Annotated in this window: 217 protein-coding genes, 1 tRNA gene and 5 pseudogenes (1 of these 223 running past the window's edge); 127 read left to right on the top strand and 96 right to left on the bottom strand. The window is 59.3% G+C overall.

Annotation, left to right across the window (positions count from 1 at the left end):
• Positions 1–7: 7 nt before the first annotated feature.
• The 4 genes and pseudogenes from ACOYXJ_RS28520 to ACOYXJ_RS28505 form a co-directional block, all read right to left on the bottom strand.
• Positions 8–184: a DUF4406 domain-containing protein gene (locus ACOYXJ_RS28520; protein WP_460372912.1), complete on the bottom strand. Its 177-nt coding sequence runs from the start codon at positions 182–184 to the stop codon at positions 8–10.
• Positions 181–444, bottom strand: coding sequence for a hypothetical protein (locus tag ACOYXJ_RS28515; RefSeq protein WP_460372910.1), 264 nt, complete (start codon positions 442–444; stop codon positions 181–183). The genes ACOYXJ_RS28520 and ACOYXJ_RS28515 overlap by 4 nt, the downstream gene beginning before the upstream one ends.
• Positions 441–776, bottom strand: a complete 336-nt coding sequence (locus ACOYXJ_RS28510; protein ID WP_460372908.1) for a hypothetical protein — start codon at positions 774–776, stop codon at positions 441–443. The genes ACOYXJ_RS28515 and ACOYXJ_RS28510 overlap by 4 nt, the downstream gene beginning before the upstream one ends.
• A 201-nt stretch (positions 777–977) precedes the next feature.
• A pseudogene (locus ACOYXJ_RS28505) lies at positions 978–1271 on the bottom strand (DNA cytosine methyltransferase); the annotation flags it as partial.
• 461 nt (positions 1272–1732) lie between these two features.
• Between ACOYXJ_RS28505 and ACOYXJ_RS28500 the strand changes: the two are divergent.
• Positions 1733–2536 (top strand): hypothetical protein, encoded by an 804-nt coding sequence (locus ACOYXJ_RS28500; RefSeq protein ID WP_460372906.1) that lies wholly within the window; start codon positions 1733–1735, stop codon positions 2534–2536.
• Between the two features lie 15 nt (positions 2537–2551).
• Here the strand turns inward: ACOYXJ_RS28500 and ACOYXJ_RS28495 are convergent, their stop codons facing one another.
• On the bottom strand, positions 2552–2869 hold the full coding sequence (locus ACOYXJ_RS28495) for a hypothetical protein (RefSeq protein ID WP_460372905.1): 318 nt from the start codon (positions 2867–2869) through the stop codon (positions 2552–2554).
• A 489-nt stretch (positions 2870–3358) separates the two neighbouring features.
• On the opposite strand from ACOYXJ_RS28495, the pseudogene ACOYXJ_RS28490 reads away from it, so the two are divergent.
• A pseudogene (locus ACOYXJ_RS28490) lies at positions 3359–3693 on the top strand (hypothetical protein); the annotation flags it as partial.
• 54 nt (positions 3694–3747) lie between these two features.
• Entirely contained in the window at positions 3748–3993 is a 246-nt protein-coding gene (locus tag ACOYXJ_RS28485; protein WP_460373059.1) for a hypothetical protein, read from the top strand.
• Here ACOYXJ_RS28485 and ACOYXJ_RS28480 read toward each other — a convergent pair.
• Entirely contained in the window at positions 3990–4193 is a 204-nt protein-coding gene (locus tag ACOYXJ_RS28480) for a hypothetical protein (protein WP_150794282.1), read from the bottom strand. The genes ACOYXJ_RS28485 and ACOYXJ_RS28480 overlap by 4 nt on opposite strands.
• Before the next feature lie 252 nt (positions 4194–4445).
• On the opposite strand from ACOYXJ_RS28480, the gene ACOYXJ_RS28475 reads away from it, so the two are divergent.
• The 7 genes and pseudogenes from ACOYXJ_RS28475 to ACOYXJ_RS28445 all read left to right on the top strand — a co-directional run bounded on the left by ACOYXJ_RS28475 (position 4446) and on the right by ACOYXJ_RS28445 (position 8416).
• Entirely contained in the window at positions 4446–5090 is a 645-nt protein-coding gene (locus tag ACOYXJ_RS28475; RefSeq protein WP_460372903.1) for a hypothetical protein, read from the top strand.
• A gap of 90 nt (positions 5091–5180) precedes the next feature.
• Positions 5181–5531, top strand: a complete 351-nt coding sequence (locus tag ACOYXJ_RS28470; protein WP_150794280.1) for a hypothetical protein — start codon at positions 5181–5183, stop codon at positions 5529–5531.
• Between the two features lie 32 nt (positions 5532–5563).
• Positions 5564–5696: pseudogene (locus tag ACOYXJ_RS28465) on the top strand (phage tail protein); the annotation flags it as partial.
• Between the two features lie 33 nt (positions 5697–5729).
• Entirely contained in the window at positions 5730–6152 is a 423-nt protein-coding gene (locus ACOYXJ_RS28460; RefSeq protein WP_460372901.1) for a hypothetical protein, read from the top strand.
• A 42-nt stretch (positions 6153–6194) separates the two neighbouring features.
• Positions 6195–6796: pseudogene (locus tag ACOYXJ_RS28455) on the top strand (tail assembly protein).
• A gap of 203 nt (positions 6797–6999) precedes the next feature.
• Positions 7000–7989 (top strand): annotated as a pseudogene (gene gpJ, locus ACOYXJ_RS28450) (TipJ family phage tail tip protein); the annotation flags it as partial.
• 70 nt (positions 7990–8059) lie between these two features.
• On the top strand, positions 8060–8416 hold the full coding sequence (locus ACOYXJ_RS28445) for a hypothetical protein (RefSeq protein WP_150794278.1): 357 nt from the start codon (positions 8060–8062) through the stop codon (positions 8414–8416).
• Positions 8417–8704: 288 nt separating this feature from the next.
• Here the strand turns inward: ACOYXJ_RS28445 and ACOYXJ_RS28440 are convergent, their stop codons facing one another.
• The 3 genes from ACOYXJ_RS28440 to ACOYXJ_RS28430 are packed head-to-tail and all read right to left on the bottom strand — an operon-like array spanning position 8705 to position 10018.
• The gene (locus ACOYXJ_RS28440) at positions 8705–9043 is read right to left on the bottom strand and encodes a hypothetical protein (RefSeq protein ID WP_460372899.1); all 339 of its coding nucleotides are present in this window, start codon (positions 9041–9043) and stop codon (positions 8705–8707) included.
• A gap of 53 nt (positions 9044–9096) precedes the next feature.
• Positions 9097–9474: a hypothetical protein gene (locus tag ACOYXJ_RS28435; protein WP_224793273.1), complete on the bottom strand. Its 378-nt coding sequence runs from the start codon at positions 9472–9474 to the stop codon at positions 9097–9099.
• A 46-nt stretch (positions 9475–9520) separates the two neighbouring features.
• Positions 9521–10018 (bottom strand): PAAR domain-containing protein, encoded by a 498-nt coding sequence (locus ACOYXJ_RS28430; protein ID WP_460372897.1) that lies wholly within the window; start codon positions 10016–10018, stop codon positions 9521–9523.
• Positions 10019–10720: 702 nt separating this feature from the next.
• Here ACOYXJ_RS28430 and ACOYXJ_RS28425 point away from each other — a divergent pair.
• On the top strand, positions 10721–11176 hold the full coding sequence (locus tag ACOYXJ_RS28425) for a DUF2214 family protein (RefSeq protein ID WP_460372895.1): 456 nt from the start codon (positions 10721–10723) through the stop codon (positions 11174–11176).
• 213 nt (positions 11177–11389) lie between these two features.
• Here ACOYXJ_RS28425 and csrA read toward each other — a convergent pair whose 3' ends face one another.
• Positions 11390–11584: a carbon storage regulator CsrA gene (gene csrA, locus ACOYXJ_RS28420; RefSeq protein ID WP_003179932.1), complete on the bottom strand. Its 195-nt coding sequence runs from the start codon at positions 11582–11584 to the stop codon at positions 11390–11392.
• A gap of 250 nt (positions 11585–11834) precedes the next feature.
• Here csrA and ACOYXJ_RS28415 point away from each other — a divergent pair, with 250 nt between their 5' ends.
• Together ACOYXJ_RS28415 and ACOYXJ_RS28410 are read left to right on the top strand one after the other, a co-directional pair.
• Positions 11835–12203, top strand: coding sequence for an SPOR domain-containing protein (locus ACOYXJ_RS28415; protein WP_460372893.1), 369 nt, complete (start codon positions 11835–11837; stop codon positions 12201–12203).
• A gap of 87 nt (positions 12204–12290) precedes the next feature.
• A complete protein-coding gene (locus ACOYXJ_RS28410; RefSeq protein WP_460372891.1) occupies positions 12291–13193 on the top strand; it encodes a siderophore-interacting protein in 903 nt (300 codons plus the stop codon).
• 52 nt (positions 13194–13245) lie between these two features.
• On the opposite strand, the gene ACOYXJ_RS28405 is transcribed toward ACOYXJ_RS28410, so the two are convergent.
• The 3 genes from ACOYXJ_RS28405 to ACOYXJ_RS28395 all read right to left on the bottom strand — a co-directional run bounded on the left by ACOYXJ_RS28405 (position 13246) and on the right by ACOYXJ_RS28395 (position 15494).
• Positions 13246–13935 carry an endonuclease gene (locus ACOYXJ_RS28405; protein ID WP_150794274.1) on the bottom strand — a complete coding sequence of 230 codons (690 nt, stop codon included), beginning with the start codon at positions 13933–13935 and terminating at the stop codon, positions 13246–13248.
• A gap of 4 nt (positions 13936–13939) precedes the next feature.
• Complete coding sequence (locus tag ACOYXJ_RS28400; RefSeq protein WP_166219800.1) at positions 13940–14209, bottom strand: DUF1654 domain-containing protein; 270 nt, start codon at positions 14207–14209, stop codon at positions 13940–13942.
• Between the two features lie 196 nt (positions 14210–14405).
• A complete protein-coding gene (locus ACOYXJ_RS28395; protein WP_034152752.1) occupies positions 14406–15494 on the bottom strand; it encodes an asparaginase in 1089 nt (362 codons plus the stop codon).
• Between ACOYXJ_RS28395 and ACOYXJ_RS28390 the strand changes: the two genes are divergently transcribed.
• The 9 genes from ACOYXJ_RS28390 to ACOYXJ_RS28350 all read left to right on the top strand — a co-directional run bounded on the left by ACOYXJ_RS28390 (position 15478) and on the right by ACOYXJ_RS28350 (position 23461).
• Positions 15478–15657, top strand: coding sequence for a hypothetical protein (locus ACOYXJ_RS28390; protein WP_460372889.1), 180 nt, complete (start codon positions 15478–15480; stop codon positions 15655–15657). The genes ACOYXJ_RS28395 and ACOYXJ_RS28390 overlap by 17 nt on opposite strands.
• A gap of 186 nt (positions 15658–15843) precedes the next feature.
• Positions 15844–16293, top strand: a complete 450-nt coding sequence (locus ACOYXJ_RS28385) for a hypothetical protein (RefSeq protein ID WP_460372887.1) — start codon at positions 15844–15846, stop codon at positions 16291–16293.
• A 201-nt stretch (positions 16294–16494) separates the two neighbouring features.
• On the top strand, positions 16495–17451 hold the full coding sequence (locus ACOYXJ_RS28380) for a sugar ABC transporter substrate-binding protein (RefSeq protein ID WP_016984936.1): 957 nt from the start codon (positions 16495–16497) through the stop codon (positions 17449–17451).
• Between the two features lie 56 nt (positions 17452–17507).
• Positions 17508–19061, top strand: a complete 1554-nt coding sequence (locus ACOYXJ_RS28375) for a sugar ABC transporter ATP-binding protein (RefSeq protein WP_460372885.1) — start codon at positions 17508–17510, stop codon at positions 19059–19061.
• Complete coding sequence (locus tag ACOYXJ_RS28370; protein WP_007913478.1) at positions 19058–20035, top strand: ABC transporter permease; 978 nt, start codon at positions 19058–19060, stop codon at positions 20033–20035. Before ACOYXJ_RS28375 ends, ACOYXJ_RS28370 begins: the two co-directional genes overlap by 4 nt.
• A gap of 3 nt (positions 20036–20038) precedes the next feature.
• Positions 20039–21058 (top strand): LacI family DNA-binding transcriptional regulator, encoded by a 1020-nt coding sequence (locus ACOYXJ_RS28365; protein ID WP_460372883.1) that lies wholly within the window; start codon positions 20039–20041, stop codon positions 21056–21058.
• A 24-nt stretch (positions 21059–21082) separates the two neighbouring features.
• A complete protein-coding gene (rbsK, locus tag ACOYXJ_RS28360) occupies positions 21083–22000 on the top strand; it encodes a ribokinase (protein WP_460372881.1) in 918 nt (305 codons plus the stop codon).
• On the top strand, positions 21997–22401 hold the full coding sequence (rbsD, locus tag ACOYXJ_RS28355; protein WP_460372879.1) for a D-ribose pyranase: 405 nt from the start codon (positions 21997–21999) through the stop codon (positions 22399–22401). The genes rbsK and rbsD overlap by 4 nt, the downstream gene beginning before the upstream one ends.
• Positions 22402–22432: 31 nt before the next feature.
• Positions 22433–23461, top strand: coding sequence for a nucleoside hydrolase (locus ACOYXJ_RS28350; protein ID WP_038364641.1), 1029 nt, complete (start codon positions 22433–22435; stop codon positions 23459–23461).
• Between the two features lie 31 nt (positions 23462–23492).
• On the opposite strand, the gene ACOYXJ_RS28345 is transcribed toward ACOYXJ_RS28350, so the two are convergent.
• On the bottom strand, positions 23493–23705 hold the full coding sequence (locus tag ACOYXJ_RS28345; RefSeq protein WP_460372877.1) for a hypothetical protein: 213 nt from the start codon (positions 23703–23705) through the stop codon (positions 23493–23495).
• 131 nt (positions 23706–23836) lie between these two features.
• Between ACOYXJ_RS28345 and ACOYXJ_RS28340 the strand changes: the two genes are divergently transcribed.
• Entirely contained in the window at positions 23837–24142 is a 306-nt protein-coding gene (locus ACOYXJ_RS28340; RefSeq protein WP_007913485.1) for a hypothetical protein, read from the top strand.
• Between the two features lie 169 nt (positions 24143–24311).
• Complete coding sequence (locus ACOYXJ_RS28335) at positions 24312–24626, top strand: I78 family peptidase inhibitor (RefSeq protein WP_016984945.1); 315 nt, start codon at positions 24312–24314, stop codon at positions 24624–24626.
• Positions 24627–24698: 72 nt separating this feature from the next.
• Here ACOYXJ_RS28335 and ACOYXJ_RS28330 read toward each other — a convergent pair whose 3' ends face one another.
• Both ACOYXJ_RS28330 and ACOYXJ_RS28325 read right to left on the bottom strand, forming a co-directional pair.
• Positions 24699–24911, bottom strand: coding sequence for a cold-shock protein (locus ACOYXJ_RS28330; RefSeq protein WP_003179963.1), 213 nt, complete (start codon positions 24909–24911; stop codon positions 24699–24701).
• Between the two features lie 288 nt (positions 24912–25199).
• The gene (locus ACOYXJ_RS28325) at positions 25200–25502 is read right to left on the bottom strand and encodes a hypothetical protein (protein ID WP_095123155.1); all 303 of its coding nucleotides are present in this window, start codon (positions 25500–25502) and stop codon (positions 25200–25202) included.
• Between the two features lie 371 nt (positions 25503–25873).
• Between ACOYXJ_RS28325 and thrS the strand changes: the two genes are divergently transcribed.
• The 10 genes from thrS to ACOYXJ_RS28275 all read left to right on the top strand — a co-directional run bounded on the left by thrS (position 25874) and on the right by ACOYXJ_RS28275 (position 34067).
• Positions 25874–27796, top strand: a complete 1923-nt coding sequence (thrS, locus tag ACOYXJ_RS28320; RefSeq protein ID WP_007913488.1) for a threonine--tRNA ligase — start codon at positions 25874–25876, stop codon at positions 27794–27796.
• Positions 27796–28347, top strand: coding sequence for a translation initiation factor IF-3 (gene infC / locus ACOYXJ_RS28315; protein ID WP_171057393.1), 552 nt, complete (start codon positions 27796–27798; stop codon positions 28345–28347). Before thrS ends, infC begins: the two co-directional genes overlap by 1 nt.
• A 60-nt stretch (positions 28348–28407) precedes the next feature.
• On the top strand, positions 28408–28602 hold the full coding sequence (gene rpmI, locus ACOYXJ_RS28310) for a 50S ribosomal protein L35 (protein ID WP_002553160.1): 195 nt from the start codon (positions 28408–28410) through the stop codon (positions 28600–28602).
• Between the two features lie 28 nt (positions 28603–28630).
• Complete coding sequence (rplT, locus tag ACOYXJ_RS28305) at positions 28631–28987, top strand: 50S ribosomal protein L20 (RefSeq protein WP_007913489.1); 357 nt, start codon at positions 28631–28633, stop codon at positions 28985–28987.
• Between the two features lie 109 nt (positions 28988–29096).
• A complete protein-coding gene (gene pheS / locus ACOYXJ_RS28300) occupies positions 29097–30113 on the top strand; it encodes a phenylalanine--tRNA ligase subunit alpha (RefSeq protein WP_003226365.1) in 1017 nt (338 codons plus the stop codon).
• Positions 30114–30139: 26 nt separating this feature from the next.
• Positions 30140–32518, top strand: a complete 2379-nt coding sequence (gene pheT, locus ACOYXJ_RS28295) for a phenylalanine--tRNA ligase subunit beta (protein WP_460372874.1) — start codon at positions 30140–30142, stop codon at positions 32516–32518.
• Positions 32519–32521: 3 nt separating this feature from the next.
• Positions 32522–32824, top strand: a complete 303-nt coding sequence (gene ihfA, locus ACOYXJ_RS28290) for an integration host factor subunit alpha (RefSeq protein WP_002553164.1) — start codon at positions 32522–32524, stop codon at positions 32822–32824.
• Positions 32805–33161, top strand: coding sequence for a MerR family transcriptional regulator (locus ACOYXJ_RS28285; protein ID WP_003179985.1), 357 nt, complete (start codon positions 32805–32807; stop codon positions 33159–33161). The genes ihfA and ACOYXJ_RS28285 overlap by 20 nt, the downstream gene beginning before the upstream one ends.
• Before the next feature lie 89 nt (positions 33162–33250).
• Positions 33251–33327 (top strand) — tRNA-Pro (locus tag ACOYXJ_RS28280).
• A 500-nt stretch (positions 33328–33827) separates the two neighbouring features.
• A complete protein-coding gene (locus ACOYXJ_RS28275; RefSeq protein WP_150794264.1) occupies positions 33828–34067 on the top strand; it encodes a YceK/YidQ family lipoprotein in 240 nt (79 codons plus the stop codon).
• Positions 34068–34166: 99 nt separating this feature from the next.
• Here ACOYXJ_RS28275 and ACOYXJ_RS28270 read toward each other — a convergent pair whose 3' ends face one another.
• From ACOYXJ_RS28270 to ACOYXJ_RS28260, 3 genes are all read right to left on the bottom strand, one after another.
• Complete coding sequence (locus ACOYXJ_RS28270; RefSeq protein WP_460372872.1) at positions 34167–34724, bottom strand: NADAR family protein; 558 nt, start codon at positions 34722–34724, stop codon at positions 34167–34169.
• A 77-nt stretch (positions 34725–34801) separates the two neighbouring features.
• Positions 34802–35413: a PulJ/GspJ family protein gene (locus ACOYXJ_RS28265; RefSeq protein WP_460372870.1), complete on the bottom strand. Its 612-nt coding sequence runs from the start codon at positions 35411–35413 to the stop codon at positions 34802–34804.
• Positions 35410–35871, bottom strand: coding sequence for a GspH/FimT family pseudopilin (locus ACOYXJ_RS28260; RefSeq protein ID WP_460372868.1), 462 nt, complete (start codon positions 35869–35871; stop codon positions 35410–35412). Before ACOYXJ_RS28260 ends, ACOYXJ_RS28265 begins: the two co-directional genes overlap by 4 nt.
• A gap of 114 nt (positions 35872–35985) precedes the next feature.
• On the opposite strand from ACOYXJ_RS28260, the gene ACOYXJ_RS28255 reads away from it, so the two are divergent.
• Positions 35986–36417: a type II secretion system protein N gene (locus tag ACOYXJ_RS28255; protein ID WP_191622661.1), complete on the top strand. Its 432-nt coding sequence runs from the start codon at positions 35986–35988 to the stop codon at positions 36415–36417.
• Between the two features lie 6 nt (positions 36418–36423).
• Here ACOYXJ_RS28255 and gspI read toward each other — a convergent pair whose 3' ends face one another.
• Complete coding sequence (gspI, locus tag ACOYXJ_RS28250; protein ID WP_460372866.1) at positions 36424–36810, bottom strand: type II secretion system minor pseudopilin GspI; 387 nt, start codon at positions 36808–36810, stop codon at positions 36424–36426.
• A gap of 146 nt (positions 36811–36956) precedes the next feature.
• Here gspI and gspG (ACOYXJ_RS28245) point away from each other — a divergent pair, with 146 nt between their 5' ends.
• Genes gspG (ACOYXJ_RS28245) through gspF form a run of 7 tightly spaced genes read left to right on the top strand, consistent with a single transcriptional unit; the run spans position 36957 to position 45091 of the window.
• Positions 36957–37406, top strand: coding sequence for a type II secretion system major pseudopilin GspG (gene gspG, locus ACOYXJ_RS28245; RefSeq protein ID WP_016984958.1), 450 nt, complete (start codon positions 36957–36959; stop codon positions 37404–37406).
• Between the two features lie 8 nt (positions 37407–37414).
• Complete coding sequence (gspK, locus tag ACOYXJ_RS28240) at positions 37415–38401, top strand: type II secretion system minor pseudopilin GspK (protein WP_460372864.1); 987 nt, start codon at positions 37415–37417, stop codon at positions 38399–38401.
• Positions 38398–39576 (top strand): type II secretion system protein GspL, encoded by a 1179-nt coding sequence (gene gspL / locus ACOYXJ_RS28235; protein ID WP_460372862.1) that lies wholly within the window; start codon positions 38398–38400, stop codon positions 39574–39576. The genes gspK and gspL overlap by 4 nt, the downstream gene beginning before the upstream one ends.
• Positions 39569–40111, top strand: a complete 543-nt coding sequence (gene gspM / locus ACOYXJ_RS28230; protein WP_460372860.1) for a type II secretion system protein GspM — start codon at positions 39569–39571, stop codon at positions 40109–40111. The genes gspL and gspM overlap by 8 nt, the downstream gene beginning before the upstream one ends.
• Complete coding sequence (gene gspD, locus ACOYXJ_RS28225) at positions 40108–42477, top strand: type II secretion system secretin GspD (RefSeq protein WP_460372858.1); 2370 nt, start codon at positions 40108–40110, stop codon at positions 42475–42477. The genes gspM and gspD overlap by 4 nt, the downstream gene beginning before the upstream one ends.
• Positions 42474–43880, top strand: a complete 1407-nt coding sequence (gene gspE, locus ACOYXJ_RS28220; RefSeq protein ID WP_460372856.1) for a type II secretion system ATPase GspE — start codon at positions 42474–42476, stop codon at positions 43878–43880. Before gspD ends, gspE begins: the two co-directional genes overlap by 4 nt.
• Positions 43880–45091: a type II secretion system inner membrane protein GspF gene (gspF, locus tag ACOYXJ_RS28215; RefSeq protein ID WP_440095190.1), complete on the top strand. Its 1212-nt coding sequence runs from the start codon at positions 43880–43882 to the stop codon at positions 45089–45091. Before gspE ends, gspF begins: the two co-directional genes overlap by 1 nt.
• Before the next feature lie 251 nt (positions 45092–45342).
• On the opposite strand, the gene ACOYXJ_RS28210 is transcribed toward gspF, so the two are convergent.
• Positions 45343–46485 carry a pectate lyase family protein gene (locus ACOYXJ_RS28210; protein ID WP_102902876.1) on the bottom strand — a complete coding sequence of 381 codons (1143 nt, stop codon included), beginning with the start codon at positions 46483–46485 and terminating at the stop codon, positions 45343–45345.
• A 198-nt stretch (positions 46486–46683) separates the two neighbouring features.
• Here ACOYXJ_RS28210 and ACOYXJ_RS28205 point away from each other — a divergent pair, with 198 nt between their 5' ends.
• Positions 46684–47439 (top strand): FadR/GntR family transcriptional regulator, encoded by a 756-nt coding sequence (locus ACOYXJ_RS28205; protein ID WP_460372854.1) that lies wholly within the window; start codon positions 46684–46686, stop codon positions 47437–47439.
• Between the two features lie 4 nt (positions 47440–47443).
• Here ACOYXJ_RS28205 and ACOYXJ_RS28200 read toward each other — a convergent pair whose 3' ends face one another.
• The 3 genes from ACOYXJ_RS28200 to ACOYXJ_RS28190 all read right to left on the bottom strand — a co-directional run bounded on the left by ACOYXJ_RS28200 (position 47444) and on the right by ACOYXJ_RS28190 (position 49998).
• On the bottom strand, positions 47444–48337 hold the full coding sequence (locus tag ACOYXJ_RS28200; protein ID WP_460372852.1) for an SMP-30/gluconolactonase/LRE family protein: 894 nt from the start codon (positions 48335–48337) through the stop codon (positions 47444–47446).
• Positions 48334–49176 carry an NAD-dependent epimerase/dehydratase family protein gene (locus ACOYXJ_RS28195; RefSeq protein ID WP_460372850.1) on the bottom strand — a complete coding sequence of 281 codons (843 nt, stop codon included), beginning with the start codon at positions 49174–49176 and terminating at the stop codon, positions 48334–48336. Before ACOYXJ_RS28195 ends, ACOYXJ_RS28200 begins: the two co-directional genes overlap by 4 nt.
• A 96-nt stretch (positions 49177–49272) precedes the next feature.
• Positions 49273–49998: an oligogalacturonate-specific porin KdgM family protein gene (locus ACOYXJ_RS28190; protein ID WP_122597771.1), complete on the bottom strand. Its 726-nt coding sequence runs from the start codon at positions 49996–49998 to the stop codon at positions 49273–49275.
• Positions 49999–50358: 360 nt separating this feature from the next.
• Between ACOYXJ_RS28190 and ACOYXJ_RS28185 the strand changes: the two genes are divergently transcribed.
• From ACOYXJ_RS28185 to ACOYXJ_RS28145, 9 genes are all read left to right on the top strand, one after another.
• Positions 50359–51513, top strand: coding sequence for a mandelate racemase family protein (locus ACOYXJ_RS28185; protein WP_008079679.1), 1155 nt, complete (start codon positions 50359–50361; stop codon positions 51511–51513).
• A gap of 72 nt (positions 51514–51585) precedes the next feature.
• Entirely contained in the window at positions 51586–53196 is a 1611-nt protein-coding gene (locus tag ACOYXJ_RS28180; protein WP_460372848.1) for an ABC transporter substrate-binding protein, read from the top strand.
• Positions 53197–53280: 84 nt separating this feature from the next.
• Positions 53281–54294 carry an ABC transporter permease gene (locus tag ACOYXJ_RS28175; protein WP_016987798.1) on the top strand — a complete coding sequence of 338 codons (1014 nt, stop codon included), beginning with the start codon at positions 53281–53283 and terminating at the stop codon, positions 54292–54294.
• A gap of 46 nt (positions 54295–54340) precedes the next feature.
• The gene (locus ACOYXJ_RS28170) at positions 54341–55951 is read left to right on the top strand and encodes an ABC transporter substrate-binding protein (RefSeq protein WP_460372846.1); all 1611 of its coding nucleotides are present in this window, start codon (positions 54341–54343) and stop codon (positions 55949–55951) included.
• A 62-nt stretch (positions 55952–56013) separates the two neighbouring features.
• On the top strand, positions 56014–56931 hold the full coding sequence (locus ACOYXJ_RS28165) for an ABC transporter permease (protein ID WP_034152645.1): 918 nt from the start codon (positions 56014–56016) through the stop codon (positions 56929–56931).
• An 11-nt stretch (positions 56932–56942) separates the two neighbouring features.
• On the top strand, positions 56943–57782 hold the full coding sequence (locus ACOYXJ_RS28160) for an ABC transporter ATP-binding protein (RefSeq protein WP_026000816.1): 840 nt from the start codon (positions 56943–56945) through the stop codon (positions 57780–57782).
• A 10-nt stretch (positions 57783–57792) separates the two neighbouring features.
• Positions 57793–58569, top strand: a complete 777-nt coding sequence (locus ACOYXJ_RS28155) for an ABC transporter ATP-binding protein (RefSeq protein WP_026000817.1) — start codon at positions 57793–57795, stop codon at positions 58567–58569.
• A 23-nt stretch (positions 58570–58592) separates the two neighbouring features.
• Positions 58593–58961, top strand: coding sequence for a 5-carboxymethyl-2-hydroxymuconate Delta-isomerase (locus ACOYXJ_RS28150; RefSeq protein ID WP_460372843.1), 369 nt, complete (start codon positions 58593–58595; stop codon positions 58959–58961).
• 13 nt (positions 58962–58974) lie between these two features.
• The gene (locus ACOYXJ_RS28145) at positions 58975–60792 is read left to right on the top strand and encodes a glycosyl hydrolase family 28 protein (RefSeq protein WP_460372841.1); all 1818 of its coding nucleotides are present in this window, start codon (positions 58975–58977) and stop codon (positions 60790–60792) included.
• A gap of 8 nt (positions 60793–60800) precedes the next feature.
• Here ACOYXJ_RS28145 and ACOYXJ_RS28140 read toward each other — a convergent pair whose 3' ends face one another.
• The gene (locus ACOYXJ_RS28140; protein ID WP_008079695.1) at positions 60801–61079 is read right to left on the bottom strand and encodes a hypothetical protein; all 279 of its coding nucleotides are present in this window, start codon (positions 61077–61079) and stop codon (positions 60801–60803) included.
• 100 nt (positions 61080–61179) lie between these two features.
• A complete protein-coding gene (gene rtcR / locus ACOYXJ_RS28135) occupies positions 61180–62781 on the bottom strand; it encodes an RNA repair transcriptional activator RtcR (protein WP_460372839.1) in 1602 nt (533 codons plus the stop codon).
• Positions 62782–62985: 204 nt separating this feature from the next.
• Here rtcR and ACOYXJ_RS28130 point away from each other — a divergent pair, with 204 nt between their 5' ends.
• The 5 genes from ACOYXJ_RS28130 (at position 62986) to ACOYXJ_RS28110 (ending at position 68417) form a co-directional block, all read left to right on the top strand.
• The gene (locus ACOYXJ_RS28130) at positions 62986–64533 is read left to right on the top strand and encodes an RNA-binding protein (RefSeq protein WP_460372837.1); all 1548 of its coding nucleotides are present in this window, start codon (positions 62986–62988) and stop codon (positions 64531–64533) included.
• Positions 64534–64870: 337 nt separating this feature from the next.
• Positions 64871–66097, top strand: a complete 1227-nt coding sequence (locus tag ACOYXJ_RS28125; protein ID WP_064120146.1) for an RtcB family protein — start codon at positions 64871–64873, stop codon at positions 66095–66097.
• 15 nt (positions 66098–66112) lie between these two features.
• Positions 66113–66901, top strand: a complete 789-nt coding sequence (locus ACOYXJ_RS28120) for a nucleotidyltransferase domain-containing protein (protein ID WP_460372835.1) — start codon at positions 66113–66115, stop codon at positions 66899–66901.
• 8 nt (positions 66902–66909) lie between these two features.
• A complete protein-coding gene (gene rtcA / locus ACOYXJ_RS28115) occupies positions 66910–67935 on the top strand; it encodes an RNA 3'-terminal phosphate cyclase (protein ID WP_460372833.1) in 1026 nt (341 codons plus the stop codon).
• 152 nt (positions 67936–68087) lie between these two features.
• Positions 68088–68417 (top strand): hypothetical protein, encoded by a 330-nt coding sequence (locus tag ACOYXJ_RS28110; RefSeq protein ID WP_016987808.1) that lies wholly within the window; start codon positions 68088–68090, stop codon positions 68415–68417.
• Between the two features lie 51 nt (positions 68418–68468).
• On the opposite strand, the gene ACOYXJ_RS28105 is transcribed toward ACOYXJ_RS28110, so the two are convergent.
• Positions 68469–68888: a VOC family protein gene (locus ACOYXJ_RS28105; protein ID WP_460372831.1), complete on the bottom strand. Its 420-nt coding sequence runs from the start codon at positions 68886–68888 to the stop codon at positions 68469–68471.
• Positions 68889–69111: 223 nt separating this feature from the next.
• On the opposite strand from ACOYXJ_RS28105, the gene ACOYXJ_RS28100 reads away from it, so the two are divergent.
• Entirely contained in the window at positions 69112–70923 is a 1812-nt protein-coding gene (locus ACOYXJ_RS28100; protein ID WP_460372829.1) for an ABC transporter ATP-binding protein, read from the top strand.
• Here the strand turns inward: ACOYXJ_RS28100 and ACOYXJ_RS28095 are convergent.
• From ACOYXJ_RS28095 to ACOYXJ_RS28085, 3 genes are all read right to left on the bottom strand, one after another.
• Positions 70920–71864, bottom strand: coding sequence for an alpha/beta hydrolase (locus ACOYXJ_RS28095; RefSeq protein WP_038364802.1), 945 nt, complete (start codon positions 71862–71864; stop codon positions 70920–70922). The genes ACOYXJ_RS28100 and ACOYXJ_RS28095 overlap by 4 nt on opposite strands.
• Positions 71865–71976: 112 nt before the next feature.
• Positions 71977–72975: an NAD(P)H-quinone oxidoreductase gene (locus ACOYXJ_RS28090; RefSeq protein WP_460372827.1), complete on the bottom strand. Its 999-nt coding sequence runs from the start codon at positions 72973–72975 to the stop codon at positions 71977–71979.
• 60 nt (positions 72976–73035) lie between these two features.
• Positions 73036–74235 carry a YbfB/YjiJ family MFS transporter gene (locus ACOYXJ_RS28085; RefSeq protein WP_460372825.1) on the bottom strand — a complete coding sequence of 400 codons (1200 nt, stop codon included), beginning with the start codon at positions 74233–74235 and terminating at the stop codon, positions 73036–73038.
• Positions 74236–74346: 111 nt separating this feature from the next.
• Between ACOYXJ_RS28085 and ACOYXJ_RS28080 the strand changes: the two genes are divergently transcribed.
• Together ACOYXJ_RS28080 and ACOYXJ_RS28075 are read left to right on the top strand one after the other, a co-directional pair.
• Entirely contained in the window at positions 74347–75222 is an 876-nt protein-coding gene (locus ACOYXJ_RS28080; protein ID WP_150707353.1) for a LysR family transcriptional regulator, read from the top strand.
• 176 nt (positions 75223–75398) lie between these two features.
• Positions 75399–75884, top strand: coding sequence for a hypothetical protein (locus ACOYXJ_RS28075; RefSeq protein WP_460372823.1), 486 nt, complete (start codon positions 75399–75401; stop codon positions 75882–75884).
• A 48-nt stretch (positions 75885–75932) separates the two neighbouring features.
• Here ACOYXJ_RS28075 and ACOYXJ_RS28070 read toward each other — a convergent pair whose 3' ends face one another.
• Complete coding sequence (locus ACOYXJ_RS28070) at positions 75933–76655, bottom strand: pirin family protein (RefSeq protein WP_460372821.1); 723 nt, start codon at positions 76653–76655, stop codon at positions 75933–75935.
• Positions 76656–76869: 214 nt separating this feature from the next.
• Between ACOYXJ_RS28070 and ACOYXJ_RS28065 the strand changes: the two genes are divergently transcribed.
• Positions 76870–77823 (top strand): GlxA family transcriptional regulator, encoded by a 954-nt coding sequence (locus ACOYXJ_RS28065; RefSeq protein WP_150794234.1) that lies wholly within the window; start codon positions 76870–76872, stop codon positions 77821–77823.
• An 89-nt stretch (positions 77824–77912) separates the two neighbouring features.
• Positions 77913–79370 (top strand): ATP-binding protein, encoded by a 1458-nt coding sequence (locus tag ACOYXJ_RS28060; RefSeq protein WP_150794233.1) that lies wholly within the window; start codon positions 77913–77915, stop codon positions 79368–79370.
• On the opposite strand, the gene ACOYXJ_RS28055 is transcribed toward ACOYXJ_RS28060, so the two are convergent.
• Positions 79347–82235 carry an ATP-binding protein gene (locus tag ACOYXJ_RS28055; RefSeq protein ID WP_460372819.1) on the bottom strand — a complete coding sequence of 963 codons (2889 nt, stop codon included), beginning with the start codon at positions 82233–82235 and terminating at the stop codon, positions 79347–79349. The two genes, ACOYXJ_RS28060 and ACOYXJ_RS28055, sit on opposite strands and share 24 nt — an antisense overlap.
• A gap of 125 nt (positions 82236–82360) precedes the next feature.
• Entirely contained in the window at positions 82361–82792 is a 432-nt protein-coding gene (locus ACOYXJ_RS28050) for a helix-turn-helix domain-containing protein (protein WP_150794231.1), read from the bottom strand.
• 249 nt (positions 82793–83041) lie between these two features.
• Between ACOYXJ_RS28050 and ACOYXJ_RS28045 the strand changes: the two genes are divergently transcribed.
• The 12 genes from ACOYXJ_RS28045 (at position 83042) to ycaC (ending at position 99257) form a co-directional block, all read left to right on the top strand.
• Positions 83042–84025 (top strand): MBL fold metallo-hydrolase, encoded by a 984-nt coding sequence (locus tag ACOYXJ_RS28045; protein ID WP_460372817.1) that lies wholly within the window; start codon positions 83042–83044, stop codon positions 84023–84025.
• A gap of 54 nt (positions 84026–84079) precedes the next feature.
• Entirely contained in the window at positions 84080–85003 is a 924-nt protein-coding gene (locus ACOYXJ_RS28040; RefSeq protein ID WP_460372815.1) for a LysR family transcriptional regulator, read from the top strand.
• A gap of 113 nt (positions 85004–85116) precedes the next feature.
• Positions 85117–89163 (top strand): hypothetical protein, encoded by a 4047-nt coding sequence (locus tag ACOYXJ_RS28035; RefSeq protein ID WP_460372813.1) that lies wholly within the window; start codon positions 85117–85119, stop codon positions 89161–89163.
• Between the two features lie 70 nt (positions 89164–89233).
• The gene (locus ACOYXJ_RS28030) at positions 89234–90169 is read left to right on the top strand and encodes an Ig-like domain-containing protein (RefSeq protein ID WP_460372811.1); all 936 of its coding nucleotides are present in this window, start codon (positions 89234–89236) and stop codon (positions 90167–90169) included.
• A 5-nt stretch (positions 90170–90174) separates the two neighbouring features.
• Positions 90175–91812 (top strand): hypothetical protein, encoded by a 1638-nt coding sequence (locus ACOYXJ_RS28025; RefSeq protein ID WP_460372809.1) that lies wholly within the window; start codon positions 90175–90177, stop codon positions 91810–91812.
• Positions 91802–93421, top strand: coding sequence for a hypothetical protein (locus ACOYXJ_RS28020; protein ID WP_460372807.1), 1620 nt, complete (start codon positions 91802–91804; stop codon positions 93419–93421). Before ACOYXJ_RS28025 ends, ACOYXJ_RS28020 begins: the two co-directional genes overlap by 11 nt.
• Before the next feature lie 801 nt (positions 93422–94222).
• Positions 94223–94582, top strand: coding sequence for a DUF6124 family protein (locus ACOYXJ_RS28015; protein ID WP_095120147.1), 360 nt, complete (start codon positions 94223–94225; stop codon positions 94580–94582).
• Between the two features lie 497 nt (positions 94583–95079).
• Positions 95080–95439: a DUF6124 family protein gene (locus tag ACOYXJ_RS28010; RefSeq protein ID WP_460372805.1), complete on the top strand. Its 360-nt coding sequence runs from the start codon at positions 95080–95082 to the stop codon at positions 95437–95439.
• A gap of 209 nt (positions 95440–95648) precedes the next feature.
• Positions 95649–96062 (top strand): DoxX family protein, encoded by a 414-nt coding sequence (locus ACOYXJ_RS28005; RefSeq protein ID WP_460372803.1) that lies wholly within the window; start codon positions 95649–95651, stop codon positions 96060–96062.
• Positions 96055–96681 carry an antibiotic biosynthesis monooxygenase gene (locus ACOYXJ_RS28000; protein ID WP_460372801.1) on the top strand — a complete coding sequence of 209 codons (627 nt, stop codon included), beginning with the start codon at positions 96055–96057 and terminating at the stop codon, positions 96679–96681. Before ACOYXJ_RS28005 ends, ACOYXJ_RS28000 begins: the two co-directional genes overlap by 8 nt.
• A gap of 43 nt (positions 96682–96724) precedes the next feature.
• Positions 96725–98563, top strand: coding sequence for an amidohydrolase (locus ACOYXJ_RS27995; RefSeq protein ID WP_095047589.1), 1839 nt, complete (start codon positions 96725–96727; stop codon positions 98561–98563).
• 70 nt (positions 98564–98633) lie between these two features.
• Complete coding sequence (gene ycaC, locus ACOYXJ_RS27990) at positions 98634–99257, top strand: isochorismate family cysteine hydrolase YcaC (protein ID WP_007913541.1); 624 nt, start codon at positions 98634–98636, stop codon at positions 99255–99257.
• 427 nt (positions 99258–99684) lie between these two features.
• Here ycaC and ACOYXJ_RS27985 read toward each other — a convergent pair whose 3' ends face one another.
• Entirely contained in the window at positions 99685–101112 is a 1428-nt protein-coding gene (locus ACOYXJ_RS27985) for a mechanosensitive ion channel domain-containing protein (protein WP_460372799.1), read from the bottom strand.
• 108 nt (positions 101113–101220) lie between these two features.
• On the bottom strand, positions 101221–102243 hold the full coding sequence (locus ACOYXJ_RS27980) for an alpha/beta hydrolase (RefSeq protein WP_460372797.1): 1023 nt from the start codon (positions 102241–102243) through the stop codon (positions 101221–101223).
• Positions 102244–102403: 160 nt separating this feature from the next.
• Here ACOYXJ_RS27980 and ACOYXJ_RS27975 point away from each other — a divergent pair, with 160 nt between their 5' ends.
• Complete coding sequence (locus ACOYXJ_RS27975; RefSeq protein ID WP_460372795.1) at positions 102404–103303, top strand: LysR family transcriptional regulator; 900 nt, start codon at positions 102404–102406, stop codon at positions 103301–103303.
• A 179-nt stretch (positions 103304–103482) separates the two neighbouring features.
• Here the strand turns inward: ACOYXJ_RS27975 and ACOYXJ_RS27970 are convergent, their stop codons facing one another.
• From ACOYXJ_RS27970 to gspG (ACOYXJ_RS27960), 3 genes are all read right to left on the bottom strand, one after another.
• Positions 103483–104034: a hypothetical protein gene (locus ACOYXJ_RS27970; protein WP_460372793.1), complete on the bottom strand. Its 552-nt coding sequence runs from the start codon at positions 104032–104034 to the stop codon at positions 103483–103485.
• 75 nt (positions 104035–104109) lie between these two features.
• On the bottom strand, positions 104110–105297 hold the full coding sequence (locus tag ACOYXJ_RS27965; RefSeq protein WP_460372791.1) for a type II secretion system F family protein: 1188 nt from the start codon (positions 105295–105297) through the stop codon (positions 104110–104112).
• A gap of 14 nt (positions 105298–105311) precedes the next feature.
• Positions 105312–105740 (bottom strand): type II secretion system major pseudopilin GspG, encoded by a 429-nt coding sequence (gene gspG / locus ACOYXJ_RS27960; protein ID WP_095120156.1) that lies wholly within the window; start codon positions 105738–105740, stop codon positions 105312–105314.
• Between the two features lie 205 nt (positions 105741–105945).
• Here gspG (ACOYXJ_RS27960) and ACOYXJ_RS27955 point away from each other — a divergent pair, with 205 nt between their 5' ends.
• The 23 genes from ACOYXJ_RS27955 (at position 105946) to ACOYXJ_RS27845 (ending at position 130827) form a co-directional block, all read left to right on the top strand.
• Complete coding sequence (locus ACOYXJ_RS27955; protein ID WP_095047584.1) at positions 105946–106554, top strand: lytic transglycosylase domain-containing protein; 609 nt, start codon at positions 105946–105948, stop codon at positions 106552–106554.
• A 201-nt stretch (positions 106555–106755) separates the two neighbouring features.
• Positions 106756–112590, top strand: coding sequence for a manganese-oxidizing multicopper oxidase MnxG (gene mnxG / locus ACOYXJ_RS27950; protein WP_460372789.1), 5835 nt, complete (start codon positions 106756–106758; stop codon positions 112588–112590).
• 293 nt (positions 112591–112883) lie between these two features.
• A complete protein-coding gene (locus tag ACOYXJ_RS27945) occupies positions 112884–114806 on the top strand; it encodes a YncE family protein (RefSeq protein ID WP_460372787.1) in 1923 nt (640 codons plus the stop codon).
• Positions 114807–114820: 14 nt separating this feature from the next.
• Positions 114821–115471 carry an SCO family protein gene (locus tag ACOYXJ_RS27940; protein WP_460372785.1) on the top strand — a complete coding sequence of 217 codons (651 nt, stop codon included), beginning with the start codon at positions 114821–114823 and terminating at the stop codon, positions 115469–115471.
• Complete coding sequence (locus ACOYXJ_RS27935) at positions 115468–116088, top strand: SCO family protein (protein WP_460372783.1); 621 nt, start codon at positions 115468–115470, stop codon at positions 116086–116088. The genes ACOYXJ_RS27940 and ACOYXJ_RS27935 overlap by 4 nt, the downstream gene beginning before the upstream one ends.
• A 9-nt stretch (positions 116089–116097) precedes the next feature.
• Positions 116098–117648, top strand: a complete 1551-nt coding sequence (locus tag ACOYXJ_RS27930) for a cytochrome c/ABC transporter substrate-binding protein (protein WP_460372781.1) — start codon at positions 116098–116100, stop codon at positions 117646–117648.
• Positions 117649–117663: 15 nt separating this feature from the next.
• The gene (locus ACOYXJ_RS27925) at positions 117664–118425 is read left to right on the top strand and encodes a peptidylprolyl isomerase (protein WP_460372779.1); all 762 of its coding nucleotides are present in this window, start codon (positions 117664–117666) and stop codon (positions 118423–118425) included.
• 219 nt (positions 118426–118644) lie between these two features.
• On the top strand, positions 118645–119175 hold the full coding sequence (locus ACOYXJ_RS27920; protein WP_007919379.1) for a response regulator: 531 nt from the start codon (positions 118645–118647) through the stop codon (positions 119173–119175).
• 81 nt (positions 119176–119256) lie between these two features.
• Positions 119257–120963 (top strand): GspE/PulE family protein, encoded by a 1707-nt coding sequence (locus tag ACOYXJ_RS27915; RefSeq protein WP_460372777.1) that lies wholly within the window; start codon positions 119257–119259, stop codon positions 120961–120963.
• Positions 120944–121747 (top strand): hypothetical protein, encoded by an 804-nt coding sequence (locus ACOYXJ_RS27910; RefSeq protein ID WP_460372775.1) that lies wholly within the window; start codon positions 120944–120946, stop codon positions 121745–121747. Before ACOYXJ_RS27915 ends, ACOYXJ_RS27910 begins: the two co-directional genes overlap by 20 nt.
• A gap of 1 nt (position 121748) precedes the next feature.
• Complete coding sequence (locus tag ACOYXJ_RS27905) at positions 121749–122294, top strand: PilN domain-containing protein (RefSeq protein ID WP_038364874.1); 546 nt, start codon at positions 121749–121751, stop codon at positions 122292–122294.
• A complete protein-coding gene (locus ACOYXJ_RS27900; RefSeq protein ID WP_128616014.1) occupies positions 122281–122829 on the top strand; it encodes a GspMb/PilO family protein in 549 nt (182 codons plus the stop codon). Before ACOYXJ_RS27905 ends, ACOYXJ_RS27900 begins: the two co-directional genes overlap by 14 nt.
• Positions 122829–123341: a hypothetical protein gene (locus tag ACOYXJ_RS27895; RefSeq protein ID WP_460372773.1), complete on the top strand. Its 513-nt coding sequence runs from the start codon at positions 122829–122831 to the stop codon at positions 123339–123341. The genes ACOYXJ_RS27900 and ACOYXJ_RS27895 overlap by 1 nt, the downstream gene beginning before the upstream one ends.
• Positions 123338–125185 (top strand): secretin N-terminal domain-containing protein, encoded by a 1848-nt coding sequence (locus ACOYXJ_RS27890; RefSeq protein ID WP_460372771.1) that lies wholly within the window; start codon positions 123338–123340, stop codon positions 125183–125185. The genes ACOYXJ_RS27895 and ACOYXJ_RS27890 overlap by 4 nt, the downstream gene beginning before the upstream one ends.
• Before the next feature lie 2 nt (positions 125186–125187).
• Complete coding sequence (locus ACOYXJ_RS27885; protein WP_102902833.1) at positions 125188–125661, top strand: type II secretion system protein; 474 nt, start codon at positions 125188–125190, stop codon at positions 125659–125661.
• Positions 125662–125666: 5 nt separating this feature from the next.
• Complete coding sequence (locus ACOYXJ_RS27880; protein WP_095047570.1) at positions 125667–126041, top strand: type II secretion system protein; 375 nt, start codon at positions 125667–125669, stop codon at positions 126039–126041.
• The gene (locus ACOYXJ_RS27875; protein WP_150794782.1) at positions 126016–126555 is read left to right on the top strand and encodes a type II secretion system protein; all 540 of its coding nucleotides are present in this window, start codon (positions 126016–126018) and stop codon (positions 126553–126555) included. Before ACOYXJ_RS27880 ends, ACOYXJ_RS27875 begins: the two co-directional genes overlap by 26 nt.
• On the top strand, positions 126552–126944 hold the full coding sequence (csgE, locus tag ACOYXJ_RS27870; RefSeq protein ID WP_102902831.1) for a curli production assembly/transport protein CsgE: 393 nt from the start codon (positions 126552–126554) through the stop codon (positions 126942–126944). Before ACOYXJ_RS27875 ends, csgE begins: the two co-directional genes overlap by 4 nt.
• Complete coding sequence (locus ACOYXJ_RS27865) at positions 126941–127372, top strand: curli assembly protein CsgF (protein WP_460372768.1); 432 nt, start codon at positions 126941–126943, stop codon at positions 127370–127372. Before csgE ends, ACOYXJ_RS27865 begins: the two co-directional genes overlap by 4 nt.
• Positions 127373–127400: 28 nt before the next feature.
• On the top strand, positions 127401–128261 hold the full coding sequence (locus ACOYXJ_RS27860; RefSeq protein ID WP_038364894.1) for a CsgG/HfaB family protein: 861 nt from the start codon (positions 127401–127403) through the stop codon (positions 128259–128261).
• A gap of 522 nt (positions 128262–128783) precedes the next feature.
• Complete coding sequence (locus ACOYXJ_RS27855; protein ID WP_460372766.1) at positions 128784–129470, top strand: hypothetical protein; 687 nt, start codon at positions 128784–128786, stop codon at positions 129468–129470.
• 328 nt (positions 129471–129798) lie between these two features.
• On the top strand, positions 129799–130170 hold the full coding sequence (locus tag ACOYXJ_RS27850) for a DUF6124 family protein (RefSeq protein ID WP_095120173.1): 372 nt from the start codon (positions 129799–129801) through the stop codon (positions 130168–130170).
• Positions 130171–130365: 195 nt separating this feature from the next.
• Entirely contained in the window at positions 130366–130827 is a 462-nt protein-coding gene (locus ACOYXJ_RS27845) for a magnesium and cobalt transport protein CorA (RefSeq protein ID WP_460372764.1), read from the top strand.
• Between the two features lie 151 nt (positions 130828–130978).
• On the opposite strand, the gene ACOYXJ_RS27840 is transcribed toward ACOYXJ_RS27845, so the two are convergent.
• The 4 genes from ACOYXJ_RS27840 to ACOYXJ_RS27825 all read right to left on the bottom strand — a co-directional run bounded on the left by ACOYXJ_RS27840 (position 130979) and on the right by ACOYXJ_RS27825 (position 136606).
• Positions 130979–132430 carry a curlin gene (locus ACOYXJ_RS27840; RefSeq protein WP_460372762.1) on the bottom strand — a complete coding sequence of 484 codons (1452 nt, stop codon included), beginning with the start codon at positions 132428–132430 and terminating at the stop codon, positions 130979–130981.
• Positions 132431–132457: 27 nt separating this feature from the next.
• Positions 132458–132922 carry a curlin gene (locus tag ACOYXJ_RS27835; RefSeq protein WP_110721043.1) on the bottom strand — a complete coding sequence of 155 codons (465 nt, stop codon included), beginning with the start codon at positions 132920–132922 and terminating at the stop codon, positions 132458–132460.
• 73 nt (positions 132923–132995) lie between these two features.
• On the bottom strand, positions 132996–135224 hold the full coding sequence (locus ACOYXJ_RS27830; protein WP_460372760.1) for an Ig-like domain-containing protein: 2229 nt from the start codon (positions 135222–135224) through the stop codon (positions 132996–132998).
• A gap of 35 nt (positions 135225–135259) precedes the next feature.
• On the bottom strand, positions 135260–136606 hold the full coding sequence (locus ACOYXJ_RS27825; RefSeq protein WP_150794777.1) for a hypothetical protein: 1347 nt from the start codon (positions 136604–136606) through the stop codon (positions 135260–135262).
• 422 nt (positions 136607–137028) lie between these two features.
• On the opposite strand from ACOYXJ_RS27825, the gene ACOYXJ_RS27820 reads away from it, so the two are divergent.
• The 5 genes from ACOYXJ_RS27820 (at position 137029) to ACOYXJ_RS27800 (ending at position 145660) form a co-directional block, all read left to right on the top strand.
• A complete protein-coding gene (locus ACOYXJ_RS27820; RefSeq protein WP_150794776.1) occupies positions 137029–138477 on the top strand; it encodes an ATP-binding protein in 1449 nt (482 codons plus the stop codon).
• 270 nt (positions 138478–138747) lie between these two features.
• Entirely contained in the window at positions 138748–141555 is a 2808-nt protein-coding gene (locus tag ACOYXJ_RS27815) for a multicopper oxidase domain-containing protein (RefSeq protein WP_150794775.1), read from the top strand.
• Positions 141552–142655 (top strand): SCO family protein, encoded by a 1104-nt coding sequence (locus ACOYXJ_RS27810; protein ID WP_460372758.1) that lies wholly within the window; start codon positions 141552–141554, stop codon positions 142653–142655. The genes ACOYXJ_RS27815 and ACOYXJ_RS27810 overlap by 4 nt, the downstream gene beginning before the upstream one ends.
• Before the next feature lie 94 nt (positions 142656–142749).
• Positions 142750–144243: a sensor histidine kinase gene (locus tag ACOYXJ_RS27805; RefSeq protein ID WP_460372756.1), complete on the top strand. Its 1494-nt coding sequence runs from the start codon at positions 142750–142752 to the stop codon at positions 144241–144243.
• Positions 144212–145660 (top strand): sigma-54-dependent transcriptional regulator, encoded by a 1449-nt coding sequence (locus ACOYXJ_RS27800; RefSeq protein ID WP_460372754.1) that lies wholly within the window; start codon positions 144212–144214, stop codon positions 145658–145660. Before ACOYXJ_RS27805 ends, ACOYXJ_RS27800 begins: the two co-directional genes overlap by 32 nt.
• Positions 145661–145803: 143 nt before the next feature.
• Here the strand turns inward: ACOYXJ_RS27800 and ACOYXJ_RS27795 are convergent, their stop codons facing one another.
• Genes ACOYXJ_RS27795 through ACOYXJ_RS27785 form a run of 3 tightly spaced genes read right to left on the bottom strand, consistent with a single transcriptional unit; the run spans position 145804 to position 146812 of the window.
• Positions 145804–146151, bottom strand: a complete 348-nt coding sequence (locus tag ACOYXJ_RS27795) for a hypothetical protein (protein WP_150794771.1) — start codon at positions 146149–146151, stop codon at positions 145804–145806.
• A 56-nt stretch (positions 146152–146207) separates the two neighbouring features.
• Positions 146208–146516 carry an addiction module antidote protein gene (locus tag ACOYXJ_RS27790; protein ID WP_134174129.1) on the bottom strand — a complete coding sequence of 103 codons (309 nt, stop codon included), beginning with the start codon at positions 146514–146516 and terminating at the stop codon, positions 146208–146210.
• Positions 146517–146518: 2 nt separating this feature from the next.
• Positions 146519–146812: a type II toxin-antitoxin system RelE/ParE family toxin gene (locus ACOYXJ_RS27785; protein WP_460372752.1), complete on the bottom strand. Its 294-nt coding sequence runs from the start codon at positions 146810–146812 to the stop codon at positions 146519–146521.
• A gap of 205 nt (positions 146813–147017) precedes the next feature.
• Between ACOYXJ_RS27785 and ACOYXJ_RS27780 the strand changes: the two genes are divergently transcribed.
• Positions 147018–147815: a class I SAM-dependent methyltransferase gene (locus tag ACOYXJ_RS27780; RefSeq protein ID WP_460372750.1), complete on the top strand. Its 798-nt coding sequence runs from the start codon at positions 147018–147020 to the stop codon at positions 147813–147815.
• Positions 147816–147941: 126 nt separating this feature from the next.
• On the opposite strand, the gene ACOYXJ_RS27775 is transcribed toward ACOYXJ_RS27780, so the two are convergent.
• The 16 genes from ACOYXJ_RS27775 to ACOYXJ_RS27700 form a co-directional block, all read right to left on the bottom strand.
• Positions 147942–148634 (bottom strand): GNAT family N-acetyltransferase, encoded by a 693-nt coding sequence (locus ACOYXJ_RS27775; protein WP_460372748.1) that lies wholly within the window; start codon positions 148632–148634, stop codon positions 147942–147944.
• On the bottom strand, positions 148631–149821 hold the full coding sequence (locus tag ACOYXJ_RS27770; RefSeq protein WP_460372746.1) for a GNAT family N-acetyltransferase: 1191 nt from the start codon (positions 149819–149821) through the stop codon (positions 148631–148633). The genes ACOYXJ_RS27775 and ACOYXJ_RS27770 overlap by 4 nt, the downstream gene beginning before the upstream one ends.
• A 4-nt stretch (positions 149822–149825) precedes the next feature.
• Positions 149826–150515 (bottom strand): GNAT family N-acetyltransferase, encoded by a 690-nt coding sequence (locus ACOYXJ_RS27765; protein WP_460372744.1) that lies wholly within the window; start codon positions 150513–150515, stop codon positions 149826–149828.
• A 68-nt stretch (positions 150516–150583) separates the two neighbouring features.
• Entirely contained in the window at positions 150584–152503 is a 1920-nt protein-coding gene (locus ACOYXJ_RS27760) for a hypothetical protein (RefSeq protein ID WP_460372742.1), read from the bottom strand.
• A complete protein-coding gene (locus ACOYXJ_RS27755) occupies positions 152500–153807 on the bottom strand; it encodes an oligosaccharide flippase family protein (RefSeq protein ID WP_150707400.1) in 1308 nt (435 codons plus the stop codon). The genes ACOYXJ_RS27760 and ACOYXJ_RS27755 overlap by 4 nt, the downstream gene beginning before the upstream one ends.
• A complete protein-coding gene (locus tag ACOYXJ_RS27750) occupies positions 153804–154805 on the bottom strand; it encodes a polysaccharide deacetylase family protein (protein WP_038369605.1) in 1002 nt (333 codons plus the stop codon). Before ACOYXJ_RS27750 ends, ACOYXJ_RS27755 begins: the two co-directional genes overlap by 4 nt.
• A 13-nt stretch (positions 154806–154818) precedes the next feature.
• The gene (locus tag ACOYXJ_RS27745) at positions 154819–155955 is read right to left on the bottom strand and encodes a glycosyltransferase (RefSeq protein ID WP_102902811.1); all 1137 of its coding nucleotides are present in this window, start codon (positions 155953–155955) and stop codon (positions 154819–154821) included.
• The gene (locus tag ACOYXJ_RS27740; protein WP_460372740.1) at positions 155948–156916 is read right to left on the bottom strand and encodes a glycosyltransferase; all 969 of its coding nucleotides are present in this window, start codon (positions 156914–156916) and stop codon (positions 155948–155950) included. Before ACOYXJ_RS27740 ends, ACOYXJ_RS27745 begins: the two co-directional genes overlap by 8 nt.
• Positions 156913–158280, bottom strand: a complete 1368-nt coding sequence (locus ACOYXJ_RS27735; protein WP_460372738.1) for an O-antigen ligase family protein — start codon at positions 158278–158280, stop codon at positions 156913–156915. Before ACOYXJ_RS27735 ends, ACOYXJ_RS27740 begins: the two co-directional genes overlap by 4 nt.
• Complete coding sequence (locus tag ACOYXJ_RS27730) at positions 158277–159368, bottom strand: glycosyltransferase family 4 protein (protein WP_460372736.1); 1092 nt, start codon at positions 159366–159368, stop codon at positions 158277–158279. Before ACOYXJ_RS27730 ends, ACOYXJ_RS27735 begins: the two co-directional genes overlap by 4 nt.
• Positions 159365–160954 carry a GumC family protein gene (locus ACOYXJ_RS27725; protein ID WP_150774472.1) on the bottom strand — a complete coding sequence of 530 codons (1590 nt, stop codon included), beginning with the start codon at positions 160952–160954 and terminating at the stop codon, positions 159365–159367. Before ACOYXJ_RS27725 ends, ACOYXJ_RS27730 begins: the two co-directional genes overlap by 4 nt.
• 16 nt (positions 160955–160970) lie before the next feature.
• On the bottom strand, positions 160971–161993 hold the full coding sequence (locus ACOYXJ_RS27720; protein WP_038369600.1) for a polysaccharide biosynthesis/export family protein: 1023 nt from the start codon (positions 161991–161993) through the stop codon (positions 160971–160973).
• Positions 161994–162014: 21 nt separating this feature from the next.
• On the bottom strand, positions 162015–162662 hold the full coding sequence (locus ACOYXJ_RS27715; RefSeq protein WP_038369597.1) for a CpsD/CapB family tyrosine-protein kinase: 648 nt from the start codon (positions 162660–162662) through the stop codon (positions 162015–162017).
• Positions 162662–163408: a sugar transferase gene (locus tag ACOYXJ_RS27710; protein WP_038369594.1), complete on the bottom strand. Its 747-nt coding sequence runs from the start codon at positions 163406–163408 to the stop codon at positions 162662–162664. Before ACOYXJ_RS27710 ends, ACOYXJ_RS27715 begins: the two co-directional genes overlap by 1 nt.
• A gap of 18 nt (positions 163409–163426) precedes the next feature.
• Positions 163427–164464 (bottom strand): NAD-dependent epimerase, encoded by a 1038-nt coding sequence (locus tag ACOYXJ_RS27705; protein WP_460372733.1) that lies wholly within the window; start codon positions 164462–164464, stop codon positions 163427–163429.
• Positions 164461–165813 carry a UDP-glucose dehydrogenase family protein gene (locus ACOYXJ_RS27700; RefSeq protein ID WP_460372731.1) on the bottom strand — a complete coding sequence of 451 codons (1353 nt, stop codon included), beginning with the start codon at positions 165811–165813 and terminating at the stop codon, positions 164461–164463. The genes ACOYXJ_RS27705 and ACOYXJ_RS27700 overlap by 4 nt, the downstream gene beginning before the upstream one ends.
• A 387-nt stretch (positions 165814–166200) precedes the next feature.
• Here ACOYXJ_RS27700 and ACOYXJ_RS27695 point away from each other — a divergent pair, with 387 nt between their 5' ends.
• The 7 genes from ACOYXJ_RS27695 to ACOYXJ_RS27665 all read left to right on the top strand — a co-directional run bounded on the left by ACOYXJ_RS27695 (position 166201) and on the right by ACOYXJ_RS27665 (position 173551).
• On the top strand, positions 166201–167898 hold the full coding sequence (locus tag ACOYXJ_RS27695; RefSeq protein ID WP_460372729.1) for a sulfatase-like hydrolase/transferase: 1698 nt from the start codon (positions 166201–166203) through the stop codon (positions 167896–167898).
• Positions 167899–168072: 174 nt separating this feature from the next.
• Positions 168073–168726, top strand: a complete 654-nt coding sequence (locus tag ACOYXJ_RS27690; RefSeq protein WP_460372727.1) for an ABC transporter ATP-binding protein — start codon at positions 168073–168075, stop codon at positions 168724–168726.
• The gene (locus tag ACOYXJ_RS27685; protein WP_460372725.1) at positions 168723–171194 is read left to right on the top strand and encodes an ABC transporter permease; all 2472 of its coding nucleotides are present in this window, start codon (positions 168723–168725) and stop codon (positions 171192–171194) included. The genes ACOYXJ_RS27690 and ACOYXJ_RS27685 overlap by 4 nt, the downstream gene beginning before the upstream one ends.
• Entirely contained in the window at positions 171184–172251 is a 1068-nt protein-coding gene (locus ACOYXJ_RS27680) for a lipocalin-like domain-containing protein (protein WP_460372723.1), read from the top strand. The genes ACOYXJ_RS27685 and ACOYXJ_RS27680 overlap by 11 nt, the downstream gene beginning before the upstream one ends.
• Before the next feature lie 194 nt (positions 172252–172445).
• Positions 172446–172688 carry a hypothetical protein gene (locus ACOYXJ_RS27675; protein WP_150794753.1) on the top strand — a complete coding sequence of 81 codons (243 nt, stop codon included), beginning with the start codon at positions 172446–172448 and terminating at the stop codon, positions 172686–172688.
• 10 nt (positions 172689–172698) lie between these two features.
• Complete coding sequence (locus ACOYXJ_RS27670; RefSeq protein ID WP_034152556.1) at positions 172699–172881, top strand: hypothetical protein; 183 nt, start codon at positions 172699–172701, stop codon at positions 172879–172881.
• An 85-nt stretch (positions 172882–172966) separates the two neighbouring features.
• Positions 172967–173551, top strand: coding sequence for a hypothetical protein (locus ACOYXJ_RS27665; protein WP_016983329.1), 585 nt, complete (start codon positions 172967–172969; stop codon positions 173549–173551).
• 341 nt (positions 173552–173892) lie between these two features.
• On the opposite strand, the gene ACOYXJ_RS27660 is transcribed toward ACOYXJ_RS27665, so the two are convergent.
• Positions 173893–174696, bottom strand: a complete 804-nt coding sequence (locus tag ACOYXJ_RS27660) for a glycosyltransferase family 2 protein (RefSeq protein WP_110721072.1) — start codon at positions 174694–174696, stop codon at positions 173893–173895.
• A gap of 222 nt (positions 174697–174918) precedes the next feature.
• Here ACOYXJ_RS27660 and ACOYXJ_RS27655 point away from each other — a divergent pair, with 222 nt between their 5' ends.
• Together ACOYXJ_RS27655 and ACOYXJ_RS27650 are read left to right on the top strand one after the other, a co-directional pair.
• On the top strand, positions 174919–175737 hold the full coding sequence (locus tag ACOYXJ_RS27655; protein ID WP_460372720.1) for a VanW family protein: 819 nt from the start codon (positions 174919–174921) through the stop codon (positions 175735–175737).
• A 51-nt stretch (positions 175738–175788) separates the two neighbouring features.
• Positions 175789–176763: a tetratricopeptide repeat protein gene (locus ACOYXJ_RS27650; RefSeq protein ID WP_150794750.1), complete on the top strand. Its 975-nt coding sequence runs from the start codon at positions 175789–175791 to the stop codon at positions 176761–176763.
• Between the two features lie 70 nt (positions 176764–176833).
• Here the strand turns inward: ACOYXJ_RS27650 and ACOYXJ_RS27645 are convergent, their stop codons facing one another.
• The 17 genes from ACOYXJ_RS27645 to ACOYXJ_RS27565 form a co-directional block, all read right to left on the bottom strand.
• On the bottom strand, positions 176834–177859 hold the full coding sequence (locus ACOYXJ_RS27645) for a hypothetical protein (RefSeq protein ID WP_150794749.1): 1026 nt from the start codon (positions 177857–177859) through the stop codon (positions 176834–176836).
• A gap of 124 nt (positions 177860–177983) precedes the next feature.
• Positions 177984–178358 (bottom strand): SMI1/KNR4 family protein, encoded by a 375-nt coding sequence (locus tag ACOYXJ_RS27640; protein WP_460372718.1) that lies wholly within the window; start codon positions 178356–178358, stop codon positions 177984–177986.
• A gap of 119 nt (positions 178359–178477) precedes the next feature.
• Positions 178478–178948, bottom strand: a complete 471-nt coding sequence (locus ACOYXJ_RS27635) for a hypothetical protein (RefSeq protein WP_460372716.1) — start codon at positions 178946–178948, stop codon at positions 178478–178480.
• Positions 178949–179273: 325 nt separating this feature from the next.
• A complete protein-coding gene (locus tag ACOYXJ_RS27630) occupies positions 179274–179702 on the bottom strand; it encodes an SMI1/KNR4 family protein (protein ID WP_455804990.1) in 429 nt (142 codons plus the stop codon).
• A gap of 172 nt (positions 179703–179874) precedes the next feature.
• Positions 179875–180162 (bottom strand): barstar family protein, encoded by a 288-nt coding sequence (locus tag ACOYXJ_RS27625; RefSeq protein WP_455804989.1) that lies wholly within the window; start codon positions 180160–180162, stop codon positions 179875–179877.
• A 184-nt stretch (positions 180163–180346) separates the two neighbouring features.
• Positions 180347–180520 carry a hypothetical protein gene (locus ACOYXJ_RS27620; RefSeq protein WP_460372713.1) on the bottom strand — a complete coding sequence of 58 codons (174 nt, stop codon included), beginning with the start codon at positions 180518–180520 and terminating at the stop codon, positions 180347–180349.
• Positions 180521–180790: 270 nt separating this feature from the next.
• Positions 180791–181192 (bottom strand): hypothetical protein, encoded by a 402-nt coding sequence (locus ACOYXJ_RS27615; protein ID WP_150774485.1) that lies wholly within the window; start codon positions 181190–181192, stop codon positions 180791–180793.
• Complete coding sequence (locus ACOYXJ_RS27610) at positions 181189–185844, bottom strand: polymorphic toxin type 47 domain-containing protein (protein ID WP_460372711.1); 4656 nt, start codon at positions 185842–185844, stop codon at positions 181189–181191. Before ACOYXJ_RS27610 ends, ACOYXJ_RS27615 begins: the two co-directional genes overlap by 4 nt.
• Positions 185844–186581, bottom strand: coding sequence for a DUF4123 domain-containing protein (locus ACOYXJ_RS27605; RefSeq protein ID WP_460372709.1), 738 nt, complete (start codon positions 186579–186581; stop codon positions 185844–185846). The genes ACOYXJ_RS27610 and ACOYXJ_RS27605 overlap by 1 nt, the downstream gene beginning before the upstream one ends.
• Positions 186571–188613 carry a type VI secretion system Vgr family protein gene (locus tag ACOYXJ_RS27600; protein WP_460372707.1) on the bottom strand — a complete coding sequence of 681 codons (2043 nt, stop codon included), beginning with the start codon at positions 188611–188613 and terminating at the stop codon, positions 186571–186573. The genes ACOYXJ_RS27605 and ACOYXJ_RS27600 overlap by 11 nt, the downstream gene beginning before the upstream one ends.
• A 130-nt stretch (positions 188614–188743) precedes the next feature.
• Positions 188744–189259 carry an Hcp family type VI secretion system effector gene (locus tag ACOYXJ_RS27595; RefSeq protein ID WP_007919523.1) on the bottom strand — a complete coding sequence of 172 codons (516 nt, stop codon included), beginning with the start codon at positions 189257–189259 and terminating at the stop codon, positions 188744–188746.
• Positions 189260–189690: 431 nt separating this feature from the next.
• Positions 189691–191070 carry a 2-oxoadipate dioxygenase/decarboxylase HglS gene (gene hglS / locus ACOYXJ_RS27590; protein WP_460372705.1) on the bottom strand — a complete coding sequence of 460 codons (1380 nt, stop codon included), beginning with the start codon at positions 191068–191070 and terminating at the stop codon, positions 189691–189693.
• Positions 191071–191158: 88 nt separating this feature from the next.
• Positions 191159–192379: a glycolate oxidase subunit GlcF gene (gene glcF / locus ACOYXJ_RS27585; RefSeq protein WP_460372704.1), complete on the bottom strand. Its 1221-nt coding sequence runs from the start codon at positions 192377–192379 to the stop codon at positions 191159–191161.
• 2 nt (positions 192380–192381) lie between these two features.
• A complete protein-coding gene (gene glcE / locus ACOYXJ_RS27580; RefSeq protein ID WP_460372702.1) occupies positions 192382–193431 on the bottom strand; it encodes a glycolate oxidase subunit GlcE in 1050 nt (349 codons plus the stop codon).
• Positions 193431–194930: a glycolate oxidase subunit GlcD gene (gene glcD, locus ACOYXJ_RS27575; RefSeq protein ID WP_460372700.1), complete on the bottom strand. Its 1500-nt coding sequence runs from the start codon at positions 194928–194930 to the stop codon at positions 193431–193433. Before glcD ends, glcE begins: the two co-directional genes overlap by 1 nt.
• Positions 194931–195068: 138 nt before the next feature.
• A complete protein-coding gene (locus ACOYXJ_RS27570) occupies positions 195069–195995 on the bottom strand; it encodes an alpha/beta fold hydrolase (protein WP_460372698.1) in 927 nt (308 codons plus the stop codon).
• A gap of 21 nt (positions 195996–196016) precedes the next feature.
• On the bottom strand, positions 196017–197468 hold the full coding sequence (locus ACOYXJ_RS27565; RefSeq protein WP_460372696.1) for a flavin-containing monooxygenase: 1452 nt from the start codon (positions 197466–197468) through the stop codon (positions 196017–196019).
• Positions 197469–197645: 177 nt separating this feature from the next.
• Here ACOYXJ_RS27565 and ACOYXJ_RS27560 point away from each other — a divergent pair, with 177 nt between their 5' ends.
• From ACOYXJ_RS27560 to ACOYXJ_RS27550, 3 genes are all read left to right on the top strand, one after another.
• Positions 197646–198719 (top strand): diguanylate cyclase, encoded by a 1074-nt coding sequence (locus ACOYXJ_RS27560; RefSeq protein ID WP_460372694.1) that lies wholly within the window; start codon positions 197646–197648, stop codon positions 198717–198719.
• 214 nt (positions 198720–198933) lie between these two features.
• Positions 198934–200172, top strand: a complete 1239-nt coding sequence (locus ACOYXJ_RS27555; protein ID WP_460372692.1) for a M20/M25/M40 family metallo-hydrolase — start codon at positions 198934–198936, stop codon at positions 200170–200172.
• Positions 200173–200975: 803 nt separating this feature from the next.
• Positions 200976–201278, top strand: coding sequence for a hypothetical protein (locus ACOYXJ_RS27550; protein ID WP_460372690.1), 303 nt, complete (start codon positions 200976–200978; stop codon positions 201276–201278).
• A gap of 133 nt (positions 201279–201411) precedes the next feature.
• Here the strand turns inward: ACOYXJ_RS27550 and ACOYXJ_RS27545 are convergent, their stop codons facing one another.
• The 8 genes from ACOYXJ_RS27545 to ACOYXJ_RS27510 all read right to left on the bottom strand — a co-directional run bounded on the left by ACOYXJ_RS27545 (position 201412) and on the right by ACOYXJ_RS27510 (position 209669).
• Complete coding sequence (locus ACOYXJ_RS27545; RefSeq protein ID WP_007919546.1) at positions 201412–202281, bottom strand: isocitrate lyase/PEP mutase family protein; 870 nt, start codon at positions 202279–202281, stop codon at positions 201412–201414.
• Positions 202282–202448: 167 nt separating this feature from the next.
• Positions 202449–203483: an arginine N-succinyltransferase gene (gene astA, locus ACOYXJ_RS27540; protein WP_150707428.1), complete on the bottom strand. Its 1035-nt coding sequence runs from the start codon at positions 203481–203483 to the stop codon at positions 202449–202451.
• 58 nt (positions 203484–203541) lie between these two features.
• Complete coding sequence (locus ACOYXJ_RS27535; RefSeq protein WP_460372688.1) at positions 203542–204558, bottom strand: arginine N-succinyltransferase; 1017 nt, start codon at positions 204556–204558, stop codon at positions 203542–203544.
• Between the two features lie 118 nt (positions 204559–204676).
• The gene (locus ACOYXJ_RS27530; protein WP_460372686.1) at positions 204677–206026 is read right to left on the bottom strand and encodes an APC family permease; all 1350 of its coding nucleotides are present in this window, start codon (positions 206024–206026) and stop codon (positions 204677–204679) included.
• Between the two features lie 77 nt (positions 206027–206103).
• Positions 206104–206856: an N-formylglutamate amidohydrolase gene (locus ACOYXJ_RS27525; protein WP_150794732.1), complete on the bottom strand. Its 753-nt coding sequence runs from the start codon at positions 206854–206856 to the stop codon at positions 206104–206106.
• Positions 206840–208171: a type I glutamate--ammonia ligase gene (locus tag ACOYXJ_RS27520; protein ID WP_150794731.1), complete on the bottom strand. Its 1332-nt coding sequence runs from the start codon at positions 208169–208171 to the stop codon at positions 206840–206842. The genes ACOYXJ_RS27525 and ACOYXJ_RS27520 overlap by 17 nt, the downstream gene beginning before the upstream one ends.
• Positions 208168–208812, bottom strand: coding sequence for a cysteine hydrolase family protein (locus ACOYXJ_RS27515; protein WP_102902766.1), 645 nt, complete (start codon positions 208810–208812; stop codon positions 208168–208170). Before ACOYXJ_RS27515 ends, ACOYXJ_RS27520 begins: the two co-directional genes overlap by 4 nt.
• Before the next feature lie 2 nt (positions 208813–208814).
• Positions 208815–209669 carry a MurR/RpiR family transcriptional regulator gene (locus ACOYXJ_RS27510; protein WP_016983252.1) on the bottom strand — a complete coding sequence of 285 codons (855 nt, stop codon included), beginning with the start codon at positions 209667–209669 and terminating at the stop codon, positions 208815–208817.
• A 331-nt stretch (positions 209670–210000) separates the two neighbouring features.
• Here ACOYXJ_RS27510 and ACOYXJ_RS27505 point away from each other — a divergent pair, with 331 nt between their 5' ends.
• Positions 210001–210555 (top strand): histidine phosphatase family protein, encoded by a 555-nt coding sequence (locus ACOYXJ_RS27505; protein ID WP_150794730.1) that lies wholly within the window; start codon positions 210001–210003, stop codon positions 210553–210555.
• Positions 210555–211310 carry a precorrin-6A synthase (deacetylating) gene (gene cobF, locus ACOYXJ_RS27500; protein WP_460372683.1) on the top strand — a complete coding sequence of 252 codons (756 nt, stop codon included), beginning with the start codon at positions 210555–210557 and terminating at the stop codon, positions 211308–211310. The genes ACOYXJ_RS27505 and cobF overlap by 1 nt, the downstream gene beginning before the upstream one ends.
• A 217-nt stretch (positions 211311–211527) precedes the next feature.
• Here the strand turns inward: cobF and ACOYXJ_RS27495 are convergent, their stop codons facing one another.
• From ACOYXJ_RS27495 to ACOYXJ_RS27485, 3 genes are read right to left on the bottom strand one after another with little or no spacing between them, the layout of a single operon-like run.
• Entirely contained in the window at positions 211528–212709 is a 1182-nt protein-coding gene (locus tag ACOYXJ_RS27495; RefSeq protein WP_460372681.1) for an acetyl-CoA C-acetyltransferase, read from the bottom strand.
• 11 nt (positions 212710–212720) lie between these two features.
• Positions 212721–213386 (bottom strand): CoA transferase subunit B, encoded by a 666-nt coding sequence (locus ACOYXJ_RS27490; RefSeq protein WP_122599988.1) that lies wholly within the window; start codon positions 213384–213386, stop codon positions 212721–212723.
• Positions 213387–213410: 24 nt separating this feature from the next.
• Positions 213411–214109 (bottom strand): CoA transferase subunit A, encoded by a 699-nt coding sequence (locus ACOYXJ_RS27485; protein WP_007919568.1) that lies wholly within the window; start codon positions 214107–214109, stop codon positions 213411–213413.
• A 221-nt stretch (positions 214110–214330) separates the two neighbouring features.
• Between ACOYXJ_RS27485 and ACOYXJ_RS27480 the strand changes: the two genes are divergently transcribed.
• Entirely contained in the window at positions 214331–215218 is an 888-nt protein-coding gene (locus ACOYXJ_RS27480; protein ID WP_102902761.1) for a LysR family transcriptional regulator, read from the top strand.
• A 325-nt stretch (positions 215219–215543) separates the two neighbouring features.
• Here the strand turns inward: ACOYXJ_RS27480 and ACOYXJ_RS27475 are convergent, their stop codons facing one another.
• Together ACOYXJ_RS27475 and ACOYXJ_RS27470 are read right to left on the bottom strand one after the other, a co-directional pair.
• Positions 215544–216386 (bottom strand): NAD-dependent protein deacetylase, encoded by an 843-nt coding sequence (locus tag ACOYXJ_RS27475; protein ID WP_460372678.1) that lies wholly within the window; start codon positions 216384–216386, stop codon positions 215544–215546.
• A gap of 55 nt (positions 216387–216441) precedes the next feature.
• Positions 216442–217488, bottom strand: a complete 1047-nt coding sequence (locus ACOYXJ_RS27470) for a class I SAM-dependent methyltransferase (RefSeq protein ID WP_150794799.1) — start codon at positions 217486–217488, stop codon at positions 216442–216444.
• Between the two features lie 412 nt (positions 217489–217900).
• On the opposite strand from ACOYXJ_RS27470, the gene ACOYXJ_RS27465 reads away from it, so the two are divergent.
• Both ACOYXJ_RS27465 and ACOYXJ_RS27460 read left to right on the top strand, forming a co-directional pair.
• The gene (locus ACOYXJ_RS27465; RefSeq protein ID WP_460372677.1) at positions 217901–218740 is read left to right on the top strand and encodes an HvfB family MNIO-type RiPP peptide maturase; all 840 of its coding nucleotides are present in this window, start codon (positions 217901–217903) and stop codon (positions 218738–218740) included.
• The gene (locus ACOYXJ_RS27460; protein ID WP_460372675.1) at positions 218733–219482 is read left to right on the top strand and encodes an HvfC family RiPP maturation protein; all 750 of its coding nucleotides are present in this window, start codon (positions 218733–218735) and stop codon (positions 219480–219482) included. Before ACOYXJ_RS27465 ends, ACOYXJ_RS27460 begins: the two co-directional genes overlap by 8 nt.
• Before the next feature lie 119 nt (positions 219483–219601).
• Here the strand turns inward: ACOYXJ_RS27460 and ACOYXJ_RS27455 are convergent, their stop codons facing one another.
• Both ACOYXJ_RS27455 and ACOYXJ_RS27450 read right to left on the bottom strand, forming a co-directional pair.
• Complete coding sequence (locus ACOYXJ_RS27455; RefSeq protein ID WP_460372673.1) at positions 219602–220909, bottom strand: sensor histidine kinase; 1308 nt, start codon at positions 220907–220909, stop codon at positions 219602–219604.
• On the bottom strand, positions 220906–221646 hold the full coding sequence (locus ACOYXJ_RS27450; protein ID WP_007919579.1) for a response regulator: 741 nt from the start codon (positions 221644–221646) through the stop codon (positions 220906–220908). Before ACOYXJ_RS27450 ends, ACOYXJ_RS27455 begins: the two co-directional genes overlap by 4 nt.
• Before the next feature lie 296 nt (positions 221647–221942).
• On the opposite strand from ACOYXJ_RS27450, the gene ACOYXJ_RS27445 reads away from it, so the two are divergent.
• From ACOYXJ_RS27445 to ACOYXJ_RS27435, 3 genes are read left to right on the top strand one after another with little or no spacing between them, the layout of a single operon-like run.
• A complete protein-coding gene (locus ACOYXJ_RS27445) occupies positions 221943–222206 on the top strand; it encodes a DUF2790 domain-containing protein (protein WP_150794722.1) in 264 nt (87 codons plus the stop codon).
• A 29-nt stretch (positions 222207–222235) separates the two neighbouring features.
• Positions 222236–222532: a hypothetical protein gene (locus ACOYXJ_RS27440; RefSeq protein ID WP_460372671.1), complete on the top strand. Its 297-nt coding sequence runs from the start codon at positions 222236–222238 to the stop codon at positions 222530–222532.
• A 36-nt stretch (positions 222533–222568) separates the two neighbouring features.
• Entirely contained in the window at positions 222569–223780 is a 1212-nt protein-coding gene (locus ACOYXJ_RS27435) for a cytochrome c biogenesis protein DipZ (protein WP_460372669.1), read from the top strand.
• Between the two features lie 17 nt (positions 223781–223797).
• On the opposite strand, the gene ACOYXJ_RS27430 is transcribed toward ACOYXJ_RS27435, so the two are convergent.
• Positions 223798–224259, bottom strand: coding sequence for a GNAT family N-acetyltransferase (locus ACOYXJ_RS27430; RefSeq protein ID WP_460372667.1), 462 nt, complete (start codon positions 224257–224259; stop codon positions 223798–223800).
• A 225-nt stretch (positions 224260–224484) separates the two neighbouring features.
• On the opposite strand from ACOYXJ_RS27430, the gene ACOYXJ_RS27425 reads away from it, so the two are divergent.
• Both ACOYXJ_RS27425 and ACOYXJ_RS27420 read left to right on the top strand, forming a co-directional pair.
• A complete protein-coding gene (locus tag ACOYXJ_RS27425; protein WP_095120244.1) occupies positions 224485–224757 on the top strand; it encodes a DUF4242 domain-containing protein in 273 nt (90 codons plus the stop codon).
• A 33-nt stretch (positions 224758–224790) separates the two neighbouring features.
• Positions 224791–225603, top strand: coding sequence for a class I SAM-dependent methyltransferase (locus ACOYXJ_RS27420; RefSeq protein WP_150729972.1), 813 nt, complete (start codon positions 224791–224793; stop codon positions 225601–225603).
• 125 nt (positions 225604–225728) lie between these two features.
• Here the strand turns inward: ACOYXJ_RS27420 and pcsA are convergent, their stop codons facing one another.
• Entirely contained in the window at positions 225729–226451 is a 723-nt protein-coding gene (pcsA, locus tag ACOYXJ_RS27415) for a phosphatidylcholine synthase (RefSeq protein ID WP_007919592.1), read from the bottom strand.
• A gap of 259 nt (positions 226452–226710) precedes the next feature.
• Between pcsA and ACOYXJ_RS27410 the strand changes: the two genes are divergently transcribed.
• On the top strand, positions 226711–226917 hold the 5' end (the start) of the coding sequence (locus tag ACOYXJ_RS27410) for a tellurite resistance TerB family protein (protein ID WP_460373056.1). The gene runs 570 nt beyond the window's last position; 207 of the gene's 777 nt are visible here — the first part of the coding sequence; its start codon is at positions 226711–226713; its stop codon lies off the right edge, out of view.

The raw sequence follows: 226917 nt of genomic DNA, 5'->3' as shown, positions 1-226917 counted from the left end.
CATTCCATCAGGGCCGCGATGTCGCGGCGCATGCATTCGTCCAGGTGCCTGGGTCTGGGTTGAGCTCGGCGGGGCTGATGACGCTGTGTCCGGCGGCGCGCAGGGTGGCTGCCGTGGAATGGAACAGCGGGAAGTTCAGGTCCAGCATGTTGGTCATGGGGCCTCTGAGGTAGATGCGCTTCATGCTTCCTCCTTCGGCGTGTAAGTCAGCGTGCCGTCGAGGATCGCTTTCTTGACTGCTTCGAATTCCCAGGCGTAGTACTGCGATTCGACGTAGACGCGCATCCCGTCGCGGTAGTCGTGCTTCTTGCGCTTGATGAAGGCTTCGGCGGCAGCTTGGGTGAAGTGGGCGCTGATGTATTCCCATCGCTCGTCCCAGCCTGTGACGGTGTGTTCTGGAAGCTCGCCCAGCACGTGCCACTGATCGGGCTCGTCGGCCTTCATGAACTGACATTCAGACCAATCCTGCGTTTTTTATTGAGCTCGCGCTTCTGGTAGATGGACAGGCCGTCCCAGTACTCCTTGGCCGAATACGCCACCGACTCGCCGCCGACCCAATACACCAGGCGCCGTTCGGTGTAATCCATGTCCAATCCACAAACGATCTGTCGGGCTTCAACAATGAAGATCGCTGCGCAGGTGCAGTGGTCGTTGACCCGCTCACCTTTGCAGTCATAACGCAGGCGCTGGACGAAGTCGGTCCAGGTTGAAGTATCAAGCGCGGCGCCTGTCGCCAATGTTGGTAGCGGCTCGGCCTTTTTGTTTTCTGTGGGCATGGGGCGTCCTATGCCGGGGGATGCCCGGGCGGTGGAAGGGGGGGATAAATCAATTGGGCACCTATAGATACAAAACCATTTATAGGAGCCCGTAACATGAAAAAAATGATCACCGAAGTGATGTACCAAGTACTTGTCGAACTGCTCAGCCAGGTACTGATGCGTCTGGCCGATTGGCTGTCGGCTTTGCCGTGGCTGTGACTACGCCGCGGCTGCCTGCTGCTCGACTACGCGCCAAGGGTCGTTCGCTCGTGCCAGTGCTGCCATCGGCGGCGGGCTGACGCTATTGCCGCACATGTGAACCTGCTGGGTCTTGGTGAATGGCTTGCCGTCGGCGCCGTGACTGATGATGTAGTCGGCCGGGAAGCCCTGAGCCTTGTACGGCTCGGCCGGTTGCAGCATCTGCAGGCAGATGTCGACGATTACGTACGGCGTGTCCTTGATGGTCACGGTGACCAGGCCCAGCCGATCTTTGGTGGTGATGGTTGGCGCTGGCGCGTCTACGGCGCCGGGCGACATGTGGAACCAGCCAACTGCCTTGCCGCCGCATTCGGTGTCGGGGTCACCGTCGAACACGTCGGTGGTGTAGTGCACGGCGCCCGGGTGATTCATGGTGTGCATGCTGATCGCTTGCGGGCTGTGGTTCTTGGCTACGTTCACAGCACGGCCCAGCCCCATCTCCAGCCCGGTACCGGCACCGCCGCCACCGCCACCGCCACCACCGCCACCACCGCCACCGCCACCGCAGAAGAAGTCGACAACGATCTCATCGTCCTGAGTGCTGAAGCCGAGTCCGTATTGAGTTTTGAAATCGAAGGGGTGTTTCTTCTATTGTGCGGACATAGGGGATCCTCGCCGGCTGGTGTGATTAGTAGAAGTGGGCTCTAGTGGTCAAGCACCAGACAGCCGCGTAATAATGGTTTCTGTTTCCGTTTTTCTCTAATAGAGGCGTGGACATGGCAACTGGTCTTTTTCATTACACCGATGCGCACGCATTGAAGTCTATTTTAATCGGCGAGAAACTTTGGTTGACCGATATGCGTTTCTTAAATGATGCAGCCGAGTATGCTGATGGGCTTGAATATTTAAAGTTTGCATGGGGGGTAATGCAGGCATATAGAGGTCACCCCAAACACGAGGATCTTTTCCATAAAATGGAAACCGCGATGACTTATGCTATAGGTAAGCAATCTGATGGCTTCCCTAAGTTTGTTTGCTCTTTTAGTCGGGCTGGAGATTTATTAAGTCAATGGCGTTCATATGGGCTGTATGCGATAGAATTCGATGAACAAAAGCTTAGTGAGCATCTCGAGCTGACAGATTGTGTTTACGATATCGGTCAAAAACATGGAAAAGCAATGACCGCGGTCCGGAGGTGGTTTTCTGAAATGTTGGAGATTTATGAGAGGATGGATGAAAATTATGGCATTGATTTTATAAGCTCTCAGAAGAATGTGGATATAAGCTGTGCATTTTTCAAGCATCAAAGCTTTTTTGAGGAGCGTGAGGTGAGGTGCATGGTCGCTCACCCGTCTAACTCTGAAAATATAGAATATCGAGTAAGGGCCGGAATCTTGGTTCCGTATTGTGAGCGGTATGTACCTTTAGAATGTATTGCTGCGATTCATATAGGGCCAATGCAGCATCAGGAGTCATCGTTAATTTCAGTAGAAATGATGCTTCAAGCAATATCAAAAAAGCATAAGAAAGCTTTCGATATTAAGGTGGTAAAATCTGCGATTCCCTATCGAAATTATTAGTTTTATAGTCTGCTTCTACTTGATAAAAATATTGTGTTCTTGTTTAGTGGCTTTTTCAATTTGTCGCAACCACTTAGCCTTTAAGACTATTTCAGGTCGCGACATGTTGGCGAAACGTGCGGATTCCTCAGCCGGCGCTGCAGCCAGATTCAGGATGAGCGTCGACACCGTCTCCTGCCATTCCTCAAAGCCGTAGCGCTCGCCGAGAACCTGAAGCGCATCATCGAGCGCTTTCGAAACAATCAACGATCGCTTCTCGGCGCCGATCCGTTCGAGCAGTGCCTTCTCCTTGGCTCGCTTGTCCTTCTGCAATTCTGCATTGCTCTTGGCCATGGCCTACCTCTTCAATTCCGCTGGCCGGCAAGTCCAGGCAGGTCTGTCGTTTGCGTTTTTGGGGTCTGGAGCGTCTCACGCAGCTACCTTCACCTGATGCCAGGCGCCGGCGGCGTAGAACAACTTCGCGGCTTGGGCTTCTTCCATCGAGATCTCGTCTGGAATGGCGATCCAGCCTGACGCCACCATATGGGTCGGGTTCGCGCTGTCACGACCCACTGCACAAGGTCGTCGAAGCCGACGGCAATCGCCTTGGCCGCGTTGAAAGCCGATTGAAGTGAGGCCATGTCCTTGGCTGAAGCGATATCGGCCAGCGCGTCCACCAGTAGCTCCTTGGCGCGCTCCTCAGGACTTACGCCCGAGTTGAGCCAAGCCAGTAGCCGTCGGCCAGTCTCTTCAGAGATCAACCCGGGAAACGGTCCTCAAGCGGCGCCCGAAGCCGATATCGGCAGCAGACCGCAGGGCTCTGCGCAAAATGGCGGACTCGCTATGAAGTTGAAGCGCAAACCCAACAACGGCTTCGCCCGGGCTGAACGCAGTTGCCGGGCGCTGCTGCGCACCAACCACGTTGCGGTCGTGAACATCGACCCCAGCGGCAGCCAGATCATGGCGAACTGGAAGAGCTGTAAGCAGATCCGCAGTCTGGCGATCGTCAACGCGATCTTCGATTTCTCCTACCGCTGGACGATCTACATCGGTGCCAGTGTCGAGACGAGCGCGGCGCCGAGTACATCAAGTCGGTCGAGATATCGCCCGAGGGCATCTACAAGGTCGATCACCTGACCGATGCCATCGAGCATCCCTACCTGGAGCTGCGCAACTCCGGCATAAAGATGCACAACCAACCACCTGATGCGGCACGTCCGCGGGAGCAGGAAATGGAAGTCACTCAGAACTACGTATTGAATATTCGAGATTTATTTACTGCGTCCTGCGGGGCGCTGCGGGGTGCAGAAGTTGTGATCTCTGTCCTCGATGACAATATTGAAATCGACCGTTTGAACTTCAAGGGCACAGTCGGCCCCGGCGGTGATGGCCATAGTCGCGGCTACATTGGAAAGCCTGGGCTAAGAGCCGAAATCACCTCCGGCCCCGGGACCGTTACGCTCACGAATCTGGCTTAGGAAGTCCAGACGAAATCATCTGTTCCTGGCTTGTGCGATCCGTGATGTACCAAGTAGCCCTCTCCAGCATTATTCGCTGCGGATTTTGCCTCGTCTTCGCTTTGATAAATGCCAATGAAGCTCCAAGGCGCATTGCGGACAACACCCCAGCCGAGTACCCAGCCTTCATTTTCCGGATCTTTTGGCAGCTCTTTGCTCATTTCACTTTCCTTGCGTTATCCGCGCCGAGATTGGCGCAATCCCAGTCCTTGGGCTTGCAGGCAAAGGACTGGGGAATCCGTTGCACGTGGGCAGGAGGCTACTATCGGAGGTCGGTGGGGCGTTACTGGCTTTCCATCCATGCTGGATGCCTTAGCAGGAAAACGCCCTGGGTTAGCGTCTAAAAAATGCTCTGCTAGTCTTTGTCTGCTGCTAACCACAAGGCAGTTGCCCACTAAGGAAGGGGAAGTGTTATGTCTAGTTCAGATGATGAGTTGCGTTATGCTCGTGCAATGGTATGGATCAACAATGTTTTTGGCGGTGGAACAATTCCTCGTAGAGAGTTTGCGCCTGAAGAATTGATATCTGAGGAGTTGACTTCGTCAGCGCTGGAGTCATTTAACTCGATTAGTAACAGTGTCGATTCAGGAAACGTTGGTTTTGATGATAAATCCGCGAGCATCGTCGATTTCAAATCTAGCGCTTTTAGGGCCGTAAAAATAACGCTAGTTAATAACAGTCCATTCAGTTTGGTAAGATTCAAATACAGCAAGGAACATAGTAATTGGATGGGTGATGTGCAGCCGCCAGAGTCTATTGCTCCAGGCCACGTCGTTGTCTGGGGGGTAGAGTCAAACGGCGTAGCGGCTGGCACTGAAGGGTGGGTTGAGTATCTAGTATGTGGTGATTATAAGGATGCGGGACCCCAGAACCTGAAAATGTCGTTCAAGGTCTATTGGGATAACCCAGCAATTGGTTCCAACTCTCGCCATCATTCATGGCCGTTAGGAGATGAAAGTAACCCTATCTGGAATAAAGTCACATTGAAGGACCCGGATGAAGAAAGCATTGGCGGGGATCATTGCAGAATGAAATGGGTATTTCAGTACCTAGGCTAAGCGTGCAGCACGAAGCCCGGCCCAGCGCCGGGCTTTTCATTTCCGCCTGCGCCAGTGATATCGTGCACCTTTCCCACAGGAGTGACCTGCATGAAACTGATCGTAGGAGCGTTGGCGGTAGCGCTGTTGGCTGGTTGTGCCTCAATGAGCGAGCGTCGTGCTGACGGGCCATGGAAAACATTTAATAGTAAAAAAGATGCTACTACTGTGGCCGAATGTGTTCTCTATGGCTGGCAGAATCAGTCCATAGCTGGGGCGCATTACGACGTTTTTGTGCAACCGCTTCCTGATAGTGGTAAGACAGTCGTAAGCGCAGGCCAGATTGAGTTTGCGGATTTTAAGAACTCTCCAAATGGAAGCCGCGTTGAATTGTATTTCACGTCTGGCCTGATGGATTGGCGTAAAAACCGACGAGCCGAAGTTGTGAATAAATGTCTTTGACAAAGCCGACTTCGGGCGGTTTTTTGTGTTTGGAGCATGCCGCAGCGTTCGGTTTTTGCCCGTTCCTTACACCATATGTACGGACTAGCACCTGATGTCATTGTTTTCGGCGGGCCGTGGCTCAACCGCACACGGTTGGTGCTGCGCCACAAGGACGCGCAGTGATATCGTGGGCCATTTTCCACAGGCGTGACCTGCATGAAATTGATCGCAGGAGCGCTGGCGGTAACGCTGTTGGCGGGATGTGCGACTTCGCCAACGCCTTCCAATGAAGCCAAGCAGCCGCCGGCCAGTCAGCTGTCGGCCTACCAGGCCAAGCCCTCAGGGGCATACGGGACACTGCAAGTGATCCGCGACTCTGGGCAGACTGGAAGCCTTTGTTCAATGGCGGTTTTTATCGATGGCAAACAAGCCGCCAAGCTCGACCCAGGCCAAAAGGCGTCGTTCCATCTGCCGCCTGATTCGGTCTCAGTCGGGGCGGCGTACACCGGCTCTGGCATCTGCTCCATGGGCGCGGCCCGAGTGGAGCGGGAAGCGATCGTGAAAGACGGCGCGGTCAAGAAATACCGAGTTTTCACCGGGGGCGATGGGCGGATTGACATACTGCCCACGACTCTCTGAACAGACCGCCTCCGGGCGGTTTTTTATTGCCCGGAGAATGGCATGTGCTCAGCAATTACCTACACGCCGATGACCAAAGTGATGTTGTCCGGTTCGCTCGCTAAGAAGTTCTTTCGAGGCAAGCAATTCCTTCTCGACGGCGGGATCGGCCGTGGAGGTGTTCCGTGCACTCAATGCGACCATTGATGGTTTCGCGGAAGAAATTAAACGACTGGAGCGCCTCGGGCTCAAGTTTGCGATCTTCCGGAATCGCGCAAACGTTGGGATGGACGGATTCGATCTCGGCGGTACGCGTGAAATTCGCATTGTTCCGGTGATTTCTGGGAGCAAGCGCGCCGGCGGGCTGCAGACCATCATCGGCACAGTGATGATCGCCGCAGGCTACGTACTGTCATTCACTCCGTTTGCAGCCGCATCGCCGTTTTTGTATGCGGCCGGCGCGTCGATGGCGATGGCGGCGTCATTCAAATGCTCAGCCCTCAAGCCTCAGGCCTGAAGCAAAGCGCATCCCCCGAGAACTCCCCGTCCTACGCCTTCGGCAGCGCCAAAAACACCACCGCCAACCCGGTACCGATCTGCATCGGCGAGCGCCGTGGGGTGGCATGATCATCTCGGCCTCGATCCTGGCTGAAGATAAGACCTGACAGCAAAACCCCTCACCTAAACATGGAGGGATTGGCCCTCCAAGTTGGAGGAGGGCTTTTGATGGGAAAATGGTTTCCACTGATTCGCGCAATTACTTGGAATTTAATCCGCGTTGCTATCTGTGCGATGAAACTTTACCTGAGCCTTCATGGCTTGTGACCAAACCGCCCTCGAGGCGGTTTTTTTATGCCTGGAGGGAAGCATGGGCGCAATAGCACAGATCGATATCCGCGGCGAGAAGGGCGGCAGCAGCAAGCCGAAGTCGCCGACCGAAGCCAGCGACAGCCTGCGCTCGACCAACCTGGCAAAGCTGCTCATTGCTGTGGGCGAGGGTGAGTTCGACAGCGTCCCGACCGATTACGACATCTACCTGGACAACACACCGATCCGCGATGCCAGCGGCAACTACAACTTCCCGAACGTGAAGTGGGACTGACGCCCAGGTTCGGTGGATCAGACCTACATCCCGGGCATTCCGTCCGTGGAGAATGATACCTCGCTGAACATCGAGCTGCGCAGTGATGCGCCGTGGGTGCGCTAGATCAGCAATACCCAGTTGTCGGCGGTGCGCATGCGCCTGGCTTGGCCGGCTCTGCAACGGTCGGACGATGAAGGCAATGTCGGCGGCTACCGCATCGAGTATGCGATCGACGTGGTCACTGACGGCGGCGCCTACGAGCAGGTGCTGGTGGACGCCGTCGACGGCAAGACGACGACCCGCTACGAGCGCTCGCGCCGCATCGATTTGCCGGATGCAACCACTGGCTGGCAGATCCGCGTTCGTCGTCTGACGCCGAACCAGAGCATCAACAAGATCGCCGACACCATGCTGGTGGCCGGCTACACCGAAGTAATCGACGCCAAGCTGCGCTATCCGAACACTGCGCTGCTTTACATCGAATTTGACGCCGAGCAGTTCACCAACATCCCGGCCGCCACAGTGAAGTGCAAGGCTCGGCGCTGGATGGTGCCGAGCAACTACGACCCGATCCTGCGCACCTATACCGGGACTTGGGACGGCTCGATGAAATCGGCATGGACGAACAACGCTGCGTGGATCACCTACGGGGTGTGCACCGAAGACCGTTTCGGGCTGGGTAAGCGAATCAAGCCTTTCATGGTGGACAAGTGGGAGCTGTACCGAATCGCGCAATACTGCGATCAGATGGTGCCGAACGGGCTGGGCGGCCAATTCACTGAACGTCTCGGTCTACGACGCTAACAACGTGCTGCGTGTTCGTCTCTGCTACCTGGGGTAATCAATGGCGCTATTTGGACTGCGTGTCTTTAACGAGAGCGGCCAGCTCGCTATGGACACCAACAGCTTCACGTATCAGGTGATCTGGCAGGGCGTGATTGATTTTAGCGGTACCGTGCCAAGCTACACGCTGAATATTCCAGGGTTCAATCCAGCGAACTGCGTCTTCATGATCATCCCGACGAGGGCACAGGACGTGCAGTCGTCAGAGGCTGATGGCAATGGAAATCAAAAGTCTTACCCCTTTGTTACAACCTCGTCGGGTCAAGTGGTAGTGCTGAAGAAAAATCCTTCCGCGAGTGCTACGACCATAGGCTCCACTGGTGTAGCAAAGGGATACGCAATCAGGTACTCGACATGACCTACGGATTTCAAAGCATCAATGACAGTTCGTTTGTTCAGATCGACGCGGAAGCTCCACGGTTATGCGTTTTGACCAGAGGATCCTATTCCGGGGTTAGCAATGCGTCAGGCGTTTTCGCTAGAGCGGTCACTAGTCAGGACCCACCGATTGTATTCATAAGGCCCGATCAAGGCGGGCCTGTACAGGTGCCGATTTCGGTATGCGCCTTTGGGATGGAAGCGCCGCACTTATTTACGACAGCGGGGCGCCCGCGGTGGTGGTTACTTTCGCTGCCGGTAACTGGACCTACCTCGGCAGCGAGGTATTCCAAGCGTCGACTCTCATGTCTTTTACCTTCCCACCTATCGTGCTGACGACCAGGCATGCATCGTTTTTCTTATGGTTGAACTCGCAGTATTGAACGCCTTCCGTGCATCGCTCTACTTCAAGAAGGCCTATGTTTCTAAGCGTTTTCATGGCGCCGTCGGGGGCTGTTTCATCCGTTGGGTCCGGAATCCAGCCCTGCTTGATCAACGCCTTTCGCGCGCCCAGAAATGGCATCCCCTTCGTTATGGGGAGCTCAGTGGCACTGGCAAAGAAGCTGATGCAGGCGAGAAGAACGCAGGTGATCGAATAAGGTTGCATTTTTCGGAGTCCGTTAAGGTTCGCCTTATGCGCGCATCAAAAATCTGAAAGGGTCATTGGCACTTAAAATCCCAGGCATCAATAACAAGTTCCTCAACCTCTTCGCCAGTTGTGGTGACGCCCAGACATTGCTTGTTTTTCTTGTAGTGGAACACGCAATACTGCACGCCTTGAGTGCATCGTTCGATTTCGATGATTCCCCTGTTTTTAAGTTCTACAGCCGTTCCAACAGGCTGCATCTCTTTAGAGATACTTGGTTTCCAGCCTTTTTTAAGGAGTTCTTTCCTCGCTGACAAAAAAGGCATGCCTTCTTTTATCGGGATTTCTGTTGCGCTGGCAAAGGTGCAGCTGAAGCAAAGCAATAAAGATACGAACAGATGTGTGAGTCTGGGCGACATTTTTTTGCCATTGGGACTGATCACGTCTGTCACGTTGATGCTCGCTCAAAAATAGTTGATTCGCGGGTTCGGCGATGACTCAGTCTTCTAAAAAGAGAGTGATGGTTTCCGCCAGGTGCGAGCTGACAACGTGTGTGTAGCCATTTTTGTCGCTGACGCCATGTTCGATACTGCCATCGGCGCGCTGGAAGGCGTAAACATGATCAGGCAGGGGGGCGCCAGAGTCCTCATCGATCAGTTGAAACTTGTCGCTGAACTGCACGGGCATTGGCATCAAGCCACTAAACGGTGCTTTGACCACGGTGTCGCCAATAATCACTGTGCCGGATCCGCCAATCACCACATTGCCGTGGGCACCAGTGCTGTCTTTAGTTGCCGCATTCAGTCCGTTGATGAACACCGTCGCGCTTACACCGCCGGTAATGGGGCTGCCGCACGCTGATTTGTCGGTCATTCGAGCAGCAGCCAAGCCATCGAAGTTTACATTGGGTGAACCACTGGCAATCGGATTCGTGCCATGTCCCGGCATAGGGCAGTTGTTGGGATCTGTTACGCGAGCTGCGGGTTTGCCACTCATGGGAAATTCCTTTTCAACGTTTCAGGCGGCTGCTGGCAGGCTGTCGCTGAATCGACGATGCGAGCTATCCATGGAGTCTTTATGAAATGTTTGGGCGGTGCAGGAAGCGGCGGGGAGTGGGGCGGCGCCGGCAGAGGAACCTGTCCATAGGATTAAAGTGCATCAAATTGAACCGTCCATGTAAGTTCGTACGCAGATGACCTACTATTACGAATCATGGTTAACAAATGTTACATCTTTTTTGTTGACTGAATCTGGATGGTGTTTTCGAGGCGCTCTGATTGATTTGCGATAGTTGCTGATTTGCGCACGAATCTTCAGGCCGGGCGGAAGCGGTTGTTGCCAATTCTGATGCTTTGTGGCGGCCGATGAGTAACCGTTTGTCGCCATCGTCCTTTGAAATAGTGTGGATATTTAATGACTTACGACGATTTTTAACCGACCGGTTATCAAAAATAAGTTGTTACGTGCAGGATGATTCAGTAAGATCCGCCCCGCGTTCACCACCACGGTTTATGCATTTTTAAATCCCAAGCTTCCATCAGCTGCTTGGGATTTTTTTTGCCTGCGATTTGCCTCAACTGGCTGAAATCTCTCCTTTCGCTCTCTCCTGAAAGCCTGGCGACACCCCGCAGGCAAATCCTTGTTTTTTCAACTACTACTGACTGGCCGATTTTCAACTCTTTCTGATGGGGTGTATCGATGCTGGTTCACTGGTTTCTAGCAGCTATTCATCTACTGGCTTTTGCCTTGGGCATTTGGGCGGTTCTGACGCGAGGAACGGCATTCAGTCGTCTCGCTGTCGGCGCAGGTGAGGTCAAGCGCGTTTTGCTGGCCGATAACCTATGGGGCATTTCTGCGCTGATTCTGCTGGTGACAGGCGGGATGCGGGCTTTTGGCGGCTTTGAAAAAGGCACTGACTATTATCTTCATCAGCCGCTGTTTCATCTGAAGATGACGCTGTTTGTGCTGATCCTGATTGTAGAGCTCGCCCCGATGATCACGTTGATCAAGTGGCGGATCGCGTCCGCACGCGGCGCAGCAATCGATACCGGACGCGCAAAGCTGTACGCGCGAATCAGTCATGTCGAGGCGTTGTTGCTGGTACTGATGATGGTGGCGGCCACGGGCATGGCGCGTGGCGTGACATTCAGTTAGAGGGCGAATTCTCTGCGCTCTATCGGAAACGTCCGACAGCCAGTCTGGGGGATGGCAGGTAGTATCCGGCAGCAAGAGGGGATGCGTGAAAGGGGGGGGGAGTGTGTCAGGCGCCGTGCCCAGCGGAGTGGGGAGCGGATAGCAAAACGGCGCGTAAATCTCTAGCCAGTCATTCCACAAGGTAAACGGACTGGCTACTGACTGCGATTTGGCTCAGGGAGTTTGTGGCTTGTCCGGGGCGGTCAGGCCAGCCTGAATGCGCTGGTAAATCTCTTCACGGTGCACTGCAACGTTTTTCGGAGCGTTGATGCCAATGCGGACCTGTTGGCCGCTTACGCCCAGAATGGTGATAGTGATGTCATCACCGATGTTTATGCTTTCACCGACTTTGCGGGTGAGTATCAGCATGGTCTTCTCCTTGATTGCTTTGTAGGGCACCTGATTCAGACAGTGCAGAGGTCGGTGGTACGTATAGATTAGTGCGAAGTCTCACGGTTTGGGTGCCTCTTTCTGACGCGCAGAAGCGGCATTAATTCCCAGGGCGTAACTATACAGAGGCTGCAACCATCAATCTCGTTGTTTTGTGCCCATTTTGCGGGCCTCGCGAAGTATTTATGAATGATAAGATCGCGGCTTTGAGAATTTCGAGGAAAGCGTTGTGCGCAAATTGGTTTGGTTGGTCGCGGCACTGGTATTGACTGGGTGTGGTGAAGGCAAGAATGCAGACCCAGCAAAACCACAATCGGCTGTAGTGACGGCGCCGGCTGCGGCCGCTGCACCACAATGGGATCTCGAAGTGCGCGGCGAAACCCCGCAGGCTGTCAGCGACCTTAGCGGCTGGTTGATCGAGCACGCTTTCGTACCTACGGTGATCAAGGACAGCAGTGGCAAAGCACGAATTCTGATTGGTCCTTTCAACTCGCAAGCCGAAGCTGTAGCCCGAAAAGTACAAGTGGATGCTGCTCTGGTGAAAGCCAAGAAGCAGAATATTGAATCGGTGGTGATCGAGCACCCGCTCACGCCGTAAGCGCTGCGTTTCAGCGGAGCAACCTAAAGGACCTCGGATGTGGCTCGTCTTATACGAGTCAGTCACGATTTTCCGAAGGAGCTCCGCATGGCCTCCGCCAATCCTTACAAGCTGTTCGACGTCATCCTGCATCGCAAAACCTTACTCAGCCCGCACATGATGCGGATCACGCTGGCCAGTCCTGCTGTTAAAGAAATGGCCACCTGGGCGCCGGATCAAAGGGTGAAACTGTTTTTTCCTGCGGCTGATGGTTCGCCTGCCAGGCTTGCTCAGGGCGAGGGTTGGTACGCCCGCTTCAAGGCAATGATTGCCGACCGGCGTCCGGCGATGCGCACTTACACCATTCGCCATTTGCGGGCCGAACAAGGCGAAGTGGATATCGATTTCGTCCTGCACGGTGAAACCGGACCGGCTTCGCGTTGGGCGCTTCGGGCGCAGCCCGGTGATTCGATGCAGATTCTCGCTCCGGATTGCCGCTTCTCAGCACAGGACGCCGGAGGATTCGAATGGAAGCCGCCGCAGTCCCTCAAACAGCTTCTGCTGGTCGCCGACGGCACGGCGTTACCTGCGGCCATGGGCATTCTCGATGAGTTGGCCGCTATGGCCGAGCCACCCCTGACGCAGGCGTTTTTCGAAGTCGACAGTGTTGAGGATATGCTGGCAGTTCCCGATTGGGCCGGGCTGACGGTGCAGTGGCTGATCCGGGACCAGGCCAGCGCCGGTACGTTGATGGTGGCGGCGGTACAGAAAGCCGTTCCACCCCTTCATGTCTCATCCATCGGCCAGGCTGTCGAGTTGGCCGAGGTCGATATAGATAAAGAGATTCTTTGGGAAATAGCCGAGACAGCCAGTGAAGGTTTCTATGGCTGGATCGCTGGAGAAAGCGCCGCAGTGATGAGCTTGCGCAGGTACCTGATCAAAGAATGCGGAATCGCACGGGAGTCGCTCAACCTGATGGGCTATTGGCGTTACAACAAGGCGGGCAGCTAGCCACAAAAAAGGCCTCGGACATGACGTTCGAGGCCTTTTTTCCAATGGTTGATCAGCCGCAGGCTTTCATGTTCACCGGGCCGACAAATTCATTGCCGCGCCCCATCACGCACGCCACGCTCTGATTGCGCTGGCGCTCCCAGTCCTGCACCGGGTAAGTCTTGTCCCAGGCCTCGTACAATTGTCGATCCTGCTTCGACAGGCGCAAGCCGTATTGCTTGCTCATGTAGAAGTAAGTCCGGGCGATCATGCCGCGAATCGACGGGCGAGGCATGACCTTCTTCGCCTTGAAGTCAACCTGGGTCAGGCACGAACCGTACTGCCCGGATTGCACCGGCAGCCAACCGTAGCTGAAGTTGCTGCGGTCTCCGTTGACCTCGCCAATACTTGGCACCAGGTTATGCAGATCGGCTTCAGCTTTCTGATAGCTTGGGTCGTAACGCGTGCAGTTCTTGCGTCCACCGTCCTGCCAGCACTGACGCTGATGGCCGAACTGCCAGGCCGGCACGATGTGTTCCCATTCAATGCGTGATGCACGCTTGGCATTCTTGCGCGGTACGTAACCGCACGCCTTCAGATCTACTTTGTTGCCGGTGTATTTGCACCCGCAATAAAACTCTGTGGACTGCGGCGCATAAAGCTTCCAGGCGACCTTCTTGGCTTCGGTAAAGGTGCGGGGGGCGCCAGCCTGGGCACCTATGGCGATGAACAAAAGCAGCAAAGCAAAACAGCGGACACTCATTGAATCAATCTTCCTTCGGTACAACCCAAAAAATCTGCACGCCACCGTCGTCGCGATAGGCGAGGGTAACGTTGTCGTTCTCGTCGATTTCCTCGAGCAGGCGCTCCCATTCGTCCATCGGCTCGTCCGGCAGACGGAAGATCAGTGCGGCTTTGGCTTTTTGGGCAGTGGGGGAATTGATGATTTTCTGAACGCGCATGCCCATGCGTTCGTAAGCGTCAGGAGCATCAGGGGAGGTGGCCACGAGGTTATCCTTATTAAGCTGTACGTGCATACAGTATTTAACTGTAAGCATTTTCGCAACTGCTTAAAATTCAAGAAAATCCTCTGACAGCGGTTTTCCGATTTTGGTGTAGGTCGTGTCGAATTTTTTGTGGGAAAAGTGCGAGAGCGTTGTGAGCGATGCACCACCCGCCCGACAGGCGAATGGCGCAGGGTGCCCAATCAAGAATTGATTGGGCGAAGGTCAATCAATATTCCCAGAACATCCGTTGCAGTTCTTTGCTGTCATTGGTTTTGGTCAGTGCGACCATCGCCAGGATGCGGGCTTTTTGCGGGTTCAGGTCGTGAGCGACAACCCAGTCGTATTTGTCGTCAGGCTGCTCGGCGTTACGCAGAACGAAGCCGCCAGCGTTGACGTGGGACGAACGAATGATTTGCACGCCATCCTTGCGCAGTGCTTGCAGAGCTGGCACCACGCGGGAGGATACCGAGCCGTTGCCAGTACCGGCATGGATGATGGCCTTGGCACCGGATTGGGCGAGAGCCTTGTAGGCAGTATCGCTGACGTTGCCGTAGGAATAAGCGATTTCTACGTCAGGAAGGCTCTTGATATTTTTGATGTCGAATTCCGAATCCATGGTGTGACGCTTGGCTGGCAAGCGGAACCAGTAGGATTTGCCTTCAACCACCATGCCCAGTGGGCCCCAGGCACTTTTGAACGCTTCGGTCTTGATGTTGATCATTTTGCTGACGTCGCGACCGGACTGGATTTCATCGTTCATGGTCACCAGTACGCCTTTGCCGTGTGCTTCTTTGCTGCTGGCCACGGCCACTGCGTTGTACAGGTTGAGCATGCCATCGGCGGACATGGCAGTGCCCGGACGCATCGAGCCGACCACGATGATTGGCTTGTCGGTTTTTTCCACCAGGTTGAGGAAGTAGGCGGTTTCTTCCAGGGTGTCGGTGCCGTGGGTGATGACGATGCCGTCGACGTCTTTGCTGTCGGCCAGTTCGGCTACGCGACGACCCAGTTGCAGCAGGTTTTCGTTGGTGATGCTTTCCGATGCAATCTGCATGACTTGTTCGCCACGCACGTTCGCCAGTTTGCTCAGTTCGGGAATGCCGGCGATCAATTGTTCGACGCCGACCTTGGCCGCCTGATAGGTGGCGCTGTTGGCGGCGCTCGCGCCAGCACCGGCAATGGTGCCGCCCGTAGCAAGTACCACGACGTTAGCGAGCTTGGTCTGGGTTTCGACTTCTTTCGCCTGAAGGGCGGTGGGCAGGAGCAGGAGAAGGGCCAAAGCGCCCGGAACCAAAGTGTTGAAAGCAGATTTCATTATTTTTCTCTCTAGTAGTGAGACGGTGCTGATGCAGGTTCATCTAGATGCACCCCAAGTCGATCTGGATGCCCGGGGTGCGGTGAAGGGAGCAGGATCTGTACCAGCCGTACTTTGCGTCAGAGAAATGTTTAACCTGATGATTTACATCAAGATTTTATGATTTGGCGAATCGCGGCGGGAATCATTTATCCGGGTTTCCGAACAATGGACGCTTTCGCGTTCGGCTCTCCGAAAAGGACTACTGCTTTTGTCGAGTGATTCGAGTGGCCGGTTTCGGCTTTTGTGCTAAAGAAACCTTCGCGCGGGCCGATGGGTGTTCAAGGAAACTAAAACGTAGGGAGTTCACATGTCACTGACGGTTGGTTTTTCAAATCCCGGGGCAGTCACCATCGGCGGCAAAACGGCGGCGACGATCAATGCCTTGAGCGAGGCGGAAGCGGATGCTTCAACCGAGGCGCTGGGCACTGAGAAAGAATCGAACAATCAGGTCAGGACCGGTGGTGCTGCCGCGCCAGAAGACAGCAAGGCTGAAAGCGGCGACAACCTGAGTGTCACGGTCAAGATGTTGCTCAAGCGAATGCAGGAACTGCAGAAGCAACTTCAGGAACAGCAACAACAACTGGCGGCCGCCCAAGCGAAAACCTATCCGACGCCTGAGGCGAAATCGCAAGCGGTGATGTCCATTCAGGGGCAAATCGCGCAAACCAGCGCTGCGATGGCAGAAGTGGCCGGTGCACTGGTCAAGGAAATGACGAAGAGTTCCACCAGCGGTAACCTGGTCAGCACCACGGCATAAGCAGCGAAGGGGCGAGTCGGACGATTCGCCCTACAACCAATGACGATTTCTGATTGTTGACAAATGTCGGCGGGATTCGCATAGTTCGGTCTACGCAAACGTTTGCGCGACTCTCCCGGCATTGTATGGCCCGGAAGAGAGCGATGTAGCTTACGCCAGCGCAAACGTTGCTCACAATAATCATAAGATCGGAGTGAACCCATGAAGCTGCCATTCGCTGGACGTCTTCTTGCTGTCGCTATGCTGGCTGCCACAGCCGCCGCACTACCTGTCTCTTCGGCGTTCGCCGAATCCGCCGAAAAACCTAAAGTCGCGCTGGTCATGAAGTCTCTGGCCAACGAATTCTTCCTGACCATGGAAGATGGCGCCAAGGCCTACCAGAAAGAACACTCCGCCGATTTCGACCTGATCTCCAACGGCATCAAGGATGAAACCGATACGGCCGGCCAGACCCGCATCGTCGAGCAAATGATCCTGGCCAAGGTCAATGCGCTGGTGATCGCGCCTTCCGATTCCAAGGCCATGGTGCCGGTGATCAAGAAAGCCGTCGATGCCGGCATCACCGTGATCAACATCGACAACCAACTCGATCCGGCCATCGTCAAAAGCAAAAACATCAGCGTGCCCTTCGTAGGTCCGGACAACCGCAAGGGTGCGCGTCTGGTCGGTGAATATCTGGCCAAGCAGCTCAAGGCCGGTGACGAAGTCGGCATCATTGAAGGCGTGTCCACGACCACCAATGCCCAGCAGCGCACCGCTGGCTTCAAGGATGCGATGGACGCTGCGCAGATCAAGATCGTTTCCCTGCAATCCGGTGATTGGGAAATCGACAAGGGCAACAAGGTTGCTGCGTCGATCCTCAGCGAGTACCCGGATGTCAAAGCGCTGCTGGCCGGCAACGACAGCATGGCTGTAGGTGCGGTTTCCGCAGTGCGTGCCGCTGGCAAGGCCGGTCAGGTTCAGGTCGTCGGTTACGACAACATCAATGCCATCAAGCCCATGTTGAAGGACGGTCGCGTGTTGGCCACGGCCGACCAGTTCGCTGCGAAGCAAGCTGTGTTCGGCATCGAAACCGCGCTGAAAATCATCAAGGGCGAGAAAGTCGACAGCGGCGCCAACGGCGTGATCGAAACACCGGTCGAGCTGGTCACCAAGTAAGTCTTCTGGCGACACAACGGCGCTCGTCCGTACGGGCGAGCGCATGGAGAGTTTTTATGTCAGTTTCCGCCCCGAACGCTGTCCTCTCGGTCAGCGGTATCGGTAAGACCTATGCGCAACCGGTGCTCACCGGCATCGATCTGACGCTGATGCGCGGTGAAGTACTGGCGCTGACCGGCGAGAATGGTGCCGGCAAAAGTACCCTGTCGAAGATCATTGGCGGACTGGTCACCCCGACCACCGGCCAGATGCAATTCCACGGCAAGGACTATCGACCGGGCAGTCGCACCCAGGCTGAAGAGCTGGGCGTGCGCATGGTCATGCAAGAACTCAATCTGTTGCCGACATTGTCGGTCGCGGAAAACCTGTTTCTCGACAATCTGCCAAGCAACGGCGGTTGGATCAGCCGCAAGCAACTGCGCAAAGCGGCGATCGAAGCCATGGCGCAAGTCGGCCTCGACGCAATTGATCCGGATACGCTGGTCGGCGAGTTGGGTATCGGGCATCAGCAGATGGTCGAAATCGCCCGTAACCTGATCGGCGACTGCCATGTGCTGATCCTCGACGAACCGACCGCGATGCTCACTGCGCGTGAAGTCGAAATGCTCTTTGAGCAGATCACCCGATTGCAGGCGCGCGGCGTTTCGATCATCTACATTTCCCACCGTCTCGAAGAGCTGGCCCGTGTGGCACAGCGCATTGCCGTGCTGCGTGACGGCAATCTGGTCTGCGTCGAGCCGATGGCCAATTACAACAGCGAGCAACTGGTTACGCTGATGGTTGGTCGTGAACTGGGCGAACATATCGACATGGGCCCGCGCAAGATCGGTGCTCCGGCGCTGACTGTCACGGGTTTGACTCGCTCCGACAAAGTGCGCGATGTCTCGTTCGAAGTGCGTGCCGGCGAGATCTTCGGAATTTCCGGGCTGATCGGGGCAGGGCGCACGGAGCTGTTGCGACTGATCTTCGGCGCAGACGTTGCCGACAGCGGCAGCATTGCCCTCGGCTCGCCAGCGAAAGTCGTCAGTGTGCGCTCGCCAGTCGATGCCGTGCGCAACGGTATCGCGTTGATCACCGAGGACCGCAAGGGTGAAGGCCTGCTGCTCAGTCAGTCGATCAGCGCCAACATCGCGCTCGGCAACATGCCGGAAATTTCCAGTGGCGGAGTCGTCAACAACGGCGACGAAATCGCTCTGGCGCAGCGTCAGATCGACGCCATGCGCATCCGCAGTTCGAGCCCGACACAATTGGTTTCGGAATTGTCCGGCGGCAACCAGCAGAAGGTCGTGATCGGCCGCTGGCTGGAGCGCGACTGTTCGGTGCTGCTGTTCGACGAACCGACCCGCGGCATCGACGTCGGTGCCAAGTTCGACATTTATGCCCTGCTCGGTGAACTGACGCGCCAGGGCAAAGCGCTGGTGGTGGTGTCCAGTGACCTGCGTGAGCTGATGCTGATCTGCGACCGCATAGGCGTGCTGTCGGCAGGGCGCTTGATCGACACCTTCGAGCGCGATAGCTGGACCCAGGATGATTTGCTTGCCGCCGCGTTCGCCGGCTACCAAAAACGTGATGCGTTGCTCAACGAAGCGGCGCCTAGGGATCTCCGATGAAAACTGCATCTCCTGCCGGCAAACGTAGTGGCAACTTCTATGGTCTGGGCACTTATCTGGGCCTGGCCGGTGCCTTGCTGGCGATGATTGCGCTGTTCTCGGTCTTGAGCAGCCACTTTCTGTCCTACAACACCTTCAGCACCCTGGCCAATCAGATTCCTGACCTGATGGTGCTGGCGGTCGGCATGACCTTCGTGTTGATCATCGGCGGCATCGACTTGTCCGTGGGTTCGGTGCTGGCGCTGGCGGCATCGACGGTCAGCGTCGCCATTCTCGGTTGGGGCTGGGGCGTGTTGCCGTCAGCGTTGCTCGGTATGGCCGTGGCGGCGCTGGCCGGTACCGTCACTGGTTCGATTACTGTTGCGTGGCGTATTCCATCGTTCATCGTCTCCCTGGGCGTGCTGGAAATGGCTCGGGGTCTGGCGTATCAGATGACCGGATCGCGCACTGCGTACATCGGTGATTCGTTTGCCTGGCTGTCGAACCCGATCGCGTTCGGCATCTCGCCGTCGTTCATCATTGCCTTGCTGGTGATCATCATTGCTCAAGCGGTTTTGACCCGCACCGTATTCGGTCGCTACCTGATCGGCATCGGCACCAACGAAGAGGCGGTGCGACTGGCAGGGATCAATCCGAAACCCTACAAGATTCTGGTGTTCAGCCTGATGGGCTTGCTGGCCGGTATCGCCGCGCTGTTTCAGATTTCCCGTCTGGAAGCCGCTGACCCTAACGCCGGTTCCGGTCTGGAGCTGCAAGTGATCGCCGCGGTGGTGATTGGCGGTACCAGCCTGATGGGCGGACGCGGTTCGGTGATCAGCACGTTCTTTGGTGTATTGATCATCTCGGTACTGGCGGCGGGGCTCGCGCAGATCGGCGCGACCGAGCCGACCAAACGTATCATCACGGGCGCGGTCATCGTGATCGCGGTGGTGCTCGACACTTATCGCAGTCAGCGCGCCAGTCGCCGGGGCTAAGAGATGGCAACGATCAAGGATGTGGCAGCCCTCGCGGGGATTTCCTACACGACGGTGTCGCATGTGGTGAACAACACCCGGCCGGTCAGTCAGGAAGTGCGGTTGAAAGTCGAGGCGGCGATCAAGAGCCTCGACTATGTGCCGAGCGCGGTGGCGCGCTCGCTCAAAGCCAAGACCACTGCAACCATCGGCCTGCTGGTGCCGAACAGTCTCAACCCGTACTTCGCGGAACTGGCGCGAGGTATCGAGGATTACTGCGAGCGTAACGGCTACTGCGTGATCCTCTGCAACTCCGACGACAACCCCGACAAGCAACGCAGCTATTTGCGCGTATTGCTGGAGAAGCGCATCGACGGTCTGATCGTTGCTTCCGCAGGTGGTGACAGCGGTCTGGCGCAAGGGCTGGCTGGCGTAAAAACGCCGATGGTCATCGTCGACCGTGGTCTGGACGGTGTCGATGCCGATCTGGTGCGCATCGACCACGAGTATGGCGCTTACCTGGCAACCCGGCACTTGCTGGAATTGGGTCACCGCGACATTGCCACTATTGGCGGTCCGGCCAGTACCAGCGTGGCGCAGATGCGTCTGGCCGGATATTGCCGAGCGCTGAAAGAGGCGGGCGTCGAGGTCCGCCAGGAGCGCATGCTAGAAAGTGATTTCACCAGTACTGGCGGGTACAACGCGGCGGCGACGCTGCTTGGAAGCAATCCGCCGAGCGCGATCTTTGCCGGTAACGACATGATCGGCATCGGCGTGCTGCGCGCCGCAGCGGAGCGCAATGTTCGCGTGCCGAGCGAGCTGTCGGTGATCGGTTTCGACGATATCCAGATGAGCCGTTACGTGTATCCGGCACTCACCACTGTGGGGCAATCGATCCTGCAGTTGGGCGAGATGGCGGCCGAAGTGCTGTTGCGAAGGATTGCTACGCCGACTCTGGGTACCGATCAGCGAATCGTGACCCCGAGTATTGTCTTGCGCGAATCGACCGCACCGTTGTCCGGCGTGTTCACCGAATACCGCTGAAACCGAATTGACGAGTAATGATGTATGCCAGCAAATGTAGTGGTAATAGGCAGCCTGAACATGGATCTGGTGACCCGGGCGCCGCGGCTGCCGGTAGGCGGTGAAACGCTGATCGGTCATTCCTTTGCCACGGTTTCCGGTGGCAAGGGCGCCAATCAGGCGGTGGCCGCCGCGCGTTTGGGCGCACAGGTGGCGATGGTCGGCTGCGTTGGCAATGACGACTATGGCGTGCAATTGCGTGATGCCTTGTTGGCCGAGCAGATCGATTGTCAGGCAGTGAGCACAGTCAATGACTCCAGCGGCGTGGCGCTGATCGTGGTCGATGACAACAGTCAGAACGCCATTGTCATCGTCGCCGGCGCCAACGGCGCAATGACGCCCGCGGTGATCGACCGGTTTGATGCAGTGTTGCAAGCCGCCGACGTGATTATCTGCCAGCTCGAAATTCCGGATGCCACGGTGGGACATGCGCTCAAGCGTGCGCGTGCACTGGGCAAAATCGTCATCCTCAATCCGGCACCGGCCAGTCGTGCACTGCCGGCAGACTGGTTTGCCGCGATCGATTACCTGATACCCAACGAGAGCGAAGCAACCGTGTTGAGCGGATTGCCGGTGGACTCGCTGGAAAGCGCAGAAAGTGCCGCCAGCCAACTGATCGCCATGGGGGCGGGCAAAGTCATCATTACCCTCGGTGCACAAGGTTCGCTGTTCGCCAATGGCCAGAGCTTTGAGCATTTCCCGGCGCCGAAAGTGAAGGCCGTCGACACCACCGCCGCCGGAGACACCTTTGTCGGTGGCTTTGCGGCGGCGCTGGCCAATGGCAAATCCGAGGCCGAGGCGATTCGCTACGGACAGATTGCCGCCGCGCTGTCGGTAACCCGCGCCGGTGCGCAACCGTCCATTCCAACCCAATCCGACGTACAGGCCTTTAAACCCGCATGAAAAAGACTCCTCTGCTCAACGTCGCCTTGTCGCGGCTGATCGCATCCCTGGGCCATGGCGACATGGTGGTGATTGGTGATGCCGGGCTGCCAGTGCCGCCGGGCGTCGAGTTGATTGATCTGGCTCTGACCCACGGCGTCCCGGACTTCGTCAGCACCCTGAAGGTAGTGCTCAGCGAGATGCAGGTGGAAAGCCATGTGTTGGCCAAAGAAATCTTCGACAAGCAACCGACCGCACTGACTGCGCTGGACGCGTTGAATGAAGAGGGCGCTCTGGGGCGTCGCGATCTGCTCAGTCATGAGCAATTCAAGGTGCTCAGCCGACAGGCGCGGGCGATTGTTCGTACAGGCGAATGCCAGCCGTACTGCAACATCGTGCTGGTCGCTGGAGTCACCTTTTAACTTTTGATTTCACAAGCACAAGGAATGCGCCATGCAACGCTATGCTCAGAAACTGCACCAACTGCTCCGGAGCCTGCTGCTTTTGTCCGTTATCTCTGCCACCGGCGCTCACGCGGCGGAAAAAATCGACCTGATCATTGACACTGACCCGGGTGCCGACGATGTGGTTGCCTTGCTGTTCGCACTGGCCTCGCCGGACGAACTGAACATTCGCGCGCTGACTACCGTGGCCGGCAACGTGCGCCTCGACAAGACGTCGCGTAATGCGCGACTGGCTCGCGAGTGGGCAGGGCGCGAAGACGTACCGGTTTACGCCGGCGCGCCGAAGCCGCTGATGCGCACGCCGATCTATGCCGAGAACATCCATGGCAAGGAAGGCCTGTCGGGTGTCACGGTGCACGAGCCGAAAAAGGGCCTGGCTGAAGGCAATGCGGTCAACTATCTGATCGATACCTTGAAAAAAGCCAAGCCGCACAGCATCACCATCGCCATGCTCGGCCCACAGACCAATCTGGCGCTGGCGCTGATCCAGGAGCCTGAAATCGTTCAGGGCATCAAGGAAGTGGTGATCATGGGCGGTGCGCACTTCAATGGCGGCAACATCACTCCGGTGGCCGAATTCAACCTGTTTGCTGACCCGCAAGCGGCTGAAGTCGTGCTGAAAAGCGGCGTGAAACTGACTTACCTGCCGCTGGACGTGACGCACAAGATCCTCACCAGTGACGCGCGCCTGAAACAGATCGCTGCGCTGAACAACAACGCCAGCAAGATTGTCGGCGATATCCTCAATGAGTACATCAAGGGCGACATGGAGCACTACGGTATTCCGGGTGGTCCTGTGCATGACGCGACCGTCGTGGCTTACTTGCTCAAGCCGGAGCTGTTCACCGGCCGTTCGGTGAATGTCGTTGTTGATAGCCGCGAAGGGCCGACTTTCGGCCAGACCATTGTCGATTGGTACGACGGCCTGAAGGCACCCAAGAACGCCTTCTGGGTTGAAAATGGCGATGCTCAGGGTTTCTTTGACTTGCTGACCGAGCGTCTGAAACGTCTGAAGTAATCATTCGCCCGCAGGTGCCAGCCTGCGGGTTTTATCCCTTCTCTGCGTGTTCATGCGCGACCTGTTCGGTCGCGTAGCGCTCGAAAATCTGCTTGATGAATTGCTTGGCCGCATCAGTGCCCAGCTCCTTGACCAATAGATCGATACCAATCAGCGCAAGCTCCTCGGTGGTTCCCGGGCTGTAAGAGCTGTGTCCGTCTGCCCATTTGGCATTAATGGCGGCGTCGATGCTGATGGTGGTCATGGGAGCGCTCGAGTAGTCGGAAGATCTTGGGTTTGAGTTAACCATTTTGTCGGGCCTTTGGCACTGCGACTTAGGCATGAGCGGAGCGCTATGCGACACTTGGTCTTTTAAGGCTTTTCAAGGACCGTGCTGTGCAGATCGATTTGAATACCCCTGACGGCCTCACGCTCGACGCTGTGCGCCAGTTGCTTGCCTCGGCCAGTGATGACGAACACACGCAGCTGCGCGTGACCAAGGGCGGTATCGCTTACATTTCCTCCGGCGTTACCGGTGGGCAGGATATCGACGGCTTGCTATTTCGCCTGGAAACCTGGGCCAAGGGCTCGGGCTACGTGGGCAATGTCGCGGCCAGTGACGAGGTGTGGGTGATGCAGATTTTCAACGCGCTGAAGGATAACTGGCCGAATCCGCCGTACGACTACATCGACGTCTACTGAGCGCCGTTAATATTCAGTCACGATTGATTGATGAAGTGACGCATGCCGCTCAGGCACACTCGGCGTTTTTCCAATCGTGGGGCAGGGTGATGGCCTTGGCTGTGAAACCAAAAGCCGGAATGGCGGTCGCACGATCTCAGCTTAACCATTTTGAAAACAAGGAGGCTTCATGCCTTTGAAGTTCGCGACACTGGGTGCACTTATGGCTGCTGCCATGTTGGCAGGCTGCAGTACGACCTCCAGCGAGTCGGCAAAGGATCCTGTGGCACCCGAAGCCGGTAGCCGCTGTGAAGCCACGGCGGCGGAATTCGCCATTGGCAAGAAAGCTTCGCCCGCATTGCTGGAGCAGGCGCGTGCCAAAGCCGGCGCGCAAAATGCCCGTTTCCTCAAGCCCGATGACATGATCACTCTGGAATACCGCTCTGATCGCCTGAATCTGAACACCGACAACAATCTGGTGATCACTCGCGTCAACTGCGGCTGATCACATAGCGCTTTTGTTGCAGGCATAAAAAACCCCGTCACATGGACGGGGTTTTTTTAGTGCGCCGAGAAATTACTCTGGGCGAACCTGTGCAGCTTGCATACCCTTTTGGCCTTTCTCAGCCACGAAAGAGACGGTCTGGCCTTCTTTCAGGCTTTTGAAACCGTCGGATTCGATAGCTTTGAAGTGTACGAACAGGTCGTCACCGCCACCTTGAGGAGTGATGAAGCCGAAGCCTTTTTCATCGTTGAACCACTTAACGGTGCCGGTTTGGCGATTAGACATGGTGTATCTCCAAGAAACATATATTTTTCAGTACTGTGCTGCTCAGGCCAACTGGGCACACCCGGGTATCATAGTCGAAATGTTCGCTTTGGTAGCCCCCCGGACGTGCTGTTTGCCAATCAGTCGTGTTTTCTTTACTGCCTGTTTCTGCTGAAAGCCCCGGTTTACAAGGCTTTGCGCGGAACGTAAAGACAATAAAAAAACCTGTAAAACCTGCATAAATCGTCCAAAAAGGCTCAAATTCAGCCCTTTTTAGCGGCGCTGAGCCAACTCAGAAGACTTTTTTGATCACTTTTTCGCCGGGGTATTTGCTTTGCATTTGGCGATTTGGCCCAGTGCTTTCTGCTGCAGCTCAGGGCTAGCCTTATTGTCCATCAGGGACTGAATGTCGGCTGCAGGATAAGACTTGATGGCATCAGCGCCACAAGCGCAGTGCGATTTGGCCGCGGCGGCACCGATTTGCGGAGTAGCCGCCTGGGTGCACTGCGCCATGTACTTCTCGCGCTCGCCCTTAGGCCAGTCGGCGTGGGCACTCAGCGGCAGCAACATAACGATAGGGGCGACGACGGCGAACAGGGTATTCAGACGCATGCGAGGATGCTCCTTGTGGGTCAATGTCTTGTTATCTGAGGGCTGAAGGGGCCATCAAGTTCAGCACTCTGGCATAAAAACAGACGATTTGCCTTGTGATCAAACAGAGGCATAAGTGACCGCTCATCTGTGCTAGCATGCCGGGCTCAAGCGTTCTCAGGCTCCGGAAGACCTTCAGTCCCGGTAGCGGTCGACGTGCGAATATTTCGATTTGAATCCCAGTCACTCTGGTTCGGTTTTCCGGTTGGCCGCAAGGCTCCTGCCGCTGTAAGGCAGGCGTTCGTCATTGAATGGCCTGGATCGGATCTTGTACTGGCTCATCCCAACCCACGTGACCTTTGGTAGGGGTCACCACTAGGAGAGGAGGCGCCATGCCAACTATTACTCTTCCCGACGGCAGTCAACGTTCATTCGATCACCCGGTTTCCGTAGCCGAGGTCGCCGCATCCATTGGTGCCGGTCTGGCCAAAGCTACTCTGGCCGGCAAGGTCAATGGTCAACTGGTCGACGCCAGCGACATCATCAGCAGCGACGCGACCCTGCAAATCATCACGCCAAAGGATGAAGAGGGGCTGGAGATCATTCGCCACTCTTGCGCTCACCTGGTTGGCCACGCGGTCAAGCAGCTGTACCCGACTGCGAAAATGGTCATCGGGCCGGTCATCGACGAAGGCTTCTATTACGACATCGCCTTCGAGCGTCCTTTCACTCCAGACGACATGGCTGCCATCGAACAGCGCATGCAGCAGCTGATCGAGAAAGATTACGACGTGATCAAGAAAGTCACTCCGCGCGCCGAAGTGATCGAAGTGTTCAAGGCCCGTGGCGAAGACTACAAACTGCGCCTGGTCGAGGACATGCCGAACGAACAGGCCATGGGTCTGTACTATCACGAAGAATACGTCGACATGTGCCGCGGTCCGCACGTGCCGAACACGCGTTTCCTGAAATCCTTCAAGCTGACCAAGCTGTCCGGTGCCTACTGGCGCGGCGACGCCAAGAACGAGCAATTGCAGCGCGTTTACGGCACCGCTTGGGCAGACAAGAAGCAGCTGGCGGCTTATATCCAGCGCATCGAAGAAGCTGAAAAGCGCGATCACCGCAAGATCGGCAAGCGTCTGGGCCTGTTCCACACCCAGGAAGAATCCCCGGGCATGGTGTTCTGGCACCCGAACGGCTGGACTCTGTACCAGGTGCTCGAGCAGTACATGCGCAAGATCCAGCGCGACAACGGCTACCTTGAGATCAAAACCCCTCAAGTCGTTGACCGCAGCCTGTGGGAGAAATCCGGGCACTGGGCCAACTACGCTGACAACATGTTCACCACGCAGTCGGAAAACCGCGACTACGCGATCAAACCGATGAACTGCCCGTGCCACGTACAGGTGTTCAACCAAGGCCTGAAGAGCTACCGCGAACTGCCGATGCGTCTGGCTGAGTTCGGTGCCTGCCACCGTAACGAGCCGTCGGGTGCGCTGCACGGCATCATGCGCGTACGTGCGTTCACTCAGGACGACGCCCACATCTTCTGCACAGAAGAACAGATGCAGGCTGAATCCGCTGCATTCATCAAGCTGACCATGGACGTATACCGCGACTTCGGCTTTACCGATGTCGAGATGAAACTGTCCACTCGTCCGGAAAAACGCGTCGGTTCCGATGAACTGTGGGATCGCGCTGAAGCTGCATTGGCTGCAGCCCTTGATTCTGCGGGCCTGCCGTACGATCTGCAGCCGGGTGAGGGTGCGTTCTATGGTCCGAAGATCGAATTCTCGCTGAAAGACTGCCTCGGCCGCGTCTGGCAATGTGGTACTCTGCAGCTCGATTTTAACCTGCCTGTCCGTTTGGGCGCTGAATACGTCTCTGAAGACAACAGCCGCAAACACCCAGTGATGCTGCACCGTGCGATCCTCGGTTCCTTCGAGCGTTTCGTCGGGATTCTGATCGAGCACTACGAAGGTGCGTTCCCTGCCTGGCTCGCGCCAACGCAGGCGGTGATCATGAATATCACTGATAAACAGGCAGATTTTGTTGCAGAAGTTGAAAAAACTCTCAACGAAAGCGGATTTCGTGCCAAGTCCGACTTGAGAAATGAAAAGATCGGCTTTAAAATCCGCGAGCATACTTTGCTCAAGGTTCCCTATCTTTTGGTTATCGGAGATAAGGAAGTCGAGATGCAGACTGTCGCTGTGCGTACTCGTGAAGGTGCTGACCTGGGCTCGATGCCCGTCGCCCAGTTCGCTGAGTTTCTCGCGCAAGCGGTTTCCCGGCGTGGTCGCCCAGATTCGGAGTAATTATTATTAAGCGTGAAATGAGACAAGATAAACGAGCTGCACCGAAAGCCCCGATCAACGAGAATATCTCGGCACGCGAGGTTCGGTTAATTGGCGCTGATGGCGAGCAGATTGGCATCGTCTCGATTGATGAAGCGCTTCGTATTGCTGAAGAAGCAAAGCTTGATCTGGTAGAAATCTCCGCAGACGCAATCCCACCGGTTTGCCGGGTGATGGATTACGGCAAATCGATCTTCGAAAAGAAGAAACAGGTTGCTGCGGCGAAGAAGAACCAGAAGCAGATTCAGGTAAAAGAAATCAAGTTTCGTCCAGGGACGGAGGAAGGGGATTACCAGGTAAAACTGCGCAACCTGGTACGTTTCCTGAGTGATGGGGACAGGGCCAAGGTATCCTTGCGATTCCGCGGCCGTGAGATGGCCCACCAGGAGCTGGGGATGGAACTCCTCAAGCGGGTTGAAGCTGACCTGCTCGAGTACGGTTCGGTCGAACAGCATCCTAAGATGGAAGGACGCCAGCTGATCATGGTCATCGCCCCGAAAAAGAAGAAGTAATCAACAGGGCACGGCAGGCCTTCTGATTATGTTTATCAACTGAATGCGGAGTATCCGAACATGCCAAAAATGAAAACCAAAAGTGGTGCTGCTAAGCGGTTTCTGAAAACTGCTAACGGTATCAAGCACAAGCACGCTTTCAAGAGCCACATCCTGACTAAAATGTCGACCAAGCGTAAGCGTCAACTGCGCGGTAGCAGCTTGCTGCATCCGTCTGACGTGGCAAAAGTCGAGCGCATGCTGCGCCTTCGTTAATTTTAGTCAAGAATAGAGGAAGTAACTCATGGCTCGTGTAAAGCGTGGCGTCATTGCCCGTAAGCGTCACAAAAAAATTCTGAAACTTGCTAAAGGCTACTACGGCGCACGCTCCCGCGTATTCCGTGTTGCCAAGCAAGCGGTAATCAAGGCAGGCCAATACGCCTACCGTGACCGTCGTCAGAAAAAACGTCAGTTCCGCGCTCTGTGGATCGCTCGTATCAACGCTGGTGCTCGTGTTAACGGTCTGTCCTACAGCCGTTTCATCGCTGGCCTGAAAAAAGCGTCCATCGAGATCGACCGTAAGGTTCTGGCTGATCTGGCAGTGAACGAAAAAGCGGTGTTTGCTGCGATTGTCGAGAAAGCTAAAGCCACCTTGGCTTAAGTACCCCCGACAATCACCCGGCCTCACTTCCGTGGGGCCAGGTGGTAAACGTCTTAAATAGGGGAAGAGCCTTCAAGCTCTTCCCCTATTTTGTATCTGGAGTCTGTACATGGAAAACCTGGATGCGCTGGTCTCTCAAGCACTAGAGGCTGTGCAAAGCGCTGAAGATATCAATGCCCTGGAGCAAATCCGGGTTCAATACCTTGGCAAAAAAGGTGAATTGACTCAGGTGATGAAGACCCTGGGGAATTTGCCGGCAGAAGAGCGTCCGCAAGTCGGCGCCCTGATCAACGTTGCCAAGGAACGTGTTACAGGCGTTCTCAATGCGCGCATGGCCCTGTTTGAAGAAGCCGAACTGGCTGCCAAACTGTCCGCCGAATCCATTGACGTGACATTGCCGGGCCGTGGCCAGACCTCCGGTGGTCTGCATCCGGTAACCCGCACTCTGGAACGTGTTGAACAGTTCTTCACCCGCATCGGCTACGGCATTGCCGAAGGCCCTGAGGTCGAAGACGACTATCACAACTTTGAAGCGCTCAACATCCCAGGCCATCACCCGGCCCGGTCGATGCATGACACCTTCTATTTCAACGCCAACATGCTGCTGCGCACCCATACCTCGCCGGTACAGGTCCGCACCATGGAATCGAAGCAGCCGCCGATCCGCATCGTCTGCCCAGGCCGCGTGTATCGCAGCGACTCCGATATCACCCACTCACCGATGTTCCACCAGGTCGAAGGCCTGCTGGTTGATCGCGACATCAATTTTGCCGACCTCAAAGGCACCATCGAAGAATTCTTGCGAGTGTTCTTCGAAAAAGAGCTGGCCGTACGTTTCCGTCCTTCGTACTTCCCGTTCACCGAGCCATCCGCTGAAGTCGATATGGAATGCGTGATGTGCAGCGGTAAAGGCTGCCGCGTGTGCAAGCAGACCGGCTGGCTGGAAGTGATGGGCTGCGGCATGGTTCACCCGAACGTGCTGCGCATGTCCGGCATCGATCCGGAAGAGTTCTCCGGTTTTGCTTTCGGTATGGGCGTCGAGCGTCTGGCCATGCTCCGTTACGGCGTGAACGACTTGCGTCTGTTCTTCGACAACGACTTGCGGTTCCTCGCGCAATTTCGCTAGTCGTAACGAATTCTTAGGAGAGCAGGATGAAATTCAGTGAACAATGGCTGCGTGGCTGGGTTAGCCCGCAGGTAAATCGCGACGAGCTGGTTGCTCGTCTGTCGATGGCCGGCCTTGAGGTCGATAGCGTGACCCCGGCCGCCGGTGTATTCAGCGGCGTGGTCGTGGGCGAGGTGCTGAGCACCGAGCAACACCCTGATGCCGACAAGTTGCGCGTTTGCCAGGTCAGCAATGGCGCGGAAACCTTCCAGGTCGTGTGCGGAGCGCCAAACGTGCGTCCGGGCCTGAAGATTCCGTTCGCCATGATCGGTGCCGAGCTGCCGGGCGACTTCAAGATCAAGAAAGCCAAACTGCGCGGCGTTGAGTCCAACGGCATGCTCTGCTCGCAATCCGAGCTGCAGGTCGGTGAAGGCGATGACGGTCTGATGGAACTGCCGGCCGATGCGCCGGTGGGCGAAGATTTCCGCGTGTATCTGGATCTGGAAGACGCCAGCATCGAGGTCGACCTGACCCCGAACCGCGGCGACTGCCTGTCCCTGGCCGGTCTGGCCCGTGAAGTTGGCGCGCTGTACGACGCGCCGGTTACCCGTCCAGTGGTCATGACCATTCCTGCCGTGCACGATGAAGTGCGTTCGGTAGAAGTGCTGGCGCCAGCAGCATGCCCGCGTTACCTGGGTCGCGTTATCCGTAACGTTGACTTGTCCAAGCCGACACCACTGTGGATGGTTGAACGTCTGCGCCGCGCCGACGTGCGCAGCATCGACGCTGCCGTCGACATCACCAACTACGTGATGCTCGAACTGGGCCAGCCGCTGCACGCCTTCGATCTCGCCGAAATCAATGGCGGCATTCGTGTGCGCATGGCGGAAGAGGGCGAGAAGCTGGTGCTGCTCGACGGTCAGGAAGTCAGCCTGCGTAGCGATACGCTGGTCATCGCCGACCACACCCGCGCACTGGCGATTGCCGGTGTCATGGGTGGTGAGCACAGTGGTGTTTCCGCGACCACTCGCGATGTATTCCTGGAAAGTGCGTTCTTCGACCAGATCGCTGTCGCTGGCAAGGCTCGTTCTTATGGCCTGCACACCGATGCTTCGCACCGCTACGAGCGTGGCGTTGACTGGCAACTGGCCCGTGAAGCCATGGAGCGCGCCACTGGCCTGCTGCTGGAAATCACTGGCGGCGAAGCCGGCCCGATCATCGAGACCGTCAGCGAGCAGCATCTGCCGTCGATCGCGCCGATCACCCTGCGTTCCCAGCGCATCACTCAAATGCTCGGTATGGAAATGGATTCCGCTCAGGTTGAGCGTTTGCTCGGCGGCCTGGGTCTCGGTATTTCCGCCGACGGTGAAGGCCAGTGGCGCGTAGAAGTGCCAAGCCATCGCTTCGACATCAGCCTGGAAGTCGATCTGATCGAAGAGCTGGCCCGTCTGTACGGCTACAACCGTCTGCCGGTTCGTTACCCGCAAGCGCGTCTGGCGCCGCAAGCCAAAGCCGAAGCGCGTAGCGATCTGCCGGAACTGCGCCGTCTGCTGGTAGCGCGTGGTTATCAGGAAGCGATCACTTACAGCTTCATCGATCCGCGTCAGTTCGAACTGTTCAACCCCGGCGTTGAGCCGCTGTTGCTGGCCAATCCGATTTCCAATGACATGGCGGCCATGCGTTCGTCGCTGTGGCCGGGTCTGGTCAAAGCGCTGCAGCACAACCTCAACCGTCAGCAGGATCGCGTGCGTCTGTTCGAAAGCGGTCTGCGCTTCGTTGGTCAGCTTGAAGGCCTCAAGCAAGAGCCGATGCTGTCCGGTGTGGTCTGCGGTAGCCGTCTGCCGGAAGGCTGGGCGCAAGGTCGCGACACCGTCGACTTCTTCGACGTCAAAGCTGACGTGGAAGCGGTGCTGGGCTTTGCCGGTGCACTGGGTTCGTTCACCTTCGCACCGGGCAAACACCCGGCGTTGCACCCGGGTCAAACCGCGCGCATCGAGCGCGAAGGGCGTGAAGTCGGTTTCATCGGCGCCATCCACCCGGAATTGTCGAAAGCCTTGGGTCTGGATCGTCCGGTCTTCGTTTTCGAGCTGGTTCTGGCTGAAGTGGCACTCGGTAAAATGCCGAAATTCCACGAGTTGTCGCGCTTTCCTGAAGTGCGTCGTGACCTTGCACTGATTGCGCACAAAGATGTCGCGTCCGCAGCCGTACTGGACGTAATCCGTGAAAATGCAGGCGAATGGCTCACAGATCTCAGGCTGTTTGACGTGTATCAGGGTAAAGGTATTGATCCTGATAGAAAAAGCCTTGCAGTTGGCTTGACCTGGCAGCATCCATCGCGCACTCTTAATGACGATGAGGTGAATTCGACGACGCAAAATATCCTCACCTCGCTCGAACAAAGGTTGAACGCCACGTTAAGGAAGTGACGTATGGGGGCTTTGACGAAAGCTGAGATGGCGGAACGTCTGTATGAAGAGCTGGGCCTGAACAAGCGGGAAGCCAAGGAATTGGTCGAACTGTTTTTCGAGGAAATCAGGCACGCTCTTGAAGACAACGAGCAGGTCAAATTGTCGGGTTTCGGCAATTTTGACCTTCGGGACAAACGCCAGCGGCCTGGCCGCAACCCGAAAACGGGGGAAGAAATCCCGATCACGGCTCGCCGTGTGGTCACCTTTCGTCCAGGGCAGAAGTTGAAGGCCCGAGTTGAGGCTTATGCTGGAACCAAGTCATAACGACGAACTACCCGTCATCCCGGGCAAACGCTACTTCACCATCGGTGAAGTCAGCGAGCTGTGTGCCGTAAAGCCACACGTGCTGCGCTACTGGGAGCAGGAGTTTCCTCAGCTCAACCCCGTCAAACGCCGCGGAAACCGCCGGTATTATCAGCGCCAGGACGTGCTGATGATCCGGCAGATCCGCGCGCTCCTTTACGATCAAGGTTTCACCATCGGCGGCGCACGCCTGCGTTTGTCCGGCGATGAAGCCAAAGACGACACGACCCAATACAAGCAGATGATTCGGCAGATGATTGCCGAATTGGAAGATGTGCTGGTGGTTCTCAAGAAATAAAAAGCAGCGTTTGAATACTTCCAGTTTTCAAACGCTTGCGCTATATTCTTGAGCGTTCTTCGAGATGAAGAACGAGTTGCAAGACCAGTCGGGGCGTAGCGCAGTCCGGTAGCGCACTAGCATGGGGTGCTAGGGGTCGAGTGTTCGAATCACTCCGTCCCGACCATTATTCCTGAGTAAATTCAGACACTTAAGCCGATCAGATGGATCGGCTTTTTTGTGCCTGCGCGAAACTACAAGGTGATTCCTTTAATAAGATCTGGATTCGCTCCGGCCTGGCGATCTTTGCTGAATCCTTCCAGTTCAATCCCGTCTACGCGTAGTAGAGGTTCAGCGCAATCAGCTCAAACACAGCCACAAATAAGCAGAACGCAACGAATCTTCGGGTAAACACCCGGCGAGGTTTCTCATAGCCTTGATAGTTACTGAATGCGCTGCAAAGGTTTCCCAGAAAATCAATAAAGTCCATCAGATCTGCATCCTCGCCTGCATGTTTCACGCATCTTGCTGATTCCAATCTGGTTGAGACTTCTCATTGTCCTTACGATCGGCCTCGGTAGTCGGCGGAGGGCTCTACTCCCCCCACGCGGGTGGCCAGTTGTAGAGGGAAAGTCATCTGCAACCCCGTCTATGCAGCTCAGCATCAACAACCAATAAGGACGTTAAGTGTTTCGCAAACTGATGTTACTGGTGTTGATCGCCAGCTCAAGCGGCTGTGCAGCAACGGCCATGCGGATGGATTATGACAAGCACCGATGTCCTTACATCGGTGTTCGGCTCGACTGGTGGTTGGTCGGTACATCCAAAGGCAAGTTGATTCCCTTTTTAATGATCGATGCGCCATTTTCATTGGTGGTCGATACCGTATTCTTCCCCTTCGAATATCAATACACCTGCAATTTATGACTTGCGGGTAGTGCAACCTAAAGCGCTGTAAAACTCTCTTATAAAAGCCTTGGCATGTGCCAAGGCTTTTTCGTTGCTGACGCCACCGCTGATAAAAACTCAGGACGATCCGACCCTGCCGTCCCGCACCTGCATCAGTGCAAACCCCAAAAGATTCAGGCCTTTCCACAGATTCGGATCGTTCACATCCGCGTGATCTTGCGCGAGCCCAATTCCCCAAATGTCATCAACCGGGCTCGCTTCGACAATGACCCGAGATCCCGTGCGCATCAGGTATTCGTCCAGCTCCGGGTTTTGGGAAAATTTGGCTTGGTTTGCCCGGACGACGATGTCGTATCGGTGTTGCAGCCAGCGTTGGTCGTTGAATCCGCGCACCTTGCGGCCGAGGGCTTTGGCGGCGTTCGGGGTCGGGGCCTGCAGCACTTGTGCACGAATTTCCTGATCGTCGAACAACGCTGCCTTCTCGGCCATCATGAAGTGTTCGGCTGTCGGGTAGCGTTGCCCCTCGACAACGAATTCGGCTTCGTACCACTGGCTGAAGCATGAAGCCGTGACGGCGTCTTTGCTTCGCTGGTGTCCCCAGAAAAAGGTGAAATCCAGAGGCTCTCCAGCGTTGAAGCGAGCGCGTAGATCTTCGAGAAGTTTAGAGTCGTGCAATGAGGTTTCCTCGGTAACTGACTTTCGACGTTACAGTCGCTGTGCGTGTCAGGGTAATACGCAATATTACCCAGAGACTAATCCAGTGGGCCCAATACCTGGCGGTAGTGTTCTTCGCCTTGAGGCGTCTGCCGGGTCAGGCGGATTTCCAGGCCTTGGGGATTTTCTTTGCGGTTGCCGCTGAGCTGGCGCCACCCCATCTGCGGTTCCCAGACGCGCACTTGCAGGTCGCTGATGCTGTCGAGCACCGCCACTGCCTGTTTCGGCGCAGGCAGCGGGTAGCGATCACGTGGCGTGGCGGCGGCGCGGTACAGGGTTTGATCTTTCAACCACCAGCGCACGCGCTGCAAGCCGTTCTGCGAGGTGGCTGCACTGCGGATCACGTCAAGACGAAAGCGCTGGTCGTCGGCGCTGCGCACGCTGATTGCCGCTGGCTGCTCGGATCGTTCGTCATCGTTGTCGTTCAACTGTGGTTCGCGCAGTTCGATGCTGGCGCGCAAGGCGATATCTCGTTCCAGTTGATGCAGCGTGCGCAGCAGTGCTTCGGTGTGTTCGGTGCTCGCCTGCAGGTGCGTGTCGGCGCGGCTCACGCTGTCCAGACCGCGCCAGGCAATCAGGCTGACGATCGCCATGAGCAGGATCGCGACCATCACTTCGATCAGGGTAAAACCCTCTTGCCGGTTATTCATGGCTGGTTGGCCAAGGTCAATTTGCCCGTGGCTGTGCGTTGCACGGTGAGCGTGTTCTGGCCGTCCGAGAGTTGCAGTTGCACGGGTGAATCGAACCACTCGGCGTTCAGTATCAGCAGCTGCCTGGGTGTCACTCGCACCTTCAGCGATGGTGTTTCCCAGTGACGAGGGCGCAGTTGCGGATCGGCGAGGAAGTGATCGAAGCCGGGGCCTTGTTCATTGCGACGGCTGAAACGAAAGCCGTTTTTCTCCGCCAGCCAAGTGATCGGGCGTCCATCGGCCAGGGCTTCGGCATGGGCGATTTGCAGCAACTGGATCAAGCGATTGGCGTCCTTGCGTAGCAGTTGCGCCGGGTCAGGCTTGATACTCAGGCTGACGGCGGCGCTGGCAATGCCGATGATGATCAACACCACCATCAATTCGATGAGGGTGAAGCCTGTTTGTCTGTCCTTGGTCATACCGCAACGTTCCTTCGTTGTGAATCCATCATGGCGGATTCGAACCATCAATCCGGATAGAAAAGCGAATGTTGTCCTGTAGACTGCGACGCAGGACAACAGGGAGGTGTGGTCTTGGCATTTACTTTTCGCTTATCCGCAACGCAGCTTGTGCAATCGGCGGCGCTGATCGCGGCGCTGACAGGGGGGCTGTTCTGGTCTGCGCTGTTGCTGACGCCGGCCGAATCCCACGTTCCGGCGGTGGCACCCCAAGTGTTGCCGACGCGCGCCGACACAGCGGCTTTGCAGTGGTTTTCCAACCAGCCGGCACCGTTGGATATCAAGGTGTCCGGAGTGCTGGCAGGGGCGCACGCTGCGGTGGCAATTCTAAGTCTCAACGATGGTCCGCCGCGCAGTTTTCTGGTGGGTGATCGCCTGACCCAGGGGGTGCGCGTGATCGCCATTGAACAGGATGCGGTGGTCATCGAGCGTGGCGCAGAACAGAGCCGATTAAAAGTCAGCACGCTGCCAGACTCCCCATCGCTGCCACGACTGACTCGACCCTGAGCAGCGTCATTGGCGCTTTTCCTGCGGCCGGCCGAGTAAGGTTTCGAGTTGCGCCAGGGGCGGCGCCTGACGTTCGCGATCGGAAACCAGCAGCGTCACGCGCAGCAGTCGTCCATCGGCGCTCGGGGTCACGCGTTGGTCACAGCGCAGTTGCAGGCGACCTTGATCACACTCGAAGGTTTTCAGCCCCGGGGCAAAATCTTCCTCCAGGCGCAGTTCGGCGAGCCGGGTCTGCGCCGCCAGCAAAGCGATCGAGCGATCGCGCAACAGGCCATTGCTCTGGGTCATCAGGCCCGCAACGCGAACGGCCGCAGACATGGCCACGGCGATGATCGCCAAGGCCACCAGAACCTCGATGAGGGTGAAACCTCGCTCCTTGCGCAATGCTTCCATGCTTGTCTCTGCGGTTGAAACCGGCCCGCAGAATAACACCCGTCTTTTGGCGAATGTGCAGAAAAACAGTGCGTTAATGATTGTTGTACGATGACTGGCTTTTGTTACACTGCGCGCCGAATGTAATCATGCCAAGGAAGGTTGAAATGGATTTCGCGCGCGTCAAATCTCAGTCCGCAGGCCGTCGAGGTCAGCAGGGTTTCACCCTCATCGAGATCATGGTGGTGGTGGTCATCCTCGGCATTCTGGCGGCGATGGTCGTGCCCAAGGTGCTCGACCGACCTGATCAGGCCCGAGCCACTGCGGCAAAACAAGACATCGCCGGCCTGATGCAGGCACTCAAACTCTATCGCCTCGACCACGGCACTTACCCGACGTTGAATCAGGGGCTCAAGGTGTTGGTGGAGCGTCCGGCGGATGCGAAAAACAGCAACTGGCGCTCTTATCTGGAACGCTTGCCCAACGACCCGTGGGGTCGTCCTTACAACTATCTGAATCCTGGCGCGAACGGTGAGATCGATATCTTCTCCCTCGGCGCAGACGGCCAACCCGACGGCGACGGCGTCAATGCCGATATTGGTTCCTGGCAGCTCTGAGAGCGGCCATGAAATCATCCTCGCCACATGCACAGAAACAGCGCGGCATGGCCATTATCAGCGCCTTGCTGATTGCCGCCGTGGTTGCGGTGATCGCCGCTGGCATGCTCACCCGGCAGAGCGTCTTTACCCGTTCTCTTGAAGCGGAACAGTCTCGCGTGCAGGGCGCTGCGGCACTGTTGGCGGGGCTGGAGCTCAGTCGGCAACTGCTCAGGGACACGCGTCAACAGGACGCGCTGACCCGGCTCGATCAACCTTGGGCGCAGCCTGTCAAAAGCCATTTGTTGAATTCGCCGGGGAGCGGTTTCGAGGGGCGCATCGAGGATCAGCAGGGCAAGTTCAATTTGCGCAATGTACTCAGCAATGAGCGCGTCGATGGCGGACAGTTGCGCAGCTTCGAACGCCTCTGCGAAATGATAGGAATCGATGCTGCCCTCAGCCAGCGCATCAGCCAGCGAGTCATTGCCTCCTACCCGAGAATGCCCGACCTGCAAGCCGCTGGGCAGAGTATGGCGCAGACGGGTTTCGACGGCGTCCGTGCGACGTCGCCAAGTGCGCGCCAAAGGCCCTTGCCGGCCACTCAGCCGATGTTGCGCAGCCTTGATGATTTACGTGGCCTCGAAGGCATGAACGAGGAGCTGCTTGGGCGCTTGAATCAGTATGTCAGCCTGATTCCGGCCAAGACCTGGGTCAACGGTAATACTGCCAGCGCCGAGGTATTGGTGGCGGTGGTACCGGGTTTATCGCTCGCGCAGGCCAGGGCCGTGGTGGGAGAGCGCGATCGTGGCCAGTGGTTCATCAATCGCGGGGACTTCGTCAACCGTCTGCACTTGCCGCATCTGACCGTCGACGGACTGAACGTCGGCATCAGCAGCGATTGGTTTCTGCTGCGCGGACACGCGCGTCGTGACCAGCGCCGCGTCAGTCTGGATGCGCTGCTGTATCGACCTGCCGACGACCTGCCGAAAGTGGTCTGGTCGAGGTTCGGCGTATGACGCGCCTGCGAGTCGCCTTGCCGCCGCTGGCGGGTTTGACCTCAGACTCTGAGGTTGAATTTGCGCGCCTGGATCGGCACGACCAGGTCAGTCAGACCGGTATCAGTACGCTGTTGCTGATTGAACAGGAGTGGCCGTTACAGCCCGTCGAGTTTTTTCTGCATCCGGCGGACAGCGTACTGACCAGTTTGCAGTTGCCACCGCTGGCGCCGGTGAAGATCGAGGCGGCGGTGAAGTGTGCCGCGCAGGCGCTGATTCTGGGTGGCACTGAACAGATGTACGTTGCACACAGTGCTCGTGAGGTCTCAGGACAAGTGGCGCTGGCCTGGCTCGCGCAGGCATCTCTGGATCGTTTCGGGCTGTTATTGGCTCAGCACCGATTGAAGCTGCGAGGCCTTTACCCGGCGCCTTATGCGTTGCCGGTGCCAGCGCAGGGGCAGGTCAGCGCGAGTGTATTGGACGGGCAATTGCTGCTGCGCTTCAGCCGTGCGCAGGCTTCGGTAGAACCCTTGGCGCAGGAGCGTCTGGATGAATTTGTCGCCAGTGGTCGCGACTTGCAGTGGATCGGCGCGGGTGCTCCTGCAACAGTCGTCGAACCACGACCTGCGGAGCAGCGCTGGTGTGGCGTTGCGCCGGGATGGGGGTTGCATGCAGGCATCGGCAAGGCTGCCGGCCCCGCTCGAGGTTGGGGCAAGGCCGTCTTCTGTTGCGCCTTGGCGATCGCGATCTGGGTGTCGGGGCTGAACCTTTACGCGGCCCGTGAAGTGACCCAGGGCGAGCAGCTCAAGGTGCAAATGAGCCAGCGGGTAAAGCAGGCTTTTCCAGAGTTACCGGTGATCCTCAATCCGTTGCAGCAGGCTCGCCAGCAATTGGCAGCCCGGCACAGTGGTGTGACGGCCGACGCGAATCACGGGTTTGCCTACCTGGTGCAACACGCCGCGAGCGCGCTGCCGTTTATGGCAGGCAGCGTCCAGCGCATGACCTATGAGCAGGGACGTTTGCAGCTGGAGTTGGCTGCCGATACTGCGCAGGCACCCGCCGACGGCGCTTTGCCGGGAGCGCTGACGCAGGCAGGGTTGGTCGCCAGACGCGAAGACAACGTGTGGATTTTCAGCCCGCAGGTTGAGGCTGCAGCGGTTGAGGACGATGCCGTCATGGACAGCGACGATGAATAACCTACTGGCGATCTATCGGGCTCGCTGGCTGCTGTTGTGTGCACAGATTCATCGGCATTGGACGCCGCTGAGCTTGCGCGAAAAACGCCTGGTTGCGGGCACCGCATTGATGATTGGGGGCGTGCTGATCTGGCTGCTGCTCGTCCAGCCACCGCTGAAAAAGATTGAGCATTGGCAGACCGAAACGCCGAAGTTGCGTGGCCAGGCCGAAGCGCTGGATCTGTTGTTGCGCGAGGTGGCAACAGCGCCCATTGGGCAAAACGTCGAGCGGTCATTGCAGCAATCTCTCGATGGCAGCGGGCTGCTTGGTCACTACCAACTGCAGGCAATTGGCACCGCTTGGCAGTTGACGTTCGAGGATGCGCCCGCTGATGCCGTCATCAGCTGGCTGTTAATCCACCCCGTGCAGTTTTCACTTGAAGTGGTCGAGGCTCGTTTGCAGCGTGCAAGTGAGGTCAAGGTCGATGATACGGCAGGCAATCTGTCGGGAACCGTTCGCATGGATCAGGCGCAGGGCGCTAAGGAAGCTTCATGAAGTGGTCAGGTTCCAATTATGTACGTACGGCCGCGCCGTTTCTGTTGTTGGCACTGAGCGCGTGCAGCAACACCACCACGCCGCAGAACCAGCCGCCGTTGCTGGTCGACAGTGAACTCGGTCGACCTCTGGCCAACACCCAGCGCAGCGGCGACGCGGTGCTCGACCGCGAGCGCGCACAGGCGCAGGCGCGACCGGCGCCGAAGCAATTGCACAACATCAGCAAGAGTGCGCGCAGTGGGGCCGCCTCGTCGGGCATTGCGTTGCCGAGCAATCCTTTGGGCGATCAACCGGTGACGCTGAATTTTGTCGACGCGGATATTCAAGCGGTGGTGCGCGCGTTAGCGCGTTCGACCGGGCAGCAGTTTCTGGTCGACCCTCGGGTAAAGGGTACGTTGACGCTGGTCTCGGAAGGTCAGGTGCCGGCGCGGCAGGCTTACGACATGTTGTTGGCGGCGTTGCGCATGCAGGGTTTCAGTGTGGTTGATGTGGGCGGTGTGGCGCAGGTGGTGCCGGAGGCGGATGCGAAGTTGCTCGGCGGGCCGATTTACAGTGCCGACAAACCGGCCGGCAACGGCATGCTCACGCGCACGTTTCGCCTGCAATACGAAAACGCGGTGAACCTGATTCCGGTGCTGCGGCCGATCGTTTCGCCGAACAATCCGATCAATGCCTATCCGGGCAATAACACCATTGTCATCACCGATTACGCGGAGAACCTGACCCGTGTTGCGCAGTTGATTGCGAGCATTGATTCGCCGAGTGCGATCGATACGGATGTGGTGCAGATTCAGAACGGCATCGCCGCTGACATCGCGCCGATGGTCGCGGATTTGCTCGATGCTCCGGGCAATGATCCGACGCAGAAAATTGCGGTGATTGGTGATCCGCGTTCCAACACCATCATCATTCGCGCCGGTAGCCCGGAGCGCACGGAACTGGCGCGCAACCTGATCTACAAACTGGATAACGCGCAGAGCAATCCGAGCAATCTGCACGTGGTTTATCTGCGTAATGCGCAGGCAGCGAAACTGGCGCAGGCCTTGCGCGGTTTGCTCACGGGCGAGAGTGACAGCGGCACCAGTGACAGTGCGCGTTCGGTGCTCAGTGCCATGGGCGCAAGTACCGGTGGCAACGCTGGGCAGAATGGCCAGAGCGGTACGCAAAGCAGCGGCACTACATCGACTAACAGCAGCGGCAGCACGGGCGGCAGTTACGCCCAGGGCAGCAGTGGTAGCACAAGCGGCAGCGGCGGTGCGCAGAGCAGCGAACAGAACGTCGCCTTCAGTGCCGGCGGTGTGACCATTCAGGCTGACGCCACCACCAATACCTTGCTGATTTCTGCGCCGGAGCCGTTGTATCGCAACCTGCGCGAGGTGATCGATCTGCTCGACCAGCGCCGCGCGCAAGTGGTGATCGAAAGCCTGATCGTCGAAGTCGGCGAGGACGATGCCAGCGAGTTCGGTGTGCAGTGGCAGACCGGTAACCTCGGCGGCAATGGCGTGATCGGCGGGGCGAATCTGGGTGGTTCGGGGATCAACACCAACGGCAAGACCAGCATTGACGTACTGCCGCAGGGTTTGAATCTGGGCTACGTCAACGGCACCGTCGACATCCCCGGCATCGGCAAAATACTCGACCTGAAAGTGCTGGCCCGGGCGTTGAAGAGCAAGGGCGGCACCAACGTGCTGTCGACGCCGAACCTGCTGACCCTCGACAACGAAGCGGCGAGTATTTTTGTTGGCCAGACCATTCCGTTTGTCAGCGGCAGTTATGTCACGGGCGGTGGCGGCACCAGCAACAACCCGTTCCAGACCGTGACCCGTGAAGAGGTTGGCCTGAAGCTCAATGTGCGCCCGCAGATTTCCGAGGGCGGCACGGTGAAGCTCGATATCTATCAGGAAGTCAGCAGCATTGATGAGCGCGCTTCGGCCAGTGCCAATTCTGCGGGCATCGTCACCAACAAACGGGCGATCGACACCAGCATTTTGCTCGACGACGGCCAGATCATGGTCCTTGGCGGCTTGCTGCAGGACGGTTACAGCCAGAGCAATGACGCGGTGCCGTGGCTCGGCAGCCTGCCGGGGATTGGCGCGCTGTTTCGCAACGAACGCCGGGCGATTACCAAGACCAACCTGATGGTATTCCTGCGGCCTTACATCATCCGCGACAGCGAGGCGGGGCGCAGCATTACCCTCAACCGCTACGACTTCATGCGCCGTGCGCAGGGCGGTTTGCAGCCTGAACGCAGCTGGGCGATGCCGGACATGCAGGCGCCGCAGTTGCCGACGGCGGCGCAAGGTGTGCCGGCGGTTTTACCTGGGGCGGGTCCGCGCGCAACCATCAAAGCGGTGCCGATCCAATGAGTGCATTGCCCTACGCCTGGGCCAAGGCACAGCGCATTCTGTTGTGCGATGGCGTGCTGACGGTGTGCCCGTCGACGCCGGGCTGGTCGATCAGCGAGGCGCGGCGGCAGTTTGGTGCGACCACGATTCAGCGGGTGCGCGACGATGAACTGGATGGCTTGCTTGCCAGCGCTTATGCCGACACTGGTAGTGCAGCGGCGGTGGTTGGGGCTGCGGAAAACGAAGTTGATCTCGATCGGCTGATGCAGGACATGCCGGAAATCACCGACCTGCTCGACACCCAGGACGGCGCGCCGGTGATTCGCATGATCAACGCCTTGCTCACCCAAGCGGCGCGCGACGAGGCCAGCGACATTCACATCGAACCGTTCGAAACCCATTCGGTGGTGCGCTATCGCGTCGACGGCACCCTGCGTGACGTGGTCTCGCCGCGCAAGGCGTTGCACGGTGCGCTGGTGTCGCGGATCAAGATCATGGCGCAGCTCGACATCGCCGAGAAACGCCTGCCGCAGGACGGCCGCATCGCCTTGCGCGTGGCCGGGCGGCCGATCGATATTCGTGTCTCCACGGTGCCCACCGGTCATGGCGAAAGGGTGGTGATGCGTCTGCTCGACAAGCAGGCCGGGCGTCTGCATCTGGAAACCCTCGGCATGGACGCGCAGGTGTTGGCCAAACTCGATCACCTGATCCGCCAGCCCCACGGCATCGTGCTGGTCACCGGGCCCACCGGCAGCGGCAAAACCACCAGCCTCTACGCGGCATTGGCGCGGCTCGACGCGAGTACCAGCAACATTCTCACCGTGGAAGACCCGGTGGAATACGACTTGCCGGGGATCAGCCAGATTCAGGTCAACGCCAAGATCGACATGACCTTCGCCCTGGCGCTGCGGGCGATTCTGCGGCAAGACCCGGACATCATCATGATCGGCGAGATCCGTGATCTGGAAACAGCACAAATCGCCGTGCAGGCGTCGCTGACCGGGCATTTGGTGTTGGCAACCTTGCACACCAATGACGCAGTGTCGGCGGTCAACCGCTTGATCGACATGGGCGTCGAGCCGTTTCTGCTGGCGTCTTCAATGCTCGGGGTTTTGGCGCAGCGACTGGTGAGGCGGCTGTGCAATCAATGCAAGGAAGAAGACCCCACCGCGCCCGGCACCTGGCGCCCGGTCGGTTGTGCAGCGTGCAATCAAACCGGCTACAGCGGCCGCACCGGCATTCACGAATTATTCTGCATCGACGACGACATCCGCACGCTGATTCACCAAGGGGCAGGGGAGCAGGCCTTGCGCGCATCAGCCGCCAAGGCCGGGATGTTCAGCCTTCGCGAGGACGGCGAACGCTGGATCCGCAGCGGCGCCACCGCGCCTGAAGAAATCCTCCGTGTGACACGGGACGCCTGATGAATCGCTATCGTTTTGAAGCTGCCGATGCGACCGGCAAGATAGAATCCGGGCATCTTGAGGCGGACAGCCAAAGCGCCGCTTTCACAACATTACGCGGGCGTGGATTGACCGCGTTGTCGGTGCACAAGGAAAGCAACGTCGCCAGTCACGGTGGTGGCGGACTGTTCAGCGCCAAGCTCTCAGACAACGACCTTGCGTGGGCTACGCGGCAATTGGCGAGTCTGTTGGGCGCGAGTCTGCCGTTGGAAGCGGCGCTCAGTGCCACGGTCGAGCAGGCCGAGAAAAAGCACATCGCCCACACCCTTAGCGCCGTGCGTGCGGATGTGCGCAGCGGCATGCGTCTGGCCGAGTCGTTGGCGGCGCGACCACGGGACTTTCCGGAGATCTACCGTGCATTGATCGCCGCAGGGGAAGAGTCCGGCGATCTGGCGCAGGTGATGGAACGGCTGGCGGATTACATCGAGGAACGCAACAACCTGCGCGGCAAGATTCTCACGGCGTTTATCTATCCGGGCGTGGTTGGTCTGGTGTCGATCGGTATCGTGATTTTCCTGCTCAGTTACGTGGTGCCGCAGGTGGTCAGCGCGTTTTCTCAGGCGCGGCAGGACTTGCCGGGGTTGACGTTGGCGATGCTCAACGCCAGTGATTTCATAAGGGCGTGGGGCTGGTTGTGTGCGGCGATTATCGCAGGGGCGTTCTGGAGCTGGCGCCTGTACCTGCGCAATCCGGCGGCACGTTTGAGTTGGCATCATCGCGTGCTGAAGTTGCCGCTGTTCGGGCGTTTCATTCTGGGCCTGAACACCGCACGTTTTGCCTCGACGTTGGCGATTCTTGGCGGCGCCGGGGTGCCGTTGTTGCGTGCGCTGGAGGCGGCGCGGCAGACCTTGTCCAACGACCGCTTGAGTTTGAGTGTCACTGAAGCCACGGCCAAGGTGCGTGAAGGCGTGAACCTTGCCGCTGCATTACGCGTGGAGAACGTGTTTCCGCCGGTGCTGATTCACCTGATCGCCAGCGGCGAAAAAACCGGATCGCTACCACCGATGCTTGAGCGCGCAGCGCAAACCCTGTCGCGAGATATCGAACGCCGGGCGATGGGCATGACGGCATTGCTGGAGCCGCTGATGATTGTGGTGATGGGCGGGGTGGTGCTGGTGATTGTGATGGCGGTGTTGTTGCCGATCATTGAGATCAATCAATTGGTCCAGTAGCCGGTTTTTATGGTGTCTGATCGGGCCCCTTCGCGAGCAGGCTCGCTCCCACAGTGTTCTGTGGTGTGAGGTCAATTGTATTAACAACATCAAACCCTGTGGGAGCGAGCCTGCTCGCGAAGGAGCCAGTCCGGGCAATGAATAATCAAAATTTTCTCTGAACTCCAACTCCACCCCCGCACCAGCTTCAAGCAGACATGAAAAAGCCCTCGTCACCGAGGGCTTTTCATTGACACGGTTACATCGACCAATCAGATCTTGCCAGCGCCAGCCTTGGCCTTAACGTCGGCCGCGACTTTGTCTGCGTTCAGCGGGGTGTAGCTGTAAGGCGGGGTCCAGCCGATGTTGGTGCCCCACTTGCAGGTCAGCAAGGTGCCATTGAGCGTAGAACCCTGATCAAGGTAAGCGCTGCCACCGTAGTCGCCGGCGATTTTGTCGCAGCCGCTGATGCCGGAGATTTCGAAGGCGTTTTTCTCGGAGAAAATCTTCGAGCTCTTGCCCACACCGTGCGCGTAGCTGAACGGGTAGACCTTATGGCTGGTGCTGCCCACGTGATAGTTGTTGTACAGATGCACCTGGCCGAAGCGAACGCGTGGCGCGCGGGCGGAGATGTTTTCGAACAGGGTATTGTGGATCGTGACCTTGAGCTTGCCATCATCGGTGGTGCGGCTGTCGCTGGAACCGATCAGGTTGTTCTTCTCGTGCGATTTGAACGCCGAGTAGGAAATGGTCACGTAGTTGGCACCGTTTTTCACGTCCAGTGCGCCGTCGTGATGTTGCTTTGGACGACCGTTGGCAGTGCCGTTCTGGTCATCGGTGCGGCGGCCATCGGTGAAGGTGACATGGTCGACCCACACATTGTTGGCGCCTTCGATGGTCAGCCCGTCGTACTCGGAGTTCCAGTTGCCGGCGCTGCCGTCATTGGCGTCCCAGATCGGCTCGGGATCCCACGGGTTTTCGATGGTGATGTTGCGGATGATCACATCGTTTTCCTTGGCATAGAAGAAACCCTCGCGGATCTCCGCCGTGCTGCTCGTACCGACGATGGTAGTCTTGCCCGGGATATCCAGACGGCCGCGCTTTTTCATATCGGCGGTCGTCGTATAAGCTTTGCCTTCGCTGATGTCGATAGGCCCGGTAATCTTGATGATGCGACCGTTGGTGCCGACCGAAGCGCTGAGTGCGGCTTTCAGTTCGGCGGCGTTCTTCACGGTGTAGATGTTGTTGGCTGCCGCTCTGGAGCCACCCTTGGTGCCACCGTTTTGCGTGGCCCAGCCAGTCGTTGCAACATCCAGCCAGATATCGGCCGCTTGTGCGGGCAGGCTGGAAAACAGCAGGCTGCCGACGATGGCGCTGGCCAGCTTGCAGGCCGTGAAGGTTGTTGGTTTTGTCATGAGTAATCAGATCCTTGATTAACTTGAGTGTTTTACACGCGAAATTTCGACGTGTTTCTCGAGCGGACGTCCTTATCGCCATTGCAGCGAATCGAACGTCCGCTGCATGAGAAATCCTATCATTGAACTGGTGCGTTGTCGTACAACTGAATGGGCTATGATGCGTAATTATTCGAAAATTCGAGATTTTTGTTGCTGATGGACAGACCCAACGCCACACCCAATGTTCGTCGTCGGCATCGCAGCCTGGCGGAGGACCTGGTCACCGAGCTGTCCCGACGCATTTGCAGCGGCGAACTCGCGCGCGCGACGAAGCTGCCGACTGAATCTCAGGTCATGGCCGAGCACGGCGTCAGTCGCACGGTCGTGCGCGAGGCGATATCGCGTCTGCAGGCAGCGGGCCTGGTGGAGACCCGTCACGGTATCGGCACCTTTGTTCAGGACATACCCAGCCCAAGCGGTTTTCGCATTGATCCGGACAGCATCGTCACGCTTCAGGATGTCTTGGCGGTGCTTGAATTGCGCATCACTTTGGAGGTCGAGGCCGCTGGCCTGGCATGTGCGCGGCGTACCGATGAGCAGTTGCAACTGATGCGTGATTCGCTGGACGCCATCAATTCCCGCGCCGTCAGTGTCGACTACGCCGTGTCGGCGGATTTCCAGTTCCACCAGCAAATTGCGCTGGCCACCGGCAACCGCTATTTCACCGACATCATGCTGCACCTGGGCGCCAACATTCTGCCGCGCACACGCCTGCATTCCAAACGTTTGGAGAATGACCGCAAGGAGCCCTATCTGGAGCGCCTCAGTCGCGAGCATGAAGACATTTACATTGCGATTGTCCGGCGTGATTCCGACGCCGCACGCGCAGCCATGCGTTTGCATCTGTCCAACAGCCGCGAGCGTCTGCGCCGGGCCTACGAAGCTGCAGACGCGGCGGCGTTGAACGTCTGAAGCCTCAGGCGCGGGCCTTGGGTTCGGGCAGGCCTTGAACGCCCGGGTTGAGGGCAAAGACTCCGCCCGCCAGTGGCTGATCGGCGAGGTCGATGCCTTGCGGGCGAATCGAGGTGACAAACAGGGTGTCGAGCCGAGGGCCGCCAAAGGCACACATCGTCGGTTTCTTTACCGGTACCGGCAGCGCGCGATCCAGTTTCCCCTGCGGGGTAAAGCGCAACACCAGGCCGGCATCAATCGCGCAGATCCAGTAGCAGCCGTGTGAATCCACGGCAGCTCCGTCCGGTCGCCCGGGGTGATCGTTCATGTCGACGAACAAGCGGCGGTTGTGCGGCGTGCCGTTATCGATGTCGTAATCGAAGGCCCAGATCAGTTGCCGACTCGGGTGCGAATCGGACAGATACAGGATGCTCCCGTCGGGACTGAACGCCAGGCCGTTGGGCACCACGAGTTCCTCCAGTTGCGGCGCCAGCACCGATGCATCATTCGGGTTTTGCGCGTCATATCGATACAGCGCGCCGACCGCCTCGGCACCCATCGCGGTTGGCATCGAGCTGGCCCAGAAGCGTCCCTGACGATCGCAGCGACCATCATTGAAGCGCATGCGCGGGCGGGCGTGCTCGACGCCGATGAGCTTTTCCGCAGCCAGACGTCCGTCAGCCTGCGGGCGCAGTTTGAACAGGCCACTTTCCTGCGCGCCCAGCCAATGTCCTGCTTCGCTGCGGGCGATACAGGCGAGCATTTCGTCCGCCTGCCAGCAGTCGGTCTGGCCATCGAGCTGCCAGCGATGCAAACGGCCGGCCGGAATATCCACCCAATACAAGGCGTTCTCGTCGGCTTGCCAGACCGGGCTTTCACCGGTGGCGTTGCGCGCATCGACAATCAGTTCGGCACTCATGAGCGCGTCTGCGCCGGCGTTTCAAACGGACCTGCAGCGGTAAAGGCGCCGCCCTGGTACAAGCGGTCCGGGTGGTCGGCAGCGAGTGCCGGTTGTTGTTCGACCTTTGTGCGAAAGGCTTCGGAGCTGTCCTGCGGCGCAAAGCCCAGGTGCGCGGCGTGCCGGTTGTTCCACCACTGATCACGGTTGGCGGACACCCCGTACACCACGCTGTGCCCGACATCGCTGGCCAGCAGTGCGCGGGCGATCAGGTGCTGCAGATCGGTATAGCTCAACCAGGTCGCCAGCATGCGCACGTTGCGCGGTTCGGGGAATGAGGAACCGATGCGCAGGCTCACTGTTTCGATGCCATAGCGGTGGAAATAGAACGTTGCCAGGTCCTCGCCGTAAGCCTTCGACAAACCGTAATAACCGTCCGGGCGACGCGGCGAATGGGCGTCGATCTGTTCGTCCTGCGAGTAGAAGCCGGTGACGTGGTTGGAGCTGGCGAACACGATGCGCTTGACCCCGTGCAGGCGCGCGGCCTCATAGATATGAAAGGTGCCGCGAATATTCGCCTCGAGAATTTCTTCGAAGGATCGCTCCACCGAGATCCCGCCCAAATGCACGATGGCATCGACGCCCTCGACCAGCGCGGCGACAGCGGCCTTGTCGCTCAGATTGCAGTTGATCACTTCGTCATGTGCGCCGCGGCTTGGCGCCATCGCACTGATGTCCGAAGAACGGACGGTGTCGGCGTGAACCTGCAAGGTTTCGCGCAGAATCTGGCCGAGCCCACCGGCGGCGCCGGTCAGCAGAATACGGTTGAAGGGTTTGGCCTGCGTGGTTTGTGTGGTCATGGTCGGGTCTTCCATTACGCGGTGGTGAAGAGGGTGGGCGGCGGGGTGCCTGCCTGACAAGCGATGCGCGCTCGCCAGGCAAAAGCGGCGTGCTGTTTACATGAAGTTGTATTGCACGCCCAGACGCCAGCGAGCCTGGCGGTCGGGTGAGGTGGACTCGACTTTGATGTCGCCGATTTCCATGAAGGGCGCCCATTGTTTGGTGAGCTTGTATTTGACGATCAGGTTCTGTTCGTAGTCGCTCTTCTTGTTGTCGTAGCGGATGTAGTCGGTCTTGAAATAGATGAACTGATATTCGTAAGCCCACTTGTTGGCTGGCGTGTAGCCGAGCCAGCCTTCGAAGCGGTGGGTGGTCTGGTCATCCTTGTAGTGATCGGGCATGTCTTTGTTGACCTGATCGCGATCGAGTTTGCGCAGGTCCAGGCGATAGCGCGTCGCTACGTAAAAGGCGTCGTCGATTTTGTAGTTGTACTTGAGGCCGAACTTGTAGGCGGTCGCATCCTTGGAGCTGTCCATCTGAAACGCCGGGGTCAGCGTCGACTGCGCGCTGAGCTTGTAGTTGTAGCTCACCGTGAACTCATGGCCGTTGTTGACCATGTTGTCGTAGGCGACATCTTTGCGGTCACCGGCCGTGCGGTATTTCATCTCCGCCTCAAACCCCAGTCCACTGTCCAGGCGGTAATTGAGCTTGATTCGGTCGGCGTGGGCGCTGTCCTCCTCGGTGTACTGGTGGCGGTAGTTGAGGCTGGCAGAGTCAGCGTTGACAGCGAAGGGCAGGCCGAGGGCCGCGACAGTGACGAGCGTGCGAAGGGTGGTGTTCATACGGTCTTCTTTTTTGTTTTTGTTAGGGTCGTTTGACGAGTACTACAGGCACCGCGATGTTGCGTATGGCTCTCATTTGAGGCGCAGATATAAGTTATCGTACGACAAGATGACTCGTCTACGTGATTATGCTGGTTTAGAAACATGTTGATACATAAATGCCCTGTGAATAGTGGTCTAAAGCAAGTCATGTTATTCCGCAGTCATCTTTAAATATGGCGCTTTGCTGGACGTTTAGCCGGAAAGGCTTCGATTCGAAGAAGAGTTATTGGGTCTTTTCAAGTGTTGTACGATGACCTATGATCGATCGCAACCGACGACACTCCTGTCACAAATCCAATAAGAAGGCTCAAGACGTCCATGAGAATCACAGCAGTCAACGTCCAGGTTTTTTCCTATCCCACCCGCCGCGCAGTCGACAGCGCCGGTCATGCTCATCCCGGTGATGTCAGTCAGGCGCAAATGGCGTTGCTGCGCATCCAGACCGAAGACGGCAAGGAGGGTTACGCCCTCGGTGCGCCGGAGCTGATCCGTCCTTATGTGCTGGATGGTTTTGTGCGCAAGGTGCTGGTCGGGCAGAACGCCTTTGATCGCGAAAAGATCTGGCATGACCTGGCGCACTGGCAGCGTGGCAGCGCCAGCCAGTTGACTGATCGCGCGCTGGCCTTGGTCGAGCAGGCGTTGTGGGATTGGGCGGGGCGCAAGCTCGGCGTGCCGGTGCATAAATTGATTGGCGGTTTTCGCGACAAGGTGCCGGCATACGGCTCAACCATGTGCGGCGATGAATTGCCTGAGGGCCTGGCGACGCCGGAGGACTACGGACGCTTTGCCGAAACGCTGGTCAAGCGCGGCTACAAGGCGATCAAGTTGCACACCTGGATGCCGCCGGTCTCGTTCGCACCGAGCCCGCGCATTGACGTCAAAGCTTGTGCGGCAGTGCGCGAAGCGGTGGGCCCGGACATCGCCTTGATGCTCGACGGTTATCACTGGTACAGCCGCACCGAAGCGCTGTACATCGGACGCGAACTGGAAAAACTCGACTTCGCCTGGTTCGAAGAGCCGATGATGGAAGAGTCCGCCGAATCCTATGCCTGGCTGGCGGGGCAACTGGACATTCCGGTACTTGGCCCGGAAACCTTGTCCGGCAAACACCTGAGTCGGGCAAGTTGGGTCAAGCACGACGTTTGCGACATCCTGCGTGCCGGCGTCGCCGGGGTCGGCGGGATCGGGCCTTGCCTGAAAGTCGCGCACATGGCCGAGTCGTTTGGCATGGACTGCGAAATCCATGGCAACGGCGCAGCCAACCTGACGGTGGTCGGCGCGATCAAGAACTGCACCTGGTACGAGCGCGGCTTGTTGCACCCGTACCTGGATTACGACGAGGTGCCGGCGTACCTCAAACGCTTGGTCGACCCGATGGACAGCGACGGTTTTGTGCATTTGTCCGACCTGCCAGGTCTGGGCGAAGACATCGACTTCAACTTCATCGAGATGAACACGCTTAAAAGCTTCTGACGTGTACGCGGGCTGCCCGGTGCATGCCGGGCTGTCCGAGAGCCCTATAAATATAAGAAAGGCACTCTCGCTATGAACATTCTTCCTTCGCTGTGGGCGCGGGTTCTGGCGGCTACCCTGACGGTGACCGCGCTACCTGTCGTCCATGCCAAAACCCCGGCCGATCAATTGATCGTCGGCATGAGCATGATCAATCTGCTGTCCCTCGACCCGGCGGCGGCCACCGGTCTGGACGTGTCGGAGATCAATGCCAATCTCTATGACATGTTGCTGGTGCAAGACGTCGCTGCGCCGGATCAGCTGTTGCCGGCACTGGCCGAGCGCTGGCAAGTCAGCGACGACCGCAAGACCCTGACCTTTAATCTGCGTCAGGGCGTGCAATTTCAATCGGGTAACCCGTTGAGCGCCGAAGACGTCGCCTGGTCGTTGCAGCGCGTGCTCAAACTCAATCTCGCACTGGCGTCGACCTGGAAGGCTTACGGTTTTACTGCCGACAATGTCGAGCGTTCGATGCGCGCGACCGATGCCAATACCTTCGTCATTGAATTGCCGCGCCCCACCGATCCGCAGTTGGTGCTCAACACGCTGGCGACCTCGCCAAGCGCCTTCATTCTCGACCGCAAAAAAGTCCTCGAGCATCAGAAGAACAATGACCTGGGCGCCGCCTGGCTGGTGACGCACGCCGCCGGCAGTGGTGCCTTTGTGCTCAATGACTGGCGCGCCAACGACGTGATTCTGATGAGCCGTTTCGACGGTTACTGGGGCGGCCCGGCCAAGCTCAAGCGCATCGTCATGCGCAACATGACCGAGTCGCAGTCGTTGCGTCTGATGATTGAGCGCGGTGACCTTGACATCGCCAAAGGCATGTCGGCGCCGGACATCCAGGCCTTGCAGAAAAGCGACAAAGTCCGCACGCAAACCCTGCAACGCGGCACGCTGTATTACGTCGCACTGAGTGTGAAGCAGCCGATGTTCGCCGACGCGCGCGTGCGCAAAGCCGTGCGCTCGTTGATCGACTACCAGGGCATCAACCAGACCGTCATGCCGCACTACGGCGTGATCAATCAACGGCCGATGCCGTTGGGACTGGTCGCGCGCCTGCCGGATCCCGGTTATCGACTGAATGTCGATGAGGCAAAAAAACTTCTCGCTCACGCCGGTTACCCGAACGGGTTCAAGACCAGCATCCGCGTGCTGGCCGAACCGCCGTTCATCAACATCGCCTCCAACCTGCAATCGACGCTGGCGCAGGCCGGGATCGAAGCCAGCATCATCACCGGCACCGGTAACCAGATATACGGCGCCATGCGTGAGCGCAGTTTCGACATCATCGTCGGCCGTGGCGGTGGCGGCGCCGAACGTCATCCCCATTCGAGCCTGCGCACGCTGGTGTACAACCCGGATAACCGTGACGAAGCCAAACTGAGCAACTTTCAGGGCTGGCGCACTTCGTTCTACAGTCCCGAGTTGAATCAGTTGATCGAGAGTGCCGAAGTCGAGCCCGATGCGCAGAAACAGCAGGCGCAGTATCAGGACATCCAGCAGCAACTCGATCAGCAAGTGGGCGCGATTCTGCCGGTCTCGCAGATGACCGATACGGTGCTGGTCTACGCCGATGTTGCCGATTTCCAAGGGCACACGGCCGCGACCACGCGCTACAAAGACGTCTACAAAAAACGCTGAAATGCACGGATGAACTTCGCGTGCCGGGTGCACCGGTGACCGTTTTATCAGGAGCTGACTATGTTTGTTATGACTGCCTCTGCCATGGGAGCCCGCGCCTCCAATACTGCGCGGCGTGCCAGCACGGTGCTGGTGACGTTACTGGGCCTGTTGGCGCTGACGTTTATCATCGGTCGGGTGATGCCGCTCGATCCGGTGCTGGCGGTGGTCGGGCCGGACGCCGACAGTTCGACCTACGATCAGGTGTACCGGGCGATGGGGCTGGACAAGCCGATCTGGACCCAGTTCGGCCTGTACCTCAATGACTTGCTGCACGGCAATTTCGGCAACGCGCTGCTGACCGGGCACCCGGTGCTCGATGACATCCGCCGGGTGTTTCCGGCCACCATCGAACTGGCGACCCTGGCCATCCTCTTCGGTGTGCTGATCGGTTTGCCGCTGGGCGTTTGCGCGGCGAGTAATCAAGGGCGACTGGGCGATCATGTCGCGCGAGTGATTACCCTGTTCGGCTATTCCACACCGATTTTCTGGCTGGGCATGATGGGCTTGCTGGTGTTTTACGCCTGGCTCGGCTGGGCTGGGGGCGCCGGTCGCATCGACCTGGCGTACGACGGCATGGTGCCCGAAGTCACCGGGCTGTTGCTGATCGATTCGAGCCTGGCCGGTGATTGGGAAGCCTTCGCCAGCGCCTTGCGCCACATCGTTTTGCCGGCGCTGATCCTCGGGCTGAACTCGGTGGCTTACATCAGTCGGATGACGCGCAGCTTCATGCTCGAGCAACTGTCTCAGGAATACATCATCACCGCTCGGGTCAAGGGGTTGTCGCGCCGCCAGGTGGTCTGGGGTCACGCCTTTCGCAACATCCTCGTGCAACTGCTGACGGTGGTGGCGCTGGCTTACGGCTCGCTGCTCGAAGGCGCGGTGCTGATCGAAACGGTCTTTGCCTGGCCGGGTTTCGGCCAGTACCTGACCAGCAGCCTGATGCTCGGCGACATGAACGCGGTGATGGGCTGTGTGCTGGTGATCGGTTTGATTTTTGTCGCGCTCAACCTGATCAGCGATGCCTTGTACAAGGTCTTCGATCCGCGCACCCGTTAACACGCTTGGCAGCAGCACTAAAAATTATAAAAAGAAGGATTTTTCAATGACGACTGCATTTACCAAACTGCACGCTGGCCTGTTGGCAGCGGTCCTGGCGCTGGTGCCGATGACCCAGGCCAGCGCCAAGACGCCGGCCGATCAACTGATCGTCGGCATGAGCATGGTCAACCTGTTTTCCATCGATCCAGCCAACGCGCCGGGCCTCGACGCTTCCGGCGTCAATGCCAATCTTTACGACACCTTGGTCAAGCGAGATCAGGGCAATCCGGAAAAGCATTTGCCGCAACTGGCCGAGCGCTGGACGATCAGCGACGACGGCAAGCAGGTAACCTTTCATTTGCGCCAGGACGTGAAGTTTCACTCCGGCAATCCGCTGACCGCTGAAGACGTGGCCTGGTCGCTGTACCGGGTGATGAAACTCAATTTCGGCCTGGCCACGACCTGGAAAGCCTACGGTTATAACGTCGACAACATTCAGTCACTGATCCGCGCCAGCGATGCCCACACGCTGGTTATCGACTTGCCGCAAACCATGGATCCACTGCTATTGATCGACTCGCTGGCGATCTCGCCGAGCGCGGTGGTGATTGACCGCAAAACAGCGTTGGCGCATGAGAAAAACGCTGACCTCGGTGCTAACTGGCTGGTGACCAACGAGGCCGGCAGCGGCCCCTTTGTGCTGAGCAAATGGACCGCGAACGACTCGCTGTTGCTGACCCGGTTCGACGGTTATTGGGGCGGTGCCGCCAAGCTCAAACGGGTGGTGGTGCGGCACATGACCGAATCACAGTCGCTGCGTCTGATGCTGGAACGCGGAGACCTCGATCTGGCGTATGGCATGGCCGCACCGGATATCCGCGCCATCGACGGTTCGGACAAAATCCACGTGCAGTCACTGCCGCGCGGCACCCTGTACTACGTCGCGCTGAGCATGAAGCAGCCTGAATTTGCCAACCCCAAAGTGCGCGAAGCGGTGCGCAACCTGATCGACTACAAGGGCCTCGACGAACAGGTGATGCCGTATTACGGCCAGCTGAATCAGCAGCCGATGCAACTCGGTCTGGCGGCGCGCCTGCCGGATCCGGGTTATCACATGGACGTCGCCAAGGCGAAAAAACTCCTCGCCGAAGCGGGTTATCCGGACGGCTTCAGCACGACCATTCGCACATTGTCAGAGCCGCCCTTCATCGACATCGCCGCGCGCCTGCAAGCGACGCTGGCCGAGGGCGGGATCAAGGCCAGTATCGTCAACGGCACTGGCAACCAGGTGTACGGCGCCATGCGCGCGCGCAACTTCGACATCATCGTTGCGCGCGGGGCCGAGCGCTATCCGCATCCGTATTTCAGCCTGCGCACGTTTGCCTACAACCCCAACAACAGCGATGACGCCGGCCTGCCGAATTTCCAGGGCTGGCGCGCGTCGTTTTTCAGCCCGCAGCTCAATAGCCTGATTGATCAGGCTGGGGTCGAACGCGATGCCGGCCAGCGCCTGAACCTGTATCACCAGGCACAGAAAATCTACGACGAGCAGGTCGGCCCGATCATGATGATTTCGCAGATGACCGACACCGTGGTCAGCGCCGCCGACGTCAAGGGCTTCGCCGGTGATGATGCCGAGGCGACGCGGTATCTGGGTGTCTACAAACAACGCTGAACGCTGCCCGGTGCGTCGGCGTACGCGCCGGGTGATCCTGAATTCAATCCGAGAACATGCCCATGATTGCCAACATGTCTTCTACTGATTCGAGCGCCAAGCGGCGGTCGGATCGTACCCCCGGATCCAGCTTCGACGCCTTCTGCAAAAGTGCCCTGAAAGTCTTGCGGCACTTGTTGCGCAACCCGATGACCCTGGCCGGATTGCTGGTCGCGCTGGTGCTGGTGGTGGTGGCGCTGTTTGCGCCATGGATCGCCACCCATGATCCGGTCGCGCAGAACCTCGCCAATGCCCTGCAGGCGCCGGGCGCCGCCCACTGGTTCGGTACCGATGAATACGGCCGGGATATCTTCAGTCGGCTGGTCTACGGCTCGCGCATCACGCTGTACATCATCACCCTGGTGACCGTGATCGTCGGCCCGATCGGCCTGTTTATCGGCACCGTTTCCGGCTACTACGGTGGTGTGGTCGACACGGTGTTCATGCGCCTGACCGACATCTTCATTTCCTTCCCCAGCCTGGTGCTGGCGCTGGCGTTTATCGCTGCGCTTGGTCCGGGCCTGGAACACGCGGTGGTAGCGATTGCGCTGACGTCGTGGCCGCCGATTGCGCGACTGGCGCGGGCGGAAACCCTGTCGTTGCGCAAGGCTGACTTCGTTGTGGCGGTCGAGCTGCAAGGGGCTTCGTCCACGCGAATCATTCTGCGGCACATTGTGCCGATGTGCATGTCGTCGGTAATCATCCGCCTGACCATGAACATGGCCGGGATCATCCTCACCGCAGCGGCTTTGGGCTTTCTCGGCCTCGGTGCGCAGGCGCCGTCGCCGGAGTGGGGCGCGATGATTTCCACCGGGCGCCGCTACATGCTCGAGTGCTGGTGGCTGGTGGCTGTTCCGGGGGCCGCGATCATGTTGGTCAGCCTGGCTTTCAACCTGTTGGGCGACGGCCTGCGGGACATTCTTGATCCGCGCAGCGAGTAATCGGAGGCTGTATGTCTGCAATCAAATTGAACGTCGAAGGGCTCAATGTGCGCTTCGTCAATGCTCAGAAAGAAACCCATGCCGTGCGCGACGTGTCCTTCACCCTCGGGCGGGAAAAACTCGCCATTGTCGGTGAGTCGGGCTCGGGCAAATCGACGGTCGGTCGCAGCCTGCTGAAGCTGCACCCGGCCAGTGCGCGGATCACCGCCAAGGCCATGCAGTTCGGTGAAGTCGATCTGCTGTCAGCCGGCGAAAAGGTCATGCAGAAGATTCGTGGTCAGCGCATTTCGATGATCATGCAGGACCCGAAATACTCGCTGAACCCGGTGGTCAAGGTCGGCGATCAGATTGCCGAGGCGTATCTGGCGCACCACAAGGCCAGCCGCAGCGAGGCCCGCGAGCGGGTGCTGGAAATGCTCGAAAAAGTGCATATCCGTGATCCGCAACGGGTCTACAACCTGTACCCGCATGAGGTCTCGGGTGGTATGGGTCAGCGCATCATGATCGCGATGATGGTCATCACCCGACCACAGGTGATCATTGCCGATGAGCCGACCTCGGCCCTTGATGTGTCGGTGCGTCAGCAAGTGCTCAACGTGCTGGAGGAGCTGGTCGAGCAGCAGGAAATGGGTCTGATTTTCGTCAGTCACGACCTCAACCTCGTGCGCAATTACTGCGACCGCGTGTTGGTGATGTACGCCGGCAGGGTGGTCGAATCGCTCGCCGCCGGTGACCTGCAACATGCACAACATCCCTATACCCGCGGCCTGATGGCGGCGTTGCCGAGCATGGACAATCGTCGCGAACGGTTGCCGGTGTTGCAACGCGATCCACTGTGGCTGACTTGCTGAGGAATCGACCATGTCCATGATCCAAGCACACGCGCTGAACCTGAGTTTCGGCGCCGGCCCGGCCCTCAATCAGGTGCTGCACGACGTCAACCTCAGTGTCGCCGATGGCGAATCCTTCGGCCTGGTGGGGGAGTCCGGCTCCGGCAAGACCACCGTTTTGCGCTGCCTGGCCGGGCAGTACCGGCACTGGACGGGCGAGTTGAGCATTGCCGGCGCGCCGCTGCAGCACAAGATTCCCAAGGAACATTTCCGTCAGGTGCAGATGGTGTTTCAGGATCCTTACGGTTCGCTGCATCCGCGCCACACCGTCGACACGGCCCTGCGTGAGCCGCTGATTATTCACGGCGTGCGCGACAAGGACGACCGGATCAACGAGATCTTGCTCAAGGTCGGTCTGAACGACAGTTACCGTTTTCGCTATCCGCACCAGTTGTCCGGTGGCCAGCGCCAGCGCGTGGCGATTGCCCGTGCGCTGATTCTCGAGCCGCGCGTGTTGCTGCTCGATGAGCCAACCTCGGCGCTGGATGTCTCGGTGCAGGCGGAGATTCTCAATTTGCTGGCGGATTTGCGCCGGCGCGAGAAACTCACCTACCTGATGGTCACTCACGATCTCGGTGTGGTCACGCACCTGTGTGATCGGGTAGCGGTAATGCAGCAGGGCAAGATCGTCGAGTTGCTCGACAGTCAGGCGCTCAGCCAGGATCTGGCAAGCCACGCCTACACGCGGATGCTGGTGCAGGCCAGTCGCGATTTCAGCCAGGAGTCGGTGCGCCAGCTCGCTGGTTGAACCGATCCATCAAGGAGCGCGACATGCCGCATTGCCTTATCGATTGCCCGCAACCCCTGGCCCAGCGTGTCGGCGAGCAAACCCTGCTCGCTGCCGTGCATGACGCCCTCGATGCCTTCGGCCTGTTCAAGGTCGGCGACATCAAGGTGCGCCTCAATACCTTCGAGCATTACCGCTGCGGTGCGGGGCAGGACGATTTTGTCCATGTCGTGCTGTCGGTGTTGTCCGGGCGCAGTGCTGAACAGCGCCGGCGTCTGGCCTCGGCGACCGTGGCGGCGCTGGTCGCTTTACTGCCGGACGTCGAGTCGCTGTCGATGGAGGTTGTGGAAATGCCCCGCGAGACGTTCGTCAACCGCAGCCAATATCTGCAAGAAGCCGGATTGTCGGCCTGAACAAGGAGTGCTCATGCCTTATCGAAATGTTGTTCCGACGCCGCGCAAACAGCCTTTGGCCTTGTCGTTGGCAGCCACGTTGACGCTGGTTTGCAGTGTGCCGTCGTGGGCGCTGGAGGCGCCGGCAAAATTGCAGGTGCCGACCCTGGCCTACGATGATCAGCAGATCATCCTGGTCTGGGAGAAGCCCGCCGATCACGCCGATATCAGCGACTACCGGGTCTACGCCAACGGTGTGTTGCTGGGCGGCAGCAACGCCAACAATGACCGCGTCTCGCCGGCCAAACCTTACATCGACCGCTTCTACGAACAGGATGTTGCCGGTTTTCATCATCGCATCGGCATTCACAGTTACACCGCGCAAGGCTTGAAAGCGGATACGGCCTATCGGTTCACCGTGCGTTCGGTGGGCACCGATGGCAAGGAGTCGGCAGACAGTCCGGCCGTTGTGCAACGGACGAGCAAGGTCGCCGCCGTGTTCGATGTCAGGAAGTACGGCGCCAAGGGTGATGGCAAAAGCCTCGATACCCTGGCGATCCAGAACGCCATCGACGCCTGCACCCCCGGCTGCAAAGTGTTGTTGCCCAGGGGCACCTACAAAAGCGGGGCGCTCTACCTGAAGAGCAACATCACCGTGGAAATCGCCGAGGGTGCAACGCTGTTGGGTTCCGAGCGTGCCGAAGACTATCCGCTGGCCGGCTACATCCAGTATCCCTATTCGAGCACCGTGCGTCCGGCGTCGCTGATCAATGCCTTGCCGCGCGATCCGCGTCAGCATCAGTCGTTCGAAAACATCCGCATCGTCGGCAAAGGCACGATTGACGGCAACGGCTGGAAGCGCCGCGCCGATGTCGTCGACGAGCGCGGTCAGCCATTGCCGTTCTACCTGCCCAGCGACAACACCCGCTACCAGCAGGACGGCATTCTGGCCAAGGCGCAAGTCGAGCAAGCGGTCGCGCGCGGTATGAACGTCAAGGACGCCTACGGGCAGATGCGCTCGTCGCTGATCACCCTGCGCAACGTGAAAAACGTGTTCTACGGCGGTTTTACCGTGGTGAACCCGGCCTTCCACGGGATCATGAACCTGGAAACTGAAAACGTAGTGCTGGCCAACACCACGCATAAAACCTACGACGCCAATAACGGCGATGGCATCGAATTCGCCAACAGCAAGGGCGCGATGGTCTTCAACAACTTCTTTGATACCGGAGATGACTGCGTCAATTTTGCTGCGGGTACCGGGGCGGATGCCGTGCAGCAAAAGCCGCAGGAAGATGCCTGGATCTTCAATAACTACTTCCGCAAGGGGCACGGCATGGTGGTTGCCGGCAGCCATACCGGTGCGTGGATTCAAAATATCCTCGCCGAAGACAACGTTTCCGATGGCACCGATGCCGGCCTGCGCATGAAGAGCACCAACTTCATGGGTGGCGGCGCGCGTAACGTGATCTTCCGCGATTCGGCAATCCGCAATACGCTCAAGCAGGCGTTCATTTTCACCCTCGACTACAACGATCCGAACGCCAAGCTGGATTACCAGCGCTCAACCATTCCCGGGCAGTTCCGCGATATCCGCGTCGCCGACGTGAGCGTCGAAAATGCTCAAGGCAAGGCGATCGAGGTCAAGGGCGACAGTCAGCACAATGCCTGGCATCAGGGGTTGGTGTTCGAGCGCGTGCGCTTCAGTGGTCCGGCCAAGGCACAGATCGACGGATTGAAGGATTCGCTGTTCGACCGTGTGTCGTTCAGTGAGCACGGCGCTGCCAACCCGTGGCAAATCACCGGGAGTGTCGGGCTGACGTTCACGGATGTGCAGCCCCCACCTCCGTAGAACCCTGATCAAGGTTTCGGCGATTTACCGAGGTCTTCCGAGTCGCTCGAAGTAGCAGCATCTTTTGCTGTTTCATGCGACTCGGCGCCAGAGTTTGAACCCGACGCCTCTTCACCTTTCTTGTCGGCCTTGTCTGCGTTGGATTGAGCTTTACCGGCCTGATTCACGCCGGGAAGCGCGGTGGGCGGCGCGGCAGACTCGTCAGCAGTCTTCGCGGCTGCCGAAGCGAAAAGCGGGCAGGCCGCGAGCAGGCCGGCCAGGGTGATCGCTGCAATTTTGCTGTTCATGATGGTCGTCTTCCGATCGAAGCGAATGGTGATTCATTGGAAGCGTCCTGCGGGCGAAGGTGCCCGCGGTTGGACGGGCGGTCAATCGCTGCTGTTCTCATCACGTGAGGTCGATGATCTGACTCCACTCAAGCCCGAACCGGCCGAGGTATTTCCTCAGTCGATCGGCATCGTTGGCTTGTGCCTTGGCCTGGCGCGATATTCCGAACAGCCGGCGGCCGGCATCGGACAAGCTGTCCGCCTGCCGACATACCTCGATCACTGCCTTCAATTGCAAGCGGTCAAACAGATCCATGCTTTCGGCGTTCCCCGGCAACTCTGCTGAAATCGCCTGCGGTTGCGCCAATCCCCACGCGTAGCGCAGCCGATCAATTTCTTCCTGCACCTGCGCTTCATCAATCCGTCCGCTGTCGGCGAGGGTCGCCATGCGCGTAATCGACGCCGACAATTCGCGGAAGTTGCCCAACCACGCCGCCTCGCGAGAGCTGGCGAACGCCAGATAACTGCGCCGGGCTTCCAGGTTGAAGCGCACCAGTTGCCCGTGTTCACGGGCGTGACGATCCAGCTCGAAATCAATGTTCGGTTCGATGTCCTCGCGGCGGCCGGCGAGGCCGGGCAGGTCGAACGTCCACAGGTTGATGCGCGCGTACAAGTCTTCGCGGAACAAACCATCAGCGACCCGGCTGCGCAGGTCGCGGTGGGTGCCGGCGATGATCAGGAAATCGCTTTCGACCTCTTTGTCCGAGCCCAGCGGAAAGAAGCGTTTTTCTTCAATCGCCTTGAGCAGCATCGCCTGTTCGTCTGCGCCCAGCTCGCCGATCTCATCGAGAAACAGCATGCCGCCATCGGCGGCGCGCAACAGGCCATCGCGAGCGTTCTGTGCGCCGGTGAAGGCGCCTTTGACATGGCCGAACAGCGCCGACATCGCGCCATCGCCACGCAGGGTGGCGCAGTTCACTTCGACAAAACGTCCCTGCATTTGGTGGCGACTGCGTTTCAGTTCGTAGATGCGTCGGGCGAGGAAGGATTTGCCGGCGCCGGTCGGGCCGATCAGCAGCATCGGCGCCTTCGAGCGCACGGCCACGCGTTCGATCTGTTCGATCGAGCGGTTGAAGGCGGCGTTGCGTGTGGCGATGCCGGACTTCAAGAACTCCAGGCCTTCGAGGCGCTTGTTGGCGAAGCGCGAAGCGATGCGATCGTAGCGCGACAGGTCGAGATCGATCAGGGCATGCGTGCCGATGGCGTGATCGCCTTCGTTGCGCTTGGCCGGGGAGGTCTGGATCAGCCGCGCCGGCAGATAACGCGCCTCGGTCAGCAGGAACCAGCAAATCTGCGCGACGTGGGTGCCGGTGGTGATGTGGACGAGGTAGTCCTCGCGCTCGGTGTCGAAATCGTAGGCGGTGGTGAAGTCGTGCAACGCACCGTAGACCTCTTCGAAATCCCATGGGTTGCGCAGCGACATCGGGTGCAAGCGCACCTCGGTCTCTGGCGAAACCTGCTGGATGTCGGCGCGCACCCGCTCGGCGAGGCTGACGTCGCGGGCGTCGACGCCGTGAATCAGTTCGAGCCGGTTGATCAGCACGTCCTGCTGTTGGCATAGGCCAACGCTGGGGCGCCAATGGCTCCAGCGATTGGCACCCTTGCCGACGCGATCAAGGGTGGCGCCGATAAAACCGATGGCGACGGTTTGCTTGTTTGGCATGTTTATCTCAAAAGATAAAAGACGATATCCAATGATAAATATTCGGCGAGGGGTTTGTCGTCAGTTCATTCGATAAAACACCACATAAAAAATAAAAACGTTGTAAATCAATAAGATATAAATGTTTTTCGTTGAAAGTAAAAAGCTGGCACAGCCGCTGCAATGCATATCGCAACGAACAGGACAACACAGCGAGACGCCAAGATGGCCAACTCAAATCTCTTCAACACGCAATCGAATCACTTGCCGGCCTGCGACACCTTGAATGCTTCCGGTGCCAGCGCTTATGCCTACAGCCCGAAGCACCAACTGGCGCAGTTGGCAGTGACCGGTTGCCTGAACCAGACCTTTTACGCCTCCGCAGAAAGTCAGCTGGATCAAGTGCTGAAGCTGGTGGCCGAACTGGACAGTCGCTTCGTGGCGAAAGCCGCCATCTACGCTCGCAAGAAAGGTCACATGAAAGACATGCCAGCATTGTTGCTGGCGGCATTGACCGCGCAGCGTTCAAGTCTGGTGCCAGAGGTTTTCGAGCAAGTGATCGACAGCGGCAAGATGTTGCGCAACTTTGTACAGATCCTCCGTAGTGGTGCCACTGGGCGTAAATCCCTTGGCTCGCAACCCAAGCGTCTGGTGCAGAACTGGCTGAACAGCGCGACCGAGCGGCAACTGCTGCAAGCGTCGATCGGCAATCAACCGTCGTTGGCGGACGTGGTGAAGATGGTTCACCCGAAACCTGCCGAAGCGTGGCGCGAAGCGTTTTTCGCCTGGTTGATCGGTAAACCGGTGGAGGCAAAGGCCTTGCCGGAGTTGACCCGAGATTTACTGGCGTTTCGCAGCGGCGCGAGCGATGAAGTGCCGGCGGTGCCGTTTCAGTTGCTCGGCAACGAAACACTGAGCAAGGAACAATGGGCCAATCAAGCCCGCAACATGGGCTGGCAGGGATTGCGCATCAACCTCAACAGCCTGGCGCGCCACGGCGCGTTTGAAGTACCGGGTTGCATCGAATACGTCGCGGCGCGGTTGGCCGATCCACAGGAAGTGGCGAAGGCGCGGGTGTATCCGTACCAGTTGTTGGCGGCTTATCGGATGATGGGCGAAAACACCCCGGCGGCGATCCGCGAAGCCTTGCAGGAGGCGCTGGAGTTGTCGCTGGCCAACGTGCCCACGCTTGAGGGCGCGGTGGTGGTTTGCCCGGATGTGTCGGGTTCGATGGGCAGCCCGGTGACCGGTTATCGCCCTGGTGCGACCTCGCAGGTGCGCTGCATCGACGTGGCGGCGTTGGTCGCCGCAGCGGTATTGCGCAAGCAGCCGGCTGCCCGGGTGATGCCGTTCGAGATCAACGTGGTGGGTATCCAGCTCAACCCGCGTGACAGTGTGATCAGCAACGCCGAGAAGCTCGCCGGCATTTTTGGCGGCGGCACCAACTGCTCGGCACCGCTGAAGAGGTTGGCGGACAGCGAGGCCAGGGTCGATACGTTGATCATGGTCTCGGACAACGAATCGTGGATCGATTCGCAGCGTCGCGGCGCCAGCGAGACGATGCGGCAATGGGAGCGGATCAAGAAGCTCAACCCACAGGCCCGGCTGGTGTGCATCGACATCCAGCCAGGCCCTGCAACACAGGCGGCGGATCGTGATGACATCTTGAATGTCGGCGGTTTCAGCGACGCGGTGTTCGACGTGATCGAGCAGTTCACCAGCGGCCAATACAGTGCGCAGCACTGGGTCGAGGCGATCGAAAGCGCGTCATGAATTGATTGATCACCGGCGCTGAATGCCGATGGGACTACATCCAAAACGTCTCATCAAGCCCTTGTCAGCGCCAGTGACGGCACGAATGCCTGATGGCTGTACATCTTAGGCCGGTTAAGTCCGGAGCGCGGCAACGCGCAACAGTCATCAACTTTTGTCGTGCCACCTTTTTTTGCGGTAATTGGCAGCGAATGCGACAGGCACTACATCGGAACGCGGGTTCGACTCCCGCCCCGGCAACGGGGGCTCAACTGGCAGAGCCACAGTGCCTGTGTTTTTGTCGCTGCGACTTATAGAACAACGCCGAATCATCGGCCCATGAATAAAGAATGAAGACATGAAAGAACACACTTACCAACTGCTCGAAGTCGCCAACGGCAAACCGATCAAACTCTGGACCGAAGGCGTCCCGGTGGAAAACGAGGCCCGCGAGCAGTTGATGAACACCGCGAAAATGCCGTTCATCTTCAAACATCTGGCGGTCATGCCGGACGTGCACCTGGGCAAGGGCTCGACCATCGGCAGCGTGATCCCGACCGTCGGCGCGATCATTCCGGCAGCGGTTGGCGTCGACATCGGCTGCGGCATGATCGCCGCGCGCACGTCGCTGACCGCTGCTGATTTGCCGGACAACCTGCTCGGTTTGCGCAGCGCCATCGAGCAAGCGGTGCCGCATGGCCGCAGTTCAAACCGTTCGCGACGCGACAAGGGCGCCTGGGATGAAATCCCGCAGCAAGCCGATCAGGCCTGGGCGGGGCTGCAGCCACGGTTCAAATTGATCACCGACAAGTACCCGAAACTGGCCAACACCAACAACCGTGGGCACCTCGGCACGCTCGGCAGCGGCAACCACTTCATCGAAGTGTGCCTGGACGAAGCCAACCGGGTCTGGTTCATGTTGCACAGTGGCTCGCGCGGTGTCGGCAACGCCATCGGCAACCTGTTCATCCAGATGGCTCAGGCGGATATGCGTCAGCACATCGCCAACCTGCCGGACCGTGACCTGGCCTACTTCGAAGAAGGCAGCCAGCACTTTGATGATTATGTGGAGGCGGTGGGTTGGGCGCAGGACTTCGCCAAACAGAACCGCGAACTGATGATGCGCGCGGTGATTCAGGCGACGCGACAGATTATTCGCAAGCCGTTTGAAGTGGCGCTGGAAGCGGTCAACTGCCATCACAACTACGTGCAGAAAGAGCGGCATTTTGGTGAAGAGGTGCTGGTCACCCGCAAAGGTGCGGTGTCGGCGAAGAAGGGCGAGTTGGGGATTATTCCGGGCTCGATGGGCGCCAAGAGTTTCATCGTTCGCGGTCTGGGCAACGAAGAGTCGTTCAGCTCCTGCAGCCACGGCGCCGGTCGCACCATGAGCCGCACCAAGGCCAAGAACACTTTTACCGTCGAGGATCAGATTCGCGCCACTGCCCATGTGGAGTGCCGCAAGGACGAAGCGGTGATCGACGAAATTCCGATGGCCTACAAGGACATCGACAAAGTCATGCACGCCCAGCGTGAGCTGGTGGAAGTTTTGCACACCTTGCGTCAGGTGGTGTGCGTCAAAGGATAAAAGGAAAAGCAGGTCATGGAACTGGAAGAGCGTCATCCGCTGTGCGCCACGATGCGTGCGCGGGTACTGGAAGAGCTGGCGCGCATAGAGCGTGAACGCAATGTCACGGTGTTATACGCCTGTGAGTCAGGCAGCCGGGCCTGGGGTTTTGCCTCGACCGACAGCGATTACGACGTGCGGTTTGTCTATGTGGAGAAGCCCGAGTGGTTCGTCCAGGTCGATGCGCCGCGTGATGTGATCGAACGTCCGCTGGACGATGAACTCGACGTCAGTGGCTGGGAACTGCGCAAGACCCTCGGGTTGTTGCGCAAATCCAATCCGACCTTGCTGGAGTGGCTCGACTCGCCGCTGGTTTATCGCAGTGAAACCGCGCAGGTGGCCCAACTGCGCGAACTCGCCGAAGCGTTCTACAGCCCGCCAGCGGCGCGCAATCACTATTTGTCGATGGCGAAGAAGAACTTTCGCGGTTACCTGCAAGGTGAAACCGTACGGTTCAAGAAGTACTTCTACGTGCTACGACCACTGCTGGCGGTGCGCTGGATCGACCAGGGCCGCGGTCGGCCGCCGATGACGTTCGCCGACCTGCTGACCACCGTCGACGACCGCGCGCTGCTCGCTGAAGTCGACGAACTGCTGGCCCTTAAACGCAATGCCGACGAAAGCGCCTACGGGCCGCGTCGTCCGGCGCTGCACGGGTTCATCGCCGCCGAGCTTGAGCGCGAAGTGCCCACCTTACTCAGAACTCAGGAAGATTCGCGACGTCTGGATCGGTACCTCAGGGATACCGTCGGGCGATACGCGTAAGGAATGCAATGAAACAGGAAGTGATAGAACTGGACGGCGCCATCGGTGGCGGCCAGGTACTGCGCAGTGCCTTGAGCCTGTCGATGGTGACAGGCCGGGCGTTTCGCATTAAACAGATCCGCGCCAAACGCAGCCGTCCGGGACTGCTGAGGCAACATTTGACGGCCGTCATGGCGGCGGCTGAGGTCTGCGGCGCGGCGGTTTCCGGTGCGCAATTGGGCTCGCAAGCGTTGAGTTTTGAACCCGGCGCGATTCGCTCTGGCGATTACCAGTTCGCCATCGGCACGGCCGGCAGTTGCACGCTGGTGTTGCAGACCTTGTTGCCGGCACTGTTGCGGGCAGGGCAGGCGAGTCGGGTGCGCATCTCGGGTGGTACGCATAATCCGCTGGCGCCGCCGACCGATTTCCTCACGCGCAGTTGGCTGCCGTTGCTGCGGCGTATGGGCGCAAACGTTGAGCTGGACTTGTTGAAACATGGATTTGTCCCGGCAGGCGGTGGCGAGATTGAAGTGAACGTGCAGCCGTCGAGCCTGACGCGGCTGGATCTGTGTGAACGCGGCGAGGCGATTTCGCAATACGCATCGGCGCTGACCGCCGGGCTGGCACCGACGGTGGCCGAACGTGAGTTGAGCCAAGTGGCCAAGCGCTTGAGTCTGCCGCCTGCGGCGCTGCAACATGTCACGCTCGATCCGGCGCGGGGGCCGGGCAATGTGTTGTTGCTGGAGTATGCATTCGAGCACGTCACCGAGGTGTTCAGCGCGTTTGGCCAAGTGTCGCTACGGGCTGAAAAGGTCGCCGACGCCGCGATCAATCAGGCCGCCGACTGGTTGCGCAGTGGTGCTGCGGTGGCCGAGCACCTTGCCGATCAGTTGCTGTTGCCAATGGCGCTGGCCGGTGGCGGCTCGTTCACCACGCCGCGTATGACCGAGCATCTGCACAGCAATATCGCGGTGATCGAGTTGTTTTTGCCGGTTCGCATCGATTGTCGGGAGGAGGGCGCGGATCGATTGCGCGTTGAGGTCAGCGCCAATTGATAGTCAGCCTAGGGGCGGTGGGATTTCATCAGGAAATCCCACCGCCCTTTTTTACGTCCGCAAAAAAACTCGCGAAAGGCGGCAAATTGCTGGCCCCCGGACTTTCGCTTCCCCGGCAAAATCGCCTTTTTTCAAAAGGTTAGGTGGGCTATATGCGGACGATTGTCATCACCGTTGCAACGCTTTCCCTGGCTGTTTTCGCGGTGGGAGTGCAGGCAAAAGAACTGAGCAAAAGCCATCGCTTTGCCTGCACCTGGGGCTCGGACATTGCTGCCGGTGCCCAGCAATCGAAGTTGTCGGGCGTCTCGTTGTACGGCGCACGCAAACAATTGCAGGTGCGCCGCTTCCAGCAGCCGTGGATGCGCATGACCGCGATGGGGATTACCGAGCAAACCTACAACAGCACGTCGAAGCTCAAGCCGGCGGCGGTCAAACAGACGTATTACGAACAATGCGTACGCCACGAACTGGCCCAGCGATAACGCAAAAAGCCCAATCTTTTCAGGTTGGGCTTTTTCATGCCTGAGCAAATCTCAGGGTTGCTTTTCGCTCTCGCAATTGACCATCCACGATACGCCAAAACGATCGACCAGCATGCCGAAGCGTGCGGCCCAGAATGTCGCTTCCAGCGGCATGTCGACGCGACCCTCCGTGGCCAGAGCGTTAAACACGCGCTCGGCTTCAGCAATGCTGTCGACGTTCAGCGAAATCGAGCAGCCGCTCATGCCTTGAGTCGGGCGGTCGGGTGTGGTGTCCGAGGCCATGATCATCTGATCACCCACTTTCAGGCAGGTGTGGATGATCAGGTTGTGGTGTTCTTTGGGCACGTGCTCGGCGGCGGGTGTCTCGCCAAACGTCATCATCGCCTCAAGCTTTCCTTGCAAGGCTTGTTCGTAAAAGGTGAAGGCTTCGCGGCAGTCACCGTTGAAGATCAGGTACGGGTCGATTCTCATGTCTCTGCTCCCGGCAGTCAGGCGCGGAGCGTGGCGGGGGTTCGCCGGGTTCCGCGTAGGGCGGTTAAAACATAGCAGAGCGTTGGACGCCGGAAAGGCCTGAGTCTTCCAGATGTTTTTGTTCTGAAAAGCGCGTCGACAATAACGCGCTCGTCGTGTGAAATTCAGTCGTAGCGCTGGAGTACCATAACGCACCGCCATCGCCCGCAGAGTCCAACGCCCCATGCCTGATCTATCGCGTTTCACCTCCTTGTTCGATCAGGCGCAGCGCGCCTTGCGTTTGGTTTGGGGGACATCGCGTGGCTTGTTTCTGGGGCTGGTGCTGGCAACGTTGGTGGCCGGCTTGCTGCCGGCACTGGCGGCATGGTTGGGGCAACGAATTGTCGATGCTGTGGTTGCGGCGATGCAGTTGCACGCGCAACACGGCAGTGCGCCACTGTGGCCCGTGTTGCGTTACGTTTTGTTGGAGGCTGGGGTGTTGGCGCTGTTGTCCGGCACACAACGGGCACTGTCGGTGCAGCAGTCGCTGTTGCGGGTGCAGCTAGGGCAGAAGGTCAATACGCTGATCCTGGAGAAAGCACAGACCCTGTCACTGGTGCAGTTCGAAAACTCCGAGTTCTACGACAAACTGGTGCGCGTGCGTCGCGAGGCGTCGACCCGGCCACTGGCGCTGGTCATGAAGTCGTTGGGCTTGATTCAGAACCTGATCATGCTGATCAGTTTTGGTGTGCTGCTGGTGCACTTTTCCCCCTGGGCGCTGGTGCTGCTGGTGGTCGGTGCGTTGCCGGTGTTCTTTGCCGAGGCGCATTTTTCCGGGGATGCCTTCCGTCTGTTCACCCGCCGGGCGCCGGAGAGTCGCCAGCAGAGCTACATCGAAACCTTGCTGTCCCACGAAACCTATATCAAAGAGGTCAAGCTGTTCGGCTTTGCCCCACTGTTGCTGCAACGCTACCGTGACACGTTCGCCAGGTTGTATGCCGAAGACCGACGCCTGACGTTGCGGCGCGACGGCTGGGGTTTCGGCCTCGGCCTGCTCGGTACTGCGGCGTTCTACGTGGCCTATGCGTGGGTGGTGATCGATGCCGTGCATGGCCAGATCAGCCTCGGCCAGATGACCATGTATCTGGTGCTGTTCAAACAAGGCCAAAGCGCCGTGAGCAGCAGCCTGAGTGCGATCAGCGGCCTGTACGAAGACGGACTCTACCTGACGAGTCTCTATGAATATCTGGCCGAACCGGTGCAGTTGGATACCGGCCACCTGACCGTTGGCGTGTGCCCGGGCGATGGTTTGCGCTTCGAAAACGTCGGCTTCCGTTATCCCGGTGCCAGTCGGCCAGCACTGGAAAACATTGACCTGCAACTGGTGCCAGGCCAAAGCATGGCGCTGGTCGGAGAGAACGGTTCTGGCAAGACCACGCTGATCAAGTTACTGACGCGGCTCTACCGCCCCGATCAAGGGCGCATCCTGCTCGATGGCAGTGATTTGCAGGATTGGCAGGAGACCGCGTTACGTCGACGTATTGGCGTGATTTTTCAGGACTACATTCGCTACCAGTTCAGCGTCGGCGAAAACATTGGCGTCGGCGATACCTTGGCGTTCAACGATTCGCAACGATGGAAAGAGGCGGCTGCCCAAGGGATGGCGGCGCCCTTTATCGAAGGACTGGACAAGGGTTATGCCACGCAGTTGGGACGCTGGTTTGCCGGTGGCCAGGAGTTATCGGGCGGCCAGTGGCAGAAGATTGCCTTGTCCCGCGCGTACATGCGCCGTGAGGCCGACATTCTGATCCTCGATGAGCCGACTTCCGCCCTTGATCCGGCGGCCGAAGCGGCGGTGTTCGAGCATTTCAGCCAGCACAGTGAAGGTCGCATGACGTTGCTGATTTCCCATCGTTTTTCCAGCGTGCGCAATGCCGACCACATCATCGTGCTGCAACAAGGCCGGATTCTCGAACAGGGCGGCCACGATCAACTAATCACCGCGGCCGGGCACTACGCGCAATTGTTCGATTTACAGGCTCGCGGCTACCGTTAAGTGTCCCGCCCGCTGCGCACGGTTGCCGGCCCGGCCATCCGCGGGGCGGGCTTGCTTTGCATCAGGCTGTCGAGCGCCTTGCGATAATTCTGCCCGCCGAGCGCCATGCTGTTGTTGTGCGTTGCGCCCGGCACCAGCAACAGGCGTTTAGGTTGTTGCGCGGCATTGAACAGTTGCTCGCTGAAACGTGGCGGCACGAAAGCGTCGGCCAGACCGTGCACCACCAGCAGTGGCATGTGAATGTCGGCGATCTTGTCGATCGAATCGAATTTCTGCGACAGCAGCCAGCGCACCGGCAGTGACGTGTTGGCCACGGACGCGGCGACATCCGCCAGCGTGGTGAAGGTGGACTCGATCACCAGTCCGCGCACCGGTAACGCGGAATGATCGCGGGCGGCGGTTTGCCCGAGTTCTGCGGCCAGATCGATGGCCACAGCGCCACCGAGGGAGTGCCCATAGATCAGACGTTTGGCCGGATCCGGTTGCAGCAGCTTAAAGCGCTCCCATGCCACCCGCGCGTCCTCGTAAACACTGCTTTCCGACGGCAGATCACCGTGACTTTTGCCGAAACCTCGGTAGTCGATGGCCAGCACTGAATAACCCGCTGCGCGCAGTTGCTCGATACGGAACAACTGCCCGGTGAGGTTCCAGCGCACGCCATGCAGATAGAGAATGGCCGGCGCATTGGCTTTTTCCGCCGGCCACCACCAGGCATGAATGTTTTCCCCGGCCTTGAAACTCTTCGGTTGCAGGTCGAGTTCCTGCACGCTCCCGGGCAAGCCGCGATACCAACCGGCGGTGCCCGGTTCGATGCGAAACAGCAGTTTGCGTTCGGTGTGTTCGAGCACGGCACAACTGGTCGGCACGCCGATAATCAGCGCGGCCATGCAGGCAAACGCCAAACGGCGGCGTCGCAGACGCGTCATGAAGGACAGGAACATTAAACGTTTCACCTAGGCGCAGATAAAGAAGGCTTTTTACCAGATGCCTCGGTCTGCGCGTGAGTTTTTCGACCACCGCCCCGGCGCAACGATTACCAAATGCTGCAAAGACTCACACGACCTGCAGCACGATCTTGCCGATATGGTCGCCAGCCTCCATGTGCGCGTGAGCCTGAGCGGCGTCGTTGAGCGAATAAACCTTGTCGATCATCGGCAGGCAGCGCCCGGCACCCAGCGCCGGCCACACGTGCTCGCGCAGTTGATCGGCAATCGCGGCTTTTTCAGCAGCGGAACGGGCGCGCAAGAGGGAACCGGTGATGACCGCACGTTTGGCCATCATTGCTAGCAGATCAAAGTCATTGGCCCGTGCGCCACCAAGAAAACCGAGCATGACCAGACGGCCATCCATCGCCAGGGCGCTGACGTTATCGTTGAGATACGAGCCGCCCATGATGTCGAGGATCACATTCACACCTTGGCCGGCGGTTTTCTCGGCGATGACCTGTGCGAATTTCTCATCGCGGTAATTGATCGCTTCGCCACCCAGATCGCGAATTGCCGCGCATTTGTCCGGGCTGCCGGCGGTGGCGAACGCTTCTATACCAAATTCGCGGCACAGCATCAGTGCGGTTGTGCCGATGCCGCTGGTGCCACCGTGAATCAGCGCGCGTTGACCACGGCTGGCGCCACCGAGGCCGAACAGGTTGGCCCATACGGTAAAGAACGTTTCCGGGATCGCAGCAGCGTGTACCCAGTCCAGGCCTTGGGGAATCGGCAGGGTCTGGCCAACCGGGACGGCGCAGTATTCGGCATAGCCGCCGCCATTGGTCAGCGCGCAGACTTTGTCGCCCACGGCGAACTGACTGACACCCGCCCCGAGTGCCACGACTTCGCCGGCCACTTCCAGGCCCGGGATCGGGTTCATGCCGGGTTTCATCGGGTATTTGCCGGCCCGTTGCAAGGCGTCCGGCCGGTTGATCCCGGCGGCGTGTACGCGGATCAGCACTTCGCCTTCTGCCGCGACCGGCAGCGGCACGCGTCGAGGTTGCAAGACTTCGGGGCCTCCGGGCTCTGTAATTTCGATTCGGGTCATTTCATTGGGCAGGGACATATCGTTTCTCTTGGCTTGAGTTGTGTAAGTGGGAGCCTGCCGAGCCGGCAATGATTCCCTTCAATTTGCGCAGCAGCGCGGCTCAACCGGGGCAGGCAGCCATTTCATGGCTTGCTCCAACAGCAGTGCCACGACGATCGCGCCAGCGGCAATCACGAACAGCAACGCGTGATGACCGCCACTGGCATTGAACAGTGCCGAATAGGCAAACCCGGCCAGCGCCTGAAACGTGGCGAATGACACCGTGGCGCGGCTCCAGGCGATTTGCTGGCGATGATGCTCCGGCACCAGTTCATGCACCCGCGCCAGCGCCAGCGGCACAATGCCGGGCGGAAATGAACCGAGAATCACCGCCAGCAACGCCAACGCCAGAAACGAGTGGGAGATCGCCAGCAGTCCGAGGGCAATCGCTTGCACCACCAGCACCAGACGAATGCCGGACCTTGCGCCAAGCTGATCGGCAAGAAAGCCATAACTCACCGGGCCGACAATCGCGCCCAAGCCATACATCACCCACACTAACGCGCCGACATGCGCTCCGGCACCGAGGCCACGCGCCACGTAATCCACCAGAAACACCATGGCCGGCACCAGGCCTGCGGCCATAAAGGCGTATTGAGCGAACAGCAAATACACACCGCGTGGTGTCGGTTCTGCAGACACCGTTTCTTGTGCAACGACCGGGTGCAGGAAATCAGACGGCCAGGCAAACCAGCTCAGCGCCGTCAGCAACAAGGCCAAAGCCCCCAGGCCCAGCCATGTCGCCTGCAAACCCAGACTCAACAGCGGCGGCACAAGCGTCCCGGAGCCGGCAATGCCGAGACCGATGCCGAGAAAGATCGCGCCACTGGCCAGCCCTTTACGCGCCGCCGGAACATGCGGCAATACAGTCGCGGCCACCAGCACCATGATCGCGCCGCCGGCAATCCCTGACAGCAGTCGCCAGCCGAAGAACCAGCTCACCGACAATGGAAACGCGCAGGCAAAAAACGCCGCCGTGACCACCAGCATCATCAGCCGCAAGGCATTTTTGTTGCCGAGCTGGCGTGCTGTCGGCCGGCCGAGCAGCGCGCCGATCAGATAGCCGACGAGATTGGCCGCACCTAGGTAGACCACATCATTGGCGCTGAACCACTGCGCTTCAATCAGCGAAGGAATCAACGGCGTGTAAGCGAAACGCGCCAGTCCGATGCTGACCAGGCTGGCGCAGAGGCCGGCGAAGATCGGCAGCCAGATACCGGTGGAGGTTGAAGTGCGCATGGAAGCGATCTCGAGGAAGGTTTATGGCGTTCAGCATATCGGCTATCGTTGCTGCGTTAATGCAGCGAATTGGCGGCACGATGATGCGAATTTGCATCGCTGGGAGGCAGCATGAATTGGGATGATGCACGGGTATTTCTGGCTGTTTGCCGCGAGTCGACGCTGCGCGGCGCAGCACGGGTTTTGGGGGTGGATCAGGCGACCGTCGGGCGGCGCATCACGGCACTGGAAAAGTCCCTGAGCGCGACGTTGTTCCTGCGTACCTCTGACGGGTATGCGTTGACGGCGGTCGGCGAAGCAGCGCTTAAAAGCGTGGAGAAAATGGAGCATTCGGCGCTGGAGCTGGAGCGGCAGATTCAAGGCCTGGACGATCGCCTGACCGGCACGGTACGCGTCAGTACCACCGATTCGCTGGCGATCGACTTTCTGATCCCGGCCATTGCCCGCTTGCACGAGCAGCACCCGGACGTGCGCGTGCAACTGGACGCGTCCACACAGATTCTCAGCCTGGCCAAGCGTGAGGCGGATATCGCCGTGCGCAACACCCGGCCGGACAACCCTGACCTGATCGCCCGGCGAATTGCCCGATGGCCGGTGGGGCTGTTTGCTTCCCAAGCGTATATAGACGCCAATGGCGTGCCGCAGCCGGGCACGGCATTTGAAGGGCATGATCTGGTGGTTTATCAACCGTATCTGCAAGGCAAAAAGGACCTGACGTTGGTATCGGAGCCAATGAGTCGCGGTCGTATCGTCGCCAGCCTCAGTTCCAGTTTGCTCGTTCGTCGTTCGATTGCAGCAGGGTTGGGTGTAGGAGAAATCCCGGTGTACATGGGCGAGCGCGATGGCCTGATCAGGCTCTGGCCGGAGCGCACTACGCCGCTCCCGTATGAGGTATGGCTAGTAACCCATGCGGACCTGCGCCATACCGCGCGGGTGAGGGCGGTGATCGAGCAGATTGTCGACGTGTTCGCGTCGGAGAATGAGTAGTAGACGCTGTTTTGGCAAGGCTACAACCTCTGACGAAACGGCCTACACCAGAGGCAGAATCTCCCGGCTTGTGAGCATTCTGGATAGGGCCTACCTTTTCATCAGTTCGGTGAGGGGCGTTGGAAATTCACCGATTTAATACCAGGGACGGTATGTAGACCCAGGAAGGTGTCGAATTGAAAACCTCGGAATTCAGTCAAAATCCAATCAGTGATCTATCGAGTAAAAGCCGGAATACTAAAGCCATGAACGCTATAAGTCGTGAAGAGTTCAATGCCAGGATCGAAACCATCGAGACCAGGATGGACGCTCGGGTCGAGGGTGTGTCGGCGAGAATCGATGCTTACCTGTTGACTCAGGCTGAGCGAGACAAGGCTCAAATGGAGAGGGACAAACGATACGATTTGATGTGGGACGGCGTACAACAAATCGCCGAAGACTCAAAAGAAGCCATCAAACAAGCCTCGACAGTGAAGGCGCATTACTGGGCGACGACAGCCGTCCATTTCCTCGGAATGATCACCGTCGTCGTGGGGGCGCACTTTGCCAATCAGGCAGCGGTGTTAACCACCTTGCAGACGACACTCGCGGCGATCCAGGTAGGTAAAGATATAGGCGCACCAAGACCTGTTTCGCAACAAGCACCCGAATCATCACAATAGAAAACGGCCTTCAAAGAAGGCCGTTTTTGTGGGTATTGAGACATCGCGTCATGGCATCTCTGGCAATTCCTGCGGCCGCAAGTCGAACACCAACACCTCGGCATCGACACCGTTGCTCAACGTCAGCAACTGTTCTTCGCGAACCCGCACGCCATCGCCTTCACGCAGTTGCTGGCCATTGAGTTCGACACTGCCGCGCGCTACATGCACATACGCATAGCGGTTGGTCGGCAGTTCGAGCGTGGCGCTTTCCTTGCCGTCGAACAGCCCGGCGAAGACCCTTGCATCCTGGCGCACTTTCAGTGAACCGTCGTGGCCGTCCGGCGAAATGATCAATTGCAGACGACCGCGTTTTTTCCCGGCGCTGAAATGTTCCTGTTGATAGCGCGGTTTGGCGCCGCTTACATCCGGCACGATCCAGATCTGCAGGAAGTGCACCGGTTTGGTCGCCGAATGATTGAACTCGCTGTGCGCCACACCGCTGCCTGCGCTCATCAGTTGCACGTCACCCGGGCGGATAACCGAGCCGGTGCCCAGCGTGTCCTTGTGTTCCAGTGCGCCTTCCAGCACGTAGGAAAAAATCTCCATGTCGCGGTGCGGGTGCTGGCCGAAACCTTTACCGGCGGCAACGCGGTCATCGTTGATCACCAGCAGGTCGGAAAAACCCTGTTCGCGAGGGTTGCGATAGCTGGCAAAGGAAAAGGTGTGAAAGGACTTCAACCAGCCATGATTGGCGAGGCCACGATCGGAGGCTTTGCGAAGGGTCAGCATGATGAAATCTCCTTGCGGGACGTGAATTCGTCCGAGTGAGGAGAAGGTTACTGGTTACTGTGCGGTGCAATAAGTACATGGAAATTGAAAGACTGTCCTTATCAGGTTGACAGTTGTGCGACGCGCTTCGCATAAACTTTTGCGCCCCGAATGTCGTAGTTGTCCATAATGTCTGGCCTGTCTCATGTCTCCTTGATTTAAGTGATGTCTTCCCATGAAAACCGTGGCAATGGTGCTGTTTCCCGACTTTCTTCTGCTCGACATGGCCGGGCCATTGGAGGTTTTTTCGGTTGCCAACCGCTATCTGAAAGCCGAAGCGCATTATCAATTGATCACGCTTGGCACTGAACGTGGCCCGCTGCGGGCATCCAATGGCGTGTTGGTACATGCTGATCGGGCCATTGATGATGCCGATACCGAGCGTTATGACTTGCTGCTGGTGCCGGGAGGCCCCGGTGCCTACAACCAGCAGTTTCCGGCGTTGTTTGCCTGGCTCAAGGGCGCGGTCCAGCGCGTCGATCATTACGGTTCGATCTGCACCGGCGCCTTTGTCCTGGGCCATGCCGGGTTGCTGGACGGTTACCGGGTGACCACCCACTGGAACTACACCGAACGGCTGATCAAGGGCTTTCCGAAAGCCCAAGTCACGACCGATCAGATCTATGTCGAAGATCGCAACCTGATCACCTCCGGCGGTGTCACGGCCGGGATCGATATGGCGCTCGCCGTCATCGCCCGCGATCACGGCAAAAAACTTGCCCAGGATGTGGCCAAAGTCCTGCTGGTGGTGATGAAGCGGCAGGGCGGGCAGGCGCAGTTCAGTCCGCTGATGGCCGCTGTGGCACCGCAAGAAACACCGATCACCCGCGCGCAAAGCTATGTGCTGGAGCATCTCGACGAAGCGTTCACGGTCGAGCGCATGGCCGCCATCGCCAATATGAGTGCGCGGCACTTTGCACGGGTGTTCACCCGTGACATCAACATGACGCCGATGGAGTTTTTGCAAAGTGCACGCATCGACTGCGCGCGCAATCTGCTGGAAACCAGCGATCTGCCGCTTAAGACCGTGGCCTACAAAAGCGGTTTCGGCAGTGTGCGGCACATGCGTTCGCTGTTCGCTGAAAAGCTCGGCCTGACCCCTGCGCAGTACCGCGAACAGTTCAGCTAGAGCGCTTGTGTCCGTCTGGCGCACCCGGATGTCCGTGCTGCGCCCCGTGTAGCGGTTGTCGCGTCATCTGAGCCTGCCAAGATAGTTGCATGGATAGCCTCATCGATTTGAATACGGCGTCAGTGCTGCATTTCGGCCCTTACGCCTTCCACCTGCGCCAACGGCTGATACTCGACGGAGATCGGCCTTTGCGCATGGGCGGGCGCGCGCTGGACATTCTGCAAGTGCTGGTCGAGCGTGCCGGTCGAGTGGTCAGAAAGGAGCAATTGATCGCTCTGGTATGGCCAACGTCGGTGGTCGAGGAGATCAACCTGCGCGTGCACATCGCTGCGCTCCGGCGGGCCTTGGGTGATGGCGAAAACGGTCAGCGCTACATCGTCAACGTGCCGCAATGCGGTTACAGCTTTATTGCCCCGGTGCGTTGCAACAATGCCGCGCAAGTGGTCTTCGAGGGCTTGCAGACACCCCTGCACAATTTGCCAGCTCGACTGACCTCGGTCACCGGTCGTGACTCGCTGGTTGGCGGGTTGGTGCGACAAATGCCGCTGTGTCGGCTGATGACCATCACCGGAGCGCCGGGCGTAGGCAAGTCCACCGTGGCGCTGCGGGTCGCGGAACTGCTTTTGCAGTACTACAGAGACGGTGTGTGGCAAGTAGATCTGAGCCTGATCGACGACGACACGCCGCTACTCGACCAAGTGCTGCGCACCCTCGAAAGCGATCTGACCGGGCTGTCGACCCGCCATGCGTTGCTGCTACTGGATAACTGTGACCACCGGCGCGACGCTTGCAGAACAGCGGTTGCAACGTTGCTCGAAGCCGCGCCTCGTCTGTCGATAGTCGCCACCAGTCGTGAGGCCTTGCAGGTCAGTCTGGAAACCCTGCAGCGTGTGCCACCGCTGGCCATTCCGAAACGCTCGGCGACCGATTGCATCACTGAAGCCATGGGCCATTCTTCGGTGCAGTTGTTCGTCAGCCGTGCCCGGGCGCGACAGCATGATTTCAGCCTGCGTGAGCAGGACGTCAAAGTCGTGGTCGAGATCTGTCGGCAACTCGACGGTTTACCGCTGGCAATTGAACTGGCCGCGGCGCAGATCGATGCGCTGGCGCTGGTCGGCCTGCAGGCGCAAATGGCCAATGGTCTGCAAGTGCTCCGCCATGGCCGGCGCACCGCTGTACCCCGGCACCAATCGATGCAAGCGGCATTCGACTGGAGCTATCAGCGCTTGAGTGAGCAGGAACAACGCGTGCTGCGGCGCTTATCGGTGTTCAAACTGACATTTACGCTAGAGGCGGCGTTGGCGGTGATCAGTTGCCCGCAACTGGCCGTGTCGGAGCTTGCCGCGATCATCGAAGGCCTGGCGCAGAAGTCTTGGTTGTCACTGGAACGCGGCGTCAGTGCAGGCCGGTACCGGATGCTCAATACCACCCGATGCTATGCCCGCAAGCAACTTGAGCGCAGCGGTGAGGGAATTGATCTTGAACGCCGGCATGCACGTTACATCAAGCGGATTTGTCTGGCCTCAGGCGTGCACGCCCTCGCGTAACTCGTCGATCAGCAAGTGCACCTTGCGCAGGTCCGGGGTCGCGTAGCCCTCGGTGAAGCGTTGATAGATCGGACTGAGCAAATCCAGCGCCTCACGACAGCGCGACTGGCGCTGCCAGAGTTGCGCCAATGAAGTGGCACTGCGCAGTTCCCAGGCAAGCGCGCCTTGGGTTCGAGCGATGGTCAGGGATTGTTGCAGGAGTGCTTCGGCTTCCTGAATGGCCCCTTCGCGAGCAGGCTCGCTCCCACCTGGGGTCTGAGTACATCCAGAATCCCTGTGGGAGCGAGCTTGCTCGCGAAGAGGCCCGCCCAGACAAACCAACTCTTCCTTCAATAACGTATCCGCCTGAGCCCGCAGAATCTCCGCCGTGCTCCACCCCGCATCACCACTCAACGCCCGCACAAGCAGCGTGTCATCCATAAAACGGCCATCCAGCGTCACCATGATTTCCCGGATCAGCCCGCTGCTGTCCGTCGGCACCGGGGCCTTGGCTTGCGCGTCAATCACCTGTGCGTAGTGCCGCGCCCAAGTGTTGAACAGCAGTACCGAATGTTTCTGCGACTGCTCGAGCAGCAACTGCAACAGCGCCCGGGCGTTCTGCTGATCCCCGTTGTAATGAGCGATCAGGCAACTCGCCAGCGCCAGGGTGTAGCAAATTGAAGTGCCATGGTCGATCTGCACGGCAATATCCAGGGCCTGCCGCGCCGTGCGCCAGGCTTGTTCCGGCAGACCTTGCATCCATAAAACCCGTGCCAGCACCGTCAGCGACGCGACGCTCTGGTCGTACTGCACGCCAAAGCCATGAGTGAAACGGTTGACATGGCCGCTGTGCGCCATGCGCTGGAGCACCTGTTCGGCGTGAATGCGCGCCTGCAATTGGTCGCCGGCATAATGCAGGGCCAATACGCGCAAGCGGTGGGTACTCAGTGACAACTGCGGGTCGCCGTGCAGGCCGAGGCGGTCGAAGTGCTCGCTCTGTGCCAGCGCCATGCGGTAGTGCCCGCAACTGAGGTTGACCGCCATGTGCCCGGAAACTGCGCGCAATTGTCCGGCGACGTCGTCGTGCTTGTGGGCCAACTGACGAGCTTCGGCGAAGGCTTGGATGGTTTCCGCCGTGCCGCCCCAGGTGTGGTAGCAGGCACTGCCAAGGGCCAGTTTGAGGGCGACTTTCAGGCGCGGGCAGGGTTCGCCGAGTTCATCAAACAGGCTCAGCGCCCGGCGCACATAGACGCCGTACTCCTTGAGCAACGACAACTCCTGCCACAAGGGCGCCGACGCCGCCGTCAGCCGAATTCCCAAACCACCAGTGCCGACACCGTTAAGGCTCCAGTCCAGCGCTGCGCGCAAATCTTCCAGCCCTCGGGCGTAGCGATCGATCCATAACAATGTCGGCGTGTTTTCCCAATCGTTCTGCGCCTGCTGCATCAACGCCAGACAGCGTTCGGCATGCCGCTCACGGGTTTCTTCGCATTCGGCAGCGTGATCGAGTTTTTCCAGCGCGTAGCGCCGGGTAGTGTCGAGCAAGCGGTAGAACACGTCCTCGTCACCGACCTCGACGGCGAGCAGGGATTTGGCCACCAGTTGCGTGATCGACACAAACACCACACCGGGGTCGATCTGTTGGCCAACGATAACGGCCGCCGCCGACTCCAGGGTGAAACCACCTCGAAACACGCTCAGACGACGCAGGCAGGTTTGTTCGCAGTGGTCGAGCAGATTGAAACTCCAGTCCAGCGTTGCGCGCAGGGTGAGATGGCGCTCCAGACTGCTTTGATTACCCGCTGCCAGCGGCGGCAAACGGCCTTGCAATTGCCTCAGTAGACCATCCAGTCCGAGTTCGGCGACCTGCGCTGCCGCCAGTTCCAATGCCAGTGGAATGCCGTCGAGCCGATGGCAGATCTCGATTGCCTGCGGCAGCTGGATATCGCTCAGTTCGAAGCTTTCCTGCGCGGCCGTCGCTCGTTCGACGAACAGCTGCAGCGCCGAAAAATTCAGCGTTTGCTCACGATCCAGCGTCGTCGTCATCGGCGGGTATTCGAGGGAGTCCAGACGCTGTACGTATTCGCCTTCGGCCCGCAGACTTTCGCGGCTGGTGGCGAGGATATGCACGTGCGGCGCCCCGCGCAGAATGCTTTCACTGAGCGCCGCAACGGCATCAATCAAATGCTCGCAGTTGTCGAGCAGCAATAGCATCTGCCGCTGTTGCAGGCCCTTGACCAGCGCTGTCTGCGGGTCGCCTTCGAGAAGTGTCAGATCAAGCAGGGCGGCCAAGTGTGAACAGATCAGCCGGGGATCGCTCAGAGGTGCCAGATCCACCAGACGAATGCCGTCGCGATAGTGCCCGATCAACTGCTCGGCTACCCGCAGGGCCACGGTGGTCTTGCCGATCCCGCCGGGGCCGACCAAGGTGATGCAGCGTTGGCGTGGCAACTGCGTCATCAAGCTGTCGACCAGCGGCTGGCGGCCGATCATGCGCGTGCGCCGCAAGGGCAAATTGTGCCGACCGCCAGCATCGCCCACAGGACGCTCCTCCATGGATTCCAGTAAAACCGGTGCGACAAAACTGTAACCGCGTTGCGCCACGGTGATGATGTAACGCTGCCCGGCCTGACCATCACCGAGAGCCTTGCGTAACGCCGCCATGTGTACACGCAAGTTGATGTCTTCGACGACACTGTCCGGCCAGACCCCGGCCATCAATTGCTGTTTGCTCACTACTTCGCCGGCGTGGGCCAGCAGAATCAGGAGGATGTCCATCGCCCGTCGGCCCAGACGTAACGGCTGCTCGCCTTCGAGCACCCGTCGTTGTCCGGGATGAATCCGATAGGGGCCAAACCCGAGGGCCTGATTCGGGGAAAGACTCAACAGCTCACTCCTGCGGTGCAGCAACGGACAGAACGGAGTAGTGCCAGGCGTTAGCGCAGGCCTTCTAATCCGGGGTGTCCCGGCATAATCCTCAGGTTTGAGCGTCAGTGCAACGGGTGTCGCGATCAAAACACGGCGGGTTGTGAACGGTGGACTTTGGGCTCGCGCATGATCTGGCAGCGCCAGGCAAACGGATTGATGCCTTCGCTGCGAGTGAACATATGGCAGAAATGCGCCTGATCGCAGAAACCGCATTCCAGGCTGATTTGCGTCAGGCTCAGGTCGGTGTGCTGGATCAACAGCTTGGCTCGCGCGAGGCGCTGGGTGCGGATCCAGTCCTGCGGCGACAACCCGGTGCTGCATTTGAAGGCCCTGGAAAAATGGCTACGCGACAACGAACAGGCGCGGGCCAGTTCGGTGACCTCAAGGCTTTCGCCCAGGCGTTCGAGGATCAGTTGTTTGACCTGTCGTTCGCGCTGCGGACTGAGTCCGCCGACCCCGGTCTTGCGCGGTTCGTTGGCAGGGGCGAGGGCGACGCTGTGCTGTAAGTGAGCCATGGCCAAAGTCCGTGTCGATGGGGAATGCACGGTCGGCGCATCCCCTCAGGTCAAAAAAACAAAGCTGCGCAGAGGGTTTCATTGTTGGCCGAGGGCGGGAGGCTGACGAGTTAATCGTTGTTAATTCCAGCGCATTGACCTGAACTCAGCACATCCCTGCAAGTCTGCGCCCCGCGGTTTGCGGCACGATGACAGCAAGCGTGGCGAGCCGATGGGGGCGCCGCAATCGGCAGGTCCAAGGGGAATCAGATGAAAGGCATTTTCAACGCAGCGGCGGCGCTGACGTTCGCGCTGGTCACTTCCAGCGCCATGGCACAGGCACCCCAGCAGGGCACTCAGGCGCCGGGCTATTTCCGCCTGGCCTTGGGCGATTACGAGGTCACCGCATTGTTCGATGGGTATAACGACCTGTCGCCGAAGCTGTTGCAGGGCATGAGTCAGGGCCAGATTCGTGCGCTGCTGGCACGCCGTTCGATTGAAACCCCGGGTGTTCAGACGGCGTTCAATGCGTTTCTGGTCAATACCGGCAAGCAACTGATTCTGGTCGACAGCGGCGCCGGACAATGCATTGGCGCCACCGCCGGGCAGCTCCTGGCGAATATGCGGGCGGCCGGCTACCAGCCAGAGCAGGTCGATACGATCTTGCTGACGCACCTGCACCTTGATCATGTCTGTGGTCTGGTCGATGCACAGAAACAAGCGTTGTTCACGAATGCCACGGTGTACGCGGCCAAGGCTGAAGCGGATTACTGGCTCGATCCGGCCGCGCTGGCCAAAGCGCCGGCCGGCGCCAAAGAGTTTTTCAAGATCGCCCAGGACTCCACCGCGGCCTACGTCGCCGCCGGGCGCTTCAAGACTTTTGCCGCTGGCCAGTCGCCGTTGCCGGGATTAGTCGAAGCGACACTCGAAGCCGGTCATACGCCGGGCAGCACTACCTACCGTTTCACCTCGCAGAATCAGAGCATCGTTTTCATGGGGGATCTGGTGCATAACCTGGCTGTGCAGTTTGAGCATCCGGAAGTGTCAATCGGCTTTGATGTCAACAGTGCGCAAGCGATCAACGCGCGTCAGACTGTCTTCAGTGCGGCGGTGGCCAGCAAGACGTGGGTGACGGCGGCGCACCTGCCGTTCCCGGGCATCGGTCACATCACCGCGCAAGGCAAACATTTTCAGTGGGTGCCCGTGGAATACGGTCCGTACAAGCGCGCGGCCAAGGTGCCGTTAATCGAGTAAAGTGCGCAGCGCCCACCCGCAAAAACAGCTGACACCGAAAAGGAAAACATGCCAATGAACCGTAACGATCTGCGTCGCGTCGACATGAACCTGCTGGTGATTTTCGAAGCGCTGATGTTCGAAAAGAACCTGACCCGCGTCGCCGAAAAACTGTTCATGGGGCAACCGGCCGTCAGCGCTGCGTTGGGCCGTTTGCGCGATCTGTTCGACGATCCGCTACTGCTGCGCAATGGTCGCGGCATGGAGCCGACCGCGCGGGCGCTGGCGATTCTCAAAGAGCTGCAACCGGCGATGGACGTCATCTCTGGCGCGGTCAGCCGGGCCAAGGAGTTCGAACCGGCGAGCAGTTGCGATGTTTTTCGCATCGGTTTGTCAGACGACGCCGAGTTTGGTCTGTTCCCGCCGCTTTTACGCCAGCTTCAGCAGGAAGCACCGGGGATTGTCGTGGTCGTGCGGCGCGCCAACTATTTGTTGATGCCGGCGCTGTTGGCATCGGGGGAAATCTCCGTCGGCGTCAGTTACACCACTGAATTGCCGGCCAACGCCAAGCGCAAAAAACTGCGCGACATTCCCTGCAAGGTCCTGCGCGGCGACGACCGTCCGGGGCCGCTGACCCTCGACGAATACTGCGAACGCCCGCACGCGATGGTGTCGTTCTCCGGCGACTTGAGCGGCAACATCGACATGGACCTGGCCAAGGTCGGCCGTTCGCGCCGCGTGGTGTTGGGCGTGCCGCAGTTCAGCGGTTTGCGCGCGTTGCTCGCCGGCACAGAGATGATCGCCACCGTGCCGGATTACGCGGCCTGCGCGCTGGTTGAAGGGTGTGCCTTGCGCGCCGAAGATCCACCGTTCCCGATTGATGCGGCGCAATTGTCGATGGCGTGGAGCGGGGTGCATGACAACGATCCGGCGGAGAAATGGTTGCGCGCGCGGATCAGCCAGTTCATGGCGGCGCCGTTGGATATACCGCCACGTTGACCCCTCCGCTCGTCGGAAACTGCTCTGTACCTGTCAGATCTGACAGGTGACGATTTTCTGTTTCTGGCTGTTAATCACTCCGTCGCCCGATCCCTCGGCAGGAGTGTTTTGTCATGCTTTTAAAACTCAAAAAACAGATCGCAACTCTGGCACTTGCTGAGCCGGATATTACCGGTCGTACGCTTCCCATTCTTCCCTCGGGGGAGTGGGGGATCAATCGCGCTGCGGCGCAAGGGATCTATCCGGACGATGGATTGCAGGTCTACCTCAGCCCATGGACGACGAAGAATAAAGGCGACCTGGTGGTGCTCAGGAAAAACTCCGTCGAGGTGGATCGGTACACCATTCGTGATCAATCAGAATCTGATCAGCGTGCGACCCTGTTCGTTGCTCCGCGGCATCTTGCTTCGGGCTCCCATGAAATCGACTATTGGGTAAAACGATTAGGCCTGGATCCCGCCGAGACGTACACGCCGCCATTGAAAATTTTCGTCAAGCTGGAAATTCCCGGCGGACAGGATACGGAGGAGGGGCCGGGGCATTCCAATCTGTTCATGTTCATCCCGCCGGAATTTGTCTCTGGTGGGGTGCACAGCGACAACATTCCGGATGATCCGGATGATCCGGATAATCCGGAGGCGCCGAAAGCGGGTGTGCCTATCGTCATTCGACACGCATCCGGTAGCGGCGAACCTTACCCCGATATTGCCGTGGGCGATCAAGTTCAGCTCAGTTGGGGGGGCATTCTGATCTGGTCCGACCCGGTGACGGCAGAGCAAATCAATGACCCGTTGAAGAATCCCATCACGATTTACGTCAAGCGGGCGATTATAGAGAAAGCAGGTGATACCGATGCGGTGGGCCTGGCCGTGAGCTTTCGCGTGCGCGATATCGTCCACAACTATTCGGAGGACTGGTGTAGAGAAACCCGGATCAGGGTTTCGCTCAACACCAATCGGCTGATTGCCCCTATTGTCAAGGATGCGCTCAACAATGTTCTCGACCTTGACCGGTTGGGTGATAAAAACGTCGTCGTTCAGGTCTGGGCAACCTCGAGCGAATTCAAACATCAGGACTGGATTGAAGTAAAAGTCAGCGGTACCACCGCCGATGGCGAAGCCGTCACATTCACTGCGCCGAAGCAGGCGGTCGACAATCTCCCCCACACCTATGAGTTCGAGTTTGAGAATGCGGATCTGCGCAGGCTTGTCGCAACCCAGGTGACTTTTTCTTATGAGGTCGAGCGCGAGGGAATTGCCGATCCGCTGCAATCCAAAGGTCAGTTCGTGCAAGTCAGCGGTGAGGCCACGCGCCTGGATGCCCCTGTTGCTGAAGATGAAAACCAGGGCGCCATTGATCCTGACCTGGCACGTACCCGGATTCTGATTCGCTCTGATTCGGTGTTCAACTATGGCGATGCGTTTGAACTGGTGTGGTTCGGTAAACGTCCGGATGGCAGTGCCTATATCCCGGAATTCGAAAGGTATACACCGAGCCGGGAGGAAATCGCCGACCCGGTCGGTTTTTTCCTCACTGTCGAAGGCTTGCACTTGAAGACCATTGAGGGCGGAACACTGGTGCTGTCATATGTCCATTTGAGTGTGGATGGGAGCGACGACATTGTCAGGCGTGTGTCGCGTCCCGCAGCATCGCTGAGCGTGGGCGAGCCAAAATTCGAGTTGGATAAACCGATCGTGCTCGGAGAAAGCAATGGCTCACTGGAGCCCGATGAATTACCCAACGGCGTTGGTCGGCTGACCGTTCCCAAACCCATCGTCACGCCGACGAAACGCGGCGATAAGGTGACTTACAAATGGGAAGGGGAACGATCAGGCAAGACCAGCGACTTCATCGACATTACTGCGCTCAACGAGAACAGCGACGTGCCATTCCGACTCAGCGAGAAGTTTGTTGCCGAGCATATCGAGCCAAATCGCGGTGCCACGATCACGGCCAATTACGAAATCTGGCGCAAAGAAACCGACACGATCAGTTATTCCAACCCTCTCGTGTTCTCCGTCGGCGAGTCCACGCAATTGCTGGATCCGGCCCGCGTAGTGCAGGCGCTCGATGATATTCTCGACCCGGCCAATGCTCCAGACGGAGCGACCGTCGAGATACCGGCCAATGACCCCGACAATGCCGGCGATCACTTCTATATGACCTGGGCTTCGTCAGATGGAGTGGTCAAGCACACCGATGACAAAGCGGTCAGTGGCAATAACAAGGGCAAGCCGATCGAGTTCACTGTGGGTCTGCCAATTGTGCAGGCCAGCTTGAACAAAAAAGTGACTGTCGATTATCGGGTCGAGTTGTTTGACGGCGGCGAGGCAGACGGCGAACCTTATGACTTTGACGTGCAAGCGCAAGAGTTCCGTCTACCGGTAGCCACCTTCAGGGAGGCCACGGGTTCGCAGAAAGATCAGTTGAACCCGGACGATGTGTACCCCAACGGCGCCACGGTGGTGATCCCGGCGACGGCTCAACTGAAGACCGACGATGAAATCACCGTGACCGTGGTCGGCAAAACCACCACCCCTTACACCCACACGGTTCTGGCAGCAGAGGCCGACAAAGAACTCAGCGTGATCAAGGCGGCCCACGCGGTGATCAGCGCTAACCTCGATGACAGCATCGCGTTGAGTTATGAGGTCAAGCGCAAGGCGGGAGGGACCGATGGCCCGTCGGTGCCGACGGTTTACGATGTTCGCCGGGTCATTGGCAGCGGTACCCTGAAGATTATGGGCGCCCGTTATAACCGCAGTACTTATCGCGCATCCAGTGCCACTCGTGTACTGAGCGCATTCAACGCCACCACGGGGCAGCCGCTGCAAGCGCAGTGGAAGTACGCTTCGGACACAGAGTGGATGACCGCTGCCACCTGGCGCGACACCTCACCGCAGCAGCCGCTGCAAGTGCGCACTGCCGATGATCTGGTCACGCTCAACTCGGCGAATATCATTGGCAACGGGATCGATACCACGGTCACAGGTTTCGCGGCTTTCGTCGCTCACCGAGATGTCGGGGATGTCGCTGGTTGGGGCAACGCTGCGTACGGCGCCAATATTCCTCCGACCATCATCACCATGGATGACATCGTTGAGGTGAGCTGCACGCGCAGTGCTTATGCGGCTCGCCGCGCCAATAGCGCAGTTGTCGCCTGGGGAACCGCCGCCGAGGGCGGAAGCATGAGCGGTATAGATCCGCTGGGTTTTGTCGAAGTTATCGGTAATGCGACCGCGTTCACCGGGTTGAAGACTACCGGGCAGGTGTTTGCCTGGGGCACAGCAGCCGATGGAGGTAGTGTTCCAGCAGAAATCAGCGCACTGACGGATATTGTTCGAGTGGTGGCGGCGGGTCAGGCTTTTTCAGCAAAACGAGCCGCCGGTAATGTTGTGGCCTGGGGCCTGGCGGCAAACGGTGGGGTAGTTCCGGTTGAGATTGCAGGCTTGACCGATATCGACAATCTGATCGGCAGCTTTGGTGCCTTTGCCGCGCATCGTGGCAATGGACGGATTGTCGGCTGGGGCCACGCCACCTATGGCGGCGTTGTGCCGGCTGAAATTGCGTCCCTGACCGACATCATCGAATTGAGCTGCGCCAATGCGCAAGCCTTCACCGCAAGGCGCGCGACCGGGCAGGTGGTGGCGTGGGGGACGGCCGCGTACGGCGGGACGATTGACGCGCTGATTGGCGGGCTCACGGACATTGTCGAGGTCAGTTCCACCTGGCGCGCGTTCGCAGCGCGCCGAGGCAACGGTCATGTCGTGGCGTGGGGCACTCCCGCGGAGGGTGGTCTGGTGCCTGCCGAAATCGCGGCGCTCGATGACATTGTTCAGGTGTGTGGTTCCTCCATGGCTTTTGCCGCGTTGCGCAAGAACGGCACAGTGGTCGCCTGGGGGAATGCGACCGTAGGTGGCGATACCTCGACGGTCGTCACTGAGCTGACTCAGGTACAAGCGCTTTACGACAACACTCACGGGTTTACCGCGCTCACCGCTGATGGTCGAGTCGTGACCTGGGGGCATCCTGCTGGCGGCGGGGACAGCAGCGCCGTACAGGAGCGGCTGAGGGGCAAGGTGTCTTATCACGCTACCCCGACCTCCAGAGGCCGGGCACTTCTGGCCAGTCGCTGGGCCGAGCTGAATATCGGGCGTTGAACGCCTGCCATTGAGCCTTCCTTCAACCCCGAAATACGGTGCTCGACAGAGCGCCGTGTGAGGTGTCGCCATGCACAAAACAACAAACACCCCGCTCAAACCGTCTGTAGACGAAGCGCCCGGCGATGTACTTGATCCTGCAGACATTCCGGCCAAAGGCGTGACAGTCAGAATCAAACCCTATGACGGCATGGCCTATCGCGATCATGTCTATCTGTTTGTCGGTGAGGATTACACCGATGACATCCCGATTGGTTCCACGGCTGTTGGCAAAGACGTCACCTTTACCGTGCTCGGCAGTGATCTGGTCGTTGACGCGAATGACATCGTCCCCATTCACTACGAAGTACAGTTCCATGACGGCGATCGTGTGCCGTCGCAAACGCTGAATCTTTTATTGCAGTCAGGTTTTGACGCAAAAGCGACCCTCGATCTGAGCGCACATAATCACGTGGTGTCAGTAGACAAAACGCCGGTCAAGTTACCCGCCGCCGCCCGAATGACGCGACTGGCGCAGTGGGGGAGTGGCCCCTATCAATACACCAGCAGCGATCCGGCCATTGCCAGTGTCGATGAGCAGACGGGCGAAGTCAGCGCCCGACGCAATGGCGACTGTGCGATCAGCGCCACCGACAGCCAGAGCCAGACCCGAACCTACCCGTTGACGGTCAAGGGGATTGTTGAAGTGCATTTCCTCACCGACAGCGCGGATTGGCAAGGGATGCTCAGACTCTGTGAAACAGCAAAATTGCAGCCGGTCACGCTGTCCCGGATCAAACGCATGTGGACGCTGTACTTTCCCGACGCCGGCCCTGTGGCCGAATACCTTGAGTGGCTGAATTATCCCGTGTGGACCGGCGATGAATTGGGAGCCGGCACCGCTTGGACCTATGACCTGAACGGCGATTCGGTCAATGACAATGCCAGTGCGCACAACAAGGACACGTATTGGCAAGTCCTTGGGGTTAGCGCGACCCAAGCGAAGCGTCAAAAGGGCAGGGGGTAGAAACCATGCAAAGCGCACGGACGCAGATAACCCGATACCTATTGGCATTGCTGTTGCTCAGCGGTCCGGTTCTCGCCGCCACCGGCCCGGAAACCGCGCAGTTGCTTAACAGGCGCTATCAGAACACCACGGCAGAATGCGCAGGCGCCAACCCGGCGTATTTTTGCAGTGGGGTGCTGGTGCGCGGCAGTGATCCGGCTCTTGAGTTCTGGAAGCACGGGGAGGTTGCCCGAAAATTGGGAGCGGAAGGTTTTGTTTATCTGCGGGGCGACCTTGATACGCAGAGGTTGGCTTTGGCGAATGGGATGGTGTTCAGCGATTCATTCACAGCCATCGGGAATGGTCTTTCGCTGGAGGTGTTGTGTGCCTACCCATTCGCTTTCCCATCGACGGCTACCCGCGCAAACTTCGGTTGCGCTGCCCTGTCAGCCTCACAGCACCTGCAAGACGTCAGTTCTTGTGCCGACGTTGGCGTCAGCGATGCGCCAGCCTGGTTGGCGCACTTTCAACAACAAGGGCAGTTACCCGAAAAGCAATGCTCGTTGAGCAGCCTTGACCCGGCACAATTCAAGGCTAGCCTGCTGGCGCACCAAGGCATCGACGATAGCTGGTCGGCCAGACCGAACAAAGTGCAGATCAAAAACTGGGATCCCGATGCACCCGGACTGTTGCCGGTTCAAGGCCTGTATTACGACGTGACGCAACCCGGGGCGTTACTCGGCGCGCAGAAAGATCAGCGTGATTACTTCATTGCCACGGGTGAGTGGCTGCCGATCCTGCGCGTGAACCTGAGCGAACCACCGGATGCCGTATTCGGTTTCAATCTGCAGGATCAGTTGTATATCGGTTATCGGATTGCCGCCAACATGAATGCACGCTTCGCCGATACGGCTTCGGGTTGCCTGCGCGAAAAGCCCGGATTTCACTGCAATGGCGTGTTGGTTCGAGGTGCAGATGCGTCAGCGGGTTTCCACGCCTGGAATCCCAGCCCCAATTCGATAGGCCGCAATGGTGTCTCATTCAGTTATGTGCGAAAGGATGTGGGTACCACAAAACTCGCTGGTACTCAGGGCTTCACGTTCAAGGAAGCGTTTGCCCCGACAGGTCATGCGGTGACATGGCGTTGCGCTTATCCGGCCAATGCCGGGACGAATTCCATACCCGACAGTTGTCGCGCCAGTTGCCAATCTCAGGGCATTACCACCGTTGCTGCCTGGCAAGCCCGCTACGCTTCCAACCCCAGTGCAAGTTGTGCTTTTGACATGTCATTGGCCTCGTTTCAGCTCAGCATCGACGTGCGTGCCGGCCTCAGCGCGGCAGCCAGACTCAACTGGAACGAAGTCATCATTGCCGTGTGGCCTCAGAACATACCGGCGCTAGTGCCCCTTGAAGCCTTTTTCTATGTGTCGGGAAGCAGTCCGGGATTGGCCAATGCGCAATTCATCCAGCGTGACTATTTCAAGCAAACCCATGCGTTTTTACCCGTTATACGATTGAATTTGGCCAGTGCAGATGGCCGACCTTTTGTATTTGAAGTGGGGGATCAGACGGTTCAGGACACCTCAACTCAAACCCTGATCCGAGGCATAACGCCGCGACCGCCAGTCTCGTCGCAAAAGGACTCGGGCCCTGATGAAAATTAATAGCCTGCTCGTTTTTCTGGTAGCGCTCGCGCACTTTGATATTTCCCTCGCCGCAACCGGCCCGGAAACCGCGCAGTTGCTCAACAGGCGCTATCAGAACACCACGGCAGAATGCGCAGGCGCCAACCCGGCGTATTTTTGCAGTGGGGTGTTGATACGCGGTACTCAAGGTACACAGGAGTTCTGGAAACACAGCGAAGCATCCGTTCAACTGGGGGCGCAGGCTTTCAACTATCTGCGGGCCGATCTCGACACGCGCACGCTCGGACAGCCCAATGGGTTGATCTTCAGTGATGCCTTCACTGCCATTGGTCAAGGCAAGCCGCTTGATGTGCTGTGTGCCTACCCCTTCGAATTTCCAGTGCAAAGCACGCGACCTGACTCGGGATGTGGCTGGGTTGCTGCGGTACAGCACTTGCAGGACGTCAGTTCGTGCAGCGGTCTGGGTGTCACCGACGTACAAGGATGGCTCGCGCATTTTCAACAGGAAGGCCAGCAAGCCGCCGGGCAATGTTCGCTAAGTAGCCGTGATCCTGCCCAGTTCATGGCCAGTCTGCTCGCACACCAGCAGATTGATGCGCAATGGGCCGCTCAACCGACGCTGCTGCTAGTCGGGAACTGGAACGAACAAACCCCTAAGCAACTGCCATTACTCGGCCTGTTCTACGACGTCAACCAGAGTCAGTCGCTGCTCGGCGCGCAGAAAGATCAGCGCGATTATTTCGTTGCCACCGGTGAATGGCTACCGATCCTGCGCATGGATCTGAACCAGCCGCCGCAGGCAGTGTTCGGGTTCAATCAGGACGATCAGTTGTATATCGGTTATCAGGTGGCAGCCAGGTTGAATGCGCGTTCGATCGAGAAACTACGCGAATGCCGTGGCAGTACCGCGGCGTTCAATTGCACCGGCGTGTTGATCCGCTCAACGGATGTTTCAACGGCATTTCATTCCTGGAACCCCAGTCCGTCGTCGGTTAACGGCAATGGTGTTTCCTTCACTTACATTACCGACGGCGCGTTGATCGCCAAGACTTACAAACCTCAGGGTTTCATCATCCGCGAGTCTTTTGCGCCCACCGGTAAACCGCTGACGGTTCGCTGCCTCTATCCCTTTGATGCTGGCACCGGCGGCTCTGCCGACATCTGTCGAACCCATGGCGGTCAGTGTGAAGAGTTGGGTATCGACACCCGCGAGGGATGGATTGAACGCTATGCAAATACCCCGTTGAGAAGCTGCGCGTTCAATACCGAGGCCAGGATGTTCGAACTGGCGACCACGGTTCGTGCTGACGCCAGAGACCCGTACGGCTGGAACGAGCTGATTGTCGCGGCCTGGTCGGAAGACGATCCGCAAAAGCTCCCTTTGGAAGCTTTCACCATCATTACGCCTTCGCATATTGCCGGTGATGGCCTAGCCGGCGCTCGATTCATACAACGTGATTACTTCGAGGTGACCGGTCGCTTCATTCCCATCGTGCGTGTGCTTTTTACCGCCGCACCCGGCTCGGTATTTTCCTATGACCCACAAGATCAGGCGCTGTCGGACACCAGCATGCGGATGTTGAGCAACAAGATTCCGTTTTTGCCGAGTTCCATGCGTGATGATTGATTCCCGCTCGACGTCAGGCAGGCCCGTATGAGCCCAATAATTCCAAGGCTCACAGCTTTTTTGTTGGCTCTTGTGCTCGCAGTCAGTTCAAGTCAGGCCGCGACCAGCCCGCAAACCGCGCAGTTGCTCAACAGTCGTTATCAGAACACCACGGCAGAATGCGTGGGCGCTAACCCGGCGTATTTTTGCAGTGGGGGTGCTGGTGCGCGGCAGTGATCCGGCTCTTGAGTTCTGTAAACACGGTGAAGTCGCCACGCAGTTGGGGGCAGAGGCTTTTCTGTATCTGCGTACCGATCTTGGGACTCGCACGTTGTCATCAGCCAACGGCGTTATCTTCAGTGATCATTTATTGCCATAGGTCTGGGTAAATTCAAAACATCTGTTGGCTGACCCGACGCCTTCGCGAGCAGGCTCGCTCCCACATTGGCTCGGTGTGATCGATGTTTTAAACATCGCTGTTTAAGCAACACCCACAGACACTCTTTCAGGCTACGCAACCTTGCGCCTTTGCCTACAGCTACGCCAGAATCCGCCGGCTTGTGCGCTTGTGGCCCCGTCTCTATCGTTTGGTGGTCGCTGAAAACTCAGCGATCGGGTTTAGCGACTCGGACCAAAAAAGTGCATCAGCGCTCCATGCTTCGTTGCAGGCTATCGTCTGCACTTCGCTATGGCGGCTGTATGCGGGAGACCTTCGGGTCTACCGGGTTGCCTTTTTACCGGTTCGCTAACCTGCATACGGTCGCCACCCATCCTGTTTAGCGACAGGACGTGGTGATCCCGGCTCTAAAAAGGAGATTCACCATGTTCAAAGTCACACCCAACCCACCAGACATCGATCCCACATCCCCCTACGAATCCATCGATTCCCGAAAACTCCACGAAGCCGCCGACCGCGCCCTCGACCACTACCTCCTTCCACCCGGCTCCACACCACCCCCACGCAGAACCCGTGGCATGTACGCCGTAACTGCCGACACCAAAAATGAAGAACTGCTGACCGACGCCAGCGAAACACTCGCCTCGGCCAAGACCATCGCCCAGGATGTCGCCCACCTGTTGCCCGCACCGCAGCGCCGGGCGTTGTTGGGGATTGCGCAGTTGATCATGCTCGGTGAGTTGGCAGTGAATCGGGTGTTGGATAACCTCGAGCCACCGGCCTAAGCACACCCCCTGTGGGAGCGAGCCTGCTCGCGAAAGCGGTGTGTCATTCAAAAATTTGTTGACTGCCCCGACGCCTTCGCGAGCAGGCTCGCTCCCACATTGGCTCGCTGTGATCCATAGATTTTCGATGTTTTAAACATCGCCGTTTAAGCAACACCCTCAGACACTCTTTCAGGCTACGCAACCTTGCGCCGTTGCCTACAGCTACGCCAGAATCCGCCGGCTTGTGCGCTTGTGGTCAGGTCTCTATCGTTTGCTGGTCGCTGAATAGTTCAGCGATCGGGTTTAGCGATCCGGCTCCGACTACAGACGCAACAAACGCTTCCTTCTCGATTGTGGGGTTCCCTTTCTGCAATCGCGTCATGGTGGCTGTGCGTGGGAGGCCGAAAGGTCTACCCGGGGTTCCTGTGACCCGGATCGCTAACCTGCGTACAGCCGCCACCCTCAACTTGTTTAGCGATAAGTCGTGGCGGCTCAGTCCTTCACGGAGATTCACCATGTTCAAAGTCACACCCAACCCACCAGACATCGACCCCACATCCCCCTACGAATCCATCGATTCCCGAAAACTCCACGAAGCCGCCGACCGCGCCCTCGACCACTACCTCCTTCCACCCGGCTCCACGCCATCCCCACGCAGAACCCGTGGCATGTATGCCGTAACCGCCGACACCAAAAACGAAGAACTGCTGACCGATGCCAGCGAAACACTCGCCTCGGCCAAAACCATCGCCCAGGACGTCGCCCACCTGTTGCCCGCACCGCAGCGCCGGGCGTTGTTGGGGATTGCGCAGTTGATCATGCTCGGTGAGCTGGCGGTGAATCGGGTGCTGGATAACCTGGAGTTGCCAGGCTAACCCTGACCACTGATCGTTCCCACGCGCAGCAAAGGAACGGCTCAACGGACGCTCCGCGTTTGGCTTTGGAAGGGACGCGGAGCGTCCCGGGCTGCATTCCCACGCAGAGCGTGGGAACGATCAATGCCGCAGAACTGAGCACATCTATCCAATTTCCTCCCGACCTTCATTGGCATGATTCCAGCCAATGACATTTCAAGGGTCGGGTCATGAATGCCTCAACAGATGAACAGGCACGCGACATCGGTTTGCTGTTCCTGCGGGTCAGCGGCGGGTTGTTTCTGCTGTGGGTCCACGGCTTGCCCAAGCTGCTGGATTTCACCGCGCAACTGCAATTGATTGAAGACCCGTTCCACCTCGGTTCTCACCTCACCTTGATCCTGGCGATCTTCGCCGAAGTCCTCTGTCCGCTACTGATCGTCGCCGGGTTACTGGCGCGATTGGCCTGCGTGCCTATTCTCTTTGTGCTGCTGGTGGCGTTGCTGGTCGTGCATCCGCAATGGAGTGTGGCCGAGGGGCAGTTCGGCTGGTTGCTGTTGATCGTGTTTACCACTGTGTTGATCGCCGGGCCGGGACGGCTGGCGATTTCTGTTCGTTTGCCCGGAGTGTTGCGTCATGCCTGAAGTCCTCAATCCAAAAACACCGGGGGCCGATGAGACGGTCACGTTGATCATCAAACACCGGGTCAAGGCCGGTTTCGAGTCGGCGTACGAGGCCTGGCTGCGCAATATCGTCCGCGTGGCGGGGCAGCGTGAAGGCCATCTGGGTGTGGACGTGGTGCGTGGCAAGCGCGGCCGTCTCGACTTCTACACCTGCGTACTGCGCTTCAGCTCCACTGAAGCGATGCAAGGCTGGCTGGAGTCGCCGCAGCGTCAGGCGCTGGTCGCCGAAGCTGCGCCGATGCTGGCTGATGGCGATCAGACCGAAGTCGCGCCGATCAATGAATTCTGGTTCTCGCCACTGGCCGATGCCGCTTCACCGCCGCCGCGCTGGAAGCAGGCTGTGGTTTCGCTGCTGGTGATTCTGCCGCACACCTTGCTCGTGCCGCTGATCTGGGGGCCGCTGCTGGCGCTGCATCCGCTGCTTTCCAACTACGTGGTCGCCACGTTCCTGATCACCCTGACCATCGTTCTGTCGGTGGTGTACGTGGTGATGCCACCGGTCACCCGTTTGTTTACGCCGTGGCTCGAAGCCAGCCAAGCCCATGAACACCTCGATTCCCAAGAAACCTCGCCGCGTTGAGCGCGTGAGGTTCGCTCCTTTTCACTTTGCTTGAGGAACTGCGATGAGCGCCGATCTGATTCTGTTCAATGGCCAATTTCACACCGTCGACCGCACCAAACCACTGGCCAGTGCCGTGGCCATCACCGACGGCCGCTTCGTCGTCGTTGGCAACGACAACCAGGCCATGGCCCTGCGCGGGCCGAATACGCAAGTGGTCGATATGCACGGCCGCTGCGTCATCCCGGGTCTCAACGACTCGCACTTGCACCTGATTCGTGGCGGTTTGAACTACAACCTCGAACTGCGCTGGGAAGGCGTTCCGTCGCTGGCCGACGCGCTGCGCATGCTCAAGGATCAGGCCGACCGCACGCCGACCCCGCAATGGGTACGCGTGGTCGGGGGCTGGAACGAATTCCAGTTCGCCGAAAAACGCATGCCGACCCTCGAAGAAATCAACCAGGCTGCACCGGACACACCAGTGTTCATCCTGCACCTGTATGACCGCGCGCTGCTCAACCGTGCCGCGCTGCGCGTCGCCGGCTACACCCGCGACACGCCGAACCCGCCGGGTGGCGAGATCGTCCGCGATAGCAATGGCAACCCGACCGGCATGCTCGTTGCGCGGCCGAACGCGATGATTCTCTACTCGACGCTGGCCAAAGGGCCGAAGCTGCCACTGGAATATCAGGTCAACTCGACCCGCCAGTTCATGCGCGAACTCAATCGCCTCGGCCTGACCAGCGCGATTGATGCCGGCGGTGGTTTCCAGAACTATCCGGACGATTATCAGGTGATCGAGCAACTGGCCAAAGACGACCAGTTGACCGTGCGCATCGCCTACAACCTGTTCACCCAGAAGCCGAAAGAAGAGCTGAGCGACTTCCAGAACTGGACCGGCAGCGTCAAGTTGCATCAGGGCGACGACTTCCTGCGTCACAACGGCGCCGGCGAAATGCTGGTGTTTTCGGCAGCCGATTTCGAAGACTTCCTCGAACCGCGCCCGGATCTGCCGCAAACCATGGAAGAAGAGCTGGAGCCAGTGGTGCGCCACTTGGTCGAGCAACGCTGGCCGTTCCGTTTGCACGCGACTTACAACGAATCCATCAGCCGTATGCTCGACGTGTTCGAGAAGGTCAACCGTGACATTCCGTTCAACGGTCTGCCGTGGTTCTTCGACCATGCCGAAACCATCACTCCGCAAAACATCGAGCGGGTGAAAGCGCTGGGCGGCGGCATCGCGATTCAGGATCGCATGGCGTTCCAGGGTGAGTACTTCGTCGACCGCTACGGCAAACAAGCCGCCGAGGCGACGCCACCGATCAAACGCATGCTCGCCGAAGGCGTACCGGTCGGCGCCGGCACCGATGCGACGCGGGTGTCCAGCTACAACCCGTGGACCTCGTTGTACTGGATGGTCAGCGGTCGCACCGTCGGCGGCCTGGCCTTGTACGAAGAGGGTTTGCCGCGCGCCACCGCGCTGGAATTGTTCACCCACGGCAGCGCCTGGTTCTCCTCGGAACAGGGCAAGAAAGGCCAGATCAAGGTCGGGCAACTGGCGGATCTGGCGGCGCTGAGCGCGGACTTCTTCCATGTCGAGGAAGAAGCGATCAAGTGGATCGAATCGGTCATGACCGTGGTCGGCGGCAAGATTGTTTACGCGGCCGGCGACTTTGAAGACCTCGGCCCGCGCTCGATTCCAGTGCTGCCGGATTGGTCGCCGGTGGTGAAAGTCCCGGGCCACTGGCGGCCGAATTCGCCGTTGCAGGCGCAGGTTCACCAATGCAGCGGCCCGTGCGCGGTGCACACCCACAGCCATGAAAAGGCGCGGATGTCGAACGCGCCGGTCAGCGACTTCGCCGGTTTCTGGGGCGCGTTCGGCTGTTCCTGCTTCGCTTTCTGATTCCCCCTGAAGCGCCGGCCATCCGGTCGGCGCTTCACGCTTCATCCATCCGTCCATCAGGAGTTTCCCCATGAGCGTTCCTTACACACGTCTGAACAAAGATGATGCGGTTGTACTGCTGGTCGATCACCAGACCGGCCTGATCTCGCTGGTCCAGGATTTCACCCCGAACGAATTCAAGAACAACGTGCTGGCGCTGGGCGACATCGCCAAGTTCTTCAAGCTGCCGACCATTCTGACCACCAGTTTTGACGCAGGTCCCAACGGCCCGATCGTGCCTGAGCTGCGTGAGCAGTTCCCGGATGCACCGTTCATTCAACGCCCGGGTCAGATCAATGCCTGGGACAACGAAGATTTCGTTAAAGCGATCAAGGCGACGGGTCGCAAGCAACTGATCATCGCCGGCGTGGTGACTGATGTTTGCGTGGCGTTCCCGACCCTGTCGGCCATTGCTGAAGGTTACGAAGTGTTTGTGGTAACCGACTCGTCCGGCACCTTCAACACCACCGTGCAACAAGCGGCGTGGGCGCGGATGTCGGCAGCGGGTGCACACCTGTTGAACTGGTTCTCGGTGGCGTGCGAGCTGCAGGGTGACTGGCGCAACGATATGGAAGGTCTGGCGCATCTGCTGTCGGAGCGTCTGCCTAACTACCGCAACCTGATCAACAGCTATACCAAGTTCACTGCCAAGTAATCGGCTGATCCTGAAAAGCCCCTCACCCTAACCCTCTCCCGGAGGGAGAGGGGACTGACCGAGGGGCTCTTTCGAGGTACACCGACGTGCGATACCGAGTCGAACTTCAGTTTTGAACAGCTTGAAGATCGGCTCCCTTTTCCTTCGAGGTTTTGGGGAGAGGGGACTGACCGAGGGGTTCTTTCGAGGTACGCCGACGTGCAATACCGAGCCGAACTCTGGTTCTGAATTGCATGCGGTCTGCTCCCTTTCCCTTTGATGTCTAGGGGAGAGGGGACTGACCGAGGTATTTTTCTAGATACGCCGACCTGAAACTTCGAGCCGAACTTCAGTTTTGAACCGCATGAAGATCGGCTCCCTTTCCCCTCGCCCCCTTGGGGGAGAGGGCTGGGGTGAGGGGGAGGCTCTTGATCTTGATCTTGCCGCTTCAACGCTTCTGCAACCACCCCAAAAACCCACCTTTCCTCACCGCCACCGGTTTGCCCATCAACGCGAGGCGACTGTTCTGCTGACGCACTGCCTGCAACTTATTCAACGCCCGTCCAACCTCTGTGCGCTGTTCCATGCACTGACGAGTCAGGTTCTTGTCGAGACGATAAATGATGCTCGACGTCAACGCCGTGAACGTCGCCTGCGACGGTGTATCCGCGAGAATGCTCTGTTCACCCATGACCTCACTCGGCCCCATCCGCCCGGCCTCGACCTTGCTGTCGCCATCCGCCACAGTCGCACTGACGACGCCGGTGGCAATCACGAACAGACTGTCCGGCACTTCATCCAGATCCAGCACCACCTGGCCTGCGGTGTATTGCTGCGCAACCATCGATTCGGCGAGGCGATCACGTTCCTCACTGCTCAGCGAGCGGAAGATTTTCACCTCATCGAGCAACGCACGAGCACGGGTCGAGGGTTCGATCACGCCATCCGGGTGCCGCGAGATACCCGCAGCTTCGAGATGCCGGTGGGCAAGGTCGAACAGTTGATTGCGCACTTCGCTTTTTTTGCCCAGCTCGGCGATGAAGCCGCTGGCGACGTATTCCGACATGGTTTCGCCGGCCTCTTTCAACACGGCTTTCGGCGCTGGCGTCAGCAACAGAGAGCTGCTGCCCTGCAAGGTGCGATCAAGCGCATCGAGTACCCGACGCGGGCGGATGTGATTCGGCACCTGAATGCTGATCGACACGCCATGCATGTTGTTCGGGCGGCTGAGGTTGACGATCTTCGCCTTGGCCGCCACCGAGTTCGGCACCACGGCCATGGTCCCGGCGCTGGTCAGCAGGTGGGTGGCGCGCCAGTCGATATCGAAGACTTTGCCTTCGACGCCGTCGATCACCACGAAATCATCCACCTGATACGGTTTGGTGGTGTTGAGCACGATCCCGGAAAACACATCGGCCAGGGTGCTTTGCAGCGCCAGACCGACAACGATTGCCACCACACCCGAGGTTGCCAGCAGGCCTTTTACTGGCAGCTCCAGCACGTAACCGGCTGCGGCGACGGTGGCGACCAGAAACACCAGCGCACCGATCACGTCCTGCAGCAAACGACCGCTGTGGCCGATGCGGCGCATCAGTGCCAAACCGATGACTTCGGTCAGCACCCGCGCGGCGTACAGCCACCAGAGAATCCCCAACGCCGTCGCACCCAACTGCGCCACGCGGTCATCGGTAAATTGTGGTGCTTGCAACGGACTGACGCCGGCGTTGATCACCAGCGCCGTGAACGCCAGAAACAGCACCAGCCGCACAGCGACTCTCGGAGCGCGATGGGTGAAGGGCGAGAAGTGCCAGAGCACGGCGTCGAGCAGCAGCAGGGCGGCGCTCCAGGACAGCAGGTGGGTGTAGAAAAGGGTCATGACCTTGGCTCCGTGGTGTCTGCAAGTGAAAAGATCGCAGCCTGCGGCAGCTCCTACAGGAGAACGTATTCCAATGTAGGAGCTGCCGAAGGCTGCGATCTTTTGCCGTTATGGATTCAGATGGGTTTTCAGCTCAGCCGCTGCCTGACGCACTGCCGCTTTCACTTCCGGAATCTGACTCAGCGGATTAAGCAAACCGAAGTCATGAATCATCCCGTTGTAACGCACCGAGGTCACCGCCACACCGGCCGCATCCAGGTTCCGCGCATAGCCTTCACCTTCATCACGCAGCACGTCGAACTCGGCGGTCTGCACCAGCGCGGCAGGCAAGCCCTTGAGCTGTTCGGCGCTGGCGTTGAGCGGCGAGGCGTGGATCTGCGCACGTTCGGCCGGGTTGGTTGTGTAGTTGTCCCAGAACCACTGCATCATGCCTTTGGTGAGGAAGTGGCCCTCGGCAAATTGCTGATACGAACCGTCGTCGAACTGCGCGTTGGTCACCGGCCACATCAGCAACTGGAAGCGCAGCGCCGGGGCTTTCTGTTCCTTGGCCATCAACGCCACGACCGCCGCCATGTTGCCGCCGACGCTGTTGCCCGCTACCGCCAGACGCTTGCCGTCGACACCGATGTCCTTGCCGTGCTCGGCTACCCATTTGGTCGCGGCGTAGGCCTGGTTGATTGCGGTCGGGTACTGCGCTTCCGGCGAAGGCGTGTAATCGACGTACACCGCGACGGCACCGGAACCCACCACCAGATCACGAATCAAGCGCTGATGCGTCGGGTAATCACCGAGCACCCAGCCGCCACCGTGGAAGAACATGAACACCGGCAACTCGCCTTTGACCTTGGCCGGCCGCACCACTTTCAGGTTGATGGTCTGGCCATCGACCTTGATCGCTTTGTCGCTGACTTCAACGCCGGACAAGTCCACCTTCACCGAAGCCTGCGCGCCGGTCAGCACTGCACGGGCGTCTTTCGGGCTCAGTTGCTCCAGCGGGCGACCACCGCCAGCGGCGAGCGCATCGAGGAATGCCTGGGTGTTGTGTTCCACGCCAGGGCTGCCGGCGGCAAAAGCGCTGCTGACGGAAAGGGCGAGGAGGGACGCGGCGAGGGTTTTCTTGACGATGTTCATGGGTGGAAATCCTTTTGAATAATTTTGATTTTTTGCCTGAGTTGCGGGCTGCTGTGGCGCTGGGTTTCAGGCCTCAGCAACACCGTGAGCACAGATTAATGAGCTGCTTGAAAGTGAAAAAGCGGCTATAAAGCGTTTAACTGTCCACCAGAGAGTGACAATGAACCCGTTCGAAGACATGCGTATTTTTTGCCAGGTCATGGACTCCGGCAGCTTCACCTCAGCGGCCGATCAATTGGGCCTGTCCAAGCAGTTCGTCAGTCGGCGCTTGATGCAACTGGAAGAGCGCCTCGGCGTGCGCTTGTTGAACCGCTCGACCCGGCGTCTGGACGTGACGCCGCTGGGGCAGAGTTACTACGAATCGGCATTGCGCCTGCTCGGCGAAGTCGAACAGGTCGAGCAGGGCATCGCCGGGCAGACCGCCGAGCCGCGCGGGACGATTCGCCTTAGTGCGCCGTTGTCGTTTGCCGTGGCGCATCTGGGCTGTCTGCTGCCGATGTTTTTGCAGCGCTATCGCGAGGTCACGGTTGAGGTGGACTTGAGTGACCGCCCGGTGGATTTGCTCGGTGAGGGCTACGATCTGGCGCTGCGCATTGGCGTACTGGAAGACTCGACCCTGATTGCCCGGCGTATCGCGTCGATCGAGCGGGTGTACTGCGCCAGCCCGGCGTACCTCGCCGAGCGCGGCACGCCGCAGCAACCCGAAGACCTGCACAGCCATGACTGTTTGCCGTACGGGCATAGTCGTTCGGTGCAGTGGCGCTTCAACGCGGGGCAGGGCAAGCCTGTGTTGGTCAATGTCACCGGGCGCATGCGGGTGAACAACGGCGAGTTGCTCAGGGACGCGGCGGTGCAGGGGATGGGGATTACCTATTTGCCGACGTTCATTGTCGGCGCGGCGCTGAAGGATGGCCGCTTGGTGCCGGTGCTGGATAATTTGCGACCGGAACCGCTGACACTTTCAGCCGTTTACCCACAGCATCGCCAGGCCTCGAGACCGGTGCAGGCGTTGGTCGAGTTTTTGCGTGAACGCCTGAACGAGAGTCACGTCGCCCTCTGAGCCGTACGCAAATCAAACTGTAGGAGTGAGCCTGCTCGCGATAGCATTCTGTCCGTCACAGCGTCAGTGTCAGAATGACCGCTATCGCGAGCAGGCTCACTCCCACATTGGGATTATGGTTGTCTGCGGAATATGTAAACGCCACAAAACCCTGTGGGAGCTGGTGTTTTCAGGATGGATCAGTTGGCGCGCTTGTCATCGCCCGGCTCGCCGCCGACATGTACGCCACGATCATCGCCGACTTCGCCTGCAGCATGCACGCCACGATCATCACCGACTTCGCCCGCGCGGTGGACCCCGTGGTCATCACCGACTTCACCAGCGCGGTGGACGCCATGGTCATCTCCCGCTTCGGCGTGCGTGCCGCTGCGACCGGATGAGCCGCTGTCGCCCGAGTGTCCCGAGCCGTGGTCGCTGCCGCTGTGGCCACTGTTGCCACCGCCACTACCACTGTTGCCGCCACCGCCGTGACTGCCTCCGCCCCCACCATTTCCACCGCTGCCACCACCGCTGCCACCGCTGCCACCGTGACCGCCGCCGCCCCCGCCACTTCCTCCGCCTCCACTTCCGCCGCCGCCCCCTCCGCTACCGCCCCCACTGCCTCCACCACCACTCCCACCATCCTTGGCATAAGCACTGGACACCCCGGACACACTGTCCGGAATGAGTACCGTAGACGCTGACAGAACTGCGCCGATGGCCATTGCGAGTACAAGCTTTTTAATGTGCATATCGTTCTCCGTCTTTGTGGTTTTGTTGGGAACGTAAAAGTGCGTTGTTGCCGGGACCGGACCCGTTCCCGGGGGTCAATGAATACTCGAAGCCAGTTCGAAAATCGGGATGTACATCAGGATCACGATGACCCCGATCAACAGGCCGATAAATGTCATCAGCAGCGGTTCGAACAACTTCACGAACCACTCCAGCCAGCGGCTGATTTCCTCGTCGTAGAAGTCGGCGCTGCGTTCCATCATCTGCCCGAGGTTGCCGGACTGTTCGCCGGCCCGCAGCAGTCGTAGCGACACCGGCGTCACCAGGTGATTGAGTTCCAGCGCGGTGGACAATGATTGCCCCTCGCGCACTCGCTCGCAGGCCTGGTCCAGCCGCACCCGTGAAGCCACGGTGAGCAAACCGCGCACCATGCCCATGGCGGTCACCAGCGGAATCCCGCCCTGCAGCAAGATTCCCAATGAGCGGTAAAACCGCGCCAGTTCATACATGAAAATCCGTTGATGCACGGCCGGCAGTTTCTCCACCAATCGATCCAGCCCACGGCGAAACGCTGGTTGCTTTTGCAGCACGGCGAGGGCGATGACGATCGCGGCCAGCGCACCGAAGAATTCTGCCTGATGCGCATGCAGAAACATGCCGCTGCTCATCAATACCTGCGACAGCCACGGCAGGTTATTCCCCAGCCCTTCAAACACCAGGCTGAAGCGCGGCACCACATAACCCATCAGGAACAGCACCACGCCACCGCCGACTACCAGCAACAGCATCGGGTAGATCGAGGCGCTGATGATCTTCTGCCGCACCTCGTCCATGCGCTGGCGATAACTGACGTAGCGCCCCAGCGCATCGCCGACCGCGCCGGTCTTTTCGCTGGACTGCACCAACGCCACGTACAACGGTGGGAACACCGCCGACAACTGGCCTAACGCTTGCGAGAAGGATTTGCCCTCGTACAGCAGGCGTACCAGCTCACTCAAGGTTTTGCGGGCAGCGGGCGCGGATTCTTTTTCGGCGAGGCTTTCCAGCGCATCGATCAGCGGCAGGCCGGCATTGAGCAGCGTGGTCAGTTCCTGGCTGAACAACACCAGATTGAAGGTCTCGCGCTGGCGCAGTTTCAGCGAACGCCAATGCTTGTCGGCGTGCGAACTGAGCACACGCAGACCCTGATCCTCGGCGATGCGCCGCGCCTCGCTGTCACCCGGCGCCTCCACACTCAAGGACACCACGCCCGCCTTGCCGACCGCTTTCACATGAAATCGCATGGGCCGCGCTCCGCTCACTGCCAATTGGTTACTTCAGCGTTTTCGCCTTCGCCACCGGGCTGGCCGTCCTTGCCCATCGACAGCAAGTCGTACTCGCTGTTTTCGCCGGGATAGCGGTAAGCGTAATTACGCCCCCACGGATCCTGCGGCAGTTTTTTCTGCAAGTACGGGCCGGTCCATTTCGCCTCGTCACTCGGCGCGATCACCAAGGCTTGCAAGCCCTGTTCGGTGGAGGGGTAGTGGCCAACTTCCAGTCGATAGATATCCAGCGCTTTGCTCAGCCCTTCGATCTGCGCCTTGGCCACTTTCACTTCGGAGCGACCGAGTTGGGCGAAGTATTTCGGCGCGACGATCCCGGCCAACAGACCGAGCACCACCAGCACCACGAGCAATTCGAGCAGGGTAAAACCGCGTTGGCCACGCGGACGAAATTGCAGCTTCATGATGACCTCCCGTGAGTGGCAGCCGTGTCGCCAGAAGGGCTTATGCAATTGCCATGCTCAGCCCCACTGAAAATCGGATGATTGGCTGAAGCCCTTGTAAATCGGGCATTTCAAGAGTCGGCACAGTGCTTGCGTATGGCTCAAACGTGATCGGCCATTGGGGCATTTCCCCCAATTTATCGGGGTCGATCCGGGGAGGCCCGACATGAAATTCCTTGCCAGCGGACTGCTCGGTTGTGTGCTGCTCAGCGGCGCCGCGCAGGCCGATGTGTTCATCTCGGTAGACGCCAAGGGCAGCTATGTACTGTCCAACGTTCACCGGCCCGGACGCACCTACGAACGGGTGATCCACGAGGCTGAATTGCCTGTGGCCAGCCTCGATCAACAGCCACAAATGATCGCCAATCAGCCCTACGCAGAACTGGTTTCGGCAGCCGCCAAAGTCAACCAGTTACCCGAAGCGCTGCTGCACGCAGTGATCAACGCCGAATCCCGTTACAACCCCGGCGCCACCTCGCCCAAAGGCGCCGGCGGGCTGATGCAGTTGATGCCCGACACCGCGCGCGAGCTGGGTGTGACCGATGTCTACGACCCCAAGGCCAACATCCAGGGTGGGGCCAAATACCTCAAGCGCCTGATGACCCTGTTCGACAACGACATTGCCCTCGCCGTAGCGGCTTACAACGCCGGGCCCGACGCGGTGCTCAGCCGTGGCCGGGTGATTCCGCCGTTCGCCGAAACCCAGCGTTACGTGCCGAACGTGTTGCGTCAGTACCGGCGTCTGCAGGGTCTGGCGATGGATGCGCCGTTGTGACCCCCAACCCGGTTTTCCCCACTTTCGGGGTAAACCGTGGAGGCCCGAAAACTGGGGAAAACGGGTGGGGAATATCCCCCGGATTCTCAAGTGGCCGCAGTAACTGATTGAACGCTAATGCAATTTTTTGTGGCACGCGGATTGCTCCGAGGCATTTGTCGAGAAGTGTTCCCACGAGCACCCACTACGAGGTTCCTGATCATGGCTGGCTTTCCTCACGCTCCGTCCCTGATTAACTGGCTGCTGATTCTGGCCTCGATGCTCAGCGTCGAGCTGGCCGGCGCGGCCGTACGTTGCGAGCGCAACCTGGTGGCCAACGTCGTCGCCTTCGATCAACCGCTGATGTTCAATCGCCTCGGCGCGCAGAACATCAACGGCATGATGTTCGCCCTGCGCCGCGATGTGGTCGATGAACATGAGCAGTCACTGGCTTACGGTGGCGCCGCGGTGCCGGGCAAAGTCTCGCTGCGACCCGACAAGCGTCCACGGCCGTTGGTGCTGCGCGTGGCGGCGGGTGATTGCCTGACGATCAATCTGCAGAACCTGCTCGACTATCAGGCCAACCCGAACAAGCACTTTGAAAACGAGGGCGAAGAGGAGGGCATCGAAAACGCCAACGGCGCCGAAGACTTCAAGGTCGATGAGCAGGTGGCGGATCGTCACGTCGGTTTCCAGGTCAACGGCCTGCAAGCGGTGAACAGCATTGATGACATTTCTTCGTTCACCGGGCGTAACGCCAACACCCTGGTGCCACCCGGCGCGAGCCGTTCCTATACCTTGTTCGCCGAACGTGAAGGCGCGTTTGCCGTGAGCAGCCGTGGCGCGACGTTTGGCGGCGAAGGCGCGGCGGGCAACGTCGCCAATGGTTTGTTCGGCCAGGTCGTCGTCCTGCCCAAGGGTGGCCGCACTTATCGCAACACCCTCACCGAAGAAGAAATGCGCCTGGCCACCACCGGTCGCGCACCCACCGGTCAACCGATCGTCGACTACCAGGCGCGCTACCCACAGCGCGAACCGTGGTTGCGTGAAGGCAAGGCCGGCACGCCGATCATCGGCATGGTCGATGGCAATGAAATCATTTCCAGCGAAAGCGATGCGATTGTCATGGGCAGCAACGCCGATGGCAGTTTCCCGTCCAGCACCTATCCGCTGGAGTCGATGGGCAAACGCAACCCGGCAATCCCCAACCGCCTCGAAGCGTTCCGTGATTTCGCCTCGCAATTCCAGGACGAAACTGCCGCCACCCAAGCGTTCCCTGCGTATTGGGCCGACCCGGTGATGGCCCATGTGCTGGAGCCGACCCGCGACTCGTTCATGATCAACTACGGCTCCGGCGGCATGGGCGCCGAAGTGGTCGCCAACCGCTTGGGCGTGGGGCCGATGCACGACTGCCTGTCGTGTGCCTATGAAGAGTTTTTCCTCAGTTCCCACACCGTTGGCGATGTAGCGATGCTGGTGGATGTGCCGGCCAACACCGGGCTTGAGAACATCGCCCCCGGCCAGATACCGCGCGCCGATCAGATCGGCGTGAAAGCCACCATGGCCCTGTATCCGTCGGAGCCGTCGAACGTCAACCACAGCTACATCGGTGACTTCGTCAAATTCCGCAATACCCACAATGGCCACGAGCAGCACATCTTCCACTTGCACGGCCATCAGTGGCTGTTCAACCCCAACGACGACAATTCCGATTACGTCGACGCCCAGGGCATCGGCCCGGGCGCCGGTTATACCTATGAAATCGCCAACGGTGGTTCGGGCAACCGCAACCGCGTGGCCGGCGATGCGATCTATCACTGCCATTTCTATCCGCACTTTGCCCAAGGCATGTGGGCGATGTGGCGGGTCCACGATGTGTTCGAAGAAGGTACTCGACTCGATGTTTCGCAGCAGGGCGCCGATGGCTATCACAGCGAACCGTTTGCCTTGCGCAGTGGCAAACCGGCGGCCGGCGCGCGGGCCTTGCCTGACGGCGAGATCGTAGCCGGCACACCAATTCCGGCGATTGTGCCGCTGCCGGGCAAAGCCATGGCGCCAATGCCGGGCAAAGTCGTGGTGGTGCCGAAAATCGGTGAAACCCTGATCGCCGGCAATGATGACGACGATGACGAAGAAGAGGGCGATGACGACGGCGAGCACCATGGTGGCAACGCCGGCGGTCAAGCCATCGGCTCATTGGCGCTGGTCGATCGCAGCGAAGCCAACCGCAATGCCGACGGCAGCCTGAAAAACCCTGGGTATCCGTTCTGGATCGGCGGCATGGAAAGTTCGGTCGGCCAACGTCCGCCCACCCCGCCGCTGGACATGCTCGACGCCGCCACCGCGCAATCGCTCAAGGCCAGCGGCAAAGCGCTGTGGGCCAACCTCGACCCGGCGCAGTCCGGTGGTTGGGATGGCGGTTTGCAACGGCACGCACTTGACGGCGTCGCGGCCGGTGGCGAGGCGCACACCGTGACCACTTCGCTGGACTTCTCCAAGGAAGTCACTCGCGCCAAACCGATTTACCTGCCGGAAGAAGGCACCGAAGTCGAACAGTCTGCGATGGCCTTCCACGCGAAAAAAGATCACCCAAGCTACGCCTTGCTGCCCGGCAATCAAGTGGTGGCCAAGGCGTTCCGCACCAACGGCGCCTTGCCGATGGCCGGCGCGCCGTACTACGAGCCGTGCATGGACGATCGGCAAAAACGCCTGACCGCCAGCGCCGGTAGCGGTGAATTCGCCAGCGGTGAGCGCATCGACGGCATGTCCTTCGTCGGCGCCTCGACCTTCACTGCCGACCGCCCACGGATCTATAAAGCCGCGAACATCCAGTTCGACGCGGTGTACAACAAGGTCGGTTATCACTTTCCGCAGGCGCGCATTCTCGCGCTGTGGGAAGACGCCTGGCCGGTGATCACCAAGCAACGTCCGCCAGAGCCGCTGGTGATGCGCATGAACACTTTCGATTGCGTGCAATACCAGCAAACCAACCTGGTGCCGGCCACCTACGAGATGGATGACTATCAGGTACGCACGCCGACTGACGTGATCGGTCAGCACATCCACTTGCCGAAGTGGGATCTGACCTCGGCGGACGGCTCGTCCAACGGCTGGAACTATGAAGACGGCGTGCTCTCGCCCGGCGCCGTGCAGGAGCGCATTCATGCGATCCGCGAGTTCAACCAGTGCGCCGGCACCGATCCACGTGACGGCACTCAGGCCTGCCCGAAAGCCAAGAACCATCCGTTCTTCGGCCAATACGGGCGCGCCGATTGGGTCGGTGCGCGCACGGCGATGCAGCGCTGGTTCGTCGATCCGGTGGTCAATGCAAAAGGCGTCGATCGCGGCCTCGGCACGATCTTCACCCACGACCACTTAGGCCCATCGACGCACCAACAGATCGGTCTGTACGCGACTGTGCTCGCCGAGCCGGCCGGTTCCACTTGGTTCCACGCCGAAACCGGCGAGCCTCTCTATAGCGGCGCGCGTCAGGACGGCGGCCCGACCTCGTGGCAAGCGGTGATCAACACCGGTGACCTCGATGGCGACGGCAAGAACGACAGCTTCCGCGAGTTCTTCCTCGAATACAGCGACTTCCAGCACGCCTATGAAGCCGGCGTCTACGTCGGTGCCGGCCCTAACGGTGTGCCGAATGCGCAGGCGTTCCCGGCCACCGCCGACAGCTTCCGCTACGCGATCAATCCGCCAGTGCGTAACAACGCCAGCAACCTGCTTGAAGGCGTGCTGGAAGTGCAGGGCGGTCAGGTCCCGGGCTGCCCGAGCCGGCCATGTCCGCAGGCGATTTCGGTGGATGACCCGGGCATGTTCGTCGTCAACTATCGCAACGAACCGCTGGCCCTGCGCGTGTACGACCCGAACAAGGTCGGCCCGGACGGCAAGCGTGGCATGCAGGCCGATGGCCTCGGTGGCGATCTGTCGTTCGCCATGCAAAGCCGCACCGATCGCGCAATTCCGGCGATGAACCTGGCGCCGAATCTGCTCACCTCGGCGACCGGACCCACCGGCGGCACCACGCTGTTCCCGCCGCACATCAACAAGGGCGGCGCCGAACCCGGTGACCCGTTCACGCCGATGCTGCGCACCTATACCGGCGACAACGTGCGGCTGCGGGTGCATGCCGGCGGCCATGAAGAAGAGCACAACGTCACCCTGCACGGCGTGAAATGGCTGCAGAGCGGTTCCGGTTTCGGCAACAGCTCCAACTCTGGCTGGCGTGCGTCACAGATGATCGGCATCTCCGAGCAGATGGGCTTTATTGCGCCGGTGTCGATGCTCTCCAGTTCGGCGGCGACCACGGGTGATTATCTGTACTCGATGGACGCTTCGATCGAAGGTTACTGGAGCGGTATCTGGGGCGTGATGCGCAACTACACCGCCAAACGCGCCGACCTGTTCGCCATCCCGAACAACCCGAGTCCGGCGGGCATGCGCAACACTGTGGCGTTCGAGGGCAGTTGCCCGCGCTATGGCGCCAACCCTAACGGCATTGGCACCCGGCCAACCGTGCAGCGCAACTATGAAGTGGTCGCGGCGCTGGCCAACGACATTCTCGGCAATACGCTGGGCCTGACCATCGGCGATCCCGAAGGGCTTGGCCAGCATGTCGGCGGGCCGCTCAATCCAGCGGGCGGCACCCTGGTGCTGAACTCGCGCACGGTGAGCATTCCACAAGTCACCGTGACCGATCCGGAGGATGGCGAAACCATCACCATCGGCGGGCAGAGCGGGCCGCTGCATGATCCGACCGCGATCCTCTATGTGCGTAAATCCGATCTCGATCCGGTCAGTGGCAAGCTCAAACCCGGCATCCCGGTCGAACCATTGGTGCTGCGTGCAGCGGCAGGGGACTGCATCAACATCACTCTGGAAAACCGTCTGCCGAGCGTGATGCCCGACCTGACGCAAACCGCGGTGATGCAAGGCATGGTCAAGCGTGATCGCAACAGCGGTCTGGGCTCGACCACCTTCAGCAACAACCTGATGCGGCCGTCCAGCCACGTCGGTCTGCACGCGCAATTGTTGGCGTATGACATCACCAAATCCGACGGCGCCAACGTCGGCGCCAACCCGATCCAGACCGTGCCACCGCGCGTCGGCAGCAGCGGCGCGTACCCGACCCGTACTTATCAGTACTACGCCGGGCACCTGGAGCGTGAAGGCAAACCGGTGACTCAACTGGGGCGCAGCGTCGACAACATCAACGCCACGGCGGTGGAGTTCGGCGGCTTGAACATCACCCCGGCGGACGTGATCAAGCAGCCGCAAAAAGGCCTTGGCGGGGCGATGAGCATCCTGCCGATCGGCGCGACCTGGGTTGACGATGCACGCAAGGTCAACGCCACGGTCACCGCGCCTGGGCAGACCAGCTACCGCGACTTTGCGATGGTCTGGCACAAGGCGTTGAACACCCGTTGGGCCAATGGCCGGCCGGTGGAAGGGATTGCCGCTGAGGGCTTCGGCGTGCCGACTGATCCGCAGGACAACTCGAGCATGGCGATCAACTACAAGACCGAACCGCTGTGGTACCGCTTCGGCCTCGCCCCGGACGCACCGTTTGGTCATGCCGATGGCGCGGGTTATGGCGACATGACCAATGCGCACATGGCTTACAGCAATGCGCTGGTCGGCGGTGATCCGCAGACGCCGGTGTTGTATGCCAAACCGGGGCAACCGTTGCGCACGCACATCCTGATGCCAAGCGGTGGCAGTCGCGGCACCACGTTCCAGCTTGACGGGCATGTCTGGTCGGTGAATCCGTTCCAGGCCGAGAAGAGCGATGTCGGTGGTTATCCGATGGGTTCGCCGGGCGTGGGCTCGGTGCGCTTCGGCTACAACCCGATGTCGATGTACATCGGCGCCCACGAAAGCATCCTGCCGGCCGCGCACTTCAGCTTCATGATCCCGAGCGCCGGCGGCAGCAATGCGATCCCGGGGGATTACCTGTTCCGCGACTACGGTGCTTACGGCAACACCTCTGGATTGTGGGGATTGCTGCGGGTGACCAACGAACCGGAACCGGCGCCGCAGGGGCAGTAGCAGAACGGCAATGTCCCGGTGGATGCAAATCCCCTGTAGGAGTGAGCCTGCTCGCGATTGGGGCTACTCGGTTTCGGATGGTGAGGCAGATGACGCCATCGCGAGCAGGCTCACTCCTACAGGGGGCGGTGGTGGACAGTGAGGATGCGGTAGGAATGTAAATCCCTTGTGGGAGCGAGCCTGCTCGCGAATGGGCGCAACCCGGTTTCGAAGGTGCAGCGCAAGACGCCTTCGCGAGCAGGCTCGCTCCCACAGGGTCGGTGTTTTGTCAGGTAGCGTTTGGGGAGTGATAGATGAACAGGATCATCAACATCATCGGTATTTGCACCCTGGCCATGGCCGGGGCGTTGCTGACGCTGAGCGAGGTTGCGCTGGCACAAACCGGCAGCGAGCAGACGCTGAACCGTGACGGCGTGGCGGTGGATTTCGATCTCAAGCCACTCGCCGCCGACGGCAAACTGCGCGAAGGCGAATTCGCCGATGTGCAGTTCCGCGTCACTGACAGCGCCTCCGGCCAGCCGTTGTCCGGGGTAGCACCGGGCGCCTGGGTCGATCCGCAAACCCTCGCCGCCGATCAAGCCCAGGGCCGCGACAAAAGCTGCAAAGCCCGGGTCGGGGTGTTCCTCAAGTCCAACATCGGCGCGCGGCCATTGTTGGATCTGAACAGCTATTTCCTGCTGGTGATGAACCGCGACGCCAGCATCGCCGTGGTCGATCCGTCGGTATCGGTGGGCGGCATCACCAGCACCCTCGCGCGGATCGAACTCAAACAACCACCGATGGATTGGGTCACCCCGAAAGACAACAAACGCGTGTTCGTCTCGATGCCGACAGCGGGTGAAGTGGCCGTCATCGACAGCGAACAATTCAAGGTTCTCGATTCGATCAAGGCCGGCAGCCAACCGGTGCGCGTGGCGTTGCAACCCGATGAACGTCTGCTGTGGGTCGGCAATAACGCGAGCAAAGCCGAAGACTCCGGCGTGACGGTGATCGACACGCAAAGCCTCAAATCCCTCAAACATCTGCAGACCGGTCGCGGCCACCACGAAATCAGCTTCAGCAAGGACAGCCGTTTTGCCTTCGTCAGCAACCGCGACGACGGCACTGTCAGCGTGATCGACATCGCCAGCCTGAACATCGTCCAGCAGATCAAGACCGGCTCGCATCCGCTGTCAGTCGCCTATTCGCCACTGTCCGGCGCGGTCTACGTGGCCGACGGCAAGGACGGCACCGTCACCGTGATCGACGCCAGCACGCACGCCAACCGCCGGGTGATCAAACTGCAACAAGGCCTCGGCCCCATGGGCTTCAGCGCCGACGGCCGCTTCGGCGTGGTGCTCAACACCGTGGAAAACCGCGCCAGCGTCATCGATGCCGCGACCAACAGCGCGATCCACGACCTCGACGTCAGCGCCGAGCCGTACCAAGTGGTGTTTACCCAGGCCTACGCCTACATCCGCGGACTCGCGTCACCGAAAGTCACCATGATCAACCTGTCCTCCCTCGGCGAAGGCCGTCAGCCGATCAGCCAGGGGTTCGAAGCCGGCCCGCAGGCGCCGCGTCTGGCCGGGGATTTGCCGCTGGCCTCAAGCCTGGCGGTGTCGCGTGACGACAACGCGGTGTTCGTGGTCAATCCGGTCGACAACACCACCTATTTCTACGCCGAAGGCATGAACGCGCCGATGTCCGGTTACCCCAACCGTGGCCAGATCGCCCGCGCTGCCATGGTCATCGACCGCAGCCTGCGCGAAGTCTCGCCGGGCTTGTACAGCGCGCGGGTGAAGCTGCCGGCAGCGGGGCGTTTCGACGTGGCGTTCCTGCTCAACCAACCGAACATCATTCACTGCTTCACTGCGCAGATTGAGCCTGACGGCAAACCGCAAAAACACCTCGGCCAGCCGAAAGTCGAGTTCCTCCTCGACAAGACTGCCGTGGCACTCAACGACCCGTACGTCGTGCGTTTCCGCATCGTGCAAGGCAAAGACAAAAGCCAGCGCAGCGGCGTGAAAGACGTGCAACTGCGCTACTACCTCGCGCCCACCTCGCACCCCCGCGAAGTGGCGGCGCTGGAAGTCGCCGATGGCGTGTACGAGGCGCCAATCACCCTCGACCGCAGCGGCGCCTGGTATCTGCATGTGCGCGCGGCGTCGCTGGGTGCCAGTTTCGATGACAAGACCTTTGCCAGTGTTCGGGTAGCCCCCGGCCAGGCCCGTTGAAGAGGAGTTTCGACATGAACCGATTTGCATCCAGTGGCCTGCTGACCCTGTGCCTGTTGAGCCTTGGCATTCAACAAGTCCACGCTCATTCGGCCGACGAACACGCCGGACACAAAGCCCCGGCCAGCAGCACTCAGGAACACGCCCAGGTGAAATTCGCCAACGTGCCGCTGCTCGACCAGAACGGCAAAACAGTGCGCCTGGAGCAGGATCTGGTGCAGGGCAAAATCGTCGTTATGAGCTTTATCTACACCAGTTGCACCACGGTGTGCCCGGTGGTTTCGTCGATCATGGGCAAGGTGCAGAAACAACTCGGTGCGCGGGTCGGCGAGGAAGTGCAACTGGTTTCGATCAGCATCGACCCACAGCGCGACGACCCGAAACGCCTGCAGGATTATGCCCGTACCTTCCAGCGCGGGCCGGGCTGGAGCTGGCTGACCGGTTCGCCACAGTCGATCAATGAAACCCTCAAGGGCCTCGGCAGTTTCAGCGGCGACCTGAAGAGTCATCAACCGCTGATCCTCGTCGGCGACGGCGACAGCCGTCACTGGATGCGCTACTACGGCTTCACTGATCCGGCGCTGCTGGCCAAGGAAGTGGAAAAGCTCAGCGGCCTGCGCACCCACGCCAAACATACCGCCATCGCCATGGAGCAGCAGCCATGAGAACGCTCGACTGGATCTCCCTGACCGTGTGTTTCTGGATTCTTGGTAACGTCGCGTTCGCTCACGAAGGCCACGTCTCTGAGCCGCCAGCCGCTGTGGCTGCCGCGCCGGCTAAAGGCACCCACGATGCGAAAACCTGGTTCACCGACACGCCGTTGCAGGATCAGAACGGCGACACCTTGCGCTTCTACAGCGACGCGCTGCAAAACCGCATCGTGCTGCTCAACGTGATCTTCACCAGTTGCAACGACGCCTGTCCGCTGATCACCCAAAAGCTCAAAGAAGTCCGAGAATTGCTTGGCGACAAGGCGCCAGACATCACCTTCATTTCCCTTACCAGTGACCCGCTGCGCGACACGCCGGCGGTGCTCAAGGCTTACACCTTGAAGCAGGGTTCCGATGACCCTCATTGGCTTTTTCTTACTGGCGACAAAGCGCAGATGGACCTGGTATTGAGCCGCATCGGCCAGATCGTGCCGACGCCCGAGCAGCATTCCACGCAGTTGATCGTCGGCGATGTCGCCAATAAACGCTGGAGCAAGATCCGTCCAGACGCCCCGGCTGCCGCCATTGCCCAGCGCTTGCAGTTGCTGACAATGCCCGTGGCCGGCCGCTGAGTTCGCGCCATGAACCTGAGCGGTGTACTCGCCCTGATCCTGCTCGCTGGCGTCAGCCTTGGCGCGAGTGCTGCGCCGCTGACACCCGAAGAGGCGGCGGGCAAACGCTTGTACCGCCAAGGCCTTTCCGCCAGCGGCGAAGCGATCATGGCGCGGGTCGGCGCGGCGGATGTGTTACTGCCGGCGACCAGTCTGCCGTGCGCCAATTGCCATGGCGCCGATGGCCTCGGTCGACCCGAAGGCGGGGTGCGTCCGCCGCCGCTGAACTGGGCGCGACTGACCAGCACCTACGGCCAGCAACAGGTCAACGGGCGCAGCTATCCGGCCTATAGCGAAAGCACTCTGGCCATTGCCATCAAGCAGGGCCGCGACCCCGGCCACAATCGCCTCGACCCGAGCATGCCGCGCTTTCTGCTGTCGATGAAGGATCAGCACAACCTCACCGCCTATCTCAAACGCCTCGCCGATGAACGTGACCCCGGCCTCGATGCCGAGACTTTGCACCTGGGCACCTTGCTGCCCAGCCAAGGGCCGCTAGCGGAGGAGGGCATGACCGTCGCCGCTGTGCTCAAGGGTAGCGTCGCGCGGATCAATCAGGCCGGTGGCATTCACGGCCGACAGTTGCGGTTGACGGTGATCGATCCCGGCCCGGATCGCGCCAGTGCCGCGCAAGCCTTGCAGCGCTTGATCGAACAGGAGCAGGTTTTCGCCCTGATCGCACCGCTGGCGCCGGCCCTCGACAGTGAACTGGCGAGTCGACTGGAGCAGTCTGGCGTACCGCTGATTGGCGCCTTGTCATTGCTCGGATCGATGCAGGCCAGTCCGCAGATTTTCGAGCCGCTGCCGGGCTTGCGCGAACAACTGATCGCCTTGGCCGACTACGCCACGGCAAGTTTGCGCGTGCTGCAAGGGCCGACGTTGATTGCCTATCCCGATGACCCTTTGCAAGCGCAAGCGGCAACCACCCTCGCTCAATACTTACAGGATCACGGCTGGCAGAAAGTCCTTCTGCAAGCCTACGACCCGACAGCAGAGGCTTTGCCGCTGGGTTCGCGATCGGTGTTCTATCTGGGCAATGGCGGCGGCTTCAGTCGTCTGGCGACGCGCCTGCAAAGCGCCGGGCAAGTGCCTTACCTGTTTGCCGCCTCCAGCCAGGTGGCCGGTGATCTGCTGCAAGTGCCCGACGGCTTCACCCGGCGGGTGTTTCTCGCCTATCCGTTCGTGCCCAGCGACTGGACCCAGACCGGGCGCATGGCCCTGACGCTGCTGCGCGAAGGCCAGGGCCTCGGCGCCCAGCATGCGGTGCTGCAAGTCGGCGCCTACGCCTCGATGCTGCTGCTCAGCGAAGGCATGAAACAGGCCGGCCGTGACGCCAGCCGCGAAAAACTGGTTACGGCGCTGGAAGGCCTGCACGACTTCGACACCGGCCTGACTCCGCGCTTGAGTTTCGGCCCCGGACGCCGCCTGGGTCTGAGCGGCGCCCATGTGGTCACTGTGGACTTGCCGGATCAGCGCTTCTATCTGGTCGCCCCCTATAAACCGATTGTTGCCAGCCCCTGAACGGAGGGCCCGATCATGAAGCTCACAACGCTGATAATGCTGCTGACCTGCTGGTTGCCGCTGGCGTGGGCCAATAACGAGCCGGCCGTGGCGCGAGTCAATGGCGAGGAGATTTCCGGGTTTCGCTTTGAGCGTTTCTTCGCCGAATATCTGGAAGATCAGGGCCGCGCGGTCGCGAGTATTCGCAGCCCCAAGGCCTACAAGGAACTGCGGCAGGCGGCGTTGCAAGTGTTGATCGACAAAGAATTGCTGTGGCAGGAATCGCAGAAACGTGGCCGACAGATCGACGACCAGGTAGTGCGTCAGCAAGTCGAGCAAACCCGCAGTGCCATCGGCGGCGCGGATAAATTCGTCCGGCGCTTGCAGGACGCTGGTTTCGACGAAGCGTCCTTCACCGAGTACACCCGCCGCGAACTGGCGGCGCAGCAGATGTTTGCCGAGCTGGTCCGGGCCAATACCTTGCAGCCCCGGCACTTGCTGATCCGCGTGCCTGCACAAGCGGATGCAGCCACAGTCACCGAAGCACGTCTACGCTTGATGCAAATGCGCGCCTCGATTGTCAGCGGCGCGAGTTTTGCCAGCGATCCGGTGCGTTCACCGTTTGGCTGGCATGTGATTTATTTGCCGAACCACCTGGAGGCCGCCGATGTCCCAGATTTGCAGGGGCTGGATACAGTCAGGGCACAGCTCGCCCGACAGCAACAGACCCAGGCTCGTCGTCAGGTGCTCGCGCAATTACGAGTGCAGAACAGGATCGAACGAATTGACGACGACTGAAGGTTCCCCCCCAATAGTGGGGAATGGCTTCGATGCCCATTCAGGTGCTTCCCCGTTTCTGGGGAACGGGGTACCGGGACGAGCGGGCATTGTCATTAAATTCAAGGACATGAAGACGTAAAATCACCGGCACTCAGCCTGGCATGAAGTGTGCGTTACCCCTGGTAAGGCGCACTCTCAGGGCGGGGTCATCGGACCTGCTGTTTCAAGGAGTCGACCTTGGTTAACAAAGTACTGGTTGTCGAAGACGAACAGCTGCTTGCACAGAACCTTCAGGATTATCTGTCGGCGCAAGGGCTGGACGTCCGGATTGCACATGACGGAGCGACGGGTATCGGTTTGGCCGAAACGTTTGCCCCCGACGTGCTGGTGTTCGATTACCGCTTGCCCGATATGGAAGGCTTTGAGGTGCTCGACGCGGTCCGCCAGAACAGGACGTGTAATTTTGTGCTGATAACAGGTCACCCCACCGCTGAAGTCTGTGAGCGGGCGCGGCAACTGCAAGTCAGCCACATCCTGTTCAAACCGTTTCCATTGGCGGAACTGGCCCGAGCTGTCTGCGACCTTCTGGGCATCAAGCGCGAAGCGAAACCCGGTGCGAGCCCTTCCGAGGGCTTCGTCGAACGACGCCAGAGCAGGACCGAGAGCTTCCCGTTGCAGTTGTACGATGGCAGTTGGGTGTTGGCGGATCGGCGACGGCAGTCGCAATCCATGGCGCCGGACGACGATCAAATGCTCACCGGGGAGTAATGGCGCGATCAGACGTTCCGGCACTTGCCGCCAAGGTTTGCCGCGCCGACAGGGCTCTAAGCCCCGGTTGGAGAGCAAGCCATGGAACGTCTGTCCGTTGTCGTCGAACCGCTGCTGGCCGAATGCGCCCCCGCGCGCTTTTCCAGTGAACAGCTTGCCCAGGCCCGGGCGCGGGCCGCCACCTCTGGCGAACGCGTCCTCGAAGCCCTTTGCGTACTCTGTGAACTGGCGCCGATGCCGTTCATTCACACGCTCGGCGCCACCCTGCATTACCCGGTGCTCGACACCGACAGCCTGTTTCAAGCGACGCCGGTGTTCGACCGCGTCACCCTCGCACAATGCCTGAAACGCGAATTCATCCTGCTGCGCCACAACGATGAAGTCATCGGCGTATTTGCCGACCCCTTCGACCCGGCGCGGCTGGCCTGGATCGACGATTGCCTGCATGGCGCGCCGCTGTATCTGGTGCACGCCGATGACCTCAAAGCCTACCTGGCGCGCCACGAAGAAAGCTTTCACGCCGTCGAATCGCTGAATGCCCAGGGCGACACCCACAGCGAAATCGACACCCTGCAAAGCCTCTCGCTGACCAGCATCAGCGAAGACGCCAGCAGCGTGGTGAAACTGGTCAACTCGACCCTCTACGACGCGCTGAAAATGCACGCCAGCGACATTCACCTCGGCACTACCGGCCACGGTCTGGTGATCAAGTACCGCATCGACGGTGTGCTCAATAACATCAGCAAAGTCCAGGGCAACGAGTTCGCCGAGCAGGTGATCTCGCGGGTCAAGGTCATGGCTGAACTGGACATCGGCGAAAAACGCGTGCCGCAGGACGGTCGCTTCAAGATCGGTATCAGCGGCCGCCAGATCGATTTTCGCGTGTCGATCATGCCGAGCATCTTCGGCGAAGACGCGGTGCTGCGGGTGCTCGACAAACAGGATCTGGCCGACAAGGTCTGCGGCGTGCAATTGCAGGCGCTGGGTTTTGAAGATGAAACCCTGCGCCAGTTGCGCCGCCTCGCCGCCGAACCTTATGGAATGGTCCTGGTCACCGGCCCGACCGGCAGCGGCAAGACCACCACGCTGTACGCGATGATCACCGAGATCAACCACGGCGTGGACAAGATCATCACCATCGAAGACCCGGTCGAGTATCAATTGCCGGGCGTGCTGCAAATCCCGGTCAACGAGAAAAAAGGTCTGACCTTCGCCCGGGGCTTGCGCTCGATCCTGCGCCACGACCCGGACAAGATCATGGTCGGCGAAATCCGTGACCCGGACACCGCGCAGATCGCCGTGCAATCGGCGCTCACCGGCCACCTGGTGTTCACCACCATCCACGCCAACAACGTTTTCGACGTGATTGGCCGCTTCACCCAAATGGAAATCGACCCGTACAGCCTGGTCTCGGCGCTCAACGCGATTCTCGCCCAGCGCCTGATTCGGCTGGTGTGCGCCAGTTGCAGCGCGCCGGTCAATCCGAGCGATGAAGAGCTGCGCGCCTCGGGCCTCGATCCGCAGAAAGTCGATCACTACCACTTCGTCCACGGCAAGGGCTGTGGCCATTGCCGGGGCAGCGGCTATCGCGGGCGCACGGCGATTGCCGAGCTGCTGCACCTCGACGACGAACTGCGCCAGATGATCGTCGAGCGCCAACCGATCAAACACATCAAAGCCCTGGCCTGTGCCCGTGGTTTGCGCCTGCTGCGCGAATCGGCGCTGGAGCTGGTGGAACAAGGTCGCACCACGCTGGAGGAGATCAATCGTGTCACTTTTATCGCGTGAGCGTTTTGTCGCCGTGCTCGGCGCCAGCGGTGTTGGCCTCGGTCAGCGGCGCGGCAGCGACACCCTGTGGCTGGGCAGCGTCGGTTACATCGACGAAGGCTTCCAGAGCTACGCGGTGGCGCTGGATACCCTCGATCGCCTGCTCGGTGAACACGCCCGCGCCGGTGCCGAATTGAGCGTGGTCATCTCCGGGCACTTCAGCCGCTTCTGCCTGGTGCCATGGAGCGCGCAGATCAGCAGCCCGGAAGAACTGCGTGGTTTCGCCCAACTGTGTTTCGAAGACCTGTTCGGTGCGCCGACCCAGCCGTGGAGTCTGGTGCTGTCTGCGGAGCCGGCCGGTTACGACCGCATCGCCAGTGCCTTGCCGCAAGACTTGCTCGAACGTCTGCGCACGCTGGTCAGCGCTCGCGGTTTGCGCCTGCGCTCGGTGCAGCCGTACCTGATGGCGGCGTTCAACCGCTTCGACAAAAGCCTCGATGCCGGTGACTTCCTCTTTATCGTCGCCGAGCCGCAACGCAGTGTGTTGTTGCTGGCAAGGGAAGGGCGCTGGGCCGGTGTGCGCTCAGTGGGCGGCAGCGACAGCGATGCCGCGTTGAATGCGCTGATCGGTCGCGAACGGCAGTTGCAAGCCTCGACCAGCGAACGCGCGTTCAACGTTTATCTGCATGCGCCGGCGCGCCTCGATGCGCATCCGGACGTGGCGGGTGTGCAACTGCGCACCCTTGAAGACGCCTCGATGAACGTGCGTGACGGCTTGTACGTCATGTCCCGGGCGGTGGCCTGACATGCGCGCGCTCAATCTCGACTTTCAGCCACGGCCACGTTCCGGCCCGTTGGGTTGGAGCCTGCTCGGCGGCGGCGTGCTGCTGGCGCTGCTGTGCTTCGGCGTGCAACAGCACCTCGACGCGCACACCGAACAGCAACAAGGCCACCTGCAAACCACCCAGCGTCAGCTCACCGGCGACAGCGCTGCCAAATCCACCCTGAGCCCGGCGGAAACCCGCGAGCAAGCGGCAAACCTCGCCGAGATGCGCAAGGTCTCGCAGCAACTGCGCCGGCCATGGGAACGCCTGTTCGCCATGCTCGAAGCGATGCCGCGCGATGACGTCGCGCTGCTGACCCTGACCCCGGATGCGCGCAAAGGCCAGGTACGGATCAGCGCCGAAGCACGGGATCTGCAAGCGATGCTCGACTTCCACAAACGGCTGGAGGCCAGCGACGAGCTGTCCGACGTGTCGCTGCTCAGCCACGAAATCGTCGTCAAATCGCCGGAACAACCGGTGCAATTCAACCTGTCGGCGACTTGGGAGATTGGCGATGCGAATCCCTAGACTGATCGTCCACGAATACCTGCAAGGCCTCGGCGTTCCGGGCCTCGCCGGACTGGCGCTGCTGCTGGTCGCCGTGGCTTGGGCACTCGGCGGTTTGTTGCCGGGCTGGCAATCGTTGCAGCACCTCAGCCAGCAGACTCAGGAAGCCAGCGAGTACCTGGCCAAGGTTGAAGACGGCAGCATCGCGCCGCCGGTGGTGCCGCAACGTCAACTCGACGACTTCCGCAACAAACTGCCGGCGCAGCCGCAAGCCACCGTCGCTATCGACCGCATCTACGCCCTCGCAGCGCAAGAGCACATAACCCTGGCGCGCGGCGAATACGCCCTCGGCGTCGACCCGAAAACCCATCTGGCGCGCTATCAGATCCTCTTGCCAGTGCGCGGCAGCTACCCGCAACTGCGCCGCTTCCTGCACGCCTTGCTCGGGCAGTTGCCGGCGGTGGTGGTGGAAGACCTCGAGTTGCAACGCAAGAAGATTGGCGACACCGACCTCAACGGCCGGATCCGTATGACCCTTTACCTGTCGAGGTCGTGATGAATACCAAGCGCGTGACAGGTTGGTTGGCGTTCTTCGGCGTAGCGGCCGCGCTGGCGTGGTTGCCGGAATATTTCTCGCCGAGCGCAGACGCCGATTCGAACGAAGTGGCTGTCGCTACGCCGGGGAAAACCCGGGGCGCGCTGCCGGCCAGCACCGCCAAGGCCAAGGATGCGTCGATCAAGGACCTGAGCCCGGCCGGCGACCTGTTCGCCGCGAAATCCTGGAAGGCCGCGCCGACCCTGGCCACGGTCACCGAAATTGCCATCAATCCAGCAACTGTGGTGCAAGCCCCGAGCCTGCCACCGGTGCCGTTTCAATTCGTCGGCAGGCTGCATGACCGCAGCGACCTGCAAGTGTTTTTGCAGAACGGCGAAAAGATCTACGTCGTGCGCAACGGGGATGTGATCGACGACACCTGGAAGATCACCGGCATTTCCGATGTGGAATTGAGCCTGGTCTACCTGCCTTTGCATTTGTCGCAGACCCTGTCTGTGGGGAGTACGCAATGAACCGTTCCCGTCTGCTGATGAGCCTGGGCCTGTGTGCCGGGCTGGCCGCGTGCAGTTCCGCACAAGTGGCCAACAAGGAAGCCGCCGACCTGATTGAACAGGGTCAGTACGAGGCGGGGCTGGCCCGAATCGAAGAAGGCCTGCGCGAAAACCCACGGGACACCGAGCTGCACTTGCTGCTCAACAGCGGTCGGGCCAAGGCCATCACGGCGTTGCTGACGACCGGCGACACTGACCGTTCGCGCCGCGACTTCGCCTCGGCGCGGGTGGCCTACAACCGCGTGCTGACCATCGAACCGAACAACCGCCGCGCTCAGGATGCCCTGAAGCAGATGGACTACCTGCGCAGCATGGACGAGAAACTCGAACTGGCCCGTGGCGACCTGCGCCGGGGCGACATCTACGGTGCTGATCGGCAGGTGAAACAGATCCTCGAACTCGACCCCAACAACGAGGGTGCGCTGGAGCTGCAAGGCAATATTCGTCTGGTGCAGAGCCGCAACGTGATTGCCTATCCGCAACTGCGCACCAAGCTCGATCGACCGGTGACTCTGGAATTTCGCGACGCCAATCTCAAGACCATTTTCGAAGTGCTGTCGCAGGTCGCCGGGCTGAATTTCATCTTCGACAAAGACCTGCGCCCGGACATGAAAGCGACCATCTTCGTGCGTGACGTGCGCATCGAAGACGCGGTGACTTTGCTGCTGCAACAGAACCAGTTGCACCAGAAAGTGGTGAACGAAAACACCTTGCTGATCTACCCGGATTCGCCACAGAAAGTGAAGGATTACCAGGAACTGGTGATGCGCACCTTCTACCTGACCAGCATCGACGCCAATACCGCGCTGAACATGGTCAAAACCATGCTCAAGACCCGCGACGTGTTCGTCGACGAACGCCTCAACACCCTGACCATGCGCGACACCGAAGACGCCGTGCGCATGGCCGAAAAACTCCTGCAGTCGCAAGACCAGTCCAACCCGGAAGTGGTGCTCGAAGTGGAAGTGATGGAAGTCGCCACCCAGCGCATTCTTGACCTAGGGCTGCAATGGCCGAACACCTTCGGCGTGGTCAACAGCGACGGTTCGGCGGTGACCCTGCTTGATCAACTGAAAGGGATCAACTCCAGCCGGATTTCGATCTCGCCGTCGCCGCAAGCCAAGATCAACGCGCAGGACAACGACATCAACACCCTCGCCAGCCCGGTGATTCGTGTCAGCAACCGTGAGCAGGCACGGATCCACATCGGTCAGCGCGTGCCGATCATCAGCGCGACTTCGGTGCCGTCGACGCAAGGCCCGGTGATCACTGAAAGCGTCACTTACCTCGACGTCGGTCTGAAACTCGAAGTGCAACCGACCGTGCACCTGAACAACGAAGTGGCGATCAAGATCGCCCTCGAAGTCAGTAATGCGACGCCGCTGGAACCGACCCGTCAGGGCACGATCCCGGTGCAGGTCGACACCCGTAACGCGCAAACCTCGCTGCGCCTGCATGACGGCGAAACGCAGATCCTCGCCGGCCTGATGCGCAACGACCACGGCGCCACCGGCAACAAGATTCCGGGCCTTGGCGATATTCCAGGCCTTGGCCGGCTGTTCGGCAGCAACAAGGACACCGTCGGCAAATCCGAACTGGTGCTGTCGATCACCCCACGGATCGTGCGCAACCTGCCGTACCAGAGCCCGTCGGACATGGAGTTCTCCACCGGCACTGAAACCAGCATGCACATTCAGGCCCCGGATCGTTCGCAGAGCTATGTGATGCCGTCGTCTGCCGCGCAGCCGCGTGCCGTCGGTGAGTCGGCCGTGGCCACCACCCGTGTCACCGTCGAGAAGCCTTGATCATGAACGCCTCCCAACGCGGTTTCACCCTGATCGAAGTCGTGGTGACGCTGGCCCTGATCGGCCTGTTGGCGAGCATGGCCGCGCCGCTGACCGAGACCCTGGTGCGGCGTGGCAAGGAGCAGGAATTGCGCAACGCGCTGTACCAGATTCGCGATGGCATTGACGCCTACAAACGCGCGTTCGATGCCGGCTACATCGAGAAGTCGCTGAACAGCAGCGGCTATCCGCCGAACCTGCAAGTACTGGTCGAAGGCGTGCGCGATGTGCGCAGCGCCAAGGGCGCCAAGTTCTACTTTTTACGCCGCATCCCGCGCGATCCGCTGGTGCCGGCCAAACGTGATGACGAAGGGGGTTGGGGCGTACGCGCCTACAACAGTTCGGCTCAAAACCCGCGCGATGGCGAGGACGTGTTCGACGTCTACTCCCACGCCCGGGGCAAGGGCCTCAACGGCATCGCCTACCGCGAGTGGTGAACCTCATGCGCCGGGAAAAAGGTTTTACCTTGCTGGAGCTGATGGTGGTGATGGCGATCATCGCCACGCTGATGACCATCGCGCTGCCGCGCTACTTCAACAGCCTCGAAGCGTCGAAGGAAACCACCCTGCGCCAGAGCCTGTCGGCGATGCGCGAGGCGCTGGATCACTTCTACGGCGACACGGGCCGCTATCCGGATTCCATCGAGCAACTGATCGAACAACGTTACCTGCGCAACGCGCCACTCGATCCGATCACCGAACGCAAAGACCAGTGGGTGCTGATCGCGCCACCGGACGGTGTGGCGGGTGGCGTAGCTGATATCAAAAGCGGTGCTACCGGGAGGGCGCGTGATGGCAGCCAGTTTTCCGAGTGGTAACCGCGCGCAGCAGGGTGGTTTCACCTATCTGGGCGTGCTGTTCCTGATTGTGGTGATGGGCATGGGCCTGGCCAGTGCTGGCGAGTTGTGGTCGACCGCTTCGCGTCGTGACCGTGAACGCCAGTTGCTCTGGGTTGGCACTCAGTACGCACAGGCGCTGCGCAGTTATTACCGCAGTTCGCCGGGGCTGGCGCAGTACCCGAAAGAACTGGTGGATCTGCTCGACGATCAGCGTTTTCCCGAGGCGAAGCATCACCTGCGTCAGCTTTATCCCGATCCGATCGGTCAGGGTGAATGGGCGCTGCAACGCGGTTTTGACGGACGCATCACCGGCCTCAACAGCCCGTCGACCGAGCTGCCGTTGAAGCAGGCGGACTTCCCGACGCAGTGGTCGGATTTCGACGGCATGCAGCGTTATTCGGACTGGCAGTTCGTCGCCGAAAAAGCCTTCCTCGACGGCACCAATGGCCCGGCCAAAGGCCAGTCGAATCTGCCGCAGGCGTTGCAGCCATGACTCGTCAGTGGTGGTGCGCGCTGATTCTCACCGTGGCGGCGTGCTGCGCCCAGGCCGGTGAAGAAGACGAAATGATGGGCTTTATCGTCGACGACACGATCTCGCACATCGGCCACGACTTTTACTACTCGTTCAGTGAACGCCTGCGCGACACCAGCCCGATGGATTTCAATCTGGTGGTGCGCGAGCGGCCCGACGCGCGCTGGGGCAGCCTGGTGACCGTGGAATATCAGCAACGCCTGGTTTATCGGCGCTTCCTGCCGCCGAACACCGTGGAACTGAAGGACGAGGCCTACGCGGCCGCCGACTGGGTTCGACGCCAGGTTGTCCAGCGCAAGCTGGAGGCTCTGTTGCAGGACACCACCGACCTTGAGAAGGACGAACTATGAACAGCACAACGTTCTCACGGCGCAGCGGATTCTGGATCTCGGGGTTGTTGATCGGGCTCGCCAGCGCTACCGCTGTCCAGGCCACTGAACTGGTCTACACGCCGGTCAACCCGTCGTTCGGCGGCAACCCGTTGAACGGCACCTGGTTGCTCAACAACGCCCAGGCGCAAAACGATCACGACGATCCGGACCTGAAAAGCCGTTCGAGCGTGGCCGGCACCTCGGCGCTGGAGCGCTTCACCAGTCAATTGCAATCGCGGCTGCTAGGGCAGTTGCTGGACAACATCTCCACTGGCAACACGGGGAGCCTGTCCACCGACTCTTTTATCGTCAACGTCATCGACGACTCCGGGGCACTGAGCATTGAAGTGACCGATCGAGCGACCGGTGAGGTTTCGGAAATTCAGGTGAACGGCCTCAACCCATGACGGGCTGACGGTTCCGGGGAGAACGGACATGAAAAAGATCATCGCGTTAGGGCTGCTGTTGGCGACATTACAAGGGTGCAGTCTGCGGGAGCCGATGTCGGCCGAGCAGGACACCGAAACCCCGACCCTGACTCCCAGGGCCTCGACTTATTACGACTTGCTGAAGATGCCGCGACCCAAGGGGCGGTTGATGGCGGTGGTGTACGGCTTCCGTGACCAGACCGGGCAGTACAAGCCGACGCCGGCGAGTTCGTTTTCCACCAGCGTGACCCAGGGCGCGGCGTCGATGTTGATGGACGCGATGCAGGCCAGTGGCTGGTTTGTCGTGCTGGAGCGGGAAGGGCTGCAGAACCTGTTGACTGAACGCAAGATTATTCGCGCGTCGCAGAAGAAGCCGAATACGCCGGTGAATATTCAGGGTGAGCTGCCGCCGTTGCAGGCGGCGAACATGATGCTCGAGGGCGGGATCATCGCGTATGACACCAATGTGCGTAGCGGTGGGGAAGGGGCGCGGTATCTGGGGATTGATTTGCAGCGTGAGTATCGGGTGGATCAGGTGACTGTGAATTTGCGTGCGGTGGATGTGCGCAGCGGGCAGGTGTTGGCGAATGTGATGACCAGCAAGACGATTTATTCGGTGGCGCGCAGTGCCGGGATTTTCAAGTTTATCGAGTTCAAGAAGTTGCTTGAGGCTGAGGTTGGGTATACGACGAATGAGCCGGCGCAGCTTTGTGTGTTGTCGGCGATTGAGGCGGCGGTTGGGCATATGGTGGCGCAGGGGATTGAGCGGCGGTTGTGGCAGGTGGCGGGGGACGCTTCTGTGCCGGGGCAGGATGATGTGTTGAATCGGTATTTGAGTCAGAACAAGATTGATCCTGAGGCGGAGTGAACGTGGCGGCCTTCGGGCCGACCAGGTTCTTGCCGATGTACCCAGTTCCCACTGTGGGAGCGAGCCTGCTCGCGAAGGCTTTTTGTCAGGCGGCGGGGTTCTTTTTGACTGAGTACATATCCATTCCTGCGGCAACGGCCACCTAGGGTTTCGCTCTGACGGCGACTCACTTTTTTTACAAACGCCTAAAAAAAGTAAGCAAAAAAACGCTTGCTCCTACGTACGGCCCGCTCGCTAAAGCTCGGGGTTCCTTCGCTACGGGACCGATCCGGGCGCAGCGCCTACGGTTTGCTTCGCTGCACCTCCTCTCGCTGTGTTTGGCTGCGCCAAACGGTCGCTGCGCTCCCACGCCCGGATCAATCCCTCCACTCAGCCTTCCGACGTCGCCCGTGGGTCAAGATCAAGAGCAGGCGAGCTGACACTCGGCCTATTGAGTGGTGAAGAGCGCGGGTGTTCGGCTTTTGATTTGCGTTGTTGCTGCCCCTCACCCCAGCCCTCTCCCGAGGGAGAGGGAGCCGATTTTTGTGCTTTTCAAAGCCTGAGTTCAGCTCGGTATTTCACGTCGGCGTACCTCTGCCAAACACCACGGTCAGTTCCCTCTCCCTCCGGGAGAGGGCTAGGGTGAGGGGCTCTTGCTTCAACGCTTCAAAACCTGAATTCCGCTCGGTATTTCACGTCGGCGTACCTCTACCAAACACCTCGGTCAGTCCCCTCTCCCTCCGGGAGAGGGCTAGGGTGAGGGGCTCTTGCTTCAACGCTTCAAAACCTGAATTCAGCTCGGTATTTCACGTCGGCGTACCTCTACCAAACACCTCGGTCAGTCCCCTCTCCCTCCGGGAGAGGGCTAGGGTGAGGGGCTCTTGCTTCAACGCTTCAAAACCTGAATTCCGCTCGGTATTTCACGTCGGCGTACCTCACCCAAACACCTCGGTCAGTTCCCTCTCCCTCCGGGAGAGGGCTAGGGTGAGGGGCTCTTGCTTCAACGCTTCAAAATCTGAGTTCAGCTCGGTATTGCACGTCGGCGTATATCTACCAAACACCACGGTCAGTTCCCTCTCCCTCCGGGAGTGGTCTAGGGTGAGGGGCTCTTGCTTCAACGCTTCAAAACCTGAGTTCAGCTCGGTATTGCACGTCGGCGTATATCTACCAAACACCACGGTCAGTCCCCTCTCCCTCCGGGAGAGGGCTAGGGTGAGGGCTGCGATCTGAAGTGTGTTTAAAGAAGTGTCTGAATCAGAGGAACCTTCCCACAAGGTTTTCAGGTTGTCCGTCGGACGTCCGGTCTCTAGCCTGTGTTCGTCGCTGCCAATTCAGCGACCGGGCATGGAAACCCGAAGACACGAGAGAGCAGATACGCCTTTCATAACGTATGCTTGCGCACTTTCATTGTGTGCACTCTGTTATGGCGGTTGTGCGCGGGAGACATTCGTGTCTGCCGGGTTGCTCTCTCCCGGATTTCCAGCCTGCGTACAGCTGCCACCCATTTTTCCTGGAAGTCGAATGGGCCAGCTGAAACTATCAATGAGAGAGAATTACCATGAAAAAACCAACACCCAACCCCCCAGAACCAGACACCAACACCACATCCCCCTACGCCTCAGTCGACAGCAAAAAACTCCACGAAGCCGCCGACCGCGCCCTCGATTTCTACCTCAACCCCACCGCCCACATCATGTCCAGCGCCAACGAGCCGGAACCCATGTACCTCGCCAACCCCAGGTACAACACCGAATCCCTGCTAGCCAACGCCAGCGAAACCCTCGGCTCGGCCAGCGAAATGCTCATCAACTTCGCCGCCTCGCTGGAAACTTCACACCGCAAGACTGCACTGGGTATCGCTCAAGTCGTCATGCTGGGCGAACTGGCCGTCAATCAAGCGCTGGATCATGTCGAGTTGAAGGATGGCTGATTGATCGTTCCCACGCGCAGCAAAGGAATGCAGCCCTGGACGCTCTGCGTAAAATTCGCAAGTTGGAACGCGGAGCGTCCCGAGAGGCATTCCCACGCAGAGCGTGGGAACGATCAAATGGTATTTTCATGCCTGCGGATTTTCAGGCAATGCTTGAAGGAAACACGGAAGCGCACTATGACAAGAAAAACGTATATGAAAAGTAAGTTGGTTGCCGTTTTGTTGGTTGTTTCAGTGTTTGTGAATATCGCAGTGCTGATGTCTGTCATGTTTAATGGTTTTTCGAGAACCCAAGGCATGAAAATGATTAAGACTAGAGAACCTATGTTGATTGGTGGGCAGAACGGTGATGAAAATTACTATGTGCTGCCTATGGGGGCTACTGTTTACTATGACAAAAGCTTCTCGGAAGGATTTAGTCGGTACATGGTTTATTTTAATCACCATGGTCCCATTGTTGGTGATGAGGTTCCAATGGAGCCAAAATATCAAGGTTCGCTTGTTGATCCCCTTTGGTTGTCTGATGTTGATGCAGATACGTTGAAAGAAATTTTCAAGCGTTTCCCCCTTTCCAAAAAAGACATTGCCGCCGCTATTAAGTCTAATGAAATAACCAATGATGATCTGGCCGACATTATTCGCCCAATGCCAGATTGACCAGTTCTATAGGCGCTGCCGAAGTCTGCGATAGTTTGGCTTTGATTTTTAGAATCAAGATCAAAAGATTGCAGCTTTCGGCAGTTCCATAGGGCCAAAAAAAACCGCGACCCCCCTCACCAGAGAATCGCGGCTCATCAACACCCAATCCCTACTGCTGCAACACCGTCGCCTGGTTAGCCGACCCGAACTGCTGAATATTCGCGGTCTGCGTAACCCCGCTCTGATCGACATTGGCAATGTTCCCCGTGCCGCCCTGGGTCACATACGCCACGTTCATCGTATCCGCCTGTTTAACAGTGATCATGTTGTCGCTGCCATACAACTGCGCGGTATACGCCTGGTTCCCCGACCCGGACTGATCAAACTCAGCACTGTTCCCCGTGCCATTCGAAGAACCCTGCACCAGGTTGCCAGTGCCGCGCTGATCCGAGATCAGAATGTTGTCGCTACCATTCTGATCAAAGTACAGCTCGTTGTAGGAATCAGCCTGACTGACCGTGGTCTTGTTGCCCGTCCCGGTCTGATGCGTGGTCATGACTTGCCCAACGCCATCCTGCGTGAAGCTGGCGATGTTGCCGTTGCCCGCTTGAGTGACGGTCGCGCGTTGGCCACTGCCGAACTGGCCGCCGGCTTGCGGGCCTTTCCAGTTGCTGGCGTAGACCTTGTTGTCGTTGCCCACGGACGTGGCGTTGAGCACGTGGCTGTCGCCGTTCTGGTAGGTGAAGTGCACGTTGCCGTTACCGACCTGATACAGCGCCAGTGTCGAGTTGACCGATTCGAACTGGTCGGCGTAGATCGCGTTGCTGTTGCCGACCTGGGTGACGGCGGCGGTGTTGTTTTCGCCGAAGCTTTGGTCGACCACGGTTTCGTTGCTGTCGCCGTACTGGTTGACGGTGGCTTGGCTGGCCAGTTGCGCGTCCTGCCAGATTTCAGTGCCGTTGAGGTTACCGAACTGGTTGATGGTGATGTTGCCGCCAGTGCCGTTGCGCTGGTCGCCGTAGGCGTAGTTGCCTTCGCCGGCCTGGTTGATGCCGATCTGGCCGCCGTTGTGCAGCACTTGTTCGGCGGTGCCGTAGTTGGCGGTGCCGTACTGGGTGATCACCGCGCTGTTGCCCGTGCCTTCATAGAGTTGTTCGATGTTGGCTTCGTTACTGTCGCCGAACTGGAAGGTTTTGCCTTCGCTGCCGTTCTGCGAATCCTGATAGATGAACGAGAAGTTGCCGGTGCCTTGCTGCTGTTGCAGCGCGCTGTTCGGTGAGCCGAAGCCCAGCGACTGACTGGCGTGAGCGGTGTTGAAGGCGCCGACCTGTTGTTGGGTGATGGTGGCGTTGTCTTCGTAAAGCTGTTCGGCGTAAGCGGCGTTGTAGTCGCCGACCGCGTCCTGGGTGATCACGCTGGTGGCGTGATCTTGCACGGCGGCGGCGTCGTTGCCTTGGCCCAGTTGGGTCTGGGTGGTGGTGCTGAATGGGGCCTGGGTCTGTTTCACGTCGGCGATGTTGGCGGTACCGACCTGGCTTTGGTTGGACAGGCTGTCGTCGGCCATCGCCTGGGCACTGATCATGACCAGGATGGCGGCGGTGAGGGGCGTCAGTTTGAACATGATGAACTCTCCGATGATTGGCAGTGCTTAGCGATATTGCTTGACCGAAACGCTCATGCCGTTGCCCGACTGGGTCACGGCGCTTTGCAGCCCCGCGCCGGCCTGCTCGATGCTGGCGTCGTTGTTGTTGCCGTTTTGCGAAATCTGCGCGCGGTTATGGCTGCCGTTCTGGGTGATTGAGGCGGCGTTGCCGGAACCGTTCTGGTTGATCAGCGCCATCAGGTCGCTGCCCTGTTGCAGGATGTACGCTTCCTGATTGCTGCCCGACTGCACGATCTGCCCGAGCAGCGACTGACCGTTCTGTTGCAGCAGCGCGACGTTGGCCTGGCCGAGTTGGTCGATCAGTGCTTGCTGGCCCACCGGTGGGGGCAGTTCGCCGAGGTCGCTGCTGGTCGGGGCCAGGTCGTCGTTTTCCATCAGGTCGTCGGCACGCACGCCTGCACTGCTGCACAGCAGGAGCAGGCAAAGCAGGGCGGCGGTCGGCGTGTTCATGGCGAAAATCCTGTGTGGCGTTATCCGGTTGCGAAGCACGCCCCAGCCACCCGAAAGTGGCTGGGGATCAGGCTTACAGCGTGTTTACCGAGACCGTGCGCACGGTGCCTTGGGACGAGCGGATCGTCGCGGTCGGGTTGGCCGATGGCACCACCAGCGTGTTGTTCAGCGTCAGCCGCCAGCGCCCGGTCAACGGCACCGTGGTGGTGCCAAGGGTGACCAGCCCGGAAGGGGTGGTGACCTGCACGGTGATGGTGTTGCCGGTGGTCACTGACGAGGTGCCGGTGAAGTCCCAGTTGAAGCGCCCGCCGGAGCGTGCCTGCACCGTCGATGCGGTGACGGCGAACGTTTCCGCTGCTGGCCGTGGCGAGACTTGCACCGTGACCGTGGCCGGCGTCGACAGGGCACCGAAGGCGTCCCGGGCGATGTAGGTGAAGGTCGTGGTGAATGCCGTGGTCACGGTGGCCGGTGGGGTGTAGGTGATCACCGTGCCGTCAGTGCTGACCGTGCCGCGTCCGGCGGCGGGTTGGGTCAGACTGTTGACGGCCAGCGGCACGTTGCCTTCCGGATCGGTGTCGTTGGCCAGCACGTTGATCGGGATCGCAACACCAAGCGTGGCGACGCTGTCGGCGACGGCGGTCGGTGCCTGGTTGGGCGCGACGGTGATGGTTACGGTCGCCGGGTTGGCCGAGGCCAGGCCTTTGGCGTCCTGCGCTTTGTAGGTGAAGGTCGTGGTCAGTGGCGCGTTGACTACCGCTGGCGGGGTGTAGACCACTGAAGTGGTGCCGTTGAGCGCGACGGTGCCTTGGCCGGCGGCCGGTTGAGTCAACGCGGTGATGCCCAGTGGGTTGTTGCCATCGGGATCGCTGTCGTTGGTCAACAGACTGAGGGTGATCGGCACGCCGAAGCTGGTGCTGCCGCTGTCGGCGTTGGTGATCGGCGCTTGGTTTTCACCCGTGTCCGGCGCGCTGCCGACCACGACGACCGCTTCGGTGTCACCACCGCCAGCGGCAGATTTCACCGTCACGGTAGCGGGTGGCTGAGTCAGGTCGGCGATGGTGATGCGCTGCAGCGTGCCGGTTTTCGACAGGCGTCCGTAGCCTTGCGCAACCATGTCCGGGATCGCCACTTCATCGCTCGAAGTGGCCTCGATCAGCAAGCTATGGTTGGCCCAGTTGTAACGGGCAGTCTGCACTTTCACCACGTCGGTGAGCTTGGCCGACACGGCCGTCGGACGCGTAGTGCCGGCGGGGTTGGTGGCGGTCACGACGACTACCGGAGGTACCGCGCCAGTGCCCAAGCGGTGGCCGAAGAACAGGCCGTTGTTGTCACCCAACAGACTGGTCTGGCACGGCGTTGGCGGTGGGCCGGGCAGCAACGCCACGGTTTCGCGGAAGCACAGGGTCGAGCTGTTACTGGCCTTGGCAAACACTTCGGCACGCACGCCAGCGGCGGTGCGGCGATAGGTGGCGCGGTCGATTTCAACCTGGGTCTGCTGACGGTTGTCGAGCACTTTGCCGGACAGGCTGAACACGTTCGACTGGATCGTCCCGGCCGGCCCGGTGATGCGCAGGAAGTTGGTGTTGAACGGGCTGCCGGTCACCGCTTCGTTGAGGTTCGGGTCACCGACGAAAGTTTCCGTGGCGCCGGTGTCCGGGTTCACTTCGGTGTACGGACCGTTAACGCTGCGCAGAAACGGTCCGATGGCGCCATTGACGGCACCGGTGAAATTGCCCGGCGCGCCGATGCCGATGTCGCGGGTGATATTGATCGCGCGGCGCCCGGGTGCGGTGACATTGACCGTCTCGACACCGTACGGGTGAGTGATGGTGTAGGTGCCGGCAACGGGTACGTTCACCCGGATGCGAATCCGCGCAAAGCTTTGCTGATCACCATCGGCCGGATTTTCCGAGGCGAATGCCGCTTCGATCGCGGCGACATAGGCGTCCACACCATAACCGGCAGCGTTGTCGGCAATCGTGGTTTCGGCCAGAAACCAGAAGGCTTCCGGCGGCCAGTTGTCCGGGAAAATCATCGGCTGGGCATCGTCGTAGATGCCTGGCTCGGCCAAGAGAATGCACATGTAGGCCGGCGGCGTGGTCGCGGCAACGCGCGAACTGGCAGCACGCGACTGGCACAGTTCCATCGACAGCAAATTGTTGTCCTGATACCACATCGGGAATTTCCCGGTGGCGAAGGTGTAAGGGCCGGGGTCGACGGCGGCGAGTTGCGCATAGGCACTGCCGGTCAGCGAGAGAGCGAGCCCGAGCGCGTTGAGCGCAAAGCGTGGCCACTTGTTCATGATGCCTCCTGATGCGGATCTGGGCATGTGAGCGTTCATTGCACGATGACCACTTCTTCGGTATCGCTGCCGCCGTTGGACGACGTCACCCGAACCTTGGCCGGTGGGATCGGCGAGATCCCGGTGGCCAGGGTTTTCACTGCGCCGTCGCCGCCCAGCGCACCGATGGCGGCGCCGCTGCCGGAGGTGGCGGTGAGTACTGGCGGTGAGGTTTCGTCACTGGTCGAGGCGACCACGGTGAGTTGTCCGGAGCTCAGGCTGTATTGCGCGCTCTGGATCACCACCAGGTCGGTGAGGGTCATGGGCAGGGTGGTCGGCGTGCTGCTGGCGATGGCCAGGTGGTTGTCGGCAGTCACTTGCAGGGTGGTCGGCAAGGTCGGGTTGGCCGACGATTGCGCGTACCAACTGCCGGTGGAGTTGGCCTCGGTCATGTTCAGCACCGGGGTGCTGCTGGTCACGGCGACAGTGCCCGGCGCAGGTGGCGCGAGAACGAACACGTCTTGTTGGGCGACCGGCGCACTGGTTCCCGCTTTACGCGAGTAAGTGCTGCGCTGGGTGATCATTGGCGTTGGCCGGACCACCGTCGACAACTTGCCCGAAACGGCGAACACGTTCGTCCGCAGATCGAGGCCGTTAGGGCCTTCGATGCGTACGTAGTTGGTGTTGAACGGGCTGCCGGTGACTGCCTCGTTGAGGTTCGGGTCGCCGACGAATTGTTCGGCGGCACCGGTCAGCGGATTGGTCTCGGTGTAGGGACCGTTGACACTGCGCAGGAACGGTCCGATGTCACCCTTGAGCGCGCCGTCATAGGTTTTCGGCGTGCCGATACCAATGTCGCGAGTCATGTTGATTGCGCGGCGACCGGGGGTGTCGATGTTGAACACGTCGACGCCATACGGGTGGGTGATGACATAGGTGCCGGCGGTCGGTACATCGACGCGAATACGGATTCGGGCGAAGCTGACTTGATCGCCCTCGACCGGTTCTTCAGCGGCGAATGCGGCTTCGATGGCGCTGACGTAGCCCAAATCAATCCCCCGTGCGGCGTCGACGAGGGCCGTTTCGCCGGTGAACCAGAACGCTTCGTCGGGAAAGTTTGTCGGGAAGACAATCGGTTGCGCGTCATCGAACACGCCGGGGGTCGGCAGCAGCGAGCACATGTACGACGGCGCGCCGGGGGCACTGGGTACTCGGGAGCTGAGCGCTTTGGACAGGCACAGGTCCAGGGTGCGACCGTGTGAGTCCTGATACCAACTGGCGAAACCACCGTTGGCCGGCGTGTACGGACCCGGATCAACAGCAAACAAAGCAGCCTGAGCGATGCCCTGGGCCAATGCGCTCACGACCAGGACAGTCGCGGTTTTGGACAGTAAAGGGTGCATGAGTTAATCCCTCTATCAAAGTACCTGCCCCTTGGGGATGGGTCAGTTGCACAGGGCCTGTACACCTTCCATGCCAAAGTGCGATGGATGGGCGTGAGAGGGCCGGGATAGAGGGGTTTCAGGTATGAAGTTGGGTTTTTTGGCCAACGGGGAAAGGGCGTCATTCCCCAGAATCGGGGACGGTGGGGATGACCATCATGGCCCGCCGTACACAAAACCCCTGTAGGAGTGAGCCTGCTCGCGATAGCGGTGCGTCTGTAATGAAAATGTCGACTGGCCCATCGCGATCGCGAGCAGGCTCACTCCTACAAGGGATTAGCGGTGTCTGTGGGATCAACTCAACCGGGGCGATATCCCCGTATCCGGGCAAACCCCCACCCGTGGGCTATAACCCTATAGGGATGTATCGGGAAGTCGCCGCCATGAACATGCAGTCGAAATCGCTACCGGTCGAGGAGGGCAGTCTGCGCTTGAGCTCGCGCAAGCAGTCGTTCAACCTGCTGCGCTGGTTTTCGCTGATCAGCATGGCGGTGATTGGGACGGTGGCTGTGGCCCTCGGCGCGGTGTCGACGCGTTTTGTCATTGATGAAAGCGTGCAGCGCGATGCCTTGCTCACCGCGCAGTTCATTCAGGCGATCGCCTCGGCCGAGGTGCGCCATGTGTCGATTCCCAATGTGCGGACCATGGGCGAATTGCTCGATCCGCGTCAGGACATGCACTTTCCCGACGTCAGTCCGCAAGCCCGGGCCGATGCACGGGGTGAGTTTCTCGATCACATCGAACACTTGCCGGACGTGATCCTCGCCAACATTTATGCGCCCGACCGCCAGGTGATCTGGTCGACCAACCCGGTGCTGATCGGCACCAGCATTCATGCCGACGAAGACCTCGATCGTGCCTTCATCGAAAAGATTCCCGTATCCGCCAGCTACCACGACGTCGACAAGGCCCGTGAAGAACAGAAGTTCATCACGCCACCGGACTACATCTTTATCGAAAACTACATTCCGCTGTTCGACGCCGAGGGCAAGAACGTCACGGCGATGGTCGAGATCTACAAGGAGCCCAAGGATCTGATCGCGCGCATGGAGCGCGGATTGGTTCTGATCTGGCTGGCCACCGCGCTCGGTGGCGGGCTGATTTATCTGGGGCTCTACTGGATCGTGCGACGCGCGGCGATTCTGCTCGCGGCCCAGCAAAAACAACTGATCGCCAACGAAACCTTTGTCGCGTTGGGCGAGATGTCTTCCGCCGTGGCCCACAGTTTGCGCAATCCGTTGGCGACCATTCGTTCCAGCGCTGAACTGGCGCTGGAGTTTGATGCCGGCCCGGCAGAAAAGAACATCAACGACATCATCGGCCAGGTCGATCGCATGTCGAAGTGGGTGCGCGAGCTGCTGCAGTCACTGCGTCCGCTCAACGATGATCCGGAACCGGTGAATCTGGTGGCAGCGCTGCACGAAAGCCTTGTCGCGTTTGAACAGCAGATCGCCAGGGCGGGCGTGCAGGTGGTTTTTCATCCGCAGCACACGCCGATGGTGCTCAGCCAACCGGTGCAACTGACACAGATCCTCAACAGCCTGCTGGCCAATGCGCTGGAGGCGATGGACAAGGGCGGAACGCTGACCGTCAGCCTGGAACCGAGCGAAGACCGTGGCGTGTGCGTGGTGCTCAGCGATACCGGTAAAGGCATGAACGAAGAGCAACGGACCATGGCGTTCCGGCCGTTTTTCACCACCAAGTCTGGCGGTCTCGGGGTCGGTCTGGTCCTGGTCAAGCGCATCATGGAGCGCTTCGGCGGCGGCGTGACCCTCGACAGCCGCGAAGGCGAGGGCACCTCGGTTCGATTGGCATTCCAATTAGTCCAATGACGGGCCTATTCCATTTCGCGGACTGCCGAAGACTGCGATCTATCGACTGATCGTTCCCACGCAGAGCGTGGGAACGATCAACACTTCCACCGCTGCAGAATTTCACGGGCCAAAATTTTATGAACTTCCCCCATCAGTGGGTGTCAAGCCCCGGTCACCGGGGAGTGGGGAAACCCATAGCCTCCTCAAGTCCCTGTAACAACTGGAAATAATTTATTGGCGCACTAGTTGCAAAACACCATCACCCCTTCCTTGATGAGGCGGCTGGTGATGGACACAACAACGCGTGACCCAAACAACACCTTTTTGCTGACGCCCTTGAGCGTCTTGCTGATGTTGACCCTCGGCACCATGGGCGGCGTTAGCGCCAGCCCGATCGATGACGAACGACAGCCAGAAACCTCCGACCCGTCCGCGTACTACGACGAACCGGCCGACCGCGCCGGTGCGCTGAATGAGATCCTGACCCTGCCCGAGGCCAACGAAGATTCCTTCGATTTGCCCGACGGCGTCAAAGGCACCCGCGCCTCGACCCGCACGGAAAACATCCTGCCGCCGACTGTGCAGACCAGTTTCAATTACCCCACCAACGGCAAGCCGAGCCCACTGTATGGCGCGCAGCCGTTTACCCAGCAGCTGACCCTGTTCGAAGAGTTCGGCCCGGAAAAACTCGACCCGACCACGCCCGCCGCGCCGCTGCCATTTCCGCCGGCTGCGATTGGCCCGGCACCGGCTCAGGACCCGAACAACGTCGCCCGCAGCGCGCCACCCGGCACCGCCCTCGATGCGTTCCTGCGCCAACCCGGCCTGACGCCATTCCCGAGCCAGTTCTCCAATATCGTCGACCGTAACCCGTGGCAGGCGCAGATCGAAGTGTTCCTCAACCGCCACATCGGCTCCTCCGCCGAAGGGCGGCCGCCAGGAAAAGGCTGGGCGCATCAACGCTGGAACGAGTTCTACCCGCAAGCCGCTTACAAAACCGTGCAGACCGGCGCGCGCCTCAACGGTGGCCTGCGTGACAGTGTGCAAATGCACCATTACGCGGTCGGCGAGTTCGGCCCCGGCGGCCTGTATCACAACGTCGCTGGCGTGCCGCTGACCGATGGCACTTCCAAGGGCGTCGACCCGCGTTTCCACCCGGCCATGCCGGCGCAAAACCACAATTCGGTGTGGACCTTCGACGGCACGTTGCCGCCGAAACTGTTGATGGTGCGCTACGGCCAACCGGTGATGATGCGCCACTACAACGGCTTGCCGATCGATCCGTCGGCCAACCGTGGTTTTGGTCTGCATACCATCAGCACCCACGAGCACAACGGTCACGCGCCAGCAGAAAGCGACGGCTATGCCAACGCGTTCTTCTTCCCGGGGCAGTTCTATGACTATCGCTGGCCGATCCAGCTCGCCGGTTACGACAGCATCAACACCAAGGCTGAAGACCCACGTGCGGCGTTCCCCTGCGCACCGGGTGAAACCTTGTGGGTCAACGACCTGGCCCCCGCGAAGAAAACCTGCGACCACGGCACCATCAAAATCCGTGGCGACTGGCGCGAGACCATGAGCACCCACTGGTTCCACGACCACATGCTCGATTTCACCGCGCAGAACGTCTACAAGGGCAACGCGGCGATGATGAACTACTACAGCGCGCTGGATCGCGGCAACGAGTCGGTGGACGACGGCGTCAACCTGCGTCTGCCCAGCGGCAGTGCCTTGCCTTGGGGCAACCGCGACTATGACGTCAATCTGGTGTTCGCCGACAAGGCCTGGGATCAGGAAGGCCAATTGTGGTTCAACCCGTTCAACACCGACGGCTTTCTCGGTGACCAGTTGCTGGTCAACTGGCAGTGGAAACCGACCCTCGACGTGCGCGCACGCAGCTATCGCTTCCGCATCCTCAACGGCTCGGTGTCGCGCTACTTCAAACTGGCGCTGGTGCGGGAAATCAAAGGTAGCGGCGGTGAGTTCCAAGGGCCGAAAAATTCCGGCCTGACGTACAGCCGCGTGCCGTTCCACATGATCGCCAACGACGGCAACATCATGGAACACAGCGTACCGTTCGACGGCAGCATGGATCTGGACGCCGATGGCGATAAACAGAACCACAACGCGATCCTGCCGACTCAGGGCATCGCCGAGCGCTTCGACATCATCGTCAACTTCTCGAAAAACGGCATCAAGCCAGGGGACAAGCTGTTCTTCGTCAACCTGCAGGCTCACGACGACGGCAAGGGACCCAAAGATGTCATCTCGCTGGGTGACATCCTCTCGGAGAAATACCTGGCGGTGATCAAGCAGACCAGCAAGGGCCCGCAGTGGGACAGAGGCGATCCGGCGGTGGGCAAGGTCTTGCAACTCAACGTCAAGGCCTACACCGGTCAGGATCTGGCGATGAACCCGGCAGCCTACGAACCGGCCAAACCCGGCAAGGCCGAAGGGTTGGTGATGATCCCGCTGAAAATTCACCGTGACAACGCTGCCGATAAAGCTGTGCTGGCCAAGGCTCGCCACCGCACCTTCACCTTTGGCCGTTCCGACGGCACCGATGAGGCGCCGTGGACGGTCAAGACCGATGGCGGTTTCGGCTTCCACATGGACCCGCGTCGCTTGAATGCTTCGACTCAGCTGTCCAGCGGTCCGACCGATGCCGGTATCACCGGGTTCGGCACCCTCGAAGTGTGGAACATCAAGGCCGGCGGCAAGGGCTGGAGCCATCCGGTGCATGTGCACTTCGAAGAGGGGATCATCCTCAGTCGCGGCGGCAAGACCCCACCGGAATGGGAAAAATGGGCGCGCAAAGACGTCTATCGCATCGGTTCGGAAAACGATGGCCTGGACAGCGTCGAAATGGCGATCAACTTCCGCGAGTTTGCCGGGACCTACATGGAGCACTGTCACAACACTCAGCATGAGGACAACTCGATGTTGCTGCGTTGGGACCTGGAGAAGCCCGGCCAACTGCAACTGATGCCAACCCCTCTGCCGAGCTGGGACGGTGTGCGCTACGTCAACTCCGCCGCGCTGCCAACTTTCCGCAACGGCGACGGTATGGGCCCACAAGTGGTGGTCAAGCCATGAACCGCCGCCACGGTGACAGCCAACCTGTGCATACCCCCCGCTCCCGGGCGCTGGGCATGCACCTGGTGCTGCTGCTGGTGGCCTGTGTGCTCGGCAGCCGTGTGCTGCTGGCGCACCAGGCCAGTGTCGGCGAGCCGTCAGCGGCGAGCGAATCCGCCACCCCGTGGGGTGGCGACTATTTCCCCAACACCCTGCTGACCGATCAGGACGGTCGGCAGGTGCATTTCTTCGATGACCTGATCAAAGACAAAGTGGTGGTGATCAACTTCATCTTCACCTCGTGCAGCGACTCCTGCCCACTGGAAACCGCACGCCTGCGCCAGGTGCAGAAACTGCTCGGTGATCGGGTCGGGCAGGACATTTTCTTCTACTCGATCAGCATCGATCCGCTCAGCGATACGCCCGAAGTGCTCAAGGCCTATTCACAACGTTTCAAGGTTGGCCCCGGCTGGAAGTTTCTCACCGGCGAATTCGAAGACGTCACCGACCTGCGCAAGAAGCTCGGGCTGTTTATCGACGGCGTCGACAACGGCCGCAACAAGGATCACAACCTCAGCCTGATCGTCGGTAACCAGACCACCGGGCGCTGGATGAAGGCCTCGCCGTTCGAGAATCCGTGGATCCTCGCCGATCAACTGGCCAATACCTTGCAGAACTGGAAGCAGCCGAGCATCGAAGAAAGCTACGCCAACGCTCCGGACATTCGCCCGCCGAGCAACGGCGAAGAACTGTTCCGCACCCGTTGCGCCTCGTGCCACAGTCTCGGCCCGCAGGATGGCCAGGGCATTGGCATGCGCAGCATTGGCCCGGACTTGATTGGCGTAACCCGCCACCGCGATCCGAAGTGGCTGAATCGCTGGATCCGCGAACCGGATCGCCTGCTCGCGGAAAAAGACCCGATTGCCCTGCAACTGTATGAGCAATTCGAGCGAATCCCGATGCCCAACCTGCGCCTTGACGAGCAATCCGCGCAGTCGATCATCGACTTTCTCAGCGATGAAACAGAGCGTCAGCAACCGTCCACTGCGGCCATGACCGACGGTGCTTTGACGCCAGTAAAACCGGGCGATCCAGCCGCGACGGTGAGTCAGATGCGGTAGCGGCGAAATAGCATCATTGAACCGTGTGTCGCGGTCAGAGCCGCCTACACTGATGGCTGTAACTGGCCCGATACAAAATCTCCAGGGCACTCCCATGCAGAGACTGGAAACACAAAAATCACCTGCGCCAACCTTGGCGGCTGCTGCCGGCAAGGGCTGGCGCGAGCAGTTCAATCTGCTGCGCTGGTTCTCGCTCGCGAGTTTTTTCATCATCGCCGCCGTGGCGGTAGGCCTCGGTTATATCTCCACGCGCTTCGTGGTCACCGAAAGCGTCGAGCGCGACGCGCTGCTGACTGCGCAATTCGTTCAGGCCATCGGTGCGGCGGAAATGCGTCACGCCAAAATCAATCCGAACCGGACGATGGGCGAAATGCTCGACCCGCGCCAGGACAACCACTATCCCGATGTTGACCCGGCGTTACAGGCTTCGGCACGCACCGAGTTTCTCGATCACGTCGAACACTTGCCGGACATTTTGCTCGCGACCGTTTATGCGCTGGATCGCACGGTGATCTGGTCAACCAACGCTGAGCTTATCGGCGTGCACATCAAGGATGACGATGAGCTCGACGAGTCATTCGAGATGAAAGTGCCGGTGTCCTCCAGCTACCACAAGATCGACGATGAGAAACCCGAACAGCAAATGTTGCGCGAACCGAAATACCTGTTCATCGAGAACTACATCCCGATGTTCAACGCCGACAAAAGCAAAGTCGTCGCCATGGTCGAGGTCTACAAGGAGCCGGCGGATCTGGTCGATCGTATAGACCGTGGATTTGCCTCGATCTGGGCGGCGACTTGCTTCGGCGGTGCGGCGATCTTTCTCGCGTTGTTCTGGATCGTCCGGCGCGCGGCGAAACTGCTGCAGAGCCAGCAACAACAATTGATCAGCAACGAAACCTTCGTCGCCCTCGGCGAAATGTCCTCGGCGGTGGCGCATAGCCTGCGTAATCCGCTGGCGACCATTCGCTCCAGCGCCGAACTGGCCCAGGAAGTCGCCAGCCCCGGTGCGCAGCGCAACATCGGCGACATCATCAGCCAGGTCGATCGAATGTCGCGTTGGGTGCGCGAATTGCTCGTTTCACTGCGGCCGATGAATGACGACGGCGAGGCGGTGGATCTGGTGTTGGCGGTTGAAGATACCTTTGGCGCATTTGATGCATTGATCAAACGCAGTGGAGTCGAAGTGCGATTCAGTCCGCAAAACTGCGCGCCAGTCGTCAGTCAAAGGGTGTTGCTCACGCAAATACTCAATAGCCTGTTTGCCAACGCTCTGGAAGCCATGCCCAAGGGCGGTGTGCTCAGCGTCGAATTCGAATCACCGCAGCCCGACAGCGTGCGTCTGACCGTGAGCGACACCGGCAAGGGCATGAGCGCGCAGCAGCAACTGTTGGTGTTCAAACCGTTTTTTACCACCAAGCAGGGCGGCCTCGGGGTTGGCCTGGCGTTGGTCAAAAGAATCATGGAGCGTTTTCAGGGCTCGGTCGTTTTGACCAGTAAAGAGCAGGAGGGAACCCGCGTCAGTCTCAACTTCAAAGTGGCATCGGGAGGGGAATATGGAACACAGCATTCTGCTGGTCGAGGATGACGAACTGTTGGCCGAAAATATTCAGACCTACCTGGAGCGCAAAGACTTCGAGGTGACCGTCTGCCATTCGGCCGAAGACGCGCTGGGGCAACTGGAAACCTTCATGCCCGACATCGTGCTGACCGATAACTCGCTGCCGGGCATGAGTGGCCACGACCTGATCCAGAAGCTGCGCGTCAGCGCGCCGGATCTGAAAGTGATCATGATGACCGGTTACGGCAATGTTGAAGATGCCGTGGTGGCGATGAAAGAGGGCGCCTTTCATTACGTCACCAAACCGGTTGCATTGCCGGAACTCAAATTGCTGCTCGACAAGGCTCTGGCCACCGAACGGATGGAGCGCACGTTGTCGTTCTATCAGGAGCGCGAGGCGCAGAAATCCGGGGTGCAGGGGCTGATTGGCGACTCGGCACCGATGCAGTATTTGAAGAACACTATCGGCCAGTTGCTCGATGCCGAGCGACGCATGGCTAACACCGATCTGCCGCCGGTTCTGGTCGAAGGCGAGACCGGCACCGGCAAGGAATTGGTGGCGCGGGCGCTGCACTTCGACGGGCCGCGCAGCAAAGGTCCGTTTATTGAATTCAACTGTGCGTCGATCCCGTCGAATCTGGTGGAATCTGAGCTGTTCGGGCATGAGAAGGGTGCGTTCACCGATGCCAAGGACCGTCGCGTCGGGCTGGTGGAAGCCGCGGATGGCGGCACGCTGTTTCTTGATGAGATTGGCGAGATGGACCTGCTGTTGCAGGCGAAGATTTTGAAGTTGCTGGAGGACCGCACCATTCGCCGCGTCGGCTCGGTGAAGGAGCGCAAGGTCAATCTGCGGGTGATCAGTGCGACCAACTGCAACCTTGAACAGATGGTCCAGCAGGGCAAATTCCGTCGTGATCTGTTTTTCCGTTTGCGGATCATTTCCATCAAGGTGCCGCGGTTGTATGCGCGGGGCGACGATATTCTGCTGCTGGCCCGGCACTTCCTTGCCAGTCATGGCAAACGTTATGGCAAGCCGAATCTGCATTTCAGCCAGCAGGCCGAAGAGCTGCTGCTCAGTTACACCTGGCCGGGCAATGTGCGCGAGCTGCGCAACATGCTCGAGCAGACCGTGCTGCTGGCGCCGAGCGACACGATTGCCGCGCATCAGTTGAACGTGTGCATGAGCCTGTGTGACGAGTTGCCGCCGCAGCATCAGCATCAGCATCAACACCACGAACCTGTGTCGCCCTACGAACCGCGTCCGGCGAGCAATATGGAGTCGATGAACCTGCCGGAAGTCGAACGCGACATGGTGCGCAAGATGCTCGACAAGACCGACTGGAACGTCACCAAGTCCGCGCGCCTGCTGGGCCTGAGCCGCGACATGCTGCGCTATCGCATCGAAAAACTCGGCCTCGCCCGCCCCGACAAACGGCAGTGGTAGCCCGCCACCGATCCCCTGTAGGAGTGAGCCTGCTCGCGATAGCGGTGTGTCAGTCGACTTTTTATGGCTGACACACCGCTATCGCGAGCAGGCTCACTCCTACAAGGGATCGGTGGTGCCGCAGATGTTGTGAGCAACCCGGATCAATGCTGCTGCCGACTCAAACACTCCAGCACACAACCCGGATCCAGCACCTCGTCATTCACATAAATCCCACGCTCGGCATCGTAGGTGCGGATAAACACCCGTACCGTCGCATCCGCCACGGTCGGCAACTGCGAATCGGAGAATTCATGGTCACCCGGAAGCACCACAAAATCCTGCGGCGCCGTATCGTCGTAAGGCTTGGGCGGTGTGGAGCTCAGTGAATACGGAGCAGGGTGGGCGAAGGGCTGGTTCGGCCCGTAATAATTGAAATTGCTGTCCAGCGCTTGCGCCTGAGTGGCAGCGAGCAGACAGCCGGTCAACAACAGCCGATCGAGCATATGCATGGCGGCACCTGCGAGTGCGGTTTTCCCCAAGGCTATTAACTATAGCTGCCCGACATTCAAACAACCGGGTGATTGATCACATGCCCCGGCTGTGCGTAAAGATCGATGCCGAGGGCATGCATAACTTTCAAAACCGTTTCGAAGCGCGGCTTTGCGCCGGGCGCGAACGCCTTGTACAGACTTTCGCGACCCATGCCAGAAGTTTTGGCTATCTGCGTCATCCCGCGCGCCTTGAGCACATAGCCGATTGCGCGAAGAAACTCTTCGTTATCCCCATCTGCAAGAACCTGGGACAGGTATTCGCTGATGGCTTCGTCACTGTCCAGCAATGCTGCCACGTCGAAATTCGTTAACGTCTGGCTCATGGTTAAACCTCCTTAGCCATTTTTTGTGCGCGTCGGATGTCTGCGCTTTGTGAAGACTTGTCGCCTCCAGCCAATAGAACGATGACTGCACCGTTACGCATCGTGAAATACACCCGATAGCCTGCACCCACATCTACACGCATTTCAGATACGCCATCACCCACCGATTTAACATCGCCGAGATTTCCTGTTGAGGCCCGATCAATGCGACGTGCGATGGCTACTTTTGCCCGCAGGTCTCGAACAGAACGGTGCCAAACCTGGAAGGCTGCTGTTTGTTGAATAAGATAATTCATTGCTTGACTGTATCCAAGTGGATACTTTTGCGCAGTCAGCCAAGTCGTCCATCAAGCCTTGAAATATCGTTGATATTTGTAGGCAAGAACTTCCTCATTTGTAGGAGTTGCCACGAGGGTTGGCTTACAAGTTTGCAACAACCGCAATTGAAGAGCTGATCTAGACTCGGATCCGCTCAATCACGAGCATCGTCCGGAGTGCGCCATGGAAGTGCCCAACAATAAAACCGCCATCGACAGCAATCGACAGGCGTGGAACGACTCCGCCCGCCATCACCAGGATTCGCCTGACTGGCAGGCCTTGCTCGGCGAAGTCGCACAGGCGGATTTCTCCTGCCTTGATGAGACGTTGAGCGGGTTGCTGGAGGTCGATGGCAAGGATGTCATTCAACTGGGCTGCAACAATGGCCGCGAGAGTCTTTCGCTGTTTGCCCTCGGTGCCAGAAGCGTGGTCGGTGTCGATCAATCAGCGGCGTTTCTCGAGCAGGCCCGCGAGCTGAACAAGCGTTCACCGCACAACGCCGAGTTCATCGAAAGCGATATTCATCATTTGCCAGTGTCATTGCAGAACCGCTTCGACGTGGCGCTGATCACCATCGGTGTTCTCAACTGGATGCCGGACATCGGCGAGTTCTTCCGCCACGTCGCCTCGACGCTGAAACCGGGTGGGAAACTGGTGATCTACGAAACCCATCCGTTTCTGGAAATGGTCGATCCGGATGCGGAAGATCCGTACCGCCTCGCCAGTTCGTACTTTCGCGCCGAGCCGTTTGTGCAGGAAGAGCCGATTGTGTATGTCGGCAAGGTTGAACAGCAGTCGGCAAAGTCGTATTGGTTTGTGCATACGCTGGGGGCGATTTTCAGTGGTGCCATCGGGGCAGGGCTGAACATTGCGCACTTCAGGGAGTATGCGCATTCGAATCGGGAAGAGGTGTATGACCAGTATCTGAATCGAGAGGCGCAGATGCCGATGTGCTTTACCCTGGTTGCCACCAAGGCGTGATTGATCGGTGCGGCAACCGGCCTCATCGCGAGCAGGCTCACTCCTACATTTGAAATGCATACCCCCTGTAGGAGTGAGCCTGCTCGCGATGGCGGCATCAAAGCCGCCACAAATATCCAGACTGAATCAAGCCTGCGCCGCCACCGTCACTGCCGGTCTTTCCGGCTTGCGCAGCGCCTCCAGCCTTGAATCGCTGTAGTTCGATTCGCGGAAGAAACGCCAGTGCCCGAACAGGTCGTAAACATGGGTGATGTGCCCTTGTTCCTGATAGCCCAGGCGAATATGCATCTTCAGCGCCTGTACATTGGCGTTGTCGCAGATATCCACGACTTTTTTAAAGCCTCGGGCAGCCATGACTTGCCAGAGTGCGGTCTGTGCATCGACGGTCAAGGTACTGCCGAAATAGTGCCGGGTAATTTCCGCGCCGAACTGAAAGTATTCACCGGGCTTGACCGGGAACGTGCAGCGGTAGAAGTGGCGGTCGTAATAGTCGCGCGTGCTGGCCCAGACGAACCCGACGGTGTGACCGTCCTGGTCCAGGTACATGTGCCCTGTATGCCCTTCTGCGGCCAACTCGGCCATGGTCTCCACGCGGTCACCAAAGTACTTGCCGAATGCCTTGGCGTTGTCCTCGGTGATGTCGACTCTGCGCAAGCCTTCACAGGGGCGCAGTTTGTTCGGGGCAATCGGCGTGACCAGATCGCGCTCCATCCACAGCAGTTCACGATGAGCGAACACGTAACGTTTCCACAGCGCGCCAAGGGTGCGGCGCAGGCCTTTTTGTTTGATGCGCAGAAGCAGATTTTCGATGACGCTCATGATGCCCTCCGAGGCGATAGCCCAGGTGTGTTGGATGGTGTTGCCGGTTGAATTTCGGATGTGTTCGCCGCCGTCGAGTTGCCGGCACGCGGTGCGCGCCATTTTTGCAGGGCCGGTTTGACGTGGTGCCAAAGGCGTAACCCCAGGCCCAGCAGCAGACCGCTCGGGCGCCATGAAAAGAAACTCCAGCGCCAGTGTTCCAGTTGCCCGGTCATGCGTTCGTGCAGTTGATGGCTGGAGTTTTCCAGGCTGACCCGCGACGCATCGATCCAGCGCCAGTGCTCATCCAGCCCCCAACGAATCCATTCATCCAGCAATACCCGGCCACTACCGAGGTCGGCGTACTGCGGCAAAAACGCCAGGTTGTAATCGTAGAGCCGGCCCTGTTCGAGCAGGCCGAGGCGATAGCTGATGCAGCGGTCGTTCAGCTCCAGCGTCACGACCCGCACCAGGCCGTGAGCGGCGAGGGCGGTAAAAGCGCTTTGCATCCACTGACGACTGCGTTCGGTGGCGAAAATCCCGACCCCCTCGTCACCTTTCCAACTGACCGACTCGACTTCCTGCAGCGCTTCCAAAATCGTAGGCATCGACAGCGCATCGGGGATGATTCGCCGCACTTGCGCACCGCATGCGGCAATCCGTTTGCGTGCCCGACGCAGCTTGTAGCGCGGGTCACCGGAGATCTCCTGATGATCGGCGTCGCTGATCAGATGCACCGGCACCCGGCAACTCAGGCGTCGTTCAGCCGTGGAACTGCGCGCCATCCATTCGGTGAGCGCACTTTCTTCACCGGCAGGTTCCGACAGTTCATTGAGTTGCAGCAGCGCGTGGGGCAGATGCTTACGGATCAGCACCAGCGCCTTGTGCATGTCTTCGCGGCCGAGCAACGACAGCAGGGCCAGGCGATCGGCCATTGGATAACCCAAGTGATGCAGAACGCGAAACGGTACGCCAGCGAAGCGTTCGCGGCTGGCCACCAGTGGCAGGCACAGCAGCAATTGCTCGGCTTCCCAGCCGAGCAGAATGTGCAGGCGCTGATCCTCGTCCAGGGCCTGCTCTGCCGCGCACAACCAGCCAAGGTTGTTGAACGGCGTGTGGTCGGCCACGCGCAGGCGCAGTGCTTCGTAGGCTGTTGCCGGGAAGTCGGCAGCGCACAGCGAGGTGCGCCATTCGAATCGCATCACCATGGGTTCAGGCCGCCGTTGCTGTGACAGGTGGACGGGAAGTTTTACCCAGCGCCGCCAGACGCGAGCCGCTGTAGCGGGTTTCGCGATAGAAGCGCCAGCGGCCGAACAGCGTGTAGATATTCATGATCCGCTGTTGTTCGGTATAGCCCATGCGCAGGTGCAGCTTGAGCGCCGGGACGTTGCTTGAGTCACAGACATCGACCACTGTGTGGCAGCCTTGGGCGGCCATGGCTTTCCACAGGCGCAGTTGCAGATCTACCGACAATTCGGTGCCCCAGTAGGCACGGGTCAGTTCGCCGCCGAACTCGAAAAATTCGCCGGGTTTAACCGGGAACCGGCAACGGTAGTAATGCCGATCGAAATAGTCGCGCGGTGTGCCCCAGATAAACGCCACGGCATCGCCGTTGTCGTCGACATGCATATGCCCGGTGTGACCGTCACTGGCCAGCTCGGCCATGACGCCGACGCGGTTGCCGAAGTAGCGGGTAAAGGCGCTGGCGTTGCTTTCGGTGATCTTCAGCATGCGCAGTGGCGGGTAGGGTTTGAGGCTGTGTGGCGGCACTGGGCTGACCAGATCGCGCTCCATCCACAGCAGTTCCTGATGGGCAAAAATGTACATTTTGCGGATCTTCGCCAAGGTCGCTCGCAGGCCTTTACGACGGATATGTCCGCAGAGTCTTCGCAATACATCCATGGTCTCTTCTCCTGTTAAGGGTCCCACGCACAGCAAGAGGCTCGCGGGGCAGAACATCGAAGGGCGGTTCATGAAGCGCTCCAGGTCAGGGCAAACACGGTTTGCCCCGGTAATTCGAAACGTACGCGCCCGTTTTCGCAGGCAAACGGTATGTCGCGGCTGCGATTGTCAGCGCCGAAGAAACGCAGGGCGCTTTGCTTCAGCGGGCACCGGGCACCGCTCAGATCAACGCGTTGCAGGCGCGTGCCCTTGTTCACCCCGAGCAGTGCGCGTTGCTCGTCGCCGGCCATCGCCAGGACATCCACCTCAAAAGCGTCGTTATCCAGTTGCAGCACTTGCGGCAGCCAATGCCGGGCGATGAATTGCTGGGCAAGGCCCACCGGTTTCAACTCGAAGCGACCATCGTCATGTATGCGCACCATGCCCTTGCCGTAGGGCGGTTCGTCGGCGGCCTGAAACCAGTTGAGCATGCTCAGCAGGCCGTCCTGAGAAGCGTTGATGACCACCGAGGCCCACCACAGCGAGGCGTAATGGGTTTCCTGATCGTAGGGGCTCAGAGCCGAGCCACTGGACAGATTGGTCTGATCGAGCAGCAACGCTTTGCGGGGCTGACCTTTAGCGTCAAGCCCCACCAGCTCTGCTGCGCGGCGCACGCTGTCGCGGTAGACCCGGGTCGCCAGCAAGTCGCGGATCATCCATTCATGCCAGGCCAATGCATCGACTTGATCGGCTGATTCACTGAGTAAACGCCGCGCCCAATCGATGCCGCGCTTGTCCGCTGCGTTTTCGGTGAACGGCCCATTGACCAGCCGCGAGCTGGCCGGCATTGCGATGCGCACCCCGGCCTTGGCGTTGGCCGGGTCGCTGCGCACCTGCCGCGCCATGCTGCTGAAGATCGCCCGGTATTGTTCGTAGCTTGAATAGTTGAGATTAGGCTCGTCGGCGAAACCGATGTAATGCGTGCCTTTGCCACCCAAGGCGCGGGTGCCGGCGAGCCACGCGTCGAGGCCGCTGTTGCTTTGTACATCAGCGCGCAGATCGGCCTGACGCCCGGTGCCGGCGAGCAGGGTGATGTCCTGGCGAATGCCGAAGCGATTTTGATAAAGCTGACGGAACGCGTCTTCGAAATGTGGATTCTTCGAGGTGACGTCAACGAAGCTGTAGTACCCCGCAGCGGTGGGTTTCAAGGCATCGAGTACGGCGTGACTGGCCGGCGGCGGTACGAGGTAAGGCAGTGCGATTCCCAGATCCGGCGTGCGTCCGAGGACTTTGTCGTGCAGGGTCAGACGCGTCTGCCCCGGTTCTGACTGCAAGGGTTTGAGCTGCTGCGGATTCTGCGCAAACAGATTCGCCGTGCCATCGAGCCAGAATGCGGTTTTGCCCCTACCTTGCAGACGCAGGCGCCAGACCTGCGGTTGTTCGCTGACGGGCAGCGCGACTTGATCGAACTGCCAATAGGCACGATAGGGTTTCAGTGCCAATGACAGTTGCTGTCCATCGCCAACCCGCTGTGCCTGCAAACCGCTGACGCCGCCATGGAACTTGCCGGCCAGCACTGCGTGTTCGCCGGGTGCGACTCTGAAATACAGCTCAGTGGCGTTACGTACTTCCGCGCTGAAATGCACCTTGGCCGGGGCAAACAGCGCCACGGTTTTTTCGTCATGTTCGATCCGGTAACCGCGGAAACTGTAGCCGGGAATCTCCAGTTGATAACTCGCAGCGCCAGGTGCCAGCGGCCAGCTCTGGCTGCCACGGGTTTCATTGGCCTTGATCAACCGTTCGCCCTGCAACTTGCCCTGACCATCGAGCAGGTAAAGATGCTCTTCGTTAGCCTCTGCCTGCCACGCCGGCACCCAGCTGACGGTTAAGGTGTCCGCGCGATCGGCCTGCAGATACAAACTGCCATCGCGGATATCGCCCCAGCGCATCGACGCCGCGTAGGCGTCCAGCGTCAGGCCAAGTCCGAACAGCAGGGCCAGGCGTTTCATGCTGTCTTCCGACGTTGCAGCATCAACCACATCGGGGTGATGTCGCTGGGCAGGATGATCAAGGTTTGCCAGAACGGCACGTTGCTCAAGCGGCAATAAAGCACCAGCATCGCCACCGTCACCGCCAGATAGGCGATCGATGAAGCCGCCGCTGCACCGACAATGCCGTAGGCAGGAATCAATAGCAGATTCAGCGCCAGGTTGAGCAGCGCGCCGATGCCCATCAGTAACGACACCGTGCCGGGGCGATCCTTGCCAATCAGATCCAGGCGCAGAATGCTCGCATAGCACAGGCCCAGCAGGCCGGGCAGCAACGCGAGCAGCGCCGGGTACGCCGGTTGATACGCCACGCCGAACAGCGTGACGATCAACCATTCGCCGATCACTGCCATGGTCAGGCAGGCGCCGAGCATCACCGTGGCGGTCAGGCGTAGGGCCAGCGGAGTTACCTTGTCCATGCCTTTGTCCTGTTGCAGCAGTCGCTTCATCAGCGGGGTGGTCACCGCTTCGGGAACGATCAGCAACAGTTCGGCGGCGGCGCTGGCCATGGCGTAGTGGCCGAGCGCGGTACTGCCCAGCAGGGCGCCGATAAACAAGTAGTCGGAGCGCAGAATGATCTGTTGAAACAGCAGGTCCGGATGGCTGCGCGCACTGAAGCGCAGCAGCTCGTTCTGGCTCGCACGGTCCCATTGCAGTTGCAGCGGTTGTGCGCGCTTGAGCCACATCCAGCCGACCAGCACCACCAGGCTGATGCCGGCCAGCCAACTGATCAGCGCGGCTTCGAGTGCTGCTTCTTTCCACATCCAGAACAGCGCAACAAACAACAGCAGCGGTGCCAGGGATTCGATCAGCCGCAGAACATTGAAGGCGACCACGCCGCCCGATGCGTTGTGCAAGGTCAGCAGACCGCTTTTGAGCACGGTCAACGGCACCGCCAGCAGCAACAGCCACGCCAGCAGACCGAGCTGCATCGTCACATCGAGTTCGCTGCCGAACTCACGGGCCAACGCGACCACCAGCAAGGTCAGCAGCCCGGCCAGAAGGCAACCGAACACCAACACCTGAGCGAGCAACAGGCCCATCGGCCGTTGATTGGCCGCTTGATAACCGACTGCCGAATTCAAGCCGCCGCTGGTCGCCGCGCTGATCAGATCCGGCAGGGTGCTGAGCAGGGCGAACAAACCGCGCTCACTTGGGCCGAGAATCCGCGCCAGCAACACATTGCGCAGCAGGCGCAAGGCGATCATTGCCAGTTTGGTGCCCATGCTCAGGGCCAGATGCTTGAGGTAGCTGCCGCGACTCATGGCCGTGCCCCGCGATAAATGCGCCACGACAACAACGCCGGATTGCACGCGATGCGCTGACTGACGCCGAAGCGCGGCAGGTTCAGCGGGTCGCCTTCGCCGCGATAAATGCCGGTGCCGGTGCCGAGGGCGAACGGATAATCGTGATTGGCGATCTGCTCGCGCACGCGTTCATCGTTGTCGCCGTTGGGGTAGCAATACACCGGCAGTGGGCGGTTGCAGCCGTTGTACAAGGCATCGCGGCTGCGGCTGATTTCTTCGTTCAGGCGCTGATCATCCAGGCCGGTGAGGATGGCGTGGCTGGCACCGTGCGGGCCAAAGCGCACCAGACCGGAAGCCTCCAGCGCGCGCACTTGATGCCAGTCCAGCGCTTGCGGCTGTGATTCGGCTGGGCACTCATCGGTGAGTTTTTCCAGTTCCTGCGGGTCAAGCGTCTTCAACCCTTGGAGGAAATGCAGCAGCGCCAGGCTGCGGCGGTCGACATCGATGTCATCGAGCAGTACCGGCAATGGGTGATGCATGAACTGCAGGCACTCGATCAAGTGCATCCGCGCTTTTTCACCGTGGCTGCCCCACAGGGTTTCGCCAAGGCTTTCCCACCAGAAACGCTGACGGCTGCCGATGAAATCGGTGGAGAGGAAAATGCTCGCCGGCACCTGATGTTTCTGCAGCAGCGGGAAGGCGTTGACGGCGTTGTCGCGCCAGCCGTCATCAAAGGTCAGCGCCACCCGTGGGCGCTCGCTGCGCAGCGAATTGGGCTGGAGGATTTCCATCAGCGGCACGCAATCGAAATGCCGACGCAGCCACAGCAGTAAATGCTCGAAGGCCTTGGGCCCGACGCACAGTTCATTGCGGTGCGGCAGGTTGGCGGCACGGTCGTTGGCCAGTACCCGGTGCAGCATCAGAATGACCCCGGCGCCGTGCAACTGGTTGCGCCCCACTGACGAGTTGAGATAGAGCCAGCCGCTGGTGCGTTTTAGCAGTTGTTTGATCGCCATGGCATGAGTCCTCTCAACGATTCTGGTCAGGATTCCACTGTGCGTAGCGTTGCCCGCGCAGGAACTGCCACAGACCGACGCTCATGCCGGCCAGCGTCACCAGCAGGAACGCCGCGAGGCGGAACGGTTTCGGCAAACGGTGTTGCGAATCCAGCAGGCCGGCGATGGCCACCGCGTAGCCGAGCAATTGCGCAATCAGGCTCAGGCGATAGAAACCGTGCTCGTTCCACAGCCAGAAATTGCTCAGCAGCAGCGGCAGCAAGAGAATCGGCGCGAGGCGGCGGATCAGTTTGTGGCTGATCAAGGCAATGGAATAAAGGCCGTACTTGAACGGATTCAGCAGTGCGCTGCGTTGCGCCAGGCTTTGCAGGCCGCCGACGGTGACCCGCTGGCGGCGGCGCCACTGCTTGCCCGCTTCGTCGACACCCTGGTCGATCACCTGCGCCTGGGGGACGTAAACGATGCGTTTGTGCGCCACCGGCGCGCAGGTACTGATGAAGAAGTCGTCGTTGACCTCGGCCGGTACGTTCTGGAACAGCTCGCGGCGCAAGGCGAGCAGGGCGCCGTCGGCGGAGACCATGCAGCCGGTGCGATTCTCGACCCGGCGCAACCAGCCTTCGTAATGCCGATAGAGGCTGTCGCCAATACTCAGGCCACCACCGGTGACCGGGATCACCATGTGCCCGGCGCAGGCACCGACCTGCGGATCGCTCAACGGTGCGAGCAAATGGCCGAGGGTGTCGCGCGACCATTGGTTGTCGGCGTCGGTGAACACCAGAATGTCGCCGCTGCTCACGGCAACGCCGGCATTCAGTGTGGCGGCTTTGCCCTGGCGCGGCAGGTCGAGGACGGTGATGCGCGGATCGATCACTTTGTGCGCGCAGGCGACGGTGTCATCGCTTGAGCCGTCGCTGGCGAGAATGATCTGCAGCGTGGCGGGCTGATAATCCTGGGCCAGCAGGGTGCGCAACTTGTGCTCGATGTGTCGCGCCTCGTTGTGCGCGGCGATGACGATGCTGACGTTCAGCGGCGGTGCCGGCGCGTGCCGCCAGGCCGGGAACAGCGGCGCCAGCAAGGTCAGCAGCAGCGGATAGCCGATGTAGGCGTACGCCGGCAGCACAAGGCACAGGCAAAAAATGAATTCAGCCACGGGCGGGCCTCCTGGCGTTCCAATGACACAGACTGAGAACAAGTGCCGCGCTGGGCAGGTGCAGGCGTAACCAGTGCAGACCCCACAGCTGCAAGGTGAGGCGAGCATTGTGGTGCTTGATACTCTGCCGCACGCTGAGCATCAGACTCGGCAGCAGGGTCAGCACCAGCAGGATCACCGCGAGCTGCGCGAGGCCGGCGAGCAAGGCAACGATCAGTAGAAAATCCGTCATCCAGACCAGCAACGACAGCAGCGGAAAACGCAGCAGGCGCAGGCTCATGCCATGGGTGCGCAGCAACTGCAGATGGCTGCCCTGGCGCCACAGCTCCTTGCCCATCCACTCGCGCCAGTTCATTTCGTAGCCCCAATGCAGGGCGATGCTGTTACTGGTCGACAGCAGCCGTGCGCCCTGTGTGCTCAGACGCAAGGTGTATTCCTTGTCTTCGCCGGTGCGCAGGGTTTCGTTGAATCCGCCGACGACGTCAAACCAGCGTTTGCGCATCAACAGGTTGGCGCTGGGCAGCCAGTCCACGGTGCGACTGGCGTGCGCTGATGGACGCAACATGCGCCGTTGCCAGGCGGTCGCGTACCACGGCGCGGCGGCGGGGGTGTGCAGATCCAGGCCAAAAATGTCGCCCTGATTCTGCGCTTCGAGAGCGAACAATTCGTTCAGCCAGTCTTCGGGCATTTCGATATCGGCATCAATGAACGCCAGCCATTCACCGCTGGCAACCGTTGCGCCACGATTGCGCAAAGCGCCGATCAGCAGGCCGGGCAGCACCAGCACCTGTGCGCCGAAGGCGCGGGCGATCTGTGGCCCGTCATCAGTGGAACCGTTGTCGACGACGATCAGTTCACAGTCGATGTCGGCGGCGTTCGCGGCTTTGCGGGCGGCCAGGAGGGTGCGGCCGATGTGCCGTGCCTCGTTGTACATCGGAATGACGATGCTGATCCGGCTCATGCTCTGGCCTCCGTCAGCGGTGCTTGCTCGGCTTTCAGGCGCAGCACCCAGGTCAGTGCAAGCATGATCCACAGGTATTTCAGGTTCGGCGCGCTGAGAAACATCAGAAACAACGTCAACGACAGAAAACTCATTCCCAGATGGGTCATCAGGTCGGCGTGCTGCCATTCACGCCGTTGCAGCCATTCGCGTCGTGCGCGGATCAGGTTGTAGAAACCCTGCACGAGCATGCCGACAAACAGCAGGCCGGCGGGAATCCCCAATTCGCTGAAAATCTCCAGATAAGTGTTGTGCGCCCGGCGATACAGATCGCCGATCTTGCGGTTGGCCGAGAATGCCTTGGCATAACCGGTAGTCGCATAGTGCAACGGGAATGTCCCGGGGCCCGAGCCGAGCAGCGGATGCTCGCGGATGATCTGGCTGCCGACGACAATGTACGAGGCGCGACGGCCGAGGGATTCATCCTGAGCCTTGGCCCCGGCGCTCAAGATACTCAGCGACTGGATGCGCGCCAGGTAACCGGCAGGCATCGCATAAATCGCCAATGGCAGCACGATGGCCGCGCCGAGCATGGCAAAGCCGAAATGCCGCGGACGGATACGGTTGAGGTGCTGGCGGTAATGCCAGACCCCGATCGCCAGACTCAAGGCCAGTACCACCAAACCTGAGCGCGACTCCGTTTTGGTCATGCCGCCGAGCAGCAAAAGACAGCAGCCCGCCCAGAACAGACGGTGCAGCAGGTTCGGGCTGCGAATCACCAGCAGCAGGCCCAGCGGCACGGCGAAGGCGATCAGCAGAGCAAAGGCATTCGGGTCTTCGAGCAGGCCGGCGGCGCGGCCCTTGTCCTGGAATCGGCTGGAAAACATCGCCATCGCGCAGGTCGTGCTGACGCTGAGCGTGACCAGTCGGGCGAACAGATCGAGGTTCAGCTCGCGGCCGACCAACAAGGTAATCACGAACAGAATCAGGCCCACGCTCAGTTCACGCAGATGACTCTGTGACATGCCCATGTTGTCGGTGGCGAGCAGGCTCAGCAGGTACAGCGCCATGAAACCGATCAGGTAGCGCCACAGATTGCTGCGCAGGCGCTGCGATGGAATCTGATGCAATGCCAGTTGCAACGCCAGGATCAGCGCCAGCGAAGCACCGATCAATTTGCTCCCGGATAACGCGCTGTCCTTGAAGAACCCTTCAAACGGCACCAGCGCGGCAATGCCCAGCAGGCCCCAGGACGGTTTGCGGTACAGCACCGTGAAACCCAGCAGCCCCAGCACTGCCCCCGGCGCCAGAAACGGATAAGGACTGACCAGCAAAGCCATGCAGACCAGTGCCAGCAGACTGACGATCGAGAGCGGGAAAATCATGCGCGTGCCTCCCGTGCCGTGTAGATGTACAGCTGCGACCAGCGTTCAGCCAAAGCCTTGAGGTCGTAGCGTTCCTGTTGTGTGCGTCTGGCGTTGTCGCGTAGGTGTGCGGCCAGCTGCGGTTCGGCCAGCAACGTGTCGAGCTGACGGGCGAGGGCGGCGGTATCGGTCGGTGCGGCGAGCAGGCCGTTGTGACGGTCCTGCAAGACATCGGGAATGCCACCGACCGCGAACGCCACCACCGGCACACCGGCCTGCATCGCTTCGAGCAGAATCATCGGCGTACCCTCGGTGCGCGAGCTGATCACCAGCGCATCGAGTTGCTGCCACCAGCCTTGCATTGCCGTCTGATAGCCCGGCAAGCGAATCCGCTGTGGTAAACCGGCAGCGTCGATACGCGCCTGCAAGGCCTCACGTTCCGGACCGTCACCGAGCATCACGGCGTCCAGTTGCGGATGCTGGTGACACAACGCAATCAGCGCATCGAGAAACAGATCCGGGCCTTTCTCGCTGCTCAACCGGCCGACGTAGCCGACCAGCCAGCGTTGTCGTTCCAGCGCCGCCGGCAGCGCTGGCGCCGCTGGCAAACCGTTGGCAATCACCTGCAACTTCTCGGCACGGACGCCAGCCTGACGGTGCAACACAGCGATGCTTTGCGCGACGCAGACCACCCGTTTCACCGAGGCCGTGCGGCACAGTTGCAGGCTTAGCCAGGTGTAGAACTTCTGCTTGCGACTGCGCGGGGTGAATCCGTGCTGAGTGATCACCAGCGGCAGGCGCAACACAGTGGCGCCGACCCAGCCGAACACCAGCCCTTTGAAGTTGTGCGTGTTGAGCAACGGCTTGTCACCACGGCGCTGATGCAAGTGCCGCAGCAGTCCGCCGAGCCCGGCACAGCTGCGAGCGTCCACCCCGGCCTGGCGAAAGCGCTCGATCAGCTCTGGTGGCGCGTCAAGGAACAGCACTTGATGCTGTCCCGGCGTCGCCAGGCAATGATCCAGCAACATTCGCTCGGCGCCGTAGAAGCCGCCGCTGCTGAGCAAATGAATGATCGGCAGGGCGACGCACGGGGTGGACGCCGCGTTCAATTGCGCACCCAGTGAACCAGGCTCGGCACGGTCCAGTTCTTGTGCGGATTACCCGGCTGCGACGTTTCTTCGTTGAGCACCAACAGCACCGGCAGGCCCAGTTCATGGCTGATTTGCGCCGGATGCTTGAAGCGGTGATCGAAGAACTCACGTACGTAGACGAAGGCAATGGCTAGCAGCAGTCCGGTGAGCAGGCCGAACGGAATGATCAACATCGGCTTGGGAAACGCCGCCTCGGTCGGTTCATACGGCGGGCTCAAGACACGGGCGTTGGACAAGTCGTTATCCAGCGCGCGCGTCGTGCTGCTTTCGGCAAAGCGTTGCGCATAGGTTGAGAACGCTGCGTGCAATGCGCCGATCTCGGTGTCCATCTGGCGCAGCTTGCTTTGGGTTTGCTGCAATTGATGGATGCGATTCTTGAACTCGGCAATGCGCGCGGTTTTCTGCTCGATGACCTGGCTGACCACCGACAGGTCGATCGTGCGTTCCTGGATGCGGTTGTTGACCACTTTGAGGAACTGCTGGCGTGTGCGGGCAATTTGCTCGCGGGCCAGCAACATCGGTTCGCTGCTGGGCTGAAATATCGCGAGGTCGTTCATATAGCGGCTGACCTGAGTGGTCAGCGCCTCGCCCATCTGCCGGATCTCGCGATCCTCGAACGCGATGTTGTCCACCGTAGTGGTGAAGGTGAACGGGAAGGTGTAGTCGTTAAGTTTGTTGGTGTTGGCGGTGGCCAGGCTGGTTTTCAGGTAATCGAGCCAGCGCTGGCTTTGCAGCAAGCGATCGCGATACAGGTTGAGTGCCTGCTCTTCGGTGTTGATCGCGTTGAGGCGAAAGGTGATTTCCTCTTTCGGATCGGACGAACCGACGCTTTCCAGCAGGCTCAACCGTGCGCCTTCCAGACCGTCGAGGCGGACTTGATACTGATGCTTCTTGGTCTCGTAGAACGATTGCGGCAGCTCGATCGATTGCAAGGCCTGACGATCGACCAGATAGTTGCGCAGCAGCGTGGCAACGAACGTCGTGCCCTGGGCGGGATCAGGGAAGCTGTAGACGATCGAGATGACATTGGAACCCGGCAGGGTTTCGATCTTCAGATTGTCGATGGCTTCCTGGGTCAAGCCATCCAGCACCGTGTCGCGCACCGGATCGGTTTCCATGCCCAGTGCATCACGCAGCGGATTGATCACGTATTCGCGCAGCGGCGTGCTGACGTAACGCTTGAACGGTTCGGCCAGTTTGCTGAGCATCCCCGGCGGCGGGTTGTACTGACCCTGATCGCGCAGTTCGCTGATGGTCTGACGAATCAGCGCCGGCGAACGGAGGATATTGCTTTCGGTCTCCATGTCCGCCAGCGATGGCGGAATGAAGGTGGCGTTGTCCTGGGTCAGCGAGGTGGTCGCATCGCCCTGGGAGAGTTTTTTCGACTGCACGATCACCTGCGCGGTGATATCGAAGCTCTGTTTGAGCAACAGCGGCAGCAACAGCGCGATCACTGCAAAGATCAGGAAGATGCGCTTCACCAGTTGCTTGTTGGCGAAGAAAATCCTGAAGAACTCGTGCAGGTAATTTTCTTTTGGGTTCATGTCGTTCACCTGAGAGTCAGTTGTCACTGCCTTTGTTGTCGACGCGGTAGCCGAAGCTGAACCCCACGCCCTGGAACAGCACCACATCGGCCAGTTGGCGGGCGAGCTCGCCGGCGCTGGCCAGTTTGGTTTTCGGTACGTAGAGCATGTCGTCCGGTTGCAGGTAAGCGATCTGCGGGGCATCGCCCGACAGTGCTTTCTCGACGTCGTAGTTCATGGCCTGTACCTGATTGCCGTTGCGCCGCATGATCACCACCGAATCGAGACGCGCCTTGACGTTGGTACCGCGCGCCAGGGTCAGCGCCTCAAGCACCGACACCGGCCGGCGGATCGGGTACGAGCCCGGTTGAGCGACTTCGCCGAGCACGTAGATCTCGTTGCCGGCGGTGGATTTCAGCAGCACATCCACAGTCATCCGTCCTGGCAGTTGCGCGTACTTGCTGTTGAGGAAGGTTTCCAGTTGATTGACCGTCATGCCTTGCAGCGGCACAGCGCCGATTTCCGGAAAACTCGCATAGCCATCGGTGCCGACGGTGATTTCGCGGCTCATGCCGGTGGCCGGGTGGTTCAGCGCGCTTTTAAGGTTTTGCTCGTTGCTCAGCGGGCTGAGAATCTGCACCGAGAGCTGATTGCGGTTGGGCTGGAACAGCTGCTTGCGTTGATAGGCGCGCTGGATTTCCTGCCGCGCCTCGTCGCTGGTCAGTCCGGCAATTTTCACCGAGGTGTTGGCGCCCGGCAGTTCGATGGTGCCGTCAGGCAGCACCAGTTGCGTGCCGTTGAGTTGACTGGCGGCGGTGAAGTTCAGGCCGATCTGGTCACCCGACTGCACGCGGTAAGCGTCCGAGCCGCTGGTACTGATGTGGAAAATCACATCCAGCACGTCTTTCGGGCGCAGGGTCTGCTCGACCCTCGGCATGTCGGTGGCTTGCGCATTGGCCGGTGTGGCGGTGAGGATATTCACCGGCATGTTGCGGGTGTCGGAATTGCTGGAGCAGCCTGCAAGCGGCAGCAACAGCAGGACAAGCATTTTGGCGTTCATGGCGTCATCCTTTGCGTTCGCTTACAGGTTTTTGTAAAGCCATTTGGGCATGTAGTACTTGCGCCGGTTGAACACGCTACCGACCACTTTTGCCCCGGCCTGAGTCAGGCGTTGCACGGCGGCCTGGGCGACTTCCCAGCGGGTGTCTTCGGCGCGTACGACAAGCACCACGCCATCGACTTGCGTGCTGATGACTAGCGTGTCGGCGTCGGAGTACACCGCGTCGCCATCGATCACCACAAAGCGGTACTGGCTGCCCAATTGATCAAGCAACGGGCTCAGACGCTCGGCGGTCAGGTGTTCCAGGGTGCGGATCGGCCGGCCGTTGGGCAGCACGTGGAATGGCAGGCTCGAGACCTGCACCACGCAGTCCTGCAACAGCGGCGGTTTGTCGGGGTTGAACAGCAAGTCGCGCAGGCCGCGCTCCTTGCTCAGGTTCAACTGCTGGGTGAGATTGCTCGCCGACTGACTGGCATCGACCAGCAGCACTTGGCCGCTGCTCATTTGCGCCAGTTGGCTGGCGAGCGCCAGCGCACTGGTGGTGGTGCCTGAGCCGGGGTTGGCGGCGGTCAGGAACAGGATCCGCAGATCGAGATCCAGCACGGTCGAGGTCAGGTTCGATTCGCTGGGGGTGGCGATGCTCAGGCTTTTGTTGGTTGAACCGTCCATTAGCTTGCTCCGTGGCCGCTGAATACTTTGAAGGGGGTTTTCAACAGAATCTTCAGATCAAGCAGAAGGCTCTGCTCGGCGATGTAGCTGAGGTCCAACTCAACGCGCTGGTCGAAGTCGATATTGCTGCGTCCGGAGATCTGCCACAGGCCGGTCATGCCGGGGTAGATCGCCAGACGCGCGAGGTGATTGTCCTTGTAGCGATAGGCGTTGAACGAGGTCGGACGCGGGCCGACCAGGCGCATGTCGCCGGTCACTACATTGATCAGGTTGGGCAGTTCATCAAGGCTGGTGCGCCGCAGGAAACCGCCGATGCGGGTGATGCGCGGGTCGTGGTCGATCTTGAAATCGATCGCGTCGGCACCGTGCTTGTTGAGGTGGCGCAGCGATTCTTTCAAGTCTTCGGCGTTGGCCACCATGGTGCGAAATTTGTACATGCCGAACTTGCGGCCGCGGTAGCCAGTGCGTTTCTGCACGAACATCACTGGACCTGGGCTGCTGAACTTGATGACCAGCGCCAGACCCAGCAACAGCGGGGAAATCAGCACCAGGATCAGCAGCGCCCCAAGGCAGGCGACCACGCGATTGGTGCGTGACAGTTGCCATGGGCGACCGCCGTCGCGGCCGGTGAACCAGCCGCGACCCTGGCGATGAATCGCCGCGTCGAGACGCATTCGGTGCTCGGGATCCACGCGCTTGTCGCGGCGCATTTCTAGGATCGGTACACCTTTCTCATGTCCAGTCATGGAGTCCTCCACATTAATTCAGCCGCGTACGGCGCGTGGGCGATAGGCAGTGGGGTAGTAGTCGCGGAACCAGGCGATAAAGCGCCCGAGTCCCTCATCCAGCTCTATCCGGGGCTGAAATCCGGTGGCCTGGGCCAGATCGCTGGCCTCGGCGCAAGTGTTGAGCACGTCGCCTGGTTGCAGCGGCAGCAACTCGACAATGGCGGTCTGACCGAGGTGCTTTTCCATCAGCGCCAGGTAGGTTTTCAGCTCGACCGGGTGTTGCCCGCCGATGTTGAACAGGCGCCATGGCGCCATGCTGCTGGCCGGGTCGGGCTGCTCGCGATCCCACTGCGGATTGACCTGCGGTGGCTGCTCGATGAGGCGGGCGATGCTTTCGATGATGTCGTCGATGTAGGTGAAATCGCGCTGGTGCTCGCCGTAGTTGAACAGCTTCAGCGGTGTGCCTTCGCTGATCGCCCGGGCGAACTGGATCGGCGACATGTCCGGCCGGCCCCACGGCCCGTACACGGTGAAAAAGCGCAGGCCGGTGCAGGGAATGCCGAACAGATGGCTGTAGCTGTGCGCCATCAGCTCGTTGGCTTTTTTAGTGGCGGCGTACAGCGACAGCGGGTGGTTGACGCCGTCCTGCACCGAATACGGCGTGCGCTGATTGGCGCCATACACCGAGCTGGAGGAGGCGTAGATCAGGTGCTTGACCGGGTGATGCCGGCAGCTCTCGAGAATGTTGAGGAAACCGTTGAGGTTGCTGTCCAGATAGGCCCGTGGATTTTCCAGCGAGTAACGCACCCCGGCTTGCGCGGCGAGGTGGATCACCACTTGCGGGCGTTCGCGGACAAACAGTTCTTCGATGGCCGAGGCATTGGCCAGGTCAACCGTAGCGAGCTGGAAATCGCCGGCCTGCTCACGCACCCACTGCACGCGGTCGTGCTTGAGTTGCGGGTCGTAGTAGGCGTTGAAATTGTCCAGACCGACCACCGAGTACCCGTCGCGCAGCAACCGCAGCACGCAATGGGCACCAATAAAGCCGGCCGCACCGGTGACGAGCACCTTCATGGCCGCAGCCCTTCAGGGGCAATGTGGCGCAGACCGATGCCGCTGTAATGCAGGCCGGCGGCCGCCACTTGTTCCGGGTTGTACAGATTGCGACCGTCGATGATCACCTTTGAGCGCAGTTTTTCGGCGAGCAGCTCGAAATCGACCACGCGGAAGTTTTTCCACTCGGTGCAGATGACCAGGGCGTCGGCGTCTTCCAGGGTGTCGTCGCGGGTGGCGCACAGGTGCAGGTCGTTGCGATAACCGTAAAGGCGCCGGCATTCGGACATGGCTTCCGGGTCGTAAGCCTGCACGCTGGCACCCTCGGCCCACAGCGCATCCATCAGATAACGGCTCGGGGCTTCGCGCATGTCATCGGTGTTCGGTTTGAACGCCAGGCCCCAGATCGCGATGGACTTGCCGGCCAGCCCTTGCGGGAACAGTGCTTTGAGTTTGCTGAACAGGATGTGCCGCTGCAGGTCGTTGACGTCGGTGACGCTGCGCAGCAGTTTCAGCGGCATGCCGTTGTGTTCGGCGGTGTGCAGCAGGGCGCGCAGGTCTTTGGGAAAGCACGAGCCACCGAAGCCGCAGCCCGGATAGATGAAGTGGTAGCCGATGCGCGGGTCGGAGCCGATGCCTTTGCGCACCGCTTCGATGTCGGCGCCAAGCAGTTCGGTGAGGTTGGCCAACTCGTTCATAAAGCTGATGCGCGTCGCGAGCATGGCGTTGGCCGCGTACTTGGTCAGCTCGGCGCTGCGGTTGTCCATGAACATCAGTTTTTCGCGGTTGCGGCAGAACGGTGCGTACAACTCGCTCATCTGCTCGCGGGCGACATCGTCACGGGTGCCAACGATGATCCGGTCCGGGCGCATGCAGTCGGCGAGGGCGCTGCCTTCCTTGAGGAATTCCGGGTTGGACACCACGCGCACCGTCAGGCTGCTCTTGTCGCGGCGTTGCAGTTCGCTATTGGCGGCGGCGAGCACCTGATCGGCGGTGCCCACCGGCACCGTGGATTTGATGATCAGCGTGCGGTCAGCTTCCATGTACGAAGCAATTTGCCGGGCGACGTTGAGCACGTGGCTGAGGTCGGCAGAGCCATCCTCATCGGCCGGGGTGCCGACGGCGATGAAGATCAGCTCGGCATGTTCGACCGCGTCACTGGCCTGGGTGCTGAACAACAGGCGGCCGGCCTTGATGTTTTCCTCAAGCGTGCTCGATAAACCTGGCTCGCTAATGGGCGGCACTGCTTGTTGCAGTTGTTTAATTTTGTTTGGGTCAATGTCCACGCATAAAACGCGATGACCGACATCTGCAAGTGCGGCGGCTTGTATAAGTCCGACATAGCCAGTGCCAAATACGCTCACGTCCATCTGCGCACCTCAATAACACCAAAAAGTTAACTGCGGAATGAGATAGTTAAAGGGGTATAGCGCAGCGTTTGAAAAGCGTGTCAGCAAAATGACATGTTGCATCGGTATAACACTTGAGCATTTTTTGGCGATTGGCCATCAAGTCATTGCTGCGATTGAATTTGTTGCTTTTGTGCAGATTTGTTCAGATTTTAAATAAGCGATAAACGGTCGTAAGCCGCTAATTTAAAGGCTTGTAGCGTCTTGGCTGTGTCAGATTTGAGTCACCGTTTTTTTGACGCTTTCTACAAAAAACAGTCAATTCTTGCGCTTTGATGGTCGGGTGCTAGTGTCAGGTTCTGACTGACAAACCTTTGACTCCTGCCGTTTTGCCCGATCGGTATCGCCATGTTCAGATATGCCAAAGAATTGTTCTTAATTGTTTATTTGTTGATGTATTCCGAATATTACATTGATCGGTTAAATGCTATCGGCCTCGGTTTTGCTGTACTTCTTTTTGGCGCGATGTTTTTGGCGCTTACTTTTGCGTTATATCTAATGGCGTATATAAGGCAGACTCTCATTCGCCACGTGTTCGCATTGGCAATGTTTGTCTCGGCAGTGTTTTTCGATGTCTATACCCGGGTCACGGCGGATTACCTGACCTACAGCGGTTTCGTCTCATTGGTTTACTCCGGCGGTTTCATCCAGGAAGCGGCGTACCAGTACCGGGACGCGCTCCTGCGTGGCGTGCTCAGCGGTTTGCTGTTGCTGTTCGGCATCGGCCTGAAGCCCCGTCATGGGTTGGCGATTCCCAACGCGTTACGTGTGGCGGCGCCGTTGTGCGGCGTGTTGCTGCTCAGTGCGGTGCTGTTCTTGCGTGCGGGTGAGGGCGCGCGGGGCCTGCCGATCATGTACACGCCGCTGGCCTATCTGAATCTGTTTGCCTACGAAGCGCTGCATAACACGGTCGGCCCGCGCGAACCGGTGACGCTGGCGCGCAACTCGCAAGCCGTCGGCCATGACATCGTGCTGATCATCGACGAAAGCATCTCCGGCAATTATCTGGATATCAACGCACCGTTCGGCGTGCACAGCAACCTCAAACAAGCGCGTCCCGGCGTCGACATCTTCAATTACGGCTACGCCGCGTCCATTGCCAATTGCAGCGCCGACACCAACGTGACCCTGCGCTACGGCGGTACCCGCGCCGATTACATGCGCATCAACACAACGTTGCCATCGATCTGGCAGTACGCGAAAAAGGCCGGGCTGCGCACCGTCTACATCGACGCCCAGCGCACCGGGGGCAATCTGCAGAATCTGATGACCGATACCGAAAAGAAGGACATCGACCAGTTCGTGCAATTCGACCAGACCAGCGTGCGCGATCGCGACATGGCGGCAGCGGCGAAGCTCATCGAATTGCTCAACGACGACAAGCCGGAGCTGGTGGTGATCAACAAGGTCGGCGCGCACTTCCCGGTGCATGACAAATACCCGGATGCGTTCATGGCCTACCGTCCGACCTTACCGCGCGGGCAGTTCACCGAGGTGGCCGATACCGGTGAACGCAACGGTTTCAATGGTCAGCCTGATGATTGGATGCTGTACCGCAATGCCTACAAGAACACCGTGTTGTGGAACGTCGGCGAGTTCTTTGCGCGGGTGTTTGCCCAGGCCAATCTGAACAATGCGTTGCTGATCTATACGTCTGATCATGGCCAGGATCTGCATGAGCGCGGTAATCCGGGTTTGAACACCCATTGCGGCGGCGATCCGGTGGAGGAGGAAGGCTTGGTGCCTTTGGTGGTGATTCAGGGCAGCGCTCTGAAGACGCTGGACTGGTCGGCGCAATTGGCGGCGAACAAGGATCGTTCCAGCCACTACAACATCTTCCCGACCCTGCTGCAGTTGATGGGCTATGACCTGGCGGGGATCGAGGCGGTTTATGGCAAGCCGCTGAGTGTCGCGACGGCGGATGAATTCACCTTCAACTACCGCTTCAATGCGCGGTTGGGGGCCAAGCCTGAGTGGAAGCACATTGATCTGGGCAGTATTGTCACGCCGACGCAGGCGCCGGCGAGTGTCGCGGCGGGGCAGTAAGTTTTGAATTGGCTGGGCCGACGCTTTCGCGAGCAGGCTCGCTCCCACATTTGGAACGCGATCTACCTGTGGGAGCGAGCCTGCTCGCGAAGGGGCCGGCCAATTCAACGCTGAGTTCAAGTCTGTCACCGCCATCCGCTATCCTTGCCCCACACTGACCGATCAGGTGGCGGCATGCTTCGTGTTGAAAACGTCTTCAAAAGCTATCTCACCCCGCAAGGCCCATTGCCGGTGCTGCAAGGTGTCGACCTGTCGCTGGAATCCGGCAGCAGCCTGGCACTGATGGGCGAATCCGGCAGTGGCAAAAGCACGTTGCTGCACCTGGTGGCCGGCCTCGACAAAGTCGACAGCGGCAGCATTCGCAGTGGCGAGCATCGGCTGGAGGCGATGAGCGAGGCGCAACTGGCGAATTGGCGGCGCACAGAAATCGGTCTGGTGTTCCAGCAGTTCAACCTGATCGGCAGTCTGCGCGTCGAAGATAATCTGGCGTTTCAGGCGCGTCTTGCCGGGCGGCATGAGCCGCGTTGGCAGGCGCATCTGGTGCAACGCTTAGGGCTGGGCGATTTGCTCAAGCGTTATCCCGAGCAACTTTCCGGTGGTCAGCAGCAGCGCGTTGCGTTGGGCCGGGCATTGGCGTCGCAGCCGAAATTGCTGCTGGCCGATGAACCCACCGGCAGCCTCGATGAAGCGACCAGTGACGAAGTGCTGCGCTTGTTGCTGGAACTGCTCGACGACACGCCCACCACGTTGTTGATGGTCACTCACAGTCAGCGGGTTGCGGCGCGATTGGCCCAGCGGGTGGTGTTGTCCAACGGGCGGCTGACGTGATCGTCTTTGCGCAAACGCTACGTGCGCTGCTCAGTCATTGGCGGCGCCATCCGGTGCAGTTTTTCAGTGTGCTGACCGGGTTGTGGCTGGCGACCAGTCTGCTCACCGGCGTCGAAGCACTGAACAGTCAGGCGCGTGACAGCTACGCGCGGGCCAGCCAATTGATCGGCGGCGAACCGCAGGCCAGTCTCAGCACGTCAAACGGTGCGACTTTTGCGCAGCAATGGTTCGTTGATCTGCGTCGACAGGGCTGGCCGGTGTCGCCGCTGTTGCAGGGCCGGTTGCAGCTCAAGGGCATTGAGAATCAGCGGCTGCAATTGATGGGTATCGAACCGGTGTCGTTGCCGGCCGATTCGGCGGTGGCCGGGCAGGCGTTGCCGATTGAGCGTGTTGTCGAGTTTTTCACGCCGCCGGGCAGTACGTGGATTTCACCGGAAACCTTGCAGGCGCTGGATCTGCGTGAAGGCGACACACCGCAAACGGCTAATGGTCTGCGATTGCCGCCGTTGCTCGCGCAAAAGGACATGGCGCCCGGCCTATTGCTGGTGGACATCGGCGTCGCGCAAACACTGCTGGAACAACCCGGACAATTGTCGCGCCTGTTGCTGCCCAAGGATTTTCACGCCGAGTTGCCGGCCACCTTCAAAGGTCTGTTGCAAATCAAAAGCAGCGGCGAGGAAAACAATCTGGCGCGACTCACCGAGAGTTTTCACCTCAATCTCGATGCCTTGGGTTTTTTGTCATTCGTGGTTGGCTTGTTCATCGTCCACGCCGCTATCGGGCTGGCGCTTGAGCAACGGCGCGGTCTGCTGCGTACGCTGCGCGCCTGCGGGGTCAGCGCGCAAATGTTGATTTTCTGCTTGATCGTTGAGCTGGGTGTACTGGCACTGATCGGCGGACTATTCGGCGTGATCAGCGGCTATTGGTTGGCCAGTGTCTTGCTGCCGGATGTCGCTGCCAGCCTGCGCGGATTGTATGGCGCCGAAGTGGCGGGGCAGTTGCGCCTGAGCACCTGGTGGTGGTTCAGTGGCATCGGCTTGAGCGTGCTTGGCGCCTTGCTCGCCGGGACTAACAGTCTGCTGCGCGCCGCCCGTTTGCCGTTGTTGGCCGTGGCGGATCCGCAAGCCTGGCATCAGCAATATGCGCGCTGGTTGCGCCGACAAGGTTGGCTGGCGGCGGTATTGGGCTTGATCGCATTGGCGGCGTTGATCTGGGGCGACAGTCTGGCCAGCGGTTTTGTCCTGATGGCCGGATTGCTGATCGGCGCCGCATTGGCGCTGCCGGTGTTGCTCAGCGCGCTGTTGAATCAGTTGCTCGGACGCAGTCGCTCAGTGCTCGGTCAATGGTTTCTCGCCGATTGCCGCCAGCAACTGCCGGCACTGAGTCTGGCGTTGATGGCATTGCTTTTGGCGCTCGCCGCCAACATCGGTGCGGGCAGCATGACGGCCGGTTTTCGCCAGACCTTCAACGACTGGCTAGAACAACGCCTGAGTGCCGAGTTGTATATCAACCCGAGCAATCCGGCACAGTCGCGGGAAATGTACAGCTGGCTCAAGCAGCAGCCTAACGTCGCCGCGATTCTGCCAAACTGGCAGGTCGCGGTGACGTTGCAGGGCTGGCCGGCGGAGGTGTTCGGCATCATCGATCACGCGCATTATCGCCAGCACTGGCCGTTGCTCGATGTCAGTGGCAGCGACCCGTGGGCGCATCTGGCTACCGACGATGCGGTGATGCTCAGCGAACAGCTGGCGCGTCGGCTGAAGGTGCGGGCGGGTGATCGACTGACGATTCCTGCGCCGAATGGTGCGTGGTCGCCGCGCATCGTCGGCATCTACGCCGACTACGGCAATCCCAAAGGGCACTTGCTGGTCAATATCAATCACTTGCTGCGCGGCTGGCCGCAACTGACGCCGAACCGTTTCAATCTGCGCATCGAGCCGCAGAACATCCCGGCGTTGTTGAATAGCCTGCAGGCGCACTTTCAACTGGATGACAGCCGCATCGTCGATCAGGCACGGCTCAAGGGTTGGTCGGTGCAAGTCTTCGAACGGACCTTTGCGGCCACGGCGGCGTTGAACAGCCTGACCCTGGCGGTGGCGGGTGTGGCACTGTTCATCAGCCTGCTGACCCAGAGTCAAAGTCGCCTCGGCCAACTCGCACCGCTGTGGGTGCTGGGCGTAACGCGGCGGCAATTGATGCTGCTCAATCTGGGACAGACGTGGTTGCTGGCGGTGCTGACGCTGGTGTTGGCGTTGCCACTGGGCATCGCGCTGGCGTGGTGCCTGGATGCGGTGATCAACGTGCAAGCGTTTGGCTGGCGGCTACCGTTGCGGGTGTTTCCGTGGCAATTGCTGCAGTTGATGGGGTTGGCGTTGCTGGCGACGTTGCTGGCGTCGGCATGGCCGTTGTACTCGCTGTACCGCACGCAACCGGCGGACCTGTTGAGGACGTTTGCCCATGAGGATTAACTTCGTTGTGCTGATGGTTTTGTTGCTGCTCGGTGGTTGCGATCAATCGGTGCCGGAGCAGAAAGGTTTCGCCGGGATGGGCGATCAGGCGTTGGCGTTTACGCCGGTGGTGCCGGGTCGGGTGTTCAGTTTTCCGGCGGATCACGCTGCGCATGAGGGGTTTCGCATCGAGTGGTGGTACGTCACCGCCAATCTCAAGGATCAGCAGGGCAATCAATTCGGCGTGCAGTGGACGCTGTTTCGCAGTGCGCTGAAACCGCTGGCGGAGCAGGCCGGGTGGGCTGATCAGACGATCTGGCTGGGGCATGCGGCGGTGACTTCGAGCACGGTGCATCACGCCGCCGAACGTTACGCCCGAGGTGGAGTAGGGCAGGCGGGTGTGCAACTGGCGCCGTTCGAGGCGTGGATCGATGATTGGCGGTTTGCCAGTCAAGCGCAGGATCCGTTGAGCGACTTGCAACTCAGCGCTCGCGACAAGGCTTTCGCCTATCAACTGCACCTCACCTCAAGTCGTCCGTTGGTGTTGCAGGGCGACAAGGGTTTCAGTCAGAAATCCGAAGAAGGTCAGGCTTCGTATTACTACAGTCAGCCGTTTTTCCAGGCCAGCGGCACCTTGCAGATCGACGGTCAGAGCTACACCGTCAGCGGCCCGGCATGGCTCGATCGCGAATGGAGCAGCCAGCCGCTGACCGCCAATCAAACCGGTTGGGACTGGTTCTCCCTGCACCTGGACAGCGGCGAACACGTGATGCTGTACCGCATGCGTCAGAAGGACGGCGCGCCGTATCTCACCGGCACGTGGATAGCCGCCGATGGCCAGACGCAAACCCTGAGTAGCTCGCAGATTCAGCTCACCCCGCAAGACACCGCCAAAATCGCTGGCCGGACGATGCCGGTGAAATGGTCGATCAACATCCCCGACAAACACCTCGACATCACCCTCGACGCGCTTAACCCCAACGCCTGGATGAACCTGCGCATCCCCTATTGGGAAGGCCCGGTGCGCATCCGCGGCAGCCATCCCGGCCGGGGCTATCTGGAAATGACCGGGTACTGACAGCGCCTCGTAAAAACTGCGAGTTGGAACGGGCGCAGAATCCGGATCTGACCGAGATCAAAATGTGGGAGCGAGCCTGCTCGCGAAAGCGCCCGCCCAGACTCCACAGAGAAATTGGCCGGAACTCTGCTACTTCTCAACCCCTCTACCAAATATCCCTCACACCTTTGCGAAACGCCGTCGAGGACTCCCCCATGAGCGACGACCTGCAACCCCCAGACATGACCACCTGGCAACGCCTGTTCGACGACGAAACCTACTGGCAGCAATCCCCCGACGCGCATTATTTCGATCTGCAACGCATCGCCGACGACATGCTCGGCCAAGGCGCCATCGACCTTGAACAATGGCAGCTCCTGCGCGCCAAGGCCGACGACCTGCACAAGGATTCCCCCGCCATCAACGTCACCCGTGAACTCGACGACCCCGAAGCCTGAGGACTACCCCATGAAGCCGATCACCCAAGGCGAACACCCTGACGAACCCCGTCCACCGGGCGAAACCGAACGCGACAACGACGCCCTGCGGCCCACCGACCCGAAACAGCGTGAAAACACTGGAAAAGGCACGCCCAGCGGCGAATCCACCGCGCAGGACACCGCCAAGCAACAAACACCAGCCAAGCCCTGAACAGCGTCTATGCTCAGTGGCACGCCTGGCGTCGAAGCCGCTTCAACGTCGGGCGCTGCCATTCATCACAGGGAAAGTATTGCTTATGAAGCTCGACGCATTGGCCAAGGCCATCACCCTCGCAACCGTACTGTCCGCCACCAGTTTCGGCGCCATGGCTGCCGATATTCCGCTGTCTGCCACTGTTGAAGCCGATCAGGTCATCACTAAAGTGATCTCCGTCGATGCCGCCAACCATCAGGTTGTGCTCGAAGGTGCCGAAGGCAAGCCGGTTCACGTTCAGCTCACTGATAAGGCGAAAAACCTCGCCAATCTCAAGCCCGGCGATCAGGTCAACATCCAGGTACAGCGTTCTGTCGCCGCTTACCTCGACACCGATGTGGATAAAGGTCTGCCTGGCACTACCGAACGTACCGGTGAGTTGCGTAAGGCCCCGGGCAGCGATAACCCCGGTGGCGAGGCGTATCGTCAGGTTCAGGTGCAATTGAAAATCACCAAAATTGATTTGAAGACAAATCAGGTGACCCTGCAAAACCCGGCGGGCGTGTCGAAAGTTCTCGACGTGAAAAAGCCTGAAATCCAAGCCAAACTGAAAGATCTGAAAGAAGGGCAGAGCGTCATCGTCACTTACACCGATATCTTAAAAGTGACCAGCCAACACGAAAGTTGAGCATTAACTCTACAGAATGATTGTTCTTGTACAGCTTTAAGTATGAGAGCAATCATATAAAAGAATCTGTAAGAAGTTTCCCGGCAAATATCGGTGGGCAACACTTTTTAACGTTCTAGTACATAAATTTCATGTTTAAGCATGAGGACATATCTGCCAACTTCAATTAAAATCCCACCCGTTCGCCCAGTGTCAGGGCTCTTTACCGGTGCATGGATTGCCAGGCCATTACACTGGGCGAACACCTCTTCGGAGTAGTTGTATACAATTTCTGCAAACAAAAAGGGCGACTTTAAAAGTCGCCCTTTTTGTTTGCGGTGGATTAAACCGAGATTTGCACGTCAGGCTTGCTGCTCTTGAAAGCGCTTCAGCGTGGCCTGATACATTTTTGTCCTGCGGTGATTTTTCCCGTAGGTGCCCGCCGCCGCGACGGTGCCTGCCTGGATGTGATCCAGATAGCTGAAAATCTTGCGCGGTGACAGGAACTTGATGCCATAGCCCAGGCTGCTCATTCGATCTTGCAACGTGTAGCCGGGCACGAGGTCATCCATGCAGAAGTGCAGGCCTTGGGACTTCATCAAGCGCGCATTCCACAATGTGCAGAAACTTTTCAGATGCGTTTCTTTGTACGGCCTTGGCATTTTCGAACGCATACCCAGACGCACTTTCGCTTTACGAACATAGTGCTTGCAGAAGCGCGAAGTTAGACGCCAAGTGTCACGAACAATCCCGCGATTGAGTTGTTCGACACAACCGACTGCAGCCATGTCCGGCGTTTTCGTGCACTCGCGCATCATCATGGCAAACACTTCCTTGTCATAGACAAAGGTGTCGGTGTGCAACAGAAACAGATAATCGGTGTCGACTTTTTCCAGTGCCAGATCCAGTGCTTTACCGTGCGCAATATGCCCGGCTTCCTTGCCCGGTGAAGGCCGTTCGATCAAGTTGATCCAGTCGAGCGAACGCAAGTAATCGAGACTGGCATCCGCCGAATCGTTATCCACCACCCACACTGGAATGCGCTGCTCCTGGACGTGCTCGCGCAAAAGTTCGAGGCACATTCGGGTGATGTCCGGGGTTTTGTAATTTACCAAGACAAGGCTGAAATTCGACGATGGCTGGGTTGGTAAATCAAACGCTTTCATGTCGGAAGGACTCATCTGCGATTCAAGGGCGACTGGGTTTCGTGGCTGCAATCGTAGCGAGGCAACCTTAGGCGAACCTTAATTTGCGGATGTGACGGTAAATGTATGCCGAAGAGAGACGACTGATCTATGAAATGCATGGGGTGCTGCCGGTCATTCCCGGATAAAATGCGCGCCCCCTCACGGTTCAAGGAAGAAACGGCGCACGCCGTTGTGTCACGGATGAAACCACTTTCCCTCTACCACCCGGCCTTGTACTGGCTGCGCGTGTGGCAAAAAAGACTGTTCCGCCAGATTGCCTGGCGCTGTTCCAGCAAACGCTACGCACGCCCCGTCGCCGCAGCCGAGCGCCTGCCATTTCGCTACCTCAAACACACCTCAAAACTCATCCGCAAACTCGGCGACTCCGACCTCGCCCTGCAACACAACAAAGTCATCAACCTGAAACTCGCCGTCGCTGCCATCGACAGCGTCATCATCGCCCCCGGCGAACACTTCTCCTTCTGCCGCCTCGTCGGCCGCCCGACTGTGAAGCGCGGCTACGTTGAAGGCATGGAACTGTCTTTCGGGGAGGCACGACACGGTGTCGGCGGCGGCATCTGCCAACTGAGCAACCTGATCCACTGGATGGCCATTCATTCACCGCTGGTAGTGGTAGAGCGCTCCAACCACAGCTTCGACCCGTTTCCAGATGAAGGGCGGGTACTGCCGTTCGGGTCCGGGGCGGCAATTTTCTATAACTACGTTGATCTGGTGCTGCATAACCCGACGGATCGGAGCTTTCAGTTGAAGTTGAACGTCGGCGAGACACAACTCGAAGGGGAGTTGTTGTGTGATCGGGTGAGGGAATATCGCTATCACGTGTTTCAAGAGGCGCATCGGTTTGTGCGGGAGGGTGCGCGGGTGTATCGGGAGAATGAGATTTGGCGGGAGGTGCGGGAGAAGGGGCAGGTTGGGGAATTGGTGGAGAGGGTGAGGTTGTATCGGAATCGGGTGGTGGTTAAGTACGACGTGGACGAGCGGATGTTCGAAGCGAGCTAGTATTTTGCGCAAGATTTTCGTTGGAATTTTTAAGCCACAAGGAAGCAACAAATGATCAAGCGTTTCAAAACTGTCGGTACGGCGGGCACGGCACTTTTTTCACTGTTCATCACCTGTAATACGTGGGCACAAGCGCCGCGTGATTACTACGACGGCATGAAGGCAGGGAAGTGCGCGCCAAATTCTGAGCGGCTGCATGAACAAGCGGTCGCAGGTGATCTCGACGCGCAGACGCAGTTTGGCAAAGCCATTCAGGAGAACCTCTGCGGGGTGGTTGAGCAGTGGTCACCGGGCATGCCGGAAGTGTGGTTTCGCAAAGCTGCAGAGCAAGGTAATGCTGAAGCGCAAGTCGGATTGGCTGAGGAACTTCGTTGGGATCGAAGCGTTGAGGGTGAAGACGCAAGTGTTTACTGGGATTTGAAAGCTGCGGAGCAGGGGAACGCCAAAGCGCAGTTCAGTTTGGCGCAGATCTACCATCGCGGTGGCCGATCGATCAAAAATCTCAAGGACATGGACAAAGCATTAGCGTACTACCACCAATCCGCCGAAGGTGGATATCCCTCAGCCTACATGCTGCTGGCAAGCCTTTATGAGAAAGGGGACGGAGTTACACAGGATGATGTTGTTGCCGCTCAGTGGTATCGCAAACTGGCTGAAACCGGTGACGATTACGGACAGCTGAACCTCGCGGAGATGATTGCCGCAGGACGTGGTGTGGACAAGGATGAAGCTCTGGCATTTTCCTGGTTTGGCAAGTCGGCTGCGCTCGGCAATAAGTACGCGCAGTATGAAATGGCGCAAATGCTTGAACAGGGGCGAGGCACCGTAAAAAACCAACGTGAAGCGGCCAAGCTTTACCGCAAGTCTGCGGATGCAGATTTTGGCAACGCGCAGTTAGCGCTTGGGAAAATGTACGCACAAGGACGTGGCGGCTTGCCAAAAAGCAAATCCAAGGCCGAGTACTGGATGCTCAAAGCAATTGATCGCGGTGCTCCGGGAGCTAAAGAAGAGCTGCAAAAGCTTTAATGTGCAAAGGAAGGGTATCTTGATTTGAAAGAGGGCGATCATGGGATCGCCCTTTTTTTATTTGGATAAATCAGACTTCTTGTCGCCAAGCAGACAGCGTGATCACTGTGCCTTCGTCTTTTCTATTACTGATTTCAATCTTGTAGGTGCCGCCACCAATATAGCCTTCAACGAGTGCCTTTCTCTGGTTGCCGCTGATTTCGGCATCCTTCGCATGCTGCTGATAGAAGTCGATGACGTCCGCGTACTCTGTAAAAGTCCGGAGAATGACTTCGAACTCATGTTGTGGACGGCCGGCTATTTTGTCCCAGTCACCTTCAATCGGCGTGCCCTCCATCCCCGGTGTCGTGAAAACACCGTGTGCGCCAGCACCGATCAGGTGAGCCCGCTGCGGAAGCATCGCCAGCATGGCTTTGGGAAAGTCGGAAGGTAACTGTGCCGCTGTCCACGCTCCCTGTTCCGGTTTGGTTGCAGCGTATTCAACGCTGGCAATTTTCTGCGCGGCGGCTCGGCGTTCCGGATCATCACTTTCCGCCCATATCGCCATCATGGGAGGCAGTTGCTTGCTCCAGCCAATCAAAGATTCGGCATCAGCTTGTTTAGCGCCTTGCGGTTGGAAAATGGTCAGCACGGTTTGCGGGGCATCGTTACAGGTCAAAGCCTCCTCACGCGACTTGACCGTGCAGTGGCCATTGACCAGCCCGACAGCGACCAACTGGCCCTTGTCGTTAAGCAACAATGCGCCGCGCTCAAACCCATTGTTGCCATCATCCATGGCAGTAATCATTTTGCTGCCGGCAGGCACACCGTCCGCAAACATCGACATTTCCGAATCAAGCGCTTCCAGAACTTGCTGCACAATCATTGTGTTGTCGTTGGTGTAGCTACCGGTTTGATAACCAAAAAAATCGACCAGTGCTGAGCGCACCGCTGGATCCTGGTTGAGCTTTGGCGCGCGTTCTGCGGCGGGTTCGTTTGAAAGTAACAGGGCAGTGGTGCCGTCGGGGCGTTGTTCGGAGCGAAGGGACAGTGCAGTCGCATTAAGGGAGAAGGTGAGGGCGAGGAGGATGGAAAATGGGCGATTCAGGAGTTTCAAGGGTACAGTCCTTTGATTGTTCAGTCCGGGGGAGTAGAGGTTAAACAACGAGATTTCTCAGGGGCTGCCTGCGGTTCTCTCGTTTTTTCTAAAGCAAATACCAGGCTTGTCGGGATTAAAGTTTTTAGTCCTCGTTGAGCCACTCGGCATTTTGCACCATGGCTTCTTCTAGCCACTTATCGAAGCTAGCGTAGGTGGCGTGAAGTTCCCAGCCCTCTGACGCATAAGCATGAATTATCAACACATGGGGCTGCCCAGAAAGATCCTCTCCATCAAAACAGACGATGTCATCATTCGCGTTGAATTTGGCGAAGGGGATCAATGTGCGTTTTGGATAAAGCTGTTTGAGTGTTTTGTACCAGTTGTTGATTTTACCTTCGTTGTATACCAGCAGCCACCAAGGTTCGATGTCTGTTTCTGGGTCAGTGGATGCAAAATGGAGGAAGTTTGTAGGGTATGGGTAGGCGGGCAGGTCATCGATGTTGAGATGGATTTTCATAAGTGATTAATCAGCGTCATTCAGAAAAGGGGGCAGATTTATTTTAACTTTAGAAAATAAATCTGTCCTCCTTTTGGTCCTTTTTGGTCACCTTTTTACAGTGGGTTCCGTCTAAAGAATTAGAGGCTCTCTATATTGGTTGGGCCGCCGTCATCAATGAGTTTTCTCATGCGGCGATTATAGAGTTCAAGGTGTTGAACATCATTGTTGGCTTCGATTGTTTTTCTCAGAAAGGTCATGGTATGTGAAATTTTCTGTTTCTCACTATCAGCAGCATCGCGTACAAGATCAAATCCATATTTTGACAAGAAAGGATGTTTATTTCTTAGGTAATAATAGCAGCCAATGTTTTCAAGCAGGTCGCTGGCGTCATTTTTTGTAAACTCAACCGAGTTTAAGTATACGCTAAATGAATTTCTCAATATTTCGATCGAGCTTTCTAGCGATTTTAAATAGCCGCATAGTCCTTGCCAATTTATGATATGCAACTGGGTTCCCCAGTCGGGGTCTCTTGTGAAATATTGGCCATTACCTCTGAAATAGTCAGGGAGTTCATTCTTTTTCAAAGCTATTTCAAAGTTGGTTGACATGGAAGTTTTTCGCAGTCGTAAAATTTGCTTAGAGGTATGTTCACAGAGAAAAGGGGACAGATTTATTTTCATTTTTTAGAAAATAAATCTGTCCCCTTTTTGGTCCTTTTTGGTCAGAAGCTCATAAAGTGCAGATTACCTTCAGAAAAAGAAAACGTGGTCTGTCCCTCGTTTACGCTGCGAACAGCAGCATCGTTTAGTAGCTGTAAGAAAGAAACTTTGCTATTTCTAAATAAGGTTAAATGCACTGTGTCTCTCCAAACTACCTAGCATGATGTACGCAAAGTCGGAGCGCGGATGCGTACGGTTATTTCCGTCCCTTTTTCTACTCACTCCATAAATCAATAAAATCATCAAAGTTATTAGAAATTAAGTGGGTTTTACTTGAATTTTGGTCAAAAATTTCAACCGTAATTGAGGGCGTACTGAAATTCAGGCAAACAAGGTAACCGCCCGCATCCCGTGCGATAGGGACCAATCCATTCGGAAGCCCTGGGGGTTTTCCTGCCCCTGAGTACCATGAGATGGTATACGGGGTTGCGTCGGGCGAAAATGAAAAGAACTCGCTTATGCAAGTTCCTTCGTCGTCATATGAAAATGAAGACACCTCAGGAGAGGCTTCGTCAGAATATGTAACTAAGTCCAAGTAGGACTCTGGGAAAATTACACTAAGTAGTTTTTCTACTTGGGAAATCGTATTGGCATCCACTGAGGATCCCTGTTCAATCCCAAAAGAACTCCAGTCGAACTTCATGTCAGCCCTCCGTAATTATTTCTTTCCATCTGCAAAGCCCCCTTTGTTTCCGGGGTGGAACATCTTCTGCCAAAGAGCATTCCATTGAGGGCCTTTCAATTGTTCATGTTATTCAGGGACAGACCACCTTCAGACAAAATAAAACGTGGTCTGCTTCCCGTTTACAGCTTTACTATTTCAGTTGGTAACTAAAATTCTCATCCGGTCCAAAGTCTTCATCTTGAGTTTTGACTCGATCAAGAATAATTAATATTTCTCTATATGAGTCGTCCATTAGTTCTTCTGAATGTTTTGAGTTTGTCCAAATTAATTCAATTGGGCGCTCTACATCGGTGCTGAGTAGATCCCAGAGCGCATTAAGATTGTTTCCATAGTATTGAGTAACAGAAAAAGCAGACGCTATCCGCTTATGGAATTCTTGCTCAGATGAGATGGAGAATCCATCAAGCTCAACTATCATTTTAATTTACTTCCTCTTTCCAATACCAGGCGTTACAGGGACAGACCACGTTAAATAGCGAGAAAGAGGAGAGTTTCCAAAGGGCAGATTATAGATACAAAAAAAGAAACCGTGGTCTGTCCCGTTTTCTACTCATGATTCGCTGAATTTTATTAGAGTATTTTTCCTCAATAACTGCTTCAGTTCAATCAGGTTGGGAAGCTGCGGCGATTGCCACCTCGGAGAACGTAGAGTCAAGAAGTTTTTTTAAAAGCTCTATCGCTTCGGGCGATCGCAACTCTCCGAGAGCAGCAGCGCTTCTTTCTTGCCAGTATTCCTCTTTTAAAAGAATTGATTTATTAAGTTGTTGCCAGTCCATGGCGTTAATTTCCTTAAACTCCATGAGCTACCTGTTCAGTAATGTACTCATTCCAATTTGAGTCTTCATTTGCTCCAAGCCAGTAGTTATATTCTTCGTAAACCTTGCTGTTCATGTTGTTCAGGGACGGATCACGCTAAATAGCGAGAAAGAGGTGAGTTCCCCGACGGCAGATTATGGATGTAAAAACTGTGATCTGCCCCGTTTAAAATAAGGAGTCGTGGTCTGTCCTTGCTTTATTTCTTTCGGTTGCCTAGAGTCGATTTGTTTTTATTGAGTGCTATCGCTGGTATGAACGCAATCATGATCATCCATATAGATTAGCACTTTGAAGTTATCGTCGACTATCCAGAATGGGAATCCAGTCGTTTCGGAAAATAGCGTTTTAAGATCTGCAGAGGTTGCTAGTTTCCAAGCGTGAATCTTACTGTCCTGAACTATTAGTAAGGGGTTTTCAAAATTTTCGAGAATGTCTACTTTTTTCCAGAAGTCTGGATCGTGTTTTTTTTGGGGGCTCCTCAAGAAAAAAGGGTCGAGGCCCTTTGTTTCAGGAGAAAAAAATGATGCCGTTAGCTTCATGATCAATTTAGATAGTTCGTTCTCGCGTACTTTCTCATGCGCTAAGTTCTGCTCTGATAATGCCGAATCGATTTCTTTTTCTAGGTAGTTCATTGAGGATCTCCAATTCTCGCGCGTGATACAGGCACAGATTCTAACAATATGTGTCCTCTAACAGCCCCACCTGTTCCACGCTTACCTGGCGTTTGGTAACCGACATGAGGATCTGCCGGACCATCACCAGAAGGAACGAGGCGAGGATCATCTATGTTTACTTCTGCACCCTTATTTCTGCCCTCTAATACGCGCCATTCTGTTGGGTAAGATTTTCCATATTGGTCTTTGCCCCATTTGGTAACTGAAAATTCGTTTTTAGGCACGCCTGTTCGAGTAAATGCCTCGTCCAATCCTTTGTGCATTTGCTGGTATGACGTCCCAGGTGTACCCCTCCAGTCTAAATCAACCTCAGAATTGAATTTCCATGTTCCGCCTGGGACAGGCTGTGGACAATTTGTCGGGCCGCTAGCTAGACCTAAAGGGTCTACCCACCCCGTAGGGTTAGGCACGTACTGGTAGCTATTCAACCCACCCGCAAGCTTGATCGGATCCGGCGTCAAAAACCGTCCAGCCCCCGGATTGTAGTAGCGGTGCCGGTTGTAATGTAACCCTGTCTCGGCATCGAAATACTGACCCTGGAACCGCAACGGGTTATCGATCTCACTGACGTCCAGCACGGCGAGATTACCGTAGGCTCGGTACTTCGCCGACCACATGATTTCACCGCTGTAGTCGGTGAGCTCCTGCGGTGTGCCGAGGTGGTCAAGTTGGTAATAGAACGGCGTGGCTTTACGTGGGCCTTCGCCATCGAGCATCGCCAACGGCCGGAAGCTGCCCGGCTCGTAGATGTAGCTGCGGTAGCGGTTTTCGGCGCTTTCGGCAATCAGGCGTTCGCCTTGCCACAGGAATTCGGTGATGTGGCCGTCGACGGTTTTTTCTATACGTCGACCGAAGGCATCGTACTTGTAGGTTGCTGTGCTGCCACCCGGCAGGCTAACGCCGATCAAGCGGTGCTGGCAGTCGTAACGATACTCGGTGACGAGTTTCTTTCCTGTGCCACGGCGTTCGCGACTCAGGTTGCCGTACGCGTCGTACTCGTAGTGACGATCACCCTGCATCAGCAGGCGGTTGCCTTTGACGTTGGCGAGGTTTGCTGTGCCTTCATTGCTTTGGCCCAACAGGTTGCCCGCCGGGTCATGGGCGAAGCTTTCCGGAGTAGCACCGCGCACGCTGATCAGTCGGTCGAGCGGGTCGTAGTGATAGCTGCGGTTGCCTTTGCGGCTGTCATCGATACCAGCGAGATTGCCATTGGCGTCGTAGTTATAACGACGCTGGAACAGGCTCTTGTCTCGCTGGCCGGCGGTGTGTGCTTGCAGGCGGCCTTGTTCGTCGTACTGGTATTGGCTGAGCAGCAAACCTTGGTGACGTTTTTGTTCGCGCCCAGCACTGAACTGGTGAGAGGTCAGGCGCGAGCCATTGAGGTCGATGTTGCTCAGTTGCCCGCCCGGTTGGTGACGGTAATCGAGTTTGCTGCCGTCAGGGAGGCGGCAGTGTCTGAGCTGACCAACGCTATCGTACTCGTAGCGCAGGGTGCCCCAACCTTGGTGTTCTTCGATGAGGCGGTCTTGCAGGTCGTATTTGTAGGCGAGCGGCCAGTGGCCGTCGTCGACGTTTACGAGGCGACCGAGAGCGTCGTAGCTGTAGTGGATTTCTTCGCCATCGGCCAGGGTTTTCACCAGCAGCCGACCAGCAGCATCGCGCTGATACTCAGTGACCAGTTCGCTGCCATCGTCGCCGAATTCGGTTTTCTTCAGCAGTTGACCGTTGAGGTCATACTCGTAAGCCGTGCGACGACCGTCGAAGCCTGTTTCCTGCTGGATCAGGCCGTTGGCGTAGTAGTCGAGGTGGTATTGCTCGCCGCGCTCGTTTTCGATTTCAGTCAGCAGCCGACGCGAGTTGTCATAGCGATAGCGCACTTGGCTGCCGTCCGGATTGATGCGGCGGCTGACCAGATGCAGATTTTCCGCATATTCGTACCGAGTGATGCGGCCGAGTTCATCGCGTTCAGCGGTGACATTACCGTAAGCGTTATAGGTAAACGCACGGGTTGCACCGCCCGGCAGTGTGACTTGGGCGAGGCGATTGGCTGCATCCCACTGGTATTGGGTAATGGCGCCGGATTCTTCCTGGCGGGTGATCTGCCGACCCAGCGCGTCGTAACGATACTTGCGCTGGCCGCCATCGGGCAGGCGTTCTTCCAGCAACTGGCCGAGGTTGTTCCAGCCGAGTTGATGGCGACTGCCGTCCGGGTGGCGAATCTCCAGCAGGCGCCCCTGAGGATCGTAGCTGTAGAGCGTGGCATTGCCGTCCGGGTCGATTTGCTGGGTGATATCGCCCTGACGGTTGCGTTGGTACTTCCAACTGGCTTTGCCGCGATGAACATCACTGACGAAGCCGTTGATGTATTCGTACGTTGTGGCTTCGCCTTCCGGCGGGATAACGGCAGTCATCAAGCCGTTGTCGTTGTAGCGGTACTCGGTGACGGCACCCAACGGATCCTTTTCCGCGATCAATTGACCTTTGTCGTTGTAGGCCTTGAGATGCTCGGCACCGTCCGGGTCGACCTTGCTGATCAGTCGCGCCTGATCATCGTGGGTGTACACCTCTTCGCTGCCGTCGGCGTTGGTGACAGTCACGCTGCCTTTGTCATCCCAGGCGTAGTGCGCTTCCATCTGCGAGAAGTTGGCCCAGTGACGGGTACACCGAGACAGTTTGCCTTCGTTCTCCCACTCCCAGTAAAAGGCCGCGCCGCCTGCGAGTTGCCGCTCGAGAATGACGTGCTGTTCGTTGTAGCGATAGCGCTCGGCTTCGCCGGCTGCGTTCTTTGCTTCGATCAGACGATGCTGGGCGTCATAGCTGTAGGTGACCAGCGTCTGCACTGTATTCCAGGCGTCCTCCAGATTGTCCGCGGGCAGGAACTGCTGATAGTCAACCGCGACAATGTGTTTTCGGTCGTAACGTAGAAGCAGGGCGCGACCGGCGCCGTTGTCGAGGCGTTTGATGCGACCGTGGATGTCGCGTGTAACGTGCAGGCGATTGCCATAGCTGTCGCTGATGGCGATCAGGGTGGCGCCTTTGCTGTTAAAGCGGAAGTGGTAGAACGATGGTCGCTTGCCGGCTTGCGCTAGAACTAGTTCCGATGGGTCGTCACCGAGAAAAATGGCAGCGCGGGAAAGGCTGTTGGTGATGGCCGGGCGTTGTTCGGTTGGAAGCGGGAAGGGGGTTGAGCGGTTTTCGTGGTCGGTCCAGATGACTTCATCGCCATTGATTTCGATGCGATGAGCCAAGGCATGGCTCCAGCCATAACCCAAGCCGCAATCAATTTCCACTGCGCTGGTTCGATAGAGGCGTGTCCATTCAAACGGCATCAGACCATCGAGTTGACCATCGGTCAGCGTCAACAGTTCTTCACCGGTCACCATCGAAACCGGGCACTTGTCGACGCGCGTGCAGGACACAGGCTCCGCGCTTTTATTAGCGGGAGTCGTGGCTTGCTTCGAGGCATCGTCAGCTATTTTGCCTTCGGCAAGTTTCGCGTTTTTCTTCCCATCAAAACGCAATTCAGAAATACCGTTTCTAACCTTGGCCGTGACTCCCCGCGCGGCAACAGCGGTGTATTTCGCGACGTATTCCATAAAACCATTGATGATCTTGAACAGCGACTTAACGAAACCGACCACGGCGTTGATGACAAGCTCACCGTATTTCTTCAGTCGGGCAGCGAGGTAGATAACCCCGGTACCTTCAGCCGCAATGGTCAATACCACGCCAATGACGATGTCGATGGCGATACCGACGACCATTGCCGTGGTCATCTTCGCGATGTCGCCCGCCATCTTCATTGGCGGCAACCCTGCGAGCCAGATCACGGCGCTGCGTACCAGCAGGAACAATGCTGCTTCATCGCTGGCCAGTAACATGGCCTTTTTCATGACGTCCGGTGTGCTTTGGGCAATATCGATTAGCTTTTGTGCGCCAGCACCGAGATCATCTTTGAATTTCCCCGGGTCCTGCAGGATGTCGAGCACCTGATTGATGCCATCCCACACACCCTTGATGGCCTCCCAGCCACCTTCAAGAATGCCGGTACCAATCGCCATTGCAGTGCCCGAGGTGGAAACGTTCGACCATTGCGGTTTGAAACCTGCCCATTCCTTACGCAGAAAACCTTCCAGGTCAGCGGTCACGCCGCTGTAGGAGCTGAACAGCGCATCGATCTGCGCCGGCGTCACTTCGTTATGAACGCGAATCTCGTAGAACTTGCCGGGAATACCACCGGTCCAGGCGGCTTTGCCTTGCGCGTCGAGTTTGACCTTGCTGACTGCACCACCTTCCACGGCGACAATTTCGACTTCGATATCGCCTACCGGAATGTCATAAACCGACTCGAATTTACTTTCGATCAGCAACGGTCCCTTGAGCGGGCACTGAGCCACGTTCGAAGTGAAATTACCGTCAGTCATGCTCACCGCTTTGCTGGTGTCACCAACCTTGATCACTCGCTCCATACCCAGCAAGGAGGGCAAGTCAGCGGCTCGACTGGCCTTGTCGGCAGCCCGCGCATACCAGGTTTTGGTTTGTTCCTGATACAGCTTCAGACTGTCCTTGAAGGTGTTCAGTTGGTTGTCAACAAAGGCAACGCGATCCATCAGCCTTGCTCCAGAATCAGGTGATTTAACAGTGCTTCTTTAAGGTTTTTCGGTGCGTCCGGACGGCGCACGAAACGGCTGATTTTCAGCTTCAGGTTGTTCTCGGGCCAGGCGGTAAAAATGTCTGGTCGGTCTTCTTCCAGCCACTGCATCAAGTTGCTGATCAGCGTCGTCGGATTTTCCTTGGCCAAGCCGTCCAGTAACGCCTTCGGCACCTCCCACCACGGCCAATCTTTCACCTTCGGCACAACCCGCGTCCCAACCTCCAGCGACTGCCCATTAATCAAATACCGCTCAAACATTGGCAGCACTTCCCCAGCCTTCTCCCCCAGCCCATACAGAATCGGATAGATATGCCGCCCATCCCAAAACCGGAAAAACACCTCGGTCCCGTCTGGCATCTTCACCTGTGTCAGGCTGCGAAGATGCTCGAAAACGTCGTTCGGCTCGGAACGCGACACCGCCAGCCAGCCCCAATCGAGGGCATCGGTTTCAGCGATCCACGGCAGGAACGCGGAATTGGCTTTGAGTTCGGTGACATACGGCATCACCGGTTGCCAGGTGGAGTAGGGCGTGCCGCCCCAGATCGGTAGGAGCTGGGCGGTGGGTTCGGTCAGGTAGAGATTTTTCAGCGCGTCGGAATCACTCGCCGCACTAATAACCAGATACAAACGCTCACCAGTCTGCAACGGCTGTTGCGCCAGCCAATCCTTGGGCGTAATTCGATCAGATGGCACAGGCACCTGCCTTGCATTTTTCGCATTCTTCGCAGAATGGCGCGTTACGTTTGAGGGTGTTGATCTGGGCCGGGGTCAGGACCTGGCCGGCCTTGTCGGCATCGGCCTGTTTCAGCACGCCGGGCATCAGCGGGGCGGCGCCGGTGCCGCTGCCGGGGCTGCCGCCGGAGTTCATGTTGATCACCGGGCCGCTCATGGTCACGCCGCCGGCGTCGATCTTGATGAAGCTGCCGCCGCCGATCAGGGTCAGCTCTGCGCCGGCTTCCATCACCACTTTCATGCCGCTGCTGAGGTGGATTTCCTGGCCGGCGTCGATGAACTGGCCGGTGCCGATCTTGATGTGCTGATTGACGCCGACAGTCAGGTGGTCGTTGGCGCGGGTTTCGACTTTGCGGTCGGCGTAGACGGTGTGGTGTTCTTCGGCCTTGAATTCGCTGTAGCTGTTCTGTTCGACGGTGTCGTGGCGTTCGTTGCCGACGCGGATTTTCTGGTCGTGCTCGACGTTTTCGTCCCAGTCGCGCTGGGCGTGAAGGTAGATCTGCTCCTGACCCTTTTTGTCTTCGATGCGCAGTTCGTTGTAGCCGCCACCGCCCATCGAGCTGAGGGTCTTGAAGGTGCTGCGGGTCTTGTTCGCCGGCAGCTCATACGGGACGGTGTTTTCCTTGTGGTACAGGCAACCGCTGATCAACGGTTGATCGGGGTCGCCTTCAAGGAAGGTGACCAGCACTTCCATGCCGATGCGCGGGATGGCGATGCCGCCGTACTGGGCGCCGGCCCAGGCGCTGGAGACGCGCAGCCAGCAGCTGGTTTTGTCGTCGGCCTGGCCTTCGCGGTCCCAGTGGAACTGGACTTTGACGCGGCCGTACTCGTCGCAGTGGATCTCTTCGCCTTTCGGGCCGGTGACCACGGCGCTCTGGCTGCCGAGGATGCGCGGTTTCGGGTGGCGCAGGGGCGGGCGGTTCGGCACGTCCCACGGCGTGGCCTGGAAGCGGTTGCGGTAGCCCTGGTGGAAATCGTCTTTGAGTGCGGTGGTGTCGCTGGTCACCGACTCTTCGAGCACTTGCGGCTGCTTGCCTTCGTGGTGGACTTCGGTCAGTAACCAGAGGTCGTTCCATTTGGCTTTCGGGTGCGCGGTGAGGGCGAGGAAGTGGCCGCTGACCAGCAGTGGCTGATCGCTCTTGCCTTCAGCGAGCTGGAAGTCGCTGCGATGGCGTTCGAGGGCGCGTTTGGCCAAGTGTTTGCCGCGCTCGCGGTCGATGAAACGACCCGGGTAATCGTAGTCTTCGAGGTCGGGCAGGGCGTCACCACGGTTTTCGCTTTCGAGAGTGATGCGTGGTTTTTCGAAGTCGTAATCGCGGCGGGTGGTGCGGCTGGTGCGGGTTTCCAGGCGCAGGTCGAAACGCTTGATCACCGGGTCGCTGGCGACCATACCGGAATCTTGCTGATAGGCCACCGGCTTGAGTTTCGGGAACACTGTCTGGTCATCGCCGAATACCAGTTTGTGCGCCGTCGCCGTGTGCTCGAAGTGGTAGTGGATACCTTCTTCTTCGCACAGGCGCTGGATGAAATGCAGGTCCGATTCATCGTATTGCACGCAGTAGACGCGTTCGGGATAAATCGAACCGGTCTTGAATTCGTAGGCGTTGCTTTGGATGCCGTGCTCTTCGAGGACCTTGCCGATGATTTTCGGCACGCTGAGGTTCTGGAAGATGCGCTGATTGACGCGATGCGCCAGGTAAGACAATTGCGGGCGCAGGGTCACTGAATAACGGGTCAGGCGTTTGCCGGAATCGCCTTGCGCGGCGCGGTAGATCTGGCCGTGGATGCCGCTGCCGTCGGGCGACAGTTGCAGGAAGGCCGGTTTGTGCAGCAGGGTTTCGAGGTCCAGCGACGGCTGCTCACTGACCAGCTCCACCTCAAAGACAAAAGGCTGGCTGATGGCTTCGCGACCTTGCAGGGTGAATACCTGAAAGTCAGCAGAAAGACCTTCGATGGTCAGGGCAAAATGGGTTTCATTGGCCGGCGCGAACATCCCTTGTTCCTCGTGCTGTACAGCGGCGTGAGTTGACGACCGCAAAGCGGCTCAACTTACGCGAAATTCTGGAGGGCGAAAACAACATCGACCAGCAGAGCTGGCCGATGCTTGTAACGATCAGCCGTAATTAAACGACTGGAGCACGCCAGTCATCGGAACCCGAAGTACCGGATACTTCGTGGGTCCAGGTGATTTTGCGGTAGGTGAACTGCACTTCTTCCAGGTGGGTGAAGTGCGAGTTGCCTGGATCCTGGCAGTTGTGCATTTTGTTGTTGATGGCGACGATGATCGCGTCTTCCAGTTTGGTGGTGTAGTAGTGCTCTTGGGTGCCTTGAGCAGAAGTACGGAACCACTGGATAACGATTTCGCTCATGCGCTCGCCGGAGGTCAGAGCAGCTTGCAGCAGAGGCGAAGCCTTGTCGTAGACCTTGGTGATCACAACTGGCTTGTGAACGCGCTGACCGGTTGGCTGACCGGATTGTGGGTCACGCGGGATGATCACGTCGTGGCTGAAAGCCTGAACCATAACCTGGTCTTCGTGGCCTTCCTGGTAGGTGTTGCCTACGGAGTCAGCGGTGAAAGCGCCTGCAGTGATCAGGCCTTGTTTTTCGCCGGTAACTGACATGTACGCTGGTGTTGCCATGGGGTGCTCTCCTTGCGGAATAATTTAAGGTGCCCGGGAGGCGAAATCGCCCGGTGGGTGCCTGACTGTTATCAAGGAGCGTGCCAACAATTGTGCGGGCCATGCGGGCCGGGGTGTTTGTCTGATTTTTCAGGCGCTTGTGCGAAAAAAAGCGTTCGCCCAATGCAAAAGTGCGCAAGAAGTTGCGCAGTACTGCGCAACTTCTTGCGCACTTGGCTGCAGGCCTTGTGCGACGTGGCTCTCAGCGGTTTTATCAGGCTTTTTTGCAAAACAAGTGCGCAACTTCTTGCGCACAATGGCCAGATGCCTTCATTTGGCTGAGGCGGCTGCCTCAAGGCTTTTAGATCAAAAGATCGCAGCCTGCGGCAGCTCCTACATTTGGAATGCATTTCCACTGAAGGAGCTGCCGAAGGCTGCGATCTTTTGATTTTTCAACGCGCAAATTGGGTCAGACACTCATCGATCGAACGCTGCTGCGTCGCGGCATATAACCCCAACTCATCAATGGTCGCGCGCTCCAGCGCCTGCTCGAAAGCCTGCCGATTGGAATGCTCGCCGTAATGCGCCTGCGCCGCATCGCCAAGGTTCGACTGAAAAATCCCCGCCGCACTCACCGGCAGGAAATCTTCGTACACCAACGGTTCCGCTTTCACATAACCATCGCGTAACAAGTCCTCCAGCGACGACTGCCCAAGCCCTACAGCAGCGAGACCTTTTTCTGTGGCGAAATAGCGAAAGTACGCCAACCCTTGTTCTCGCATACCCTCGACACTGTCAGGGAATTCGCCAAAGTGCTGAGCCATCAGCGCGTTGTAACGTACGGCGTTGGCTTCGTTGGGGAAGTCGCCGAGTTCATCGCGTGCGGCATTCAGCAAGCGGTCATACAGCGCCCGGCCTTTGGGCGTGAGTGCCGCGCCGCGCTGTTCGATTTCGCCGAAACGCGCGCTGTGACTGCCACGGGTTTGGTTCTGATCGGTGAAGGCGATCGGCTCGTCCAGCGCCTTGAAACTGGTCTGGCGCAAGAGGATCGGGCATTGCCGGCGCGGCGGGCCTTCGATGACCGCTTTCGGGGTGATGCCATGGGCTGGCATTTGCTCCTGGACGCGGTCGATGTCCAGCGTGCGCGGCGTCAGGTGATTGATGTGCGGGCCTTTGAACGCCACGACGTCGGCGATCAAGCGATGTTGCGCGCTCAACGTCTGATATTGCGCAGCGGTCACCGTGGCGCTGTGATGCCAGCGAAAAGTTTCCAGTGCCTGTAAGACGAATGCATCGGCCTCACTTTCACTCAGTCCACCCGCGTTTTCAGCTTGCGCGATCAGGCGCAACGCCTCCGGTGTAAAGATCGAACGCTTGGCCAGCACTGATTCGGCAAAGGCGCGTAGCTGCGGATCCTCAATCAACTCCAGGCGCAACAGCGACGTAAACACCCGAAACGGGCTGACTTGCAGCGCCTCTTCATGCACCGCGCGAAACGCTGTGGAGTGCACGGGCACGCCCGCCGGAGTCAGGTCGTAATAACCCACCGGCTGCATGCCCATCACCGCAAACAGACGGGCGAGGGTGGCCAGTTCCGTCGCGGTACCGACGCGAATGGCGCCATGGCGCTCCATGTCCAGTCGTTCGATTTCACCGGTGCTATCGAGCTGCCGGGCGATGTCCGGCTGACGTGCGAGCACTTCGCGGTTGGTCTGTTCCACCAACTGCATCAGCGCGCCGTACAGCGGCACTTCTTCGCGGTACATGTCGGACATCGCTTTGGAGAAGCGTTGACGGATCAGGTCGGGGCTGACGAACGGCTGCACGGTCATGAAAAAAATTCCTGCCACGGTCACGGAATGGATGAGGGAAAAGATCGCAGCCTTCTCGCACGCGGGCAAACGAAGAATCCTACGAACTTCATTCTGCCAACGACTGATCCACCAGTTCGATCCAGTGCATCACCCGCGTGCGTCCGGCACTGGCCAGATGGCTCTGGCAGCCGACGTTGGAAGTGACGATCAGCTCAGGGCGGCCACTCTCCAGCGCATTGAGGCGGTTGTCGCGCAGTTGCCGGGCCAGCACTGGTTGCGTCAACGAATACGTACCCGCCGAGCCGCAGCACAAATGGCCGTCGGGCACGGCGGTGAGATTGAAACCGAGGCGTGTCAGCACATCTTCCACCGCGCCGCCCAGTTTGAACGCGTGCTGCAACGTGCACGGGCAGTGCACGGCAATCCGCCGTTCAGTGGCGGCGCAGATCTGTTCCAGCGGCTCCTGCGCGAGTACCTGCACCAGATCCAGCGTGCGCTCGCTGATTTCCCGGGCCTTGGCCGCATACACCGGATCGTCTGCCAGCAAATGCCCGTAATCCTTGATGAATGCGCCGCAACCGCTGGCGGTCTGCACAATCGCTTCGGCACCGTTTTGCAGGTGCGGCCACCAGGCATCGATGTTCTGCCGGGCGCGGTCGAGGCCTTTGGCCTGAGCGTCGAGGTGATAGTCCAGCGCGCCGCAACACCCGGCCTCGGCCACCGGGGTGACACTGATGCCCAAGCGATCCAGCACCCGCGCCGTGGCGTCATTGGTGTTTGGCGATAACCCCGGTTGCACACAGCCCTCCAGCAACAACACGCGACGAGCATGCCGAGGGGCAGGGCGCGAGCCGTTAACCGGCAAGTGCTGCGGAAGTTTGCTTTCAAGCAAACGCGGCAACAGCGGGCGAAACGTCGTGCCCACCCGCAACAGGCCTTTGAACAACCCGGGATTTGGCGCCAATGCGCGCAAGCCCTCACGCAACAGGCGCTGCGCCGCCGGTCGCGGCACCGCGTGATCGACCACCGCGCGGCCAATGTCGAGCAGGTTGTGATAGTCGACGCCGGACGGGCAGGTGGTTTCGCAGTTGCGGCACGACAGGCAGCGGTCCAGATGCAGTTGCGTCTGCGCCGTCGCGGGTGCGCCTTCGAGCACTTGCTTGATCAGGTAGATGCGCCCGCGCGGGCCATCGAGTTCATCGCCGAGCAACTGATAGGTCGGGCAGGTCGCGTTGCAAAAGCCGCAGTGCACGCAGGTGCGCAGAATCTTTTCCGCCTCGGCGGCGCGGGGCAGTTGTCGCGATTGTTCGCTGAGGGTGGTTTGCATGGCTAGAACTCCGCGTACATCCGCCCGGGGTTGAACAGCCCTTGCGGGTCGAGTTGCGCCTTGAGTTGTCGGTGATAGCGCAGCAGTGTCCAGGCCAGCGGCTGGAACGGCGAAGAGCTGGCGCCGTGGGTGAAGCAGGTGGCATGGCCGCCGAGTTCCTGAGCGAGGATATGAATGTGCGCCGCGTCGGATTTCAGCCAGCGTTGTGCACCGGCCCAGTCGATCAGTTGCTCGCCGGGCAGATCCAGTGGCCCGAGATTGTTCGGCAACGACAAGCGCCACAGCGGCAGACCTTCGTTGAAAAAGGCTAGACGTTGCTCATTCAGATCGCGCCAGAACCCTGAATCCAGCGGCTCGCCCCCGAGGCGTTGATGCGCCGCCGTCACCGAGCCTTCGCCGCCCTCGAGCCGCAGATACAGGCTCTGACCATCGTGACACGCGGCACTGATCGGCAGCGGTTGCTGGCCCCACTCGGCAAGCTTGGCCAGTGCCCGCGCGCAGTCCATGTCGAGGCGAATGCTCAGGCATTGCCGCGGTTTCGGCAGGACTTTCAGCGACACTTCGGTGAGCACGCCGAGGCAGCCGTAACTGCCGGCCATCAGCCGCGACAGGTCATAACCGGCGACGTTTTTCATCACTTCGCCGCCGAAACGCAGGTGCTGACCGAGGCCGGTGATCACCCGCGTGCCGAGGACAAAGTCGCGCACCGAGCCAGACCACGGCCGTCGTGGCCCGGACAACCCCGTGGCGATCATGCCGCCAACCGTTGCGCCGTCGCCGAACGCTGGCGGCTCGCAGGGCAGCATTTGTCCGGCAACATCCAGCGCCGTCAGCAGCTCGGACAGCGGCGTGCCGGCGCGCGCCGTGATCACCAGTTCAGTCGGCTCGTAACGGACGATGCCACAGTGGGCGCGGGTGTCGAGCACTTCACCGGCTACCTCGCGGCCGAGAAACGCTTTGCTGTTGCCACCCTGAATTTTCAGCGGCGTGGCATTGGCCCGCGCCTCGTTGACCTGATCGAGCAGGGCGCTGGCGGCGTCGACATCGGCCATCAGAAGCGCTCCAGTTCGGGGAATGGCAATTGCCCGGCGTGAATGTGCATCGCGCCAAATTCGGCGCAGCGGTGCAGGGTTGGAATGTTCTTGCCGGGATTGAGCAAGCCTTGCGGGTCGAACGCGGCTTTTACTGCGTGAAACAGACTCAACTCATCGCTGTTGAACTGCGCGCACATTTGATTGATTTTCTCGCGACCGACGCCGTGTTCGCCGGTGATGCTGCCGCCGACCTGCACGCACAGTTCAAGGATCTTGCCGCCCAAGGCTTCGGCGCGGTGCAATTCGCCGGGTTGATTGGCGTCGAACAGAATCAGCGGGTGCATATTGCCGTCGCCGGCATGGAACACGTTGGCCACGCGCAAGCCATATTCTTCGCCGAGGCGGGCGATGCCTTGCAAGACGCCGGGCAATTCGCGGCGCGGGATGGTGCCGTCCATGCAGTAATAGTCCGGTGACAAACGGCCAATGGCCGGGAAAGCATTTTTGCGCCCGGCCCAGAAGCGCACGCGCTCGGCTTCGTCACGGGCCTGACGCACTTCGGTGGCGCCGGCCGCGGTCATGACGTCGCGCACCCGTTGGCAATCGTCGTGGACATCGGCTTCGACGCCATCGAGTTCGCATAGCAGAATCGCCTCGGCATCGACCGGGTAACCGGCGTGGATAAAGTCTTCAGCGGCGCGAATGGCGAGGTTGTCCATCATCTCCAGGCCGCCGGGAATGATCCCCGCCGCGATGATTTCGGCGACCGCGCGACCAGCCTTTTCCACGGAATCGAAACTGGCCAGCAGGACTTTCGCGACCTGCGGTTTGGGCAGCAGTTTGACCGTGACTTCGGTGATGATCCCCAGCAAACCTTCGGAACCGGTGAACAATGCGAGCAAATCGAAACCTGCTGAGTCGAGGGCATCCGAACCGAGGGTCAGGCGTTCGCCTTCGATGGTCAGCACTTCGATTTTCAGCAGGTTGTGCACGGTCAGACCGTACTTGAGGCAATGCACGCCGCCAGCGTTTTCGGCGACGTTGCCGCCGATCGAGCAGGCGATCTGCGAGGATGGATCCGGCGCGTAATACAGGCCGAAGGGCGCCGCTGCCTGGGAGATCGCCAGATTGCGCACCCCCGGCTGAACCCGCGCGGTGCGCGCGGCGGGGTCGATGTGCAGAATATTATTGAAGCGCGCCATTACCAGCAGCAGGCCCTGTTCTAGCGGTAAGGCGCCGCCGGACAAGCCGGTGCCGGCGCCACGGGCAACCACCGGGACGTTCTTCTGATGGCAGAGTTTGAGCAGGCTTTGCACTTGCTCGAGTCGACGCGGCAGGGCGACCAGCATCGGCGTGGTGCGGTAGGCGGAGAGGCCGTCGCATTCGTAGGGTTTGAGTTCGTCCTCGCGCCATAAAATGTCGAGATCAGGCAGCGCTTGCTGCAATGCCTTGAGGAATTCGGTCTTGTTCACCTGCGGTAGCGGGCCGTCGAGGCGTTCGTCATAAAGAATGTTCATCTCAGGCTTACCCCTTGCTGATCGTTCCCACGCTCTGCGTGGGAATGCAGCCCGTGACGCTCCGCGTCACTGGACGCGGAGCGTCCCCAGAGGCATTACCACGCAGAGCGTGGGAACGATCAGGAGCTGGGTGCATTGTCATCTTTGGCTCCCCAAAAACTCGCGATACAGCCGCGCAGTATTCCCCGGCTGTTCAACCATCGGCATATGCCCGACGTGATCCCAGACATCCACACGCAAATTGGCGATGCCCTTGCTCCACACCGGCACGCTGCTGACATCGATGAGCCGATCCTTGCGCCCCCAGAGCAACAGCGCCGGGCATTTGATGTCGGCGAGTTTCGGCTCCATCGGCGGGCTGGCGCGAAAATCGCGGAAGATCTCTTCCAGTTCATCGCGTTGTTGTTCGTAGCGCTGGGCGATCGCGTCCAGCACCAGGTTCGGCACCCACGGCGGCGATTCCATGGTCATTGCATAAAACTGGCGAAACTCTTCCCGGGAGTTGATCAGAAACGGGTTATGCCCGCGCGCCAGATGCCGCTCCATGTCGCTGACCTCGGGTGCGGTGACGCCCGCCGGGTCGATCAATGCCACCGAAGCGATGCGGTCCGGATAAGTCGCCGCCAGCCACGCCGCAATGTAGCCGCCCATCGAGTTGCCGATCACATGGACTTTCTCCACGCCGCAGACGTCGAGCAACTGGATCATGCGCTTGGCCTGCAACGGAATATCGTAGCCGCCGCCAGCCTTGAAGCCGGTTTCACCATGGCCGGCGAGGTCCGGGATGATCACCCGATACTCGCGCACGAAGTGCCGGGAGAAGCGCAGCCACAGGTTCTTGTCGCCGCTGTAGCCATGCAGCATCAGAATTGCGCTGGCCGCTTCATACGGCCCGCCCTGCCAGGTCGAGACGGTCATCTCGGCGATCGGCACTTCGATCTTGTGCAATTTGTACAACTTGGCCTCGATGGCCATGTTCAGGTCATACAGCCAATGGCCGACCGCCGGATAACTCAACCAGCTCCAGGCCACGAAAACCGCGAGGGCGACAAACAGCAAAAGCATCGACGTCTTCCTTTTACGTGTTCAGGACAGAATGTGATCGGCCGGTTTCAGCGCCCGGGTCAAGCGGTGATAGCTGAAACTGAAGCCGGGAAACATCGCGATCACATGACCGCTCTTGCTTTGATACCAACTGTGGCAGCCGCCGGACTTCCAGACCGTGCGCTCCATCTCCCGATGAATCATCTCAGTGTAGGTACGTTCCGCTTCGGGGCGCACTTCAATGCTGCGCAGGCCTTTGGCCTGCACGGTGCGAATGCAGTCGAGGATGTAGTTCATCTGCGATTCGATGATGAACAGCGCCGAGGTGTGGCCGATGCCGGTGTTGGGGCCGGTGACGATAAACAGGTTGGGAAAGTCCGGCAGGCTGGTGCCCAGATAAGCGCGCGGGTATTGCGCCCAGACCTCTCTGAGTTGCACGGCGTTTTTTCCGCTGACCGGGTAGGAAATTACCCCGTCGGTGGCGTCATAACCGGTCGACCAGACGATCAGATCAACATCGATGTGCTGGCCGTCCTGAGTGTTGATGCCGGTTTCGTCGATGGAAGCGATGCCTTGCTCGCGGGTATGCAAGGTGACATTGGGACGGTTCAGCGCCGGGTAATAGGTGCTGGACACCAGCACCCGTTTGCAGCCAATGGTGAAGTCCGGAGTGAGTTTTTCTTGCAGCACCGGGTCCGGCACCTGGCGTTTGAGAAAACGCAGGGCGTGCTGCTGGACCATGTGAATCGCTGCTTTCGAATATTTGAAGGCGATGACCCGGGTTTCGAATTGCCAGTAAATCAGCCAGCGCAACAATTTGTAGGCGGGTTTGCGGCCAAGCAGCCAGCGTTGCAACGGCCCGAACTGACGATCGGCGCGGGGCAGCACCCAATGGGGCGTGCGTTGAAACACGTGCAGTTGCTCGACCTGCGGCGCAATCGCCGGAATCACCTGCACCGCACTGGCGCCGCTGCCGACGATGGCCACACGTTTACCGCGGTAGTCGTAGCTGTGATCCCAATTGTTTGTATGAAACGTCTTGCCTTGAAAGCGCTCCTGGCCGGGAAAGTGCGGAATGACCGGTTGGCTCAGCGGCCCGGTGGCATTGATCAGGAACTGCGCATAAAGGGTGCCTTTGGAGGTATGCACGGCCCAGCGTTTTTCCGTGTCGTCCCATTCGACGCGCTCGACATTGGCTTGCAACTCCACGCGTTCGCGCAAACCGAACTGCTCGATCACATGCTCGGTGTAGCGCTGCAGTTCGGCCTGCCCGGCGAACATCTGCGACCAGCGGTACGGCGCGAACGACAGCGAATACAGCGGCGACGGCACGTCAACCGCCGCGCCGGGGTAGGTGTTCTGGCACCAGGTGCCGCCGAAGAAGTCCCGTCGCTCCAGCAGGCGAAAATCGTCGATCCCGGCCTTGAGCAGGTTGACCGCAGCACATTGACCGCCAAAACCGCTGCCGATGATCAACACTTTATAGGTGTGCATGGGCCTCCTTCTTATAGTTGTTTTTCCATTTTGCTCCTTTCATGTATAGCCAAATATTTGCTCTGTGTGCGGCCCTGATGTCGCTCTATTCAGCCCGCTGGCCGGTGATGGCTATTTAACGTCTCCCTGTTAGACTTCCAGCACATCCGTCCTGCGGTGTGCGTGATCGAGGTCCTTATGGGAAATACCGGAGGAAAGGGACTTTCATTGGCCAGGAGGCTTTATATATCGCGCATCCTCGGGTTGATTCTGGGGCTCGTGTGCGTGAGCGTGGCGATGTACTCGCTCGATCCGCCGCTGTGGGTCTGGGCGCTGATGTTCTTCAACGGCCTGGTCTGGCCGCATCTGGCGTTTCAATGGGCGCGCCGCGCCCGGGTTCCTTACCACGCTGAACACCGCAATCTGTTGATCGACGCCTTTTTCGGCGGCTTTTGGCTTGCCGCCATGCATTTCAATCCGCTGCCTACGGCGACGACTATTTCAATGATGGCGATGAATAACGTCGCTATCGGTGGTTCACGTTTTCTGTTGGCAGGCTCTGCGGCGCAGTTGCTCGGGGTCGGCGTCGGGCTGGTGGTGTTTGCTCCGGCATTCGTTCCGCAGACCACGCCTGCGCAAATGTACGCCTGTTTCCCGTTACTGCTGCTGTACCCGCTGGCGCTGGGCTGGATCTGCTTTCGCCAGGCCTACACCCTCGGTCGACATAAACGCGAATTGCTTGCCCTGAGCCGCACCGACAGCCTGACCGGGTTGCTCAATCACGGCGCCTGGAAGGATCAACTGGAGATTGCTTTTCAGCGCTGCAAGCGGCAGAAGCAGGGCGCGGCGATTGCGTTGATCGACATCGATCACTTCAAGGCAATCAACGACACTTATGGCCATGTCGCGGGCGACATCGTGTTGCGCCAGTTGAGCAAGTTGCTCAAGCAGAACCTGCGAGCGACAGACGTTGCCGGGCGCTACGGTGGTGATGAGTTCTGCGTGATTCTTCCGGAACTGCCGTTATTCAACGCCGCGCAGGCGATGGAAGCGTTGCGTGAACGTTTTGCGATTCTGGGGTACGAGCAGAATCCGGCATTGAAGGTCAGTTTGAGTATTGGCTTGGCGGCTTACGACCCGGCGCATGCTGACGCGACGCGCTGGCTTAACGATGCCGATCAGGCGTTGTACGAGGCCAAGGCGAGCGGTCGCAATCGGGTGATCTGCAATTGCGATGACAAGCCCCGGCGGACGTTGCTGGATTCGGTTTGATCCGCATCACCACAAATCAATTGTGGGAGCGAGCCTGCTCGCGAAAGCGCTGGGTCAGTCAATATTGATATCGCCTGACACGACGCCTTCGCGAGCAGGCTCGCTCCCACAGGGTTGTGTGTTGTCGGTTAGATCAGTGTCGCATTCGGTGTAGAGCCTCGCGCCGATGTCGGGTACGGTTAAATCCCCCCCGACGCGAAACAAGGATCGCTTCATGACGTTCTCATTTTCTCGCTCCCTGCTGGCCGCCAGCCTCGGCCTGTCTCTCGCTTTCTCCGCAGCCCACGCCTTCGCCGAACCGCACAAACAAGTGCTCGCCGATGCCGAGCAATACCAGCCAGAAGCGCTGAAATTGCTCGAGCGGCTGGTCAATATCGACTCCGGTTCCGGCTATGAACCGGGCCTCAAGCAAGTCAGCGACATCGCCATCGATGAGCTGAAAAAGCTCGGCGCCACCATCGAACTGGTGCCCAACACGCCGGAAAAATCCAACCATGTACTGGCGACGCTGAAAGGCACCGGCAAGGCGAAAATCCTGCTGATGGCGCACATGGACACGGTGTTCAAGGAAGGTTCGGCGGCCGAACGGCCGTTCCACATCAAGGATGGCCGCGCCTACGGGCCGGGGGTGATGGATGACAAGGGCGGCATCGTCGCGGGGATCTATGCGCTGAAAGTCCTGAAAAACCTCGACTTCAAAGACTATGCGCAAATCACCTTCCTGCTCGACGCCAGCGAAGAAACCGGTTCGGACGTCGCCACCGACCTGATCAAGAAAACCGCCAAACAGCACGACGTGACTCTCAATCTGGAGCCGGGCCGCCCGGCCGATGGTCTGGTGGTGTGGCGCAAGGGCAGCGCGACGGCGCTGGTCGAGGTCAAGGGCAAAGCCGCGCACGCCGGTGTCGCCCCGGAGCTGGGGCGCAACGCCGCGATGGAGGCCGCGCACCAGATTCTGCAACTGGGCAAACTTGGCGATGAGGCGAAGAACACCACCATCAACTTCACCGTGCTCAAGGCCGGCGACCGCACCAACGTGATTCCCGATCAAGCCACGGCCAAGGCTGACGTGCGCGCGGCGGTGCCGGAGGAGTTCGACCGGATCGAGAAGGATCTGGCGCGGGTGTCGCAGGACAAGCTGATTGCTGAGACGGAAGTGAAGACCACTCTGCAGCGCGGCTTGCCACCGATGCCGCAGACGCCCGAGTCGGATCGTCTGATGGCCATGGCCCAGGGGATTTACGGCGAGATTGGCCGCAAGTTGACGGAGGAGGGCAGTGGCGGTGCGGCGGATGCGAGTTTGTCGGCCGGGGTTGGCACGCCGACGCTGGATGGTTTCGGGATTGTTGGCGGCAATATTCACACGCCGGAGGAATACGCCGAAGTGGCGAGTGTGGCGCCGCGGATTTATTTGTTGTCGCGGATGATTATGGAGTTGGCCAAGCCGCGGTGAGGTAGTGATCGTTCCCACGCTCTGCGTGGGAATGCCTCAACGGACGCTCCGCGTTCGGCTTTGTGTGGGACGCAGAGCGTCCCGGGCTGCATTCCCACGCGGAGCGTGGGAACGATCATTAAGCCGCGGTGAGGTGGTTTGCGGTGTGATGAAGTCGGCGGGGTGCCAGATAAATCGGCCCCTCACCCTAACCCTCTCCCAGAGGGAGAGGGGACTGACCGTGTTGTTTGTGGTCCATGTGGCAACCGGCAGATCAAGTTGAATGCAAATTCGCATTCAACGCGGTCTCTCACGTCGGCGTAGATCCAGAGCATCCCCCAATCAGTCCCCTTTCCCCCGGGAGAGGACTGACCGTGTTGTTTGTGATTAACACGGTGACCTGAAAGATCCATTTGAATTCAAAATCGGATTCAACGCGGTCTCTCACGTCGGCGTAGCTCCCGAGCATCCCCCAATCGGTTCCCTCTCCCTCTGGGAGGGGACTGACCGCGTTGTTTGTGATTAACACGGTGACCTGAAAGATCCATTTGAATTCAAAATCGGATTCAACGCGGTCTCTCACGTCGGCGTAGCTCCCGAGCATCCCCCAATCGGTTCCCTCTCCCTCTGGGAGAGGGCTAGGGTGAGGGGCTTTTGTGGGAAAAGTGGAAGTCGAGGACAGCGTACAAAAAATACCGAAAAGTCTGACAGAAGCTCTCGTTGCGGCCGCTGAGCGCGGCTCTTATAGTCTCGGTTCGCAGAAAACTCTGCGACGATCTTGGCCGGTCGAATACAGCACCTGACCCCTATTTGGAGTGAACTCTATGACCGACCAAGTAATGCCCCGCTTCCTCCCCATCGACACCTACGACGCCGAATCCCCGGTGCTCTTCCTCAATACCCACTCAGAACTCAGCGACATGGCCGCCTGTGCGATGCACCGGTTTGTGGTTGTGCGCGATCTGGCCGACACCTTCGCCAGCCTCAACCTCAAGGGCATTTCCGATTGTGATCTGACGCGGGTGACCAGCGCGGTGCATCTGTTGATGCGCGAGGGCTGTGCGATTCTGAATGTGATTCAGGTGCGGGCGTTGCAGCGGGAAGAGGCTTACAAGACGCCGGTTTAGCGGTGTGGCGGCTGTTGCTATCGCGAGCAGGCTCACTCCTACAGTAGATCTTTAGTGCACACAGTATTTGTGTTCAACACTGATCAATTGTAGGAGTGAGCCTGCTCGCGATGGCGTCAGCCCGGCCAACCCATCACTCCTTGACGCTCATGTATTCCTTGGCCCAGAGAATGTATTCCTCCGGCTGGGTATAGGTGTGCGTCAACTCGGTAGCGCTCAGATCGGACGCCTGGGTAAAGATCTGCCGCTGTTCGCGCAGGCTGTCATACGTCGCTTTGATCGCCGCAAAGTAAGCGCCATGGCCATCAATGGTCACGCGCACACCGAGTTCGGCCAGACGCTTGTCGTCGCGCAGTGCAGGGTTGCCGTAGGTGACCAGCATCAACGGTACGGTCAGGTGTTCGGCGATTTGTTCCAGCTGATCAAAATCCTGAATCCCGACCATGCAAATACCGTCAGCCCCGGCCGCCTGATACTGGCGAGTACGGCTGATGATTTCCTGATTCGGCAGAATGCCGGCGTTGGTACGGGCGATGATCGCCATTTCCGTATCAACCCGGGCTTCCAGCGCCGCGCGGATCTTGCCGACGCCTTCGGCCACGGTGATCAGGTCGGTGGATTTGCGGCCGAATTGTGCCGGCAGCAAGGTGTCTTCGATGGTCAGGGCGGCGACGCCGGCGCGTTCCAGCTCGACGATGGTACGCATCACGTTGAGGGCGTTGCCGTAGCCGTGGTCGGCGTCGGCGATCACCGGCAATTGGGCGACGCGGCCGATGCGGGTGGCCTGTTCGGCGAACTCGCTGAGGGTGATCAGGGCAAAGTCCGGGGCACCGAGCACCTGCAGCGAGGCCACGGACCCGCCGAGGATGCCCACTTCAAAACCCAGGTCAGCGGCAATGCGCGCGGACATCGGATCAAACACCGAAGCCGTGTGATAGCAGGTGTCGGAAGCCAGCAGTTGACGGAAGTTACGGCGCAAATCTTGATGGGAAAGCCTGGTCATACGAGTTCCACCAATACAAAGGAATGGAAAGGCTTGAACAAAGGTGTCAACGCCGAAGAATGAAAAGGCTATCACGCGAATGGGTCAATGATCATGACGAATTTGCAAGGGACAGGTTGTCGCGGACGCTTTTGCTGAAAGGATTTACCTTTTTGCGGTGGTGACCGTCAGGCCGCCACCGCCTGTTGCTGTTGATTGGGCAGCATCGCCGCACGCACCGAATTGCCCGGTTGCAGTTGCAGGCGCTTAGCGGTGAGGCGGTCGATGACCAGGCTGCTGCCGACCCGACGGGCGCGGGCGACGGTGATGCGGCAGTTTTCCAGACGGCGGTTGTGAATCAGCCACAGCGGTGCCTGTTCATCCGGGCTGCCGAGGCTCAGGGTCAACTCGACGCTCTCGCGCACAGTGCGGATCGAGCGCACCGGCGCTTCGATCACCGGGCCGCCGTCAAAGATGTCGATGTAGCCTTTGTGGGTAAAACCTTCGGCCTGAAGGATTTTCAGCGCCGGCTCGGTATTCGGGTGTGCCTGGCCGATCGCCGCCTGGGCCTGTTCGGTGAGCATGCAGGTGTACAACGGCTGGCGCGGCATCAGTTCGGCGATGAACGATTTATTGCCCAGCCCGGACAAGTGATCGGCATGGCTGAAGTCCATTTGAAAGAAATGCCGGCCCAGACTGTCCCAGAACGGCGAGCAACCGTGTTCATCGGCACTGCCGCGCAGTTCGGCAATCATCTTCTCGCCGAACAGATGCGGGAACTCGGCAACGAACAGCAAACGCCCCAGTGACAGCAGGCGGCCATTGCTGCCGTGACGCTGATCATGGCCAAGAAACAGCGAGCACAGCTCGGATTGGCCGGTCAGTTCGTTGTTGAGAAACAGCGTCGGGATCTGCCGTTGAATACCCAGATCCGGCGCCGAACTCACGGTTAACCCGAGCCGATAGTTGTACCAGGGCTCGCGCAGGCCGACCGCCCCGGCCAGTGCGCTGACGCCGACCACGCGCATGTCGTCGTCTTCGAGCACAAACAGATAGTCCGCGTCGGCCCGTTCCACCTGTTCGGCGAACGCCCGTTGCGCCCAGCGGACCCGGTGGGACAGGCGATCTTCGTTGGCCGGCAGGGTGGTGAACCCCGGGCCGGCCTGTTGCACCAGTGCCATCAAGGCTGGCAGGTCGCTGACTTTGACCGGGCGGACAATCATGCTGTAACTCCTTCGCGCCTGTTCGGGCACTGTCGTTGGCTGCGCAACCGCGCGGGTTTCACAGGGCAATCAGCCGGATCGGGCTGCCATCGGTCACGTTCAGCGCCGCACACATTGCAGGGGTGAGGGGCAGCGGTTGATCAGGTTGGAAATCGAGTTCGGCCATGATCGCGCGAAAGCCGTGCAGCGCGTCATTGCTCAGCAGGTAACGGCCACGGGCATCGATCTGTGGCCGTTGCTGCACCGTTGCGGTGTGGCTGCGGGCAATCGAACGGATATTCGAGGTACGCGCATACAGGGTCGGGCCAGCGTCGAACAGGTCGATGTAGCTGTTGGTTTCGAAGCCTTCACGCTCAAGGATGTCGAACGCTTCCTGACCGTCCGGGTGGATACGACCGATACAGTCTTGCGCCGCTTGCGGCAGCATCGGCACGTAAATCGGGTATTGCGGCATCAGTTCGGCGAGAAAGGTGCGGCTCTGCAACCCGCACAGCCGTTCGGCCTCCGCGTAGGGCAGGTCGAAGAAATGTTTGCCCAGCGCATCCCAAAACGGTGAGTTGCCGGCCTCGTCGCTGTAGCCGACGATTTCGGTAATCACCGCCTCGGCAAAGCGCGGCGCATGGGCGGCGATGAACAACAGGCGCGCGCGTGACAGCAACTCGGAAAACGGCGTGCGCACCAGATTGGCGTCGATGTGAAAGCCGCGCAGCAGCGTGTGGTCGTTGAGGTCGTGGCACAGCGACAGCGCCGGCACGCCGTGTTCGATGTTCAGCTCGCGGGACGCACTGGTGAAATGGCGATTGCGCAGGCTGTAGAACGGCTCTTCGAAACCCGCCGTCGCGAGAATCTCCGAGCAGCCGCGCAGGCTATGATCATCCAGATCTTCCAGCACAAAGAAGTAATTCTCCGGGCCGTTAGCCTCTGCCGCGCTGGCGAACGAGGCGCAGGAACCGGCGATTTTCTCGCGCAGGCGTTCGCTGTCGTCCGGCAGGGAGGTCACGCCCACCAGACTGTCGCGGGCCAATTGTTGGAGCTGGGGCAGATCAGTCTGTTCGACTGGGCGTAAGACCAGCATGGATGTACTCCTGTATCAAAAGGTTCGGCAAAGTCGCCGAACCTGACTATCACTGTCGGTTTCCACGCGATAAATCGGCGGTCGCCTGATTTGTTGTCAGACGCCGCTCTTTTTCTTGTCAGCCGTTGCTCGGGTCGGGCAGCGCGGTGCTGGCGCCGAGTTTGTTGAGGAAGAACAGGTACACCAGACCCAGTGCGATCCAGATCAGCCCGAGTTTCTGCGCATCGACGCCCATGTTGTACATGATGGCCGCGACGATGATGAAGCCGATCACCGGGCAGATCAGGTGACGCACGACCTGACCGGACTTTTGCCGACGCCAGTAGTAGTTGATCACTGTCAGGTGCAGCAGCATGAAGCCGCTGAGCGCGCCGAAGTTGACCAGCGAGGTCAGGGTGTCGACCGAGTTGATGAACAGGTAGCAGATCACCAGCGACAGCACCGCCACCAGATAAATGCTCAGGAACGGCGTGTTGTGTTTCGGGTGCACCTTGGCCAGCACTTTCGGCAGTTTGCCGTCGCGGGCCATGCCGAACAGCAGACGCGAGACGGCGGCTTGCGAGGTGATGGCCACGGCCACGCCCCAGGCCAATGCCGTGGCGACAGCGGTCAGGGTCGCCAGCCAGCTGCCGGCGGCGATTTCGGCGATTTCATAGAACGCGGTGTCGGCGGATTTGAAGCCCATACCTGCCGCCAGATCGGTGGCGATCCAGGTTTGCGCGACGAAAATCACGCCCATCACTACCAGAGTGATCAGCGCCGCTTTGCCGACGCTCTTGCCCGGATCCCCTTTGATTTCTTCGGCGAGGGTGGAGATCGCATCAAAACCGAGGAACGACAGCACCGCAATCGACACCGCTTGCATCAGCATGGCGAAGTTGAAGGTTTCCGGGTGATACAGCGGCGCCAGGGTCAGTTCGCCGTTACCGCCACCGTCGTGCAGGGCATTCCACGCGTAGAACAGGAAGATGCCGAGTACCACCAGTTGCGCCAGCAGGAAGATGATGTTCATCCGAGCGGTAAAGGTGATGCCGCGCAGGTTGACGAAGGTCGCGCTGACCAGGAACGCCAGAATGAAGCCGACTTTCGGAATGTCCGGGTACAAGTGGTTCAGCGCCATCGCCGCGTAGACGTAAAGCAGCGGCGGGATCAGCAGATAGTCCAGCAGCATCAGCCAGCCGGCAATGAAGCCGACGTGCTGATTGAGGCCGCGTTGCGCGTAGGAATACACCGAACCTGCGATCGGAAAGGCCTTGGCCATGCTGCCGTAACTCAGCGCGGTGAACAGCATCGCCACCATGCCGATGATGTACGCCAGCGGCACCATCCCCGGGGCCTCGGCGTTGACGTAGCCATACACCCCGAACGGGGCGATGGGGATCATGAAGATCATCCCGTACACCACCAGGTCGGTCAGCGTAAGGCTACGTTTCAACTCTTGCTTGTAGCCGAATTCTTCAATTTCCATGAAGCGCAACTCCTTGTCAGCCAGTCGGTCGTTTTAGTTGTTATCGGTCCATCGTTTACAGCGTCAGCAGTCTTTCATTACAGCAATGGCGCGAGGTATCCGGCCCAGCGCGATACGGCTTCGGGGCTGCGCAGCAAGTCGTTGCGCACCTCGATCAACACTGAGTCGAGGCCACGGGCATCGCCGTGTACCGGCACGGTCATGTCGCCCAGCGGATCAATCCTGTACGGCTGATTACCGGCCACTTTCAGCGGGTGTTCGCCGAGTCCATCGAGCAAACGTTGCGCGTAGGCCTTGGCCTGACCGAACAGCACGCCGGCTTCCAGCGGTCGCGGCTGGCCGTAATACACCGGAGTGAAACTGTGAATCCCCACCACACGCACTGCCTGGCCCTGAGCAACACGCTCGTCGATCAAGGTTTGCAAGCGCGCGTGAAACGGCTTGAACAGGGTCTGACGGCGGTATTCGCGGGTGGCTTCGTCCAGCTCGCGGTTGCCCGGCACCTGATAAATCTCGCTCTGCGCCGGAATGCTGTCCGGGGCGTGGCGGGGCCGGTTCAGATCGATCAGCAGGCGCGAATAATTGGCGCTCAACAGGGTGGCGCCGAGCCTCTCCGATAGCTGTTCAGCCAGTTGCAGTGCACCAATGTCCCAAGCGATGTGTTCAGCAGCGGCGGCAGCGTCCAGGCCCAGATTGTTCAGGGCCTCGGGGATGTAGCGGCTGGCGTGTTCGCACACCAGAATCACCGGGTGCGTCGAGTCGACGCGGCTCAGGTTGTAGGCCGGTCGGGTGTACAACCCCAACTCGGTGGATTCAGTACAGGCGTGCATAGTGCTCACACAAGTCAGCGGGCGAGAGCTGTTCCGTCAGCGCCAGTTCCTCGGTTTTCAGGGCGTAATAGGTGTCGAGCAACGGCTTGGGCAGCCATGCAGTGAAGGCGCCACTGTTGCGCAGGCAATCCAGCGCCTGGGCCAGCGAGGCGGGCAGGGCAACGATGCCCCGCGCCTGGCGTTGCTCGTCGTTGAGTGAATCGGGAATTTCATCGGTGATCGCATTCAGCGCCAGACGCTGTTCGATGCCCAGCCGTCCGGCGATCAACAGGGCGGCCATGGCCAGATGCGGCGAGGCGGTGGCGTCCATGGCGCGGAATTCGAGGTTGAACTGCTGGGCCACGGATTTGCCGCCGAGGGTCACGGTCGGGCAGATGCGCAGCGCCGCCTCGCGGTTCTGTTGACCCAGACAAGCGTAAGACGCGCTCCAGTGATGCGGCTGCAAGCGCTCGTACGACACCGGCGTCGGTGCGGTGAAAGCACAGAGTGCCGGCAGGTAATGCAGGATCCCCGCTGCCCAATGCTGGCCGAGACTCGACAGACCGTTGCTGGTGCCAGCGTCGTAAAGCATCGGCTGACCGCCAAGATCGAGCAGGCTGACGTGCAGGTGCACGCCGTTGCACACCGCGTCGGCGGCGGTCTTCGGCGCGAAGCTCAGATCCAGACCCATTTGCCGAGCGATCTCACGGGTGATCTCGCGCACATTGACGGCGCGATCCGCCGCCGCCACGCCGAGCGTCGGGCGGCAGGTGATTTCGTATTGGTGCTTGCCGTATTCGGGCAGAAACATTTCCGGCTCGACACCGCCGGCGCGCAAGGCGCTGAGCAGCCAGCCGCCGAACTCGGCGCCCTGACGCTGGGCTTCGAGGGAAAACGCCAAGTGCTCGGCAAAACCGGCGTGCAGGTTGAATTCATGTTCGAACGCGGCGTTGACCTGCAAGCCCAGCTCATCGCGATAACGCTCGATTTCATCGCGCAGCAGCGTGCGCGGGCAGGCGCCCCATGGGCGGCCATCGGTTTCGCGAATATCGCCGTGGATGAAATCCAGTGCCGGGGCGTTGGCGTCCGGGCCGTTGCCGACGCTGACGCGGCTGCTCAGATCGGGAATCAACCGCAGGTCGCCATAAGCGCCCCACGGATTGGTCGAAGCAATGATGTCCTGCGGCGTCAACGCACTGTTGGCCGGCACCCAGCCGCAACCGGCAGCCTGGTAATGCTCAAGCTCATCGGTGGGAAACGAGCGACCACGGGTGATGCCGATCAGGTCGGTGGTGACCAGCGTGGTCATCGGCAGCGGCGTCAGGCGCGTGCTCATGGCCGCATCTCCTGCAGGCGGGCGAGCACGGTGTCGGTGTCGGTGATCCAGCAGTAACCCTTGATTGCATTTAGGCAGGCGTGATGGCGTTCGGCACTGTAAGTGGCGCAAGCGTCCTCGACCAGCGTGACCAGATAGCCACGGTCGGCGGCGTCGCGCACAGCCATGTCGACGCATTGGTCGGTGACGATACCGGCGATGATCAGGTGACGGGTTTGCAGATTGCGCAGCACGTAATCGATGTTGGTCGAGTTGAACACCCCGGACGAGGTCTTCGGCAGGACGATTTCGTTTTCCACCGGGCTCAGGTCTTCAATGATCCGCGCCTGCACGCTGCCTTTGGGCAGGTGCATGTCCGAGAGCTTGTGATCGAGCGAGCGGTCGCGGCCATCGGCGGTAAGGCTTTCGATAATGGTGTGCAGTACATTCTGCCGCGCCTCGCGAAAAGCACTGAGCAAGCGACGTTGGTTGGGCACCACCTGCATGTGCGCGCGGGTCAGGAAGTACTCGGCGTCAGGCCCATTGAGGTGCGCGTCGAACTGCGGTTCGAGCCAGGCACGCTGCATGTCCACCAGCAACAGTGCGGTGTGATCGGTAACAAACGGCAAGTCCCGCGGCGAGCGGTGGGGAAGGCTGAACATCCTTATTTATCCTCCAGCAGGTGGGTGTTGAAGTCATTGCGCAGGGCATCGATGCCTTCCAGGCGATCGGCGAGGTTTTCGGTGCGCAGGGTCAGGCAGGCAATCAGTGCTTCGACCTGAGCCAGCGCCGGGACCATGGTGTCGAACGGCGAGGCCGATTCGACCGGAGCGCTGATGATCAGGTCGGCCAGTTCGCGCAGCGGCGAGGCATAGATATCGGTGAACAGCACCACTCGCGCATTGTTGTTTTTCGCCGCACTGGCGACCCGCAAGGCCTGGGTTTGATAACGGCGATAATCGAACACCAGCACGACGTCCTGACGTTGCAGATCGAACAGGCGATCGGGCAGTTGCGCGTTGTCTTCCAAAGCGAAGCAACCGGGGCGCAGCAGGCGCAGGTGGTTGAGTAGATAAGTGGCCATCAGACTGCTGAAGCGCCCGCCGAAGCAGTACACCTGATGCCGGGCATCAAGCAGCCAGTCGGTGAGAATGCGCACGTCTTCGGGTTGGGTCAGGGATTGGGTTTCGACCAGCAGGCGATGACTGTCGCCCAGATAGTGGCTCCAGGCATCGTCCTTGTGCTGATGGGCACGCGGTTGCAACAGCGTGCGCGGCGAGCGCAGACGATGATCCATGTCGCTGAGCAGGGCATCCTGGAATTCGGCATAACCACCGAAACCAAGTTTTTTCACCAGCCGCACAATGGTCGGATCGCTGACGCCGGCATGTTCGGCCAGACGCGCCATCGGCCCCAGACCGTTGCGTGGGTACTGATCCAGCAAGGCGCGAACGACTTTGCGCTCCGACGGCGTAAGATCCAGGCCGGGATCGGTGATCAGGTCTCTGAGAGGGGGCATCCGGGCTCCTGCTGGATGGAGGGTGTTGAATTCGCTTCATAATCCGTTAAAACAGTATTTATGTAACTGACGTTACATGTCTAGTGAATTTTTCAGCGTGTTGAAACAGCGCCAAAATGGAGCGAGGTGCCCGTGTAACAAGGGCTACACGGAATTCGACAGGGCTTGTAGTCCATTGCCCACAACGCTGTCAGATATTGCCGTATTCCTGCCGTCGTCAGTTTTTGCCGGTGGCTATCCTGCCGCCCCGCAACCCTCGGTTTACGGCACAATTGCCCACAGAACGGCTTCGCGTCGTTGATTTTCATGAAGGCCTACCGGAGCGTTCCCTGTGCAGACCACTCGTTTGACATTGATTTGCCATGCGCGAACCGTCGCACAGAAATTGGCGTGTTTTCCTACGAATGAGCCTGTTGAAAATAGTGGATTGGCGTCGGGTGCATTGGCCGACTGTTTCGATGCCTCGCGGCGCTTGATTTGCGCGCCGGAACTGCGCACGCAACAGACGGCGGCATGCTTTGGTGCGGATGCGCAAGTGGATGACGCGCTGCGCGATTGTGACTGGGGCCGTTGGCACGGGATGTCGATCAAGGATCTGCAGCGCTCGGAAGACGCCGCGCTGCAGGCCTGGCTGGAAGATCTCCACGCCACGCCCCATGGTGGTGAGTCGGTGGCGCAGTTGTGTGAACGCGTGGCGCAGTGGCTGACTGGCCTGCAAGCCACGTCGGGGCATGTGGTGGCGGTGACGCATCCGTTTGTTATCCGCGCCGCGCTGATCCACGTGATGCGCGGTTCGGCATTTCATGACATTGATGTCGAACCGCTGTCGATGCTCGAACTACGCTTCACCGGGCGCTGGCGCCTGTGTCTTAAAGGAGCTTTGTGATGAAACAACTGCTGGTGATCGGCATTGGTGCCGGCAATCCCGACTACATCACGATGCAGGCCGTAAAGGCGCTGAACCGGGTCGATGTGTTCTTTCTGATGGATAAAGGCCAGAGCAAGGGCAAGCTGATCGACCTGCGCCGCGAGATCTGTGAGCGCTACATCGACGAGCCCGACTATCGCTTCGTCGAAGCCCACAGCCCGGAACGCGAACGCGGCGATGTCGACTATACGGCCAGTGTCGATGAGTTGAACCGTGCCAAGCAGCAGACCTTCGAGCGGCTGATCAATGACCAATTGTCTGACGGCCAGTGCGGCGGGTTCCTGGTGTGGGGCGACCCGGCGTTGTACGACAGCACCGTGCGCATCCTCCAGGCGATTCTGGCGTCGGGCGCGTGCGCCTTCGAGTTTGAGGTGATTCCCGGGATCACCAGTGTTCAGGCGCTGGCGGCGCAACACAAGGTGCCGCTGAACACGATCGGCCATTCCATTGAAATCACCACCGGGCGGCGTTTGGCAGCGGGGCAGGTGAGTGATGCGGACAGTCTGGTGGTGATGCTCGATGCTGAAGATTCGTATCAGCGGGTCGCCGATCTGCAGACTCAGATTTATTGGGGCGCTTACCTGGGCACGCCGGACGAGATTCTGATCAGTGGCAGGCTGGCGGATGTCGCCGATGAGATCGAGCGGGTGCGCAAAAAGGCGCGGGCCGAGCATGGGTGGATCATGGATACCTATTTGCTGCGCAAACCTTAGATTTTCGCTGGCCGGGCTGGCCTCTTCGCGAGCAGGCTCGCTCCCACATTTTGAAATGCATTCCCTGTGGGAGCGAGCCTGCTCGCGAAGGCGCCGGAACATTCAAAGCACATTTCGAACAGGCAAAAAAACACCCGGTGCAACGCAAGTCGCACCGGGTTTTTGTTGCCAGCAAGCGGCGGATGTCGTGGATCCGCCATTCACTGTTGAACTCTGGTTATGCGCGTTCCAGCGCCAGCGCCACACCCTGACCGCCGCCAATGCACAGGGTCGCCAGACCCTTTTTCGCATCACGCTTGATCATTTCATGCAGCAGGGTCACCAACACGCGGCAACCCGAGGCACCGATCGGATGGCCCAGCGCAATGGCGCCGCCGTTGACGTTGACCTTGTCCAGATCCCATTGCAGATCCTTGGCCACGGCCAGCGATTGCGCGGCGAAGGCTTCGTTGGCTTCGATCAGGTCGAGCTGGTCGATGTTCCAGCCAGCCTTGTCGAGGCAGCGGCGGGTGGCCGACACCGGGCCGATGCCCATGATTGCCGGATCAACGCCGGCGTTGGCGTAGGCGGCGATTTTTGCCAGAACCGGCAGGCCGAGGGATTTGGCTTTTTCGGCACTCATCAGGATTACAGCCGCGGCGCCGTCGTTCAACGACGAAGCATTACCGGCGGTAACGCTGCCGTCCTTTTTGAACGCCGGGCGCAGTTTCGCCAGGGAATCGGCGGTGGTATCACCACGTGGTTGTTCGTCGACCTTGAACGCAACCGGATCGCCTTTGCGCTGCGGGATCAGGATCGGGGTGATCTCATCGACAAAGCGACCGGCCTCAATCGCTGCAGCGGCTTTCTGCTGCGACGCGGCAGCGAAGGCGTCCTGCTGCTCACGGCTGATCTCATATTTGTCGACCAGATTCTCGGCAGTGATGCCCATGTGGTAATCGTTGAACGCATCCCACAGACCGTCACTGATCATGGTGTCGACGATTTGCGCGTGGCCCATGCGCAGACCGGTGCGTGCGCCCGGCATCACGTAGTTGGACAGGCTCATGTTTTCCTGGCCGCCGGCGATGATCACATCAGCGTCGCCGCAACGGATCGCCTGTGCGCCGAGGTGCAGGGCCTTGAGGCCCGAACCGCACACTTTGTTCAGGGTCAGCGCCGGTACGGCGTGGGGCAAGCCAGCCTTGATCGCCGACTGGCGCGCCGGGTTCTGGCCAGCGCCGGCGGTCAACACCTGGCCCATGATCACTTCATCGACCTGCGCACCGTCCAGACCGGTTTGTTCGAGCAACTGACGGATCACCGCCGCGCCCAGATCAACGGCGGACACGCTGGCCAGCGAACCCTGGAAACTGCCGATCGCGGTACGCGTGGCGGCAACAATTACGACGTCTTGCATTTTCGAATTCCTCACTGGGCAGCGAACTGCATTTCCGGTACGTGATCCGGGACGATCAGTTTACCAGCGGTTTTGGCGACGATTTCCTCGACGCTGACGCCAGGTGCGCGTTCCTTGAGGACAAAAGCGCCATTTTCGATTTCCAGGTAGGCGAGGTCGGTCAGCACGCGCTTGATGCAGCCCGCGCCAGTCAGCGGCAGGCTGCATTTGGCCAACAGTTTCGACTCACCATCCTTCGATGCGTGGGTCATGATCACGATGATGTTGTCGGCGCCGGCAACCAGGTCCATCGCGCCGCCCATGCCCTTGACCAGTTTGCCGGGGATCATCCACGAGGCGATGTTGCCTTCGACGTCGACTTCGAACGCGCCGAGCACGGTCAGGTCGACATGGCCGCCGCGAATCATCGCAAAGGACTCGGCGGAGTTGAAAATCGACGCGCCGATGCGCGCGGTCACCGTTTGTTTGCCGGCGTTGATCATGTCGGCATCAATGGTGTCTTCAGTCGGAAACGGGCCCATGCCGAGCAGGCCGTTTTCCGATTGCAGCATGACCTCCATGCCTTCGGGAATGTAGTTGGCGACCAGGGTCGGAATGCCGATGCCGAGGTTCACATAAAAGCCGTCCTGCATTTCGCGGGCGACGCGCTGAGCCATTTGTTCGCGGGTAAGTGCCATGTTTTTATTCTCCGTCAGCCTGAATTATTTGCGGATGGTGCGCTGTTCGATGCGTTTTTCGAACGTGCCGCAAATGACCCGATCGACGTAGATGCCCGGGGTGTGGATCTGCGATGGATCGAGTTCGCCGGGTTCGACGATTTCTTCGACTTCAACCACGGTGATCTTGCCGGCGGTGGCGGCCAGCGGGTTGAAGTTCTGCGCGGTGTGACGGTAGACGACGTTGCCGAAGTGGTCGGCTTTCCAGCCTTTGACGATGGCGAAGTCGCCGGTGATGGATTCTTCCATCAGGTACTTGCGACCCTTGAACTCACGCACTTCCTTGCCCTCTGCAACCGGGGTGCCGACGCCGGTGGCGGTGAAGAAGGCCGGAATGCCGGCGCCGCCCGCGCGCATTTTCTCGGCGAGGGTGCCTTGCGGGGTCAGGATGACTTCGATGTCGCCCTTGAGCAGTTGCTCTTCGAACAGTTTGTTCTCGCCGACATAAGAGGCGATGACTTTGCTGATCTGACGGTCGGTGAGCAGCACGCCGAGGCCGAAACCGTCGACGCCGCAGTTGTTGGAGACGACGGTGAGGTCGCGGGTGCCTTTGCGTTTGATCTCGGCGATCAGGTTTTCCGGAATGCCGCACAGACCGAAGCCGCCGGCGATGACGGTCATGCCGTCCTCAAGCCCGGCCAGGGCTTCCTCGTAGGAACTCACGCGCTTGTCGAAACCTGCCATATGCACCTCTTTTATTATTTGCGGGCGGCTGGCTAGCCGAATGGTTGGAGTGTCGCGCTGGTGGATATATTTGTTAAGTTGATTTTTAATGTCGATTGATTGATAAAGCTCAATAGTCGCGTTATGGCGTGCTGCTTTGATCGTTCCCACGCAGGAGCGTGGGAACGATCATCATGGCTTGTCGCTTAACGCTTGTAGCTTACAACTGGAGCGAAGCGAGTATGACCATCAAACAGATCCGCGCCTTCCTCGCCGTGGCCCAGAGCCTGAGCTTCGCCGTGGCTTGCGAGCGCCTGCACCTGTCGCAATCGGCATTGAGCCTGACCATCAAAGCGCTGGAGGAGGGCCTGGGCGGTCGCCTGTTCAGCCGCAATACACGCAACGTCGCGCTGACGGCCGAAGGCGAATCCTTGCTGCCACTGGCGCGACGGCTGATTGCCGACTGGGATAACGCCGAAGACGAAATGCGTCAGCGCTTCAGCTTGCAGCGCGGGCGGGTGACGCTGGCGGCGATGCCGTCGTTTGCCGGCAATCTGCTGCCGCCGATCCTCAAGACCTTTCGCGCGCGCTATCCGAACGTCAACGTCACGGTCAATGACGTGATCAACGAGCAAGTGCTGGAAATGGTCCGGGATCGCCAGGTTGAACTGGGCGTGGCGTTCGAGCCGATGCAGAACACCTCAATGACGTTTACGCCGTTATACATGGATCGCTTCGTCGCAGTGGTGTCGAAGGATTCGCCACTGGCGCAGCGCGGCGAGATCGATTGGCAAACGTTGCTGCAGGAACCGTTTATCACCTTGCAGCGGCCGTCGACAGTGCGGGTGATGCTCGAAGAGCACTTGCAGGCTCGCGGCATGAAGTTGCCGGTGGAATTTGAAAGCCATCAATTGGCGACGGTCGGGCGCATGGTTGCCAGTGGGCTGGGTGTCAGTGCCGTCCCGGCATTGTGCGCCGAGCAGATGCAGGAGCTGGGCGCCCACTGTCTGACGCTGGATGATTCGGTGGAGCGGGCCATCGGCGTGCTGACTGAACCGGGAAATGAGCTTTCAGCGGCGGCGCAGGCGTTGTTCGATATTCTCAAGGCTGAAGATCTCGGGCGACTGTGAGATCTACCCCCTCACCCCAACCCTCTCCCCCAGGGGGGCGAGGGGGAAGGGAGCTGATCGGGGCATTTCAAAAGATGGGTTCGACTCGAAATTTACAGGTCGATGTATTGCTTGAGAACAACTCGGTCAGTTCCCTTTCCCTTGGGCGAGGGCGAGGCCTAGTGTTAGGGGGAAGGGAGCTGATCGTGGTTATTCAGATTGTGAGCTCGACTCAGCATTTTCAGGTCGCAGTATTCAGCCCAGACAACTCGGTCAGCTCCCTCTCCTTTGGGAGAGGGCTGGGGTGAGGGGCCTGGGTCCTGAGTCGAGCGCAGAATGCAGCAACTCAACGATCCAGCCCCCTGACCAACAGGGGTAAAAGCTGTTCACACGACGCTTCAATCTTCAAATCCAGCAAATCATCCGCGCGGGTCTTGCCCAGATTGATCGCAATCAGCGGCTTACCGCGATCGGCAATCACCCGGCACAAACGAAACGCCGAATACGCCATCAACGACGACCCCACCACCAACATCCCCCCTGCATTTTCTGCCGCCGCCATCGCCCGAGCCGCCGTGGGCTGCGCGACGTTTTCACCGAAAAACACCACGTCCGGTTTCATCCGCTCGCCAGCGCAATGCGGGCAGTGCGGCACCTGAAAACGCGCCTCGAACGCCGGATCGAGCAGGGTGTCGCCGTCCGGTGCCTGCACGGCATCGACCCCGGCCAGATACGGATTTTGCCGTTCCATCAATTGTTGAATCGAATCGCGCTCGCTGCGCTGACCGCAATCCAGACACAGAACGCGATGCAGGCTGCCATGCAGCTCAATGACATCCTGACTGCCGGCCTGATCGTGCAGGGTGTCGACGTTCTGGGTGATCAAGTTGCTGATCAGGCCATGGCGCTGCAAACCGGCCAATGCCTCATGAGCCGCATTCGGCTGCGCCTGACGCACCCTCGGCCAACCGAGCATGGCCCGCGCCCAATAGCGGCGGCGCGATTCAGGGGCGGCAAGGAATTCCTGGTACATCATCGGTTGCCGGCCACGACGCACACCGTCGCTGTCGCGGTAATCCGGAATGCCCGACGGCGTGCTGATACCGGCTCCGGTCAATACGAGGAAATCGCCGTCCGCCATTACTTGCTGGAGCGTGTCGAGGTGTTCGCGGGTCGGGCTGTCGAGCATGGTCAGCGCTCCGGAGAAGGACGATGCCAGCAGGTTAGCACGCGACCCGCGCGGGTTACTTGCGGGCCTCCAGAATCAGGTTGAACGGTGTTTGCGTAGCCCGACGAAAGTGCTTGAACCCGGCCTCGACAAACACTTTGCGCAAACGCATTTCCCCCGCCTGCGCGCCCAGGCCGAGGCCGACTTCCTGCGACAGCGAGTTCGGGGTGCAGATAAACGTCGAGGCCGCATAGAACAGCCGCCCGACCGGGTTGATGTTGTCGTCCAGCGTGTCGTTGGCGAACGGCTCGACCAGCAATACCGTGCCGTCGTCTTTCAGCGAGTCATAGGCGTGACGGGCGGCGCCGACCGGGTCGCCCATGTCGTGCAGGCAGTCGAAATAGCAGATCAGGTCGTAGTCGTTGCCGGGGTAGCTCTTCGCCGAGCCCTGGAAGAACTTCGCCCGGCTGCTGACCCCGCCTTCCTCGGCGCGCTGGGTGGCGACAGTGATCGAGGGTGCGTGGTAGTCGTAGCCGACGAAACGCGAGTTGGGGAAGGCCTGAGCCATGATCACCGTTGAGGCGCCATGGCCGCAGCCGATGTCGGCGACTTTCGCGCCTTCCTCGAGTTTCGCCACCACACCCTCCAGCGCCGGCAGCCATTCGGCGATCAGGTGACCTTTGTAGCCGGGCCGGAAGAATCGCTCGGTGCCGGTGAACATGCACGGGTGGTGGTCGCCCCAAGGCAGGGCGCCGTTGCCGCGCATGGCTTTGACCAGTTTGTCCTTGTCATGGAAAAACGATGCCACCACGCCGAGACCGCCAGCGACGTACACCGGCGAGTCCTCGACGGCCAAGGCCAGCGCCTGTTCTTCCGGCAAACGGAACTGGCCGTCGTGATGCTCCATATAGCCGGACGCCGCGTGAGCGCTAAGCCATTCGCGCACCAGACGCGGGTTGCAGGTGGTTTTGGCGGCGAGGGCATCAGCGCTGATCGGCTGACTGTCGGCCATGGCCCGGTACAAGCCGAGTTCTTCGCCGACGATGACATTGGCCAGCATCGCCGCGCCGCCCATGTCGTTGACCAGTTTGCCCATGAATTGGTTGAGCTTCGCCTCGTCCATCATGTGTGCTCCTGAAACAGGATCACGGTCCGGCGGCGTCGAGGGTCGAGGCGTGCGCCACCGGGCGGTGGTCACGGAGTTGGGCAGGGCACGGCTGACGTCCTGCGGCCCCCTCGACTGGGTCATAAAAGAGTCTAGCCCCGGTCCGGGACTGGCGCTGTATTTGTGAACAACGAAAACCTGTGGGAGCGAGCCTGCTCGCGAAGGTGGCATTTCAGGCAATTCTTATATTGGCAGTGCCGACGCTTTCGCGAGCAGGCTCGCTCCCACAATATTGATCGGCAGTGAGTCTGTATCACCGTGTATCGCCGTCATCGCGGGATACACAGTGCTGCAAATGTCCAGTCATTTGCACACAGCGGTGATACAGCCGGCAGTTCAACTCGGCAAAACCACTGCTGAGGTACATCCCATGGAAACGCTTCCCTTATTACCGCAACCCAGCGTCGGCCTCGGTTTGCGCCGTGGCCTGCTGAAAGACCTGCAAGCTGCCCGCACCGGCGATTTCGACTTTCTCGAAGTCGCTCCGGAAAACTGGATCGGCGTCGGCGGTGCCCATGGCGCGGCGTTGCGTGAACTGGCTGAACGCTACCCGTTGTCCTGTCACGGCTTGTCGCTGTCACTTGGCGGATCCGCGCCGCTGGATGTCGAATTCCTGCAGGAAGTGCGGGTGTTTCTCGACCATTACAACGTGCCGCTGTACAGCGAACACCTGAGTTATTGCAGTGATGACGGGCATCTTTACGACTTGCTGCCGTTGCCGTTCACCGAAGAGGCAGTGCGCCACGTCGCCGCGCGAATCCGTCAGGCTCAGGACATTCTTGGTCGGCGTCTGGCCGTGGAAAACGTCTCCTACTACGCCGCCCCCCGTCAGGATATGGATGAAGTGACTTTTACCAACGCCGTGCTGCGTGAGGCCGATTGTGACCTGCTGCTGGACGTCAACAATGTGTACGTCAACGCGATCAACCACGGCTTCGATCCGCAATCGTTTTTCGCCGCTATCGAGCCGGGCCGGGTGGTCGGCATGCATGTGGCCGGGCATTTCGATGAGTCTGATACGTTGAAAATCGACACCCACGGTGCCTCGGTAAAACCGGCAGTGTGGTCACTGCTGGCCGAGGCCTATGCGCGGTTTGGCGCGCAGCCGACCTTGCTCGAGCGGGATTTCAACTTTCCGGCGTTTTCCGAATTGGTCGTCGAGTTGCAGACCATTCGCCACTTGCAGTCGGGGGGCAACCATCGTGGATAACCTGATACTGCAACAACAGGCGCTTACCCGATATTTGCGTGATCCCGAACATCAATCGCCACCGGCCGAAATGAATGCGGCGCGGGTTAACGTCTATCGCGATCTGGTGTTCAACAACGTATCGCAACTGTTGAGCGGCACGTTTCCGGTGTTGATCCGCATCATCGGTGAGCAACGCTGGAGTTTGCTGGTGCGCGGCTTTTTGCGCGACTGGCGGGCGCAGACGCCGAAGTTTGGCGAGATTGCCGAAACCTTTCTCGACTACCTGGCCACGCAACCGCAGGTGTTGCGCGAAGGTCAGTGGCCGGGGTTTCTGCTAGAGCTGGCGCATTACGAATGGGTCGAGATGATTTTGCAGCAATCTGATGCCCAAGCGCTGCCGCCGACCGATCCGGCGTTATTGCTGGAACGCCCGTTGCTGATCTCGGCACTGGCCTGGCCGTTGGCGTATGTCTGGCCGGTGCATGAACTTGATCCAAACCATCAACCCGCCACACCACCGGCGCAACCGACGCTGTTGCTGGTACGGCGTGCGACGGACTGGAGTGTGAAGTTTTCCGAACTGAGTCCGTTGGCTTGGCGGTTGTTGCAGCGCATCAGCGAGTTTGCGCCATTGACCGGGCGCGAGCAGTTGCAAGCTCTGGCGCAGGAGGCCGGGCAGCCCGCCAGCAAGTCGTTCGTGGACAACGGTCTGGTGTTGTTGCGGCAGATGCATGAGGACCAGGTGATCGGCATAGCTTGAATGGATAGCAAGCCATTGTAGGGGTGAGCCTGCTCGCGATTGCGTCCTTCAATTCAATGCGGGTTGACTGGAAGGACGCAATCGCGAGCAGGCTCACTCCTACAGGGGTTATGTAGCGTTCAAAGATTGAGAGGGAGTTTCAGTTCCGCGCACAACCCGCCGCCCTCGCGGTTGCTCAAGGTCAACGAGCCGCCCAACGCCATGGCCAGTTGCTGGGCGATGGCCAAGCCCAGTCCGGTGCCGCCGGTATCGCGATTGCGTGAGTTTTCCACGCGGTAGAACGGTTGCAGCACCTGCGCCAGTTCGGCATCGGCGATGCCCGGGCCACGGTCCATGACGGTGATCGCTAGGCTGCCCTTGTTGGCTTCGACCCAGACTTCGGCGGCGCCGGCGAACTTCAGTGCGTTGTCGGTGAGGTTCACCAGCACTCGGCGCAATGCATGAGGACGGGTGTCGATGACCGCCGCACTCTTGCCGACCAGTTGCACCTGCTTGCCCATGTCCTGATAGTCGAACACCAGGCTTTCGAGGAAGGAATCCATGTTGGTGCGGCGGCTTTCCTCGGTCGAGCCATGGATGCTGCGCGCATAGGCCACGCCTTCGCGCACCAGATGTTCCATCTCGCTGAGGTCATTCCACAGCTTGTCTTTCTCGACGCAATCGTCCATCAGTTCGGCGCGCAGTTTCATCCGCGTGATCGGCGTTTGCAGGTCATGGGAAATTGCCGCCAGCAGTTGCATGCGTTCCTTGAGGTAGGCGGCGATGCGCGCCTGCATCGTGTTGAACGCCCGCGCCGCGTAGACCACTTCGTTCGGGCCGCTTTCGTCGAGGTTGATCGGGTGGGCGTTGGGGTCGAGGGTTTCCACGGCGTTGGCCAGACGGGTCAGGGGGCGAACCGCAATGCGCACCGCCAGCCAGGTGCAGACGAGCATCAACGCCAGTTGACCGAGCAAGACCGCCGGCAACCACGGTGACAACGGGACCATGGCGGGGCGCACGTCGATGGTCACCGGGCTGCCGTCGCTCAGGCGCAGATGGCCCTGGAAGTGTTTCTTCGGCCCGGGGATATCAGTGAAAGTCAGCGGATAGCGTTCACCAATGGCTTCGGTGATCGAGGTGACAGCCACCGGCACATCACCGGCCTCGATTGGTGTGCCCGGTTCACCTTCGCTCAACAGGTAGCCATAATTTCTTCGCGCCAGACGCTCGAGCCAGTCAGGACGCTCTTCGGCAGGCAAGCGATCGAGGATCGCAATCGAGGTCGACACGTCGGTTTCCAGATTGCCGAGCATGGTGTTTTTCGCACTCTGGTAACGCTCGTAATACTGCGCGCCGAACGAGAGCGCCTGAGCGAGCAGCAGGCCGATCAGGAAAATCAGCGACAGGCGCGAGGCGAGGGTGCGCGGCCAGTGCAGGTTGACGCTCATGCCGGGGCACCGAGAATTTCGACCGGCAACGAGAACACGTAACCCTCGCTGCGCACGGTCTTGATGTACGCCGGCTCGCGCGCATCATCCAGCAGACGCTGGCGCAAACGGCTGACCAGCAAATCGATCGAGCGGTCGAACAGATCAGCGTCACGGCCCTGGGTCAGATTGAGCAGTTGATCGCGGCTGAGTACCCGTTGCGGGTGATCGAGGAACACTCGCAATAAACGGTATTCGGCGCCGCTGAGGGCGACCATGGTGCCGTCCTTGTCCAGCAAGTGACGGGCCGAGGTGTCCAGTTGCCAACGACCGAAGGCCAGCAAGCGCCCGGCCTCGGTGACCACCAGATTCGGTGGCAGCATCCGCGTGCGGCGCAGCACGGCGTTGATCCGCGCGAGCAATTCGCGGGCGGCGAACGGTTTGGTCAGGTAATCGTCGGCGCCCATTTCCAGGCCGATGATGCGGTCGGTTTCATCGTTGCGCGCGGTCAGCATCAGCACCGGCGTGGCCTTGTGTTTGCCCACCCGTAATTCGCGGCACAACTGCAGGCCGTCGTCGCCGGGCATCATGATATCGAGCACGATCAGGTCGACAGTGTTGGCTTCGAGAAAGCTGCGCATCTGCCGGCCATCGGCGACCACCGTGGTGCGCAGACCGTTTTTCTTCAGGTAGTTGCCTACCAGTTCACGGATCTCGCGGTCGTCGTCGACGATGAGAATGTGATCGACATGATCCATCGGTTCAAGCCTCAGTAGAAGGGGAATGCCGTGCAGTCTATAGAGCCTTCAATGGCTCGCGTGCCTGCCTTTGTATTGCAGTGTATCTGCCGTGTTCACGGATACACGGGAACGCAAAAACGCGATTTTTACAGGGTTTTGTATCGCTGTGTATCCCCCGATGGCAGGGATACACAGCGATTGAAACACGCCTGTTCCTGACACAGACGCGATACCTCGCGGGCCTCAAATAGGCTCCATCGAGGCCCACACAGATCGCCTCGGCTCAAACCCACTGAAGCCTTGAGGAAAACGCCATGAACAACAAATCCGTAATCGCCGCCTGCCTGTTCGCCGCGCTGAACATCTGCACGCTGTCGGCCCGCGCCGAAGCCGCTGTCACCCCGCAAACCTACACCTACGGCACCCACCTGGATATCCAGAAAGTGCTCTCGCTGAAAGAGGACAACTCGGTGTCTTGCGGGATTGTCGAGGCGCGCATGACCTACCTCGACTCGGCCGGTCAGACCCGCGTTCTCGATTACAGCAAATTCGCTGACGGCTGCAACAACGACAACTAAGCCATCACTCTTTATAGAAGGAAACAGCCATGAACAACGTATCGCGCTTTTTGACCGCCATCGCCTTCTCCCTGGCTGGCGTCGCCGCCCACGCCAACGCTGCGGTTGAACAGCATAGCTGCCACAGCAGCACCTGCTTCCAGCTGACGCCGGTGGCCAAGCAGGGCAGCGACGGCCTGATCGCAGCGGACGGCTCCAGCCGCACACCGCAGGGCCAGATGTTTGCCGCAGACGGTTCCAGCCGCACACCGCAGGGCCAGATGTTTGCCGAGAACGGCGCCAGCCGTACGCCGCAGAGCCATTGGCTGGACAGCCAGAGCGTTTGAAGGCTCGTCACATTCATTGATCAAGGGTGACTCACTATGTACCTCATCGCATTCCTCGGCGGTCTGCTGACCGTGCTCAGCCCCTGCATCCTGCCGGTGGTACCGTTTCTGTTTGCCGGCGCCCAACGCAGTCGCGCTTCGATACTGTTGACCCTCGTCGGCATGGCCCTGACCTTTGCGCTGATCTCCAGCCTCGCCGTGGTCAGTAGCGAATGGGTGATCCAGGCCAGCAACAGCAGCCGTTACATTGCGCTGATCGTGATGAGTGTGTTCGCCCTGTCGCTGATATCGGCGCGCATCGGTGACTGGCTGACACGTCCCTTCGTGATGCTGGGTAATCGCCTCGACCCGGATACTCGGAAAAAGGCCGGGCCGATGGGTTCGATCATGCTCGGCGTGGCCACGGGACTATTGTGGGCACCGTGTGCCGGACCGATCCTCGGCGTGATTCTCACCGGTGCCATGCTGCAAGGTGCCAATGCGCAGACCAGCCTGTTGCTGCTGGCCTACGGCGCCGGCAGTGCGCTGTCGCTGGGTACGTTGATCTTCACCGGACGCGGTTTGGTCAATCGCCTGAAACCGTCGATCCCGTTCACCGGTTGGTTGCGTCGTGGTGCCGGTGTTGCGGTACTGGCGACGGCAGCGGTGATTGCTACCGGCTTCGACAAAACCTTGTTGGCGAAGACCTCCTCTGAAAGCGTCGCCGGCGTCGAGAAAAGCGTGTTGGAGAACGTGCCGAAAGTGGTCGACTACTTCATCAGCAAAGTCCGCGCGGACTCGCCGATGGAACAGGGCAAAGGCGCGATGCCGTCACTGTCCGGCGCGGTGCAATGGCTGAACTCACCAGAACTGAGCGCTGAAGCCCTGCGCGGCAAAGTCGTGCTGGTGGACTTCTGGACCTACGACTGCATCAACTGCCAGCACACCCTGCCGTACGTCAAAGACTGGGCGAAGAAATACGAGAAGGACGGGCTCGTGGTGATCGGCGTACACACCCCGGAATACGGCTACGAGCGGATCATCGACAACGTCAAGGATCAGGTGAAAAAGCTCGGCATCACTTACCCGGTGGCCATCGATAACAACTATGCAATCTGGCGCAACTTCGACAATCAATACTGGCCGGCGCATTACCTGATCGACGCCAAGGGCCAGGTGCGTTATAGCCACTTCGGCGAAGGTCGCTATGAAGCGCAAGAGCAGATGATCCAGCAGTTGTTGCAGGAGGCGAAGGCGCCGGCGGCCTGATCAGCAACACCAATGGCTCAGAGGTCACGGACCATGAGCCATTGTTCGTTGTCCCAGGCGCGAAAACGCTCCAGGACCTGCCAGCCGCGTTTGGCGTAGTAGTCCTGCTTGTTCTGTGTGTGCAGATACAGGCGTGCAAAGCCGCAGCCTTTCGCCTCCTGACAAATCCCTGCAATCAAACGTTCCGCCAGCCCTTGCCCGCGTGCTTCAGGGCTGACGAACACACAGGCCAGCCAAGGTCCGAGATCAGGGCGCAGGTCGAGGTCATCGCGTGCCAGCGCGGCGCCGCCGAGCAGATGTTCACCGTCCATGGCGATCAGGCAGGACCAGTCGCCATTGCCTTGGCCCTCGGCAAATTCACGCTGCCATTCGGCCAGCGGATGGTCGACGTATTCGTAGGGGAATTGTTGGTGGATCCATTGAGCATAACGGTCGCTGTAATGCATGTGATGCGCGAGCCAATCGAGTTTCAGTGACATCAGTCGAGTCCGTTGCAGAAGCGAGCGAGCATCAGAAACCAATCCCCCAACCTTGGCAATCCTCAAGGTGTTCCAGACGCTTTACAGATTTCCACCGCTCATCGGCAAACCCCCGGTTTTACAGGGTTGCCAGACGATTGGCAGGGACGCCGAGCGGTCTCGGCGCGATAGTGCGTGAGCAGGGTCACTGCCGGCCTTGCCCCATAACAAGAACGCGAGGTTGCCATGCCGAAATTCGTGATTGAACGCGAGATTCCAGGGGCCGGGAAGCTGTCGGAAGCAGAACTCAAAGCCGTGTCGCACAAGTCCTGTGACGTGTTGCGCGAACTCGGCCCGCAGGTGCAATGGCTGCAGAGCTATGTCACCGCAGACAAAATCTATTGCGTGTACATCGCGCCGGATGAAGAGCAGGTGCGTGAACATGCAAGGCTTGGTGGCTTTCCTGCCAACAGTGTGGCGCGTGTGATGACGGTCATTGACCCGACTACGGCCGAATAATCACTGATCCAATTTGTAGCGGAGCTCACTGTCATGAGTACCCCGATTGATCTGACTGCCTTGAAGGAACGCCAGAAAGTCGCCTGGGCCAGTGGCGACTACGCCGTGATCGGCACCACCCTGCAAATTGTCGGCGAAAACCTCGCCGAAGCCTGCGACCTGCGTTGCGACGAGCAGGTGCTGGATGTCGCTGCCGGCAACGGTAATGCAACGCTGGCGGCGGCGCGGCGCGGTTGCCTGGTCACCTCGACCGATTACGTCGCGGCACTGCTGGAACGCGGACAGGACCGTGCCCGCGCGGAGCATCTGGACGTGACGTTTCAGGTGGCCGATGCCGAAGCGTTGCCGTTCGCCGACGAGAGCTATGACGCCGTGCTGTCGACCTTTGGCGTGATGTTCGCACCGGATCAGGACAAGGCCGCTGCCGAGCTCGGCCGGGTTTGTCGCCGTGGCGGGCGGATCGGTCTGGCCAACTGGACGCCGGAAGGTTTCGTTGGCCAGATGTTCAAGACCCTCGGCCGGCATCTGCCACCGCCTGCCGGTGCTCAGCCGCCGTCGAATTGGGGCTCTGATGCCTGGCTGCACAAACATTTCGATGACCGCGATTTTCTGCTGCGCGTGACACGGCGCGAGTTCAACTTTCGCTATCGCTCGGCCGCGCACTTCATCGACATCTTCCGCCATTGGTACGGGCCGGTGCACAAGGCTTTCGCGGCGTTGCCGCCGGAGAGCGGGCAGGCGCTGGAAAGTGATCTGGCGGATTTGCTCAACCGTTTGAACCGGGCGGGGGAGGCGTCGCTGGTGGTGCCGAGTGAGTATCTGGAGGTGGTGATCACTAAACGCTGAATGAAGATCCCTGTAGGAGTGAGCCTACTCGCGATAGCGGTCTTTCAGTCAAAAATATTCAGCTGACAGACCGCTATCGCGAGCAGGCTCACTCCTACATTGGATTTTTGTTGGTCTCTGGAGACCTATTTCACCTGCGGCCGATCAAACCACTCCAGCGCCGTGCGCCAGATACAAATCCCCAGAAAGTACGCCGACATCAGTAACCACAAGCCCATCACCAATGGGTTGATCACCGGATGGTTGAGTACCAGCGACAAGCTGCACAGCAGCCAGATCGCCGTCACCGCAATGTTGATCGGCATGAACCGGCGTACCCGGAACGGGTGCAGAAACTTCATCCGGGTCACGGTCAGCAACGCCAGACCAATCACCGTCAGAAAAGTGATCCACGGCCCCGGCCCGATGATGTACAGGCACAGCGCTACCACATTCCACGCCGCCGGAAACCCGACAAAGTAGTTGTCCTTGCTCTTCATATTGACGTTGCAGAAACAGAACAGCGACGACACCAGAATCAGCGACACGGTCAGCAGCAGGGTGTAATCGGGCAACGGAATGTAGCGATAGATGAACAGTGCCGGAATGAATACATACGTCAGGTAATCGATCACCAGATCAAGGATCGAACCGTCGAAGCTCGGCAGCACCGATTGCACGTTGACCTTGCGCGCCAGCGCGCCGTCGAGGCCGTCGACAATCAGCGCCACGCCCAGCCACATCAGGCAGTGGGTGGGCTGGTTTTCCAACAGGGCGAGGGTGGCCAGAAAAGCGGTGACCACGCCAGTCGCGGTAAAACCATGGGCGCCCCATGCTTTGAGCCTGGCGATGTGTACGGTCGATATCACGGGGGCGTTCTCCAGAAAGTGAAGCAAGCCGGGTATCACCCTTGGGTAGCAGGGCGCCGGCAAACCGGGTCGGGGTTGCAGCTATCGACCGGTCTGGCCGGGATAAGGTTCACCATTGATCAATCTTAGCTGGCCGGCGAAAAAATACGCGGGCGAAATCCGTCAGGGCTTCAAGCGTCAGCCAAACGGTGCTGGCGCTAAGGCCGCACGGGTCTATCGTTGCCAGATGCAGTTACTGCCAATGCTTGAGGATGACGTCATGAACACCAGCGATTTGCTCGAACAACTGCTGCGAGGCCAGGCCTCGGCGGGACAACAATCTGCAAACCCGGCTGGCGGGTCAGGCGGTTTAGGCGGGTTGCTGGGCGGCCTGCTCGGTGGCGGCTCAGGCGCGGCCAGCGGCGGCGGATCGGCCGGTGGACTTGGCGGTTTGGGCGGTTTGGGCGGCTTGCTCGGTGGCTTGCTC

This window comes from Pseudomonas sp. Tul2A7 (genome assembly GCF_054790505.1).
Note: the sequence above shows the minus strand (reverse complement) of the source record. Positions and strands in the feature narration are given on the sequence as shown.

Coding starts and splice junctions, on each gene's coding strand:
- ACOYXJ_RS28495 (WP_460372905.1), bottom strand. CDS start 2,869: ATGGCCAAGAGCAATGCAGAATTGCAGAAGGACAAGCGAGCCAAGGAG.
- ACOYXJ_RS28180 (WP_460372848.1), top strand. CDS start 51,586: ATGAACATTCTTCCTTCGCTGTGGGCGCGGGTTCTGGCGGCTACCCTG.
- ACOYXJ_RS27890 (WP_460372771.1), top strand. CDS start 123,338: ATGAACCGTTCCCGTCTGCTGATGAGCCTGGGCCTGTGTGCCGGGCTG.
- ACOYXJ_RS27430 (WP_460372667.1), bottom strand. CDS start 224,259: ATGTCACTGAAACTCGATTGGCTCGCGCATCACATGCATTACAGCGAC.
- ACOYXJ_RS27905 (WP_038364874.1), top strand. CDS start 121,749: ATGCGCGCGCTCAATCTCGACTTTCAGCCACGGCCACGTTCCGGCCCG.
- ACOYXJ_RS28520 (WP_460372912.1), bottom strand. CDS start 184: ATGAAGCGCATCTACCTCAGAGGCCCCATGACCAACATGCTGGACCTG.
- ACOYXJ_RS28330 (WP_003179963.1), bottom strand. CDS start 24,911: ATGTCTAATCGCCAAACCGGCACCGTTAAGTGGTTCAACGATGAAAAA.
- rtcA (WP_460372833.1), top strand. CDS start 66,910: ATGAAACAGGAAGTGATAGAACTGGACGGCGCCATCGGTGGCGGCCAG.
- gspG (WP_095120156.1), bottom strand. CDS start 105,740: ATGAAGCTGCAATTTCGTCCGCGTGGCCAACGCGGTTTTACCCTGCTC.
- ACOYXJ_RS27615 (WP_150774485.1), bottom strand. CDS start 181,192: ATGAACTACCTAGAAAAAGAAATCGATTCGGCATTATCAGAGCAGAAC.
- ACOYXJ_RS28375 (WP_460372885.1), top strand. CDS start 17,508: ATGTCAGTTTCCGCCCCGAACGCTGTCCTCTCGGTCAGCGGTATCGGT.
- ACOYXJ_RS28030 (WP_460372811.1), top strand. CDS start 89,234: ATGCACAAAACAACAAACACCCCGCTCAAACCGTCTGTAGACGAAGCG.
- ACOYXJ_RS28210 (WP_102902876.1), bottom strand. CDS start 46,485: ATGACAAAACCAACAACCTTCACGGCCTGCAAGCTGGCCAGCGCCATC.
- ACOYXJ_RS27535 (WP_460372688.1), bottom strand. CDS start 204,558: ATGCTGGTCTTACGCCCAGTCGAACAGACTGATCTGCCCCAGCTCCAA.
- ACOYXJ_RS27815 (WP_150794775.1), top strand. CDS start 138,748: ATGGACACAACAACGCGTGACCCAAACAACACCTTTTTGCTGACGCCC.
- ACOYXJ_RS28140 (WP_008079695.1), bottom strand. CDS start 61,079: ATGAACAGCAAAATTGCAGCGATCACCCTGGCCGGCCTGCTCGCGGCC.
- ACOYXJ_RS27650 (WP_150794750.1), top strand. CDS start 175,789: ATGATCAAGCGTTTCAAAACTGTCGGTACGGCGGGCACGGCACTTTTT.
- ACOYXJ_RS27680 (WP_460372723.1), top strand. CDS start 171,184: ATGAGGATTAACTTCGTTGTGCTGATGGTTTTGTTGCTGCTCGGTGGT.
- ACOYXJ_RS27980 (WP_460372797.1), bottom strand. CDS start 102,243: ATGAACATCGTCAAGAAAACCCTCGCCGCGTCCCTCCTCGCCCTTTCC.
- ACOYXJ_RS27765 (WP_460372744.1), bottom strand. CDS start 150,515: ATGGATGTATTGCGAAGACTCTGCGGACATATCCGTCGTAAAGGCCTG.
- ACOYXJ_RS27690 (WP_460372727.1), top strand. CDS start 168,073: ATGCTTCGTGTTGAAAACGTCTTCAAAAGCTATCTCACCCCGCAAGGC.
- ACOYXJ_RS27880 (WP_095047570.1), top strand. CDS start 125,667: ATGCGCCGGGAAAAAGGTTTTACCTTGCTGGAGCTGATGGTGGTGATG.
- ACOYXJ_RS27485 (WP_007919568.1), bottom strand. CDS start 214,109: ATGGCAGGTTTCGACAAGCGCGTGAGTTCCTACGAGGAAGCCCTGGCC.
- thrS (WP_007913488.1), top strand. CDS start 25,874: ATGCCAACTATTACTCTTCCCGACGGCAGTCAACGTTCATTCGATCAC.
- ACOYXJ_RS27595 (WP_007919523.1), bottom strand. CDS start 189,259: ATGGCAACACCAGCGTACATGTCAGTTACCGGCGAAAAACAAGGCCTG.
- csgE (WP_102902831.1), top strand. CDS start 126,552: ATGACTCGTCAGTGGTGGTGCGCGCTGATTCTCACCGTGGCGGCGTGC.
- ACOYXJ_RS28085 (WP_460372825.1), bottom strand. CDS start 74,235: ATGCGCACTTCAACCTCCACCGGTATCTGGCTGCCGATCTTCGCCGGC.
- ACOYXJ_RS28260 (WP_460372868.1), bottom strand. CDS start 35,871: ATGACCAAGGACAGACAAACAGGCTTCACCCTCATCGAATTGATGGTG.
- ACOYXJ_RS28285 (WP_003179985.1), top strand. CDS start 32,805: ATGCTGGAACCAAGTCATAACGACGAACTACCCGTCATCCCGGGCAAA.
- ACOYXJ_RS27515 (WP_102902766.1), bottom strand. CDS start 208,812: ATGTTCAGCCTTCCCCACCGCTCGCCGCGGGACTTGCCGTTTGTTACC.
- ACOYXJ_RS27425 (WP_095120244.1), top strand. CDS start 224,485: ATGCCGAAATTCGTGATTGAACGCGAGATTCCAGGGGCCGGGAAGCTG.
- ACOYXJ_RS27630 (WP_455804990.1), bottom strand. CDS start 179,702: ATGAAGTTCGACTGGAGTTCTTTTGGGATTGAACAGGGATCCTCAGTG.
- ACOYXJ_RS28480 (WP_150794282.1), bottom strand. CDS start 4,193: ATGAGCAAAGAGCTGCCAAAAGATCCGGAAAATGAAGGCTGGGTACTC.
- ACOYXJ_RS27840 (WP_460372762.1), bottom strand. CDS start 132,430: ATGTTCAAACTGACGCCCCTCACCGCCGCCATCCTGGTCATGATCAGT.
- ACOYXJ_RS27510 (WP_016983252.1), bottom strand. CDS start 209,669: ATGCCCCCTCTCAGAGACCTGATCACCGATCCCGGCCTGGATCTTACG.
- ACOYXJ_RS27835 (WP_110721043.1), bottom strand. CDS start 132,922: ATGAACACGCCGACCGCCGCCCTGCTTTGCCTGCTCCTGCTGTGCAGC.
- ACOYXJ_RS28010 (WP_460372805.1), top strand. CDS start 95,080: ATGTTCAAAGTCACACCCAACCCACCAGACATCGACCCCACATCCCCC.
- ACOYXJ_RS28410 (WP_460372891.1), top strand. CDS start 12,291: ATGGCCTCCGCCAATCCTTACAAGCTGTTCGACGTCATCCTGCATCGC.
- ACOYXJ_RS27625 (WP_455804989.1), bottom strand. CDS start 180,162: ATGATAGTTGAGCTTGATGGATTCTCCATCTCATCTGAGCAAGAATTC.
- ACOYXJ_RS27860 (WP_038364894.1), top strand. CDS start 127,401: ATGAAAAAGATCATCGCGTTAGGGCTGCTGTTGGCGACATTACAAGGG.
- ACOYXJ_RS27915 (WP_460372777.1), top strand. CDS start 119,257: ATGGAACGTCTGTCCGTTGTCGTCGAACCGCTGCTGGCCGAATGCGCC.
- ACOYXJ_RS27655 (WP_460372720.1), top strand. CDS start 174,919: ATGAAACCACTTTCCCTCTACCACCCGGCCTTGTACTGGCTGCGCGTG.
- ACOYXJ_RS27480 (WP_102902761.1), top strand. CDS start 214,331: ATGACCATCAAACAGATCCGCGCCTTCCTCGCCGTGGCCCAGAGCCTG.
- gspL (WP_460372862.1), top strand. CDS start 38,398: ATGACGCGCCTGCGAGTCGCCTTGCCGCCGCTGGCGGGTTTGACCTCA.
- ACOYXJ_RS28120 (WP_460372835.1), top strand. CDS start 66,113: ATGGAACTGGAAGAGCGTCATCCGCTGTGCGCCACGATGCGTGCGCGG.
- ACOYXJ_RS28460 (WP_460372901.1), top strand. CDS start 5,730: ATGAAATTGATCGCAGGAGCGCTGGCGGTAACGCTGTTGGCGGGATGT.
- ACOYXJ_RS27995 (WP_095047589.1), top strand. CDS start 96,725: ATGAGCGCCGATCTGATTCTGTTCAATGGCCAATTTCACACCGTCGAC.
- ACOYXJ_RS28025 (WP_460372809.1), top strand. CDS start 90,175: ATGCAAAGCGCACGGACGCAGATAACCCGATACCTATTGGCATTGCTG.
- ACOYXJ_RS27830 (WP_460372760.1), bottom strand. CDS start 135,224: ATGAACAAGTGGCCACGCTTTGCGCTCAACGCGCTCGGGCTCGCTCTC.
- ACOYXJ_RS27925 (WP_460372779.1), top strand. CDS start 117,664: ATGAAGCTCACAACGCTGATAATGCTGCTGACCTGCTGGTTGCCGCTG.
- ACOYXJ_RS27555 (WP_460372692.1), top strand. CDS start 198,934: ATGACGTTCTCATTTTCTCGCTCCCTGCTGGCCGCCAGCCTCGGCCTG.
- ycaC (WP_007913541.1), top strand. CDS start 98,634: ATGAGCGTTCCTTACACACGTCTGAACAAAGATGATGCGGTTGTACTG.
- ACOYXJ_RS27475 (WP_460372678.1), bottom strand. CDS start 216,386: ATGCTCGACAGCCCGACCCGCGAACACCTCGACACGCTCCAGCAAGTA.
- ACOYXJ_RS27985 (WP_460372799.1), bottom strand. CDS start 101,112: ATGACCCTTTTCTACACCCACCTGCTGTCCTGGAGCGCCGCCCTGCTG.
- ACOYXJ_RS27895 (WP_460372773.1), top strand. CDS start 122,829: ATGAATACCAAGCGCGTGACAGGTTGGTTGGCGTTCTTCGGCGTAGCG.
- ACOYXJ_RS27465 (WP_460372677.1), top strand. CDS start 217,901: ATGGAAACGCTTCCCTTATTACCGCAACCCAGCGTCGGCCTCGGTTTG.
- ACOYXJ_RS28385 (WP_460372887.1), top strand. CDS start 15,844: ATGTCACTGACGGTTGGTTTTTCAAATCCCGGGGCAGTCACCATCGGC.
- ACOYXJ_RS27900 (WP_128616014.1), top strand. CDS start 122,281: ATGCGAATCCCTAGACTGATCGTCCACGAATACCTGCAAGGCCTCGGC.
- ACOYXJ_RS28205 (WP_460372854.1), top strand. CDS start 46,684: ATGGACAGACCCAACGCCACACCCAATGTTCGTCGTCGGCATCGCAGC.
- rpmI (WP_002553160.1), top strand. CDS start 28,408: ATGCCAAAAATGAAAACCAAAAGTGGTGCTGCTAAGCGGTTTCTGAAA.
- ACOYXJ_RS27875 (WP_150794782.1), top strand. CDS start 126,016: ATGGCAGCCAGTTTTCCGAGTGGTAACCGCGCGCAGCAGGGTGGTTTC.
- ACOYXJ_RS27695 (WP_460372729.1), top strand. CDS start 166,201: ATGTTCAGATATGCCAAAGAATTGTTCTTAATTGTTTATTTGTTGATG.
- ACOYXJ_RS28175 (WP_016987798.1), top strand. CDS start 53,281: ATGGGAGCCCGCGCCTCCAATACTGCGCGGCGTGCCAGCACGGTGCTG.
- ACOYXJ_RS28145 (WP_460372841.1), top strand. CDS start 58,975: ATGCCTTATCGAAATGTTGTTCCGACGCCGCGCAAACAGCCTTTGGCC.
- ACOYXJ_RS28485 (WP_460373059.1), top strand. CDS start 3,748: ATGGAAGTCACTCAGAACTACGTATTGAATATTCGAGATTTATTTACT.
- ACOYXJ_RS27530 (WP_460372686.1), bottom strand. CDS start 206,026: ATGGAAATTGAAGAATTCGGCTACAAGCAAGAGTTGAAACGTAGCCTT.
- ACOYXJ_RS27550 (WP_460372690.1), top strand. CDS start 200,976: ATGACCGACCAAGTAATGCCCCGCTTCCTCCCCATCGACACCTACGAC.
- ACOYXJ_RS28170 (WP_460372846.1), top strand. CDS start 54,341: ATGACGACTGCATTTACCAAACTGCACGCTGGCCTGTTGGCAGCGGTC.
- ACOYXJ_RS28165 (WP_034152645.1), top strand. CDS start 56,014: ATGATTGCCAACATGTCTTCTACTGATTCGAGCGCCAAGCGGCGGTCG.
- ACOYXJ_RS28515 (WP_460372910.1), bottom strand. CDS start 444: ATGAAGGCCGACGAGCCCGATCAGTGGCACGTGCTGGGCGAGCTTCCA.
- ACOYXJ_RS28325 (WP_095123155.1), bottom strand. CDS start 25,502: ATGCGTCTGAATACCCTGTTCGCCGTCGTCGCCCCTATCGTTATGTTG.
- ACOYXJ_RS27620 (WP_460372713.1), bottom strand. CDS start 180,520: ATGGACTGGCAACAACTTAATAAATCAATTCTTTTAAAAGAGGAATAC.
- ACOYXJ_RS27720 (WP_038369600.1), bottom strand. CDS start 161,993: ATGAACGCCAAAATGCTTGTCCTGCTGTTGCTGCCGCTTGCAGGCTGC.
- ACOYXJ_RS27450 (WP_007919579.1), bottom strand. CDS start 221,646: ATGGATCATGTCGATCACATTCTCATCGTCGACGACGACCGCGAGATC.
- ACOYXJ_RS27470 (WP_150794799.1), bottom strand. CDS start 217,488: ATGGACGAGGCGAAGCTCAACCAATTCATGGGCAAACTGGTCAACGAC.
- rbsD (WP_460372879.1), top strand. CDS start 21,997: ATGAAAAAGACTCCTCTGCTCAACGTCGCCTTGTCGCGGCTGATCGCA.
- ACOYXJ_RS28195 (WP_460372850.1), bottom strand. CDS start 49,176: ATGACCACACAAACCACGCAGGCCAAACCCTTCAACCGTATTCTGCTG.
- ACOYXJ_RS28445 (WP_150794278.1), top strand. CDS start 8,060: ATGGCGCTATTTGGACTGCGTGTCTTTAACGAGAGCGGCCAGCTCGCT.
- ACOYXJ_RS28040 (WP_460372815.1), top strand. CDS start 84,080: ATGAACCGTAACGATCTGCGTCGCGTCGACATGAACCTGCTGGTGATT.
- pheT (WP_460372874.1), top strand. CDS start 30,140: ATGAAATTCAGTGAACAATGGCTGCGTGGCTGGGTTAGCCCGCAGGTA.
- ACOYXJ_RS28090 (WP_460372827.1), bottom strand. CDS start 72,975: ATGTCCCTGCCCAATGAAATGACCCGAATCGAAATTACAGAGCCCGGA.
- ACOYXJ_RS28015 (WP_095120147.1), top strand. CDS start 94,223: ATGTTCAAAGTCACACCCAACCCACCAGACATCGATCCCACATCCCCC.
- ACOYXJ_RS27800 (WP_460372754.1), top strand. CDS start 144,212: ATGGAACACAGCATTCTGCTGGTCGAGGATGACGAACTGTTGGCCGAA.
- ACOYXJ_RS28095 (WP_038364802.1), bottom strand. CDS start 71,864: ATGTTCCTGTCCTTCATGACGCGTCTGCGACGCCGCCGTTTGGCGTTT.
- ACOYXJ_RS27750 (WP_038369605.1), bottom strand. CDS start 154,805: ATGGCGATCAAACAACTGCTAAAACGCACCAGCGGCTGGCTCTATCTC.
- ACOYXJ_RS27805 (WP_460372756.1), top strand. CDS start 142,750: ATGCAGAGACTGGAAACACAAAAATCACCTGCGCCAACCTTGGCGGCT.
- ACOYXJ_RS27820 (WP_150794776.1), top strand. CDS start 137,029: ATGAACATGCAGTCGAAATCGCTACCGGTCGAGGAGGGCAGTCTGCGC.
- gspG (WP_016984958.1), top strand. CDS start 36,957: ATGGATTTCGCGCGCGTCAAATCTCAGTCCGCAGGCCGTCGAGGTCAG.
- ACOYXJ_RS28185 (WP_008079679.1), top strand. CDS start 50,359: ATGAGAATCACAGCAGTCAACGTCCAGGTTTTTTCCTATCCCACCCGC.
- ACOYXJ_RS28430 (WP_460372897.1), bottom strand. CDS start 10,018: ATGAGTGGCAAACCCGCAGCTCGCGTAACAGATCCCAACAACTGCCCT.
- gspK (WP_460372864.1), top strand. CDS start 37,415: ATGAAATCATCCTCGCCACATGCACAGAAACAGCGCGGCATGGCCATT.
- ACOYXJ_RS28350 (WP_038364641.1), top strand. CDS start 22,433: ATGCAACGCTATGCTCAGAAACTGCACCAACTGCTCCGGAGCCTGCTG.
- csrA (WP_003179932.1), bottom strand. CDS start 11,584: ATGCTGATACTCACCCGCAAAGTCGGTGAAAGCATAAACATCGGTGAT.
- ACOYXJ_RS27735 (WP_460372738.1), bottom strand. CDS start 158,280: ATGATTTTCCCGCTCTCGATCGTCAGTCTGCTGGCACTGGTCTGCATG.
- ACOYXJ_RS27670 (WP_034152556.1), top strand. CDS start 172,699: ATGAAGCCGATCACCCAAGGCGAACACCCTGACGAACCCCGTCCACCG.
- ACOYXJ_RS27845 (WP_460372764.1), top strand. CDS start 130,366: ATGAAAAGTAAGTTGGTTGCCGTTTTGTTGGTTGTTTCAGTGTTTGTG.
- ACOYXJ_RS27565 (WP_460372696.1), bottom strand. CDS start 197,468: ATGCACACCTATAAAGTGTTGATCATCGGCAGCGGTTTTGGCGGTCAA.
- ACOYXJ_RS27660 (WP_110721072.1), bottom strand. CDS start 174,696: ATGAAAGCGTTTGATTTACCAACCCAGCCATCGTCGAATTTCAGCCTT.
- gspD (WP_460372858.1), top strand. CDS start 40,108: ATGAAGTGGTCAGGTTCCAATTATGTACGTACGGCCGCGCCGTTTCTG.
- ACOYXJ_RS27760 (WP_460372742.1), bottom strand. CDS start 152,503: ATGAAACGCCTGGCCCTGCTGTTCGGACTTGGCCTGACGCTGGACGCC.
- astA (WP_150707428.1), bottom strand. CDS start 203,483: ATGATTGTCCGCCCGGTCAAAGTCAGCGACCTGCCAGCCTTGATGGCA.
- gspI (WP_460372866.1), bottom strand. CDS start 36,810: ATGGAAGCATTGCGCAAGGAGCGAGGTTTCACCCTCATCGAGGTTCTG.
- ACOYXJ_RS28365 (WP_460372883.1), top strand. CDS start 20,039: ATGGCAACGATCAAGGATGTGGCAGCCCTCGCGGGGATTTCCTACACG.
- ACOYXJ_RS27435 (WP_460372669.1), top strand. CDS start 222,569: ATGTACCTCATCGCATTCCTCGGCGGTCTGCTGACCGTGCTCAGCCCC.
- ACOYXJ_RS28150 (WP_460372843.1), top strand. CDS start 58,593: ATGCCGCATTGCCTTATCGATTGCCCGCAACCCCTGGCCCAGCGTGTC.
- ACOYXJ_RS28395 (WP_034152752.1), bottom strand. CDS start 15,494: ATGAAATCTGCTTTCAACACTTTGGTTCCGGGCGCTTTGGCCCTTCTC.
- ACOYXJ_RS27770 (WP_460372746.1), bottom strand. CDS start 149,821: ATGGTGATGCGATTCGAATGGCGCACCTCGCTGTGCGCTGCCGACTTC.
- ACOYXJ_RS27710 (WP_038369594.1), bottom strand. CDS start 163,408: ATGACTGGACATGAGAAAGGTGTACCGATCCTAGAAATGCGCCGCGAC.
- ACOYXJ_RS27945 (WP_460372787.1), top strand. CDS start 112,884: ATGAACAGGATCATCAACATCATCGGTATTTGCACCCTGGCCATGGCC.
- ACOYXJ_RS28470 (WP_150794280.1), top strand. CDS start 5,181: ATGAAACTGATCGTAGGAGCGTTGGCGGTAGCGCTGTTGGCTGGTTGT.
- ACOYXJ_RS27610 (WP_460372711.1), bottom strand. CDS start 185,844: ATGGATCGCGTTGCCTTTGTTGACAACCAACTGAACACCTTCAAGGAC.
- ACOYXJ_RS28100 (WP_460372829.1), top strand. CDS start 69,112: ATGCCTGATCTATCGCGTTTCACCTCCTTGTTCGATCAGGCGCAGCGC.
- ACOYXJ_RS28265 (WP_460372870.1), bottom strand. CDS start 35,413: ATGAATAACCGGCAAGAGGGTTTTACCCTGATCGAAGTGATGGTCGCG.
- ACOYXJ_RS28105 (WP_460372831.1), bottom strand. CDS start 68,888: ATGAGAATCGACCCGTACCTGATCTTCAACGGTGACTGCCGCGAAGCC.
- rtcR (WP_460372839.1), bottom strand. CDS start 62,781: ATGCCAAACAAGCAAACCGTCGCCATCGGTTTTATCGGCGCCACCCTT.
- ACOYXJ_RS27600 (WP_460372707.1), bottom strand. CDS start 188,613: ATGTTCGCGCCGGCCAATGAAACCCATTTTGCCCTGACCATCGAAGGT.
- gspF (WP_440095190.1), top strand. CDS start 43,880: ATGAATCGCTATCGTTTTGAAGCTGCCGATGCGACCGGCAAGATAGAA.
- ACOYXJ_RS28425 (WP_460372895.1), top strand. CDS start 10,721: ATGCTGGTTCACTGGTTTCTAGCAGCTATTCATCTACTGGCTTTTGCC.
- ACOYXJ_RS27975 (WP_460372795.1), top strand. CDS start 102,404: ATGAACCCGTTCGAAGACATGCGTATTTTTTGCCAGGTCATGGACTCC.
- ACOYXJ_RS28000 (WP_460372801.1), top strand. CDS start 96,055: ATGCCTGAAGTCCTCAATCCAAAAACACCGGGGGCCGATGAGACGGTC.
- ACOYXJ_RS27525 (WP_150794732.1), bottom strand. CDS start 206,856: ATGCACGCCTGTACTGAATCCACCGAGTTGGGGTTGTACACCCGACCG.
- ACOYXJ_RS28045 (WP_460372817.1), top strand. CDS start 83,042: ATGAAAGGCATTTTCAACGCAGCGGCGGCGCTGACGTTCGCGCTGGTC.
- glcD (WP_460372700.1), bottom strand. CDS start 194,930: ATGAACATTCTTTATGACGAACGCCTCGACGGCCCGCTACCGCAGGTG.
- ACOYXJ_RS27965 (WP_460372791.1), bottom strand. CDS start 105,297: ATGCGATTTCATGTGAAAGCGGTCGGCAAGGCGGGCGTGGTGTCCTTG.
- ACOYXJ_RS27560 (WP_460372694.1), top strand. CDS start 197,646: ATGGGAAATACCGGAGGAAAGGGACTTTCATTGGCCAGGAGGCTTTAT.
- ACOYXJ_RS27725 (WP_150774472.1), bottom strand. CDS start 160,954: ATGAACCCAAAAGAAAATTACCTGCACGAGTTCTTCAGGATTTTCTTC.
- ACOYXJ_RS27570 (WP_460372698.1), bottom strand. CDS start 195,995: ATGCTTTTGCTGTTTGTCGCCCTCGCGGTTTTCGTGGCCTGGAGCTGG.
- ACOYXJ_RS28380 (WP_016984936.1), top strand. CDS start 16,495: ATGAAGCTGCCATTCGCTGGACGTCTTCTTGCTGTCGCTATGCTGGCT.
- ACOYXJ_RS27755 (WP_150707400.1), bottom strand. CDS start 153,807: ATGAGTCGCGGCAGCTACCTCAAGCATCTGGCCCTGAGCATGGGCACC.
- ACOYXJ_RS28440 (WP_460372899.1), bottom strand. CDS start 9,043: ATGCAACCTTATTCGATCACCTGCGTTCTTCTCGCCTGCATCAGCTTC.
- ACOYXJ_RS28020 (WP_460372807.1), top strand. CDS start 91,802: ATGAAAATTAATAGCCTGCTCGTTTTTCTGGTAGCGCTCGCGCACTTT.
- ACOYXJ_RS27545 (WP_007919546.1), bottom strand. CDS start 202,281: ATGACCAGGCTTTCCCATCAAGATTTGCGCCGTAACTTCCGTCAACTG.
- ACOYXJ_RS27775 (WP_460372748.1), bottom strand. CDS start 148,634: ATGAGCGTCATCGAAAATCTGCTTCTGCGCATCAAACAAAAAGGCCTG.
- ACOYXJ_RS28050 (WP_150794231.1), bottom strand. CDS start 82,792: ATGGCTCACTTACAGCACAGCGTCGCCCTCGCCCCTGCCAACGAACCG.
- ACOYXJ_RS27795 (WP_150794771.1), bottom strand. CDS start 146,151: ATGCATATGCTCGATCGGCTGTTGTTGACCGGCTGTCTGCTCGCTGCC.
- ACOYXJ_RS27955 (WP_095047584.1), top strand. CDS start 105,946: ATGAAATTCCTTGCCAGCGGACTGCTCGGTTGTGTGCTGCTCAGCGGC.
- ACOYXJ_RS28080 (WP_150707353.1), top strand. CDS start 74,347: ATGAATTGGGATGATGCACGGGTATTTCTGGCTGTTTGCCGCGAGTCG.
- ACOYXJ_RS27665 (WP_016983329.1), top strand. CDS start 172,967: ATGAAGCTCGACGCATTGGCCAAGGCCATCACCCTCGCAACCGTACTG.
- ACOYXJ_RS27940 (WP_460372785.1), top strand. CDS start 114,821: ATGAACCGATTTGCATCCAGTGGCCTGCTGACCCTGTGCCTGTTGAGC.
- ACOYXJ_RS28005 (WP_460372803.1), top strand. CDS start 95,649: ATGAATGCCTCAACAGATGAACAGGCACGCGACATCGGTTTGCTGTTC.
- gspE (WP_460372856.1), top strand. CDS start 42,474: ATGAGTGCATTGCCCTACGCCTGGGCCAAGGCACAGCGCATTCTGTTG.
- ACOYXJ_RS27520 (WP_150794731.1), bottom strand. CDS start 208,171: ATGAGCACGCGCCTGACGCCGCTGCCGATGACCACGCTGGTCACCACC.
- ACOYXJ_RS28160 (WP_026000816.1), top strand. CDS start 56,943: ATGTCTGCAATCAAATTGAACGTCGAAGGGCTCAATGTGCGCTTCGTC.
- ACOYXJ_RS27810 (WP_460372758.1), top strand. CDS start 141,552: ATGAACCGCCGCCACGGTGACAGCCAACCTGTGCATACCCCCCGCTCC.
- ACOYXJ_RS28405 (WP_150794274.1), bottom strand. CDS start 13,935: ATGAGTGTCCGCTGTTTTGCTTTGCTGCTTTTGTTCATCGCCATAGGT.
- ACOYXJ_RS27970 (WP_460372793.1), bottom strand. CDS start 104,034: ATGCACATTAAAAAGCTTGTACTCGCAATGGCCATCGGCGCAGTTCTG.
- hglS (WP_460372705.1), bottom strand. CDS start 191,070: ATGACCGTGCAGCCGTTCGTCAGCCCCGACCTGATCCGTCAACGCTTC.
- ACOYXJ_RS27635 (WP_460372716.1), bottom strand. CDS start 178,948: ATGTCAACCAACTTTGAAATAGCTTTGAAAAAGAATGAACTCCCTGAC.
- ACOYXJ_RS27420 (WP_150729972.1), top strand. CDS start 224,791: ATGAGTACCCCGATTGATCTGACTGCCTTGAAGGAACGCCAGAAAGTC.
- ACOYXJ_RS27705 (WP_460372733.1), bottom strand. CDS start 164,464: ATGAAGGTGCTCGTCACCGGTGCGGCCGGCTTTATTGGTGCCCATTGC.
- ACOYXJ_RS28510 (WP_460372908.1), bottom strand. CDS start 776: ATGCCCACAGAAAACAAAAAGGCCGAGCCGCTACCAACATTGGCGACA.
- ACOYXJ_RS27700 (WP_460372731.1), bottom strand. CDS start 165,813: ATGGACGTGAGCGTATTTGGCACTGGCTATGTCGGACTTATACAAGCC.
- ACOYXJ_RS28155 (WP_026000817.1), top strand. CDS start 57,793: ATGTCCATGATCCAAGCACACGCGCTGAACCTGAGTTTCGGCGCCGGC.
- ACOYXJ_RS27740 (WP_460372740.1), bottom strand. CDS start 156,916: ATGAGCCGGATCAGCATCGTCATTCCGATGTACAACGAGGCACGGCAC.
- ACOYXJ_RS28200 (WP_460372852.1), bottom strand. CDS start 48,337: ATGAGTGCCGAACTGATTGTCGATGCGCGCAACGCCACCGGTGAAAGC.
- cobF (WP_460372683.1), top strand. CDS start 210,555: ATGAAACAACTGCTGGTGATCGGCATTGGTGCCGGCAATCCCGACTAC.
- pheS (WP_003226365.1), top strand. CDS start 29,097: ATGGAAAACCTGGATGCGCTGGTCTCTCAAGCACTAGAGGCTGTGCAA.
- ACOYXJ_RS28370 (WP_007913478.1), top strand. CDS start 19,058: ATGAAAACTGCATCTCCTGCCGGCAAACGTAGTGGCAACTTCTATGGT.
- rbsK (WP_460372881.1), top strand. CDS start 21,083: ATGCCAGCAAATGTAGTGGTAATAGGCAGCCTGAACATGGATCTGGTG.
- ACOYXJ_RS28475 (WP_460372903.1), top strand. CDS start 4,446: ATGTCTAGTTCAGATGATGAGTTGCGTTATGCTCGTGCAATGGTATGG.
- ACOYXJ_RS28070 (WP_460372821.1), bottom strand. CDS start 76,655: ATGCTGACCCTTCGCAAAGCCTCCGATCGTGGCCTCGCCAATCATGGC.
- ACOYXJ_RS27930 (WP_460372781.1), top strand. CDS start 116,098: ATGAACCTGAGCGGTGTACTCGCCCTGATCCTGCTCGCTGGCGTCAGC.
- ACOYXJ_RS28335 (WP_016984945.1), top strand. CDS start 24,312: ATGCCTTTGAAGTTCGCGACACTGGGTGCACTTATGGCTGCTGCCATG.
- ACOYXJ_RS28500 (WP_460372906.1), top strand. CDS start 1,733: ATGGCAACTGGTCTTTTTCATTACACCGATGCGCACGCATTGAAGTCT.
- ACOYXJ_RS27715 (WP_038369597.1), bottom strand. CDS start 162,662: ATGGACGGTTCAACCAACAAAAGCCTGAGCATCGCCACCCCCAGCGAA.
- ACOYXJ_RS27790 (WP_134174129.1), bottom strand. CDS start 146,516: ATGAGCCAGACGTTAACGAATTTCGACGTGGCAGCATTGCTGGACAGT.
- ACOYXJ_RS27785 (WP_460372752.1), bottom strand. CDS start 146,812: ATGAATTATCTTATTCAACAAACAGCAGCCTTCCAGGTTTGGCACCGT.
- ACOYXJ_RS27825 (WP_150794777.1), bottom strand. CDS start 136,606: ATGCACCCTTTACTGTCCAAAACCGCGACTGTCCTGGTCGTGAGCGCA.
- ACOYXJ_RS27495 (WP_460372681.1), bottom strand. CDS start 212,709: ATGCAAGACGTCGTAATTGTTGCCGCCACGCGTACCGCGATCGGCAGT.
- ACOYXJ_RS28130 (WP_460372837.1), top strand. CDS start 62,986: ATGGCCAACTCAAATCTCTTCAACACGCAATCGAATCACTTGCCGGCC.
- ACOYXJ_RS27455 (WP_460372673.1), bottom strand. CDS start 220,909: ATGAGCGTCAACCTGCACTGGCCGCGCACCCTCGCCTCGCGCCTGTCG.
- ACOYXJ_RS27850 (WP_095120173.1), top strand. CDS start 129,799: ATGAAAAAACCAACACCCAACCCCCCAGAACCAGACACCAACACCACA.
- ACOYXJ_RS27675 (WP_150794753.1), top strand. CDS start 172,446: ATGAGCGACGACCTGCAACCCCCAGACATGACCACCTGGCAACGCCTG.
- ACOYXJ_RS28035 (WP_460372813.1), top strand. CDS start 85,117: ATGCTTTTAAAACTCAAAAAACAGATCGCAACTCTGGCACTTGCTGAG.
- ACOYXJ_RS27640 (WP_460372718.1), bottom strand. CDS start 178,358: ATGAAAATCCATCTCAACATCGATGACCTGCCCGCCTACCCATACCCT.
- ACOYXJ_RS28400 (WP_166219800.1), bottom strand. CDS start 14,209: ATGCACGTACAGCTTAATAAGGATAACCTCGTGGCCACCTCCCCTGAT.
- rplT (WP_007913489.1), top strand. CDS start 28,631: ATGGCTCGTGTAAAGCGTGGCGTCATTGCCCGTAAGCGTCACAAAAAA.
- glcE (WP_460372702.1), bottom strand. CDS start 193,431: ATGGCCGATGTCGACGCCGCCAGCGCCCTGCTCGATCAGGTCAACGAG.
- ACOYXJ_RS28065 (WP_150794234.1), top strand. CDS start 76,870: ATGAAAACCGTGGCAATGGTGCTGTTTCCCGACTTTCTTCTGCTCGAC.
- ACOYXJ_RS27490 (WP_122599988.1), bottom strand. CDS start 213,386: ATGGCACTTACCCGCGAACAAATGGCTCAGCGCGTCGCCCGCGAAATG.
- ACOYXJ_RS27780 (WP_460372750.1), top strand. CDS start 147,018: ATGGAAGTGCCCAACAATAAAACCGCCATCGACAGCAATCGACAGGCG.
- ACOYXJ_RS27445 (WP_150794722.1), top strand. CDS start 221,943: ATGAACAACAAATCCGTAATCGCCGCCTGCCTGTTCGCCGCGCTGAAC.
- ACOYXJ_RS27935 (WP_460372783.1), top strand. CDS start 115,468: ATGAGAACGCTCGACTGGATCTCCCTGACCGTGTGTTTCTGGATTCTT.
- mnxG (WP_460372789.1), top strand. CDS start 106,756: ATGGCTGGCTTTCCTCACGCTCCGTCCCTGATTAACTGGCTGCTGATT.
- ACOYXJ_RS28110 (WP_016987808.1), top strand. CDS start 68,088: ATGCGGACGATTGTCATCACCGTTGCAACGCTTTCCCTGGCTGTTTTC.
- ACOYXJ_RS28060 (WP_150794233.1), top strand. CDS start 77,913: ATGGATAGCCTCATCGATTTGAATACGGCGTCAGTGCTGCATTTCGGC.
- ACOYXJ_RS28190 (WP_122597771.1), bottom strand. CDS start 49,998: ATGAACACCACCCTTCGCACGCTCGTCACTGTCGCGGCCCTCGGCCTG.
- gspM (WP_460372860.1), top strand. CDS start 39,569: ATGAATAACCTACTGGCGATCTATCGGGCTCGCTGGCTGCTGTTGTGT.
- ACOYXJ_RS27440 (WP_460372671.1), top strand. CDS start 222,236: ATGAACAACGTATCGCGCTTTTTGACCGCCATCGCCTTCTCCCTGGCT.
- ACOYXJ_RS27865 (WP_460372768.1), top strand. CDS start 126,941: ATGAACAGCACAACGTTCTCACGGCGCAGCGGATTCTGGATCTCGGGG.
- ACOYXJ_RS28345 (WP_460372877.1), bottom strand. CDS start 23,705: ATGACCACCATCAGCATCGACGCCGCCATTAATGCCAAATGGGCAGAC.
- ACOYXJ_RS27885 (WP_102902833.1), top strand. CDS start 125,188: ATGAACGCCTCCCAACGCGGTTTCACCCTGATCGAAGTCGTGGTGACG.
- glcF (WP_460372704.1), bottom strand. CDS start 192,379: ATGCAAACCACCCTCAGCGAACAATCGCGACAACTGCCCCGCGCCGCC.
- ACOYXJ_RS28125 (WP_064120146.1), top strand. CDS start 64,871: ATGAAAGAACACACTTACCAACTGCTCGAAGTCGCCAACGGCAAACCG.
- ihfA (WP_002553164.1), top strand. CDS start 32,522: ATGGGGGCTTTGACGAAAGCTGAGATGGCGGAACGTCTGTATGAAGAG.